228 protein-coding genes, 3 tRNA genes, 2 riboswitches and 1 other annotated feature (2 of these 234 cut by a window edge) are annotated in these 230,686 nt (G+C 36.4%); of the genes, 19 read left to right on the forward strand and 212 right to left on the reverse strand.

What is annotated here, in order from left to right:
• The 8 genes from WKK_RS01950 to WKK_RS07300 form a co-directional block, all read right to left on the reverse strand.
• Positions 1-474: the beginning of a Na+/H+ antiporter gene (locus WKK_RS01950; RefSeq protein ID WP_013989274.1), read on the reverse strand. 1,587 nt of this gene lie to the left of the window's left edge; 474 of the gene's 2,061 nt are visible here — the first part of the coding sequence; the start codon lies at positions 472-474; the stop codon falls past the left edge of the window.
• Positions 475-512: 38 nt separating this feature from the next.
• Positions 513-1,403: a UDP-N-acetylmuramate dehydrogenase gene (gene murB, locus WKK_RS01955; RefSeq protein ID WP_006845834.1), complete on the reverse strand. Its 891-nt coding sequence runs from the start codon at positions 1,401-1,403 to the stop codon at positions 513-515.
• A gap of 11 nt (positions 1,404-1,414) precedes the next feature.
• A complete protein-coding gene (locus tag WKK_RS01960) occupies positions 1,415-1,948 on the reverse strand; it encodes a 3'-5' exonuclease (protein ID WP_013989275.1) in 534 nt (177 codons plus the stop codon).
• 2 nt (positions 1,949-1,950) lie between these two features.
• Entirely contained in the window at positions 1,951-2,454 is a 504-nt protein-coding gene (locus WKK_RS01965; protein WP_013989276.1) for a GNAT family N-acetyltransferase, read from the reverse strand.
• Position 2,455: 1 nt separating this feature from the next.
• Positions 2,456-2,923, reverse strand: coding sequence for a tRNA (adenosine(37)-N6)-threonylcarbamoyltransferase complex ATPase subunit type 1 TsaE (gene tsaE / locus WKK_RS01970; RefSeq protein WP_013989277.1), 468 nt, complete (start codon positions 2,921-2,923; stop codon positions 2,456-2,458).
• Positions 2,924-3,089: 166 nt separating this feature from the next.
• The gene (pta, locus tag WKK_RS01975) at positions 3,090-4,073 is read right to left on the reverse strand and encodes a phosphate acetyltransferase (protein ID WP_013989278.1); all 984 of its coding nucleotides are present in this window, start codon (positions 4,071-4,073) and stop codon (positions 3,090-3,092) included.
• Positions 4,074-4,183: 110 nt separating this feature from the next.
• Positions 4,184-4,732: a uracil-DNA glycosylase gene (locus WKK_RS01980; protein WP_423219058.1), complete on the reverse strand. Its 549-nt coding sequence runs from the start codon at positions 4,730-4,732 to the stop codon at positions 4,184-4,186.
• A gap of 6 nt (positions 4,733-4,738) precedes the next feature.
• The gene (locus WKK_RS07300) at positions 4,739-4,873 is read right to left on the reverse strand and encodes a hypothetical protein (RefSeq protein ID WP_013989280.1); all 135 of its coding nucleotides are present in this window, start codon (positions 4,871-4,873) and stop codon (positions 4,739-4,741) included.
• A 37-nt stretch (positions 4,874-4,910) separates the two neighbouring features.
• Between WKK_RS07300 and WKK_RS01985 the strand changes: the two genes are divergently transcribed.
• Positions 4,911-5,483: an LURP-one-related/scramblase family protein gene (locus WKK_RS01985; protein ID WP_013989281.1), complete on the forward strand. Its 573-nt coding sequence runs from the start codon at positions 4,911-4,913 to the stop codon at positions 5,481-5,483.
• A 107-nt stretch (positions 5,484-5,590) separates the two neighbouring features.
• Here the strand turns inward: WKK_RS01985 and WKK_RS01990 are convergent, their stop codons facing one another.
• The 3 genes from WKK_RS01990 to WKK_RS02000 are packed head-to-tail and all read right to left on the reverse strand — an operon-like array spanning position 5,591 to position 7,218.
• Positions 5,591-5,791, reverse strand: a complete 201-nt coding sequence (locus WKK_RS01990) for a PspC domain-containing protein (RefSeq protein ID WP_006845841.1) — start codon at positions 5,789-5,791, stop codon at positions 5,591-5,593.
• Positions 5,792-5,806: 15 nt separating this feature from the next.
• On the reverse strand, positions 5,807-6,883 hold the full coding sequence (locus tag WKK_RS01995) for a DUF4097 family beta strand repeat-containing protein (RefSeq protein ID WP_013989282.1): 1,077 nt from the start codon (positions 6,881-6,883) through the stop codon (positions 5,807-5,809).
• Positions 6,880-7,218 (reverse strand): PadR family transcriptional regulator, encoded by a 339-nt coding sequence (locus WKK_RS02000; protein WP_006845843.1) that lies wholly within the window; start codon positions 7,216-7,218, stop codon positions 6,880-6,882. Before WKK_RS02000 ends, WKK_RS01995 begins: the two co-directional genes overlap by 4 nt.
• Positions 7,219-7,481: 263 nt before the next feature.
• Here WKK_RS02000 and WKK_RS02005 point away from each other — a divergent pair, with 263 nt between their 5' ends.
• Positions 7,482-7,913 carry a Fur family transcriptional regulator gene (locus WKK_RS02005; RefSeq protein ID WP_013989283.1) on the forward strand — a complete coding sequence of 144 codons (432 nt, stop codon included), beginning with the start codon at positions 7,482-7,484 and terminating at the stop codon, positions 7,911-7,913.
• 189 nt (positions 7,914-8,102) lie between these two features.
• Here WKK_RS02005 and WKK_RS02010 read toward each other — a convergent pair whose 3' ends face one another.
• Positions 8,103-9,272: a DUF2075 domain-containing protein gene (locus WKK_RS02010; protein ID WP_006845845.1), complete on the reverse strand. Its 1,170-nt coding sequence runs from the start codon at positions 9,270-9,272 to the stop codon at positions 8,103-8,105.
• A gap of 79 nt (positions 9,273-9,351) precedes the next feature.
• Complete coding sequence (locus WKK_RS02015) at positions 9,352-10,284, reverse strand: nitronate monooxygenase (protein ID WP_013989284.1); 933 nt, start codon at positions 10,282-10,284, stop codon at positions 9,352-9,354.
• Between the two features lie 236 nt (positions 10,285-10,520).
• On the opposite strand from WKK_RS02015, the gene WKK_RS02020 reads away from it, so the two are divergent.
• The gene (locus WKK_RS02020; RefSeq protein ID WP_013989285.1) at positions 10,521-11,282 is read left to right on the forward strand and encodes a (S)-acetoin forming diacetyl reductase; all 762 of its coding nucleotides are present in this window, start codon (positions 10,521-10,523) and stop codon (positions 11,280-11,282) included.
• Positions 11,283-11,502: 220 nt separating this feature from the next.
• Here WKK_RS02020 and WKK_RS02025 read toward each other — a convergent pair whose 3' ends face one another.
• The 6 genes from WKK_RS02025 to WKK_RS02050 form a co-directional block, all read right to left on the reverse strand.
• A complete protein-coding gene (locus WKK_RS02025; protein WP_013989286.1) occupies positions 11,503-12,633 on the reverse strand; it encodes a glycerate kinase family protein in 1,131 nt (376 codons plus the stop codon).
• A gap of 192 nt (positions 12,634-12,825) precedes the next feature.
• Positions 12,826-13,614, reverse strand: coding sequence for a type I methionyl aminopeptidase (gene map / locus WKK_RS02030; protein WP_013989287.1), 789 nt, complete (start codon positions 13,612-13,614; stop codon positions 12,826-12,828).
• Positions 13,615-13,879: 265 nt separating this feature from the next.
• Entirely contained in the window at positions 13,880-14,677 is a 798-nt protein-coding gene (locus tag WKK_RS02035) for an SHOCT domain-containing protein (RefSeq protein WP_013989288.1), read from the reverse strand.
• A gap of 29 nt (positions 14,678-14,706) precedes the next feature.
• Positions 14,707-15,438, reverse strand: a complete 732-nt coding sequence (locus WKK_RS02040; RefSeq protein ID WP_013989289.1) for an SHOCT domain-containing protein — start codon at positions 15,436-15,438, stop codon at positions 14,707-14,709.
• A 17-nt stretch (positions 15,439-15,455) separates the two neighbouring features.
• Positions 15,456-15,953 carry a hypothetical protein gene (locus WKK_RS02045; protein WP_013989290.1) on the reverse strand — a complete coding sequence of 166 codons (498 nt, stop codon included), beginning with the start codon at positions 15,951-15,953 and terminating at the stop codon, positions 15,456-15,458.
• Positions 15,946-16,257, reverse strand: a complete 312-nt coding sequence (locus tag WKK_RS02050) for a hypothetical protein (protein WP_148235961.1) — start codon at positions 16,255-16,257, stop codon at positions 15,946-15,948. Before WKK_RS02050 ends, WKK_RS02045 begins: the two co-directional genes overlap by 8 nt.
• Before the next feature lie 355 nt (positions 16,258-16,612).
• On the opposite strand from WKK_RS02050, the gene WKK_RS02055 reads away from it, so the two are divergent.
• Positions 16,613-17,575: a helix-turn-helix transcriptional regulator gene (locus tag WKK_RS02055; protein WP_013989292.1), complete on the forward strand. Its 963-nt coding sequence runs from the start codon at positions 16,613-16,615 to the stop codon at positions 17,573-17,575.
• 103 nt (positions 17,576-17,678) lie between these two features.
• On the opposite strand, the gene WKK_RS02060 is transcribed toward WKK_RS02055, so the two are convergent.
• The 29 genes from WKK_RS02060 to WKK_RS02200 form a co-directional block, all read right to left on the reverse strand.
• Positions 17,679-18,068 carry a MerR family transcriptional regulator gene (locus tag WKK_RS02060; RefSeq protein ID WP_013989293.1) on the reverse strand — a complete coding sequence of 130 codons (390 nt, stop codon included), beginning with the start codon at positions 18,066-18,068 and terminating at the stop codon, positions 17,679-17,681.
• Between the two features lie 9 nt (positions 18,069-18,077).
• Positions 18,078-18,896, reverse strand: coding sequence for an aldo/keto reductase (locus WKK_RS02065; protein ID WP_242821451.1), 819 nt, complete (start codon positions 18,894-18,896; stop codon positions 18,078-18,080).
• Between the two features lie 41 nt (positions 18,897-18,937).
• A complete protein-coding gene (locus WKK_RS02070) occupies positions 18,938-19,591 on the reverse strand; it encodes an NAD(P)H-binding protein (protein ID WP_013989295.1) in 654 nt (217 codons plus the stop codon).
• A 65-nt stretch (positions 19,592-19,656) separates the two neighbouring features.
• Positions 19,657-20,982 carry an MFS transporter gene (locus tag WKK_RS02075; protein ID WP_013989296.1) on the reverse strand — a complete coding sequence of 442 codons (1,326 nt, stop codon included), beginning with the start codon at positions 20,980-20,982 and terminating at the stop codon, positions 19,657-19,659.
• A gap of 13 nt (positions 20,983-20,995) precedes the next feature.
• Positions 20,996-21,466 carry a flavodoxin gene (locus tag WKK_RS02080; RefSeq protein WP_013989297.1) on the reverse strand — a complete coding sequence of 157 codons (471 nt, stop codon included), beginning with the start codon at positions 21,464-21,466 and terminating at the stop codon, positions 20,996-20,998.
• A 166-nt stretch (positions 21,467-21,632) separates the two neighbouring features.
• On the reverse strand, positions 21,633-22,301 hold the full coding sequence (locus WKK_RS02085) for an ABC transporter ATP-binding protein (RefSeq protein WP_013989298.1): 669 nt from the start codon (positions 22,299-22,301) through the stop codon (positions 21,633-21,635).
• A gap of 2 nt (positions 22,302-22,303) precedes the next feature.
• Positions 22,304-23,350 carry an FtsX-like permease family protein gene (locus WKK_RS02090; RefSeq protein WP_013989299.1) on the reverse strand — a complete coding sequence of 349 codons (1,047 nt, stop codon included), beginning with the start codon at positions 23,348-23,350 and terminating at the stop codon, positions 22,304-22,306.
• A 190-nt stretch (positions 23,351-23,540) separates the two neighbouring features.
• Positions 23,541-24,629, reverse strand: coding sequence for an acyltransferase family protein (locus tag WKK_RS02095; RefSeq protein WP_081461278.1), 1,089 nt, complete (start codon positions 24,627-24,629; stop codon positions 23,541-23,543).
• Positions 24,630-24,902: 273 nt separating this feature from the next.
• Complete coding sequence (gene pnuC / locus WKK_RS02100; RefSeq protein WP_013989301.1) at positions 24,903-25,682, reverse strand: nicotinamide riboside transporter PnuC; 780 nt, start codon at positions 25,680-25,682, stop codon at positions 24,903-24,905.
• A gap of 1,478 nt (positions 25,683-27,160) precedes the next feature.
• A complete protein-coding gene (gene rpmA, locus WKK_RS02105) occupies positions 27,161-27,472 on the reverse strand; it encodes a 50S ribosomal protein L27 (RefSeq protein ID WP_006845860.1) in 312 nt (103 codons plus the stop codon).
• Between the two features lie 29 nt (positions 27,473-27,501).
• The gene (gene rplU / locus WKK_RS02110; protein WP_013989302.1) at positions 27,502-27,804 is read right to left on the reverse strand and encodes a 50S ribosomal protein L21; all 303 of its coding nucleotides are present in this window, start codon (positions 27,802-27,804) and stop codon (positions 27,502-27,504) included.
• 27 nt (positions 27,805-27,831) lie between these two features.
• Positions 27,832-27,901: a sequence feature (ribosomal protein L21 leader region), on the reverse strand.
• Positions 27,902-27,982: 81 nt separating this feature from the next.
• Entirely contained in the window at positions 27,983-29,389 is a 1,407-nt protein-coding gene (gene dnaB, locus WKK_RS02115; protein WP_013989303.1) for a replicative DNA helicase, read from the reverse strand.
• 17 nt (positions 29,390-29,406) lie between these two features.
• Positions 29,407-29,859, reverse strand: a complete 453-nt coding sequence (gene rplI, locus WKK_RS02120) for a 50S ribosomal protein L9 (RefSeq protein ID WP_006845863.1) — start codon at positions 29,857-29,859, stop codon at positions 29,407-29,409.
• 4 nt (positions 29,860-29,863) lie between these two features.
• Complete coding sequence (locus WKK_RS02125) at positions 29,864-31,885, reverse strand: DHH family phosphoesterase (RefSeq protein ID WP_006845864.1); 2,022 nt, start codon at positions 31,883-31,885, stop codon at positions 29,864-29,866.
• 273 nt (positions 31,886-32,158) lie between these two features.
• Positions 32,159-32,815, reverse strand: a complete 657-nt coding sequence (locus tag WKK_RS02130) for an amino acid ABC transporter permease (RefSeq protein ID WP_013989304.1) — start codon at positions 32,813-32,815, stop codon at positions 32,159-32,161.
• Between the two features lie 5 nt (positions 32,816-32,820).
• Positions 32,821-33,465 carry an amino acid ABC transporter permease gene (locus WKK_RS02135; RefSeq protein WP_013989305.1) on the reverse strand — a complete coding sequence of 215 codons (645 nt, stop codon included), beginning with the start codon at positions 33,463-33,465 and terminating at the stop codon, positions 32,821-32,823.
• Positions 33,462-34,295, reverse strand: coding sequence for a transporter substrate-binding domain-containing protein (locus WKK_RS02140; protein WP_013989306.1), 834 nt, complete (start codon positions 34,293-34,295; stop codon positions 33,462-33,464). Before WKK_RS02140 ends, WKK_RS02135 begins: the two co-directional genes overlap by 4 nt.
• 75 nt (positions 34,296-34,370) lie before the next feature.
• Positions 34,371-35,105 (reverse strand): amino acid ABC transporter ATP-binding protein, encoded by a 735-nt coding sequence (locus WKK_RS02145; RefSeq protein WP_041942384.1) that lies wholly within the window; start codon positions 35,103-35,105, stop codon positions 34,371-34,373.
• A 113-nt stretch (positions 35,106-35,218) separates the two neighbouring features.
• The gene (locus tag WKK_RS02150) at positions 35,219-35,788 is read right to left on the reverse strand and encodes an nSTAND3 domain-containing NTPase (RefSeq protein ID WP_013989308.1); all 570 of its coding nucleotides are present in this window, start codon (positions 35,786-35,788) and stop codon (positions 35,219-35,221) included.
• A 112-nt stretch (positions 35,789-35,900) separates the two neighbouring features.
• Entirely contained in the window at positions 35,901-37,331 is a 1,431-nt protein-coding gene (gene pepV / locus WKK_RS02155; protein WP_006845870.1) for a dipeptidase PepV, read from the reverse strand.
• A gap of 216 nt (positions 37,332-37,547) precedes the next feature.
• Positions 37,548-39,542 (reverse strand): ABC transporter ATP-binding protein/permease, encoded by a 1,995-nt coding sequence (locus WKK_RS02160; protein WP_013989309.1) that lies wholly within the window; start codon positions 39,540-39,542, stop codon positions 37,548-37,550.
• A gap of 304 nt (positions 39,543-39,846) precedes the next feature.
• On the reverse strand, positions 39,847-41,628 hold the full coding sequence (locus tag WKK_RS02165) for an ABC transporter ATP-binding protein (RefSeq protein WP_013989310.1): 1,782 nt from the start codon (positions 41,626-41,628) through the stop codon (positions 39,847-39,849).
• Positions 41,628-43,349, reverse strand: a complete 1,722-nt coding sequence (locus WKK_RS02170; protein WP_006845873.1) for an ABC transporter ATP-binding protein — start codon at positions 43,347-43,349, stop codon at positions 41,628-41,630. Before WKK_RS02170 ends, WKK_RS02165 begins: the two co-directional genes overlap by 1 nt.
• 355 nt (positions 43,350-43,704) lie before the next feature.
• A complete protein-coding gene (gene hflX / locus WKK_RS02175) occupies positions 43,705-44,988 on the reverse strand; it encodes a GTPase HflX (protein ID WP_041942385.1) in 1,284 nt (427 codons plus the stop codon).
• Positions 44,989-44,992: 4 nt separating this feature from the next.
• Positions 44,993-45,664 carry a histidine phosphatase family protein gene (locus WKK_RS02180; protein ID WP_006845875.1) on the reverse strand — a complete coding sequence of 224 codons (672 nt, stop codon included), beginning with the start codon at positions 45,662-45,664 and terminating at the stop codon, positions 44,993-44,995.
• A 251-nt stretch (positions 45,665-45,915) separates the two neighbouring features.
• The gene (locus tag WKK_RS02185; protein WP_013989312.1) at positions 45,916-46,848 is read right to left on the reverse strand and encodes a phosphoglycerate dehydrogenase; all 933 of its coding nucleotides are present in this window, start codon (positions 46,846-46,848) and stop codon (positions 45,916-45,918) included.
• Between the two features lie 15 nt (positions 46,849-46,863).
• Entirely contained in the window at positions 46,864-47,817 is a 954-nt protein-coding gene (locus WKK_RS02190) for a sugar kinase (protein ID WP_013989313.1), read from the reverse strand.
• A gap of 31 nt (positions 47,818-47,848) precedes the next feature.
• On the reverse strand, positions 47,849-49,126 hold the full coding sequence (locus tag WKK_RS02195) for a hypothetical protein (RefSeq protein WP_013989314.1): 1,278 nt from the start codon (positions 49,124-49,126) through the stop codon (positions 47,849-47,851).
• Position 49,127: 1 nt separating this feature from the next.
• A complete protein-coding gene (locus WKK_RS02200) occupies positions 49,128-49,880 on the reverse strand; it encodes a sugar phosphate isomerase/epimerase family protein (protein WP_013989315.1) in 753 nt (250 codons plus the stop codon).
• Between the two features lie 122 nt (positions 49,881-50,002).
• Between WKK_RS02200 and WKK_RS02205 the strand changes: the two genes are divergently transcribed.
• Positions 50,003-50,995, forward strand: a complete 993-nt coding sequence (locus WKK_RS02205) for a LacI family DNA-binding transcriptional regulator (RefSeq protein WP_013989316.1) — start codon at positions 50,003-50,005, stop codon at positions 50,993-50,995.
• A 161-nt stretch (positions 50,996-51,156) separates the two neighbouring features.
• Here WKK_RS02205 and WKK_RS02210 read toward each other — a convergent pair.
• From WKK_RS02210 to mreB, 9 genes are all read right to left on the reverse strand, one after another.
• A tRNA-Glu gene (locus WKK_RS02210) sits at positions 51,157-51,228 on the reverse strand.
• Between the two features lie 71 nt (positions 51,229-51,299).
• Positions 51,300-52,118, reverse strand: coding sequence for an exodeoxyribonuclease III (locus tag WKK_RS02215; protein ID WP_013989317.1), 819 nt, complete (start codon positions 52,116-52,118; stop codon positions 51,300-51,302).
• Positions 52,119-52,479: 361 nt separating this feature from the next.
• Positions 52,480-53,187, reverse strand: coding sequence for an FGGY family carbohydrate kinase (locus WKK_RS02220; RefSeq protein ID WP_013989318.1), 708 nt, complete (start codon positions 53,185-53,187; stop codon positions 52,480-52,482).
• Positions 53,188-53,211: 24 nt separating this feature from the next.
• Positions 53,212-53,934 carry a DUF4811 domain-containing protein gene (locus WKK_RS02225; protein WP_013989319.1) on the reverse strand — a complete coding sequence of 241 codons (723 nt, stop codon included), beginning with the start codon at positions 53,932-53,934 and terminating at the stop codon, positions 53,212-53,214.
• A gap of 118 nt (positions 53,935-54,052) precedes the next feature.
• Positions 54,053-54,124: transfer RNA gene (locus WKK_RS02230), tRNA-Glu, on the reverse strand.
• An 88-nt stretch (positions 54,125-54,212) separates the two neighbouring features.
• Positions 54,213-55,010, reverse strand: a complete 798-nt coding sequence (locus WKK_RS02235; RefSeq protein ID WP_013989320.1) for a pyrroline-5-carboxylate reductase family protein — start codon at positions 55,008-55,010, stop codon at positions 54,213-54,215.
• Positions 55,010-56,203, reverse strand: a complete 1,194-nt coding sequence (locus tag WKK_RS02240) for an FtsW/RodA/SpoVE family cell cycle protein (RefSeq protein ID WP_013989321.1) — start codon at positions 56,201-56,203, stop codon at positions 55,010-55,012. The genes WKK_RS02235 and WKK_RS02240 overlap by 1 nt, the downstream gene beginning before the upstream one ends.
• Positions 56,204-56,269: 66 nt before the next feature.
• On the reverse strand, positions 56,270-56,482 hold the full coding sequence (locus WKK_RS02245) for a DUF2969 domain-containing protein (protein WP_006845881.1): 213 nt from the start codon (positions 56,480-56,482) through the stop codon (positions 56,270-56,272).
• 33 nt (positions 56,483-56,515) lie between these two features.
• Positions 56,516-57,496 carry a rod shape-determining protein gene (gene mreB, locus WKK_RS02250; RefSeq protein WP_006845882.1) on the reverse strand — a complete coding sequence of 327 codons (981 nt, stop codon included), beginning with the start codon at positions 57,494-57,496 and terminating at the stop codon, positions 56,516-56,518.
• Between the two features lie 206 nt (positions 57,497-57,702).
• Here mreB and WKK_RS02255 point away from each other — a divergent pair, with 206 nt between their 5' ends.
• Entirely contained in the window at positions 57,703-59,070 is a 1,368-nt protein-coding gene (locus WKK_RS02255) for a UDP-N-acetylmuramoyl-tripeptide--D-alanyl-D-alanine ligase (protein WP_013989322.1), read from the forward strand.
• Positions 59,071-59,228: 158 nt separating this feature from the next.
• Here WKK_RS02255 and WKK_RS02260 read toward each other — a convergent pair whose 3' ends face one another.
• The 6 genes from WKK_RS02260 to WKK_RS02285 form a co-directional block, all read right to left on the reverse strand.
• Complete coding sequence (locus tag WKK_RS02260) at positions 59,229-60,791, reverse strand: bifunctional metallophosphatase/5'-nucleotidase (protein ID WP_013989323.1); 1,563 nt, start codon at positions 60,789-60,791, stop codon at positions 59,229-59,231.
• A gap of 266 nt (positions 60,792-61,057) precedes the next feature.
• Positions 61,058-61,699, reverse strand: a complete 642-nt coding sequence (locus tag WKK_RS02265; RefSeq protein WP_013989324.1) for a TenA family protein — start codon at positions 61,697-61,699, stop codon at positions 61,058-61,060.
• The gene (thiE, locus tag WKK_RS02270; RefSeq protein ID WP_013989325.1) at positions 61,689-62,336 is read right to left on the reverse strand and encodes a thiamine phosphate synthase; all 648 of its coding nucleotides are present in this window, start codon (positions 62,334-62,336) and stop codon (positions 61,689-61,691) included. Before thiE ends, WKK_RS02265 begins: the two co-directional genes overlap by 11 nt.
• A complete protein-coding gene (gene thiD / locus WKK_RS02275) occupies positions 62,333-63,133 on the reverse strand; it encodes a bifunctional hydroxymethylpyrimidine kinase/phosphomethylpyrimidine kinase (RefSeq protein WP_013989326.1) in 801 nt (266 codons plus the stop codon). Before thiD ends, thiE begins: the two co-directional genes overlap by 4 nt.
• The gene (gene thiM, locus WKK_RS02280; protein WP_006845888.1) at positions 63,130-63,909 is read right to left on the reverse strand and encodes a hydroxyethylthiazole kinase; all 780 of its coding nucleotides are present in this window, start codon (positions 63,907-63,909) and stop codon (positions 63,130-63,132) included. Before thiM ends, thiD begins: the two co-directional genes overlap by 4 nt.
• 115 nt (positions 63,910-64,024) lie before the next feature.
• Positions 64,025-64,119: riboswitch (TPP riboswitch) on the reverse strand.
• A 143-nt stretch (positions 64,120-64,262) separates the two neighbouring features.
• Entirely contained in the window at positions 64,263-66,971 is a 2,709-nt protein-coding gene (locus WKK_RS02285; RefSeq protein WP_013989327.1) for a YhgE/Pip domain-containing protein, read from the reverse strand.
• Positions 66,972-67,468: 497 nt separating this feature from the next.
• On the opposite strand from WKK_RS02285, the gene WKK_RS02290 reads away from it, so the two are divergent.
• Positions 67,469-68,221 (forward strand): hypothetical protein, encoded by a 753-nt coding sequence (locus tag WKK_RS02290; protein ID WP_013989328.1) that lies wholly within the window; start codon positions 67,469-67,471, stop codon positions 68,219-68,221.
• Positions 68,222-68,302: 81 nt separating this feature from the next.
• Here the strand turns inward: WKK_RS02290 and WKK_RS02295 are convergent, their stop codons facing one another.
• The 5 genes from WKK_RS02295 to WKK_RS02315 all read right to left on the reverse strand — a co-directional run bounded on the left by WKK_RS02295 (position 68,303) and on the right by WKK_RS02315 (position 74,020).
• Positions 68,303-69,256 (reverse strand): beta-galactosidase small subunit, encoded by a 954-nt coding sequence (locus WKK_RS02295; protein WP_013989329.1) that lies wholly within the window; start codon positions 69,254-69,256, stop codon positions 68,303-68,305.
• Positions 69,237-71,129 carry a glycoside hydrolase family 2 TIM barrel-domain containing protein gene (locus WKK_RS02300; RefSeq protein ID WP_013989330.1) on the reverse strand — a complete coding sequence of 631 codons (1,893 nt, stop codon included), beginning with the start codon at positions 71,127-71,129 and terminating at the stop codon, positions 69,237-69,239. The genes WKK_RS02295 and WKK_RS02300 overlap by 20 nt, the downstream gene beginning before the upstream one ends.
• A gap of 214 nt (positions 71,130-71,343) precedes the next feature.
• Positions 71,344-72,063, reverse strand: a complete 720-nt coding sequence (gpmA, locus tag WKK_RS02305; protein WP_006845893.1) for a 2,3-diphosphoglycerate-dependent phosphoglycerate mutase — start codon at positions 72,061-72,063, stop codon at positions 71,344-71,346.
• 86 nt (positions 72,064-72,149) lie between these two features.
• The gene (locus WKK_RS02310) at positions 72,150-73,172 is read right to left on the reverse strand and encodes an NAD(P)/FAD-dependent oxidoreductase (protein WP_013989331.1); all 1,023 of its coding nucleotides are present in this window, start codon (positions 73,170-73,172) and stop codon (positions 72,150-72,152) included.
• 35 nt (positions 73,173-73,207) lie between these two features.
• A complete protein-coding gene (locus WKK_RS02315; protein ID WP_013989332.1) occupies positions 73,208-74,020 on the reverse strand; it encodes an SseB family protein in 813 nt (270 codons plus the stop codon).
• A 267-nt stretch (positions 74,021-74,287) separates the two neighbouring features.
• Here WKK_RS02315 and WKK_RS02320 point away from each other — a divergent pair, with 267 nt between their 5' ends.
• Entirely contained in the window at positions 74,288-74,821 is a 534-nt protein-coding gene (locus WKK_RS02320) for a TetR/AcrR family transcriptional regulator C-terminal domain-containing protein (protein WP_006845896.1), read from the forward strand.
• An 87-nt stretch (positions 74,822-74,908) separates the two neighbouring features.
• A complete protein-coding gene (locus WKK_RS02325) occupies positions 74,909-75,733 on the forward strand; it encodes an alpha/beta fold hydrolase (protein ID WP_006845897.1) in 825 nt (274 codons plus the stop codon).
• Positions 75,734-75,905: 172 nt separating this feature from the next.
• On the opposite strand, the gene WKK_RS02330 is transcribed toward WKK_RS02325, so the two are convergent.
• The 3 genes from WKK_RS02330 to WKK_RS02340 form a co-directional block, all read right to left on the reverse strand.
• Positions 75,906-76,232 (reverse strand): winged helix-turn-helix transcriptional regulator, encoded by a 327-nt coding sequence (locus WKK_RS02330; RefSeq protein ID WP_013989333.1) that lies wholly within the window; start codon positions 76,230-76,232, stop codon positions 75,906-75,908.
• Between the two features lie 35 nt (positions 76,233-76,267).
• Positions 76,268-76,771, reverse strand: a complete 504-nt coding sequence (locus tag WKK_RS02335) for an HD domain-containing protein (protein WP_006845899.1) — start codon at positions 76,769-76,771, stop codon at positions 76,268-76,270.
• 85 nt (positions 76,772-76,856) lie between these two features.
• Positions 76,857-77,624, reverse strand: coding sequence for a TrmH family RNA methyltransferase (locus WKK_RS02340; RefSeq protein ID WP_006845900.1), 768 nt, complete (start codon positions 77,622-77,624; stop codon positions 76,857-76,859).
• Positions 77,625-77,851: 227 nt separating this feature from the next.
• Here WKK_RS02340 and femX point away from each other — a divergent pair, with 227 nt between their 5' ends.
• A complete protein-coding gene (femX, locus tag WKK_RS02345) occupies positions 77,852-78,865 on the forward strand; it encodes a UDP-N-acetylmuramoylpentapeptide-lysine N(6)-alanyltransferase (protein ID WP_006845901.1) in 1,014 nt (337 codons plus the stop codon).
• 63 nt (positions 78,866-78,928) lie between these two features.
• Here femX and prfB read toward each other — a convergent pair whose 3' ends face one another.
• Positions 78,929-80,044, reverse strand: a complete 1,116-nt coding sequence (gene prfB / locus WKK_RS02350; RefSeq protein ID WP_006845902.1) for a peptide chain release factor 2 — start codon at positions 80,042-80,044, stop codon at positions 78,929-78,931.
• A gap of 239 nt (positions 80,045-80,283) precedes the next feature.
• Positions 80,284-82,650, reverse strand: a complete 2,367-nt coding sequence (gene secA / locus WKK_RS02355) for a preprotein translocase subunit SecA (RefSeq protein ID WP_006845903.1) — start codon at positions 82,648-82,650, stop codon at positions 80,284-80,286.
• Between the two features lie 297 nt (positions 82,651-82,947).
• Here secA and WKK_RS02360 point away from each other — a divergent pair, with 297 nt between their 5' ends.
• Positions 82,948-83,802, forward strand: a complete 855-nt coding sequence (locus WKK_RS02360) for an NAD(P)H-hydrate dehydratase (protein WP_013989335.1) — start codon at positions 82,948-82,950, stop codon at positions 83,800-83,802.
• An 815-nt stretch (positions 83,803-84,617) separates the two neighbouring features.
• Here WKK_RS02360 and WKK_RS02365 read toward each other — a convergent pair.
• The 21 genes from WKK_RS02365 to WKK_RS02465 form a co-directional block, all read right to left on the reverse strand.
• Complete coding sequence (locus WKK_RS02365; protein ID WP_006845905.1) at positions 84,618-85,556, reverse strand: Ppx/GppA phosphatase family protein; 939 nt, start codon at positions 85,554-85,556, stop codon at positions 84,618-84,620.
• 21 nt (positions 85,557-85,577) lie between these two features.
• Positions 85,578-86,594 (reverse strand): tryptophan--tRNA ligase, encoded by a 1,017-nt coding sequence (gene trpS, locus WKK_RS02370; RefSeq protein ID WP_013989336.1) that lies wholly within the window; start codon positions 86,592-86,594, stop codon positions 85,578-85,580.
• A 49-nt stretch (positions 86,595-86,643) separates the two neighbouring features.
• A complete protein-coding gene (locus tag WKK_RS02375; RefSeq protein ID WP_013989337.1) occupies positions 86,644-87,021 on the reverse strand; it encodes a type II toxin-antitoxin system PemK/MazF family toxin in 378 nt (125 codons plus the stop codon).
• Between the two features lie 19 nt (positions 87,022-87,040).
• Complete coding sequence (alr, locus tag WKK_RS02380) at positions 87,041-88,534, reverse strand: alanine racemase (RefSeq protein WP_013989338.1); 1,494 nt, start codon at positions 88,532-88,534, stop codon at positions 87,041-87,043.
• A gap of 235 nt (positions 88,535-88,769) precedes the next feature.
• Positions 88,770-90,383 (reverse strand): degradosome RNA helicase CshA, encoded by a 1,614-nt coding sequence (cshA, locus tag WKK_RS02385; RefSeq protein ID WP_006845909.1) that lies wholly within the window; start codon positions 90,381-90,383, stop codon positions 88,770-88,772.
• Between the two features lie 285 nt (positions 90,384-90,668).
• Positions 90,669-91,946 (reverse strand): UDP-N-acetylglucosamine 1-carboxyvinyltransferase, encoded by a 1,278-nt coding sequence (locus tag WKK_RS02390; protein WP_013989339.1) that lies wholly within the window; start codon positions 91,944-91,946, stop codon positions 90,669-90,671.
• Between the two features lie 457 nt (positions 91,947-92,403).
• Complete coding sequence (locus WKK_RS02395) at positions 92,404-94,005, reverse strand: CTP synthase (protein WP_006845911.1); 1,602 nt, start codon at positions 94,003-94,005, stop codon at positions 92,404-92,406.
• A gap of 185 nt (positions 94,006-94,190) precedes the next feature.
• A complete protein-coding gene (gene rpoE, locus WKK_RS02400; protein ID WP_006845912.1) occupies positions 94,191-94,784 on the reverse strand; it encodes a DNA-directed RNA polymerase subunit delta in 594 nt (197 codons plus the stop codon).
• A gap of 115 nt (positions 94,785-94,899) precedes the next feature.
• Positions 94,900-95,736, reverse strand: coding sequence for a dTDP-4-dehydrorhamnose reductase (rfbD, locus tag WKK_RS02405; RefSeq protein WP_013989340.1), 837 nt, complete (start codon positions 95,734-95,736; stop codon positions 94,900-94,902).
• Positions 95,737-95,778: 42 nt separating this feature from the next.
• The gene (gene rfbB / locus WKK_RS02410) at positions 95,779-96,816 is read right to left on the reverse strand and encodes a dTDP-glucose 4,6-dehydratase (protein WP_006845914.1); all 1,038 of its coding nucleotides are present in this window, start codon (positions 96,814-96,816) and stop codon (positions 95,779-95,781) included.
• Positions 96,817-96,829: 13 nt separating this feature from the next.
• On the reverse strand, positions 96,830-97,423 hold the full coding sequence (locus WKK_RS07135) for a dTDP-4-dehydrorhamnose 3,5-epimerase family protein (RefSeq protein ID WP_013989341.1): 594 nt from the start codon (positions 97,421-97,423) through the stop codon (positions 96,830-96,832).
• A 6-nt stretch (positions 97,424-97,429) separates the two neighbouring features.
• Complete coding sequence (gene rfbA, locus WKK_RS07140; RefSeq protein WP_013989342.1) at positions 97,430-98,302, reverse strand: glucose-1-phosphate thymidylyltransferase RfbA; 873 nt, start codon at positions 98,300-98,302, stop codon at positions 97,430-97,432.
• A gap of 540 nt (positions 98,303-98,842) precedes the next feature.
• Complete coding sequence (locus WKK_RS02425; RefSeq protein WP_081461279.1) at positions 98,843-99,256, reverse strand: glycosyltransferase; 414 nt, start codon at positions 99,254-99,256, stop codon at positions 98,843-98,845.
• Positions 99,256-99,933 (reverse strand): glycosyltransferase, encoded by a 678-nt coding sequence (locus tag WKK_RS02430; RefSeq protein WP_148235962.1) that lies wholly within the window; start codon positions 99,931-99,933, stop codon positions 99,256-99,258. Before WKK_RS02430 ends, WKK_RS02425 begins: the two co-directional genes overlap by 1 nt.
• A 34-nt stretch (positions 99,934-99,967) precedes the next feature.
• Positions 99,968-100,957 (reverse strand): glycosyltransferase family 2 protein, encoded by a 990-nt coding sequence (locus tag WKK_RS02435; protein WP_013989345.1) that lies wholly within the window; start codon positions 100,955-100,957, stop codon positions 99,968-99,970.
• 42 nt (positions 100,958-100,999) lie between these two features.
• Entirely contained in the window at positions 101,000-101,989 is a 990-nt protein-coding gene (locus tag WKK_RS02440) for a glycosyltransferase family 92 protein (protein ID WP_013989346.1), read from the reverse strand.
• 3 nt (positions 101,990-101,992) lie between these two features.
• Entirely contained in the window at positions 101,993-103,528 is a 1,536-nt protein-coding gene (locus tag WKK_RS02445; RefSeq protein WP_013989347.1) for a lipopolysaccharide biosynthesis protein, read from the reverse strand.
• A gap of 39 nt (positions 103,529-103,567) precedes the next feature.
• Positions 103,568-104,686, reverse strand: coding sequence for an EpsG family protein (locus tag WKK_RS02450; protein WP_013989348.1), 1,119 nt, complete (start codon positions 104,684-104,686; stop codon positions 103,568-103,570).
• A gap of 54 nt (positions 104,687-104,740) precedes the next feature.
• Complete coding sequence (locus tag WKK_RS02455; RefSeq protein ID WP_013989349.1) at positions 104,741-105,745, reverse strand: stealth family protein; 1,005 nt, start codon at positions 105,743-105,745, stop codon at positions 104,741-104,743.
• Positions 105,746-105,863: 118 nt separating this feature from the next.
• Complete coding sequence (locus WKK_RS02460) at positions 105,864-107,021, reverse strand: glycosyltransferase (protein WP_013989350.1); 1,158 nt, start codon at positions 107,019-107,021, stop codon at positions 105,864-105,866.
• Between the two features lie 336 nt (positions 107,022-107,357).
• Entirely contained in the window at positions 107,358-108,710 is a 1,353-nt protein-coding gene (locus tag WKK_RS02465) for an HD domain-containing protein (RefSeq protein WP_013989351.1), read from the reverse strand.
• Between the two features lie 109 nt (positions 108,711-108,819).
• On the opposite strand from WKK_RS02465, the gene WKK_RS02470 reads away from it, so the two are divergent.
• Positions 108,820-109,221 carry a YwiB family protein gene (locus WKK_RS02470; protein ID WP_013989352.1) on the forward strand — a complete coding sequence of 134 codons (402 nt, stop codon included), beginning with the start codon at positions 108,820-108,822 and terminating at the stop codon, positions 109,219-109,221.
• A gap of 254 nt (positions 109,222-109,475) precedes the next feature.
• Here WKK_RS02470 and WKK_RS02475 read toward each other — a convergent pair whose 3' ends face one another.
• From WKK_RS02475 to purR, 12 genes are all read right to left on the reverse strand, one after another.
• Positions 109,476-110,687 carry a S1C family serine protease gene (locus WKK_RS02475; protein WP_013989353.1) on the reverse strand — a complete coding sequence of 404 codons (1,212 nt, stop codon included), beginning with the start codon at positions 110,685-110,687 and terminating at the stop codon, positions 109,476-109,478.
• Positions 110,688-110,759: 72 nt separating this feature from the next.
• Positions 110,760-111,560, reverse strand: a complete 801-nt coding sequence (locus WKK_RS02480; RefSeq protein WP_013989354.1) for an MBL fold metallo-hydrolase — start codon at positions 111,558-111,560, stop codon at positions 110,760-110,762.
• A gap of 24 nt (positions 111,561-111,584) precedes the next feature.
• Positions 111,585-112,409 (reverse strand): two-component system regulatory protein YycI, encoded by an 825-nt coding sequence (locus tag WKK_RS02485; RefSeq protein WP_013989355.1) that lies wholly within the window; start codon positions 112,407-112,409, stop codon positions 111,585-111,587.
• Entirely contained in the window at positions 112,409-113,737 is a 1,329-nt protein-coding gene (yycH, locus tag WKK_RS02490) for a two-component system activity regulator YycH (protein ID WP_148235963.1), read from the reverse strand. Before yycH ends, WKK_RS02485 begins: the two co-directional genes overlap by 1 nt.
• On the reverse strand, positions 113,727-115,589 hold the full coding sequence (gene walK, locus WKK_RS02495) for a cell wall metabolism sensor histidine kinase WalK (RefSeq protein WP_013989357.1): 1,863 nt from the start codon (positions 115,587-115,589) through the stop codon (positions 113,727-113,729). Before walK ends, yycH begins: the two co-directional genes overlap by 11 nt.
• A gap of 321 nt (positions 115,590-115,910) precedes the next feature.
• Positions 115,911-116,615: a response regulator YycF gene (gene yycF, locus WKK_RS02500; protein WP_006845930.1), complete on the reverse strand. Its 705-nt coding sequence runs from the start codon at positions 116,613-116,615 to the stop codon at positions 115,911-115,913.
• A 220-nt stretch (positions 116,616-116,835) separates the two neighbouring features.
• Positions 116,836-117,081 carry a 30S ribosomal protein S18 gene (gene rpsR / locus WKK_RS02505; protein ID WP_006845931.1) on the reverse strand — a complete coding sequence of 82 codons (246 nt, stop codon included), beginning with the start codon at positions 117,079-117,081 and terminating at the stop codon, positions 116,836-116,838.
• 38 nt (positions 117,082-117,119) lie between these two features.
• The gene (gene ssb / locus WKK_RS02510; RefSeq protein WP_013989358.1) at positions 117,120-117,662 is read right to left on the reverse strand and encodes a single-stranded DNA-binding protein; all 543 of its coding nucleotides are present in this window, start codon (positions 117,660-117,662) and stop codon (positions 117,120-117,122) included.
• Between the two features lie 47 nt (positions 117,663-117,709).
• A complete protein-coding gene (gene rpsF, locus WKK_RS02515) occupies positions 117,710-118,009 on the reverse strand; it encodes a 30S ribosomal protein S6 (protein WP_013989359.1) in 300 nt (99 codons plus the stop codon).
• A gap of 276 nt (positions 118,010-118,285) precedes the next feature.
• The gene (locus WKK_RS02520) at positions 118,286-119,278 is read right to left on the reverse strand and encodes a ribose-phosphate diphosphokinase (RefSeq protein WP_006845934.1); all 993 of its coding nucleotides are present in this window, start codon (positions 119,276-119,278) and stop codon (positions 118,286-118,288) included.
• Positions 119,279-119,367: 89 nt separating this feature from the next.
• Positions 119,368-120,759 carry a bifunctional UDP-N-acetylglucosamine diphosphorylase/glucosamine-1-phosphate N-acetyltransferase GlmU gene (glmU, locus tag WKK_RS02525; protein WP_013989360.1) on the reverse strand — a complete coding sequence of 464 codons (1,392 nt, stop codon included), beginning with the start codon at positions 120,757-120,759 and terminating at the stop codon, positions 119,368-119,370.
• 40 nt (positions 120,760-120,799) lie between these two features.
• Positions 120,800-121,654: a pur operon repressor gene (purR, locus tag WKK_RS02530; protein WP_006845936.1), complete on the reverse strand. Its 855-nt coding sequence runs from the start codon at positions 121,652-121,654 to the stop codon at positions 120,800-120,802.
• Between the two features lie 461 nt (positions 121,655-122,115).
• Between purR and glpK the strand changes: the two genes are divergently transcribed.
• Both glpK and zwf read left to right on the forward strand, forming a co-directional pair.
• Positions 122,116-123,642, forward strand: a complete 1,527-nt coding sequence (gene glpK / locus WKK_RS02535; RefSeq protein WP_006845937.1) for a glycerol kinase GlpK — start codon at positions 122,116-122,118, stop codon at positions 123,640-123,642.
• 105 nt (positions 123,643-123,747) lie between these two features.
• Entirely contained in the window at positions 123,748-125,208 is a 1,461-nt protein-coding gene (gene zwf / locus WKK_RS02540) for a glucose-6-phosphate dehydrogenase (protein WP_013989361.1), read from the forward strand.
• A 132-nt stretch (positions 125,209-125,340) separates the two neighbouring features.
• Here the strand turns inward: zwf and addA are convergent, their stop codons facing one another.
• The 92 genes from addA to leuS all read right to left on the reverse strand — a co-directional run bounded on the left by addA (position 125,341) and on the right by leuS (position 209,345).
• Entirely contained in the window at positions 125,341-129,111 is a 3,771-nt protein-coding gene (gene addA, locus WKK_RS02545; protein WP_013989362.1) for a helicase-exonuclease AddAB subunit AddA, read from the reverse strand.
• Positions 129,112-132,657, reverse strand: a complete 3,546-nt coding sequence (locus tag WKK_RS02550) for a PD-(D/E)XK nuclease family protein (RefSeq protein ID WP_013989363.1) — start codon at positions 132,655-132,657, stop codon at positions 129,112-129,114. It lies immediately after the preceding gene.
• Positions 132,658-132,659: 2 nt separating this feature from the next.
• Positions 132,660-133,169 carry a nucleoside deaminase gene (locus tag WKK_RS02555; protein WP_013989364.1) on the reverse strand — a complete coding sequence of 170 codons (510 nt, stop codon included), beginning with the start codon at positions 133,167-133,169 and terminating at the stop codon, positions 132,660-132,662.
• Between the two features lie 60 nt (positions 133,170-133,229).
• The gene (locus tag WKK_RS02560) at positions 133,230-133,841 is read right to left on the reverse strand and encodes a class I SAM-dependent methyltransferase (protein WP_013989365.1); all 612 of its coding nucleotides are present in this window, start codon (positions 133,839-133,841) and stop codon (positions 133,230-133,232) included.
• A 106-nt stretch (positions 133,842-133,947) separates the two neighbouring features.
• On the reverse strand, positions 133,948-134,904 hold the full coding sequence (locus WKK_RS02565; RefSeq protein WP_013989366.1) for an alpha/beta hydrolase: 957 nt from the start codon (positions 134,902-134,904) through the stop codon (positions 133,948-133,950).
• A gap of 177 nt (positions 134,905-135,081) precedes the next feature.
• Positions 135,082-135,399, reverse strand: a complete 318-nt coding sequence (locus tag WKK_RS02570) for a hypothetical protein (RefSeq protein WP_006845949.1) — start codon at positions 135,397-135,399, stop codon at positions 135,082-135,084.
• A 386-nt stretch (positions 135,400-135,785) separates the two neighbouring features.
• Entirely contained in the window at positions 135,786-136,838 is a 1,053-nt protein-coding gene (gene adhP, locus WKK_RS02575; protein ID WP_006845950.1) for an alcohol dehydrogenase AdhP, read from the reverse strand.
• A gap of 345 nt (positions 136,839-137,183) precedes the next feature.
• Positions 137,184-137,570: a 50S ribosomal protein L17 gene (rplQ, locus tag WKK_RS02580; RefSeq protein ID WP_006845951.1), complete on the reverse strand. Its 387-nt coding sequence runs from the start codon at positions 137,568-137,570 to the stop codon at positions 137,184-137,186.
• A gap of 35 nt (positions 137,571-137,605) precedes the next feature.
• On the reverse strand, positions 137,606-138,550 hold the full coding sequence (locus WKK_RS02585) for a DNA-directed RNA polymerase subunit alpha (protein ID WP_013989367.1): 945 nt from the start codon (positions 138,548-138,550) through the stop codon (positions 137,606-137,608).
• Positions 138,551-138,605: 55 nt separating this feature from the next.
• On the reverse strand, positions 138,606-138,992 hold the full coding sequence (gene rpsK / locus WKK_RS02590) for a 30S ribosomal protein S11 (protein ID WP_006845953.1): 387 nt from the start codon (positions 138,990-138,992) through the stop codon (positions 138,606-138,608).
• A gap of 28 nt (positions 138,993-139,020) precedes the next feature.
• A complete protein-coding gene (gene rpsM, locus WKK_RS02595) occupies positions 139,021-139,386 on the reverse strand; it encodes a 30S ribosomal protein S13 (RefSeq protein ID WP_006845954.1) in 366 nt (121 codons plus the stop codon).
• A gap of 46 nt (positions 139,387-139,432) precedes the next feature.
• A complete protein-coding gene (gene rpmJ, locus WKK_RS07070; protein ID WP_013989368.1) occupies positions 139,433-139,549 on the reverse strand; it encodes a 50S ribosomal protein L36 in 117 nt (38 codons plus the stop codon).
• A gap of 33 nt (positions 139,550-139,582) precedes the next feature.
• Positions 139,583-139,798 (reverse strand): translation initiation factor IF-1, encoded by a 216-nt coding sequence (gene infA / locus WKK_RS02600; RefSeq protein WP_013989369.1) that lies wholly within the window; start codon positions 139,796-139,798, stop codon positions 139,583-139,585.
• Positions 139,799-139,881: 83 nt separating this feature from the next.
• Positions 139,882-140,451, reverse strand: a complete 570-nt coding sequence (locus WKK_RS02605) for an adenylate kinase (RefSeq protein WP_006845956.1) — start codon at positions 140,449-140,451, stop codon at positions 139,882-139,884.
• Positions 140,451-141,755: a preprotein translocase subunit SecY gene (secY, locus tag WKK_RS02610; protein WP_006845957.1), complete on the reverse strand. Its 1,305-nt coding sequence runs from the start codon at positions 141,753-141,755 to the stop codon at positions 140,451-140,453. The genes WKK_RS02605 and secY overlap by 1 nt, the downstream gene beginning before the upstream one ends.
• Positions 141,755-142,189, reverse strand: coding sequence for a 50S ribosomal protein L15 (gene rplO, locus WKK_RS02615; RefSeq protein ID WP_006845958.1), 435 nt, complete (start codon positions 142,187-142,189; stop codon positions 141,755-141,757). The genes secY and rplO overlap by 1 nt, the downstream gene beginning before the upstream one ends.
• A gap of 31 nt (positions 142,190-142,220) precedes the next feature.
• Entirely contained in the window at positions 142,221-142,406 is a 186-nt protein-coding gene (gene rpmD / locus WKK_RS02620) for a 50S ribosomal protein L30 (RefSeq protein WP_006845959.1), read from the reverse strand.
• An 11-nt stretch (positions 142,407-142,417) separates the two neighbouring features.
• Complete coding sequence (rpsE, locus tag WKK_RS02625) at positions 142,418-142,921, reverse strand: 30S ribosomal protein S5 (RefSeq protein ID WP_006845960.1); 504 nt, start codon at positions 142,919-142,921, stop codon at positions 142,418-142,420.
• 18 nt (positions 142,922-142,939) lie between these two features.
• Positions 142,940-143,296, reverse strand: coding sequence for a 50S ribosomal protein L18 (gene rplR / locus WKK_RS02630; protein ID WP_006845961.1), 357 nt, complete (start codon positions 143,294-143,296; stop codon positions 142,940-142,942).
• Between the two features lie 90 nt (positions 143,297-143,386).
• The gene (rplF, locus tag WKK_RS02635; RefSeq protein WP_006845962.1) at positions 143,387-143,923 is read right to left on the reverse strand and encodes a 50S ribosomal protein L6; all 537 of its coding nucleotides are present in this window, start codon (positions 143,921-143,923) and stop codon (positions 143,387-143,389) included.
• A 31-nt stretch (positions 143,924-143,954) separates the two neighbouring features.
• Entirely contained in the window at positions 143,955-144,353 is a 399-nt protein-coding gene (rpsH, locus tag WKK_RS02640; RefSeq protein WP_006845963.1) for a 30S ribosomal protein S8, read from the reverse strand.
• Positions 144,354-144,402: 49 nt separating this feature from the next.
• The gene (rplE, locus tag WKK_RS02645; protein ID WP_006845964.1) at positions 144,403-144,945 is read right to left on the reverse strand and encodes a 50S ribosomal protein L5; all 543 of its coding nucleotides are present in this window, start codon (positions 144,943-144,945) and stop codon (positions 144,403-144,405) included.
• A gap of 27 nt (positions 144,946-144,972) precedes the next feature.
• Positions 144,973-145,278 (reverse strand): 50S ribosomal protein L24, encoded by a 306-nt coding sequence (rplX, locus tag WKK_RS02650; protein ID WP_013989370.1) that lies wholly within the window; start codon positions 145,276-145,278, stop codon positions 144,973-144,975.
• A gap of 35 nt (positions 145,279-145,313) precedes the next feature.
• Entirely contained in the window at positions 145,314-145,682 is a 369-nt protein-coding gene (gene rplN / locus WKK_RS02655; protein WP_006845966.1) for a 50S ribosomal protein L14, read from the reverse strand.
• 46 nt (positions 145,683-145,728) lie between these two features.
• Positions 145,729-145,995 (reverse strand): 30S ribosomal protein S17, encoded by a 267-nt coding sequence (gene rpsQ, locus WKK_RS02660; RefSeq protein WP_013989371.1) that lies wholly within the window; start codon positions 145,993-145,995, stop codon positions 145,729-145,731.
• 18 nt (positions 145,996-146,013) lie between these two features.
• Positions 146,014-146,220 (reverse strand): 50S ribosomal protein L29, encoded by a 207-nt coding sequence (gene rpmC, locus WKK_RS02665; protein WP_006845968.1) that lies wholly within the window; start codon positions 146,218-146,220, stop codon positions 146,014-146,016.
• Complete coding sequence (gene rplP / locus WKK_RS02670; RefSeq protein WP_006845969.1) at positions 146,220-146,639, reverse strand: 50S ribosomal protein L16; 420 nt, start codon at positions 146,637-146,639, stop codon at positions 146,220-146,222. The genes rpmC and rplP overlap by 1 nt, the downstream gene beginning before the upstream one ends.
• A gap of 2 nt (positions 146,640-146,641) precedes the next feature.
• Entirely contained in the window at positions 146,642-147,307 is a 666-nt protein-coding gene (gene rpsC / locus WKK_RS02675; protein ID WP_006845970.1) for a 30S ribosomal protein S3, read from the reverse strand.
• A 13-nt stretch (positions 147,308-147,320) separates the two neighbouring features.
• Positions 147,321-147,668 (reverse strand): 50S ribosomal protein L22, encoded by a 348-nt coding sequence (rplV, locus tag WKK_RS02680; RefSeq protein WP_006845971.1) that lies wholly within the window; start codon positions 147,666-147,668, stop codon positions 147,321-147,323.
• A 17-nt stretch (positions 147,669-147,685) separates the two neighbouring features.
• A complete protein-coding gene (rpsS, locus tag WKK_RS02685) occupies positions 147,686-147,967 on the reverse strand; it encodes a 30S ribosomal protein S19 (RefSeq protein ID WP_006845972.1) in 282 nt (93 codons plus the stop codon).
• Positions 147,968-148,018: 51 nt separating this feature from the next.
• Positions 148,019-148,852, reverse strand: coding sequence for a 50S ribosomal protein L2 (rplB, locus tag WKK_RS02690; protein WP_006845973.1), 834 nt, complete (start codon positions 148,850-148,852; stop codon positions 148,019-148,021).
• A 17-nt stretch (positions 148,853-148,869) separates the two neighbouring features.
• The gene (gene rplW / locus WKK_RS02695) at positions 148,870-149,157 is read right to left on the reverse strand and encodes a 50S ribosomal protein L23 (protein ID WP_006845974.1); all 288 of its coding nucleotides are present in this window, start codon (positions 149,155-149,157) and stop codon (positions 148,870-148,872) included.
• The gene (gene rplD / locus WKK_RS02700; protein ID WP_006845975.1) at positions 149,157-149,780 is read right to left on the reverse strand and encodes a 50S ribosomal protein L4; all 624 of its coding nucleotides are present in this window, start codon (positions 149,778-149,780) and stop codon (positions 149,157-149,159) included. Before rplD ends, rplW begins: the two co-directional genes overlap by 1 nt.
• Positions 149,781-149,804: 24 nt before the next feature.
• A complete protein-coding gene (rplC, locus tag WKK_RS02705; RefSeq protein ID WP_006845976.1) occupies positions 149,805-150,431 on the reverse strand; it encodes a 50S ribosomal protein L3 in 627 nt (208 codons plus the stop codon).
• Positions 150,432-150,511: 80 nt separating this feature from the next.
• Positions 150,512-150,820, reverse strand: coding sequence for a 30S ribosomal protein S10 (gene rpsJ / locus WKK_RS02710; RefSeq protein WP_006845977.1), 309 nt, complete (start codon positions 150,818-150,820; stop codon positions 150,512-150,514).
• A gap of 704 nt (positions 150,821-151,524) precedes the next feature.
• Positions 151,525-151,863: a helix-turn-helix domain-containing protein gene (locus tag WKK_RS02715; RefSeq protein WP_006845978.1), complete on the reverse strand. Its 339-nt coding sequence runs from the start codon at positions 151,861-151,863 to the stop codon at positions 151,525-151,527.
• Between the two features lie 51 nt (positions 151,864-151,914).
• Positions 151,915-153,786 carry a hypothetical protein gene (locus tag WKK_RS02720; protein ID WP_013989372.1) on the reverse strand — a complete coding sequence of 624 codons (1,872 nt, stop codon included), beginning with the start codon at positions 153,784-153,786 and terminating at the stop codon, positions 151,915-151,917.
• 29 nt (positions 153,787-153,815) lie between these two features.
• Positions 153,816-154,580, reverse strand: coding sequence for a glycosyltransferase family 4 protein (locus tag WKK_RS02725; protein WP_158306220.1), 765 nt, complete (start codon positions 154,578-154,580; stop codon positions 153,816-153,818).
• Between the two features lie 93 nt (positions 154,581-154,673).
• On the reverse strand, positions 154,674-155,012 hold the full coding sequence (locus tag WKK_RS02730; protein WP_013989374.1) for a hypothetical protein: 339 nt from the start codon (positions 155,010-155,012) through the stop codon (positions 154,674-154,676).
• A gap of 4 nt (positions 155,013-155,016) precedes the next feature.
• Positions 155,017-155,979, reverse strand: a complete 963-nt coding sequence (locus tag WKK_RS02735) for an acyltransferase family protein (RefSeq protein WP_013989375.1) — start codon at positions 155,977-155,979, stop codon at positions 155,017-155,019.
• Between the two features lie 4 nt (positions 155,980-155,983).
• A complete protein-coding gene (locus WKK_RS02740; protein WP_242821453.1) occupies positions 155,984-157,030 on the reverse strand; it encodes a glycosyltransferase family 4 protein in 1,047 nt (348 codons plus the stop codon).
• A gap of 17 nt (positions 157,031-157,047) precedes the next feature.
• The gene (locus tag WKK_RS02745; RefSeq protein ID WP_013989377.1) at positions 157,048-157,605 is read right to left on the reverse strand and encodes a hypothetical protein; all 558 of its coding nucleotides are present in this window, start codon (positions 157,603-157,605) and stop codon (positions 157,048-157,050) included.
• On the reverse strand, positions 157,598-158,365 hold the full coding sequence (locus tag WKK_RS02750; protein WP_013989378.1) for a WecB/TagA/CpsF family glycosyltransferase: 768 nt from the start codon (positions 158,363-158,365) through the stop codon (positions 157,598-157,600). The genes WKK_RS02745 and WKK_RS02750 overlap by 8 nt, the downstream gene beginning before the upstream one ends.
• Positions 158,362-159,798 (reverse strand): oligosaccharide flippase family protein, encoded by a 1,437-nt coding sequence (locus tag WKK_RS02755; protein ID WP_158306221.1) that lies wholly within the window; start codon positions 159,796-159,798, stop codon positions 158,362-158,364. Before WKK_RS02755 ends, WKK_RS02750 begins: the two co-directional genes overlap by 4 nt.
• A gap of 4 nt (positions 159,799-159,802) precedes the next feature.
• Complete coding sequence (locus tag WKK_RS02760; protein WP_242821454.1) at positions 159,803-160,183, reverse strand: acyltransferase; 381 nt, start codon at positions 160,181-160,183, stop codon at positions 159,803-159,805.
• A gap of 167 nt (positions 160,184-160,350) precedes the next feature.
• A complete protein-coding gene (locus WKK_RS02765; protein ID WP_242821455.1) occupies positions 160,351-161,586 on the reverse strand; it encodes an O-antigen ligase family protein in 1,236 nt (411 codons plus the stop codon).
• Positions 161,587-161,679: 93 nt separating this feature from the next.
• Positions 161,680-162,330: a YveK family protein gene (locus tag WKK_RS02770; protein ID WP_006845988.1), complete on the reverse strand. Its 651-nt coding sequence runs from the start codon at positions 162,328-162,330 to the stop codon at positions 161,680-161,682.
• Positions 162,331-162,332: 2 nt separating this feature from the next.
• Positions 162,333-162,968 carry a sugar transferase gene (locus WKK_RS02775; RefSeq protein ID WP_013989382.1) on the reverse strand — a complete coding sequence of 212 codons (636 nt, stop codon included), beginning with the start codon at positions 162,966-162,968 and terminating at the stop codon, positions 162,333-162,335.
• Between the two features lie 7 nt (positions 162,969-162,975).
• Entirely contained in the window at positions 162,976-163,596 is a 621-nt protein-coding gene (locus WKK_RS02780) for a hypothetical protein (protein ID WP_013989383.1), read from the reverse strand.
• A gap of 278 nt (positions 163,597-163,874) precedes the next feature.
• A complete protein-coding gene (locus WKK_RS02785) occupies positions 163,875-164,486 on the reverse strand; it encodes a recombinase family protein (protein ID WP_013989384.1) in 612 nt (203 codons plus the stop codon).
• Positions 164,487-164,688: 202 nt separating this feature from the next.
• Entirely contained in the window at positions 164,689-165,801 is a 1,113-nt protein-coding gene (gene wecB / locus WKK_RS02790) for a non-hydrolyzing UDP-N-acetylglucosamine 2-epimerase (protein ID WP_013989385.1), read from the reverse strand.
• 206 nt (positions 165,802-166,007) lie between these two features.
• Entirely contained in the window at positions 166,008-167,465 is a 1,458-nt protein-coding gene (locus tag WKK_RS02795) for an Ig-like domain-containing protein (protein ID WP_013989386.1), read from the reverse strand.
• Between the two features lie 293 nt (positions 167,466-167,758).
• Complete coding sequence (tsaD, locus tag WKK_RS02800; protein WP_006845995.1) at positions 167,759-168,820, reverse strand: tRNA (adenosine(37)-N6)-threonylcarbamoyltransferase complex transferase subunit TsaD; 1,062 nt, start codon at positions 168,818-168,820, stop codon at positions 167,759-167,761.
• A gap of 3 nt (positions 168,821-168,823) precedes the next feature.
• Entirely contained in the window at positions 168,824-169,276 is a 453-nt protein-coding gene (rimI, locus tag WKK_RS07145; protein ID WP_013989387.1) for a ribosomal protein S18-alanine N-acetyltransferase, read from the reverse strand.
• A complete protein-coding gene (rimI, locus tag WKK_RS02810) occupies positions 169,273-169,842 on the reverse strand; it encodes a ribosomal protein S18-alanine N-acetyltransferase (RefSeq protein WP_006845997.1) in 570 nt (189 codons plus the stop codon). Before rimI (WKK_RS02810) ends, rimI (WKK_RS07145) begins: the two co-directional genes overlap by 4 nt.
• Positions 169,823-170,542, reverse strand: coding sequence for a tRNA (adenosine(37)-N6)-threonylcarbamoyltransferase complex dimerization subunit type 1 TsaB (gene tsaB, locus WKK_RS02815; RefSeq protein ID WP_013989388.1), 720 nt, complete (start codon positions 170,540-170,542; stop codon positions 169,823-169,825). The genes rimI (WKK_RS02810) and tsaB overlap by 20 nt, the downstream gene beginning before the upstream one ends.
• A gap of 11 nt (positions 170,543-170,553) precedes the next feature.
• On the reverse strand, positions 170,554-171,498 hold the full coding sequence (locus WKK_RS02820) for a sortase domain-containing protein (protein WP_013989389.1): 945 nt from the start codon (positions 171,496-171,498) through the stop codon (positions 170,554-170,556).
• Between the two features lie 184 nt (positions 171,499-171,682).
• The gene (locus WKK_RS02825; RefSeq protein WP_006846000.1) at positions 171,683-172,828 is read right to left on the reverse strand and encodes a PTS sugar transporter subunit IIC; all 1,146 of its coding nucleotides are present in this window, start codon (positions 172,826-172,828) and stop codon (positions 171,683-171,685) included.
• A gap of 149 nt (positions 172,829-172,977) precedes the next feature.
• Positions 172,978-173,976, reverse strand: coding sequence for a D-2-hydroxyacid dehydrogenase (locus WKK_RS02830; protein ID WP_006846001.1), 999 nt, complete (start codon positions 173,974-173,976; stop codon positions 172,978-172,980).
• Positions 173,977-174,188: 212 nt separating this feature from the next.
• Complete coding sequence (locus tag WKK_RS02835) at positions 174,189-175,187, reverse strand: D-2-hydroxyacid dehydrogenase (protein WP_006846002.1); 999 nt, start codon at positions 175,185-175,187, stop codon at positions 174,189-174,191.
• 228 nt (positions 175,188-175,415) lie between these two features.
• Positions 175,416-175,637, reverse strand: a complete 222-nt coding sequence (locus WKK_RS02840; protein ID WP_013989390.1) for a hypothetical protein — start codon at positions 175,635-175,637, stop codon at positions 175,416-175,418.
• Between the two features lie 229 nt (positions 175,638-175,866).
• Positions 175,867-177,144 carry a serine--tRNA ligase gene (gene serS, locus WKK_RS02845; RefSeq protein WP_013989391.1) on the reverse strand — a complete coding sequence of 426 codons (1,278 nt, stop codon included), beginning with the start codon at positions 177,142-177,144 and terminating at the stop codon, positions 175,867-175,869.
• Between the two features lie 3 nt (positions 177,145-177,147).
• Positions 177,148-177,798 carry a deoxynucleoside kinase gene (locus tag WKK_RS02850; RefSeq protein WP_006846005.1) on the reverse strand — a complete coding sequence of 217 codons (651 nt, stop codon included), beginning with the start codon at positions 177,796-177,798 and terminating at the stop codon, positions 177,148-177,150.
• Between the two features lie 284 nt (positions 177,799-178,082).
• Positions 178,083-178,505, reverse strand: a complete 423-nt coding sequence (locus WKK_RS02855; RefSeq protein ID WP_416236435.1) for a F0F1 ATP synthase subunit epsilon — start codon at positions 178,503-178,505, stop codon at positions 178,083-178,085.
• Positions 178,506-178,511: 6 nt separating this feature from the next.
• Complete coding sequence (gene atpD / locus WKK_RS02860; protein ID WP_006846007.1) at positions 178,512-179,909, reverse strand: F0F1 ATP synthase subunit beta; 1,398 nt, start codon at positions 179,907-179,909, stop codon at positions 178,512-178,514.
• Between the two features lie 51 nt (positions 179,910-179,960).
• On the reverse strand, positions 179,961-180,842 hold the full coding sequence (locus WKK_RS02865; RefSeq protein ID WP_013989392.1) for a F0F1 ATP synthase subunit gamma: 882 nt from the start codon (positions 180,840-180,842) through the stop codon (positions 179,961-179,963).
• Between the two features lie 16 nt (positions 180,843-180,858).
• A complete protein-coding gene (gene atpA, locus WKK_RS02870) occupies positions 180,859-182,379 on the reverse strand; it encodes a F0F1 ATP synthase subunit alpha (protein WP_006846009.1) in 1,521 nt (506 codons plus the stop codon).
• A gap of 54 nt (positions 182,380-182,433) precedes the next feature.
• Positions 182,434-182,976, reverse strand: coding sequence for an ATP synthase F1 subunit delta (gene atpH / locus WKK_RS02875; RefSeq protein WP_013989393.1), 543 nt, complete (start codon positions 182,974-182,976; stop codon positions 182,434-182,436).
• Positions 182,976-183,491, reverse strand: a complete 516-nt coding sequence (atpF, locus tag WKK_RS02880) for a F0F1 ATP synthase subunit B (protein ID WP_006846011.1) — start codon at positions 183,489-183,491, stop codon at positions 182,976-182,978. The genes atpH and atpF overlap by 1 nt, the downstream gene beginning before the upstream one ends.
• Positions 183,492-183,524: 33 nt before the next feature.
• On the reverse strand, positions 183,525-183,737 hold the full coding sequence (gene atpE, locus WKK_RS02885; RefSeq protein ID WP_269961283.1) for a F0F1 ATP synthase subunit C: 213 nt from the start codon (positions 183,735-183,737) through the stop codon (positions 183,525-183,527).
• Between the two features lie 52 nt (positions 183,738-183,789).
• On the reverse strand, positions 183,790-184,506 hold the full coding sequence (gene atpB / locus WKK_RS02890; RefSeq protein ID WP_013989394.1) for a F0F1 ATP synthase subunit A: 717 nt from the start codon (positions 184,504-184,506) through the stop codon (positions 183,790-183,792).
• A gap of 340 nt (positions 184,507-184,846) precedes the next feature.
• Entirely contained in the window at positions 184,847-185,476 is a 630-nt protein-coding gene (upp, locus tag WKK_RS02895; RefSeq protein WP_006846014.1) for a uracil phosphoribosyltransferase, read from the reverse strand.
• A 79-nt stretch (positions 185,477-185,555) separates the two neighbouring features.
• Positions 185,556-186,803 carry a serine hydroxymethyltransferase gene (gene glyA / locus WKK_RS02900; RefSeq protein WP_006846015.1) on the reverse strand — a complete coding sequence of 416 codons (1,248 nt, stop codon included), beginning with the start codon at positions 186,801-186,803 and terminating at the stop codon, positions 185,556-185,558.
• Positions 186,804-186,849: 46 nt separating this feature from the next.
• Entirely contained in the window at positions 186,850-187,881 is a 1,032-nt protein-coding gene (locus WKK_RS02905; RefSeq protein ID WP_013989395.1) for an L-threonylcarbamoyladenylate synthase, read from the reverse strand.
• 114 nt (positions 187,882-187,995) lie between these two features.
• A complete protein-coding gene (gene prmC / locus WKK_RS02910; protein WP_013989396.1) occupies positions 187,996-188,859 on the reverse strand; it encodes a peptide chain release factor N(5)-glutamine methyltransferase in 864 nt (287 codons plus the stop codon).
• Between the two features lies 1 nt (position 188,860).
• On the reverse strand, positions 188,861-189,940 hold the full coding sequence (prfA, locus tag WKK_RS02915) for a peptide chain release factor 1 (protein ID WP_006846018.1): 1,080 nt from the start codon (positions 189,938-189,940) through the stop codon (positions 188,861-188,863).
• A 5-nt stretch (positions 189,941-189,945) separates the two neighbouring features.
• Positions 189,946-190,551, reverse strand: a complete 606-nt coding sequence (locus WKK_RS02920) for a thymidine kinase (protein ID WP_013989397.1) — start codon at positions 190,549-190,551, stop codon at positions 189,946-189,948.
• Positions 190,552-190,771: 220 nt separating this feature from the next.
• On the reverse strand, positions 190,772-191,479 hold the full coding sequence (locus WKK_RS02925; protein ID WP_006846020.1) for a type 1 glutamine amidotransferase: 708 nt from the start codon (positions 191,477-191,479) through the stop codon (positions 190,772-190,774).
• Positions 191,479-192,837 carry a Mur ligase family protein gene (locus WKK_RS02930; protein ID WP_013989398.1) on the reverse strand — a complete coding sequence of 453 codons (1,359 nt, stop codon included), beginning with the start codon at positions 192,835-192,837 and terminating at the stop codon, positions 191,479-191,481. The genes WKK_RS02925 and WKK_RS02930 overlap by 1 nt, the downstream gene beginning before the upstream one ends.
• A 185-nt stretch (positions 192,838-193,022) precedes the next feature.
• Entirely contained in the window at positions 193,023-194,822 is a 1,800-nt protein-coding gene (locus WKK_RS02935) for a M3 family oligoendopeptidase (protein ID WP_013989399.1), read from the reverse strand.
• Between the two features lie 201 nt (positions 194,823-195,023).
• The gene (locus WKK_RS02940) at positions 195,024-196,439 is read right to left on the reverse strand and encodes an APC family permease (protein WP_013989400.1); all 1,416 of its coding nucleotides are present in this window, start codon (positions 196,437-196,439) and stop codon (positions 195,024-195,026) included.
• A gap of 82 nt (positions 196,440-196,521) precedes the next feature.
• A complete protein-coding gene (locus tag WKK_RS02945; protein WP_013989401.1) occupies positions 196,522-197,349 on the reverse strand; it encodes a hypothetical protein in 828 nt (275 codons plus the stop codon).
• 91 nt (positions 197,350-197,440) lie between these two features.
• Entirely contained in the window at positions 197,441-197,848 is a 408-nt protein-coding gene (locus tag WKK_RS02950) for a helix-turn-helix domain-containing protein (protein ID WP_006846025.1), read from the reverse strand.
• 78 nt (positions 197,849-197,926) lie between these two features.
• Positions 197,927-198,784: a methyltransferase domain-containing protein gene (locus WKK_RS02955; protein WP_013989402.1), complete on the reverse strand. Its 858-nt coding sequence runs from the start codon at positions 198,782-198,784 to the stop codon at positions 197,927-197,929.
• A 13-nt stretch (positions 198,785-198,797) separates the two neighbouring features.
• On the reverse strand, positions 198,798-200,135 hold the full coding sequence (locus WKK_RS02960; RefSeq protein ID WP_013989403.1) for an APC family permease: 1,338 nt from the start codon (positions 200,133-200,135) through the stop codon (positions 198,798-198,800).
• Between the two features lie 248 nt (positions 200,136-200,383).
• Positions 200,384-201,811, reverse strand: coding sequence for an NADP-dependent phosphogluconate dehydrogenase (gene gndA / locus WKK_RS02965; protein WP_006846028.1), 1,428 nt, complete (start codon positions 201,809-201,811; stop codon positions 200,384-200,386).
• Between the two features lie 204 nt (positions 201,812-202,015).
• Positions 202,016-202,153, reverse strand: coding sequence for a hypothetical protein (locus tag WKK_RS07200; RefSeq protein ID WP_006846029.1), 138 nt, complete (start codon positions 202,151-202,153; stop codon positions 202,016-202,018).
• A gap of 79 nt (positions 202,154-202,232) precedes the next feature.
• Complete coding sequence (locus WKK_RS02970; RefSeq protein ID WP_013989404.1) at positions 202,233-203,150, reverse strand: magnesium transporter CorA family protein; 918 nt, start codon at positions 203,148-203,150, stop codon at positions 202,233-202,235.
• 99 nt (positions 203,151-203,249) lie between these two features.
• Positions 203,250-205,298, reverse strand: a complete 2,049-nt coding sequence (locus WKK_RS02975; RefSeq protein ID WP_013989405.1) for a putative polysaccharide biosynthesis protein — start codon at positions 205,296-205,298, stop codon at positions 203,250-203,252.
• Between the two features lie 37 nt (positions 205,299-205,335).
• Positions 205,336-205,408, reverse strand: a tRNA-Arg gene (locus WKK_RS02980).
• A 72-nt stretch (positions 205,409-205,480) separates the two neighbouring features.
• Complete coding sequence (locus WKK_RS02985) at positions 205,481-206,710, reverse strand: D-alanyl-D-alanine carboxypeptidase family protein (protein ID WP_041942386.1); 1,230 nt, start codon at positions 206,708-206,710, stop codon at positions 205,481-205,483.
• Between the two features lie 217 nt (positions 206,711-206,927).
• Positions 206,928-209,345 (reverse strand): leucine--tRNA ligase, encoded by a 2,418-nt coding sequence (leuS, locus tag WKK_RS02990; RefSeq protein ID WP_013989407.1) that lies wholly within the window; start codon positions 209,343-209,345, stop codon positions 206,928-206,930.
• A 325-nt stretch (positions 209,346-209,670) separates the two neighbouring features.
• On the opposite strand from leuS, the gene WKK_RS02995 reads away from it, so the two are divergent.
• Both WKK_RS02995 and WKK_RS03000 read left to right on the forward strand, forming a co-directional pair.
• Positions 209,671-210,312 (forward strand): phosphatase PAP2 family protein, encoded by a 642-nt coding sequence (locus WKK_RS02995; RefSeq protein ID WP_006846034.1) that lies wholly within the window; start codon positions 209,671-209,673, stop codon positions 210,310-210,312.
• 3 nt (positions 210,313-210,315) lie between these two features.
• On the forward strand, positions 210,316-210,831 hold the full coding sequence (locus tag WKK_RS03000; protein WP_013989408.1) for a hypothetical protein: 516 nt from the start codon (positions 210,316-210,318) through the stop codon (positions 210,829-210,831).
• A 50-nt stretch (positions 210,832-210,881) separates the two neighbouring features.
• Here WKK_RS03000 and rlmD read toward each other — a convergent pair whose 3' ends face one another.
• From rlmD to WKK_RS03025, 5 genes are all read right to left on the reverse strand, one after another.
• Positions 210,882-212,261 carry a 23S rRNA (uracil(1939)-C(5))-methyltransferase RlmD gene (gene rlmD, locus WKK_RS03005; protein ID WP_013989409.1) on the reverse strand — a complete coding sequence of 460 codons (1,380 nt, stop codon included), beginning with the start codon at positions 212,259-212,261 and terminating at the stop codon, positions 210,882-210,884.
• Positions 212,262-212,294: 33 nt separating this feature from the next.
• Positions 212,295-213,644, reverse strand: a complete 1,350-nt coding sequence (gene brnQ / locus WKK_RS03010) for a branched-chain amino acid transport system II carrier protein (RefSeq protein WP_013989410.1) — start codon at positions 213,642-213,644, stop codon at positions 212,295-212,297.
• Positions 213,645-213,863: 219 nt separating this feature from the next.
• Positions 213,864-215,387 (reverse strand): glutamate/gamma-aminobutyrate family transporter YjeM, encoded by a 1,524-nt coding sequence (yjeM, locus tag WKK_RS03015; protein WP_006846038.1) that lies wholly within the window; start codon positions 215,385-215,387, stop codon positions 213,864-213,866.
• Between the two features lie 41 nt (positions 215,388-215,428).
• Positions 215,429-216,853 carry a C69 family dipeptidase gene (locus WKK_RS03020; protein WP_013989411.1) on the reverse strand — a complete coding sequence of 475 codons (1,425 nt, stop codon included), beginning with the start codon at positions 216,851-216,853 and terminating at the stop codon, positions 215,429-215,431.
• Positions 216,854-217,215: 362 nt separating this feature from the next.
• Complete coding sequence (locus WKK_RS03025; RefSeq protein ID WP_013989412.1) at positions 217,216-218,544, reverse strand: APC family permease; 1,329 nt, start codon at positions 218,542-218,544, stop codon at positions 217,216-217,218.
• A 299-nt stretch (positions 218,545-218,843) separates the two neighbouring features.
• Between WKK_RS03025 and WKK_RS03030 the strand changes: the two genes are divergently transcribed.
• Positions 218,844-219,302, forward strand: coding sequence for a LytTR family DNA-binding domain-containing protein (locus WKK_RS03030; RefSeq protein WP_006846041.1), 459 nt, complete (start codon positions 218,844-218,846; stop codon positions 219,300-219,302).
• A complete protein-coding gene (locus tag WKK_RS03035; RefSeq protein ID WP_013989413.1) occupies positions 219,299-220,108 on the forward strand; it encodes a LiaF transmembrane domain-containing protein in 810 nt (269 codons plus the stop codon). The genes WKK_RS03030 and WKK_RS03035 overlap by 4 nt, the downstream gene beginning before the upstream one ends.
• A gap of 197 nt (positions 220,109-220,305) precedes the next feature.
• Here WKK_RS03035 and WKK_RS03040 read toward each other — a convergent pair whose 3' ends face one another.
• The 7 genes from WKK_RS03040 to WKK_RS03065 all read right to left on the reverse strand — a co-directional run bounded on the left by WKK_RS03040 (position 220,306) and on the right by WKK_RS03065 (position 227,508).
• The gene (locus tag WKK_RS03040) at positions 220,306-221,262 is read right to left on the reverse strand and encodes a nucleoside hydrolase (RefSeq protein WP_006846043.1); all 957 of its coding nucleotides are present in this window, start codon (positions 221,260-221,262) and stop codon (positions 220,306-220,308) included.
• A gap of 196 nt (positions 221,263-221,458) precedes the next feature.
• The gene (locus tag WKK_RS03045) at positions 221,459-222,121 is read right to left on the reverse strand and encodes an ABC transporter ATP-binding protein (RefSeq protein ID WP_006846044.1); all 663 of its coding nucleotides are present in this window, start codon (positions 222,119-222,121) and stop codon (positions 221,459-221,461) included.
• Between the two features lie 73 nt (positions 222,122-222,194).
• Positions 222,195-223,631: an ABC transporter permease gene (locus tag WKK_RS03050; RefSeq protein ID WP_013989414.1), complete on the reverse strand. Its 1,437-nt coding sequence runs from the start codon at positions 223,629-223,631 to the stop codon at positions 222,195-222,197.
• 272 nt (positions 223,632-223,903) lie between these two features.
• The gene (gene metK, locus WKK_RS03055; protein WP_006846046.1) at positions 223,904-225,097 is read right to left on the reverse strand and encodes a methionine adenosyltransferase; all 1,194 of its coding nucleotides are present in this window, start codon (positions 225,095-225,097) and stop codon (positions 223,904-223,906) included.
• A 96-nt stretch (positions 225,098-225,193) separates the two neighbouring features.
• A riboswitch (SAM riboswitch) is annotated at positions 225,194-225,284 on the reverse strand.
• 95 nt (positions 225,285-225,379) lie between these two features.
• The gene (locus WKK_RS07250; protein ID WP_341348853.1) at positions 225,380-225,652 is read right to left on the reverse strand and encodes a DNA-binding domain-containing protein; all 273 of its coding nucleotides are present in this window, start codon (positions 225,650-225,652) and stop codon (positions 225,380-225,382) included.
• Between the two features lie 21 nt (positions 225,653-225,673).
• Positions 225,674-226,228 (reverse strand): response regulator, encoded by a 555-nt coding sequence (locus tag WKK_RS03060; protein WP_013989415.1) that lies wholly within the window; start codon positions 226,226-226,228, stop codon positions 225,674-225,676.
• The gene (locus tag WKK_RS03065; protein ID WP_013989416.1) at positions 226,225-227,508 is read right to left on the reverse strand and encodes a sensor histidine kinase; all 1,284 of its coding nucleotides are present in this window, start codon (positions 227,506-227,508) and stop codon (positions 226,225-226,227) included. The genes WKK_RS03060 and WKK_RS03065 overlap by 4 nt, the downstream gene beginning before the upstream one ends.
• A 190-nt stretch (positions 227,509-227,698) precedes the next feature.
• On the opposite strand from WKK_RS03065, the gene WKK_RS03070 reads away from it, so the two are divergent.
• Positions 227,699-229,249 carry a YfcC family protein gene (locus WKK_RS03070; protein WP_013989417.1) on the forward strand — a complete coding sequence of 517 codons (1,551 nt, stop codon included), beginning with the start codon at positions 227,699-227,701 and terminating at the stop codon, positions 229,247-229,249.
• 216 nt (positions 229,250-229,465) lie between these two features.
• Here WKK_RS03070 and WKK_RS03075 read toward each other — a convergent pair whose 3' ends face one another.
• Together WKK_RS03075 and rbsD are read right to left on the reverse strand one after the other, a co-directional pair.
• Positions 229,466-230,380 carry a GRP family sugar transporter gene (locus tag WKK_RS03075; RefSeq protein WP_013989418.1) on the reverse strand — a complete coding sequence of 305 codons (915 nt, stop codon included), beginning with the start codon at positions 230,378-230,380 and terminating at the stop codon, positions 229,466-229,468.
• A gap of 143 nt (positions 230,381-230,523) precedes the next feature.
• Positions 230,524-230,686, reverse strand: partial view of a D-ribose pyranase gene (gene rbsD / locus WKK_RS03080; RefSeq protein WP_006846051.1) — the 3' end only. 260 nt of this gene lie beyond the right edge of the window; only the last 163 of its 423 coding nucleotides appear in the window; its start codon lies off the right edge, out of view — the gene reads right to left on this strand; the stop codon is at positions 230,524-230,526.

A 230,686-nucleotide genomic window follows, 5' to 3' on the forward strand; every position in this document is an offset into this window, starting at 1 on the left:
CAACCCACTTGCATCATTAATTAAACTTTCTCCAGAAACCAAATGTAAAATTTTGCTAGGTAACTTCACGCTTTTAGCAATGGCTTGAACCGCAACTGGATCCGTAGGTGACAAGATTGCCGCTAAGGCAAAAGAAACCGGTAAGGATAATTCCGGTACAAACGTGTAAATCAAGAACCCACCCAACACCGTTGTTAAGATCACTAAGATAATGGCATTTCCAAAAATCGGTCCTCTTAAGGCCCATAGTTCTCGTTTTGGAAACCGCCAAGCATCAGAATACAATAATGGTGCAATGAATAATAACAAAAACCAACTAGTATCTAAGTTAATTTGTACATTGAAACCTACTGCAACAATTAACCCCAAGGCAATTTCAATTAAACTAACTGGTAATTTAGGTAAAAGATGTGAAATTAGGTTACTTATTAAGACAATTCCCAGTAAGGCAACTCCAGTTTCAATTAATTCCATGGCAGCTCCTTTCTAGTATGGTGTGAAAAATACTATGCTCAGTTTAAGATTCGAACTTCAGTTTCAAGTTGCACTTCAAATTTTTGTGCTACTACCTCTTGAACGTGGCGGATAACCCCAATATAGTCATCTGCCGTTGCTTGATTGACATTAACAATGAACCCAGCATGTTTGGTTGAAACTTGCGCTCCACCAATGGTAAAGCCTTGTAATCCAGCATCCATAATTAAACGTCCCGCATAGTATCCTTCAGGGCGCTTAAAAGTTGACCCACATGAGGGATATTCTAAGGGTTGCCGCAAGGCACGTCTTGTATTGAAATCTTCCATCAACATCTCAATCGACTTAAATTCGCCTGGCTTTAATTGGAAAGTTGCATCTAGGATCACATCCCCTGTTCTTTGAACCAGGCTATGTCGATAACCAAATTCAAGTTCAGCTTGTTGATAAACTTTAATTTCATTGTCGGGAGTTAGGACAGTAATCGAACTAATCCAATCAGCTGACTCGCCACCATAAGCTCCAGCGTTCATGTAAACTGCCCCGCCGACAGAACCCGGAATGCCAGCGGCCCACTCGATTCCGGACAAATTGGCCTCTAAGGCAGCCTGAGTAACATCAATAAGGGCCGCTCCTGCTCCGGCTTTAATCAATTGATCAGTTACCTCAATTTTATTCAAATGACTTAAAAAAATGACAATTCCTTTTAAGCCAGCATCCCCAATTACTAAATTAGAGGCATTGCCTAGAACCGTGATGGGCAAATTTTCACTATGGGCAAATTCCAAGACATTCATTAATTCTTGAACATGATGGGGCCAAAACGCCCACTCAGCGGGTCCTCCAACTTGGGTGTTCGTATAGTTAGCTAGCTTTTCTTGGCTTTTAATATCAAATCCAGGAAACTTAGCTTGTAAATTAACACTCATATCTTGTCCTCCTAAATTACTTTTACTAAACTCTTAAGTGGATCAACCCCAAATTCTTGAGATTGTTTCAATAAGATTTGTGCTGCCGCCAAAGTATCGTCTAAGGCGTGGTGATGGTGATGCAATGGAATTTCCAATGCTTCGGCCACAGTATTTAATTTATGATTAGTTAGTTGTGGGTACAACCGACGTGACGTTTTAACCGTATCAAGTGACAAATAATGTGGTGTAGGTAAGTGATAATATTCCAAAGTTGCTTTTAAAACACTGTTATCAAACGCCGCGTTATGGGCAACTACTAATTGTTCACCAGTATAAAATTGCTGTATTTTCTGCCACACTAATGGGAATTGAGGAGCATCTGCTACATCTTGCGGATGAATCCCATGGATGTTAATGTTTTGCTGACTAAAATCAGTCGGTGGTTTTAGTAAAGAATAAAACTCATTCACAACTTGATCATCACGGACTACCACCACCGCAATTGACACGGCACTATATCTTTTGGCATTTGCCGTTTCAAAATCCATGGCAATAAAATTCATAATTATTTTCCTTCTAAAATCATATCAATAGTTTCTACTAATTCACCATGCGCATTCACAATCTTTTGATTAGAATCTTCGATGTATTTAAAATTCATTTTCTCATAGAGATGACGCGCCCGTGAATTTTGCACCTGAACAGACAAGAAAAGTTGTTGACTAGAACTAAAATTAAAGAACCAGTCTAAGACTGTTTCCATTAATGCTTTTCCAAGGCCTAAACCTTGAACTTGATTTAAAATTGCAACTCCGATTTCAGTAGTTAATTCTTTATTTGGTAAGGCTGTTAAAATACCATATAAATGATCTTGTTCATCAACAACTACCAACATTAATGCATCCGTGGAAACTTGAATTTCCGACAAACTATTTGCCAATTGATCAGGACTAACAGTATCTAAATGTTCAATCACCTCAAAAGTGGTTGACTCTTCTTGTAATTTCAATAATAAATCAATAATTGCTTGAGCATCCTCTGGTTGTGCCCCACGAATATATAATTCCATTTTAATCTTCCATGTCTTGAATCATGGCTGCTAATCGTGAATTAGGACTACTAATCTCAACGTTTCGTAGATCTCCGCTTTCATCATCAGTCAACCTTTTTAGTTCAACTTGAATTACGTCCTCGGGCAAAAGGTCTTGAATGTATTCTGCCCATTCAATCAAAACGACACTGTCTGGGCGGAAATATTCTTCCAATCCTAATTCATCCGCCCCACCCTCTTCACCTAACCGATAAACGTCAAAATGATAGAGTGGAAATTCAACAGTCTCATATTCACGTACTAAGGTAAAAGTCGGGCTTTTTAAAGGGCGCTTAATTCCGAGAGCACGCGCAAATCCTTGGGTAAAAGTTGTTTTACCCGCTCCTAAATCACCTTTCAATAGAATAATGGTTCCTGCTTTAATTTTTTTAGCTAGTTCTCCAGCCAATGCTTGGGTCTCTTCAACCGTTTTTACAATTCTTTTCATAATGGTAATTATATCATTTTTAAAGATATTGGTCTGCTCCCAGCCAAAAACTTGATGCAACCAAGTCTTTGCATTGGTATTAAAAAAGGCTGGAATAAAAAATCCCAGTCTTTATAGACGCTTGAATCAAATCGTTCTAATAGTTTATCTTTTGTTCAACTAAAGCCTAACGATTTTCAACAGCTTGTGCGGCTGTAATAATAGCCGTCTTATAAACATCTTCTTCATTAGCTCCTCGTGAGAGATCAGAAACAGGAGCAGCCAAGCCTTGCAAGATAGGCCCAACAGCTTCAAATCCACCCAAGCGTTGAGCAATTTTGTAACCAATATTTCCTGATTGTAAATCAGGGAATACAAAGACATTAGCATGCCCAGCTACCTTTGAATCAGGTGCTTTCGAAGCAGCCACGCTCTCAACGAAGGCTGCATCAAATTGTAATTCTCCATCTAAAGCTAAATCGGGATCCATTGAATGTGCAATTTCAGTGGCTTCTACCACTTTATTAACTTGTGGTGCTGCAGCTGAACCCTTTGTTGAAAATGATAACATAGCTACCTTAGGGTCAATCCCAAAGACTTGAGCTGTTCGAGCAGATTGAATTGCAATCTCGGCCATAGTTTGCGCATCTAAGTCAATATTGATGGCTGCATCAGCGAAAATGTAACGTTCGTCACCCTTTTGCATTACAAATGAGCCAGAAATACGCTTTGAACCAGGCATAGTTTTAATGATTTGCAATGCTGGTCGAACCGTATCACCTGTTGGATGTGCGGCTCCTGAAACCATTCCGTCGGCCTTATGCAAATAGACCAACATAGTTCCAAAATAATTAACGTCCTTCAACCATTTTGTTGCAGTAGCTGCATCAGTTTTACCATTTCGACGTTCAACTAAAGCATTTACCATTGCTTCGTGCTCAGCCTCTGGATATTCAGCAGGATCAATAATCTCAATCCCTGTTAAATCAAATTTCTCGGCTTGCGCAACTGTCTCAATTTCTTTGCGATTTCCCAATAAAATTGGTTGAACCAAATGATCAGCCAAAAGTCGAACAGCAGCACCTTGAATGCGAACATCCTCTCCCTCAGGGAAAACTAAAGTTTGATGTTGATCTCGTACCTTATCAGCTAATTGTTCAAAAAGTTCCATGATTGACTCCTTTTTATTTAACATTATCTATAAATTGTGATGAGCACGTTTACATTCCTATTATCGCAAATAATGAAGTGTTTTGACAAGTGAAACTTTGCACCAAGTTTTTAATGCATAGTTTGTTGGCTCCAATCAATAGGTTGCGTCTGATGATCAATCAAATATCGATTGATTTGTGAAAATGGTCGGCTACCAAAGAAGCCCCGATAAGCGGATAATGGGCTTGGATGCGGTGCCGTTAAAATTAAATGGTTCGAATTATTAATGAAATCTACTTTTTGAGCGGCCTGCTTACCCCACAATAAATACACTAACGGCTGATTTCTTTCATTAATCACAGTAATCACTGCATTAGTTAACCGTTCCCAAATTAAATTTGCATGCCCATTTCGTTTTCCAGCAGGAACTGTTAAAATCGTATTTAAAAGCAGAACCCCTTGCTTAGCCCAAGCCGTTAAATCACCATTCTTCGGGGCTGGTTGTGATAAATCATTTGTTAATTCTTTATAAATATTAATCAATGATTTCGGTAAGCCTTGCTCAGCGGGAACCGAAAAACTAAGACCCATAGCTTGACCTGCATTTGGATAAGGGTCTTGACCGATAAGAATCACTTTAGTATTGGCTAAGGAAGTCAGGGTAAAAGCATTAAAAATTTGATCTCAGGCTGGATAAACGGTCTCATTCTTATAAACCTCTTCAATAAAGGCATCCAAATCCGCCCAATATTTAAGATCTAGTTTTTGATTTAAAGGTTCCCACCAATCGGTTCTTTGTAGGGCATCTAAATTTGACATTTTAATCTCGCTTTCTATCTCCAAAGGGGGGGCATATATGATTCATCTAATTTTACATCAAACTCAAGCTACTCAACAATATGGTTCTAGTTGGGTCACTGATCAAACTGGTCAAATATTTTATTTTTTACGCGGACAACTTCATAAATATTATTATCAACTTCAAATTAATGATAATAAAAACATGTTTCTAGCGGAGATTAAACAAGCGTCTACCGGAATAATCCCACGCTTTAAAATTCAGGCTGGTCAGAAAAAAATTGGTTCATTTGGTTTAGCATTACCAATGCATGAAATTATATATATTCAACGAATTAATTGGATTGTTTTAGCTCATCCTAAAAAACGAGAATATTTTATTTTCCATGGTAAAAAACTCTTATTACATGGATATTTAAATAATAAAAAGCAACTACAAATGGATATCCACCAAACATCCGATCAAGCGCTCTTGGTTTTATTGACTGCCTTTTTAGACCGTTATCAACAAACAATTCTTCCTTTGAGCTTGCCACAAAAATTCAAATTAAACTATCATCAAAGATCATTCAATCCTGCCTTCAACCCTCAATTTAAAAATAATTATCAAACAAAGATTCGTCGGCGTTAAGCTAATTTTATTTTGTAATGAAGAAAGCTTATTAATTAAAAAAACAAAAAGAGGCCAAGACATATTCTTGACCTCTTTATTTATTTTATACATTCGTACATATCAAATTAATTTTGATAAGGGGATTGAGGAATTACTAACAAAAGCAATAGGTATAAAATCCCAAATGGGAAGAATCCCGTGAAAATTATCAACAGCAAGTAGATAATTCGTAAAATTTGAGGGTTCCAGCCAAAGTACTCAGCTACACCCCCCAATATTCCAGCTAAAACTCGGTCTTGATTTGAACGATAAATTCTTTGTTTCATACTCCATGCTCCTTTTTATTTGATGACAATATTGCCAAACGAGGTTTGGGCAATCACATTAAAGGTTGGTTTTTCACCAACTTGGGCTTTTAAATTATCTGAGCCCATTTGAACTTGATGATCTCGTAAAATTCGAATAGACCCCATTGTGGTATGCCCATTCAAATAATAACTGGTTTCCGGCTTAAAGCGAACATTAATATTTCCCAAAGCAGTTCCAAAATCAAGATCATCTAAAACTTGATCCCATTCTAAGGATAGGTTCCCAGCATTCACATCAAAGTCTCCACTACCACTAACATCAACACCATTGACATTTCCTGCAGCAATATTCATTTTGAAATCGGCATAAACCTGACGCAAAGTTAATTCACCAGCCGACACTGATCCTTGCAAAATCTTATTAACAGTGACATCTTTTAAATTAGCTTTTCCTGCACGCAGATCCAGCCGTACATCTTGACTATGTACACGATTCACATGTAACACGCCGGCTGAAACCGTCAAATTTAAATGTTGTTCTAAGGCTAGATCAGTGATAAAAACTTCACCAGCATTGAGTTTCAAATTTAGGTCACCTTGATAAGCCATGGGTAATTCAATTTTGATTACATTCCTAAAGCGACTACGCGTTGTTTCCTTAAAAATACTAAACAGTCCCCACCCTGATAAACGAGGTGTAGTTATATTATAACTCTTTAGACGATCATCAATTTTTACGGCTAACTCAGGATGTTCATGATTAAAAACTTGTTCTACCTTAGGAGTCGACCCTTGCCCTGCGACAATAAAAACCTGCCCTGCGAATACATTGACATTAATTTCTTCATATTCATTACCAGTTTTTAAAACACTAGGGAGATTTTTATTTTGTTCACCATTAATCATTTCAATGATTGGCGTCAAGTCACCCAAATCCTGCATCACATGTTCAATTGCTTTATCTTCTGCAATTTGTGGGTGAGCAATCCGGTAATCTCTTAAAGCTTCATTAGCATCAGCCAAGACTTCTTGTTTAAATTCTTGTAAAGGTAAAATCATTTCATAATCAGCAAAAATCCCATTAATCTTTTGTTCTAATTCTTGATTCATAGGCTTTCCCCCATTAATTCATCAATCGTTTTTTTAGCAAACGCCCACGCCGTTTTCTCAGCTTTTAATCGATCTTTGCCAGCATCCGTTAAAGTATAGTACTTTCGTCGGGCGCCCTGAGTCTCATTTCCATAATAGCTATCAACCAGCCCAGCCTTACCTAATCGACGAAAAACCGAATAGAGAGTTGCTTCATTTAATACATATTCTTGATTAGTTAGTTCGGCAATATCGTGGGCTATCCGATAACCATAAGAATCACCTTGTTGTAAACGATTTAAAACGATCGCATCAGTATGACCACGAATTAAATCTTTTGATAACTCATTCTCCATTTAACATTACCTCACTATATAAATTACTATATCACGCACTACTATTTGTGTCAAAGTAATTTGCAACTATCAATTGTTTAGATTTAATTATAGAAATAAAATATTTATAGCTTAACGAAACTATACAAGCGTAATCACCACCCTCGCTCGTTTGAGCATGGTATAATTAGCTTATTATTAATAAGTGTAAAAATCCCCGACCTGCTTAGATGTAATCTGTCTGAAGTAGCGTTCGTTTAATCCAAGGAGGAACGGTTTTACTCATGAGTGAATTAGAGCACGCCTTAACAGTTTTACAAAACCAAGGAATAAAAAAAACAACCCAACGTCTGAATATTTTGGATTATCTCATTCATCATCGAATTCATCCCAGCGCAGATATAATTGCTAAAAGCTTAAAAATGAATTTAACCACTGTTTATAACACTTTAGAGATATTAATCAGTAGCAAATTAGTTTATGTAATTGATAATAATCAAGATGGTAGAAAGCATTATGATTATTTTGGTCACCCTCACTACCATGTTTTATGTCGAAATTGCGGTAAAATTGTTGACGGTTCTAATATTGATCTGCATAGTTTCCCCAATCTAGCTCATGAAGCTAGCAATTTTTTAATTGAGCAAACCAGTTTGGAATTTATTGGTCTGTGTGAAGATTGTCAAAAATTATTAGGTCTCACTGAAAATAACTAATAATAATTCTCAAAATTGAATCTAGGTATCTCATTGCAATTTTAAAGGCTAGGAAACATCCTAGTCTTTTTTTATTGATCAGATTGATTTAATCTAACAAAAAAGAGCCCCTAATTTAAGAGCTCTTAACTATTGGATGTTAGCATCAACCATAATTATTTTTAGATGTCCATCAAAGCTATTCTAAAATTAACTTTCGCCTTGATTAAGCTCCATCAAGCGAGCGCGTAGATCATCATCATAAGCCGTCAAATAAAGGCCATATTTTCCACGTTTCATCAAAACGTTCAAGACATTTGCAATAAAGTCTTGATACTCTTCCTTACTAAATTGGCGATCTTTGCGCTTCTTAAAGATTTCCTTATGTGAATATTTCTCTGGGATAATCGTCATTGAATCAGTCTCAGGATCATAACCAAAGGAAGGTCCAATAATCATACCAACATAATTCAAATCAAAGCCTTGTAAGGTATAAATAGTCCCTACTTGTGTGATTGAACCTTCGCGTTTGGCCCAATGTGTTCGTTGAGGATCCCACTCGTCCCAAGGCAAACTAAAGGTATCCATCTCAACATTGTGTCGTCCATCAATACGTGGAAAGCCTGAAGTTGCAACTACTCGACTCATCCCAACTTCTTTATTCTTACTTTTGATTTCTTCAAATAGTCCACCAGCGGTGTTGAACATTTTAAATTCAAAATCACTATTATTAGGAAATGATGTTAGTGGCTTTTGAGCCGTTAAATCATCCATCCAGGCAACTTGTTTATCACTCGCTACCATTCTGTATTGAAAATTCATATCAAACATCTTATATGGATGGTTACCAATCGTTTTAAATAATAGTTCTTGATCCCAATACATTTTTGATTGGAAAACTTGAGCAAAATCGTACACAACAACGACAACCTTCGCTAAATTCATTAAATCAGTTAATTGGTTCTCACCTCGATAATGAGCATATGGTTCTGATTTTGAATATAGTAGATGTGCTTCATCCACAAAAATGATGTCATATTTTTTATGATTTTTTTGGGCATCATTAATCAATGCGGTTGGCCGCCGAATTGATTTGACATTCATATTTGGAATTGATTCACCCAAATCCTGATAAGCTTTATACAATTCCGGATGATTAACTACTAAAGCAGTCTTATAACGCTGATCCGTCATATACTGACGAACAAGTTCCATCAAGACTACAGACTTTCCAGTTCCTGCAGCACCTTGAATTACAGCGACTGAATGTAAATTCTGATCCAATCCTTGCTTAATATAATCATTAATATTTGTAATAACGTTTTTCTGATCTTCTGAAAGATCATCTACAAAAAATTGTGCTTTTAATATTTTATTCATTGATTTATTACCCCTAATCTAGTCTATATTTTAGCATAATTTTAAAGCTTGCTTTCATTAAAAAACTAAACAAAATGATCTAGTTCCTTTCTAAATTTTGGATAACTCGATGGGCCTCTTGAAACAAATCTTCAATAATTTGTTTCACTGGCCGGCGTGTTTTAATTAACCCCGCAATTTCACCAGCCATAATCGAACCATTTTCCATATCACCATCAAAAGCCGCTTTAGATAAAGAATGTAAAACTAATTTTTCTAATTCATCCCACGTGGCTCCATCTGCCTCTAGAGCTATATATTTTTCAATCATCGGATTTTTTAACGATCGAACGGGAGCCCCCGCTCGTTGGCCCGTCACTGTCGTTGATGTATCATTGGCGTTAATGATTGCCAACTTGAAAGCCTCCGAAATCGGTGTTTCATCCGCCGTTAAGAAAAGTGTTCCAACTTGCACTCCCTGTGCACCAAGAGCAAATGCAGCAGCTACACCACGACCGTCCCCAATTCCACCTGCTGCAATCACTGGAATTTTTACCGCTGAAGCTACTTGAGGGACCAAAGCCATAGTGGTAGTAGATCCAATGTGTCCACCAGATTCCATACCTTCAGCTACAACTGCCACCGCACCAAGTGCTTCCATCTTTTGTGCTACTTTAACTGATGGAATGACAGGGATCACTTTAATACCTGCGGCCAATAATGCTGGCATATAAAGTTTTGGAGTCCCAGCCCCAGTCATGACAATTGGAACTTTTTCTTCAATAATGACCTTAACTAAATCAGTAATATTGTCCATCATTAACATCAAATTCACCGCAAAAGGTTGATCGGTTTCAGCCTTAATCTGGCGGATTTCAGACCGTAAACCTTCAGGATTCATCCCCACTGAAGTTAAAACTCCCAGGCCACCAGCATTGGCAACGGCAATCACTAATTCATGTGTAGAAATTCGAGCCATTGATCCTTGAATTAGTGGATATTTAATTCCTAAAATTTCTGTTAACTGTGTCATGCACCTATCCTCTTTTCTAATGAGTCATGATCTAACATAATATTTTACCTTTAATCATAAATTATACTCTGAGTATTTTATAACAAAGTGAAAAGTATAACAATATATCTAAATCCGTTATAACTACTTACCATTTATGTTATGTGACTAATTATTGGTATATTTATCAAAACAAGCGTAAAATTATAGGTGTTCATAAGTTACGGATCTTTCATATAGTAAAGGAGTGTATTTTTATGTCAAAAGTTGCGATTGTTACTGGTGCGGCCCAAGGAATTGGACTTGCTATTGCAAAACGTCTCTATCAAGATGACTTTAAAGTCGCCTTGGTTGATTATAAAATTGATGCAGCTCAAACAGCGGAAAACGAGCTTGGGGAAAACGCCATTGCGCTTCAAGCCGATGTTTCTAAACGTGATGACATGTTTAGAGCAATCAAGGATACGGTTGAAAAATTTGGTGATTTAAATGTTTTGGTAAATAACGCCGGTTTAGGACCTACTACTCCAATTGATACGATTACTGAGGAACAATTCAAGCAAGTTTATGGCGTCAACGTTGGTGGCGTCCTCTGGGGAACTCAAGCCGCACATCAGGCTTTTAAAGAACTAGGCCATGGTGGAAAGATTATCAATGCTACTTCACAAGCTGGAGTTGTTGGTAATCCTGAATTGGCCCTTTATTCTGGAACTAAGTTTGCGGTTCGAGGTATCACTCAAGTAACTGCTCGTGATTTGGCAGAGGAACACATTACTGTCAACGCCTACGCTCCTGGAATTGTTAAAACGCCTATGATGTTTGACATTGCTCACGCAGTTGGCCAAAATGCAGGTAAAGATGATGAGTGGGGAATGCAGCAATTCGCTAAAGATATCGCATTGAAGCGCTTATCAGAGCCTTCAGATGTAGCAAATGTTGTTTCATTCTTATCTGGACCGGATTCAGATTACATCACTGGTCAAACTATTATTGTCGATGGTGGGATGCAATTCCATTAAAATCATAAATAAATTTAAAACAAAGCATCTACTGGTTAATTCAATCTGGTAGATGTTTTTTATTTTGCTTTATCAAAAGCTGTTAATCGTTATCAAAAGCCTTCAATGTAAAAGTAGCTTACCGCTGTTGAGAAAATTTCACTTACGAAATATTATACTTGAACCTTTGCCACAAAATAAAAAACGAAATCCTAGCTAAGCAATTCCGTTTCATTAATCTTTATTTAATCAAACGAGCGATATTTTCAGCCGTTCGCTCCAAATTTTTAACACTCTCTGCTAAAGCTGATTCAAGCGGAACAGCCCCCGGTACAATACTGAAAATGGCATCCATTCCCAAATCATACAACGCCTCACTCCCCTGACCAACAAAACCAGCTAAACCAATGACTTTGGCCTCAGGTGCTACTTTTTTCACCACCTTTGTGGCGCCCATTGGTGCTTTACCAAACTGTGTCTGGAAATCAATTGATCCTTCACCCACAAAAGCATAGTCGGCACCTTGAGCCTTATTCGCCAAATCCACGGCATCAATTACTAAATCAATTCCGGAACGAATTTGAGCTGGGGTAAAGGCCAAGAAGCCAGCTCCTAATCCCCCAGCAGCTCCAGCCCCTGCCACATTAGCTATCTTAATTTGAAGTTTCATTTCTAAAATATGAGCATAGTTTTTCAACGCTTCATCCAATTGAGCAACCATCGCTGGTGTGGCGCCTTTTTGTGGACCAAAGACCGCAGAAGCACCATTGTCCCCAATTAAAGGATTAGTAACATCTGCAGCAAGTAAGATTTCTGAACCCGCTAAACGAGGATCTAAGTTAGTCATATCAATAGACTGTAAATTGATTAAATCAGCTCCCCCTCGAGCTAAGGGTTGATTTTGATGGTCTAAAAAGCGTACTCCTAATGCTTCAGCCATCCCCACGCCACCATCATTTGTTGCTGAGCCACCTAATCCAATGATAAAACGACGCACATCATGATCCAAAGCATCCTTTATCAATTGACCAGTTCCATATGTGGTCGTAATCAAGGGATTCATAGTTTCCGTATTGACCCACTGTAAACCTGAAGCAGCGGCCATTTCAATCACAGCTGTTTTTCCGTCACCAAGAATTCCATACGTCGCCTTAACCGGAACTTCCAATGAGTTCAAAACGGTTGCTTCAATCAATTGACCATCAGTAGCGTCAACAAGCGTTTGTACCGTTCCTTCACCACCATCGGCCATGGAAACTAATGTATAATCAGCATCCGGAAAAACTTTCCCTAGTCCACGTTGAATCGCCCTAGCAGCATCTTGCGCTGTCAAACTACCTTTAAATGAATCAGGAGCAATTATAAATTTCATTTCTATACCTCATCTATTAAATTATTATTCTTATAATTAATATTATGGGCTAAAATTATCTTTTTGACCAAAAAGATTAATAAAAGATAGACACAAGTTCCACTAAATTAAAATATTCATCATTTTAAAATAATAAAAAGCCTCCATTATTAAAATGGGGACTTATTTTGTTTATTTTTAATTTAGCTTTCTTTACTTCAACAGATATTTAGCATCAAAGTCTGGATCCTGTGAAGTTAAAATTTTAGGACCATCTTCAGTAATAGCAACCACGTGTTCATATTGAGCAGACCATGAACCATCAATTGTGCGAACGGTCCAACCATCTTCTGCAGATGTTTCGACTTCCCAACTTCCCAAATTAACCATCGGCTCAATGGTAATCGTCATTCCCGGTTGTAATCTTAATCCTCGACCAGCGACCCCATCATGTAGCACTGTTGGTTCTTCATGCATAGTTGGTCTAATTCCATGCCCAGCATAATCAATAACATTTCCGTAGCCATTTTCGTCCTCTATATAATGATTCATGACTGCCCCAATATCACCCAAGCGATTCCCAACTTGAGCTTGGTCAATTCCCAAATACATGGCCTTAAAGGTCACATCCATCAATTTTTGAACCTCTGGACTAACATTACCAACTGCATAACTCCAAGCTGAATCAGAATAGGCTCCATTTAATTCTACAACAGTATCAACCTTAACTAAATCACCATCTTTTAAAAATAAATTTTTCCGTGGAAAAGCATGAGCTACTTCCGCATTTACCGAAACAGTTGTTGCATATTGAAAACCTTCAAAACCAATTTGTGCTGCTCTTGCACCATGGCTTTCAATATAATCACGACCAAATTCTTCAATATCCCAAGTTGAAATACCAGGCTTAATTATTTTTTTTAAGCCTTGATACATACCAGCAATAATGGCCCCTGCCTTCTCCATGGCCAACATTTCTCGTTTTGATTTTAACGTTATCATTTTATTCCCCTACTTATATCTTCATCTTTTGGACTATTTCGTATAATATATTCTTTTACTGGATATATTAATTGTTTTTAACCACTCTTTTTAAAATAATAAGTGCATCAAGCTTATTGATCTTATATTACATGATACAGTATCTTATCAAGACTGGTAGCTTAATTAAATTTATTTTATTAAAAATAATTTTGCTTGTAGAAAAAGGACTTTCCAATCAAGAAAAGTCCTTTTAGATAAGACAAATTAATATATATAATCTAGATTATTCATCAGCATCCTTCATTCTAATAGATGATGCCCAAGTATTAATCTGTGTATCATTCTGTGCAATTGAATTTAACTGCGTTGTACTAACAGTTCCCTTATCAACCACCGAATCAACATGATAAATCTCATAATCAAATGTTTCGTCATAATTATCTATCAATACAATCCTTGCATCCCCTGGAACCGGCGACAAAATAATCTGCTGTTCAGTATTTAAATCAGCACTAATAATACTAGAATCAGACCAACTAGTATCTGATTGATCTTTTAAAGCCGCAAATGAATACATAGCGCCTAATTGTTGCTTCTGGTCTAGACTATGAAACATTTCAACTGCGTCATCATCTTGAGCAAATTTACTTGACTGGCTACTTGAAGACGATGTTTCATGGCTTTCTTCTCTGTTGTTTTCCCTTGGCTTACTTTTAACTTTAGTTTTCGACCTAGTTGCCGCTTTACTCGTTGATGCACTTTTCTGATGTATTACACTTGAACTTTTTTTGACATCATCTTGTTGGTTCAAATAAGCGTATCCACCTGCACTAACTAATCCTATTAAAATTATCAATAAACCAATATTCCGAATTTTATGTGATTTTTTAGAACGTTTCTGTATTTGTTTAGTTGGTACAACTTTCTTAGCCTCCACCATTCGCTTTGATAAAGGATCCGTTGTTTTTAAATCTTCCGATAATATTTCAGCCTTCATCTTTTCAAATTCATTCTGAGTTAAAGCGTCTGATTGATATAGATCCTGTAATTCTTTCAAACGTTGTATTTTTGAATCATCCATTTTCATACTCCTACTAAATTATCAAAAAATTAATATTCATTGGTTCCATTATCAGCCTGATCCTGAAGCGTCTTAATGGTATTTTCCGTTTGTGTTTTAATTTCTTCGGACGCTGGATCACCTTTAATCGCATTCAATTTCTTCATTGCTGCATCGGTTGGTGTATCAAAAGACCCATTATCATACGCAAAATTACCATTATTAATATCAATTGTAATTTCAGCTAACTTTGAAACTTGTGAATATTCCTTTTCAGTAGTGTCATTGGGATGCATTTCTTGTAATTTTTGATATGCTTTCTGAGCATCCCCGTATTTTCCATCTGCTAGATAAGATTCGGCTAATTTAGTCTGCTTACGGGTTGGTGCATTATGAATAAAATTAAATCCTACAATTACTATTACTAATACAATGACACCAACAATTCCCTTAATAATATTTTGACCTGTACTTCCAGTTAATTTCGATTTGGTATCTTTATTAAGCGGAATTTTATCTACTAATTCGCCAACCTTCTTACTAGTATTTTTTACCTTATCACTTTTCATTATTTTATTAATATTATCTTTGGTACCTTGAATAGTTTTATTATCCATTAACTTATCAGCCGAGCTGTGGACTGAATTAACAATTCCAGAATCAGATTTCTTTGAGCCCTCGATAATTTCTTTCTTTTGTGCTGAAAATTCATCTGCGGTCAGAATTCCATCATCCAATAATTCCTTCAAATTTTTTAATGCTGCCAATTGTTTTTCATTCATTTCCTCATTCTCCTATTTTATTTCTCTATAAATGTAAATTGTGGATTAATTTTCCCCTGTTTTGATAGTGTCTTATATCCTTCGGTCACTTCAGCCATACTGTAACTTTGACCATTAATTTTTTCATTACTTTCAAGATCAATTAGCTCAAATTTCCATTTTTTTAGTTCATCATCATAAGCAGCAATCAGCTTAGCCTTCTTATTGAAAATAAAGTCCCAGCTATGTTGATCTTTTGAAATACTATATTCAATCGTTGAATGTTCACCTTCAATCAAACTATCCAAATAATTTTCAACATCGACACTACGATCGTTTTTATTGTTCAAAGCTGTACTAGCAATAACAAACATTGCAGGTGCAGCCTGATTAGCTTTGTTTTGAGTATCTTCTCCTAATTGCCCTTCCGATTTAACAAAATCCTGCATGGGTTTAATCTGAGTAATATAATAGGTAGTTCCTCCAATTCCCAACAATATAATAAATAATAAAAATGTTTTTTTCGTACTATTCATCTTCCTTACCATTCTGCTCATCCTGAATTTTAGATTTCTGATACTCACGTAAAATTGTATTAACCCAGCGCTTACTATAGCCCAATAATCGGCTTTCAAATGCTACATCGATTTCCTGATTATTAGCCAATTTATTAGATAGATAAGTTACCACCTTCTCCCGGTCATACAGATGTACTGGGAAATTGATTTGTTGCTCTCCAAACTTGTCAACAAATTTCAATAATTTATCTTTGTCTTTATCCAGAAATACATAAATCTGAAAATATGCATCGTTTAATAACGTTTCGTCTATCTCATTCATATCCTTATCCAATTGTTTTTTATTGAACATATCTAATTTACTAAACCTCCTAAAACTTTGCTAATGCACTAGTTAATACATTTTTTATCAACAACTGCATTTGTTTTTCTTAATCGAATAACTTAAGTTTAGCAAGATAGTACGCCATATATTGTCGTGTAACTATATTTATTTCAATAATTTTATAAAATATCAAAAAAGCCCTAACTTTTAAAAAGTTCGGGGCTTTTTTGGTTTAACATGATATTATGTTTCCCTAAGAAGGATGTATCTTAAAAAGATATATAATTATATTATAATAAATTAGCGACATACTTTGTCTCTTATTCAATTAACATGAAAGGACTATTTCAAGATGAGTAAAAATAAAATTAATCGTCCCCTTCAATTGATGCTCCAACTTATCATGGGTAATACTATTAAACAAGCTGACTGGCAAGATCAAAATCAAATCTCAACCCGCTCCGTCCAGCGTGATGTTAGTGATATTAATGAAGCTATTTCAACCATTAATTTCCCAGCTGAGCTTAAAACAATAAAACTGGATAACCATGTTGCTTACCAACTTTCTACATCAAACCAGCTGGATCCTAAAATTATCATTACTTTAATTAAAACAATTTTAGCTACTAGGGCCTTTAATGATGAAGAAATTCATTTGATTATTGATAGCCTATTAGATCAAGCCGATTTAAACATTCAACAGGTAGTCTCTAAAACCATTAAAAATGAATTAAGTCTATATTCACCAGTCACACATCAAAAATCACTTCTCGATTTAATTTGGCTCTTTTCTCAATGGATTAAAGATCAGACAACTATTAAATTTAGTTATAAGAATTCCAAAAATGAAATACGCCAACTCTCAGGTCTACCGACAGGTCTTATTTTTGATACATATTACTTTTATGCTATCATTCATTTTCATGCAACTGAGCATCATCCTGCACGTGATGCTCAGTATCGATTAGATCGTTTTAAAAATACTAACCCCATTCAAGAACACATTGATTTCCCACACCGTCAACGATTAGAAGAGGGTAAAATTAGACAAAATAACAATTTAATGCAAATTGGCAGTCTGATTCATGTTGAATTTGAATATTATGGAAATCCGGAAGTTGTTTTAGATAAATTTCCAATGTCTAAAATAAAATTAGGAGGAGCTGCTAATAAATTCAAAATACATGAAATCAATAAAAATGGTTTTAAAATGTGGGCTTTGAGCCAAGGTAAAAACATCAAAATTACATACCCTCAAAGTTTAGTAAAAGAAATTCTCGAAGATACTTCAGCTATTTTGAATTTATATAAATAACTAAGTTAAATTAATTCAATTTCGTTAAAATTATTATTTTAAGATAAAAAAGGAGCCTAAAAATAGGCTCCTTTTTATCTATTTAATTAAATTAATGTGTATTTTACTTGCGTTCTAATTCATGTAATTCAGCTTCAGTAGCCCTCATATGATCATCATAATGTTCTAGTTTATAATTCAAATGATTGATCGCAAACTGGATATCATCACGACGTTCTTCCATCGCCTCTACCTGTTCATGTAAAAGCTGTTTTTGGCTAACCGTATTATCTTCCGAATCATCAACTAAATTAATATATTGTTTCAGGGCTTTAATTGACATCCCCGCAGCTCGCATTTGTTTAGCAAAAGTAATTCGACGAATAATTTTTTCATCAATTTCACGATTACCTGATTCGTTTCGATCAATCAAAGGAATTAATCCTTCTTTTTCATAATATCTAATAGTATCTGTTGAAACTCCGGTTTTTTTACTTGCTTCACTAACGTTCATCATTAACTCCTAATATTCTAAATGCCGACTTGCCATCCATTTAATCATTTCCGGATCTTCATGTGAAAAAAATTGGCTCCCATCAGTATCTAAAGTTTTAATTAATTCCAAATCTTCAGTGGTTAATTCGAAGTCTAAGACATCAATATTTTGAGCCATTCGTTCTGATTTAGTCGACTTTGAGACAGGAATAATATTACTTTGAAGTAGCCAACGTAAGACAACTTGAGCAACTGATTTATGGTACTTTTGACCAATTCCACTCAATACTTCATTTGTGAATAGACCATTCTTACCTTCTGCAAATGGGACCCAGGCTTCAACTTGTACCCCATATGCTTGTAAGTATTTTACCGCACTCTGATTTTGATTAAAAGGATTGACCTCAATTTGATTAACTTCTGGTTTAACTCCAGTAAATTCCGCTAAATTAGTAATCTGGGCTGGTGAAAAGTTTGATACCCCAATCGCCTTGATTAAACCAGCTTCTTTAGCTTCACTCATTGCCTTCCAAGCCCCAAAAATGTCACCATACGGTTGATGAATTAAGTAAAGGTCCAAATATTCTAACTGTAAACGATCTAGCGAAGCTTGAATTGCTTTTTTAGCCGCTTCATAACCAGCATCTTCGACCCACAATTTTCTTGTAATAAATAAATCCTGTCGGTCTACACTAACTGCTTGTAATGCTTCACCCACGGCTCGCTCATTTCCATAACTAGCAGCAGTATCAATTAGCCGATAGCCTTGTTCCACAGCATCAATCACCGCTTGTTTAGCTTCATTATGATCTGTGACTTGATAAACCCCAAAACCTAGTTCAGGCATTATCGTATTTTTATTAATATTTTTCATAGCAATTCGTCTTTCTAATAAACTGGTCTTACTTCAGCTTGCGTATTAGCATCAGCAATCCCGACACTATCATGATTTAAAAATTCAGGATTATCAATAATTTTTAGCACCACATCAGCGATACTTTTTCTAGATCCTGAAACGCCGAGATAAGTTTCATCAGCGTGCGTAATTTCATAATTAATTTCACGATCATTTAACCAAGGTAATCGTAGCGTTGTATAATCCAAACCTGATGTTTTTAAAATTTCATCAGAGCGTAAGGCTGACGATAACCCACGCCCAATTTGAGCCTTATTCCAACGACCGAATTCACCTGGGACCTCATCGTAAATTCCCAAAACATTAGTGTAAATCACTCGCCCAACCTGATTTTGTTGCATAGCCTCAACTACATTTTTAGTTTGCTTATTATCTTCTGTATGATCTACAACTCCTACAAAGACAAGGTCTTGATTAGCCACAGCATTTTTAACGTCATCAAGTTTATCTAAGCTTCCTTCTATTACTGTTACTCTTGAATTGTCTTTTAGACTATTCAAATTACTTTTATCTCTTAAAAATAAAGTTAATTCAACATCATCAAATTTACTTTCTGATAACAAACGTTGTTCAATTAAACGTGAAATTCGTCCATTAGCAGCAATAATCAAAACTTTTTTAGTCATATTAAATTCTTCTTTCTTAATCTATATCTAAATTAAACACCTTAGAGCTAACTCCAAGTCAAAGCCTATTTCTTATTTTTATTCATTAAGATGATTATTAGTAAGCCAATCAATGAAAATACACTAATGAAGGCCATCACTACTTGATAATATTGGGACATATCGGTAATGCTCGAGCTAAACATCACCACAATTGATAACCCAACTGGTCCACCTAATTGATGGGCGACATTGGTCATCCCAGAAGCTGCCCCAGCTTGTTCTGCGCTGACATCAGTAACCCCAGCTGCAGTCAAAGGAGCTAATAACCAACCTTGACCTAACCCAATCAAGATCATTGGTAGTCCCATTGTAAGCAAATATCCAGCTTTAGGATCGATCAACAATGAAATGACCATACCTAGCAATAAAATTGATTGTCCTAACAACATTACCTTTTTATTTCCAAGCTTATTCGTTAATCTAGGTAAATATAAGGCAGCCAAAAAGTTAACGATGGTGAGTGGCAAAAAGCCCATTCCCGATTGAAGCGGTGTAAAGTGATACATGTTTTGCATAATTTGTGGCAAAATAAACCAGTATGTTAGCATTGCCATCATGAACAAAAACCTCACGATATATGATCCAGACCGAATTCGATTATTAAATAAGCTCATTGGAATTAAGGCATAAGAAATTTTGTTTTCATAATATACAAAGCCACCGGCAATGATGAGGGAAATAATAATTAACATTAAATTATTACTAGTAATTCCATAAACAAAGATAGCTGCCATCAAAACTGATAAGATAGCGCCCACGTAGTCAATTTGGCGCTTAATTGTGGTAGTATTTTCAATTTTAAAGAGCGTTAAGATTAACAAGAATGCGGCAAAAGGTACGTTGATTAAGAATCCAGCTCGCCAAGAAATGGCACTAGTCAACCATCCACCTAACAACAAACCAAAACTCGATCCAATTCCTGCCGTTGCTCCGTAATACGAAATAGCTCTCATCCGCATTTGACCTTCATAGTAATCCATCAATAAAGCTAAAGACGTTGGCGCAATAATTGCTGAACCAATTCCCTGAATCGCCCGAAAGATCATCATCATTAATGCTGAATCAGTCAATCCAATCATCATACTTGATAGGCCAAAAATCAATAGGCCAATCATAAATATCATTTTCCGACCAATCAAATCACCCAACCGACCAGCTAATAGCAAGAAACTACCAAATGTAATAGTATAAGCATTTGAAATCCAAGATAAAGTTACTTGGTCCATATGTAAATCTTGAGCAATTTTAACCGTGCTGGTAAATATAATCGAATTATCCATAAGTATTAAAAAATACGAGAATAAAATTATAAATAAAACGACCCCAAATTTATTTGCTTTTTTTGTCATGATTTCCCCATTCTTAAATTAAATCTGATAAATTAGTCCGTCCAGTAAATTGACGAATAGTAGGATCATATCTAAATCCATCTTCAATTTTCATATCTGATTTTTCGGTCAAACTTCTAATCACCTTGGTAGATGCTTCAATGTCTGTACTCATACTTGTTGTAAAAGGTACAATCATTTTTCCACTTAACTTAGCATCGTTTAATACGGTGTGAATAATCATTGGTGGTTGTTGCCACCACGTTGGAAAGCCTAAATAGATCAAATCATAAGCATCTAAATTAGGTAACGCTTCTTTGAGTTCTGGTTCAATATTATGATCTAATTGTTCTTTCCCAACTTCTACATAGTCTTCATAAGACTTTGGATACGGAACTTTTGCTTTAATTTCAAATAGTTGTCCGGTAGTTTGTTTTTGTAGCTCTAATGCTGCTTGACGCGTGGTCCCACTCATCGAAAAATACATAATCATACTTTTATTCATTGCTATCTCCTTGTTCCTTGTGCTTACTTAATAAAACAAAGTATATTCTTTGGAGTGTACTCCAAAGCAAGCTTTTTATTTAAATTTTCATTTAAATAAAAAAAGCCGAAAAAATCGGTTCACCACCGAATTTTTCCGACCATTAATTCAAAGATCATATATTAATTTATAATTGGGTCATTTTTCCATCAATAATTTGATAAACCTTATCAGCCATATCCTTCAATCTCAAATCATGGGTTACGACAATAATAATTTTATTGCGTTCATGAGCCAGATTTTTCAATAAATTGATCACCGTTAGCGATCGATCTGTATCCAAAGCTGCAGTCGGTTCATCGGCCAAAATATAATCTGGATTAGTGTATAAGGCCCTAGCAATGGCCACACGTTGTTTTTGCCCACCAGATAATTCATTAGGATACTTCTTTTGTAAATCTAATAGCCCTAGATCACTAAGTAACTCCTGCATTTCCTTATCAGTTAGATTATTTTCTTTGACCTTATCCGCCAATTTAAACTGTTCTTCAACAGTTAGGAAGGGAACTAGGTTATAAGATTGTAAGACGAAGCCTATTTTTTCAAGACGAAGCTTGGTCTGCTCTTTTTGGGACAAACTTGTAATCTGCTTCCCATTGATAGTAACTTCACCCTCACTAGGCGTTTGTAGTCCTCCGGCAATCGTCAAAAAAGTTGTTTTCCCGGAACCAGATGGGCCAACAACCAAAATCAATTGACCACTTTCCGCTTTGAAATTGATATTTTCAAGGGCCACATACTTACTGCTACCTTCCCCAAAAACCTTTTTTACGGAATCAAAAATTAAATTAGCCATAATTAACCTCCAATAATTTTGTAAGGATCGACTTTAGTAATTTGTCGAATTGGGATTAATGCCCCCAACAGAGACATCACAATAATACCTACTCCTGTCACAACAACATTACCAGTCGCAATCGCAATTGGAACTTCAGTTGGCAAGACGGCTGCTGTAATTTCGCCCAAGACAATCGCAAAGGCTACACCGATCACTGACATCACAAATGATTGGAATAATGTACTTAACACTAGATATTTCGTCGAAACTCCTTGAGCTTTTAGAACCCCTAAATTAGGTAATTTTTGAACGGTTAAAATGTATAAGAAAATTGAAATAACAATCAAAATAATAATATACAAGAAACCAATCATAAAGTTAAAGGTTAATTGTTGAGCACTGTAACCAGGCAACTTATCAATAAATTCAGATATCTTTAATTTTTTAGTTCCTTCAGGCAACGTTAAATTTTTAGGCTCATTTTTGAACACAACCGCGTTGATTACACCCCCATTGAGAGGCTCAATCGTTTGCATAGAAGTATAAACAACTGGTAAAGCACTCAAGGTAGCGTTAGGCGTAAAGCCGGTAATTTTAATTTTCACGTCAGAATTAGCGACTTTAATATAATCGCCAACTTTGAATCCATCATTTTTAAATTGATCTGATACTAAACCTTCATTTTGATTTGATGTCTTATGCCCACTTGTTGCTTGCAGCTTCTTAAAGATAAAGGAATCTGAATCAACCCCAATTAATTGGGCATTTTCTTTTAAACCAGCTTCTGATTTAACTAGGGTACTATATTGAGAAATTTTGGCTCCACTTTTTGATAAGGTATCTACTTCCTTTGATGAAATAAAAGATTGTGGCATCCTTCCCTCAGCATCACGATTTAATACAATACTATTGGCCTGCCATTCCGTAACAGCAGCCTTGTTAAGATCTGCGAGTCCGGTAGCTAATCCACTGAGAATAATTAATAAATAACTGACTAAAAATATTAAAGCTACGATCAAACCATAACGTAATTTTTCATGCAACATTTCTTTAATGGCTAGAAACATAATTTTCTCCTTATAAGATGACTTATGAACTTTGTATTCAATTATATATTTTTTCGAACATCTTTTCGCATATTTATGAAAATTTATTGAAAATTTTATGATTATATATATTAATAACTTTCCATACTTTTTATCGATATATGAATAATAATAAAGCCAATTAAATTAATAACTCGACATGCTTATATTTTTAGATGAACTTTAAATTATTTTTAATATATGCTTCCGTTTTATCAAAAATAAATTGTAAAATTATGGCTCCAATAAATGCATATATTATTGCAGTAAACATCGCAATATAATTTACTAACGCTTCACTATGTATAAATATATGTAAAACTTTCATGGTCCAAGCGCTTAATGGGAATACATTTAAATCTAGTGTATGAACAACCAACATCATTAAACTAACCTGTCCAATTTGAATTGATAACGGAATGAAAAATTTAAACCATGTAATATTTTCTAGCTTACGTATCCAAATTAATAAAGCAAAACTACCCATTATTCCTGCAACTGTCCCAAGAATAGGTCCTTGTGTAGCTTCTGCTGATACTAGTAACAAAATACCTTTCTGTGCTGATAACACCCATAGAATAACTCCAATAATACTTAAGCCCACATCTATTTTTAAATTACACTGCGATGCATCTAACCAATATTTCTTGGTATAGTACCCAGCTCCTAAAAACGGAAGCATAACTAATGCCGATAAAATTTGAAAAGGAAGTGCTGTGTAAATACCAATTCCATAACCCAATCCTGTTAATGCAATGATAATAATTATTTGGCTTATCCTACTTCTAACAAATTTAATAATAGCATTAAAAAGGAAACTTGCTTCAAAGTAGGCAACTAGATACCAAATCGCTCCTATTTTCACACCAAATTGAGGTAAAAACGCGTAATAATCTCCTCCGTTAACCAATATGGACGCTAATACCGTCTGTGAAACAGAATTTAAATTTTTAACTACTACATAATGCAAAAAGGATGACCACGGTTGATAGTATTCAATAATAAACATTAAAATCGTTAATAAGACCCCTATCAGGTAAGGTAATATTAACTTAGAAATATTCTTAGTTAATAGATTTTTATAATTTTTTTCTTTAAATAAAATTCCAGAAATAATTAAAAAAAGTGGCAAATGTACCGCAAACAAGTAATATCTCAGCGTATTCCCTAAAATTTCTGGTTGAATAATATGTCCAGCGATTACCATCATCATAGCTAACCCTCTAGCTATATCTAAATATTTAATTCGTGATTTATTCATTTTTTGTCCCAATCATTCTACATTTTAAGTTTTTTAATAGTTATTCCATTCATCTCAGCTACTTTTGGTCATACTTTCAATTATATTTATTAAATAAACTATTTTATCAGAATCTTTTTGCTTTCTTCTATACAAAAAGCAATATTATTATGTAATTATACCCTTTTCATACTACTTTATACTTATCTAAATTTTAATAACTAAAAATTGATATTTAGATAATATATAAAAAAGATATCTACCACTATAGTAGATATCTTTTATTTTTAAATTTTATTTTTTATTCTTGTATGACCAAGAGCTAATGGTCAAAGCAAATCCATCGTTCATCAAATACAAAATATAGTTAAAGAACAACACCAAAGAATCCGGATGGCCAGACTTCAATGTAATCCCCCATAACACGATCGAAAAGATTCCGCTAAAGGTAAATCCAATATAGGCTGATTTATAACGGAACAAAAGAAGCATCCCTGACATAACTCCCAGGGTCGCTTCAAATGAATCAATCACAGCTCGAGGGCTATGAAAAACATTCAGATCCATGAAAAATAAGAAGGCCCATAACAAAATTCCACCAAGTGAAAGCATAATATATCCAAATTTATCCATATTATGGGTTTCACGGGCCGTCCAGCGATCCCCAATCATAAGAGAACCTACATCAAGCGTCATTCCATAAACAAATTGCATAAATGCATTAGCGTAATTTCCTGTAGCTATAGAAACTGAAGCAATTAACGCTGCAGAAATCAAACCTGCCAAGCCTTGAAGACGAGAACTGTTAGAAATGGCGCATACACAGGTAAAGCCAATAATAGATCCCAACCATGACGGAATCGAAAGAGTATTAAATGGCGTCATAACGAAACCGGTATATGTTAATACTGCTAGTCCGAATGCCCAAAAAGCATAGTACGTTTTTGACCATCCAGAAACGCCTCGGACATAAAACTGTGGAGACAATACTTCTTTAAAATTAGCCTTAACTTCTTTCCCAGAAAGGTTACTAAAAATATTATCTGACAAATGAGACTTACTTACGTGTTGCATGAAAAAAATTACCAATTATCTGCTTCATCTTATATAACGTTCGACTGCAGTTCCTTTTATTGACCATCACGCAGGCCCGGTTGTTTATTTCTGTCAGAGTTTGACCGTCTGACTTAGCTGCAGTACAGCTAAAGTTCTTTTATTTAATGCGCGCTTAACTTCGCCCATAGATAAGTTTTATAACGACATTCTAGGTCTCATGTACTAGCTTAATATATCTGGCTACAAACGATTAAATCGTTTCCTGTTCGCCCACCTAGCCTACCATTTTGATCATAATTAGATAATTTTTTTAATAATATTCAATAATTTTTAACTTAATTTTATAAAGAACTTACCAAACGTTCTATTTTTATCTTTCATCAAATTTAAGTTATTTTACAATTATTACTTTTTTAATCTGGAGTATTAACTTTACCGATTTAATTAATATCTTATTTTTTCATAAAACTTATGAGCAGCTCCGATAAAAGCTGACAAAAATCGACCTAATTTATTATACGCTCGTTATTATCTTTTTCAACTTAATTATTTTACGATTTCGTTCACATAATTTTATTAACCCCATAAGTCAAAATAATAACGTGATTTTTCCAATATTACTTCCAACATATCTCCTATAAAATTAAAAAGCTCATCAGTCCAACTAATGAGCTCCTTTAAATATTTTTTAGTCCCAATATTAAATACTTTATTCTTTAAACTCCAAATGCTTCATCAAAAGTATTTAATTTTTTAATAAATTACTTACGTTTCTTCCAAACTAATAATCCAGCAAGCAATGCTAAAACTAAGATAAAAGCACTTTATCTTTGGTATATCCTATTAACATTCACCACTAAAGTTAATTCTTACCAATTAATTTTCCTTTTCCACATCGTTCTTCTTCATTACTCAAGTCCTCTATTTTAGAAATCTTAAGGGTCTGAAGTGCTTCCAAACATATGGTTTTCCTTTTGAATCGTTCAAAGTCTCTCTCCTTTTTATCTTTTATTACAATTAAAAAAGAATGTAAAAATACCCGAACATTATAACTAATATATTTTTATTTTAACATTATCTTTTTATATCAAATTAGTGCCGAACGTACCAAAAGTGACTCAAAAATATTTGATTTTAATTTCCCAATACTTAGTTTCATAGACTAAGATAACTGCCCAATAAGAGACATCAACTTAAAAAATATCGTATTGTTATTTAGAATGAATCTATTTAAATTAAAACTAACAATGTGTAATATTAAAAATACAAATTAGGCTCGCAAGGGCAAAAGTGCCTTAAAATATCTTAGTTATATTTTTCATAATCTTCGATTCAAAGACTATGAAAAGTGACAACAAGTGACATCTATTCCTAATTAATATAAACGACCTTATTAAAAACCATTAAAATAATATCTTCTATATATTTTCAAAAACAACACAAAAAAGCTCATCAGATATTTACCTAATGGACTTTATTATAATTAATTTTTAAAATTACTTTGCAATAACAGTCTTATACTCTTCACGAGAAATAACTGAAACTTGGCGCTTGTCACGGCCCAAACGACCGAACTTTACCACACCATCAGCTTTGGCATACAAAGTATCATCATTTCCACGACCAACGTTTGCCCCTGGGTAGATGTGTGTTCCACGTTGACGGTAAATGATTGATCCTGCCTTGATGTCTTGTCCATCGGCACGCTTTGTACCTAGGCGACGACCTGCTGAATCACGTCCGTTAGCAGATGAACCTCCACCTTTGTGGTGGGCAAGCATCGTCAAGTTAGTCAAATTCAATTGCATGATTTTATCCTCCTATATTCGATGTACGATTAAGCAATAGTGTCAATGACAACCTTAGTATAAGGTTGGCGGTGACCTTGCTTACTGTGTGAGTGCTTCTTTGGCTTGTACTTAAAAGTAACAACCTTCTTTTCCTTACCATGCTTAGCAACAGTTCCAGAAACTGAAGCACCGTCAACGTAAGGTGCACCTACAGTACCATCTGCGTAGACAACTTTGTCAAAGATAACTTTGTCACCTTCTGCAGCGTCCTTCTTTTCGACGTAAATTACGTCACCGGCAGAAACCTTATATTGCTTTCCACCATCCTCAATGATTGCATATGATGCCATGAGTATGAGACCTCCTATTAGATATATTATATAACTTAGACTCACCTTATCCGCAGTCGACGACTTTAAAACGGGGTTCGAGTGGTTGCAGTTTGTGGAAGCCACAAACACAACATTATTATTTTACTTTATTTACTTGAACTTTTCAAGACTTGAATTGGTTTTTACATCAAAAATGTTATCTAAATGGATTATCTTCATCATTATGATAGTAATCAAAATTTGAAAACTTACTATAATTTTTCTGAAACAACATCTTGGCTGTCCCACGTGATCCAGATCGATTCTTTTCAATAATCAATTCAATGGGTCCGTCTTCATCTTGTGTACCAGCAGTATTATTATCTCCATTTTCATCTTCTTGGCGATAATAATCTTCACGATACAAGAACCCTACAATGTCTGCATCCTGTTCAATTGATCCAGAATCCCGAATGTCAGATAGAACTGGTCTTTTATCCTGACGTTGTTCCACTCCACGCGAAAGTTGAGCAAGGGCGATAATTGGAACCTCCAATTCCATTGCCATTTTTTTAATATTTCGAGAAACCGAAGAAACCGCTTGTTGTTGAGATTCATTCGTAGTTCCTTCAACCAGTTGTAAATAATCGATAATGACTAACCCCAGTTGACCAGTTTTCTTTTTTAAGCGCCTTAGTTTAGATCGAATCTCCGTAATTTTAATTCCTGCAGTATCATCGATATAAAGTTGTGTGCCACTCAAAGAAGCCATAGCAATCGTTAATTTACTCCACTCTTCGTCGGTCAGCGATCCAGTTCGCATATTTTGCGAATTAATATTACCTTCTGAAGCTAACATCCGATTCACCAAAGAAACCGCTGGCATTTCTAAAGAAAAAATGGCGACTGGCAAGCCAGGATTCATCACCGCCACTTTTTGCGCTACATTTAGAACAAAGGCCGTCTTACCAACTGCTGGACGAGCCGCCACTACTACCATTTCACCAGGATGAAAACCAGTCGTTAAGTTATCTAATTCTCGAAAGCCAGAAGCTAGTCCGGTAATTTTGTCATCCGTCCGTGCATTACGTTCAATTTGGTCAAAGGATTCATTAACAACTTGCGAAATAGCTTGAAAATCAGCATCCCCGTCATTAATATCAATGTTATCCAATGAACCCGACATCCGAGCAATCAGATCTCCCACCGGCTCAACATCAGAATAACTTGATTCCGTTCCATCAGCTAAAACGTCTAATAATGAACGCCTTAAAGCCTTATCTTTGACGATTTGTGCATAAACCGCCGCATTACTGGCAATCGGCACAATCATTCCCAATTCAGCGAAATAACTGGGACCCCCGGAATTTTCCAATTGATTCATACTGCTCAACTGATCTTGCAAAACTAACGGATCAATTGGACGCCCACTATCATCTGCAGCTAACATCGCTTGATAAATCAAGCGATTTCTGGTTTGAAAAAAGTCATTAACACTGACAATACTACTAATGGTAGCCAACGTATCGGTGGGATCTGTACTAATTAAAACTGATCCTAAAACAGCCTGCTCCGCAAAACTATCTTGAGGTGCGCTTTTATAATCAACGACTTCATCTGCCATACTTTTAATTCCTATTTTTATTGCTCATCTGTATGAATACGGAGGTTAGCTTCGACGTTCTTATGAAGCTTAACCTTCACATTCCGATACCCTAATGAGCGAATTGGTTCCTTCATGTCCATCTTACGTTTATCCAACTTGATACCTAATTGTTGTTCAGCGGCCACTACAATTTGCTTAGATGAAATTGCACCAAATAAGCGACCATCTGATCCAGCTTTTGCTTTTAATTCAATCACTGAATCTTCTTGTTCTAATTTAGTCTTTAAATCTTGAGCCAGTTTGATTTCTTCTGCAGCTTCTCGATCGGCCGCGCGCTTTTGGCCTTGCAATGCTGAAACATTCGCATTAGTTGCCACTTCTGCTTTTTTATTTTTAATTAAAAAATTATTTGCGTAACCATCTGGGACTTCTTTAACTTCACCCTTTTTTCCACGGCCTTTAACATCTTCTAAGAAAATAACTTTCATCTTTTTACTCCTCCTCATCAAGTGGTGTTTCATCTTTTAAAACAGCATATAATTGTTGTCCAGCTTCGTCAACGGTTACCCCATTAATTTGGGTCGCAGCAAAGCTTAGATGACCACCGCCACCTAACTTTTCCATAATTGTTTGAACATTCTTCTCACCGTTTGAACGAGCCGAAATTCCAATCGTCTTTTCATCCCGACGCGCAACAACGAATGAACGTTCAATGCCTACAATTTGTAATAATGAATCAGCTGCTTGAGCGACCGAAACGGAATCATATGATTTTTTATCATCAGCCACAACAATTGCATCGCTGTCTAAGAATTGAGCGCGCGAAATTAAATCGGCGCGCTGACGATAATCTTCCATTGAATCTTTCATGAAATTTTGAATTAGTTTACCATCAGCACCCACAGAGCGAAGATAACTTGCTGCATCAAAAGTTCTAGTTCCCGAACGGATTGTAAACGACTTGGTATCCAATTGAATTCCCGCTAACAAGGTAGTTGCTTCAATTCTTGATAATCCACGACGATTCTTTGACTGATACTCAAATAATTCAGTTACCAACTCGGAAGTTGATGACGCATATGATTCAATATAAACCAACAAAGATTTCTCAGGAAACTCTTCCCCGCGACGATGATGATCAACAATAACTAAACGTTCCTTCAGCGCATCATAAACTTCTTTACTCTCGGTAATTGAACGTTTAGAGTGATCGACCATGATCAATAATGAGTGACCCGTAGCTCGTGCTATGACATCCGCTGGGCTCATTAAAGCATCCTTAGTTTGTTCATCTTCATGAATTGCATTATATAACATCTGCATATCAGTATGCCGTTTTTCATCTGGATCGCTAACAATCCAAGCTGGCTTATCAACCATCTTTGCAATGCGTCGTACACCTAATGCTGCTCCCATTGAATCTCGGTCACCGCGTGCATGTCCCATGACAAAGACCTGATCTGATGCATTGATTAGTTCACTCAAAGCTTGCGAAATAACTCGGGCCCGTACACGTGTTCGTTTAGCCATTGGATTAGTCGTTCCACCATAGAAACGCGCATCTTGTTGCGGTGATTTAACCACAACTTGATCACCACCACGTCCTAAAGCCAAATCCAATTGCGTTTGCGCAGCTTTCGCCATACTCATGACGTCACCATCATGGTATGAAATCCCAATACTCAAAGTAATTGGCATATTTTGACTTGAAGTATCTTCACGTACACTCTTCAAAATATTGAACTTATCTTTTTCTGCTAAACGCAGTCCTTGATAATAACCAATCAACATGTATTTATCTGGCGATAGCCGTCGCACATAAATTTCATGTTGATCCATCCAATCTGTGAGCATAGTTGTCACGTGTGAACGTAACGTTGATGATTCTGCGTCATTTAAACGTTCTGAAATTTCATCAAAATTATCTAAAGAAACGATTCCCATAAACAACCGACTATTTTCATACTTACGTTGAACTTGTGCAATATCTGTAATATCACGTAAATAAATCGCACGCAAATCAACTTGCACCTGCACTTCAAAAGTGCGACCCAACCAATCAATCGTGCGCCAAGTATCCTGATCTTTACTGGAGGCTGACTTTACGACACGATCCAAGACCGAACTAACTTTATTTAACTTTTGATCCATTAAATTAGCTTGTTCACTAATTCTTTGAATAAAAGGATTCACCCAATCAATTTCAAATTCTTCATTATACAAAATAACCCCTAAAGGCATTTGAATAATGGCTTCCTGTTCACCACGGTTAACCCGGTAAGAAAGCCCTGCAATATATTTTTGTGTATCGCTGCCAATAATTTTTAAAGTGTTAAAGACAAACACCAGGGCACATAAAATAATTATAACCCATACAATCCCAACCACCATATTCGCTTTAAAAGCTAACACCGTTCCAATTACCGCCATCACGGTAACCCAAATTGCTAAGAGTGTTAGACGCTTATTTTGAAAAAAATCTGGCAAAGACTGGAACAGACTAAAATGTTTCATTTTTGGTCTCCTCTTCACAATAATATCTTTATTATTATACCATGAAGCACTAAACATGCGTTTGTTCCCTATAAATAATCAAAATTAATCTTTGAAATGCCAAAGCCTTAGCTCCTACACTATTTAGGCCTACTTTGCATGTTTAAAGCTAGTTAAAAATTGAATAACCCGTTTGAAATTCAATCATCTTTATCATGAAATAATAAAGAGGCCTAGACATTTCGTCTTAGCCCCTCATATTGATATTTTTAAAATTCAAAATATTTAATTAATTTAAACAATCATTCTTTTATCAATGATTTGACCCGCCTTTGAGAGACAGTAATTCAAGATAAAGTACAATAATGCGAGCATTAAGAACATTGGAATGATTTCCGACGGATGCTGAGCGTAAATAATTTGCGCGCGATACATCATTTCGGGCAACATAATAATAGTGGCCAAAGAAGTATCTTTAATTAAAGACACAAACTGCGAAATAATCGGTGGAATCATTTTTTTGTATGCTTGTGGTAACAAAACATGCCAGAGGGCCTGCTTTTTCGTCAAACCATTAGAAAGCGCGCCTTCTAATTGGCCTTTGGGTACCGCCACAATTCCGCCTCGTACAATTTCGGCCAACATTGCTGATTCAAAAATAGTAAGGGCAAAAACCGTACTACCCATGACACTAAATTGAATACCAATCTTTGGCAAAGCAAAATAAGTAAAGAAGATGATCAACAAAAGGGGTAAGTTTCGAATCAGATCAATGATAAATCCTACAACACCTGACAAAATATTAATTTTTGCATAACGAAGCACTCCTAAAATGGACCCAATAACAAAACTTAATATTACAGAAATTACCGCTACTTGGATCGTAACCCACATTCCCTCTAAGAGAAAGCGCATGTTAATCCATGAATACGCTTGAATAAAGTTATCCATCATAATTAGGCCTCCCGTGCAAGTTTATCTTCAAGATAGCGCATATAGTAACTGATAGGCATGGTTATCACTAAGTAGAACAAGCCCACAATAATATATGGATTGAAAGTATCAAAGGTTAATTGTGAAATTTGATTAGCTTGATACATTAGATCAAAACCAGCCACGAACGCCAAAATTGATGAATTCTTAACAAGGTTCACAAATTGATTCCCCAAAGGTGGAATCACATATTTAAACGCCTGAGGTAGAATAATCATCCTCATCGTCTCCCACCAGCTTAATCCATTCGAACGGGCACCTTCATACTGACCTGGATCAACAGCAAAAATACCGGCTTTGACAGTCTCAGCAATGAAAGCTGATGTGTATAACATCAAGCCAATCGTTCCGGCCATAAAACCATTAATTTTCAAAACACTGGCCATCACAATATAGAAAAACATCGTCACTACCAAAAGTGGTACATTTCGTAAAACTTCGATATATAGGCGTGCTAAGTAATGGGTGATTTTATTAGGAATCACTTCAACAATGGCGAAAAAAGTTCCCAAAATCAATGAACCAATCAAAGCAATGACACTTGATAACAAAGTCCAACCAAAACCAACTAAGAATTCATGACTGTAAGTATTGAATAAATTAATCATAACTTTGCCATCTCCTTCCAATCCATTCCCGGTACATCACTAAACCATTTTTTCATCAAGCGCGCATAAGTGCCATCTTTTTGCATGGCGTCAATCGCTTGATTAACTTTTTTGACTAACTTGGGATTGTTTTTTTCAATAGCGATCCCGTAAGGTTCATTCGTGAAGTTACCACCCACTAATTTCAGACTGGTATCATCTTTAGCCATTCCTGCTAAAATACCAGAATCAGTCGTTAAAACATCCCCTTGCCCAGCTTTTAAAGCTGACAAAGCAGTAGCGTAGTCAGATAAAGCTAATACTCGAGCTTTGGGAGCTTTTTCTTTAACTTCTTCCACCGAAGTCGAACCTTGCACTCCTAATACGGTTACCTTACGATTATTGACGTCAGAAATATTCTTAATATCTGAACCCTTTTTAACCATTAGCGATTGTCCAGCGTTAAAATAAGGTTTCGAAAAATCAACGGTTTTAGCACGCTCCGGTGTAATCGACATTGTCGCAATAATAGCATCAATATTGTTATTAATTAACAACGGAATTCGCGTCCCTGATGTCACTTGTACAAACTCAGTTTTTGCTTGCGGATTAATGCGACGGGTTACTTCTTTGGCGACATCAACATCAAAGCCTTCAACTTTTCCAGTCTTAATATTCATCAGACCCATTAAGCTGGTGTCAGCCTTAGTTCCCCAAACCATTCTGTTCTTATGTTCAATCCTATCGAGCACCTGGTTTTTTTGTTGATCAGCAGAAACACTGCTCCCAAACCCTAAACTTAATCCCAAGGCAATTGCCAACGCACTCCCAATTTTTATGAAATTTTTCATAGCCTTCCCCCAGTTAATCTTCCATTAATTAGCTCCTATATCGCTGCTTAAATTATTCTAATACCATTAATTTTATTAATGTTTAATTTGTGACAAGAATTGCTGGGCCCGCTTTTCTTTTGGCTTTTCAAAGAATTGCGCGGTCGGCGTATCTTCTAAAATCTCGCCATCAGCCATGAAAATCACCCGATCGGCGACTTCTTTAGCAAATCCCATTTCGTGGGTTACAACTAGCATCGTCATATCTGAATCTTCAGCGATGCTTTTCATCAAATTCAAAACATCATTAATCATTTCCGGGTCTAATGCTGAAGTTGGTTCGTCAAACAAAAGAGCTTTGGGTTTCATTGCCAATGAACGAGCAATCGCAATTCGTTGTTGTTGTCCACCAGATAATGAAGATGGCATTTTTTCAGCTTTATCAACTAATCCGACTTTTTCCAATAGTTTCATCGCATTTTCTTTATTTTCAGCTTCATCCATTTTCAAAACTTTACGCGGTGCTAGCATCAAATTTTCTAGCACCGTTTTATTGGCATAAAGATTAAAATGTTGAAACACCATTCCAACATCTTTCCGAATTTTATTCATATCTGTTTTTTTATCAGCTAAATCATAATCATTAACAATTAAGTGGCCTTCTTGAATTGGTTCTAATCCATTGATGGTTCGAATCAGCGTTGATTTTCCTGAACCAGATGGTCCAATTAATACAACTGTTTCACCAGCATCAACTTCTAAATTAATATCCTTCAAGGCGTGAAAATCACCATAATACTTACCAACGTGGTTAAATTCAATCATTGACATTATTAAATCCCCCTTAAAATTCATTAATAATACATTTTATAATTTCTCACAAAAATGTTATATTTGTCAAATTTTTCTAAAAAAGCCGAGAACAATCCCCGACTTTACTTACTTTATTTTAGCATATTTTTAATAATTCGGTCGATTTCTTTTTGCGTTTTTACCCAATTATTATTAATAATCATATGCGCATATTGTTTTAATGCATCAGGGACTGATAAATCTCGAATAAATTCAGCACTTTGTATCCGCTTTTGAATCCGCTCTAACTGGTCTCCCCGATCAATCAATCGTTGTGTTAAATCCGCCGCATTCTCAACTGATAGATAGAGCACCTCAACCTTTGATCCCAATTGTTGTGCATAAGTCAAAGCTCCCGCTGTGTCTAAAACAATCGTAATTAATGAGTTTTTCTCCCAAGCCCGATTCAAGCCTTCGTATGAAGAACCATAATGATAATTACTATAGACTACCTGCTCTAAATAATGATTTTTAGGAAAACTAGCCTCCGTCTCAAAATAATAATCTTGTCCATCGGCTTCACCTGCTCGTGGTGGTCGTGTAGTGTGCGTTACCACCTGAGGAAAATGATATTTTTCTGCTAAGTACCGTGCTACCGTCGTTTTCCCTGTCCCAGTATTTCCCGTAATTACTAAAACTTTTTGCGCTTCTTCGTTTGTCATACTTTCAATCCTTGACCTTAAATTTTTTCTTAAAAAAGAAACCAAACTAGCCACAGCGAAACAAAGCTCTACTGACCTAGTCTGATTTCATTCTTTTGATATTTAAACTTAATTATGCTTCATTGGCTAAACGATAAATTGCTTCCGCAAAGATCGCCATAGAACGTGTCAAATCAGCTACTGGGTAAAATTCATCAGGTTGGTGCATTGTATCCGGTACACCTTCAAACATAGCCCCAAACGCAACTCCACGGTCCAACAAACGGCCAAAGGTTCCACCACCGATAACTTGTTCAGCAGCTGGCAAACCAGTATGCTTCCGGTAAACATCCAACAAAGTCGTTACTAGTGGATCTTCTCCTGAAACATAATGTGGGCCTTGAGCATGACCTTCAACAGCCACTGTGGCGTCAAAGTCAGGAGTCAATGCTCCTGTTACGGCCTTTCCAATTTCTTCCGGATTAGTGTTTTGTGGGTAACGGAAGTTCAAGTTAACGAAACCATCTTTATCAGCTTCAAAGCGTTGAATTCCAATATTCATTGATAGATCACCCATCAAATCATCATGCTTCAATGCTCCGATACGGAAAGCAGTTGAATCATCATGAACGGCAGTTCCCAAGAATGTTAAGAATCCCTTAGCATTTCCACCAAAGTCATATTGTTGTAGGAAGTTGGCCAAGAATGTTCCTGCGTTCAAACCAGTTTCAGGTGAAGCCCCATGAACTTGCTTACCATAGAAAGTAATTGTAGCTAAGTGACCTTCTACTTCAATTTCAGCTTTAGCACGCTTTTCACCAGCCAAGTAACGTTCCAATCCAGAAACCAACATTTGTGGATCTTGAACAGTTACATGCGCAACGGCGGTTCCAGGAACCATATTTGGTCGTTGTCCAGCTTTAAAATCGCGTAGTTCAACAGTTCCACCATTGGTTCCGGCAAAACGAACAACTTGTGAAACGTTCCCCTTTTCTCCATTAATAATAGGGAATTCAGCATCAGGTGAGAATCCCATTGTTGGGTAACCCTTGGTGTTGAAGAATTCTTCCATTCCTGTCCATTCAGATTCTTCATCAATTCCCATTACCAAACGTACCCGACGCTTCATAGGAACATTCATATCTTTTAACATCTTCAAAGCATAATAAGCGATCATTGAAGGTCCCTTATCATCAGATGCCCCACGAGCATAAAGGCGTCCATCTTCAATCACTGGAGTGAAAGGTTCTTTAGTCCAGCCTTCTCCTTCAGGCATTACGTCCAAATGCCCAATCACATCAATGGATTCAGCAGTATCTTCATCCCCTAATTCGGCATAACCAACCAAACCTTTGAAATCACCTGTTCGGAAACCATCGCGTTCAGCCATGCTCTCCCAAGTTGTAAGTGCTTCTTTTGTCTTAGGACCAAGTGGTGCATCCGGTGTGGCTGCTTCATCATCACGAACTGATGGGATTGCCAACAATGTCTTTAAATCACGCAATAAGTCATCTTCATATTTAAGCGACTCAGCGAGCCATTCTGATGCATTTTTGTTATTCATTAGTAAGTCTCCTCTAAAATAGATCTTATATTTTATTTTACACTCTTTATGATAATTTTCCAAAAACTTCTTAGAATTAATTCGTTATATTAATAATATTTAATCGTTCTAAAACCTGTCTAAAAATTAGTACCATACAAATAAGAAAACCCATCTCAGTCAAAAAATTTGACCAAGATAGGTTTAACAAATTAGTTATACATATTTTATTTTAGATTAATCAGCAGACAAAGCATCAATGGGGTTCAAACGTGATGCTCGACGTGCTGGCATCAAAGCGGCTAGGAATGAAATGACCAAAGCTACTACGATGGTAAAGATCACGTTCCCGACACTGACTTGAATCATGTTAAACTTCGCAATCTTATACAAAGCAGCATTCAATGCAAAGCCAAGACCATATGCTATTACTAAGGCCAAGACGGCTGACAACAAACCAATAATAATTGATTCAGATGTAAATAATCGACGAATGTCACGCTTTGATTCACCCAATGCGCGCAAAATTCCGATTTCCTTAGTTCGTTCAGAAACTGACATATACATGGTAACAATAATCATCAAAGCTGAAACAACTAATGAAATTCCAGAGATTGCTGCCAAAACAGTTGTAGCTAAGCTCACAATTGTATTAATTGTGTCTAAGATCGAACCAACTGAGATAGCTAAGAAGGCTTTTTGACCATCTACTTGGATCGCATTAATATCCTTCACCGCAGCCTTAACATTCTTGGTATCATCGATTTTAACTGAAGCATAAGTATAATCAGTATTAGCACCGGCTTCTTCCAAAACTTTACGCATGGTTGCTTCGTTGGTTGCAGCCATGGCTCCAGTTTGTGCTTCTGCTACACCTGAAACCTTAAAGGTCTTAGTAATTGGCTTAGGAACATTGTTTTGATCATAAGCAATAAAGGTCAAGTTAACATTCTTACCCACAATTGACTTCCAATTATCAGGACTCACCTTTTGCGCAAAGGTCTTCTTATCGACGACAATTTCGCCATCCTTAGGAGTGTGACCGGCCTTAATGATTGAATCACTATAGGCTGGTGTCCAACTCTGATATTGTGGCGTTTGAATATCATTACCATCATATGAAACGGTAACGTTAGTAAACATGTAGCCAGGGTTAACCTTCTTAACATGCTTAACGTCTGCCATCTTGTTCAAGTAATCATTTGACATCGTGGCTTTCTTATAGTCAGTCATCATGGTCTGCATTGTATTTTGCATCAATTCAGATGATTCCTTACCTTTAGCCTCTTTGTTGGTTACAACATTTTTCATAATGGTTGGATAATTTGGATTAGCTAAATCACCCACTTGCTTTTGGATGTAGGCATTAACCCCGTTTCCAATTCCAGAAAAGAGCAAAACGGCAAACAATCCAATCGCCGTTCCAATCATAATCAATGAATTACGCCAGAAATTATGGGCGAAATGCTTCCAAGCGTTTTGAAAACTTGCTGAAAGTGGCATGGCTTTTGATTCAATTTTGGAGGTTCCTTGCCCAACGGGATAAGCATCGTGAATACGGGTATTCCCATCCACTTTTCCATCTGCTAGATGTACAATTCGTGTTCCATGATTAGCAACATCTTGAGAGTGCGTTACAGCAATCACAAGTTTTCCATCTTCCGCAATTTCTTGCAAAAGTGCCAAAACATCTGCTGTATTTTGTGAGTCTAACGCCCCAGTTGGCTCGTCAGCAATAATGACCTCAGGATCAGGAGCTAAAGCTCGTGCAATCGCTACTCGTTGCTTCTGACCACCTGATAATTGATTAGGATGTTTTTTCATTTGGTCGCCCAAGCCAACCCGTTCCAAAAGTTCCTTAGCCCGATCTTCACGTTCGCTATGACTCATAGTTGTCATATCAAGTGAAATCAAAACGTTATCCAAAACCGTTAAATGAGAAATCAAATTATATGATTGATAGATGTAGCCAATGGTTCCCCGACGGTATTCATCTAACATTTTTTCTTTACGGTGATTCAATTTTTGACCAGAAATGGTAACACTTCCATCAAAATTACGATCCAAGCCACCGATGATATTCATCAAAGTTGACTTTCCACCTCCAGATTCACCAAGGACTGAAACAAATTCTCCCAATTCAAAATCTAAATCAATTCCCTTTAAAACTGGAAATTCCTCTTGGCCTAAGAAATATGATTTCTTTATGTCTCTTAGTTCTAAATATGCCATAAACATGCCTCTTTATCTTTATTTTTAATTCAATAAGTTTAGCTTCGTATTATACGTTCTTTTAAAAGAATTGTAAAGTTATCTGTCAAAAACATCGAAATCTTTGTATAATTTTTAGTTGGACTCATTTTAACATTTTTTTATAGTAAAATTACGTTATTTTAAGTAAATAAATTTGTAATTTAGGAATAAATATTGGCTAATTCCAAATTAGTCCCAAACTATGTTTTGACATTGGCTAAATAAAGCGAAAAAGGTCGGGACAAATCGTCTCGACCTTTTCAATTCATTTCAGATTATAATTTTATTCAAATACCATCTGGTTGGTATATAACTCAGCATAGAACCCTTTTTCAGCTAATAGTTCTTGGTGGTTACCTTCTTCGATCACTTCACCATCTTTTAAGACCACAATTTTATCAGCTGACAAAATAGTCTTCAAACGATGCGCAATCACAAAGCTGGTCCGACCTTGAATCACAGCCTCCATCGCTTTTTGAATTTTAGCTTCCGTCACCGTATCAACGTTTGATGTGGCTTCATCCAAAATTAACAAGTCTGGATTGGTTAAAATAGTCCGAGCAATTGACAATAATTGCTTCTGACCAGTTGAGAAGACTGAATTTTCATCGTCAACCTTCGTATCATAACCATCTGGTAAAGTCTCAATGAATTCATGAATATTAGCTTGTTTAGCTGCACTGATCATTTCTTCATTGGTAGCATTTGGCTTACCAAACACAATGTTATCCCGGATAGTTCCGGAGAACAAAACTGAATCCTGCAAAACAATTCCTACATGATCTCGTAAGCTCTTCAAATCCATATCACGAACATCCACACCATCAAATGAAACTGACCCAGCATCAACGTCATAAAAGCGGTTCAATAAATTCATCACTGTCGTTTTACCTGATCCAGTCGGACCAACTAACGCCACCATCTGACCCTTATCGACCTCAACTGAGACACCATGCAAAATTTCTCGATTAGGTTGGTAACCAAAATGAACATTGTCCAGCTTAACTTGCTTTTCAATTCCTTTTAGCACATGCCCATTTTCAGGTGTAACCTCATCGACTTGGTCAAAGACTTCTGACAAACGATGAGCTCCAGTAATGGCCAATTGTAACATGTTATATGTTGAAGTGATATTGGTGATTGGTTGGTAGTATTGTTGTGAAAATGACATGAACATCACAATCAAACCTAGGGCTGTTGCACGTGATAAATCACCATTCAACGCCATAGAACCACCAAAGAAAATTACAATTGCCGTATTAATCAAACTCATTCCAGACATTAATGGGAACAAAATTCCAGACCATACCTGCCCCTTAAAAGTTGCTGTACGGACATTATTATTGTGTTCTGTAAATTGTTCAATTGATTCTTCTTGCAAACCATTGGTAATAATCACGCGTTCCCCATTAATTTGTTCATTAATGTAACCGTTCAAATGCCCAACTTCACTTTGTTGCAAATCAACATATTTTTTAGCTTGGATAATTACCAAAATGGCAATTAACAACGCAACCGGCGTTGATGCCATTGTAACCCAAGCCATTTTAACATTTTGTTGGAACATCATAATAATGATTCCCACCATCAATGCAATCTGTGAAAACAATTGGAAAATAGCTTGATTCATCGCGTTGAAAATATTATCCAAATCGGATGTAAAGCGTGCCAAAATTTCACCATCTTGGTGTTCATCAAAATAACGAATTGTCATGCGTTGCAACTTAGCAAACAATCCCGTTCGCATATCATTAACAGAATGAGCTGAAATCAGTGATTGAATCACTCCCATGATCAACATTGAAACGGCCATCATCAAAACAAAAGCAATCATCATCCATAATGCATGATGGAATTTGTCTAAACTGGCATTCGCTGCCGTCATTGGATTCAACTTAACAAAGAGATAATTCCCCATCTCTTTAATTGAGTTTCCCATATAAACGGGAGCTTTAACTTGAAGATAGGTTGAAAGGATGGTAAAAACTACCACCAGGAACAAGCCTAACTTAAAGCGCTTGAAATATCGTGCAAAGAACTTAATTGCTTTCCAAAAATCTGCCATTAGTTATTTACCTCCTGCGCCTTTTGTGTTGCGTAAATTTCTTGGTAAACCGCTGAATTCTTAATTAATTCTTGGTGACTTCCCATACCAACTAATTTTCCTTCATCCAAAACTAAGATACGATCAGCATTAATGACAGAAGAAATCTTTTCAGCAATAATAAAGGTCGTCGTGTCCTTTAAATCACGATCCAAAGCTTCTTTAACCAACTTTTCTGACTTAGCATCCAAAGCAGAAGTTGAATCATCTAAAATCAGAATCTTAGGGTCAGCAATAACTCCACGAGCAATCGATAGACGTTGTTTTTGACCACCTGAGAAGTTTGAAGAACGCTCCTCAACCGGATGATCATATACATCTTCATATCGTTCGATAAATTCAGCAGCTTGAGCAATTTCTGTTGCTCGCTTCATGTCATGCTCAGTAGCATCATTCTTCCCTTGCCGTAGATTATCGGCAATTTTTCCAGAGAAAAGGGTCGCTCGTTGCAAAACATATGAAACAGTTTGCCGTAATGACTTTTCATTAACCTGCTTTAAATCAACACCCCCAATTTTGACCGTTCCCTTACTAGGGTCAAAAAGACGTGCCATTAATTGAGCTAAGGTAGTTTTACCTGAACCCGTTGCTCCAACAATTCCAATCATTTCACCAGCTTGCGCCTTAAATGAAATATCTTTCAAGACCACCATATCATCATTAGGGTAGCTAAATGAAACATCATCAAATTCAACTGATCCAACCAAATCTTGTTCTGGTACATCTTGTTCAAAAGTCATTGTTGGTTCAGTATCAATCACTTCTTTAATTCGCTTAATAGAAACTAATCCACGCGCCGCAAATGACATCACCATTCCACCAATAATAACGGCCATCATAATTTGCATCAAATAATTCGTAAATGATGAAACACTAGCAATCCAAAGTGGGTGTTTACCAACTTGATTTCCAACAAACCAAATTGAACCAGCAATGGCCAATTGGCTAACCATTGTAAATAATGGTGACATTACTGAGAAAAGATAACCAATTTTAACGTTAACATCATTCAATTCACCAGAAGCCGCATCAAAATTTTCTTGGACATTTTTCTCTTGATTAAATGACTTAACCACTCGTACACCTTGGAGATTTTCCTTAGCGAGGTTATTCGTTTTTTCAATCAATCCTTGAATTTTACCAAACAAAGGTCCCATTTTAGCAAAGACAAATGCTGTAATTAAAATTACGGTAATAACCATAATGACAATGATCCACCAAAGATCAGGTAATGTCTTAATGGCTAAATATAAAGCTCCGATAAACAAAATAGGCATTCGAAGCAAAGCTTGAAGTGAGGTCATAACTAATGTTTGAATTTGTTGAATATCATTAGTTAGACGCACAACCAAATTTCCCACGGAAAAACGTTCAATATCCGCAAAAGAGAAGGTCTGAATTTTACGATAAGTTTTTTCACGAACATCTGCTGCAATGTTTTGTGCCACTTTTGCCGCAAAAATTGCATTTACGGTTCCAGCAATTAACCCAATGACAGCGACCACAATTAATTGAATACCAATTGCATTAACACGGCTCATCTTATCTTGAGTGATAGCCGTCATGACTTCTTGTAGTAATCTTGGTTGCCATAAAGCAGCTCCGGCCATAACAATTACTGATATAACAGTGATAGCCAGATCCCCTTTATATTTACCAAGATAAGGTTTTAATAAATCCATCTAATATGCTCCTTATCTAGTTTAGAATAAATAAATAAATAATTGAAAATACACAGTATCGATTAGTCTAACCTTTTTATAAAATTAATTCAAGTTAGTTAGTTATAACCTTTTTGTGAAATTAAATTGCCACCCAATTTTAAATTCACACTCCTTTTTAAATGTAATTAATATAAAAAATGAAGCTCATATAAGGGATTAAATAACGTCCAATATATGAGCTTCATTGTTAACTTTATCAATCCAACCTATATAACGTTTTTAAACGCAAAATTATACATTTACCCTATGCTTCTCGTAAAATTGGTAGCCAAAAACAATGTTCAAGTTTCACTACCGCTTTTGATGCTAAGCACTATTCTTGAATATATTGTGCTAGACGACTCGCTTGTACGGGCGTCAAGATAACTTTCATCTGGGTTCCTTCTTCTAAATATTCAGTTGAAGTAACATTTGCGTCATCATTTAATTCGGCAACAATTTGTCCATCAGAAAAAGGAATTAATAATGTGTATTCCTTCAAATCAGCGAATAATTTTTGATGTAAAGTATCAACCAACATATCTAATGATGAAGAATCTAATGCCGACAAAATTAGCGTATCATCAGTACGTTCTGGATATTTAATATCAATCATCCGATCAGCCTTATTATAAACAGTAATCATTGGTAGATCAGTGATTCCAATTTCCTTCAAAGTTTGGGTGGTTGTGTCCATCATCGCTTTGTAATTTGGATCTGAATAGTCTACCACTTGTAGTAATACATCTGCTTGAGCCGCTTCTGCTAATGTTGCTCTAAAGGCCGCCACCAAATTATGCGGTAATTTAGAAACAAATCCTACTGTATCTGATAAGAGGAAAGTTTGGTTATCAGGTAAATTCAATTTACGAACGGATGTTTCTAAAGTTGCAAACAACATGTCAGCTTGGAAAACCGTTTTTTCTTGATTCTCACCATAACGCTTCACAAGCTCATTCATATAAGTGGATTTTCCAGCATTGGTATATCCAACCAAAGCCACACTCTTAATCGCCTGCTTATCGCGATACTTGCGCCGATTTTGATCATCAGCTTCAATCTCAGTAATTTCTTTTTTAATCATTGAAATTTGATGCTCAATTAAACGTCGATTCGTTTCGAGCTTAGTTTCACCAGATCCACGACTGGTAAAACTACCGCCCCCACCACCAGTTTGTTGATCCAACCGTACATTCATACTAGTCCGCAAACGTGGTAGTTGATATTGCAGTTGGGCCATTTCAATTTGCAACTGAGCTAATCGAGTTTTAGCTCGAGAAGCAAAAATATCTAAAATCAAAGCCGTTCGATCTAAGATTGAAGCCCCAGTTTGTGCCTCTAAATTACGAATTTGCGAAGGTGATAGTTCATCATTTGCTACAACCATCGTTACTTCATGAAAAGCAACTGCTTCCTTTAACTCTTCGACTTTACCTTTTCCAAAATAAGTGGCTGCTACAGGACGATCTAACTTTTGAGTTAGCGTAGAAACAACTTCCATCTGATTGGCCTCGGTTAAATTAGCCAATTCCGTCATTTGATAATCAAATTGTGGATCATTTCGATCCAATCCGATTAACAAGACAGCTACACGAGGGTTTTCCTCATTTTCATGCATTCGATCACCATACTTTCTCAATATCGTTAAAAACTTCTAATTTCATCTGGTCGTCATCAATGGCCCATTTTGAAATTGAACCATTATACATACTTGAATAGGTGTACTCCCGACCAGCATACTTTCCAGATAAATTCCGGATAAGCGTTCCATGTGCAACTACTAAAATATTTTCACCATCTTTTGTATGGTCTTTTAAATATTTCAAACCTGCTTCAAGACGTTGCCAGAAAGCTCTGGCATCCTCAGCATCCCCCTCAGCATCAGCCGCCGCAATTGCATCCAGAACTTCTTCTTGTGTCATTGCCTTCATCAAATCCCCATAATCCGCAACATTATCAAGATTGTAACGTTTTTTAATATCAGCCGCTAATTCACTACTTGGTAATCCTTCAAATGATCCGAAAAATTGTTCCCTAAATTCTGGTAATTGTGTAGGAGTCAACTTAGTATCTGTAGCTTTATTGTTCTCCATAATATATTCAGCAGTGTGTACTGCACGTGATAAGTCAGAAGAATAAACATGATCAAACTTCACGTTAGCCAACCGGTTTCCAGCAGCCAAACCATCTGTAATTCCTTTATCAGTCAACGGTGCATCAGACCACCCCTGCATCCGATTATATTTATTTAAATATGTTTGTCCATGTCGGACTAAATAAAGATTAAAGCTCATAATTATTCCCCTAACTGTTGCTTTTCTACTATTATATCATGTTCTGATATTCAATCGCATTGTTATACCACAATGCTTAACTATAATTAGTTAAATTCAATATTTTTTACCGATCTAATTTTAAAAATGTTTTTCGCATTGTTTTGTATATTTTAATATAAAAATAATGTCACCTAAAATCCCCATGACTATTAATTTCAGTTATCAAGAAAGGCCAGAACATTTTGTCCCGGCCCTAATAGTATATAGTATTATGGATTAACTACTGACTTTGCTAAATCACCGTTCAGAATTGCGACAATATCATTAGCAGCATCAATCGCCATTTTTCGTTTCGTTTCAATCGTATTAGATGCGATATGGGGAGTCAGAAGGACATTATCTAATTCCAATAATGGATTATCCATTGATAATGGTTCTTCCTCAAATACATCTAAGGCTGCCCCCGCAATTTCATGTTGTTGCAAAGCCTGTACTAATTCGGGCTCAACAACGATTACACCACGTGCCATATTGATAAAATAGGCCGTTTCTTTCATCTTTTTAAATTCGGCCATGCCAATTGAATGTTTTGTACTATCTATTGCTGGTAGATGTACCAAAACATAATCAGACATAACAAATAATTCTTCACGTGAAACCATTTCAACATTCTCAGTTGCTTTCGCAAACGGATCATGAGCAATAATTTTGACGTTAAATCCAGCTAATTTTTCAGCAACTACATGCCCAATTCTCCCAAAACCTAAAATTCCAACAGTTTTACCAAAAACATCGTTTCCCGGATGTGTTTTTTTGTAATTCCACTGACCATCATAAATCGATTTTGTATCCCAGAAAATATTTTTACTAATGGCCAATAACTCTGTGATCGCTGTTTCAGCCACAGAATCATTCAATGCAAAAGGTGTATTGACTACTTTAATATTCCTAGCAGTTGCTGCATCGATATCAACCGCGTCATAACCAACTCCATTTCGAGCAATAACTTTCAAATTTGGCATCGAATCCATAATTTGAGCGTCAAAATTCTGAGTTCCAATCAAGACGGCTGAAGCATCTGAACCTTCTTGCATCATTTTTTCTGCGCTACGACCCGTTCCATGAATTATTTCAATTCCAGCCGCATTAAAAATTTGTTCACCTTCAGACGGAATCGTATCTGGTAATAATACTTTAGACATTTCATTTACCCCATTTCATTTATTATTATTTAAAAATTCCGTTAATTGTTGTTTATTTGGGTAACCATCATTATCGCCCATGGTTTGAACCTGCAAAGCTCCCACCGCATTCGCACGAATTACAGCCTCTTTCATTGATAAGCCTTCCAACAATCCAGTAATCAGGCCTAAAGCAAAGCCATCCCCTGCTCCAACCGTATCAACCACCTTACCAACCTTAAAACCATCAACGGTGTAACTAGATCCATCACTTTTTTTAACATATGCTCCAGCAGATCCTAATTTCACCACGACTGTATGAGTTAAATCACTATTGTTCAAATAAAAATCAGCAATCACTTCAGGATCTCGACTCCCAACCAAAATTTCACCTTCATTAATACCCGGTAAAATAATCTCACCATATTTAGCCAAATCATTAATGGTTTGAATCATTTTAGATTCTGATGTCCATAGTGCTGGCCGCAAATTAGGATCAAAAGTAGTCATAATTCCATTTTCCACAACCATGTTAGCAAAATGACGAAAAGTTTCTTCAGCTTGTTCTGATATTGCTGGAAAGATACCTGATAAATGTACCATCTTAACATCAGTCAAATGAATTTGATCCATTTTTTCAGGTGTTAAATGAGCAGCAGCCGAATTACGTCGGAAATTACTAGTTTTAGGGTCACCTTGACTAATTAATTCTTTTAATTGAAAAGCTGTCCAATTCGTTGGATCCTCTGAAATATATTTATTACCCACCCCATATTTTTGAATTTCTTTTACTGCAAAATCCCCCAATGGATCTTGTCCAACCTGTGATATATAGTCCGTAGTATGCCCTAGACGACTAGCCCCTATCAAAACATTTAACTCTGCACCACCTAGAAATTTATAATAGTTAATACTATCAACAAGTCCTTGATCTAAGTCTTTAGACATAAACGTAACAATTGGCTCTCCTAATGTTATTAATTCACTCATATTCTTAAATCTCCTCAAAATTTTTAATTAATTATCCGAAAAACGCAAAGCCCAACATCGCATTGACAATAGATACAAGCCACATTACTGGTACACCCATCTTCAAATAGGTTTTAGCCTCTAGTTTCGAATAGTTCAGTGCCCAAGTATTCCATGATTGAGTTAAGTCAATTGAAACCGCCATAATACTTGCCGTATATAACAATGGTAATAATAAACTAGCTGGAAATATTCCAGTTGCAGCTAATACTGAAGCGGTAGCTGCTCCCGCACCCCAAACATGGAGTGGCCCACGGAACAAAGCTAATGGCGCTAAAATACCAATAGCTATTGCCAAAACTAATGGACTATGGGGTACAATAACCTCAATCATCCCTTTGAAACGAGGTACATTAATAGTTGCTGATCCAACAAACATAATCAGAGACATCAAGAAGAATATCAAACCGGAAATATCATTAATTGCTTTAGTTGTTGTCATGTTTATAAAATCAATAAAAATTTTAAATGAATGCATTTTACCCGTCATCAATAAAGCCAAAATAGTAGCTAACAATAATGATGGAATCGCATCCCAATGAAATACCATATTAAAAACCACTGGTAGGATTGGGATCAAATAAGTAATTGGGCTAACCTTTTTAATTTCACTTTGACTGATTTCGACATCTAATACTTCAATGTTATCGTCTTCAATACTTTTTCGGTTTAAGACAATAAAAATAATAACCCCAGTTAATTGAATCAACATCGCTACTATTCCAAAAATTAAATATTTACCAGAAAAACTAACTGATGGAAAGAAAACTTTAATTTGATTAAACAAAACCACATTAATATACATTGGAGCCCCAATTGCCATGGTAAAGGCAGGAATGGCAACTTTTTTAGGGACCCCGATTGACAACATAATAGGGATTAAAATTACTCCCATTGCCATGACCGAACCAACCCCATAAGCTGATGAGAAAATTAAAGCGGTAACTAAAACAATCAAGATGGTTGCAATAACTGGCGCTTTTCGTCCAATTTTTTCAGTTTGTGATGAAATTGATGCAGCAATTCCCGATTCAACCAACACTCGTCCAAACCATGATCCAAAAACAATATAGATAATAGTTGGTCCATAATTCAAAGCGGGCTCAGCAATAACCTTTTGCATAAAAGTAGGTAAAGGTACTAGACCAATAACTGACCATAGAATCGTCATAACAAAGAAGCCAATTAAGAGGTTACCACCTTTAATGATATATCCAATAAACAGGATAAAAGTAATTAATAATAAACTACTAATAATTATGTTAGTCATATCAACGATCTCCTAAATAATCATTTAACATGTCAATTCCATTTTCAATAGCTGCTATATCTGGTGTAGGATATTCCAAAGCAACCGGTACATCATGAGGTAAAATCATTAAAATATTTTTCCAATCTATCTCACCCTTTCCTAATAACAGCGTTCGAGCTGAGCTTTCAAATCCTTGACCATCCTTAACATGAATATAACGAACATATTTTGCTAATGACTGTGCAGCTTTTAATTCATCTTCTCCTACAAAACGCCAATTTCCCATATCATAAACATAACCAATTGATAGTCCGGCATCAGTTACTACCTGCATAAATTTGCGCATTACATTCAGACGGCCAGACTCTTGCGTTTGATCATTTTCAACATTGATTTGAATTCCGGTATCAATCAAGTTTGTTAATTTGGTTATAATCGCTCCCGTAAGGCCTTGAAAATCACCAATATTAAATTTAATCGCATAAATGTTAAGCTGTTTAGCTTCCTCAAAATATTGATCTAATTTTGAATTTAACTCTCCGTGTACAAATAATGCATCTGGAACTGAATAAAATAATCGCAATGGTACGTTTTTCATGAATTTTAGAATTGGTAAAATTTCTTCTTCAATATTGTCAAAATATTCCCGCCGTAATTCAGCTGAAGTAACCTTTAATTTTTGAACAATTTTTAACATCTCTAATTGACTCATTCCCGCATCCTTTTGTTGGGCGAACACTAAGTTGTTTAAAACAATCTTTGAATTAATCATTACAATACCTCATATGTATATTTTTTAGTTTACCGGTTTCGTAAACCGGTTTACATGGTAATAGTAATCGCTTACATTGTTTTTGTCAACCACTGATTACGCTTTTATCGTATAATTACCCTATGAATAAAAAAATTACAATTAATGAAATAGCCAAAAGTGCCAATGTTTCAAAAACAACAGTTTCTCGTTTTTTAAATAAAAAATATGAAAATATGTCAGAGGCAACAAAAACTAAAATTGAAGAAACAATTAAATCCTATGGTTATCAACCTAATCGTCAAGCTCAAACCCTCAAAACCAATTCATCATTAACCATTGGTATTTCGGTTGCCGACTTATCAAATTTATATACTTCGAGACTATTGAAAGGAATCAGTCAAGCTGTTTTAGATACCAACTATCAACTGTTAATTATGGATGCTGATAATCATATCGAACGAGAATTGAGTAATCTACAAATGTTATTAAATGAAAATGTTGATGGGATAATATTGCAGCCTTTATCTCATCTTCCAGCACAATATCAATTATTAACTGAGCGTAATCTTCCAGTCATTCAAGTAGATCGATATGTAGAACCTTTCACTTTTCCGGCTGTAGTGTCCGATAATTTTCAAAAATCACTAGAAATTGCTGATTTAATTCAAGCAAAATCTTACGAACAAGTGATTGTCATAGCTAATAAAATTTCTGGAATAAGCAGTCGTATGAATCGCTTCGATGGTTTGTCCAATGCTCTATTTGACACATCAATTGCAGTGACTTTGATTGAAATTGATCTAGATGATGCTTGGCAGACTCATCTAACTTCTCTAATTCAAAAAAATATTAGAAGTGCTATTTTTGCTTTAAATGGACAGGTTTTATGGGAAGTTGTTCGCTACCTACAAACTAAACATATTCAATATCCGGACGATGTTGGATTAATTGGTTATGATGATGATAACTTCGCTGATCTAATTCAACCAGGAATTTCAGTGATCAAACAAGAACCACTCCAAATTGGGCAATCAGCTGCTGATCAGCTACTATCTAACTTACAAAATAACGCTCCTCTATCCATCGAAAATATGCGAATTCCCGCTACGATTGAACTTCGTGAATCAATTTAAATAAAAAAATCACCTTTACGCATTGCGCTAAGGTGATTTTTTTATGACCTAATCTCAAAAATGACCGTATTTGGTCACACCCATCCCAACCGAAAAGGATACAAAAAAACCGTCATATCAACGATAAACGCTGAACAACGATTTTTTAAAATATACTATTATAGCCCAACAGGGAGTCGAACCCTGGATTCCGCGCTGAGAACGCGACGTCTTAACCACTTGACCATTGGGCCATTGAGTTGATTACTCAACAACAATATATAAATATACAGGAACATCAAGGTTTAGTCAACACTTTTACCTATTAAAAATCAAAAACAACTTTAATAGGGGCATGGTCTTTCCGTGCACCTGTATCTAGAACTTTAAAACCTTTTAATTTATCTTTTAATCGATTTGAGGCTAGATAGTAATCAATTCGCCATCCACTATTATTTTGCTTAGAAGTGCGACTAATTTGAGCCCACCACGTATACACTTGCTCTACCGTTGGACTCAATGTTCGGAATGTATCAATAAACCCAGCTGCCAAAAGTTCGGTAAAACTAGTCCGTTCTTCATCGGTAAAGCCAGCTGAATGGTGATTGCTTTTTGGATTCTTTAAATCAATATCTTGATGTGCCACGTTAAAATCGCCGCTAACAATAACAGGCTTTTGTTGGTCCAAAGTCTGTAAGTATTCTTTAAAGGCGAGATCCCATGCCTGACGATCTTCTAGTCGACCTAATTCCGAACCAGAATTTGGCGTATAAACCGTCGTTACAAAATATTCATCAAATTCGAGAGTGATAATACGTCCTTCTAAATCCATTTCACCTGGTGCACCAATCGTTGGATATTCTACGCTGACCGGTTCCTTTTGACTTAACATCATTGTTCCGGCGTATCCCGGACGGCCAGTACTAATATTGGCATATTGATAATAACCTGCAAACAATTCTGCCATGGTTTCTGTCTGTTTTTTCGTTAATCCCGTTTTTTTGGCCTTAGTTTCTTGAATCGCAAAGACCGCTGGCTTTTGGGCTGCAATTTCTTGTAGGACTGCCCACGTCATTTCCCCACGAGCTGATTTATGTTCCACAGCTGCATTTAAACTATCAATATTCCATGATATTAATTCCATAACTATACCTCCTAATTTAACTTTGCATTAAGCATACCAAATTAAATGAGTTGTGCAAGTTAAGTTAATTTAGGCATTAAAAAAAGCACTTCTCACTAAATGAGTGTGTGCTTTTATATAAGATGTCCCCATCTTAATTCCACCATATAGTCTAGTTGATCCACCACGACAACTAGACCTTTTTCCATCTGGTCAAGTAATCACACTTGACCATTCTCCCACTAAGCCTGAGTCCTTCACCTCTCAAGCTTAGCCGTTACCGGACAACAGGGCATCGCACCCTTTTGATCGAAATCAAACAATCCTAGGCTCCTTACTTCCTTGACTAATTGCATCCCCGGTAACAATTATATTATACGCTCTACCACTTAATTTTGGTATCCTTATTCAAACCTAATTTTTTAGAAAATTCAGGTATAATCTGATCTTCAAAATCTTCCACTTTCACCACGTCTGGTAACATTTTTTCATTAAATCCAACAAAGGCTAAAGCTTGAGGATCCCATCCATTATGTCTTAAATCATATAAACCAGTCCGTGCCGCTAAATGTGGCATAATTTGATTTTTTCCTGTGAAGAGATAATGTAAATACTCTTGAAAGCTAACAAAATAGGCTAATTTTTCATATTGATCAGCATGCTCATTTTTGAACCAAAGCGCCGCTAACAAAGGCGTATTTACCGAAAATTCAGCGCCTGCTTTGCGTTCCAATTGTCCAACAATTCCATTCAAGCGCATCGCTTTTAGATAGCCAGTAAACGTAGGTAATAATTCATTTTTAAAATTAGCACTCTGTAAAGTTTGACCATTTTTATCTAAAAATGCCCACCCATCGATATTATCATGTAACTGAATCGTAGTGATATCAGAACGTTGGGGTAAACTCTTCGTTATTTTTTGAACAAACATTTGAAAGAAACTTCCCATAGCTTTTAAATTCATCTCGTTCAATTGTTCTGACCAAGTCTGTTGATAAAATTCACTAACTTCTTGTTGATTACCATTTTCATCTTCGATAATTCCAACCATCCGTTCGCCGGCCATTCTAATTTCTAATGTGTATTTCATCCTAAGACACTCCCATTTAACTAACTACTTTAAATGCCAATCTTTCAACATATTATTAACATCATTATCAAGATTTTTATCGATATCGCTCGTCACTGATTTAACAATTTCATCTTGGGTCTTTTTTTGGGCCGTCTTATCATTTAAGTAATCCGAATTCTTTTTGACTTCTTCTTTTACAGCTGAAGTAACATCTTCTTTAATTTTATCTTCTAAACCAGATTTTGAATCCTTAACTTTATCTTGGATTTGTTGGTCTTGTTCACTAGAAATGATGTACCAATTATCTGGCAAGACGAACGTATATTTAACATCAGGTTCTGTACTTGTTGGTAATCCAACTAACATGAACTTATCAAAGAAGTTTTTAGCTTGATAATTACTAATATTTTCTTTAATGGCTGCAGTGGAACCCTTCACCACATTAGTCGTGCCCGTTTTAGGCGTAATTCGATAACTTTTATTTTTCCACTTGTAATGATATTCAAACTTTGAATTCTTAGCACTCGTAGTAACAATAAATGATTTATCATTAACGACCGTCTTAGCATCCATCTTAATTGTTTTATTTATAACTTGTTTTTTCATAAACAAATGATGCGAGGGGGCCATGTAAACACCAATCCCACTTGCTACCAATAAAATAATTCCAATAATTAATAAACTCCAACGAATGATTTTACGCCGAAAATACGTGATTCCAGCCAGGACTAGCAAAACAGCCCCAATAAATAATAAAATTAACATTTTTAACCTCTCAGTTTGGGTATGTAGATCTTAATTATAATAATACCATATTATAATTCAATGTATAATTTGTATAAAAAAAACGACATCATTGTTTCCAAAGATGTCGTTTTAATAATAGCTCATCAGGGAGTCGAACCCTGGATGCCGGTGTGAAAAACCGGAGTCTTAACCGCTTGACCAATGAGCCATAATTACTTGTTGTCGCCTTAACAACAAATAATATAATACCAAGAATTCAGACTCATTGCAAGCCTTTTTCCAAAAAAACTTTTATTTTATTCAAATTCGGCATTTTTTTGCATCGTAGCCTGAATCACATCAGAAACTAATCCATTCAAATTACCCTTTTGCATCGTTTCCCAACCAGCAGCAGTTGAACCACCAGGTGTCATTACTAATTGTGCCAATTCAGGTGCACTTAGATCAGATTGGACCATTTTATCTAGCGTCCCACGGAAAGTTTGTAAACTTAATTTAACAGCCCGCTCTTCGTCCAGACCAGCAGCCTGACCAGCAGCTGCCAACGATTCAATGAATCCCGCAACAAACGCCGGACCTGAACCAGCAACGGCACTAACTGCCCCAAAGTCAGCTTCAGGCATTTCATCAACTCGACCTAATTCTGCCAAAATCGCAAACACAGCGCCTTTTTCTTCAGCCGTAATTTGCGTTCCAGCATGCATTGCAGTATAACCTTGACCTACTGCTACATTGACATTTGGTAAAGCTCGGACGATTTTAGCTTGTTTTCCTAGCGCCGCTTGCAAAGCATCAAGCGAGATACCACCTAAAACTGAAACCACAATTTTCTGTGGCATCATTTCCAAAAGCGGTTTTAAATCTGCGCTGATCTTTTCTAACGCGGTCGGCGGTGTCGCTAAAACTAGCATATCACTGACCATAGCTATTTCAATAGCACTGTCAAATTCTTCAACCTGCCAGGCCTGAGTTGTTTCAGGTAAATGATGTCTAGTATAGGCTCCTTGGCTTACTTGCCCCGAATCTAATTTTGACCAGCCTTGCATCATAGCCTGCGCCATATTTCCAGCACCGATAAATCCAATCTTAAACATTAGGCAAAGCCCTCCCGTTCTGATAAGGTGTATTTTTGATTATGGAAGCTCATCGACATAATTAACCCAATTCCAATCATATTTCCAACTAGTGCGGAACCTCCTTGAGAAATAAAGGGTAGTGGAATTCCAGTCAACGGTACTAATCCAATACTCATTCCGATATTTTCAAAGATGTGGAAAACTAACATCATAATAATTCCAGCTCCTATATACGCATAGAATTGGTTAGAGGTTTCCATCACAACTTGAAAAATACGATAAATCAAAAGAAAGTACAATAGTAAGACTATTAATGAGCCAACAAAACCAGCATTCTCACCAATGACAGAAAAAATCATATCTGATTCTCGAACTGGTACATTCACGTGAGAAACATTAAATCCAGTTCCAGTCAGTCCCCCAGACCCAATTGCCGTCATTGAATGCCAGAGCTGATAAGCTGAATTAGAAGTGTCCCCTTGCGGCTTCAACCAAGCATCAATTCGCGCAAATTGATAAGCTTGGAAGCCAAACTTACCTAGAATCTGCCGCCCCGCATCAGAAGCAACCAAGGTAATCGCTCCACCTCCAAGAACCCCAGCAACGCCGATCACACTACCTAAAATGCGCCATGAAATTCCAGAGACCAAAGTCATCCCAAAAATAATTGCTAAGAAAACCAACATGGTTCCAAAATCGTGTTGCAATAGGACTAAGATAACAATCGGTAAACTCCAAGTAATAATTCTACGTAAGAGTAAGAGATCATTCTTTAAAGTGTGTTCACTATATTCAATATTGTGCATTGCAATCACACGCGCCAACATCAAAACAAAAGCCGGTTTCATCACCTCAGACGGTTGAAAAGTTAATGGTCCTAAAGCAAACCAAGATTTACCACCGGTCGTCATAGCATAGGCTCGACTATAAAAGATCAGCACCGCTACCATTAAGAAAACTCCAACAGCAAAAATATAAGGTGAGATGCGCCATAGTCGCTCTGAATCAAACTGCATAATGAATATAACTGCACAAATTCCTAAAATATACCAAATTCCTTGCATTGTAATAATTCGGACAGGATTGGCACCACTAGAATCGTGGGTAACCGCGACATAAATTGATCCTAACCCAATCAAAGCTAACATCAAAACTACAAAGATTATACTCCAGTCAACCTCACCTTTACCGTCTAAAATTCGTTTGAACATTTCCTTTTACCTCGTATCATCTTCATCTAGCATATGGCACTTAGCTTAAGCCAAGCACAATTCATTTTAGTGATGAAGATTATATTCAGCGATTAAAACTTCAACACCCTCATCAAACGAATTAACAATTTGTTTGTGATTTGGACCTAATTGAACTTGAATTTGTGTACCACTTTCATCAATTTGACCAAGGGTATTTTTATTAATTTTAACTTCACTCAGTTGATCTGTTACAGCTTTAATTTCAACATCGATAGCTTTATTTTTGCGATTTGACATATTATTTTTTCCTTCCTCAATTAAAATGTTATTTTAATTATCGTGCATGTGTTCCAACAATTCTCCAGCTCCACGCGCAACATTATCCAAGGGATGATCAGCAATAAAGACTGGCACTCCTAGTTCAGCTGAAATCAATTTATCCATGTTCCGTAGAAGAGCCCCACCACCAGTTAGAACAATTCCACGATCAATGACATCTGCTGCCAATTCTGGTTGAATTTCGGCCAACACATCATGTGCCGCCTTAACAATTTGTTGGAAGGAATCATGCAATGCTACTTCCACTTCATTTGAATTGATTTCAACAGATTTAGGCATTCCATCATAAATATCACGACCACGAATAATCATCGTTTCAGGATCTTCAGATTGAAGAGCATTTCCTAACTGAATCTTAATTTGTTCAGCTGTCCGCTCACCAACTTGCAAACCATGTTGACGCTTAGCAAAACTGGTAATTTCGTTATTCAACTTATCTCCAGCAACACGAATTGAACGGGCTGAAACAATATCACCCAAAGACAAAACGGCAATATCAGAAGTTCCTCCACCCATGTCAATTACCATTGATGAGATTGGTGAGAAAATATCTAGACCCGCTCCAATTGCAGCAACCTTTGGTTCATACTCCAAGTAAACTTTAGCACCACCGACCTTTTCCGCCGCCTGCATAATCGCCTTTTTTTCAATTTCAGTAATATTAGTTGGTGCTGCCACCATAATATTAGGGCGTGACATAACACCCTTCACGTTTAACTTTTTAATAAAGTACGATAGCATTGCTTCAGTCATATCAAAGTCAGAAATAACTCCATCCTTCAACGGACGCACGGCGCGAATATTACCTGGAGTCCGACCAACCATTTGGTAAGCCTCAGTTCCAACTGCCAAAACTCTATCGGTTTTCATATCAACGGCCACAACGGATGGCTCGTTTAACACAATCCCCTCTCCTTCGACAAAAATCAATACATTTGCAGTTCCTAAATCAATCCCAATTTCTTTAGCCATACCCTTTTTTACCTCTTTAATTTAAAATATATCAATTTTTAGCTGATTAATTCCTATTATAGCAGAATTTACCAGAGTTTTTAGTTATGATCAAAAAGAAACCTGTAAATTATTTATTTTAAATAAATTAGGATCTTTGAAATCTTTTTTAGGCTTTTTTTTGATAAAATAAACTTAATATAAACTACAATTAGGAGATCATTTTAATGAAATATTCTTTAGCCACCATCGCCCAACTCGTGGACGGTGAATTATTAAATTCAACTAGTGAACCAATCACAGAAATTACTTTCGATGGACGTACAGCTAAACCGGGGTCCCTCTTTATTCCCATTACTTGGGGTAATGATGGGCACAATTTCATTCAAGGTGCCATCGATAATGGCGCCAGCGCTACTTTATGGGCAGCAGACCACGGTGAAAATCAGCCTAGTGACTTCCCGATAATTATCGTTCAAGACACCCTCAAAGCTTTTCAGCAATTAGCACAAGCTTATTTAAAAGAAATCGAGCCTAAAGTTATTGCTGTCTCAGGCTCAAACGGTAAAACAACCACGAAAGATTTTATTGCCACAATTGCTAGCACAATGTATCGAACCGTCAAAACACCAAAAAACTTCAATAATGAATTAGGAGTTCCTCTTACGATTTTGAGCATGCCCGCTGATACTGAAGTCTTAGTGATTGAGCTTGGAATGGATCATCCTCATGACTTGGATAGTCTTTCAAAGCTAGTTACCCCCGATATTGCCGTCCTTACCATGATTGGCGAAGCCCACATTGAATTCTTCAAAACGCGTGCTCGAATTGCCGATGGAAAGATGGAAATCATTAATGGCCTAAAACCTAATGGAATTTTAGTCTATAACGGGGATGAGCCACTCCTGATTGAACGGGCTGCTAACCTTAATTTTCAAACCAAAACTTTTGGTTTATCCACTGATAATCAACTTTTCGCTTCCCAAATAACTTTAACCGACCAAAAGGCCAACTTCACGACCAATCAAATGAAAGAAGCCTTTCAAATTCCTCTCACTGGTAACTATAACGTTAGCAATGCGCTTGCTGCCATTAGTGTCGGACAACTCTTAAAGGTCCCCGCAATTTTGATGAAAACCGCTCTACAAGGAACCATCATCACTGAAAATCGGACGGAATGGATAGCTGGTAACTTTGGGGGGCAAATTTTAAATGACGTTTATAACTCAAATCCCACTGCCGTTCGAGAAGTATTAAAGAGCTTCTCAGCAATTAAAAAACTCAATCGTAAATTTGTTGTTTTAGGCGATATGTTAGAACTTGGGACAGCTGGCCCTGAACTCCACGCTAGCTTAGCAACAGATGTAATTGATGCTAAACCCGATGCAATCTTCCTCGTCGGGCAATTGATGCAAAACCTAGCAGATAAAATTACAAATCAAGATCCTCAATTAACTGTACACTCTTTCCTAGAACCAGAAATTGATACACTCATCAAAACGTTACAAGCTCAGTTACAAACTAATGATCAAATTTTAATTAAAGCTTCACACGGTCTTCATTTGGAACGAATCGTTCAAGCACTAACAAAGTAATGCTCAATTCAATTAAACGATTAGGTTCTCTTGAACCTAATTGTTTTTTTATACTTTTCAAGCATCACCGCGCTTTAAGTTATATTAAATTAAATCCTCAAGTCATAAACTTTAAAGACGCTCAACATTTTAGAATATTACAAAATGTTCGATATAAGCTAACTTATTTGTTGATAGCCGATAATTTTAAGATTATGCGGTTGATCAAAATTTAAGGGTTGATGTTTTTGAATATAATCAGCAATTAAATCGGCCGTTTCAATCTGTACTTCTCGCACAATTTTACTTGCCTGATACATTTTAAAGTTACCGGTTCCATTAGATCGATAACTATTAACCGCTACTTCATATGATTGATTCAATTTCAGTTGTTTCCCTTGAAACATGACCGTTTTCACCCGTTGATTCATCGGTTTTTGCATATCAATCGTGTAATCAATTCCTGTCCAAAGATCGTAATTATAATGTTGGACTTTAGGAAACAAAAAATGAGGATTGATTGATAAATTATCATTGGCAGTTAGTTTAAAATAGCGAGCACTAACTTCAATGGCATCAATAATTTCTTGTCCCGTTAAGCTTTCCACAACCACTGTATTAGGATAGACATAATTTGTCATAATATCCCGGCGCGTTACATTGTTTTTCAAGCCTCGAACTTCATCATTAAAAATTGTTGTGCTGGCAATTTGCGTCTGACCTGCGTCCATCTGAGCCCGATTAATCAATTCAACAAATGGGTGACTTTGAATTCGAGCTAATTGATGATCAATAATTTCCATCTGATGACCAACTTGACCAATTAATTGATCCATCCACTGATCAACTTTAACTTTTAAAGGAGAAAGGCGCGTAATAATCTCAAAATTTTCGGGAGTAGTTTTAGTAGAAATTAATTTCACCTCACTATTGATCAATTTTTGTTTTTCGTCAAAAGTAAAGTCCATCACACCCACTGCTTCACCACGATATCCTGGTTGCGTCATCACCAAACCATTGAATTTCTCAGCCAACAACCGATGTTGATGTCCTGTTATCAAAGCATCTACACCTTCCAACTGACTTAATTCATATCCTTGATTTTCACCATTAATGCGTCCCAATGGTTGTCCAGTTTTTAAATCACATTCAAACCCACCATGATAAGCCAAAATCAGTAAATCTACTTGAGGTCGCAGAATTTTAATATATTTTTTTGCGATCATGACGGGATCCGCAAAATATAATCCTTTAATATTTTTTTCTGGTTCCCACTTTGGAATAAATTTAGTGGTTAGCCCAATCACGCCAACTTTTAAATCATTTTTTTGGAAAATACGATACGGACGCCCCAAGAAAGGAGTCTGGCTCTTTTGATCCAGAATATTCGCATTTAAGACATTTTGACTTTGAAGAGCTTTTTCTAAATAGATTCGACCATAATTGAATTCATGATTTCCAATAATTCGAACATCATATCCAGCCAAAGCTGCTAAATCATCATAAAGAGGTAGATCCTTTTGATCAATTTTTTCAATATAATTTGTTAATGGTGAACCTTGAATAAAATCGCCATTTTCAATTTTAAGCACTAAATCTTCATCCGTTAATTTGTCAGTTTCAATTTGCATCACACTCACGGCCCGCGCGAGCCCCATCTCAGTATTATTCAAGGGGCGTCTAAAATCATCTGCATTAAAATATCCGTGTACATCTGACGTCGATAAAACTTTGACTTGCATCAAGTTCCTCCTCATTTACTCCTTAAAAATCTACTTTGCATCAATTAATATATCTAAGTTAGTCCTCAGGAACAAGTTTTTTAATTTGCCACCATTCTATGGATAAATTAAATTATGATCCTTATTTCTTAAAAAACTAAATTAAATTTGTTAATGTTTTGGAAAAATTGTTTTTAAATTTCAATCAAAAATAATTACATGATTTAAAAAAGGCTAAGATAAATCATCTTAGCCTTCAAATAAATATGAAAAAAACTTTAACGACGTTAGTTGAACTCAACTTGATCTAAATCCATTGGCACTGCTTGCCAAAATTTAATTTCATCTTGATATGCCAAATGATAAATGGCTTCCCATTCAGCTAATTGAGCGCTCGATATTTGCTGATATTCAGGAACCAATATATTTAATGATTGCCACAGCCAATTCGTAAAGGCCAAATAATCCGAACTGGTATAATAATCAAACCAAGCCTTAAATTTAGGATCGGCTTGATCCGTAAAATCTCGGGCTAACAAATGATATGATTCTGTACATGGCAATAATGCCAAAATTCCTGCAATAGGATCCGATGTTTTGACAGCATGCTCAATATGCTGTAGATATGCAACATTATGCTCTCCCACTGCAATATTAGATAAATCCGGTGATGGCTTTAAAGCCTCATGTGCCTCAGCCTCAAGTCCATTAGCTTGTGGCTTTTTTATTTGTAATTGTATTGGTAATTTTTGAAAAACTGCTTGAAAAAATTCATCAAATTTATCAACATAAAAATGATCTTGGGCAACATAATAATTACGAGCTTCTTGTGGGAGCGATCCATTGACTAATGCTTGAACAAACTGAGTCTTAGCAATTATTTTTCGTTCATCTTTTGATTGTGCTAATAAATATTGATTAAATTCCATGCCAAGCCTCCTTAATTTTTTGAACAGTTTCTATCGGATTATCAGATCGGGTTAGCATTGAGATAACCGCCACTCCATTTAAACCAAGCTCAGCTAAATCAGATAAAACAGATTCGGTAATTCCCCCAATTCCGACAATTGGTAGATGGTTTTGCGGCAAAATTTCGGCTAATTTAGCCAAACCTAAGGCCGGTGCAGCGTCAGTTTTAGACTGTGTAGCAAAAATGGGACCTATTCCCAAATAGTCGGCTCCGCTATCTTGAGCTGCTGCTAATTCGGAGGCATTTGAAACTGAAAGGCCAATCACCATCGGTAAAGCTTGGGGTACTTTTAAAGCAGCTTGAATTTGATCACCTTGACCTACATGTAATCCGTCAGCATGAATTTGTTGCGCCAAATCGACATCATCATTAATGATGAACAAAACTTGCCATTTTTTTGCTAAAAATTGTAATTTTAAGACTAAGTCTAAGCGTTCTTCGCAATTTTGGTAATGGGTTCCCTTATCACGAAACTGATAAGCGGTAATCCCCGACTGCATTAATACTTCAATTTGTACGATAAATTCAGTCAAACTCAATTCTGGATAATCTTGTGGTCCGGCGACTAAATAGCATTGTAATTGTTCTATTTTCATTTCACACCCGTGACCCAATGATTTAAAGGTCCATGTCCATGCCCGACATTAATCGTGGTTTGAATTGCTTGATTCATAAACTCTTTAGCTGCGGGCATAATTGCTGCTAATTCCTCATTTCGAGCTAAACCGGCTACAATCAAGGCTGCCAAAGTATCACCAGTCCCATGTGTTCGGCTAGTATCAATACGTGGTGCTTCATACCAACTAGTTTGTCCATTTTTAAACAACATCAAATCACGCACCACCATTCCTTGACGATGGCCGCCTTTAATTAAGACATTTTCAGCCCCTAGCCTTTGAAGCTCTTGAGCTGCTTCTATCATTTCAAGGTCTCCTTCAATTGAACGCTGCAAAAGCACTTCAGCTTCACCTAAATTCGGAGTAATCACTTCAGCCAAGGGCAATAATTCATTTTTAAATAATTCAATTGCCGCCGGCTCCAATAATTGGGCCCCACCTTTGGCAACCATTACTGGATCGAGCACTAAATGTTTCACTGGAAATTTTTTCAAGCCATCAATCACGGTCTGAACCCAAACCTCATCAAACAAAGCACCCGTTTTAGCCGCCGTGATTTTGAGGTCAGTAAAAATCGATTCAAATTGAGCCATAATCATTTCAGGACGCGTTGGTTCAATCGCTTGAACGCCAAGGGTATTTTGCGCAGTAATACCGGTAATGACTGTCGCAGCATACACTTTTTGGTTATGAAAAGTTTTTAAATCAGCATTAATTCCCGCACCTCCGCTAGAATCGATGCCAGCAATCGTTAAAACTTGTGGTACTTCAATCATTCTTCATTCACCTCACTGATCTGTTCAATTTGTTTTTCTGTAATGGCATAAAGTTGGTCCATCAATGCGGGCATCAACTGCCCTGGCTGGTTATGCACTTTTGCACTTGCTAATTGCCCCGCTGCTCCCATGAGCATTGTGGCCTCCAGCCCTGCCTGAAGGTAATCTTTCGTCACAGCAGCAAAACTACCGATAATCCCGCTCAATAAATCGCCAGATCCGACATTAACTGCTAATAACGGATTATCATTTTTTACCCGCCAACTTCGTTTTCCATCAGTGATCACATCTGTTGCACCGGTCTGCACGATCACCGCTTCTGTTAATTGGGCGGATCTTTTTGGAATACTAGTCTGAACTTCAATCCGTGTATCTGCATCAATTCCTTGACCCTGACTCGACATTCCGGCAAACCAAGCAATTTCTGCGGCATTACCCCGAATCACATCGAATTTAACTTCCTTCATTAAGCGTTTTACAAAATCACTTCGATATGGCATCGCCACAGCTACTGGATCCAAAATGACCGGAATCTCAGCTTGATTGGCTATTTGTCCCATTAAAATTAACTCTGGCAAAGTCGTTTCCTGTAATGTACCAATATTAATAACGACGGCTTGAGAAATTTTAACCATTTCCGGTATTTCTAGTTGCTCTTGCGACATCAATGGCGATGCCCCTAACATGCTAATTCCATCAGCCACATGTTGCTGAGTGACAGTATTAGCATGGTTTAAAATCAAGGGGTGTTTCTTCCGAATGACTTCCAATAACATTTTTGCTCCTCCTTTTCACTTATAAATTACTAATAACTTTTTCCATATAATTAAAAAGCTCAACTAACCTGCCACGTCGTCGTAACAGATTAATTGAGCTCATTTTGATTTATTCCCAGTTAATATGTCACTTCCCTCCGCAAGTTTTAACTTAATCAGGTTCAAAGGGTCCGAATAAACGTCTCAGCAAAAGCTCCCCTAGTGAATAAATATTTAATTATGCCTTAATTTTAGCACTCCATAGTTAACTTGACAATTTTATCGTTCAAAAAAAAACTGAGATAAAATTATCTCAGTCTCTTTTTAAAACGGATCAAAAATCAAAGTTTACACTTTATTATGCCGTTTTATTTTTACTTTTCAACTGCTTGTAAGCTTTGGTTATTATCTAATTGAGATTTACCAGCTTTACCATGCTTTTGCAAGAAGTACATTCCTAACCATGTTAACAGCGTAAATACGACTGCGATGGCAAGTAAGACTCCAACTGAATTCCAGATTTGATCCATTCCTAATCCAGAAGTCATAGCTTGGCGTAATCCAAGAACTGAGTAAGTCATTGGAATGTAAGGATGGATAACATTATAGAAATGATTGGTCATTTCCATTGGGAATGTTCCACCTGAACCACCAAGTTGCAACATCAATAGCAACATTGCAACGAAACGTCCTGGATTATCAAAGACCATTGATAGGAACATAACGATCGCCATCGATGCCAATGAGAAGATAATCGTCATTACGAATAATTCTGCAGGATGTTCAGCATGCAAACCAGCCAACATCATCAAAACTGGTTCAATGACAGCCATTGCTATTGCTACAATCGCTGCAACAATAGCTTTACTGAAGAACCAAGCCGTAGCTGATTGTCCAGTAGTTGAAATCTTTCGGATTGGGAAAGCAAAGTTAAAGACAATTGCTCCGACATACAAAGCAAGTGACAAAACATATGGTGCCAAGGCATATCCATAGTTTGGTACAGAACTATACTTTGAATGAGATAACTTAGCTGGGGTTACGAATTGCTTGATATTTTTATCAGTAATCTTAATCCCACCAATTTTATCAGATCCAGACTTAAGTCCAGATGCTAAGGTACCGTTTCCGTCCTTCAATTGATTTGCTCCATCAATTAAGGCACCTGAGTTATCAACTAGTTGACTTGTTCCAAGTGCTAATTGATCAACTCCTGAACTCAACGTTGGAATTTGAGCTTGTAATTGGCTTAATCCACCATACAAGATATTTGATCCATCAGCTAATTGACTTACACCTGAAGTCAATGCTGGTACTTGTGAGTTCAATTGACTTGTTCCAGTTGCCAATTGTTGTGATCCGGCAGCCAATTGACTTACACCTGAAGTCAAAGCTGGTACTTGTGATTTCAATTGGCTCGTTCCAGCAGCTAATTGTTGAGAACCTGAAGTCAATTCTCCATTGTTAGCAGTCAATTGTGCTGAACCGTTGGTTGCATCTGAAACACCACCAGTATATTGTTGCAAACCAGCTTGCAAGGTAGCAGAACCAGCAGCCGTTTGCTTCAAACCAGCGTTTAATTGATCCATCCCTGCTACTAATCCCTTTTGTTCAAGAGGAGCATTGAAGCTCTGGCTCAAAGTTTGAACCTTAGTCAACAAAGTTTGCGTAGCAGTCAAATCAGCTTGCATTCTTTTTATGTCATCAGAACTGATCTTTGAGTTAAGTTGAGTCTCAACTCCAGTTTTCATGTTATTTCCAACGACTGTTCCATAATCTTTATATGATTGAGCAGCAACTTTTTTAACAGTTACTTTTTGCTCATCAGTCAAAGGCGTTCCCGCCTTTTCCATAGCTGCAACCATTTCATCAACATATGCATCAGGCTTTGCACCAGCTACTGAAATTTTAACTAATCCATTTAGCGTAGTATCAAGATTAGCCAATAGTGGAGTCAATGCATTCAACTTATCTTGCATATACTTAGTTTCACTTGATGATTGGTTATAGTCAACCGCATTTAATTCGCTTTGAATTTTTTTCAAACCGTCATCAAGTTGTTGACTTCCAGCTTGTAATTGAGTTGAACCTTCGCTCAATTGCTTTGCTCCAGAATTCAAAGTCGTGCTGTTAGCATTCAACTTATTGAGGCCACCATTTAAAGTAGAAACACCCTTTGTGTAGCCATCCAAACCTGAATTTAATTGACTAGCACCACCAGCTAATTGATTTGCTCCACTAGCCAGGGTTCCAGTCTTTCCATTCAAGGTTTGTAATCCACTATTCAATTGGTTAGCACCAACAGATAGTTGACTAGCACCACTAGATAGGGCTCCAGTCTTACTATTCAAGGTTTGTAGTCCATTGTTCAAAGTGCTTGACCCACCAGCTAATTGGTTAACACCACTTGCTAATGGAGAAACTCCCATCTTCAAGGTCATAACCCCATCATTAACTTGGGATACTCCGCCAGTATAGACATTCAACCCATCAGAAAGAGCAATTGAACCGTCATTTAACTTTTGAGCTCCAGTAGCAGCCGTCTTGAAGCCTTTTCCAGCTACAGTAACTTGATCAAAGACAACCTTAGTATAGGCCGTTGTGACCGCTTCTTTAACTTGACTGTTCAATGACTCAGCAGCAGTATCACTAACAACTGTAGCGATATAATTCAAAGAATCATTAGTCTTGTATTTGATCTCCATCTTTTTAGGATGAGCATCCAAAACTGTAGCAGCGTTAGCAGAGAAATTCTTTGGTAGAGTCACAACCGTATAATACTTATGATCCTTAATACCTTGTTCTGCTTGCTTCTTAGAAACAAAATGCCAATCCAATTGAGTATTATGCTTCAATTGCTTGACCATATCGGCCCCAGCATGCATCTTTTGACCTTCATAAGTCACTTGTTTATCTTCATTTACCACTGCGATTGGTAAGTTTCCCGTACTTCCATACGGATCCCAAACTGAACGCAAGAAGAACACACTGTATAAAAACGGAATAAACATAATTGCAAACAGTGAAATTCTAATTAATCGGTTTGAGAAGATAAATTTAAATTCATTTTTAATCATCTTCATGATTTATTACACAATCCTTTCCTACACTAAAAATTGATGTTATTTTTCATCATAATCACCAGCTTATTCCATTTTATTACAAATATCAAGTAATAATTATTTGTCTATTATCGCCTCAATTGGCATGACCTATATTGAGGTATACCAACCTTTTAAGGATTAAATTGAAACGTTTTATTCGTCGAAATATTTCTTAAAAATACATTTCGATAATAGCATCGTTTTGGTGCAAAAAACGGTGTACTTTTTATGTATTAGCTTAAATGAATGATAAAAAATAACAATAGTTATAATTATAACGCCAAATACCTGAACTTCCTACTAAAAATAAACCTTTTTTTATATATAAATAAGAAGAATATTAATTCTCGTCGATCACAAAACATTAAATAATTATATATTTTTATGAAAAAGATGATCGCAATGCAGCGAGTACGCTATAATGAAAGTCAGGATTTTAATATTTAATTTAGATTTAAGGTAGCAGGTGATTTGACATGACGGATGAACAATTCCAACAATTAAAAAGGTATAAAGAACTTCTAGATGTTGGGGTCCTTGCCCCTAATGAATACAAACGACTCAAGGATCGCTTTTTGCAAGTGGAAATGATTGCCCTCGATGTAGAGCAATCCCAAAAGCCTCAACCCATTACAGAAACTCGAAATAAATCGCAAGCCCGCCAAAAAAGATCATGGAAATGGTTAAAGCCCATACTTTATGTTCTCCTCCTCCTGATCATATTGTCGGGTGGTTATGCTTATTTACAATGGCATCATCAAAATAGTCAAAAAATTATTCAAAAAAATGAGCAGAATGCAATTGTTCAGTCTGACCTTTCATCAACAAAACAACAGACTAAGCAAAGTTCAAGTTCTTCTGAAAAAAATACGAGAACTAATAGTGAAAGTTCCGAAAAGGCAGCCAATTCTACTAATCTAACATCTACTGTAGATGCTTCAAGTGTCCCAGTTGATGATACTGATACGGCTAGCACTAGTACCGCAGTAGATGCTTCAAGCGCCGAAAGTGCCCTAACTCAAAATGATTCCACCGGCGTGGCTTGGACTTACCAAAACGCTACTGCTAACGGTTTTGTCTTCGTAGGACCAACAAATGAAGATGGTTCATACGCTAAAGCTTTAGTAACTGACCGATCTGATGGTCAAAATGTCGAAATTAGAACTGGAACTGTTGATACTGATAGTAGTTGGTCAGTTAATGACGATGTTACCGTTCCCTGGCAATAATTAATTTTATATAAAAAAGAGTTTCTCTCGGGCTAATTACTTAGTTACCCGTTTGAAGCTCTTTTTACTAATAATTATTTTTTATTCCAACATAAATTCAAATTCATGATCAATTTCACCCGAAATTCGATAATCAGGTAATACTTCGGCACCCCAGCTATCAATACCCCCAACTCCGCGCACAGATCCCAAAATGCTCAAAACCGTTTTACGTGGTAAAGGCAATTCTTCTTGATGCGTTGCATTTTCTAATTCTGCTGCTGTATATGGTAAACAACTAAAGGCAAATGGCTGTTTAGTTTTTCTGACTGTTAACTCAAATGGATGTACTACCGGCTCCACATTATTCTTAGTACTCGTTCGTTCTAATGTAACTGTTTGGGTCTCCATATGTACTCCATTATCTTGAGGAATCAAATACGGTGTTACCGGTATTCCTTGGACATGATAGGTTCCGAATTGACCGCCCTGTTTTCGATCAGGATAAGTTTCCCCTGAAAGTCCAGTATAAATAAAACGATTCGTTAAGGTCGGAATCATGAATCGAACTCCAAAAACTGGTAACTCAGGTAACCCTTTTTGTCCAAAATAATGTGCTTTAACTTTTAGCTGACCGATTGCATTCACTTGATATAAAATTTCTACCTTTGTTTGTGGTTGAACTGGTAATTGATATTCATATAAAATTGCAACTTCCTGCGCGCTCTCATCACCATTATATTTATTATTAACAGGTGGTAAGGGTAACTCAAGAATTTGTTGATCAACCCAGATAGTTTTGACACTTCCAGTTTGAAATAAATCGGCCCCCAACCAAGAAGCTACTTTTTGCGGAAACCCTGCTCCTCGATCATTATCAGTCGTAGCTCGCCAAAAAATCGGCTTAACGGGTTCCAACAGCCATTCTCGACCAGCAATTCGAATCGATTCCAATCCTTTTTTATCATAACTAAAAAGATACTCATGATCAGGACCATGGACGCCCAAACCCACATCCCCAAAAATTAAATTGAGTTTATTCTGTGTATTTTCCATATTGATAAGCTACCTCCTGCATGGCTGGTTTAACTAGGCGATTTGCAAATAAGAGACCGTCTGCACTAAACCCATAATCAGATGGACGATCATCAAAATCACCACCATAACGTAAGACCTTTTGACCAGATATTTCATCATTGACCCACAGAGCTTGATCAATGTAATCCCAAATAAAGCCACCTGCATAATTATCAAAATCATCAAATAATTGCATATATTCGGCTAATCCGCCCAATGAATTTCCCATATCATGCATGTATTCACAAAGCATGAAGGGCTTTTTCGGATTTTGTTCTAAATATTTTCGCACCTCAGCTGGGCTGGCATACATCCGACTTTCAAAATCAGAAATTTGATCTTCGAACTGACGGTCCCATACAACGCCTTCATAATGAACTAGACGAGTTGAATCGACCTTATGAAAATATTCCTGCATCTCAGATAGATTAGTTCCTGCGTATGATTCATTTCCCAAAGACCAAAAAAGAACTGAAGGATGATTTTTGAAAGTTTCATAATTGGTCTTGGCTCGGTCTAATACTGCATCTTTCCAACCAGGTAGACTACCTGGTACATTATATGAAGGTTCAAGTTGACCCATTTTTTGCCATGAACCATGTGATTCCAAATTAGTTTCAGCCATCATATAGATTCCATGCTCATCACAAAGTTGATACCAACTCAACTGGTCCGCGTAATGTGAGGTTCGTACAGCATTGATATGATGTTCTTGAAAAATTTTCAAATCAGTCAACATATCATCTCTTGTAATGACCCGTCCATTTTCAGGATTCCATTCATGCCTGTTTACTCCCAATATTTTTAAACGCTCACCGTTCAATTTCAAAACTTGGTGATCAAGTTCAATTTTACGAAAGCCAAAAGTCGTTGTAGCAACTTCAATTAATTGATGCTCTTGGTTTTTAACTATTAGTTCAATATGGTAAAGTTGTGGATTTTTATGACTCCATAACTGCATATCATAAAATTTAATTTCAGGTAATCTAATTTCGTGATTTAGATTAGGCTGACCTTGGAAGATAATTTCACCTTGCGGATTAATAATTTTGATTTCTAATTCATATTGACTAAATTCTCCCGTTAATTTAAACTCACCTGTCAATTTACCCATCTGATAATCGGCACTGACTTGTGGCTTTAAAGCAATATCAGTTACATGAACCCCAGGTTGTAGTAAAAGTGTGACATCTCGAAAGATTCCAAAAAAGCGAAAAAAATCTTGGTCTTCTATAAAACTAGCTGTACTATGCTTAAATACCTGAACGATAAGCTCATTTTCACCATTATTTTTTAAGTATGGCGTTAAATCGAATTCCGATGGCGAAAAACTATCTTCGGCATATCCTACGAATTGGCCATTCAACCAAAGATAAAAAGCCCGTTCAACTCCCGCAAAATTAATATGAACCTTTTGATCCTGCCAATCAGGATCTAATTTAAAAATTTTGCGATAAGTGCCAACCGCATTATCATCAGCACGACTAAAAACCCCTGGAATTTGTTCATCCTGATTCGTAAAAGGTGGTCGACGATAGGTTCGCGCATCCCATGGATATTGGGTGTTTACATATTGAATTGGGGCAAAATTAGCTAATTCAATATGTTTTGGCACCTCAATGGTCGTAACTGCTGTATTTTTTTCAAAATCAGGCACCTCAAGTTCTGAATTGAAAGTTTCCATTTGATCGGTATAATAAAAATCCCAAGTCCCATTCAAACTTTTTTCTAGTGAACTTTGTTTTTGATGGGCCTCAATTAAATTACGATAAACTTGATGATCACTATGGGCAGGAAGTTGATTTACCCTAAAAATTTTTGGATCATCTAACCAAGCTAATTGTGGTAGCATTTGGAGCCTCCTCCTAAATTATCTAAATAAATGCATTTGAATAATGTAAGCGCTTACTATCGCTTGCCATTAGTTTAGCACGCTTTTTTACATTTGTATAATTCAGTCTTTAGTTCATTAAACTATCATATTGTTTGAGTAATTAAAAAACATCCCACAGTAGTTTGCCTACTGCGGGATGTTTCTGAATTATTTTTAATACTTTAAGCCTTAATTAGTTTTCACTAGTCAAAACGTTCTTTGAAAGGACCTTCAAATCTTGGTCAAAATCGTAAACCAATGGTTGTCCATTTGCAATTTCAACACCCAAAATATCATCATCTGAGATATTTTCAATATGCTTAACCAAGGCACGTAATGAATTACCATGCGCAGCAATCACAACGTTCTTACCTGCAGCCAAATCCTTTGAAATGTTTGATTCCCAGAATGGCAAAACGCGTTCCAAAGTTACCTTCAAGTTTTCACCAAATGGTAATTGACCTTCAGGAACATCAGCGTAACGACGGTCAAAGGCAGGATAAGTCTTTCCCAAAACTTCAACGGTCTTAGCTTGTTCAGTCAAAAGTGGTGGCAATACATCGTATGAACGACGCCATTGGTGAACTTGTTCATCACCATACTTAGCTGCAGCATCAGCTTTGTTCAAACCTTGAAGAGCACCGTAGTGTCGTTCATTCAAACGCCAAGACTTAGTCTCAGGAATGAACATTTGACCAGCTTCTTCCAATGCATAGTGCAAAGTAGTGATGGCACGTGTCAAAACTGAAGTATATGCTTGATCAAATTCAATGCCTTCTTTGGCCAACATTTCACCAGCTGCTTTAGCTTGTGCAATACCCTTATCTGATAACTTGGTATCAACCCAACCATTGAACAAATTCAATGCATTCCACTCTGATTGACCATGACGAATCAAAACTAACTTAGCCATTATATATTACCCTCTTTCAAAAATTAATATGTGAACATTATAGCAAAATTTCACATCGAATGCGAATTATTACATTTGAAACCCTTTTATTTTTCAGATTGAACTTGACCATCTTTAATTTTGACGCTGGAAGAATGTAACACTCCCTGATGGTTTTGGATATATTGATCAATAATCGTATTAATCGCCACCGGTGCATCCCCAAAGCCAGTTACAATGAGCTCGGCTTTATGCTCAAATTCAGCAGCATCACCAATCGCAAAAACGCGTGGCACCGAAGTTCTCATATTTTGATCAACCGCAATCTTTTGACGAGACATGGCAGGTTTGATTGACCACCCCTCGACAATCTTATTCTCTGACTTAAAACCATAGCTAACAATGATTGCATCAGTAGTTAAATGCTCAATTTCTTCACCACGAGTGGCTTTAAGTTCTAAATTAAAGGTTTGATCTGAATTTTTATTAATAGCTTGCACCACATAAGGTGTTAATTTTTTGACATTGGATTGCTCTAACGTTAATAATGTATGTTCCAAAGCTCGAAAATTATTTCGACGATGGACCAATTGTACGTCTTTAGCAACTGTTACTAATTGATTCGCTAAATCCACCGCTGAATCCCCACCACCCAAAATGGTAACTCGCTTGTCTTTAAATTGTTGAAGATCTGGCACGAAATAATATAATCCATGATTTTCAAAATCTTGTTCCAATTCATTATCTAATCGGCGCGGTTCAAAAGCACCTTTTCCAGTCGCAACTAGAATCGCATCTGCTTCAAAATTAATTGCACGATCGGTTTCAACTAAAACGGCTTCATCGGTATTTTTAACATCGATCACTGTGGTGTCTAGATAAATTTCGGGTTGCAGTTGTTGTAGTTGTTCAACCAAGTTTCCGGTTAACTCGACCCCATTGAGTCCAAGCCATCCTGGAACATCTAAAATTTGCTTTTGTGGATACAAGTTTTGTGGTTGACCTCCTGGAATGGATAAACTTTCTATCAAGACAACATTTAATTCTCGTAAACGAGCATAAAAAGCTGCAAATAAACCAACTGGTCCTGCCCCAATGATGACTAAATCAACTTTCTTGGTGGTTACCAATATAGTCACCCCCTTTTATATTTAATCTTAATTTATTACATTTGATATTGGTAGAAAGCCTGGAATTCACTTAAATCCAAGCCCGCAATTTCTTGCTTCAAAACGACTTCACCCATCATTTCTTCACCCATTGTTTCAGGGAAAATAGCTCTAAAATTATCAATTTGAGAATTTAATTGCTCATCATCTCCATCCAAGATAAGCAAGAAGCGTCCTTGTTGTCCACCTGCTCCTTGCATCCAAAGAAGGTACATTTCTGATACTGCTCCATTAGTATCATCAGCTAACCCCATTAAATTAGCTTGTAATTTCGTTGGTATTTCATCAGGGACCCGAATCTCAATCGATTGGTCAGTTTCATTTTCTGTTTCATTCCCTTCAACTTTTTGTGGTTCTCCTTGATAATCATAATTTTGCATTAAATATTCAACATTGTCTCGACCAATTTGCAAAGTCTCTTCAGGAATGAAAGGATTCATGATCAAATTTTGCAAATTTTCGTCTTGCTTGAACATTTCAATAAATTGGACAAAGGGGAATTCCACTACCATAATATTTTGGCTCCAATCTTCAGGGTTACTTTGATAATTTTCATTATCGGTAAAGATTGGTAAGAAGTTACTTTCATCTGGTCCAATTAAAGTCACAAAAGCTAATTGTTGGCCTGCGGAAACATTCAAATTACCTTCTGCATCAGGAACCAAATCTTCTGGAACTTGAACTGGAACTAAGAAATTGGCATTTAACAATGCAAGCTCAAATTTAGTTTGTAATTCTTCATTTTGAACAGCTTTAAAGTTAGCCAAAGCTTCCTTTAAAACAGTATTATCTATATTAATAACAGTCATTATTATCTCCTAATTTTCGTTTTAAGTTTGTTTGATGTGGAAAATTTCAAATCATTTTTAACCCTTAAAATCTAGGTAATCTTACCATTTTTTTACCTAGTTGATCAATTAATTAAATCCCTTTGCTTTGTTACACCGCTTCTGATAATCAACAATATCAAATTTTAAATTACCAGAAAAAGCATTAACGTTCGCTTACTTTATTGAAAAGGTAATGAGCTATCGTTTATACTCAAGAGAACTACAACTAAAGGCGGAGTAAATTTTATGAATACCCGAGAACAAATTAAAATCGAGTTTTTGAAGTTAATTGCTTCTAGTTCTTTTGATAAAGTCCGTATCAGTACCATCTGTAAAAATGTAAATATCCAAAGAAAATTATTTTATTATTACTTTGAAGATAAATATGCTTTATTAAACGATATTTATCAAGATGATTTATCCTTGAATTTCAACATTTCAGAGACTAACAAAATCAATTGGAAAAATGGAGCAAAACTTTTATTAGAAACTTATAAAAGTCGAGGCGCTTTTTATAAAAATTCCATTACAGTAGACAATAACCAATGGCATAATATTTTTCTAACCCATATGCGAGCACTTTTCATTAGACTCTTCAATGAATTATCCGCCAATGATGATAAAAATTTTTATTTTAATGCCACTTTTTTCTCGAATGGCTGGACTGGAATTATTGAAAACTGGATTATCAATGATTTTGATATTGATATTGCGGTTTTAATTGATCAATTTTATGCTTTAATTCACTTCACGAAGTTTAACATTTCCAAATGGGAATAATTATCTACTACCCAAAAAAGCTATTTTGGGTAATTAAATTTCTTCTGGAAAAAGATATAATTTAATCTTGAAAAGAGGTAATTATTTATGCAACGACTTGAAGTGCAACTATCAAATGTAAAATTATCATATTTTGATGAAGGAACCGGTGCAGTAATTTTCTTACTACATGGTTTCCCTGACTCTGCTGATGTCTGGCGAAATATTATTCCTGGATTAGTTTCCGCCGGATATCGAGTAATCGCGCCTGACTTAAGAGGATTTGGACAATCAGAATTAAAACCAAATAAAGACGATTACAAGATCAAATTTATCATGCAAGATATTTTGGAATTAAAGGCCAGTTTGAATTTAACTCAACCTGTCAAACTAGTGGCTCATGATTGGGGTGCTAATATCGGTTGGATGCTGATCAGCTTTTTCCCAGATCAATTTTCCTCATACTTCCCTATTAGTGTTGGTCACCCTTATGCATATGCTTTAGATGGTGGTTTTGAACAGAAGAAAAAAGGTTGGTACACCATGGCGTTCCAATTCGAAGAAATGGCCGAAAAAATGTTCTCTCAAAATGATTGGGCAGCCTTTAGAATCTTTACTGAAAATAATAGCGAGTTAGATACCAACTGGTTACCAGATTTAAAAAGAGCTGGTCGATTCACAGCCGCCCTTAACTTATATCGCGCAAACCTAGTTCCTAGTGACAATGATTCCAAATTAGCGCCTACTCCTGTACCAGTCCATGGTTTATACGGTAAAAATGATCTATATCTTAGTCAATCCCAGATGGAACAGTCCGGAAAGTATACTTCTGGCCCCTTCAACTTTTCACTGATCGATGGTGGACATTGGCTCCAAATAGAAGCACCTGAACTTGTCTTAAACAGCATTTTAAATTTCTATAAAACTCTATAAGTGGTCATCCCATTTAGTTTTTATGAATAAATTTAAAATATTTTGTTTACCGCAATTCATCCAATTAAGCTTCTCAAACATTTTTAATTAATCAACTCAGTATTTTACTGAATATATAACAAAAAAGACCGGAACAAAAATTGTTCCAGTCTTTTTTTAATAATTTCAATTGTTAATTGTATTGATCTGCCCAGGTGTGAATAGCTGACATCATTGGTCGCATTGCTTCACCACGTTCAGTCAATTGGTAGGCCCGTCGAGATGAATCAGAAACTGGTGTTCGCTCAATAATGTTTGCTTCTTCCAATTCCTTAAGACGCTCTACCAAAACCCGATCAGAACAGGTCTCAATTGTAGCAGCTAGATCTTTAAAACGTTTTGGTCCATCGATAAGAAGGGCCTCCACAATCAGACCATTCCATTTTCGTCCTAATATTTCAAAAGTTGCAATAAATTTCGGGCTAAGACTAGCCGCTGTTTTAATTTCAGTGGATGCCATGCTATTTTCCTCCATGCACTTCATCAAATTATAAGTTACGATTCTCGATTAATCCAATGTAGGGTCTTAAGCGCCTTAAAACTATCCAATACTGGATTAAAGAAATCCATTACTGCTGTTTCATCATCGACCAAGTTCAGCAAAAGGCTTTCCCAGTAATGAGGCATGGCCCAAGTTGATCCCCACATATGTTTTAATATAATGTCTTTCTCCATTTCTGACAACGAGGTGATTTTTTCAGCATTACGTAAGCTTACCCGGGGATGAATAAATGCATGTGTCCCCAATTCAAACTTAGTATCCCGCCAATCATAATAAAATAAATCGTGTAAAATTCCGGCTCTGGCAAGTGCTGTAGCATTTAATCCCAGACGAAGTCCTAAACGATAACTCCAATATGAAACCATAATCGAATGCGTCAAACGATCCGAATGATGGTGTTGAGTGTAATTTGCCAACTCTTGTACGGCCGGCTGCTGTAATAAATCATCGACAATGTCGCGATAAGCGCGATCATTTTTCCAGGCATCTTTTTGCACGGTTTGCCTCCTCGTTACCAATGTTGAAAATCAACATTGTCATCTTAAACTATCATCTTCAATTAAAGTCAACTAATAATATAAATTAATGATTAAGGGTAAACATAGCTACTCCTGCAGCTACCCCTACGTTCAAAGATTCAGCATGTCCCTTCAACGGAATATACAAGTTTTGGTTTGTCATCTCAGCTAAATCCGTAGCCATACCTTGACCTTCATTTCCCATCACCAAAGCAAAGTTTTGAGCTGGGATAATTTCAAAGATATTGGTTGCTTCTGGATTTAATTGAGTTCCATAGACTTGGAATTCATTACGTACGAATTCTGGAATCCATTCGTGCAAGTCTCCATTTGCTAATTGCAAATGGAATTGTGAACCTTGCATTGCACGAACTGCCTTAGGAGAATATGGATCTACAGACCCTTGTCCAAAGACTACTCCAGCAAATCCAGCTGCATCAGCAGTACGAACCATTGTTCCAACATTTCCAGGATCTTGAATCGCATCCAAGAATAGCCATGCTCCTTCATGAATATACTTTGGTGCGCGATTGAAGTTTGGTAATGAAACTTCCGCAAAAATACCTTGCGGGGTAACTAAGTCTGATAACTTTTTAGCGATGTCGTCATAAATTACAAAAACGGGAACTCCTAGAGGTAATTCATCTTGATGTAATTCGTATTGATCTTCAGTTGCGATAATAGCCCGAATTTTTCCATCAGAATGAATTGCTTCTTGAACCAGGTGCCAACCATCTAACAAATATGTTTGACTAGCTTGACGCCCTTTTTTCGTTTGTAACTTGGCCCATGCTTTAACACGAGCATTTTGATTTGAATTTATTTTTTCCATAATTACATTATACGCTATTCCATGGATAAACCCTAGTATTACTTACATTACATTAGTTTTACTATCATTATTAGTTATCAAAAAATAACGTTTTCATTGTCATAACTACCCCAAAATGATCATTAAATATTTGCTATTAATTCTTTCAAAATTTATAAAAAATCCCGACTTAATATTGATATTATGCTAAAATTAACTACTATAAATACAAAAGAAAAGAGATTATCATGCCAGTTTTAGATTTAAATGATAGTACTGCTGTTGAAAAATACCAAAATTTTGTTCAAAATTCTGAATTTGGAAGAATCACGCAAGACGTGCGCTGGTCACATGTTAAAAACAATTGGGAACCTCGCTATGTTTATTTAAAAAATGAAGCTGGTGAAATTACCGCTGCCATGTCAATGCTCTTAAGCACTTTAAAGAATGGTAAAAAATTTGCATATGCCTCAAAAGGACCCGTTGTTGACATCAATAATACAGAAATGCTGATGGCTTTAGTTGATGAAGCTAAAAAGGCTTTGGCTGATGACAATGTCTATCTACTTCGTTTTGATCCAGAAGTCGACTTTTCAGAAGAATTGAATGACACCCTCAAAGCCAATGGCTTTGTAACTCGTAACCGCAACGTGGATGCTTTAGGAATGCACGGGACCATCCAACCTCGTCGTAATATGGTGATTGATCTAACCGAATGGCCCGACGCTAAAGAGACATTTGATCTTTATTCTTCAAAGATGAAGAGTAAGCTTCGCCGTCCAATTCGTGATGGGGTAACTGTTCGCTGGGGAAATACCACCGAAGAACTTGATTCATTCTTCACATCATATTCTGAAATGGCAGAACGTCATGGTATCTCTTATCGCCCAAAGGATTATTTTGAACGCTTATTGGCTTCCTTTGGTGATAGTGATATCATGCGGATCTATTTAGCTGAACGCGAAGGTGAACTATTAGCAACCGGAATTGGTTTCAATTATGGAAATAAAATCTGGTACATGTATGCTGGTTCTGTTGATGGTAATACTTACTTTGCACCTTATGCCGTACAAACAGAAATGATTCAATGGGCTCTAGACAAACACTTAGCTGGTTATGATATGGGTGGTATTGAAGTAGCCGATAATTCCGATGGTTTATATGCCTTCAAACGTAACTTCGTTAAAGCTGATCCACGCGAGTACATTGGCGAGATTGACGTCGTCTTAGATGAAGACACATATCATGAAATGGGCTATTAATTATAAATAGATGAATTAAAAAAAGAGACTAGGGTAACATCCTAGCCTCTTTTTTTAATTCATCTATTCAGGGTTTAATAAACCAAGTTTCCATTGCAAATAGGCATTCATGAAACCATCAAGATTCCCATCCATCACCCCTTGTGGGTTTCCACTTTCAAAATTAGTTCGGTGATCTTTAACCATTCGATATGGTTGAAAAACATATGAACGAATTTGTGAACCCCAACCGTTTTCGAGATGATCACCTGAAATTTCGGCCCGTTCAGCCTCTTTTTTATCCATTTCCAATTGATACAACTTAGCTTTTAACATTCCATAAGCGGTATCCTTATTTTGAAATTGTGAACGTTGTTGCTGTGAAGCTACAACAACCCCCGTAGGCAAGTGCGTCAACCGTACCGCTGAAGAAGTCTTATTAATATGCTGTCCTCCTGCTCCAGAGGCGCGATAAACATCCATTTTAACGTCTGCGGGATTAATATCAATTTCAATTGAATCATCTAATTCAGGCATAATATCAACGGACACAAATGAAGTATGCCGACGACCAGCTGAATCAAATGGTGAGATTCGTACAAATCGGTGGACGCCTCGTTCTGAACGCAAATAACCAAAGGCATTATGTCCTGTAATTTTTAATGTTACTGAATCAATTCCGGCCACATCCCCCGGGTGATAATCTAAAATATCTACCTTAAAGTTATGTTTTTCCGCCCAGCGTGTATACATTCGTTGTAAGTTGGCACCCCAGTCTGCTGACTCCGTTCCCCCTGATCCCGGGTGAATTTCCAAAATGGCGTTGTTAGCATCATAGGGTTCATTCAATAATTGTTCAAGTCGGTATTGTTCTAACTTTTCTTGTAGATTTTGAAACTCAACATCAAGTTCAGCTTCCATCTCATCATCGGGCATTTCATTCAACAATTCAAGAGCAGTTTCGACCGATTCGATCCCATTTCTTAACTGTAAATAATTATCCCGCCGTTGCTTTACATCATTGTTTTCATCAATTAAGGCTTGTGCCTTTACATTATCATTCCAAAAATCTGCTTGTCCCATTGCATCTTCATTGGCTGCAATTTGATCATTTAGGGCTTCCAGATCCAAATTTTCTCCAAGATTGGTAACTTCTTTTTCTATTTCTTCCAAATCATGGCGAATTTCAACTAATTCCATTTCAAATATTCCTTTCTTATTACGTAGAGACGATATGATAAGAATTGATTCAATATCCCAAACTATCTTTTTATAATTCATCCTACAAAATTACGTTTCAAATAAGATTAATTCAAAATTGAATTTTGAAATATGACTTTTTCACAGTAATAGAGAGGCCGGTACAATTTTGTCCCAGCCCCTCTAAATTTGATTTAGTCAGTCTCAACAATTACCATTATCAACTAAATAATCCGAGTTTAAACCGTCAAATTTTGACGAATTTCGGCCTTCATAAAGAGTCGTGTCACTTCATATTCAATACTTGAAATCATTTCTTCAAACATGGCGAAACCTTCATTTTGATATTCAATCAAAGGATTCAATTGACCATAACCTCGTAATTGGATTGCATCACGTAATTGATTCATAGCTTCCATATGATCGGTCCATTGTTCATCAAGTACTCGTAAAATAACAACCCGTGTAAATTGCAATAATTGCTCTTCATCACGTAAGGCACCAACTTTATCAGCGTAAACTGTCAAAGCCTGATTATACAAGTATTCTTTGAGCTCATCTTTACTCTTACCTGCTAACTGATCTTCATTAACCATATCTTCAGGCATCAAGACAGAACGCATGAATTGAGCAAGTACGTCGAGATTCCATTCCTTAGATGGGCCCAGTGTATTAGCATCTATCACTCGATCGATCGTCCGTTGAACCATTGGTAACAAAACAGGTTCTAAGGATTTTTCTTCATCAATCACAATGTTACGATCACGGTAGAATACTTCTCGTTGTTGTGACATTACATCATCATATTGCAAAACATTCTTACGAGCATCATAGTTATTACCTTCAACTCGTTTTTGCGCTGATTCCACTGAACTTGTAATAAATCGGTTTCGAATAACTGCTTCGTCATCTTCAATGTTCAATCGATCCATCATAGCTTTAATCTTTTCACCACCAAAGCGCAGCATCAAATCATCTTCCAAAGACAAAAAGAATTGAGAATAACCTTGATCACCTTGACGGCCTGCACGTCCTCGCAACTGATTATCAATTCGACGAGATTCATGTCGTTCAGTTCCGATCACAGCCAAACCACCTAATTCAGCTACCCCAGGGCCTAATTTAATATCAGTTCCACGACCAGCCATGTTAGTAGCGATCGTCACAGCGCCACGTTGACCAGCATTAGCGATAATTTCCGCTTCTTTGACGTGGTTTTTAGCATTCAAAACATTATGTGGCACATTTAACCGATTCAATAATTGTGATAGCAGCTCAGAAGTTTCAACTGCTACGGTTCCAATCAAAATCGGCTGACCCTTCGCATGTAACTTCTGAACTAATTCAATTACAGCCTTAAATTTAGCTTGTAAACTAGGATATAGTAAGTCTGGCTCATCTACTCGAGCATTAGGCCGATTGGTTGGAATGCTGACAATTTCCATATTATAAATTTCGCGGAATTCTTCAGCCTCGGTTTTAGCCGTTCCAGTCATCCCAGAAAGCTTCTTATAACGACGGAACAAATTTTGATAAGTAATCGAAGCCATTGCTCGATTGTCCTCTTGAATTTGAACCTGTTCTTTAGCTTCTAAGGCTTGATGTAATCCATCTGAGAAACGACGACCATCTTGAATTCGACCAGAGAAAGCATCAACTAACATGACTTCTCCATTTCGAACCACATAATCCTTATTATTTTCCATCGTGTAATTTGCACGTAGCGCTTGATCAATATGATGCGTCAACGCAATGTTATCAGATCCATATAAATTAGGTAAATTGAAGTAACTTTCAGCCTTAGTTATTCCTTCATCGTGCAACAATACTGCCTTAGCTTCTAAGTCCACTTCAAAATCAACGTCCCGAATTAACGATTTAACAAAACGATCAGCTCGCACGTACAATTGGGTTGATTCTTGAGCTGGAGCACCTGAAATAATCAAAGGTGTCCGAGCTTCATCGATCAAAATTGAATCAGTTTCATCGACCAAAGCAAAGTTCAAAGGTCGTTGCACACGATCTTCACGCCGCGAAACCATGTTATCTCGCAAATAATCAAAGCCAATTTCTGAATTAGTTGAGTAAGTAATATCAGCTTGATAGGCAGCTCGTTTTTCGTCAGCTGATTGTTCAGATAAATTAATTCCAACCGTTAGTCCCAACCATTGGTAAAGTTCACCCATTTCAAGCCCATCTCGTTGTGAAAGATACTCATTAACCGTCACAACATGAACCCCTTTTTGTGGCAAAGCATTTAAGTAAACAGCCATTGTCGCTGTCAAAGTCTTTCCTTCACCAGTCTTCATCTCGGCAATATTACCTTGATGTAAGGCAATTGAACCCATAATTTGCACAATAAATGGATACAATCCCAAAATTCGTCGTGCTCCTTCGCGAACAACGGCGAAAGCTTCTGGTAAAATTTCATCTAAACTTTTCCCATTAGCTAATAATTCACGAAAGTAAGGTGTTTTTGCTTGTAATTCTGAATCACTCAATGCTTCCATTTCACTTGCATATGAATCAACTTTAGTTGCGATTCGACGCAAATGGCGGAGCGTTCCCCGATCACTTTCTATCATTTGTCGTACTGGATTTGCCATTTTTTAATTCACCTTTTTTAATTATTTATATTTAGAAAACTTCAATTTAAGGATTCCATAAATTACTATAAAGCCAATTTACGTCCCAATTAATCACTAATTATAGAGTCAATTGTAACACACCACTACATACTTTGACACTGTATCTAGAACCATAAAAAAGTGTAAAATTGAATATTTTCATGGTCAAATATTGTTAATATTCAATTATATAAATTAAAATCGTTAAGACTGAAATTTTATGTGATAAAATTAGATAATAGTTTATTACATTTATGACTTGGGAGGGTTTTGGCAATGGTTACTGAACTTAAAGCTGATATTTTACATGAGGTCATCCAGAAGCGACCGACCGCAACCAATAAAACTAATTTTGGAAAATTACTCTTAATTGGTGGCAATCAACAATATGGTGGTGCAATTCTGATGGCTGCCTCAGCCGCAGTCAACTCAGGAGCTGGATTAGTCACCGTTGCAACCCATGCTGATAACATTACTGCACTTCACGTTCGGAATCCGGAGGCTATGGCCTTAGATTGGAGCGATCAGGGAGCCGTTTTAGATCACGTTCGTAAAAGTTCCGTGGTTTTGATCGGACCAGGTTTAGGCAACTCAGATGATGCTGTAGAGTTACTTCGATCAACAATGCGTGCAATGCGCGAGAATCAAGCGTTAATTTTAGACGCAAGTGCTTTAGGCATCATCGCCGATAAACATGTTATGATTCCAAATAACGTCTTTACAATTGCCACCCCACATCAAGGGGAATGGGCAAAACTTTCCAGTGTTATGGTTGCATATCAAGATTCCATGGAATTAAATGATTTACAACGTAAAACTTTGAATATTGATGTTTTAGTTTTAAAAAAGTACCACACAGTAATTCTCAGTGAAAATCGCCAAATGCAATTATTGATTGGTGGTCCATACCAAGCTACTGGTGGAATGGGCGATACACTCGCTGGATTAATTGCCGGTTTTGTTGGTCAATTCGCCGAACCACGTCGTGCAACTGAAGCAGCTGTTTATGCTCATAGTGCGATTGCTCAAGAGCTAGCAGAACATAATTGGGTGGTTCGACCAAGCTTCATTTCCGATTTCGTTCCTAATTATATGGCACGAATTAATACCAACCTACCAGACATTATCTAAATTAAATATATAATAAAAACCTCCTCTAATTCATAGAAAAGGCATGTTTGCTTTAATTTTTTATGAATCGAAAAACAGCTCGATCAAAGTTCAATAATTATGACATTATGCAATTTTCAAGGCATATCGATAAGAAGCTAGGATTTATTTCCTAGCTTTTTTATTGAACTTAATTTCAAAAAAAAGCACGCCGATACATTGATCCGCGTGCAACTTTAGAAAAACATATTTTCATGTTATTCAAGGAAGGACTATTTACCACCCTATATTCAATTGTCATTTTGTAATATCAAAGGTCTAAGCTGCAGTCTTAAACACCTGTCGTTGATATTACATGAACCAAATCATACTTCAACAAGTCCCACACAGACACATCTTAATTAACAATAATTAAGTCATATCAGGAGCAGTTTATTATCGAAAACATATACTTACATCCATTTCAGCCTAGACTGAATGATTATGATGTTTGGTAATAAATCTGATTGCTAATGACATTAGGTTGGCCTTCTCATGGCCGAAATGTTTATCATCAAAAGATACGCTATATCCCTAAGTCACTACTGTGATATGCTCCTGTGCAAGAATGGTTCAGTTAAAGTAAATTCAGTTAATTTTTTAGATTCTTCCAAATTACTCACCTGCCTTTCTTTTGGAATATCTATATTATAGCACCACATGTAATCGCTTACAAGTATTATCTCATTTTTATTTTATCGTTTTATCATTTGCTTGTAATTAAACAAAAAGGCAGCCTACATTAGACTGTCTTTAATTAAATGCGATAATATTACATTAAATTTATTATCCCATTTTTAATTATCATTTTGCTCTAAACGATATTCTTGCAAAATTCCTTCACGTACACCAGAAGCTGAAAATATAACTTCCTTGGTCCCTGTGACATCTACTAATTGCATTAGAGGCAATAACCCACTGATAATGATATCAGCTCGGTTAGCTTCGGCGCCTAAGATAGCTGAACGTTCTTGATGACTTAAACTACGTAATTCATCAAATAATGCTTGAACATGTTCAACTGGCATTTGATAACCATGAAAATTACTTAGATCTTCATAAGCTTGTTTACTCCGGTGTAACCGTGCCAAAGTACGATTAGCTCCTCCTAATAGAATAATTGGTTGCTGATCACACTCAAGCCAAGGTAACTCATCATATTCTCGATCAATATATTGTTCTGCTTCCGATAAAGATTCGTCTGTAATCGGATCTGGTCCATTCAAATTAAATCGTTCGGCTAAATTAACCGCACCAAATGGTAAGCTAATAAAATTGACTGCCATTCTATCTTCAATTCCAACTAATTCAATACTTGCACCACCAGTATCTAGAAGCCAGGCGTTATCAATATGATCTAGGGCTGACATTGCGCCCAAGTAATCATAATAGGCCTCTTGATCACCAGTTAAAACACGAACATCAATTTGAAATTTGTCGCTTAATTGTTGGACAAAAGCTGTCTTATTTTTAGCTTCTCGCACTGCAGCAGTTGCAATCCCAATGACTTCCAAGTCTTGATAGGATTGGGCTATTTCTTTAAACTCACTAACCGCTTCAAAAACCCTTTGCATCGCCGTTTCAGTTAAATAACCCTCATTTTTCCCCATTCCTTCAGCTAAACGTGTATCTTTTTTTACCCGCTCAAGTTCTTGAAATGTTCCATCCGCTTGTAATTTTTCAATTACAAAACGAGTTGAGTTTGAACCTAAATCTACAATTGCTAAATAACCCATGATATTACCTCAAAATAAAGTTTAATTCCAGTATTCAATACCCATTGCTTCGCGAATTTCGTACATTGTCGCCTGAGCTGTTTTTCGAGCATGGGCTGATCCTTCAGCCAACATTTCCAAAACGGCGCCTCGATCAGCAGCAAATTCAGCGCGCCGATCCCGAATTGGTGTTAATTCAGCATCTAAGACTTCAAAAAGATACTTCTTTAACTTCATATCTCCCAAACCACCATGTTGATATTGTGCCTTCAATTCATCCACTTTATTTTGATCTGAATCAAAGATATCAAGATATGTGAAGACCATATTACCTTCAACATGACCTGGATCATCAACTTTTACATGGGTGGGATCTGTATACATTGACTTAATTTTATTCCATAATTCATCTTTTGAATCACTCAAATAAATTGCATTACCCAAAGATTTAGACATCTTAACCCCATCTAATCCAGGAATACGCCCCTGACCCTTTGGTGGGAAAATACCTTGAGGTTCTTTTAAAATATCAACATCATAAACTCGATTAAAAGTTCGAATTAATTCTCGTGTCTGTTCTAACATTGGTTCTTGATCATCCCCAACTGGCACTACTTCACCTTTAAATAATGCGATATCAGCAGCTTGTGACACCGGATAAATAAAGAATCCCGCTGGAATTGATTCACCAAAACCTTTTTGTTGAATCTCAGTCTTAACAGTTGGATTACGTTGCAGACGCGCAATTGAAACCAAATTCAAGAAATATTCCGTCAATTCTGATAATTCTGGAATTGCAGATTGAACAAAAATAGTAGTTTTTTTAGGATCAATTCCAACCGCTAGATAATCCAAAGCTACTTCTAATAATGAATTATGTATTTTTTCTGGATCGCGAGCATTATCCGTAAAGGCTTGCTTATCCGCAATCATAATATATGGGGTATATTCTCCAGAATTTTGCATTGCTACCCGTTTTTTAAGTGAGCCCACATAGTGCCCAATATGTAATTTACCAGTGGGACGATCCCCCGTTAACAATACTTTTTGCTCAGTCATATATTCCTACCCTTCAGACATATTTTATGTCTGCTTTCAATTTTTATTTTTAATCAAAGCCTAAACTAACCGATAAAGCTGAACGAACTTCAACCATTTTCGGCTCAGGCAGACGTCCTAAGCGATCTTGGAGTCTTTTTTTATCAATTACCCGAATTTGTTCCAATAACAATGTAGAATCACGATTAATTCCCGTCCCATCTAATTCAGCATCTAATTTCACATGGGTTGGTAACGTTTTTTTTATCTTTTTGGTCGAAATCGGTATTACGATGGTAGTGGGTGCATAAAGATTACCTACATTATTTTGGACAATCAGGACTGGACGAACGCCGCCCTGCTCAGATCCAATTCTTCCATTCTCTAAATTGGCATACCAAATCTCTCCCCGCCGAATTTCTTTTACTTTCTGCTTATTATCTTGCATTCTATCCCTCATTTATTAATTAATCAACTAAATACCGGGGCAAACGTACAGATAAAGTGGTCGCTACTTCATATGGAATAGTTTCCAAACGTTCAGCTAAATCTTCGAGAGTTACATGTTGCCCACCTGCCGAACCAATTAACGTGATAACCGTTCCAACAGGTATTTCTTCTGGTAACGCTACCATACATTGATCCATGGCGATACGACCTATAATTTCTACATGTCGCCCATCTGGTAAAAGGCCATATCCGCCTTGAAGTTTGCGCAAATATCCATCCGCATATCCCAATGGAATTGTTCCAATCCAGGTTGGCTGATCAGTTGTGTAAGTTGCTCCGTACGAAACCGATACATCAGCCTCTACTTGCTTTACTTGAACCAATTTAGCTTTCAAGCTCAAAACTGGTTGTAAGTCACGTTTTTCCAGAGCCCCTTGAGAAGAATCAATGCCATACATAGCTGCTCCAATTCGAATCGCATCAGTTGAAGGATTCTTATGCCACAGAGCTGTACCTGAATTAGCCAGATGACGCCAAACATCAGCCGAAATTTCTAGCTCATCAGTTAACGTATGCCAACGTTCTAACTGTTGCTCAAAGTATGCTTCATTGTTAGTATCAGCGGTTGCAAAGTGCATGCCAATACTATGTAATTTGAATCGCGGATCCCTATTGATTGCATTAAAGGTCTCTTGCAATTCGTTCTCTGTTCGAATACCAATCCGAGTCATTCCAGTATCAACAGCCAATGCCACTAATAAAGGTTTGTTCGTTGATTCCATCGGAAAAACTTTTTGAGCAGATTTTAGCCAAGCTAAATTTGCAACGGGTACAATAATTTGGTGCTTCCAAGCTAGTTTAACTTGTTCTGCTTCCACAATCCCCAATACTAAAATCGGCTCTTTAACCCCAAAATGGCGTAACCAAATAGCTTCATCTAAAGTTGCAACACCAAAGGCATCTGCTCCACCTTCACGTGCCGCTTCCACCATCTGTGGTAATCCATGACCATAAGCGTTGGCTTTTAAAATAGCCATAAATCGCTTAGCACCACTAAATTCCCGCACAAATTTAATATTATGCGCTACCGCTGACTTTGAAATTTCAATCCAAGCAGGACGATTAACACTAACTGGAATTTCAGTATTTGGCATATTTTCAAGAATAACTTCAGTTTTCACCATATTACCTGAATGTGAAATTGAAATGTGAGCAATGAGATCATTTTGACGGGGATGTTGTTGAAAATATGGTCTACCCTGTTCATCATTTGCAATTTCTAATTGTTGCCAATTTAAATCAGCCCCGAGGCCTGTCCCCAATGCTTTACTATAAGCCTCTTTTGCGGCATAACGACCAGCTAAAAATTCACCTTGATGTTTACCAACCTTTTGGTCATAAGTCTGTTTCTCAGTATTCGTTAAAATTTTAGTAATAAAATTTGGTTGTCTTGCCGCCAAATCCTCTACAGCTGATATTTCTTGAATATCAATTCCATTCCCAAATATCATGAAATACTCCCCTTATTTCTCGTTTTTCACGTGACCATTGAAATGAAATCAGGTCATATAATCAATCGGATTTAATTACTCAATTTTATCATATTTTTAGCGTAATATTAGGCTTGAATTTTTTGTTCAACATTTTAATTATATTATTTAGTTGCAAATAAAAAATGCTCAATCATTTTCAATGTAAAACATTGAAGTGATTGAGCATCTTACTAGTATTTTAGCCTAGTAAATTTTATTTATCATTTTCGCGGATCACAAACTTGCGACGTCCGGCTGGACGTGAACCACGTTGTGAGCGATCCCCTGAACCAGTACGTGCACCACGATCATATGACTTACGACGTTCTGAATCATGGCCACCACCATGGCTACCATTTTCTTCACGTCGACCACCACGTGCAGCACCACCATTACCAGAACCAGCAGAGCGTGAACCTCCACCACCGTTACCAGAACGTCGGTTTCCACCACGGTAATTACCGCGTGATCCACTACCACCACGTGATCCACCACGACCAAAGTGTTTGTTTGGTAATGGACGTTCGCGGGTCAAATCGAATTCAGCATCGATTTCAGAAATATTAGCTGAAGCAGCCAATGCAGCAGCAGCTAATGTCCGAACATCATACTTTTCTAATAATTCATCAACTTCAGCTGAAACCAAGTTAGCATCTACAGTTTTAACAACTGCATCTACATCTTGGACTGCAGTCTTCATTCGAGCTGCAACAGCTTCTTCGTGTGAGTAAGGCTTTAATGCCAACATACGCTTCTTAGTAAGCTTTTCGATATCTTTTAGATAATCTAGTTCAGCATTTGTTACAAACGTAACTGAAGTTCCGTGAGAACCGGCACGACCTGTCCGACCAATTCGGTGAACATATGATTCGGATTCTTGTGGAATATCAAAGTTATAAACGTGAGTAACTCCTGTAACATCCAATCCACGAGCAGCAACATCAGTTGCCACTAAGATTTGGATTTCACCAGCTTTGAATGACTTCAAAACTTGTGTACGCTTTTGTTGAGTTAAGTCTCCATGAATTCCTGAAGCCTTAAATCCACGCAATTCCAAACCACGAGTTAATTCATCAACTCGGCGCTTAGTACGCCCAAACAAAATTGCTAACTTTGGTTGTTGAACAGCCAAAATGTTAGTCAAAGTATCAAACTTTTCGGGTTCACGAACTCGAACGTAGTATTGATCAACCAAGTCTGTCGTCAATTCTTTAGCGGCTACTTGGATGTGTTCTGGTTCAGTCATGAATTGAACACCAATCCGCTTAATTGCAGATGGCATTGTTGCTGAGAACAATAATGTTTGACGTTCATCTGGAACGGCCTTCAAAATTGACTCAATATCTTCCAAGAATCCCATGTTTAACATTTCATCAGCTTCATCCAAAACTAATGTCCGAACATGTGAAAGGTCAATGGTTCCTCGACGGATGTGGTCAATTAAACGACCAGGTGTTCCAACGACGATATCAACTCCGCGCTTCAAACCATCAATTTGGCGACGAATATCTGCCCCACCAAAGACGGCTTGTACGCGAACGCGCTTATCACGTCCTAATTTAAATAGTTCTTCTTGAGTTTGAATCGCTAATTCACGCGTTGGTGAAACTACCAAAGCTTGAACTTGACGACTGCTATCAATCATCTCTAAAATTGGCAATCCAAACGCAGCTGTTTTACCAGTTCCGGTTTGAGCTTGACCGATGACATCCTTACCGGCAAGCGTTAAGGGAATTGTTTCGGCTTGAATTGGTGTTGCCTCGACATAACCATGTTTTTCAATGGCTGTAAGTAGGTCTTTTGTGAGACCTAATTCTGAAAACTTCAAAATCTTCCTCCAATTGCGATAAATTTCGTATCGCGTACTAAATGAAAATACTTTGAACAAAGCGCCAACCTGGTCACAATCCGGTGACTTAATAACGAATTGACTTCTGGCAAAGTATTTTTTACAACCCATTTAGCTTACCTTTTTTATTAACAAATTACAAGCTATTTTAAAATTTAGACTTAGGATAATAGATCATTTTAAATTGAATATCCAGCCACATTTGCGTTATATACAAAAAGAGACCGTTTCCAAAAATAAACAGCCTCTTTTTTTATTTATTTTTTATTGCATTGGTTCATCTGTTTCTTCAATTCGAATATCCCCATTTAATTGAGTTATTTTATGAATCAAACGATCGTAACCACGTAAAATGTGTTCTGAGTTATTAATGACTGTTTCACCTTCTGACATTAATCCGCCAATAACAAGTGCTGCTCCAGCACGAATTTCAGCAGCTGCAACTACATTTCCTGATAATTGTGTACTAGGTCGAATTGAAATCAAACCATGCGCATAATTATCAATATCCATTCCCAACTTGTTCAATTCTGGAATATGACGAGTCCGTTCTGGATAAATCTCTTCCGTAATCAGACTTTCTTCATCAGCTAATGTTAACAAAGGCGTAATTGGTTGTTGCAAATCAGTTGCAAACCCTGGGAAAGGAGTTGTCTTAATTTTAATTGCATTAAACTTTTCCGTCTTAGGAACATAAATACTATCTTCTCTTACATCTAGATCAACCCCTGCTTCAACCATTTTCGCAATAAAAGCCTCTAAATGTTCTGGAATTATATTTTTAACTAAAACTCCATCCCCTTGTGCAGCTGCCATTGAAAGATAAGTCCCTGCCTCGATTCGATCTGGAATAATAGTATGAACGTTGTTCGAAATTAATCGTTCAACTCCTACAATACGAATTGTATCCGTTCCAGCCCCCCTAATTTTAGCACCCATATTATTTAAAAAGGTTACCAAATCAGTAATTTCTGGTTCCTTAGCGGCATTTTCTAGAATCGTAGTTCCTTCAGCTTTAACGGCTGCTAAAATTGTGTTAACCGTAGCTCCTACCGAAACCATATCCATATAGATACGTGTCCCATGCAACCCATTTGGATCTGTAATACGTACAGTATCATTGTCATATTCGACTTCCGCACCTAGAGCTTCAAATCCCTTAACATGCTGATCAATTGGACGAGGGCCAATATTATCGCCACCAGGGAACGTTACAACGGCACGTCCAAAACGACCTAACAATGATCCCATGAAATAATATGAAGCTCGGAGACTTTTAATCGCCGTTGATGGTAACTCAGCTTCTACAATTCCTGTTGGATCAATCATTAATTCTCCATTAGAAAAACTTGATTGTACATTCATTGAACGCATAATAATTTGGAGATTATAAACATCCAAAATATCTGGTACACTATCAAAATTAACAACTGAATCCGCCAAAATTGATGCCGGAATCAAAGCAACGGTTGAGTTTTTTGCCCCACCAATCGTTACTTCCCCACTTAATCGGCGACCGCCGTGAATAATTAACTTTTTCATTACAAAACCTCAAGACATTTAAATGACTACTACATCAATTAAATAATTCATTATAATTTTTATTTAACTGGCCAGTTTCACTGCGATCCTTAACCATCTTTATTTTAATTCAACTAATAATATTAATGTTGTTATGAAACATGTTGAAAATTATTAACACACATCAGTATTTTAAATAATCACTTTCATTAGAAAAGCGTGTTTTACACTTATCTTATTCAATTACTCGTTTCTTATTTTACAATATAATTACAATAGTAACAACCTGTAACTTAAAAAGTAATATTACAATATTTTCAATCAAAATCTATTAATGTCAATAATAATATTCATTTTATATTAATTAATCTTGTTGTTGCCTTAAATATCTCTGCAAATTCTTGCTATTGAAAATTTTCATATTTATATAAAAAAAGGCGAATCATCAAAATTCATCGCCTTTTTAAAAATTTTAATATTAATGATTATTCAAAGCAGCTTTAATAAATGCTGCATACAATGGCTCAGGTCGATTTGGACGTGAGATAAATTCTGGATGATATTGAGCAGCAATGAAGAAATCATTGCTTGGTAATTCAATAACTTCCATCAAACGATCATCAGGTGAAACCCCCGCAAAAACCATTCCGGCTGCTTCAAATTCAGCACGATATTGCGTGTTGAACTCGAAACGGTGCCGATGACGTTGTTGTACTTCATCAGTACCATAAATTTCCCTAGTTTGAGTTCCTTCCTTCAAAGCAGCTGGATACAATCCCAAACGCAAAGTTCCACCACGTTTTGTGATTTCCTTTTGGTCGTCCATCAAAGCAATAACAGGTGTATCAGTGTTCTCATCAAGCTCAATTGAATTTGCTTGTGAATGTCCTAGTACGTTACGGGCAAATTCAACAGTTGCCAACTGCATACCTAAACATACTCCTAAGAAAGGTACGTTATTTTCACGAGCATATTGAATCGACAAAATCTTTCCTTCAGTTCCACGAGGACCAAATCCCCCAGGTACTATGATTCCATCAGCATCACTCAAAAGCTCTTTAACATTATCTTCATTTACTTTTTCAGAATTCAAAGCGTTGATCTCAACCTCTGTATCAATCGCATATCCACCTGAACGTAAAGCTTCATTTACTGAAATGTAGGCATCCTGCAAATCAGCATACTTACCAACCAAGGTAATTTTGATGTGGTTTGATAAGTTTTTAATCTTATCAATCATTTCCGTCCAATTAGTTAAGTCAGCTGGTGCAGCTTGAAGTCCAAGATGATTCAAAACCACATCATCCATTCCTTGAGCTTGCATATTATTAACAATTTCATACAAAACATCAACGTCCAATGACTCGATTACTGCCTCAGGTGCCACGTCAGTAAACAAAGCCAATTTTTCACGCATTTCTTGTGAAATAGGTTGTTCAGTCCGTACAACCAACATATCAGGTTGAATTCCCAATGAACGCAATTCTGATACAGAATGTTGTGTTGGTTTAGTCTTCATTTCACCAGCTGCTCGCAAGAATGGAATTAATGAAGTATGAATATAAAAGACGTTTTCGGCTCCAACTTCACGCTTCATTTGGCGCAAAGCTTCAATAAATGGAAGTGATTCAATATCACCAACAGTACCACCAACTTCGGTAATCACAATGTCAGCATCTGTTGTTTCAGCAGCACGCATCATTTTTTCCTTCAAAGCATTAGTAATATGTGGAATTACTTGAACCGTAGCTCCATCATAATCACCATTTCGTTCTTTTTCCAAGACTTCAGAATAAATTCGACCTGAAGTAATGTTTGAATATTTATTCAAGTTAATGTCAATAAATCGTTCATAATGACCCAAATCCAAATCAGTTTCAAGACCATCTTCCGTTACGAAGGTTTCACCATGTTGATATGGTGACATTGTTCCAGGATCAATATTGATATACGGATCAAATTTTTGTACCGCAATTTTGAATCCGCGATTTTTCAATAAGCGTCCTAGTGAAGCTGCTACAATTCCTTTTCCTAGCGATGAAACCACACCACCAGTCACAAAAACATATTTCGTCGCCATAATTCCCTCCGTCTAAACGCAATTTCTACGTACTAATTCGTGTGCCATATTTTTTATTGTTAAATCAATAAAACTCCCGTTGCTATGTTAGCATTAGGAGTCTAATAGTTAATTTAACCGTTCTTGTAAACAAACAAGAGCCCGGGACTTTATTATACATGATAATAAATCAAATGTCAAAGACATTACTTTTCAATGTCCCCTGATCCATAATCATCATCGACGTCTTTGCCAATTCCAGAGATATCGTCACCGATACCATTTGAAACTTCAAATTCATCACTTTTGGCGACCGCGTCGTCATCGTCGTCATCATCTGTCTCAACTTCAACATCAACAGTTGCAACAGTTTCATCAGCTGGTGTTGGTTCTTCTTCGAAGTCATCTTCTTCAGGATCATCATCCCAGCCAACAACATCATCGTCATCGGTATCCAACAAAGCCGCAGCTTTCTTAGTTGCCTTCTTTTTCTTCTTTGTGGCAGCTTCTTCTTCAAGGTCCAAATGGATTTCTTCATTAATTGAATCAAATGGATACCATGAACGAAGTCCCCAAACATTATCACCCAAAGAAATAAAAGATCCGTCGATATTTAAATCTGTATAAAATTGTGATGTTCGCTTTTCGAGCTCATCGGCGCTCTGACCAATATATTCTGATACTTGTTTCAATAAATCATAAAAATCAACAGTCTCATGACGCTCGTGTAGTATCTCACGTGCCACTTCGATCATTGAAAGTTCTGATTTTTTCTGATTGTCAAATTTTGATAATGCCAAATCACGCACATCCTTTCAAGGGTTTACTATTAATTAATAGTACTTTATTTCATTAAATTATTCAATGATTAATCCTAAATTTAAGAATCAATTCCTATCAAAGCACCATTATTATTTATATCTCAGATAAGAAAGTTGCTAATGCATCACGCCAAGTTGGTATCTCAAAACCAGTCAACTTCGCTTTCTCTAAACTCATTACCGAATGCTTTGGGCGATACGCTTTTTGTGGAAACTGATCACTAGTAACCGGCATAACTTCAACTGGCAAATTTTTCAAAATTTCTTCAGCAAATTCAAACCAAGTGGCAGTATCATCATTTGATAAATTATAAATACCATATTCTGATTTAGAGTTAATTAAATGTAGCATAAATTCTGCTAGTGTCCTTGTCCATGTTGGTCGCCCCAGCTGATCATTTACCACTGTTAATTTAGGATGGTTCTCTGCCAATCTCTTCATTGTATAAACGAAATTAGGCCCAAACTCACCAAATACCCAACTTGTTCGAACTATATAAGACGAAGCACCACTCTCAATAACAGCTAATTCACCAGCTAATTTAGCACGTCCATAAGCGTTTTTGGGATTTACTGAATCCGTCTCTTGATATTCATCATTATTCATTCCATCAAAGACATAATCTGTAGAAACAGCAACCAATTTAGCATTATATTGTTTAGCAGCGTCAGCAATATTTTTTGTACCTTCTACGTTAACTTTCCAATTGAGAGAACGTCCTTCATCTTCTGCCAAATCAACTTTTGTATAAGCAGCAGCATGTAGTACTACATCTGGTTTTTCTGTTTCAAAAACACTCATAACTGCGAGACGATCAGTAATATCTAACTCATTAGAATCAAATGCCACAAATGTCAGGTTTCGTTCCTTCAAAATTTTTTGTAATTCTTGGCCTAGCTGTCCATGAGCTCCTGTAATTAAATACTTCATATTAATTCCTCCGAAAAAAAGTCAGCTTTCGCTGACTTTAAATTATTGATTATTTTGTGCGTATTTAGCCTCAACTTCGGCCTTTTCAGCTTCCCACCATGATCGATTATTTTTATACCAATTGATAGTATCAGATAATCCAGTCTCAAAGTCGGTAAATTTAGGAGCCCACCCTAATTCTTCACGAATTTTAGTAGCATCAATAGCATAACGTAAATCATGTCCTGAACGATCTTGCACGAAATCAAAGTCATTTTCATCTTTGCCCATGTCTTTTAAAATAGTATGTAATACAGTAATGTTATCCTTTTCGCCATCGGCTCCAACCAGATAAGTTTCTCCAATCTTTCCGTTGTTCAAAATGGCCCACACAGCCGTAGCGTGATCATAAGTATGAATCCAATCACGTACATTTTTTCCAGAACCATATAATTTAGGCTTAATTCCTGAAATAATATTTGTCACTTGACGTGGAATGAATTTTTCAATGTGTTGATAAGGTCCATAATTGTTAGAAGTATTAGAGATTGTAGCTTTCAACCCAAACGAGCGAACCCAAGCGCGAACAAGCAAATCTGAGCTAGCTTTTGTTGATGAATACGGACTTGAGGGCCGATATTGTGATTCAGGAGTGAATTTTTCGCCAACACCTTCTCCTTTACCTGGTAAATCTTCACGCAAAGGTAAATCACCATAAACTTCATCAGTTGAAACATGATGAAAACGTTTATTATATTTCCGTGCTGCTTCAATTAAAGTATAAGTCCCAATAATATTGGTCTGTACGAATGGTGATGGATCTTTCAATGAATTATCATTGTGACTTTCTGCAGCATAATGAATAACTGCATCTGTTTCAGCCACTAATTTATCAACTAATGGTGCATCTGCGATATCCCCAATCACCAATTTAACTCGATCTTCAGGTAATCCAGCAAGATTTTCCTTGTTTCCAGCGTAAGTTAATTTATCAAGAACGGTTACAACCACATCTGGATGCTCCGCTACGATATAACGTACAAAGTTCGCTCCAATAAATCCAGCTCCCCCTGTTACTAAAATATTCTTGTACTCAGTCATCAGTCTTCTCCAATTATAATTGTTCTCTGTTAAGCGGCACAACATCCTTCAATAATGGATGATTCTTATCGGCCTCACTTACTTCAGCATTATCAACATCATCCCATATAATACCAAGTTCAGGATCAGCATAGTTAACAAAGGCATACTTTGGCTTTAATTCTAATGCCCAGTAATCATTGACCAAATAAGCATATGAAACTGTCTCACTTAAAACTTGGAACCCATTAGCGACACCACGGGGAATATAAATTCCCTTACTAGCATCAATTACTGTTTGATATACGTGACCAAATGAGTCCCCTTCACGTAAATCAACCCAAGAACCAAGTACCCGTCCATTATCAGCTATTGAGATATACTTATCCCAAGGTTCAGCATGTAATCCTCTCAACACTCCCTTACGTGATAAAGAAATATTATTTTGAAGTTTATCTTCTTTAAAAAATTTCTTTGGGAACCCTAAAGGTATCATTTTTTCCTTCTGAAAGTTTTCTTTAAACCAACCACGATTATCACCATGGACCGGAATATCAAACTCGATCATACCAGGTATTTCTTCAATTGGATGACCTGCTAATGCTTTTTCAAAAAAGTTGTCAGTCATATATTTCTAACCCTCTTCCTCAACAATTTTTAACAAATATTGTCCATAATCATTTTTCTTTAACGGTTGTGCCAATTTTTCTAATTGAACAATATCAATATAACCCATGCGATAAGCAATCTCTTCAAGTGAAGCCACTTTTAAATTCTGTTGCTTTTGAATCGTTGCAATAAATGATGAAGCTTCTAACAATGAATCATGGGTTCCAGTATCTAACCAAGCATACCCACGCCCCATTACCTGAACTTCTAGGTCACCTCGGTCAAGATAGGCTTGATTAATATCAGAAATTTCAATTTCTCCACGATCTGATGGCTTAACCTCACTAGCAATTTTAACAACGTCATTATCATAGAAATATAGACCAGTCACGGCATAATTAGACTTTGGTTGATCCGGCTTTTCAACAATTGATAAAGCCTTCCCGTTTTCGTCAAAATCTACTACCCCAAACCGTTCTGGGTCTTTAACCTGATATCCAAATACTGTAGCCCCTGATTTTTTAGTAGCTGCTTCTTGTAATTGCTTTGAAAGACCAGCACCATAGAAGATATTGTCTCCTAATACCAAAGCAACATTATCATTACCAATAAAATATGCTCCAATAATAAAAGCGTCTGCTAAGCCGCGTGGCTCATCTTGAATTGCATACTGAATATCTAAACCGATATTATGACCATCACCGAATAATTCTTGGAACTGGTCAACGTATTCTGGTGTCGAAATTAATAATATCTCTTTAATTCCTGCTAGCATTAACACTGATAGTGGATAATAAATCATTGGTTTGTCATAAATAGGCACAAGTTGTTTACTTGTTGCCTTAGTAATTGGATAAAGACGTGTTCCGGATCCTCCGGCTAGGATAATACCTTTCATCAGTTCTACCTTTCTTAACCTCGTAAGATAATTCTTGTTAGCAATCATCTAAATAAATGACATAAATATATTAAAATCCACACTAATTTATATCTACTGAACACAATTATGTATTCTTAGAAGATTGTAAAATTAATCCGAACACTTTAATAAAAAATACCCATAGTAAATGGATAACGGTTGTAGGTAGGGTGGTAGGGTATCCACACAAACTATAAAAATAGGATATATTTACTATAAATACCACCCACTTTATCTCAGATTTGAGCATGTAGCTATAAATAAATTATTAAAAGATGGTTATTCTCAAAATTAAATTGTTAATAAAATTAATATATATAAACAAAATATTAGTTTTGAACTACACAGAATACAACAATATAATCCCGTATTAAAAAAGATTATGTTAATCATGGAAAAGAATTATCTGGTCATCATAAATTAAATATGATTTGCAAATTTATTTTTATCACCCTTATATTTATATAGTATTTTGTGGGTTTGTTCGGCTTAAAGTTTTAATTATGTCTCTCATAAAAATTAATAAAATGATAATATTTCACTAACTGTTTTATCAAATCCAAATTTAGATTGTCCCACAATATCATTATCTAGATTTCTATCTGACGAAGAATTATCAAAGATCATATCATCTATATTTTTGGCCCATTCTTTATCAGATTCAGAATTAGACAAGTATGAAATTTTATTAATAATATTCACCTCACTCGTGAATGCCTCCTTAGAAACAACTAATGGTAATCCAGCAGCTTGCGCTTCTACGGCTGAAAAAGGTAGTCCTTCATATAACGAAGGCATAAGCATTAAATCTGAGGCCATTAATAACCCCTTAACGTCTTTTTGACTACCTAAAAATTTAACTCTATCTGAAATACCCAAATTATATATTTTCTGGATAATATCATTTTGTAAACTTCCTGAACCAACAAGAATTAAATAATATTTTTTTTATAATATAATTCATTAAATATACTTATAATTTTCTCGTGATTCTTCTGATACTCAATTCTAGCAACTGATATTATAACCTTAGAGTCTTCAGGAATATTAAGATTCCTTCTAACTTCATTTCTAATATCTCTATCAAAATTAAATTTCTCAACCTCAATTCCATTCGTTATTACAGTAAAGTCTAATTTTCGAAACATCCAATTACCCGCTTCAGTACTAGCAGCTAACAACTGGATATTTTTATTATTTAACTTTTTTCTTTGTAATATCGCTATACTTTTTAAAATAGATTTTTTTAAAAAGCTTCTATTCCCATAAGATGTATTGTGTGCATGAAATATAACTTTAGTTACCCCACTATTTTTGGCAGCTATAGCGAAAAAAGAAGGCAATAAATAATTAGCATTTATGTGTATAGCATCAAATTTATAAACTGAAAATAATTTTTTGGCAAGATTATGTCCAAAAACCATATTTTTTATTCCTGTAGGCATTTGATAATTTAAAATATGTCCACCATTTTCAATTATTTCATTTTTATACGCAATATCTTCTTTCCAAATATTTAAAAAAGTTATATCTACACTTTTATACTTTTTTCTTAATGCATTAAATAAATTCATAGAAAAAGTTTCAGTCCCACCTCTATTAGGTGTCATCCCTATTATTAAAATTTTTTTTTATTTTCCATTATCAGTTAACCTTTAATTCTGACTTAGACAGCTTAATTAAAAGAGCATAAAACAACAAACTAAAATTTGGATTTTTACGAGATAATAATCTTCTTATGGGGAATAAAATCTTAAATTTAGTTATAAAATTTCTGCTATTTACATATTTATCAATAGTCGCCGCTAATTTTTCATTGTTATCTATTACATCATCTTTAAATAACTTTGAAACAAGATAAAAGTTTAATATTTGTTGCTTTTTAACTTGCTTTAATTTATTTATTTGCAGTAATTTGGATAATGTTGTTTCTCTAGATTTTGTGCTCACTCCTATAACATTATTTCCGTGTTGCCTATAATTTACTAATGGCTTATCAATAAACATTAAATTACCAGTCATAGCTATTAACAACGCTATGAAAGCATCATGCATATTTACTTTATCGAAAGTTTCATCATTTACTGTCCTAATATAATTTACTGTTTTTTTATTTATAGCAAAGCTAGCTCCAGTTACCAAATTTCGATTCAATAATTTTGATAACACATTCTCATATTTACCAATAGATAAATTTTCTTTCATCCTTTGACCTGTGCTGACTCCTTTAGCATCAGCTACCCATAAGTCAGAATATACACCAACGGGAATGCCATTTTCATGAAGATGAAATACTGCTAAAAATTCTCTTAATTTATTTGGTAACCATATATCATCTTGATCAGAGAAAAAATAATAATCTCCATCAACTAATTTAAGTAGTTTAAAAAATGATCTTTTAACTCCTATATTAGGGCTATTCCTATCTATTTGTTTTATAGTATTGGGATAATTATTAACATATTTATCAATAATATCTTGTGTATTATCTTTAGACCCATCATCCCGTATATATATTTTTAAATCAAATTTTTGATTATCAAACTTTTGATTTAAAATACTATCTAATTGATTTTCTAAATAACGGTCTCCGTTATAGGTAGACATAACAACAGATACATTTGATCTATTCATCAACTTAACCTTTCCAATTACCTAATTATTTTATTCGCTATATTATTTAATACTTATATCTGATCGATCATCTTCACTTATATTTAATCTTTTGTGTAACATATCACTATATTTATTTATAACTGTGTCTGTTACATAATTTTGATCATGCTCATGAAACGCATCCATATCTCTAGCCAATCTATCAGAACTTCCATTATCAGCATATCCACGTTTACTTTTTTTTATAAATTCTTCCAGTGATTTAGAATAATAATGATTTATTCTAATTTTATTTTTAGAAGCAGGTTCAGCATAAATTTTTGTATGATAAGGATAGTTCCATATTCGTTTACCATTTTCATCAATAGTTTTTCCAATTATAGTAGCCCAATGAGGTGACCCAACTTTTAATACTAATCTTGGATTTAAAATTGGTTTATAGTCTGCGATAAACTCTGATCTAGCATGATATTTGAAGTTGTCAGTTACTAAGCCTTTTGGCTTCTTTTTTAAACCGTTTGATCCATATATCAACCAACCAACTAAAATTTGAGAAAACGATATATCCAAAGAATTCATCATGTCTAAAATGTTTTCTTTCTCAACAGGAACAATAAATTCATCGGCATCAATAATTGCCAACCATCTCACATCATTTCTGTATTGCTCAATAGCTTCGTTATAAACAGCCAATTGTTGCTTTTTACCTTTTATGAACTTATATTTTACTAATCCTTGATCAATATACGGTTGCAAAACTTCCATAATGTTATCATCTGATTCATTATCATATATATAGAAAATATCAACTCCTACTAATTTATGAAATTCAATCCATTCCTTTAAGTATGGAGATTCATTTTTAACTATAGCCACAACACCTAGCTGATGTTCAAATTCTTTTAGAATATTATTGTCGTGGACACGTTGATAGCTCTTATATAATCCATATTTGATTAATATTTTTAAATGGTGATAAACACCGACACAATCATGAATTCTTCTAAGCAAGATTCTCTTAATCCTGGGCATCTCTTGTTTATATCTCATAATTTATCTAATTTTCCTCCAAATATTAATCATTAATGTTTTAAAAGTCCGATTGCCTATGTTTATTATAAATAATATGCAAATTGATGAAATTAAATTTATTAAAAATATTATTATTATAAAAATAATACCATTTCCAACCAATGAGTGTGTCACAATCCAAACAACAATAGTTGCAATTATTACGCCCAGTGCTCCTCTGATATAATCAAATATATAGTGATCAACCTTGACTTTTATACCATATTTCAAAACTATATAAGGCTCATACCAGCTAACTGTTATTAATGTTGAAATAATTGTTCCCAATAATATTCCTTTCAAGCCAAAATTAAAGTGAATTAAAAATACCAATGATAGTATCATATTCATGGCAGATTCAAACACAGATTTCCATTTTTGTACCCATTGCAATCCATATGCATCGATGAAAGTTAACGATGGTAGCCGGAAAATTTGAATTGTTAAATTAATAACAATTAGCAATGTAACCTCCTGGGAAAGAACATAATCTTTTCCCAACCACCATTGAATAAAGGGACGTAACAAAATAAAAAGTTGAGGTGTTATAAATAATGTTAGAGAGTAAATCACCAAATTGAATTTCTTAAAGAAATCAACTACTTCCTTATTTGAATCCTGTATCAGACTACCAATACTTGCCGTTATTGGTTGTATCATTTTATTAACTAATCCCTTCAAGTTGTTAGTTATCATTGTATAGTTAGAATACAATCCAACAGTAGAAAGGTTAACAAATATAGATAATAAAATATTATCTGAGGCAAAGACTACCATTGACCCTATCTTATTTGACAAGCCACCAATTGAATTTTTTATTAATGTTGTTTTTGTCTCATTATCTAATTTCAATTCACTTTTTTTATATTTTTTGAAAATAAAAGGATAATATTTTTTAACATTAACATTTATTAAAAAATTAGATATCAACGTTATACAAACCATTATAAACGCATATATAACAGGATTTTCAAAATATATTAAGGTTATAATTTGTAATAAATTACCAGTGAAAGTTACCATAAAGCTAATCAATGTTATGACATAGTTACGTTGATCCGAATTTAATATTGTTCTGTTATACGTGAAAAAGTAACTACCTACTGAATTCGCTAAAAACAACAAGTATATTAATAATACATTGTCTAAATTATTACCTTGTTCACCAATAATGTCAGGTAAAAATGGTATAAGAAATAGTCCAATAATTAATACCAAAAAACCAACAGTTTCATATACTTTTTTGAAGGTTCTAATAATTTTCACTATACCGAATTGATCATTATGCGCAATAGGTTTATATAAAAGAAATGAAAAAGCTGTCTCCATACCTAGATCTGTCAAAGATAACATTTGAATAACACTACTAAATACACCATTTAGTCCCAAATATTGTTCACCTAAAGTTTTAATGAAAAAAGTTCTCACAACAAATGAAAGTATTGTAGTTAAAATAAATGTCATTCCAGCAATAGACCCATTTTTTAAAATGTTTTTTGAAACTGATGTATTATTCATTACTTGAAATCGCCTTTACTTTTTTATAAAAATTTATTTTTAAAATTTTAAATGTGCTAAAAATGGAATGCTTTGTGCAATCTGACTGTTTGGTATACCGTAAAATATGACACTTAGAAATAAGACAAACACGAGGGTAATCACCATTCCTATGAATCTATCAACAATTTTAATTTTATGTTCAAAATATAATGCAGTCAGTATAATAACCGTTTCTAGGCCAAATCGTGGAAACCTCTGATACTGAATTGACATAAATAGTAACGGTAAACTCAACATACCAGAGTAAATTAAAGACATTAAAGAATTTACTTTACCAGTTATATTATTATTGTTTTTATTTAAATTAACAATATATACTGCCATTTTTTTAGCTAATACAGTTAGTAAAGCATATGATGAAATCATCAACAACTTCTTAGTAAATGATCCCTCACCCCCAACAAAGTTGGTAATTATATTTTCGCTAGCACTTGCATTCCCAGTTAGTGAACCAATGATTTGAGCTATTTTTTGACCAGCAGATGTTGAACCAGTTAAAAACAAAATAATACTACTAACAATAGATATTATAATTATCATTGAATTTACTTTTATATTTTTATGCATCAACAATCTTATTCCAATAAAAGCAAGATAAAAGTATCCTGAACTATGAAAGCCTGTTGCCAGAAAAATAATTAATGCCGATATTATAATATTTTTTTTATTAACCTTAATAAGAAAACTTGCTGCTAACAATATCAAAGTATACATTGCAAAACTTCTTATTTGATCTATTTCATTAAAAAAAGGGAAAATAGCAAATGTCCCTACAAAAAAGGCCACATTATTAGTGAATCTTCTTACCGCTATTAATAAAATAATAAAAATAATAAAACATAATATTAATCTAAATTGTGCATATGTCAATCCACTATTATATGCAACTTTAGCTAAAGACAAGTATCCCCATTCAAATCTAGAATTATAGGTTGATGAAAACATTACATTATAATTTCCTTCATAATTATGATAATCTAGTACCCAAATTGTAACAGGAGCTGGTGCACCTCCCAACCACGCTAAGTATAGTAAACTAAGCACAGGAAACACTATTGATTTTTTTTTAATTACCTCTTCAACCCAATTCAAAATTAATATTCCTAAATAAACCATTTTCCCTCACTAAACTATTCTATAATTATAGTCTTCCCTAAAAAACAAATCATATTATTTTTCATATTCAGATTTTTTTGAAAGATGAATGTTAAAAGCTTTATACAATTGACTTACACGTTCTTGAAACAAGATACTATCGACGTCACTTGAATCATTAATATCAATTACTTTATGCTTAGATTGTTTAATATCTTTAATGATTTCTTCAATCTGAGTTAAATCATAAAATTTACCATAATTGAATTTTCTAGGTTTAAAATTACCTTTAGCAATTTGTGTATAACGTACACTCCAAATAGTAATATCATATATTGATCTAAACTTATTGCTACTTGTTACTTTAAAAAAATCTTTATTCTCTTCCATTACATTAGTAAATTCGGATTTCAATATGGAATATGGAATATGTAAATCATAAAACCTAGTAAATCTAGGGAAGAAAAATAATAACATTGTATATATATTCAAAGGTCCATTTTTTAAGTTAAAAAACTTAAAAAAGTTCTTTTTCATAACACTCATCTTATTAAATTTTCTATTAATGATAGTTATATTATTTGCAGTTATATGATCAAAATCTTCAACTGGCATAATAGCATTTAATCCCGCAGTATCTCGGGGCCTACCATCAAACCAAAAAAAATCAGATGGTTCTACAGATGAGTTCAAAAACATATCATCATTGAATAGAACAAAATGTTCTGATAGATTTTTTATTTTAAATAGATTAACTTCTATGGCACTAGAATTGAAAGTTGGTAGGTTATCATTATTTATTATGTCTTTATGATCAATTAAAACTATTTTTTCATGATCCATATTTAACCAATCAGGGGCTTGATTATCAGTCACTAAATATATTTTATTTACCCACGGTGCATACTGTTCAACAGCTCTAAACCAATAATTAAATAAATTATAATCTCTAAATCTAGTCTCGATCTTATCATCCACGTTAACTTCATCAAATATATTTCGTTTTTTTAACCATTTTGGATCAGATCCATCAACCCAAGTAACAACAAAATCAATTGGAAAATTCAATTCCTTAGCCAATTTTACTATTCCTCCATATCATTTTATCAAAATATGTGTTTTTTAATTTACTGAGCTTATTAAGCTTAATCTTATTTAAATAACTTCTTATAAAAATAGTACTACTTTAAATTTATTATTATAAATATTCAGCATAAGTGTTTTTCATGATTTCATCAACAACGCTTATATCATATTTATTCAAAAACTTAACATCCTCTACACTGACCTGTGGCCTAGTTTCAATACATCTTTCTAATATCTTTTTAAGTTTTTTATTATCATTAGGATCAAAAGATTCCCCATTGCCATTGTTAATGTAATCAGAAATACCCCTTATATTTGATCCCAATAAATACGTTCCATCTAATGTTGCCTCTAGTCCAGCTACACCTAGCCCCTCTTGGAAAGAGGGGAAAACAAATATGTCACTAGCATAGTGAATATCATGAATATCTGTACGATATCCTAATAATTTAAAACTATCATTAAAATTAAAACTTTCAGCAATTTTTTCTAAATTCACATTATTATTACCTGTCCCAGCTACGACATATATAATATTTTTTAATGATTCATAATCCATTAACTTGAGTGCATCCAATACTATTTTGTGATTTTTTCGATCACTTAATTCACCAACAGATGATATCAAAAAGGCATTTTCTGGAATATTTAATTCTTTACGAATTTTTTTACGAGCTTTTTTTTTCTCGGAATCAGTTACATGCCAAGATTTCTTAACATCTACTCCAATACCATCAATTTTAACAATATTTTTAGCATGCATATGCTTTTTAGCAAGTGCATAATCCTCATTATTTATTGTAATTAAAGTATCGGTTATAAAAGAAAAAAACCATTCTAATGGATAAAAAATTAGCCAACCGCTTTTTGGACCACCTTTGAAGAAATGAAAACCATGTGCAGTGTATATTACTGGCACATGAAATTGTTTAGCAACAATGCGTCCCAAAATTCCACCTAAAGGTGAATGTACATGAATAAATGAAAATTTGTTATTACTAAATATTTGTTTTAGTTGTTTAATAGAATGTAAATTACCCTTTAAAGATCCCATTCGTCTTTCAAAATCAACTTGATGAGCAATTACATTATTTTCATCCATCCATATTTTTAAACGCTCATTTTCTTCTGCAGACATTGATCCAAAATCAATCATGTTAGTAGCAACATGAACCTCATACCCCATACTTTGTAATATTTTTATATTTCTATGGTTAAATTGTTGGATCATATTAGCCTTGGCTGCCAGCATCAATACTTTATTACCCATATCACTCCTCTTTTATCGAATTTAATTATTTTAAACAGTTATATAATTAATATTATTTAACAATTCCATTAAAGTGTCCCTAATATATTATATAGAATTACTTTTTATACTATATACATATTTTTTAACAAATCATATAACAAAGGTATATAAAAATATAAACATGATAATTTTTATATACTAAATATCTTATTTATTCACAAACTCCAAGTCTACAAATAGTCAAATTATATGTTTGCTTTTTGATTCATACAATATTTTTAACCAAAATATCCTATTAAATATAGGGACATACCAACAAATAATACTACTTTATTTCACTAGTTTATTCAATGATTAATCAGAATTTCTAGGGTAAATTCCAATCAAAGCACCATTATGAACATATTTTTGGAATTCTTGATAAACTGGGGCCATTAAATCACCCGTTGTTTGTTCCATCAACATTTCAGCTGGGAAAAAGTAGCGAGCATTCCCATAACTACGTCCAGTCAGGGCTTTTACCAGTGAACTTTGCGTTGATAACTCTGCCAATGATCCATCTGGTTGTAACATTTCAATTTGTGTTTTTGCATGTTTGGCTTCAGGATGGTATAAATCATAAGCTGTATCAAAACTATCATTTTCCGCCGTATAATATTTAACATTAAAGCCCGCTTCTTCAATTAGTGGCCTTATTTTAGACAGATAATGCCTAGTTTTAGGACTAATCTCAATGGATTTAAGTGGCTTTCGATCTAAGAAACGCATTGATAGCTCTGCCAAAACCTTATCGCTGGAATGACGCCATAAATTAATATTTTCCAAAATTGATGCATCGTCTAAATCTAAATACTGTTCAATACTGACACTATATTCAAAAAGTGGCTTTAGATCAGGCGTTACAAAATTATCAATGGATATTTGCTTCTTCTGTTGATCTTGATACAATTCCATGGCTCGATCTAATAAATGTGTTAAGACGACTTCAATCCCACGTGAGACAGGGTGAAAATAAACTTGCTCATACATTTGATACCTAGAAATAATGTAATCTTCAACAGTAGCCATACCTTTTTGTTCAAATGCAATTCCATCGACCACCGGACGCATTAGATGAATAATTCGTGCTAAGTCAAAGGTTCCATAAGTTGCACCAGAATAATAAGCATCTCTTAATAAATAGTCCATTCGATCTGCATCAATTTGTGAAGAAATCAAAGCCACAACTTGCTTATTATCATAAGTCTTTGCAATTACACTGGCGACTTTTGCCGGTAATTTTTCATCATATTTCATTAAAACTTGATGAACTTCAGTTGTTTTGTTCAAAATAATATCTTGCGTAAACTTTTCATGGTTAGTTTTAAAAATGCTTTCAAAAGTATGTGAATATGGTCCATGGCCTAAATCATGTAGTAATGCGGCCACTAATAAAACACGACGTTCTTCAACTTGCCAACCACCATCACCAGGTGTTTGACTCGCAAAACGTTCTAAGTGATTAGCAATTTGTCGGGAAACTTCATACACCCCTAACGAATGACTAAATCGTGAATGCTCCGCCGTGTGGAAAACCGTATTAGCAACCCCTAGCTGTTTAATTCGCCGTAATCTTTGAAATTCCCGTGTATCAATGAGTTCCAAAATTAAAGGGTCATTCACATGAATAAAATTATGTACCGGATCCCGAAAAACTTTTTCTCGCACTTTCTCCACATCCTTTTCGTATATTTTTATCAATTATACCGTAAATTAACGGTATAATTGATAAATAAAATCAATCAATTATCAAGGGCCAGACGCCAGAGGATCTATAATGCAACAAAATATTCAAATTAATCTCACAAACATCATTCAACAAGATGACACTTCCGAGACCTTTCATTTCAATGAAACAGGAACATTAGCAACTATCAGAGAGATCTCATATATTCGTTTTACCGAAACTACATCAGTTGAAACTCCTGTCACCGTTAAAATAAATACTGATCAAACGATCGCAATCACCCGTAATGGGCAAAGTAAACTGCAACTTTTATTGGACTTAAAAAACGACAGTATAACTCATTATCAAACCCCCATCGGTATGATTGTAATGACTGTAAAAACTAACCAGCTCAAAATTGATTTATCGAAAGGAATCATCTTAGCAAAGTATCAACTATGGCAAGCCAATACGATTGTCGGTCAATATACTTTCGATTTAAATTTCAAATAACAAAAAAACACGATCGCAAGAGGGGGACGCGACCGTGTTTTTTTGATTACAGCTGTCATTGACAACCATAAAATTAAAAAGAATCTAATTCATAAAACCGATTCTAATTTTTCATGTACTTTGGGGAGTAATGAAGTCCACCATTTCTAATGGACAATTACATTGTACACCATTTCTTGTAAAAAAACACTCCCAATTAATACGCTTTCATTTTTGATATAATCAGGTTTATTTACCTAAATAATCAATCTATTTTAACCGTTATCATTAGCCTTAGCTGTTAGCTTAATTTCTGTTGTATTTTCGTGACCTTTACGATAATAGGTAATATTTATCGTATCACCCACTTTATGTGAATTTAATATTCCTCTTAAATCACCGGTATCATCTAGATCTTGTCCATCGGCCTTAGTAATGACATCATACTTTTTCAATCCAGCTCGATCAGCTGGAGTTCCATCTGTCACATTGACAATAATCACACCACCTCTATGATCATCTGATAATTCCAAGACATTTTTTTGGTCATCAATTGAAACTCTTGAAAGATCTACCATTTTAATTCCCAATGCGGGCCGGACCACTTTTCCATCTTTTTCTAATTGATTAATAATATTCACTACCGTATTTGAAGGAATTGAGAATCCCATCCCTTCCACACTAGTTCCACCACTTGAATTGGTTAGCTTCATAGAATTAATTCCAATGACCTGACCACTCAAATTAATCAAAGCACCTCCTGAATTTCCGGGGTTAATGGCCGCGTCAGTTTGAATAACGGTGGCTTTTCCTAATGAATTCCCATCATCATCTTCCGATTCCACTTCACGCTTAGTAGCAGAAACGATTCCTTCTGTGACTGATGTTGCATAGTCTGATCCCAATGGTGATCCAATGGCTAAGACCGATTCTCCTGTTTGAACCTCATTAGAATTAGCAAATTCAGCAACCTGTTTAATTTTACTACTTTTAACTTTTAAAACTGCTATGTCCGAAATTTTGTCAGTCCCAACCAACGTAGCATTTAGCTTGGTTCCATCACTCAATAATACTTGTAACGCCTTAGAACCAGTCACCACATGATTATTAGTCACAATAAAGGCTTCACGACCAGAAGTTTTATAAATAACACCTGAACCTTCAGAAGCAGTTTTAAGATCATCGTCTTGGCCTGCTGTATCAAACAAACTCCAGCCAGAAGACTGCTGTTGTTGTAAATTAATCACTGATACAACCGCAGGTGCTGTTTGTTGGAAGGCCTTAGTAGCAGCACTAGTCCCTTTAACCTTTGTGTCAGAAACCTTCACAGTCTTTTTCGTACCTCCGACTGAAGTCGATATTTCATTGGAATATTTCTGTACGCCCAGAGACCCAACCACTCCGCCAATCAAACCAGCAACCAGTGCTAAAACAATAATCCACCAAGAGACGGAAAAATTTTTATTTTGCTTTCGATTAAATTTCATCGCTCTTACCTCATTATTTATATTTCACTTAAAAATATAGACGATTTAACTTAACATCCACTTAAAGATTTCTTATATCTTTGATAAGGGAGTAGCCCAATATGGACTAGTATCTAACAAATTAAAATCATGATCAACAGCAAAATCATGATCCTGTAAAATCTGTTCAACAGTTAGATGTGCCAAAGGAATTTGATTATTCTCTTGGCTTAGATGACCGAGATAAATTTTTTTGGTATTACGGCCAATCATCTTACTTAAATTTTCAGCCCCGTCCTCATTAGATAGATGCCCTTCATCTCCCAAAATTCGTTGTTTTAAACTCCATGCATATGAACCATAACGTAACATCTCAACATCATGATTAGCTTCCATTAAAATAGAATCCGCATTAGTTAAAACACTAGCAATATGGTCATTAACATATCCAGTATCGGTTAACATCGCAAAAGTTTTATTATCATGATGAAATGCATAAAATTGAGGATCAGCCGCATCATGTGAAACAGCATAACTTTCGACATCTAAATCACCAAAAAGTTGGGTACTATCACGATCAAAAATATGCTTTTGCGCTATATCAATTTTACCCACCTTACCATCAATGGCATCCCAAGTTTTTTCATTAGCGTATAAATCCATTCCATATTTACGTGCTAATACCCCCACTCCTTTTAAATGATCAGTATGCTCATGAGTAATAAACAATTTGTCCACATCTTTCAATGATTTTCCAATTGATTGCATCAACTCATCAATTTTTTTACCACTTAACCCAGCATCAACTAATATTTTATGCTGAGGGGTCTCGATATAAGTCACATTTCCCGTACTGCCTGAAGCTAACATTGAGACTTTAAAATCATCTGTCATATTGAATTAGTCCTCTTTCATTTATCATTTAGCTTGATCCATTAATTTACCATCTAATGCATTAATCCGTAGTAAATTATAATTATTTCCATTTTTTATTTGTACCAACCAAGTTGGAACTAAAACTACGCTATCATCGACATACATTAGGGAGCTATAACCCAATTTCGTCCATAAAATTTTAGTGTTATTAGGAATTTCATTATATTGATATAACGTTGCCACTGCCATCTGCTCAGAGATCAATGCAGCTGGGTCTCGCAATTTTTGTACATGTTCAATATACGTTTGCGTATAACCGACTAGCTCCCCCGCGTGATTAATTTCTAAAGTCAATTTACCATCAGAACCAACACTTTGATCATTTGCTAATTTTTGTTGATAAACCACATAGGTCGTACTAGTTCCGCCTAAATTAGCCTGTTCTGTCAATTTATCATTATAAATATACTGCTTAGCATGTAGTACATAATTATTCTGATAAATAATTTTTCGCAATTGCGTCTTGCGTTTATTATCGTCATTCACCAACAAGACTGGTTGCTTTAAACGTCCTTTCAATTGCTTCTTACTATCATCCAAAGTCACATTAACCTTGTCTAATTTTTCTATCTGATTATTAGTAGCCCAATTTTTTAAATTGATATTACCACCTAGATAATAACCAGTTAATTGTTCTGTTTGTAATTTATTAAATTCAATATTATCGTCTCTCATATTTGTGACCAAAGTATTGGGCGTAATCTGAGCTTGATTATTTTGTTTATTTTCCGTTAATTGAAAAATCAAGAACACGTTAATTCCAAAAAAAAGATAGATAAAAATCGTTAAAATCTTTTTTAAGTCCATTACGGTGTCCTGCTTTCTATATATTTATCAACGATTTTCCACTTACCATTATCGATTTGAATAAACCATGCTGGTTTTAAGGTTGCCAAGTCATCATTTTCACTAACCCATTGATACCCAATTGTCCAATTAGTGATCTGATTAGTATCAAAATCAGCTTGTTTTAATTGCTTCAAAACCGTAGGCCAAGCTGGTAAAACAATCTTCTTATTATCCGAAATTGGTAATGGCACTTTAAGCGAATCTGATGAAAAATTTAATCTAATATGTTTCTCAGAAGATTGTTTAAACGTTACCACCCCTAACCCTTGATCATTGAAAACTGGAAAATTATCAACATAAGGTTGAAAATAAAGTTCGCGTCCTTCGCCCTTAATTTGCAAATATTCAAGGTTATCATCCCCTGCGTAAACCTCATGAATTAACTTAGTTGCATAATCGATTCTGCGGTTAAAGCTATCCAATTTAAGTCGATTTGGGTAATAATCATACACATATTGATTCTTTGATCCTTTTTGAACTAGTTGTCGCTGGCTTCCATCTGTATAAACGGTTTGTTGATCATTTTGAGTCCGTTGGTTTTGATGATTTCCATCAAATAAGCGTTCTACAATTTCTTCAGCATCCTCGTGCGCGACCACATATGATCTTTGTGACAAAACCATCGGTGCTAACCGTGTGATTTCCAAGTTATCATGTTGATAACCAATTTTAATAGGAATCCGTTTCGTTGATAATTTTATTTTTTTCAAATCCTGATCCGCCTGAATTTGTGGAAAATGATATATCACCCGATGTTTTGTATCAATAAAATTAATTCCTTTAAACTGATTATCTTTGGAAATCTGAACCCAACTAATGCCACTTTCATCTTTAAATTGATATTGCATACCAAAAGTATCCCACAAAACTTGTTTATAGACAGGATTACCATAACCCAATAAAATTGTATTATTGTGCTTAATTTTTTTTGTGAAATCAGCCTTATTATAAGCAGTGATGGCGGGCTTCCCAACTTGATATTTTTGAACAACTTTGATGATTTGATTTAAATTAGCTCTATTTTCGGTCACTAATTCTGCTTTGTTGTCTGCATTAATAGTTACTAATTGATTTACATTATAATTTATTTGTTGGCTGAGGTTTAAATTATTTTGACTAACATTATTAGATTGACTAATACCTTGATTTTGAGTTACAACCTGTTGCACAACTAATCCCGTCAGAATCAAACTAGTCAAAACCAAGATTGTTAAGACTAGCGAGCGCCAATCTTGACGAAGACGTTCTGGAAGAAACGATAATAATTTAAGTATCCTATTCTTCATCACCACTCCAATCATCTTCTAAGTCCGCTTCCAAACTATATGGCAAAGAAATTTTAAACGTTGATCCTTGTCCTTCTTTAGACTCAGCCCAAATTCGGCCACCAAATGACTCTACGATCTCTTTAGCAATTGCTAGTCCTAATCCAGTACCACCTTGCGCCCTTGAGCGTGCCTTATCAACTCGGAAGAAACGATCAAAGACATGTTGAGCATCCTTTTGGGGGATTCCCAAACCTTGATCCTGAATACTGATAACTACCTTTTGATCAATCAAATTCAAGCGTGCCATAATCGTTCCACCATCAGGGGAATATTTAATTGCATTATTCATAATATTATCAATAACTTGAGTAAATTTAGATGTATCTATTTCAACCCAAACCGGTGTCGGCTCGACTTCCCTAATAATTCGATAATCTTTTTGTCCTGCTTGATCGGAAGAAATAATCATGTCAAATCGATTTAAAATATATTCGAAGAGAGCACCTAAATTCACCCATTCTAATTCAAGATTTCGAACTCCCCGATCCATTCGTGAAAGCTCTAGTAAATCATTGATCATATTAATCATGCGTCCAGTTTCGGCTTGAACAACCGCCAAAAATTGGCCAGTTAACTCTGGATCATCAGTCGCTCCATCTTGAAGCGCATCAATATATGATTTGACTGAAGTCAGAGGCGTTCGTAATTCATGCGAAACATTGGAAACGAATTGCCTTCGTTCTTGATTAATTCGTTGTTCCTCAGTTACATCATGTAAAACTACAACCATTCCCGAAATAAAGCCAGATTCTCGTTGAATTTGTGCACTGTTGACCTTTAATGTTAATTCTTGATCCTCGTTACTAAAATCCAACAATAAATTATCAACATTTCCAAAGAAATTCCTTAGTTGATATCGATCCTCTAACCGTAAAACTTTTAATACATACTGCCCCAAAACTTCATGTTCATCGTCTATTCCTAAGAAACGCAAGGCTGCTGGATTAATCAAATTAATCGAGCCCCGTCGATCAGCTGCAATCACACCATCAGTCATATGTTCCAACACAGAATCCAAACGTTGACGTTCTAATTCTTGAGAGCTGGTTGTCTCTTCAATTCGTTGTGATAACAAATTAACATTCTCTGCTAGTTGACTAATTTCATCATGTCCCCGAACACTAATAACCCCAGAATAATCACCTCCAGCAATCCGCACTGTACGTTCACTAATATCCGTAATTGGCTTCGTTAACGTTCGAGACATGATAAAAGCCATAATAATCCCTAGAAAAAGCGCAACTAATGTCGCTGAGGCGTAAATCAAAGTAACTTCTTTTAGACTATCATAGACGCTTTCCAAGTTCGCTTTGACTTTAACTGCTCCAACCACTTTGTTTTCACCATCAGAAGTATCAATTAGTGGCTTCACTACAATTTGATATCTAGTATGATTATCCTGCTCAATATTATTTTTAACATAATTTTTACTAAGTGCAGCATCTCGAAGATTTTCATCGGTCGTCTTTTGCCCTACTAATTCTTGTTTATTAATATCAACAGTTCCACGAACTACACCTTTAGTATCAATAACTTGAATGTCTGAGATCAAAACATTGTTAATTCTTGATAAAGTGGCGTGAACCTCAGCGTTACTATCAGCTGAACTACCCTCTATTAATTGTTGTGTTAATTGGTCTGAGACATAGGCCGGTAACCCAATTTGTTGTCTAAAAGTCACTAAATTTGATCGTTCCAATTGTTTAATAAAAAAGACTCCAATAATTTCCAACGTTACAAGTAATGTTAAAGCGAAAACGATTGCGTTTTTAAAATAAATTGATGAAAATATATTTTTGTATTTTTTCAAAATGGGCTCCTCATTCGTGGGATAATTTTACCTATCAAATCAGGATAACCAAATTAATCCATCATTCTTCCATATTAATTTAATTATACCGCCTTATCGATTCAAAGTTTTGCATTTATCTAACATTTTTTGTTAATTTATACATGCAATAATTTTCAATTAAAATAATATGAAATACAGTATAACATTTATCAATCACAACGTTTTTTTAATCCACATATCCTCCAATATATTCTTCAAATATGTTGTTTACAAATTTTTAATTGTAATCAAAAAGAGGCTGAGATTAAATTATCCCAACCCCTCCTTTATAAATAAAAATTATTCTTCTGAATTCTTCAAATAGTAACCAACACCACGACGAGTCATCAATATTTTTGGATGACTTGGTGTGTCTTCAATTTTTTCACGAATTCGACGGACGGTCACATCAACAGTCCGTACATCACCAAAATAATCAAAACCCCAAACCGTCTGTAATAAATCATCACGTGTCATAACTTGGCTAATATGCTTAGCTAAATGCGATAACAATTCAAACTCACGATGAGTCAATTCAATATCCTTACCATTTTTAGTTACCATGTAAGCTTCCGGATGAATCACTAAGTCACCAATCTTAATATCATCGGAATTATTTTCATTTTCGCCATTATAGTCTTTACTATCGCGACGCCGTAAATTAGCTTTAACTCGAGCTAATAATTCTCGATTTGAAAAAGGCTTAGTGACATAGTCATCCGCCCCCATTTCAAGTCCCAAAACTTTATCAATCTCAGAATCTTTTGCCGTTACCATAATGACTGGGATTTGCGAGTTCGTTCGAATTTGTCGTAAAACTTCCATCCCATCGACTTCTGGTAACATTTGATCTAACAATACTAAATCAGGATTTTCAGCCTCAAATTGGTCTAAAGCTTCCTGACCATCCATTGCAATGACAACATCATAACCTTCTTTAGTTAGATTGAATTTAATAATATCTGAAATCGGTTTTTCGTCATCAACGACTAAAATCTTACTCATCTTCACAGTCCTCCACAGAAAACATTTATGGCTATATTGTACCATATTGGTAAACAATTCAGAAATCCTGAATTTTATTTTAACTTTACAAAATTCGGACTGACTATACCTTAAATCAACTGACTAATATTTTATATATAAAAAAGAGACTGAAACAAAAATCAGTTCCAATCTCTCTTAAATCACAACATATAGTTAACCATATATTGAAATTTAATTTTTAGTCTTCAACAACGAAAGGCATAAGTCCCATGATACGGGCCCGCTTGATAGCAGTTGTAACCTTACGTTGGTTCTTTGCTGAAGTTCCAGTCACACGACGAGGCAAAATCTTACCACGTTCTGAGATGAAACGTTCCAACAATTCAGTATCCTTGTAATCCACATATTCGATATGGTTGGCTGCGATAAAGTCAACCTTACGACGACGGCGTGGTCCGCCACTACGACGTTGTTGTTGTGCCATGTTAAATTCCTCCTGATAATAATTTCAAAAATTTAAATTTAGAATGGAAGATCATCATCTGATATGTCAATTTCTTGACCACCAGAAAATGGATCGTTATTAGTTGATGCATTTGCTGTAGAATTATTATTCCCACCAAATACATTTCCCGAATTATTGGTATTATTAGGCGTTCCAAAAGGATTACCAGCCGGTGCAGCATTAAAGTTGTTTTGGCTATTATTTCCAGTATTTCCCGCACTTGCGCGACGAGCCTCAGACTCAGCACGTGTTTCTAATAAATCGAAATTCTCAACGATGACTTCAGTACGATAGACCGTTTGTCCTTGTTGATTTTGGTAACTACTAGTTTGTAAACGTCCATCAATAGCAACTCGTGAACCTTTTGAAGTGAAATTCGCAAAATTCTCGGCCGCCTTTGACCAAATCGTAGCGTTAATAAAATCAGTTTCACGCTCACCATTTTGGTTAGTCCGACGACGATCAACAGCAACACTAAATGATGCCACAGCTGTCCCCGATTGGGTATAACGTAATTCAACATCGCGGACTAAACGTCCAACAAGTACTACACGGTTCATACAAAGTCTCCTTTCATTCAAATCAAATTAACAACCATGCTCACTAATTACTTAGCTTCTGAGCGAACTTCGCGGGTAACAACCATGTGACGCAAGATATCTTCTGAGATCTTAGCCAAACGATCGAATTCCTTAATCGCTTTGTCATCTTCAGCAGTGAAGTTAACAACGTGATATGTTCCTTCATGGTATCCAGCAATTTCATAAGCAAAGCGACGTGTTGCCCAATCTTTTGATTCAGCAATAGTTGCTCCGTTGTTAGTTAAAATCTCATCAAAACGTTCAACCAATGCCTTCTTAGCATCAGCGTCGATATCAGGGCGAACAATATAAGTCATTTCGTACATAACATTTCCTCCTTCTGGTCTATGGCCGGTCCAAAATGCCGGCAAGAAGTCGCACTATTTGTGCTACTCACATTTGATTAGTCTAGCATTTTTAAATTGTAAAAACAAGTCTGAATAATCTGAAAAAGAAACTTATCTTCTATCAAATAGGTTAAAAGTTCAGCTCTATTTATATTTTAAATATTTTGATAATTTTTGTGAAAATAGATCATCTCAATTAATCAAAAAACAACCATCTATTTTTCAAAACCAGAAAGTTGTTTAGTTGATATTTAATTATTTGGTAATCTCATCCACGGTAAAACGCTTCCTAAACATCGGTGAAACTGCCCGATCTTCATTAATTCGGACAATTGCCTCTGCCATCATATCCGCAATTGTGACTTGCACCAATTTAGGGAATTTCTTTGATTCAGGTAAGTCAATTGAATCAGTTACAATAACTTTTTCAAAGACTGAATTCTGCAAATTATCAACCGCTTCAGCTGAGAACACAGCGTGAGTTGCAACAACATAAACTTCTGCTGCCCCTTCGTCTTTTAACTTTTGAGCACCCTTAGCAATCGTACCACCAGTATCGATCATATCATCAATCATGATAGCTCGCTTACCTTTAACATCCCCAATGATATTCATAATTTGTGCTACGTTAGCTTTAGGACGTCGCTTATCAATAATAGCAATTGGTTCGCTAGAACCTAACAATTCTGCCAAAGCCCGTGCACGAGTCACACCACCATGATCTGGCGAAACTACAATGGTATTATCATTGGCAATTCCACTCGTAATCAAATAGTCTGCTAATTTTGCAGCCCCTGCCATATGATCAACCGGAATGTCAAAGAAGCCTTGAATTTGTGCTGCATGCAAATCTAATGCTAGCACACGAGTTGCACCGACCGTCTCTAACATATTTGCTACTAATTTAGCTGTAATGGGCTCCCGTGAACGTGCTTTACGATCTTGGCGAGCATATCCATAATAAGGCATAACCACATTAATCGTTTTTGCACTTGCACGTCGTAACGCGTCAATCATAATGAGAAGTTCCATCAAATTGTCGTTTACTGGAGCAGATGTGGATTGGATGATATAAACATTATCGCCTCGAACAGATTCTTCAATGTTAATTTGAATTTCACCATCCGAAAACCGAGAAATATTAATTTTTGAAAGTTCTACTCCAATCGCCGTAGCAACCTTTTGTGCTAACGGCTTATTACCACTTAATGAAAAGACCTTTAAATGCGGATCTGCATATTTCTCCATTTTTTCCTCCAAAGCCGATTGTCATCGTTTTTAACGTATTTATTATATTTAATTCTAGCGTTTTTTATGCTTTTTCTCAACGTGAAAATTTATTTTTTAAGCGATTTAAATTTATCGGCAACTGGTAAGCGTTCCCAAAAATCAGGCTTGTTTTCTTGACGGGCACGAGCAATTCCCATTGCATGCTCTGGAATATCATCGGTAATGGTTGATCCAGCTGCTGAAATTGTTTCTGCTTTCATTTCAACTGGACCAATAATTTTAGTATTTGAACCAATAAAGGCTCGATCGCCAATCGTGGTATGATGCTTATTTTGACCATCATAGTTTACAAAGACTGTTCCAGCACCAATATTAACATCTGATCCAATAGTGGCATCCCCAATATAAGTTAAGTGTCCTGCCTTCGAATCAGTTCCCAATTGGGCCTTCTTCATTTCAACAAAATTACCAACATGCGCGCGTACACCAACTTCTGAAGCTGGTCGTAAATGTGCATAAGGTCCGACCGTAGCTTCTGGGCCGACAACTGATTCTTCGATAGTAGAATTATCAATCACACTAGCGGTTTTAATTTCTGAATCAATGATCCGTGTTCCTGCCGTCAAAACTACATTACTATCAATTTTGGTGTGGCCCTTAAGAACCACATTATTTTCAATGACAGTATCTGAACCAATTTGAACATCAACATCGATATAAGTTGTCTGTGGGTCAATCAAAGTAACCCCATTTTTCATATGTTGAGTATTAATTCGTTGTCGCAAAATTTGATTGGCTTGAGCTAAGGCGACTCGATCATTTACACCCATTGATTGATTGAAGTCATCAATTTGGTAAGCGCCTACCACCTGATCTTTTTTACGTAAAATTTCTAGAGTATCTGGTAAATAATATTCACCTTGAGCATTATCATTAGTGACTTGTTCTAAAGCCGCAAACAAAAGTTGATTGTCAAAAACATAAACACCGGTATTAATTTCATCAACACCAGCCTCAGCTTCATTCGCGTCTTTTTGTTCTACAATTCGCAAAACTGCACCATCATCAGCTCGAATAACCCGACCATATCCAAAAGGATTGGCTGCTTTGGCTGTCAAAACAGTTACAGCGTTACCACTCTGTTCATGATAAGCAAAAGCATTTTCATAGGTCGCTTTCGTAAACAAAGGCGCATCACCTGAAGCAATCAAGGTTGATCCTTCTTGTTTCGCTAAAATAGGAGCTGCCATCTTAACCGCATGTCCTGTTCCCAATTGCTCCGTTTGAACAACAACGGAAGAACGATCTTCTACTTGAGCTCGAACCATTTCTGCTTCATGTCCAACAACCGTTACAATATTTTCAACACCTACCGCTAAGATCGTATCCAAAACCAAATCTACCATAGTTTTACCGCCAACTTTGTGCAAAACTTTTGGCAAAGTTGATTTCATCCGTGTTCCCTTACCTGCGGCCATAATAATACTATAACGTCCCATTTCAATCTCACTTTCAGCCCGAAAATATCGGCTAATATTTTTATTTTTTCGTTAATTGTTGTAATTGTGAATTATCCTGATAAATTTCTGTCTTGAAGTTACCAGCCCGTACGTCGAGTAAACCACCTTCTTTATCCGTGTTAACATGGATCAAAGCAGAATACTTATCAATCACGCGATGTTCAACTTCGCCTTCAACTACCACAGCCACTCCAGCCACAGTACCTTCAAATTCACGCACCAATGATTCCATTCCGCGAATTGTACCGCCAGCTTTCATAAAATCATCGACAATCAAAACACGTGAACCCATTGGCAAAGACCTTCGGGATAGTTCCATTTTCTCTAATCGCTTGGCCTGACCTGTCACATAATTAACCGACATAGTTGGACCTTCCGTTACTTTTGTATCATTTCTTGCGATCACAAACGGCACATTTAAAGCTTCAGCAACTGATTGCGCTACCGGTACACCCTTTGTAGCTGCAGTAATTACCGCATCAATTGGTTCTTTAATATACTGCGTTGCAATTAGACGACCAATCTTTTCTAGAATCCAAGGTTGCCCTAACAAATCTGACAAATAGACATAACCACCTGGTAAAACCCGGGTCTCATCACTGATTTCATTTACTAATCCATCAACAAAATTTTCAGCTTCTGCTTCAGTCATAATCGGAGTAAATTTTGCTCCGCCGGCTGCACCAGGAATCGTTTCTAAAATTCCCGTCCCATTTTGTAAAAATGTTCTTTTTAAAATTGCTAAATCTTCTGAAATTGATGATTTAGCGGATTCATATTGATCAGCAAATTTAGTTAATGAAATCAGCGTTCTTGGATGTGCTAATAAATAACGTGTCATATCCACTAGTCGGTCACTGCGCCGTATTTTCATGGTCCGCTCCTTTTCATTGTTCGTGTTTTACAAATATTATACTTTAATAATAACACGAAAACACGAACGTTTCTTCCTATAAATTAACCTTTCACAATAAGTTGAATTATATTCCATACACAGTACATTTTATATCACTGCACAACTATATTTATACTCTTAATAATCCATATAAATAATGTAAATTTTTCATAACTTTTACAATTCAATTTATCAACATTTATCACCTCAAACCACAATAAATTAGCAATATTTTTTGAAAGATTGTGATACATCTATTTATATCGTGTGTGCGTGTTTGAAATATCTATTAAAATTAATCACATTTTCAATCATGGCAACAATGTTTAATCATTCATTTTAATTATTTTCAAAAGCAGTTTAGCACAATCTAAAAAATTGGTATACTGACTTTATAATTAAAAAATAATGTAACAAATTATGCTTCAAAGGAGTGTTGTATGGCAATTAAAAGACCAGAATATATTTTAGCAATCGATCAAGGTACGACTGGGTCACGAGCTGTGTTATTCAATAAAAACGCCCGGCGTGTCGCCAGTACTGCCATCCCACTCACCCCTATTAATCCTCATGTTGGTTGGGAAGAACAATCACCTGAGGCCATTTGGCGAACCACTAAAAATGCAATTACAGATACGATGATCGAAGCCGGTATTCAAGCTCAATCAATTCAAGCGATTGGAATTGCTAGCCAACGTGAATCCACAATCGTCTGGAATAAGAATACCGGCCAACCAGTTTATAACGCCATTATTTGGTCTTCAACTCAGACCCAAGCAATTGTGGACCAAGTACGAGCAGATGGTTATGAAGAAATTATCCGTGAAAAAACCGGCTTACCTCTTAGTGCATACTTCTCAGCCACAAAAATTAGATGGATTTTAGATCATGTTGAAGGCGCTCAACAAGCAGCCGAACAAGGCGATCTATTATTTGGGACCGTGGACAGTTGGTTAGTATGGCAATTAAGTGATCGAAAAACTCATATTACAGATATTTCTAATGCTTCCCGCACCATGCTTTTCAATATCAGAACTCATGATTGGGATGATAAATTATTAGATATTTTCAATATACCTAAAATCATGCTGCCAAAAGTAACTAAATCAAATGGAACCATTGCCAAAACTGGGCCACTCCGTTTCTTTGGCGCCGAAGTCCCCATTGCTGCTGTAATTGGTGATCAAAATGCTGGCTTGATTGGTCAACTTGGTTTCAAAACCGGAACTGTGAAAACTACATATGGTTCCGGGGCATTCTTGCTTCTTAATACGGGTGACCAATTAATTAATTCTAATCATGATTTAATCTCAACCATTGCCTATCAAATTGGCGACAAACCAGTTTATGCTCTTGAAGGTTCCGTCTTTACTGCTGGATCGGCCATTCGTTGGCTAAATGATGGTCTCCACTTAATTGAAGAAGTCCCGGATTCTTTTGAAGCAGCTGAAAAATCAACTAGTAATGATGAACTATACGTTGTCCCAGCTTTTTCCGGACTCGGAGCACCCTATTGGGACCCCAAAGCTCGTGGTGCGGTCTTCGGGATTACTCGTGGTACTAATAAAAATGATTTCATTAAAGCAACTGTCCAATCTATTGCCTATCAAATTGCTGATATTTTAAGAACGATGCGAGAAGACAGTGGAGCCAAAATAGCAGCTATTAAAGTTGATGGATCTGTTTCAAGGAATCCCTATTTAATGCAATTTCAAGCTGATATTACCGGTCTTACAATTGATCGTTCAATGTATGAAGATACTACCCCCTTGGGAGCAGCTTTTCTTGCAGGGTTAGCTATTGGTTATTGGGAATCACCTGAAGCTTTAGTTGGCTTATCATCACGCGGCCGTGAATTCACCCCACAAATGTCACTTCAACGGCGAAAAGAATTAAAAAAAGGTTGGAAAACTGCTATTGAAGCAACTAGTTATTTTTCAAGTCAAAATAACAATGAAAACGGTTAATGTAAAAGTTTTACATTTTTAAAGCGCTTTCTTGAAAGATCTGTTATACTTATTATTATAGAATTCAAAGTAATGGAATTGATTAATCAAAAGGAGTACACTATCATGCCACAAGAGATCACAACCCTCCTAACTTTCTTTGGTGGAACCGGAGATTTAGCTAAGCGCAAACTTTACCCATCTGTTTATAACCTTTATAAAAAAGGTTTCCTACAAGAACATTTTGCGATTGTTGGAACTTCACGTGCCGATTTAACTAATGCCGAATTTCACGACATGGTTCGTGAATCAATTAATCACGTGGTTGAAGATGAAGACGATGCTAAGCATTTCATCTCCCACTTCCGTTATCTCAAATTAGACGTTAATAATAAAGATGGCTATCAAGAACTTCTTAAACTTAATAATGAATTGGACGCCCAGTATGAATTAAAGGGCAACCGTATTTTCTACATGTCAGTTGCTCCACGTTTCTTTGGAACCATTGCTAGTTTCTTATATAGTGAGGAACTAGTTACTAAAAATGGTGAATTTAATCGCTTAATGATTGAAAAACCCTTTGGTGTTAGCTATGAAACGGCCTTGGAATTGAATAATCAATTAACAAAAGTTTTTGATGAAGATCAAATCTTCAGAATCGATCATTATCTAGGAAAAGAAATGGTTCAAAATATTTCTTCAATCCGTTTTGGAAACCCAATTTTCGACGCTACTTGGAATAAAGATTATATTGAAAATGTTCAAGTTACCCTTTCAGAAGTATTGGGCGTTGAAGAACGAGCTGGTTATTATGATGATGCCGGAGCCCTTCGTGATATGATTCAAAATCACACCATGCAAATCGTGGCTTGGTTAGCAATGGAAAAGCCCGCTTCCTTCACAGACAAAGATATCCGGGCTGCTAAGAATGTAGCCTTCAACTCACTCCATATTTACAAAGGGGCTGAAGTTGGTGCTAACTTTGTTCGAGGCCAATATGGTGAAAACATTGACGGATCTCAAGTTAAATACTTGGATGAAGACGGTGTCCCTGAAAATTCACAAAATGATACTTTCGTGGCAGGCCGCCTACAATTCCGTTCTTCTCGTTGGGATGGTGTCCCATTCTATATTCGAACTGGAAAACGTTTGAAGTCAAAACAAACCCGCGTAGATGTGGTATTCAAAAAGGGCTTAAGTATCTTTGGTAATGACATCGAATTAGATAACCCTGTCCTTTCAATTTTGATTGATCCTAAAGGAAGTATTGAATTCCGAATCAATGCAAAAGATACCACTTCAGAATTTAAGACACGAACTGACATCATGAAGTGGGAAGTTTCATATTTGGATATGGAAAGAACCCCTGAGCCATACGAACGCATGATTCAGGATGCCATGAACGGTGACGGATCGAACTTTGCTGATTGGAACGGTGTATCAATTTCTTGGAAATTCGTTGATGCCATCCAAAAAGCTTGGGATACTGAAGTTGCTGAATTCCCGAACTACGTTTCTGGAACCATGGGACCTAAGGCTTCTGACGATTTGTTAGCCGAAGATGGTAACCATTGGATTTATCGTTAATATTTAATTATTAATCTAAATAAACACAAAAGGAGAAGCATTTCAAATAATGCTCCTCCTTTTTTACAATTTTTTTGTGATTTAAACTATTTTAAGCCATCATCCTTTGTCAAAATAAATCATTCATATTATTTAAAATTCATAAACTTGGTATGTATTTAACGCAACAATAAATTTACGAATATTACCATAACCCATCGCCGTTAATGCTTGAGCATATAAATTAATTTGTCCACTATAGCGCTGCTCTAGCAAAATCTGTCCATCTACTCCAGGAGCAATATAATCAGTTTTATAATCAAATAGCCAAATTTCATCATTAACATGAATATATCCGTCCATAATTCCATGCACTAAGACATATTCTTCATCGTCAAAATCACGATAAAGCTGTTTTGCATCAATTAACATCGAAAATGGTACTTCACGTTCTACCGATTGGGCATGCCTAACCAAGTTTTTTCCCAATTGAGAATGTTCAAAAAATTCACTCATAGCCTGGGTTGGTAATAAGAACTCCAAGTTAGTCTCAATCAATTCCTCTTGTACTAATGTATGAATTAATTGTTGAATCTGTTCCGGTGTAGGTGTTCCTGCTTTTAAATCAATCTTTTGCAAAACCAAATGTACCGCTGTTCCTCGAGCGGCACCGGTTGAATTAGTTTGCATTTCACTCATAAACGATGGTTCACTTAATTCTTCATTTACCAGACGCAATCCTGCATCAGCTTCAGTTGACAAACGCTGATCACCCATCGTTCTTCCATCTTGTAAATCGGGATCTTCAAAAATACGTTTAATTTCTGAGACTGATTGATAAGCAGTTGTCCGAGTAGATACCTCGTGGTCATATTGAAACGCAAAAGATTGTTTAATTTGATCAAGTTTCTGTTCCACGGTTACCGAGTTGAATACTGTTTTATCATCATTTGATGTCAAATTATCACTATTTGAAACTAATGGCTGTTGCATTAACTCATCATGCTGATTAAAAGTTATTTTAAATTCAAATGGAAGGTCCGGATTATACATTGATGTTTGATCTAATTCGACCCCATACTTATCTAATAATACATTAGCCGTAGCTTGAAAATTAGGATGCCGGCTAATCGCCATTCCCATCAGGTCCATGAATGAGTGTCCTTGCAACCGAATTGATGATGATATCATGGCGTGTTGTGAATCCATAACTTGACTCCTTTGCCACTGTTTAACTAATGTTTTAGGAGATTTATATGATCCAACCAAAAACAATTGTTGTTCAGCCCGTGTTAGCGCCACATAAAGCACCCTTAATTGTTCTGCAAAGCTAGAACGCAATAAAGCAGCCCGAACGGTTTCATATTGCGGTGGCGTTAATTTCAAAGCGAATTCTCGATCAATATATTGCAATCCTACCCCAGCTTGACTATCGATAATTAATTGTCCGACTTGATCTTGCGTATTGAATTTTTTTGTAGTGTTCAACATAAATACAACGGGAAACTCAAGCCCTTTTGAACCATGAATGGTCATTAATTGAATCGCTTCATTTGCTTCATTCGCATCAGCTTCCCCAATATCGTCAGATGCATTTTTCTGAAGTTGTTCAATATAATAATTAAACTGGTAAAGTCCCGTAAAATTAGTTTGTTGATAGGCATCAGCTCGTTCATACAAGGCATGTAAATTAGCTTGACGTTGCATCCCACCCGGTAAGCCTCCTACATAATCTAACCAATCCGTAGTTTGATAAATTGACCAAATTAAATCAACCAATTTATTTTGAACCGCTAATGTTTTAAATTGATCAAGTTCTCGTAAAAACTTATCAATGATTCTTTGCGTATTTTCAACTAAATCTAAGCCATATTCCACCATCTTATTAGGATCCTGTTGGTAAAACGCCTGAACTGCAGTATAAAAATCACTATTTAAATTTTGGGTTCGAATAAGTGCTAAGGCATTTTCACCCAATCCATAAATCGGTGAACGCAAAACGGCAACTAAAGGAATATCCTGATGTGGATTATCAATAACTTTTAATAGATCCATCATAATTGAAATTTCCATCGTCTGGAAATAATTCCCCGCATCCTTCACAATCAATGGTAGATTTAAGGTTTTAAAGATTTCAATTACTTGAGGATTTTGGGTTCGTGATGGAACCAAAATTGTAATATCTGAGTATTGAATAGGGCGTATTACCTGTGCTTCACGATCATAAATTTCAAATCCATCTGCTATTAATTTCTGAATTTTTTGACCCATCATTTGAATTTGGCCTGTATTTGAATTCAAACTTAAATTTTCAGGATCTATTGCATTATCTTCGCTCTCATTATCCTCCGTTTGATTTTCATCAAAATAGATCATAAATTCAGCTTCTTTAGGCAAATCGTCTGGATAATATTTCGCTCCGACTACCAATTTTGCCGAATCAACATAATCGACATCCCCCAATTCACGACTCATCAATTGTTGAAACAGATAATTAATAAAATTCATTACATTTGGTTGTGAACGAAAATTTTCAGCAAGAGTAATTAAACGATCCTTTGACTGATCATGACCATAATTTTCCATTTTTTTAGCAAATAATTGCGGATCAGCCTGTCTAAACTTATAAATGGATTGTTTGATATCACCCACTTGAAAAACATTATTTGATTTGGCCAAATCTTGAACAATTGCCTCCTGCAAATTACTTGTGTCTTGATATTCATCAACCATAATTTCTGAATAACGCTCTTGTAATTTTTTGGCAATATCTTTTTTTTGTACAATTTCTAGGGCAAAATGTTCTAAATCATTAAAGTCAAAAGCCTTACGTTGAATTTTATCTGACAGATACGACTGCCGAAATTGATTTGTAACTCTCACTAGTTCCTTCAAAGTTCTTTGAGCTCCACTAATCGCAAATTTCAAACCCGCTTCATCTAAAGTAAAGAACCGTTGAGCCAATTTACCCACTGCTTTATGTAGTTCTTTCCGATCATCACCAATTTGACTCCAAATTTCTTTCAAATCTGGTTCAAGACCTCGCATCCCCCGACCCTTAGCATTCCAGGGCGTTGGTTTTTGTTGAAACATTGTTTGACGCAAGGTCTGCCAATCAACCTCCGCCGTCAAGATATTTAACATTTTTTGTATGTGCTCATCTTCTTCGACCAAATCTTGCCGCCGATTCTTAGCAGCATCAATTTCATCATTAGGTACGCGCGCAATTAATTGATCATATTGCTGATGTAAGTCGAATAAACTATCCCGTAATTCGGGTAACACCGTTTCAACATATAACTTTGATCCCAGAAAATCACCTTCAATAATATAATTTTCACTAAGTTGATTTAACCAATCATCGGTATCTGGTCGGGCCATTGCAAAATCAAATAATTGAAAAATAGCCGTTTGTAGAGGAGTATCATTCCCATTTTTATCAATAAATTGTGTCGATAAATCTAAAAAATCTTTATTATCAACAAGATTATAATTTTGTTCTAAAACCTTGGCTAAAATTTGCTGCATTGCTAATTTCTTCTCAGCATTATCAGCGATCCGAAATTGTGGATCTAAGTCAATTGCATAATGATATTGCTCAATGAGTCTCAGCGCAAAGGCGTCCACAGTGGAAATATTAGCAATTTTTATCAATCTTAGCTGTTTCATTAAATGACCACGTTCTGATCCTTGCATGTTTTTCAGACGGTTACGTATTTCTTTTTCTAAACGCTCTTTCATTTCTGCTGCTGCAGCTTCAGTAAAAGTTACAATTAGAAATTCATCAATATTATCACCATCTAATAAACGTGTTAAAACACGTTCTACCAACACCCTAGTTTTACCAGAACCAGCTGATGCTGAAACTAGAATATTTTGTTCTCGTGTCTCAATGGCAGCTTGTTGTTGTTTAGTAAATTGCATCTACTTACCCTCCTGCTCCAATAATTTGGCTTGCATTTGCTTCAAAGCTTCTGGTGCTTTCAATGATTTTAAATCCCGATACTTATTATTTAACATAGCATCAAATTGAATTACATCCCGATAATCCGTATATTGAAGTCCATTATGGGTTCCTTGTCGATATGGTGCAATTGGGAATTTACCTGCCAAAATTTTACCAGCTAATGTCTTAATTTGGGCTTTATTATATTTTAAAAGTGTCTCTAATTTTTCCGAAGTTACTACATCCGAATTTGCCTTGAATTTTCCGTCTGCCTTTCGTTCAATTCGATAGGGAGTGTCATCATTCATTTCTAATTGTTCAATAAATCCTTCATCATCTTCAATCAATCCTTGATATTTAAGTTCCTGTTTGGATTCTTGAACAGCCGTTTGTTGTTGGAATTGATATGTTTCTTGGCCTGTTTGGACAAAAGGCTCATGAATTTCCCGTTGTAGTTCCATAAAATTAGCAGCTTGCACTTTCATACCATTAGTCTGATTTAGATTCATTGCCTCCCAATAAGTAAGGAGTTGTAATTCTAGTCCATTAAATGCTTCTGTATAATTGAATTTTCGTTGTTTAGACTTATAATCGATAATTGCTAAATAATTTTGATCACGTTGGCTATTATGAACCATATCATATCGATCAACTTTTCCTCTAACTGTTACCACATTTTCACCCATCTTAAACTGTAAAGGTTTCAGTAACCCCTGACCAAATGTAGTTTCAGTTCCTTGAGTTATAATACCAGCACTTTCACGCTGACCACGTTGCATATTCACTAAGGCATAATGCACCCGTTCGGCTAAATTACGCGTGATAAATTCAAACCGCTTACTAGTTGTAAAAATTTCAAATGTTGGATCATCAGCTGCTAAAATCGATTTCAATGTTTGTGTTTCTAATTGCTCCAAAGCCTCATTTGATAACGCGCCCAATGGTTCCTTTTTTAGCTGTATGAATACTTTTTCTAAAATGGCATGCATTAATGAACCTTGTTCACCAGCCGTTAATTCCATTTCAGAACGTGGCTGTAATTTCAAACCATAATGTAATAAAAATTCATATGGATTTTTAGCATACGTTTCTAAACGTGAAATGGAAGTTTTCAATTCAGTCCCAAAGAGAGCTTGAACTAAAGTCTTCTCAATTTGTTCACTTTGATTTCGGTAATTCAAGGAAGTTAATAATTTTTTGTATTTTTGAATATCACTAGTATCTGGATAATTTTGTTGAACTTCATCTAACGCATTTTTCACCAATTGCCAACCAGCTGCCAACGGTTGCTGATTTTGTTGTGCAATTCCAGCCGCTAAAATAAATTGAGCCCGAGCACTGGCGATCGTTCCGGTTAGTTGATCTAATTCTATTAAGTCTTTTTGTTCATCAGTTAAATAACTAATCTGTTGTATGGGTAACTGAAAAGCACGTTGAAGACGCTCAACATATGTTGAAGGTTTTAACTTACTATTACCATCTGATGTTGGAAACGACCAAATAATTTTTCGTTCTCCAATCATCATCGCTTGATATAGATTCAAACTATCCTGAGCCATCAAAATGTCAGTGGTATCTCGTAGTTTTTTACCATCTGGTAGCTGTTTTTGTAATTTTTTACGATCTAAGTCCTGCAAAAGTGACTTTTGATGAACAGTCGCTGGTAAATTAATATTGGTAGCACCAAAAATAATCACATTAGGCACTCCAACCAACTGAACCATTCCTGTTTCCGTTACTAACACTTGATCCATTGCAGCGGGAATTCCAGAATACTTAGCATTACTAAACGCGGCCATCAAGGCTTCATTTAGTTCTGATATCGTTAAACTTTGTTGATCAAAAACCGTTACAGTATCATCTAATATCGCCATTAATTGATTCCAAACTTGCTCCATTTGTTGTGCTGCAGCCATATCACCATTAGCTACGGCTTGGTCTCGCCAAACCAAAATTCGCTGATCCACACCTTGATCTTTCAGGAATTGATACAATTGCTGCACCATCTGACGGACGTTAGGGCTTTGGGATAATTGAGTTAAAAATGGTGCAATTTTTTGAGAGATTTGATCATGAATCAATGCTAATTGCGCATCATTTTCACTAGCCCGCTGGCGTAAACTTTCTTCACTATTCTCGTCGATTTGATAATCATATTTCCAGACTTTTGGATCAATCCATCGTTGACCAAAATAATTCTTTGAAAGAGCAAAATTCTCAGTAATTGCCAGCGCCTCTCGATAAGCTTTTATATCTGTATCTTTTGGAATTAATAACTCCGTTTTAAGCAAGTTTAAAATTGAATTTAATGAATATTGAGGACTCAAATTAAGCAACTGTTTAACAAAAGCTATCAATGGATGATTCGTCATCATCTGATCATTATCAAGATATAGAGGCAAATTATATTTAGCAAAAATAGCCGGTATTATATTTTGATATTGCCCCAGATCTGGTGTCATCAATACAAAATCACGGTAACGTGCTTTTTCATTGATAATCTCGTTATGAAGTTTTTGAGCAATTTGCTCAATTTCTTGATACTTAGAAGTCGCCCCCCATAATTCAATATCATCATTTTTAGTTGGGGCTGGAATCCCATTATGTTCATATTCAATCCAAAAATCAGAAATACCTTTTAAGCCTGATTTAACCGGACGTTCTTGATCAATCGCCTGAATAACAACTGTTTGAAGATAGCTTTGTGCAGCCGCTTGTAGTTGTTGTGCCAATCTTTTAGGAGCAAAAAACAATTCATTTTCATCTAAATTATGATTAAGATGTGATGCCGAACCATTTTCACCAGGCAAAGCGATAGTGACCTCGGCGCTCATAGCAATTAATGCTTCAACTACGCCCACTTCTGATGGAGTCATTTGTGAATAACCATCGATATAAAAATATTGTGATGACAAATCTACCTCGCCCCGCAATAAATATTGTTTTAGAACGCCTAATAAATCACTATTCAAAAATTGATTGCGCTGCCCTAATTCATCGTCTAAATTTGTACCAATCAAAACTAAGTCTAATAATTTATTTTGCAGAACAGGCTCATCATCAAGGTTATCGGCCATTGCCTGGACCTCATCCCATGTTAGCCCAGCCTGCTTTATTTCTTGGATTTGACTTGCCATTTGGCTAATAAAACCTTGCTTATTCAATAAGTTACCATATAATTTCAACTCAGTTTGGTGTTCATTCAAAAGGCTTTGAATTAACATTACTAGCGCTTCAGGTGATAAATTTGCTCTTTGATATAACTTGGTTTCGTTCATATAATACCAAGCTAATCTTGACAAGGAGAAAACTTGAACCTTAGGAGTTACCAAAGCTGATCCACTCCTATGATCGAGTTGCGCCAAACGCTTTAAAACATTAATTTCAGTTTTGAATTTTATTTTATTTGGTACTAAATAAAAAAATTGACCATCTTTTTTTGATTGCCGTGTTTTTTTAATCTTTTCTAATAAGGCTAATTCTCGATCTTTAGTACCATCACCAAACAAAATTGTTAATCCCATAATTAATTTTGATCCTCTCTTTGACGTCGCGCTTTTTTAGCAGCCTTTTGTCGTATCCGAATAGCTTTAAAAAAATCTTTCATTAAGGTACTGGCCTCTGTTGCCCTAACCCCTTGATGCACCTCTACCTGATGATTTAATCGATCATCTTCCAATAAATGATACATTGAATGTACTCCACCGGCTTTATAATCTTCAGCTCCATAATATACCGTCTTAATCCGCGCTTGTTGCAATAAACCTGCGCACATTATGCAAGGTTCAACGGTGACAAACAACTCTGCTTCGGGCAAACGCCAACTTTTTTGTTGCCGGCTAGCTTCTAAAACAGCTTGAAATTCGGCATGTTGACTTGGATCTTCAAACCGTTCACGTAGATTGAAACCACGCCCAATAATTTGACCATCTAATACCACCACCGCTCCAATTGGGACCTCACCTAAGGCATAAGCTTTTTTAGCTTCCACTAAGGCAGCCCCCATGAAAGTATGAATTTGTTGTTCTGTTAACATTAACATTTCCTCCATCAATACCTGGTAAAAAAGCTAGGCCAATTTGACCTAGCCTTTATATTATTGATTACGTATACTTTCCAAAATGTAGTAACCTTTATTTTTCGCAATAGTTTGAACGTTTCCAAAAACATTTTCCATGAGCTTTTTAGCAGATGGCGCCCCTTGCTTTTTCTGTAAAACAACAGTCAAAGTTCCACCTATCACCAGATGTTCAATAGCATGAGTTAACATTCCATTTACCACCTCTTTACCAGCACGCACCGGTGGATTAGTTAAAATAGCTGCATATTGGTCTGTTACATTTTCATATTGATCCGATTGAATTACTTTAATTTGAGACATTACTTGGTTTTTTGCAGCATTTTTTTGTATTAAAGCCGCTGCTCGCTCATTAATTTCAACTGCATCAAACTGCCGATCAGGTAAAATTTTTGCTAAGCTAATTGCTACTGGTCCATAACCAGCACCTAAATCTAAAATTTTACCTGCTGGTAAATGATCATGATTAAAGCTTTCCAACATTGTGCGGGTTCCAAAATCAACGGTCTGACGTGAAAAAACGCCAGAATCAGTGGTAAAAGTTAGGTTATGTTGAAACATCGGAAATGACCAAGCTTTTTCGTCATGTTCGATCGTAGGATTCTTTGTATAATAATGTTCTTCTGTCATATTTATCCACTCTCATTTAGTCATTGTTTACTACTATCTAGTATAACAAATGCCACAACTATCGGTGATTAAAAATTTGATAGATTAAATATAGATCGTTAACTTATTATTGTTTTATATAATTATTTAGGAATTTTTCGACCTTTTGTTCATACTTTTTAGTTAATGTAGCATATGATTTAACATGCTCAGCATTAGGAACCACTAATAATTGTTTTGGCCCTTTTTGAGCACGATAATTATCATATACAAATTTTGTTGGTACAAACGAATCTTCCGCACCATGAATAAACATCATTGGTCGATTATTTTTTGCAAGATATTGACTCACCTCTCCTTGCTTATATGAATACCCAGCAAAAATTTTAGAATACAATGATACCACTTTTACCAAAGGTTTCGCCAACCATTTAGGCAAATGATACATGGAATTGGCTTGGAACAATAATTCTTCACTAATTGAATTGTACCCAGCATCTTCGACATAGGCCTTCACTTGTTTAGGTGGATTCATCCCTGATAGCATCATAGTAGTTGCACCACCAAGTGAAGCCCCCATCACAACAATTTGTGAATCATTACCATTTTCTTGAACAATTTTTTGTGTCCATTCTTTAGCATCTTGGGCTTCTAAGAAACCATATCCAATATATTTACCACCTGACTTACCCGCAGCCCGATTATCAATCAATAATACATTGTATCCATTCTTATGAAACATCGCCGCATAGGGCATCATCGCTTGATGATCCACGCCAAAACCATGAATGACTAATGCTGTCTTTGTCGTCGGTTGGTCGGCCTTAACATAGTATCCTTGTAAATTAGTTCCATCATGAGCCTTAAGATTCCACAGAGCTTTATCATAGCTTTTCCAATCTTCTTGTTGTTGATATAAAGGTGCTCCAGCTTTTATGGACTTACCTTGGATAAAGGACTTATTTGCGCGCACCTCAGCTACATGAAAAAAATAACCACCTGCAGCTCCAAAAATAATAGCAATAACTAAAATAATACTAATAATCCAACGCCAAGGATGAAATGATTTATTCTTAACTTGCATGATAGAATCTCTTTTCTATTTGTTTTTTTTACATAAATTTGGATAGTCGAAATAAAATATATTTTACCATTCCTAAACTTAAAATACTATATATGAATAAAATTCCAAATAAAAAATTATGGCAAATCATAATTGAATTACCATAATTTGATATGAATGTTCAATGTGTTCAATCCACTAAAAATACTTATAAAATTGCAAACCTAGTTCCCGGCATAAGGTTTCAAAAGCACAAGCAAATCGATTTCGATCTTCATAGTTTTTAAAAACTAATTTAAATCCATCATCATTCGGATTACAACTAATTCGATAAGTACGGCTATCATGAATTCGGCCCAGATAAATAACACCATTTTGCCGTTCAATCGCATGCATGGCACACAGGATATCATTAATTAAGCAATCCTGAATAATATTAGCTTGTTTAAATAGTAGATATATTTCTTTGTGAATTTGTGACGTGTTCTCTCGGTACTGCATTTCGTTTCCTGCCATGACGCCCTCCAAAACTAATTGATGAATGCATTTCTGTTTCATAAGCATATCATGAATAGTAGGTTTAACCTTAATTTTTTCAATTGATAAATTCTTTTATATCCAACTGTATTTTTACATATAAAAGCGTCCACAACCTCGTCTTTGAGCCATTTATACGTCACATTAAATTTATACTATCTTTTCTTATTACATAAATTGTTGCTATGAATTTATTCATCTAAACCGAACAACTATTACTAATTAAAAATTATAATTTACAATTAACATTTTAAATTAATCTAATTTATTAAAACATTAATAACAATTTATTAATATTTCTATTAATTATAAACAAAAAAATTGTAGCTAAATCGCTACAATTTCATTTTAAAATTAAATTTATTTTACAAAGTAGTAAAGTCAATTACCTTACGTCCAGTAATTGATCCTTGCTTCATTTCATCAATAACAGAATTGATTTCTGAGAATGGAACTTTTTCAACGATTGGGGTAACTTTACCTTCAGCCCCAAATTGGAAGGCTTCTTTCAAATCAGCACGCGTTCCAACTAGTGATCCGCGCACTTCAATTCCATCTAAGACGGTCTTAGCAATATTCAAAGACATATCACCTTGTGGTAACGCAACTGCAACCAACTTACCCATTGGACGTAAAACATTGACCGCCTGTGAGAATGCTGCATCGTTAACTGCTGTCACTTGAGCATTGTGAACACCACCAGTTAGTTCATTCACACGAGCGACAACATCCTCTTTCTTACGGTTAACCAAAACTTCGGCTCCGTTAAGGCGAGCGGCTTCAAGTTTATCATCGTTTCCATCAATAACGGCAACATGAGCTCCAAAGACGTTATGTGCATATTGAACGGCCAAGTTTCCTAGACCTCCAGCCCCATGGACAGAAACCCATTGTCCTGGCTTTGTTTCCCCAACCTTTAATGACTTATACATTGTCACTCCGGCACAAGTAATTGATGTTGCTTGAACTGGATCAAGTCCCTCAGGAACTTTAACAGCATACTTAGCATTAACCACACATTGTTGAGCCATTGCACCATCAACTGTATAACCTGAGTTACGAGCATTACGGCAGAAAGTTTCATTTCCAGAAACACAGTAATCACAAACTCCACAAGCATCATAGAACCAGGCAATTGAAACACGATCACCAAGCTTCAAATAATCACTTGCACCTTCACCAAGCTTAGATACTCGACCGACTCCTTCATGACCAATAACCCGACGGAATTTACCGTTTTGAGTTCCCATCTTATTAGGATCACCAAAATCTCCAGCAGCAACATGCAAATCAGTATGACAAATACCTACATATTCTACGTCAACTAGCGCTTCTCCAAATGCCAAGGAACGTGGTTCCCAGTCATCAATCAAATCAACATATCCATCATTATTTTCGCGAACAACTGCTGCTTTCATTTTATTTCTCCCATTTCTTGAATAACATTTTTATTTTATATGTGAATGTTTTTACATATATTATTGTAATCGTTTTCTTGTCGTTTGTAAATGATTTTATTTGATTTTTATTATGTAAGCAAACTATTTTCAACCATATACATATACATTAATTCACTTATTTCAAAATATTAAACCGAATGAAATTATAAAGTTTAATTGTACAAAAAAAACCTCACAAATTATTAAACGTGACCCAGCATGGGGCCATTCAACCTAGACTAAGCCTAGTGCCACCATCATAACGGTTTATGTTTAATAATTTGGAGATTTTAAAGAATGTTTATCGATTTTGGCGCTAACGTATTAGTCAACCAATTCCAAGATAACCATTTGTGCAGCGTCTCCACGACGTTGTACAGTCTTTAAGATACGAGTGTATCCACCCGCGCGGCCTTCAAAACGAGGTGCAACTTGATTGAACAAGTATTGCAAAGCGTTTTCAACCTTAACGTTATCGTCTTCTGTAGTTTGTACATCAGCAACAACATTACGCAAGAAAGCTGCAGCCTTACGGCGTGAAGCCAAGTCTCCGTGCTTTCCCAACGTAATCATCTTTTCAGCAGTCTTACGAACTTCCTTGGCGCGAGCCTCAGTTGTTTCGATACGACCGTTGATCAACAATGATGTTGTTAAGTCACGTAACAAAGCCTTACGTTGTGAGCTTGTACGTCCCAACTTACGGTATGACATGAGTCATTCCTCCTTCTTTGGTATTATCTGTTTAATTAATCTTCCTTACGGAATCCAAGACCCATCAAAGCAAGTTTATCTTGGATTTCGTCAAGTGACTTCCGACCGAGGTTACGAACAGACATCATCTGTGTTTCTGTCCGGTCTACTAACTCTTGAACAGAGTTAATTCCGGCCCGTTTGAGACAATTATATGAACGAACTGATAAGTCAAGCTCTTCGATTGGCATCTCAGTATGCTTAGGCGCAACAGTTTCTTCCTTGTCGACCATCACTTGAGCCTTAACTGCACGCTCAGACATTTCAACGAATGCGTTCAAATGTGATGAAAGAACTTGTGCAGCTAAAGAAACAGCTTCTGTTGGAGTCAATGAACCATCGGTCCAGACATCCAAAGTGAGTTTGTCAAAATCATCACGTTGACCAACACGAGTGCTTTCAACTTGATAATTTACACGTTCGATAGGGGTAAAAATAGAGTCAATTGCAAGAACGCCGATTGGCAAATCTTCATGCAATTCCTTATTTTGATCAGCCGAAACATAACCACGACCACGTTCAGCAGTCAAAGTCATGTGCAAGGTAGACCCCGCTGCAACAGTTGCAATGAATAAATCATCATTTAAGATGGTTACATCACTGTCTCCAGTAATATCGCTTGCGGTTACCGTTGCTGGTCCAGCGACATTAATTTCAAGTGTTTTTTCCTCATCACTTTCGATCTGTAATGAAACTTTTTTCAAGTTCAAAATAATTTGCGTAACATCTTCAACAACCCCTTCGATTGTTGAAAACTCATGCAAAACAGAATCGATTTGTACAGAATTGATCGCTGCTCCTGGCAATGAAGATAACAATACACGACGCAAAGAATTTCCAAGCGTTGTTCCATAGCCTCGCTCTAAAGGCTCAACTACAAATTTACCGTAATTGTTACTATCTTCAACAAGAGTGATCTTTGGGTTTTCGAATTCAAGCATATTGTTTGTTACCCCTTTCATCAAAGCTTAGCTGTGAACTAGTTGCAAAGCGCAATTAGACACGACGACGCTTTGGTGGCCGAGAACCGTTATGCGGTACTGGAGTTACGTCTTTAATAGAAGAAACTTCCAAACCTGCAGCGGCCAAAGCACGGATAGCAGATTCACGTCCTGAACCAGGACCCTTAACAGTTACTTCAACTGTCTTCATACCATTTTCCATCGCTCCCTTGGCAGCAGCCTCAGATGCCATTTGCGCAGCAAATGGCGTTGACTTACGGCTACCTTTGAAACCAAGAGCACCAGCAGATGACCAAGCAACAGCGTTACCTTGAACATCAGTGATCATTACGATCGTATTGTTGAATGTTGCGTGAATATGTGCAACACCACTTTCAATATTCTTTTTAATATGACGCTTACGATTATTACGACCTGCCATGAATATAACTCCTTTCTACAGATATTAATTACTTCTTTTTACCTGTAATTGCAACAGCTGGGCCTTTGCTCGTGCGGGCGTTGTTCTTGGTATTTTGACCACGAACAGGCAATCCCTTACGATGACGAATTCCACGGTATGATGCAATTTCTTGTAACTTCTTAATGTTCATTGATACTTCACGACGTAAGTCACCTTCCACCTTGATTCCATCCGCGATTGCGCGAATTGAATCTTCTTGGTCGGGTGTCAAGTCACGAACACGTACGTCTTCAGAAACTCCAGCTTCTGCCAAAATCTTTTGAGCAGTAGTGTTACCGATTCCGTATACATATGTCAATGCGATCACGATACGCTTATCGCGAGGCAAATCTATTCCTGCAATACGAGCCATTACTTTTACCTCCTATAGTTTTAATTGATTATCAAAGCTTAATAAATTAAGCACCTTGACGTTGTTTGTGCTTGGGATTTGTGCAAATCACCATCACACGTCCGTTACGGCGGATAACTTTACAGTTATCACACATAGGCTTTACTGATGGACGAACCTTCATTGTATTTACCTCCAAAATAATTTTACGACTTGCTTACTTAAAACGGAAAGTAATCCGTCCCTTAGTCAAATCATATGGCGACATCTCAACTTTAACATGATCTCCTGGAAGGATTCGAATAAAGTTCTTTCGAATCTTACCTGAGACATGCGCAAGGATTTCGGCGCCGTTCTCTAATTCAACGGTAAACATGGCATTTGGTAAAGTATCCTTTACCACACCAGAAATTTCAATAACATCGTTGGCCACGTTTAATGCCTCCTTCGTTGTCAGAATGAAGAACGTAACATCTAATTATACCACTTCAACCAAAATTTGATTGACCTGAACAATTAGGCGTCCTTCAAATTATCAAGCAACTCTTTTACGTCAGCAAAAATCATTTCGAGTTCACGCGCACCATCAATCTTGTGCAAAACGCCTTGTTCTGCATAATAATTGGCAATTGGTGCTGTTAATTCTCCATTAACCGCCAAACGATTTTTAATCACTTCAGGAGTGTCATCTGCGCGACCGCGTGCCATCATCCGATCAACTAAGACTGCTTCATCAGCAGTAAAGTATAATACGGCATCTAACTTGCGACCTTGCTTAGATAACATTTCGTCTAAAGCAGTTGCTTGGTCTAAGTTCCGAGGAAATCCATCTAAGATGAATCCCCCTTTGGTATCGTCTTCAGATAAACGTTCTTCAACGATTCCATTTGTAACTTCATCGGGAACTAAATTACCAGCGTCCATAAATGACTTGGCTTTTAATCCCAACTCAGTTTCATTTGCCATTGCAGCGCGGAACATATCGCCCGTACTAATGTGTGGCAAACGATAAGTCTCCACGATCATCTCAGCTTGAGTCCCTTTACCAACACCTGGTAGGCCCAACAACATGATATTTAAACTCATTATGATTTAACTCCTTCGTGAATAAAACCGACATATGCTTTCTTCATCATCAAGCCTTCGAGTTGACGAATCAAATCGATAGCAACTCCAATGACGATTAATAATGATGTTCCAGACATACCTAGGTTACTATCTAAGCCAAACAAATGTGTAGCTAAGATAGGTGCCAATGCAATCGCCCCTAAGAAGATTGAGCCAACTGATGACAAACGCATCAAGAGACCCGACATCCACTTCTCAGTATCGTGACCAGGACGAACTCCAACAATATAACTAGCTTGTTTTTGTAAATTCTCTGCAACTTTTTCAGGATTAACCTGAACAAATGCATAAAAGAAAGTAAACAGAACAATTAGTAATGTATAAAGAAGTCCACCTTGCAAGGTTTGCATTGAAAACCACGTTGTCGCAGTAGTATACCAACCTTGTCCACCAAACTTACCTGCAAATGCTTGCAAAATTGTTTGTGGAGTAACAAGTAGTGATGAAGCGAAAATAACTGGAATAACTCCAGCAACGTTCACCTTCAAGGGTAAATACGACGAACTACCAGATCCAACTGATCGACGCGTATATTGCATTGGAATTTTACGAATAGCCTGATTGAACCAGGTAACAAATGAAATTGCAATAATCAATAGCAACAATAGTCCGACAAATAATGACAAACCTTGTGCTTTATTTGAATTTTGCAAAATATTTTCTTTGATTAGTTGGTATATTCCAGCTGGCACTCGCGCGATAATTCCCGCGAAAATCAACATTGAAACACCCTGTCCCAAACCATATTGAGTAATCATTTCACCTAGCCAAACAGCAAACATTGTTCCAATAGTCAAAATCATCCCAATCATCAGATAAGTTCTAATATCGGGCGTTTTAACCAATTGAACTTGGCTAAGTTGATTAAAACCAGCCGTTATTCCAATTGATTGTGCAAAAGCCAGGATAATAGTCAAATACCGTGTGACTTGGTTTAAATGACGACGACCAACTTCACCTTGTTTTGACCATTCGACAAACCGAGGCACAATGTCCATTTGTAACAATTGAACCACAATTTGAGCAGTGACATAAGGCGAAACACCCATTGCAAACAATGAATAATTCGTCAAACCACCACCACTAAACATATTTAAAATGCTTCCGAGCCCAGAATTAGCAACCTCAGTCAGTGCTTTAGGGTTAATACCCGGTACAGTAATGTACGCACCAATCCGGTAAACAATCAAAATTCCTAGAGTGAAGAACAACTTTTTACGGATGTCCTTTTCTTTTAGTGAATTGAGCACGGTTTGTAGCATTAGATCACCTCAGTTTTACCACCAGCTGCTTCGATTGCAGTTAATGCTGATGCTGAGAACTTGTTAGCCTTAACAGTCAAAGCTTTATCAAGTTGACCATTAGCCAAAATCTTGATTCCAGCCATTTCGTTTTTAACGATTCCTGATTCAACCAATAATGCTGGTGAAATTTCAGTTCCGTTTTCAAACTTATTAAGTTGGTCCAAATTAACAACAGCAAATTCTTTACGATTGATATTTGTAAATCCACGTTTTGGAATACGACGGAACAAAGGCATTTGACCACCTTCGAATCCTAGACGTACCTTACTACGTGCCTTTTGACCTTTTTGACCACGTCCTGCAGTCTTACCATTACCTGAAGACTCACCACGTCCAACACGATTGCGGACTTTGCGAGAACCTTCGGCAATTTCAAGCTCATTAAGCTTCATTAGGTTTTTCCTCCTTCAGAGCAATTTGTACTTACTTAACTACTTCAACAGTAACTAAGTGAGCAATCTTGAATACAGCGCCACGCGTTTGTACATTGTCAGGCAATACAACTGATGAAGAAACCTTGTTTAATCCAAGGGCCTTAACAATTGCACGTTGCTTTGGCAAACGGTGGGCAGCACTCTTAACAAGAGTTACTTTAACTTGTTCAGCCATTATCTGCCTCCTTATTCTGCCAAGTGCTCTAATGAGACCTGACGCAAATCTGCGACTTCTTCAGCATTCTTTAATTCTGAAATTGCTTCAAAAGTAGCACGTACAACGTTGATTGGAGTTGCTGATCCCAATGACTTTGCAGTCACGTCAGCAATTCCAGCCAATTCCAAAACGGCACGAGCAGCACCACCGGCGGCTACTCCAGATCCTTCAGCGGCTGGCTTAACTAACACGCGACCACCACCGAAGACACCCAATGCAGAGTGAGGAAGAGTTGTACCAACAGTTGGTACGGCAACGATGTTACGATTGGCAGCTTCAACAGCCTTACGGATAGCTTCAGGAACTTCCTGAGCTTTACCAGTTCCAAATCCAACGTGACCGTTACGATCACCAATAACAACCAAAGCGGCGAAACGCAAACGACGACCACCCTTAACAACCTTAGTAACACGGTTGATAGCTACGACGTTTTCTTCTAACTCACCAAGAGTCTTTGGATCGATATATGCCATGATTATTTCCTCCTTCCCTTAGAACTTCAAACCAGCTTCACGAGCTGATTCAGCTAATGCACGAACTCGACCATGATACAAGTATCCACCACGATCAAAGATAACATCTTCAATTCCAGCAGCCTTGGCACGGTCAGCGATTAATGCACCAACTTTTGTAGCTTGTTCAGTCTTTGGTGCATCCGCAATGTTTGCATCCAAAGTTGAGGCACTAGCAAGCGTCACACCCGCTACGTCATCAATTAATTGAGCGTAGATGTTTTTGTTAGAACGGAAAACGTTCAAGCGTGGGCGCTCTGCAGTACCAGAAATCTTTCCACGAACGCGAGTGTGTCGGTGTTGACGCACTTTATTCTTGTCTGACTTCGTAATCATGTTCGTAACCTCTTTTATTCTTGTTTGAAAGATATACGTGATAAGTAATAATTGAGACGTTGCGCTCAATTTTAAGCAATTAGCTTAAGTTTACTTACCAGTCTTACCTTCCTTACGTGCAACGTATTCATTTTCGTAACGAATTCCCTTACCCTTATAAGGTTCAGGAGAACGTACGGCACGGATCTCAGCGGCGAAATCTCCAACCTTTTGCTTTGAAATACCTGAAATTACAACAGTAACTGAATCAGGAACTTCCACCGTCATTTCGGTGCGGTCTTCAAATTCAACTGGGTGTGAGTAACCAACGTTCAACACAAGCTTGTTTCCTTGCTTGGCTGCACGGTAACCAACACCGACAAGCTTCAAAGTCTTTTTGAAGCCTTCTGAGACACCCTCAACCATGTTGGCGACGTTCGCACGAGTAGTTCCGTGCAAAGCCTTGATCTTACCATCATCTGATGAACGAGTGAAATTCACATCGTTTCCTTCGATAGTAAAAGCAATTTCTGAAGAAACTTCGCGTGATAACTCACCCTTTGGTCCCTTAACAGTAACAACATTACCTTCGCGTGACAATTCAACGCCAGTAGGCAAAGTCAAAGTCTTATAACCAATACGACTCATTGTGGGATACCTCCTTTATTAGATTTTTTTATTACCAAACGTATGCCAATACCTCGCCACCAATGTTCTTGGCGCGAGCTTCCTTATCGGTGATAACACCTTCAGAAGTTGAGATGATAGCAATTCCTAAACCATTCAAAACCTTTGGTAATGAATCGGCCTTAACGTATGAACGCAATCCAGGCTTTGAAATACGCTTCAAACCTGAAATAACGCGTTGCTTATCAGCACCATACTTAAGGAACACACGGATTACACCTTGCTTATCATCATCAATGTATTCAACATCACGGACAAAGCCTTCGTTCTTCAAGATCTCAGCGATGTCTTTTTTGATCTTAGATGCAGGAACTTCAACTGAATCGTGACGAACCATGTTGGCGTTACGAATGCGAGTCAAGAAATCTGCAATTGGGTCAGTCATTGACATTGATGTTGCCTCCTATAAATTTTTCACTGATTTAACAGCTTATTCTTAATTATTTAGTGAAAGGCATACCCAATTGAGTAAGCATCTCACGTGACTCTTCATCAGAGTTAGCAGTAGTTACGATTACAATATCCAAACCACGTACGCGGTTAACTGCATCGTAATCAATTTCAGGGAAAATAAGTTGCTCACGGATTCCCAAAGTGTAGTTTCCTCGACCATCAAAGGCCTTTGGTGAAACTCCACGGAAGTCACGAACACGTGGCAAAGAAATGTTGATCAACTTATCTAAGAAGTCATACATTCGTTCTCCACGCAACGTAACCTTAGTTCCGATTGCCATTCCCTCACGCAAACGGAAGCCAGCGATTGACTTCTTTGCACGAGTAACGACTGGCTTTTGACCAGCAATTAGTTCTAATTCTGCAACAGCTTCATCCAAGTTCTTTGAGTTAGATACAGCATCACCAACCCCCATATTCAAAACAATCTTTTCGATTTTTGGAGTTTGCATAATTGAGCTGTAGTTAAACTTTTCGATCAATGAAGGTTGAACTTCATTAACATACTTTTCTTTCAAGCGATTTGCCATGATAATGATTTCCTCCTTTCACCTAAATTATAAAGCCGTTCCAGACTTCTTTGATACGCGTACCTTCTTACCATCTTCAATCTTGATACCAAAACGAGCTGGTTCATTAGTTGAAGGGTCAAGCAATTGTACGTTTGATACGTGGATTGGAGCTTCTTGCTCGATAATTCCACCTTGTGGGTATTGGTTACTTGGCTTTTGGTGCTTCTTCATTATGTTAACACCTTCAACCAAGACGCGGTCTGAAGCAGCAATAATCTTAACGACTACGCCCTCTTTACCTTTGTCCTTACCGGCGATAACCTTAACCTTGTCACCTGTCTTTACAAACATGCTAGGCTTCCTCCTTGATTTATTGATGGCGCTAATTACAATACTTCAGGTGCCAATGACACAATACGCATGTAATCGTTGTCACGTAATTCACGTGCAACGGGGCCGAAGATACGAGTTCCAACAGGACTCTTATCATCCTTAACGATAACTGCAGCGTTCTCATCAAACTTGATGTATGAACCATCTGCACGGTGTGATGATGAAACAGTACGAACGATAACTGCCTTAACAACATCACCCTTCTTTACAGTTCCACCAGGAATTGCTTGCTTTACGGTTGCAACGATCATGTCACCGATTCCGGCGAACTTACGACCAGATCCACCCAAAACCTTAATAGTTAAGATTTCGCGTGCTCCAGAATTATCAGCAACATTCAAACGACTTTCTTGTTGAATCACGATTTTGTCCTCCTTCCGTTATTGGTAAAATTCGAGATTAAAACGATTAGATAATAACAGCCTTCTCGACGATTTCTACCAAACGGAAGCGCTTTGTAGCTGAAGTTGGACGTGTCTCCATGATACGTACCATATCTCCTGCTTTAGCTTCGTTGTTTTCATCGTGAGCCTTAAACTTCTTCGTGTACTTAACACGTTTTCCATAAACTGGGTGGTTCTTATAAGTTTCAACGGCAACAGAAATTGTCTTATCCATCTTATCTGAAACCACGCGGCCTGTGTAAACCTTACGTGCATTACGAGCTTCAGTCATCTCGGTCTCCTCTCTTTACTACTTGTTCAATTCTTGTTGACGAATCACAGTCTTAATACGAGCAATTTGCTTCCGTACTTCTGACAAACGAGCCGTGTTCTCAAGTTGACCAGTAGCTAGTTGGAAACGCAAGTTAAACAACTCTTCCTTGTAGCTCTTTTCCTTAGCCACTAATTCAGCTGTACTGAGGCCCTTGATTTCGTTTTTTAAATCTTTGGTCTTCATTATTCACCCTCCACTTGGCGAGCTAAGATCTTAGTCTTAACTGGCAACTTGTTAGCGGCAAGGCGCAAAGCCTCACGGGCAACTTCTTCAGGAACACCGCCGACTTCAAACATTACCTTACCACGCTTGACTGGGGCAACCCAACCAACTGGGGCACCCTTACCATTACCCATACGTACTCCAACACCTTTAGAAGTGTATGACAAGTGTGGGAAAATTTTAATCCAAACTTTACCACCACGCTTCATATAACGAGTAATGGCAACACGAGCAGCTTCGATTTGACGATTTGAAACCCAGTGAGACGTAGTTGCTTGCAATCCGAAATCACCGAAAGCAACTGCCTTACCACCTTTAGCTTCACCGCGCATGTGTCCACGATGTGGCTTACGGTACTTAACACGCTTTGGAACTAACATGATTACTTAGCCTCCTTGCTCTTAGACTTTTTCTCAGGCAAGATATCACCACGGTAAATCCAAGTTTTGATACCTAGTTTACCGTAAGTTGTAGCTGCCTCATCCCAAGAGTAGTCAATATCTGCACGCAATGTGTGCAAAGGAACTGTACCCTCAGTATACTGCTCAACACGAGCAATATCTGCCCCGTTTAAACGTCCAGAAACTTGTGTTTTGATACCCTTGGCACCAGAACGCATAGCTCGTTGGATAGCTCCACGCATTGAACGACGGAATGCCACACGGCGTTCCAAGTCTTGTGCAATTTGTGAACCTACCAAATGGGCGTCCAAATCAGGCTTCTTAATCTCAATGATGTTGATGTGAACACGTTCACCCTTAACCACTAAACGTGATAATTCGTTACGTAATGCATCAACTTCTGATCCACCCTTACCAATAACCATTCCAGGCTTAGCAGTGTGGATTGAGACGTTAACACGGTTAGCTGTACGCTCAATTTCAATACGTGAAACTGAGGCTTCAGCCAACTTAGTCTCGATATACTTACGCAACTTCATGTCTTCTAACAAAACATTAGCGTAGTCCTTCTTGTTTGCGTACCATTTAGCATCCCAATCGCGGATGATTCCGACACGGAAACCAGTTGGGTTAATCTTTTGACCCATGACTCAATCCTCCTTACTTTTCTGTTACCACAACAGTAATGTGGCTTGTGCGCTTATTGATTGGTGAAGCTGAACCCTTGGCACGGGGACGGAAACGCTTTAACGTTGGTCCTTCGTTAGCAAAGGCTTCTGCAACTACCAAATCTTCGCGATCTAGTGAGTAATTGTTTTCAGCATTAGCAACTGCTGAATTCAATACCTTATATACATCTTCTGATGAGTGGTTAGGCAAAAATTGCAAAATTGCAAATGCCTCAGCCACTCGCTTTCCACGAATCTGGTCAAGCACAAGGCGGACCTTACGTGGTGCGACACGAACGATTTTCGCTGTGGCACGTGCTGATGTGATTTCTTCAGCCATTGTATTGTCCTCCTTAATTAGCTACGCTTCGTTTTCTTATCATCCGCTGCGTGTCCATGGAATGTACGCGTAGGGACAAATTCACCAAGCTTGTGTCCGACCATGTCTTCTTGTACCAAAACTGGTACGTGCTTACGACCATCGTAAACGGCAAATGTCAAACCGATGAAACTTGGAAAAATCGTTGAACGACGTGACCATGTCTTGATGACAACTTGCTTTTCAGAAGCATTAGCTGCTTCAACCTTCTTTAACAAGTGTGCGTCAGCGAATGGTCCCTTCTTCAGGCTGCGACCCATAATGAAGTCTCCTCTCGTATGCTTTTATTTTTATCTAATTGGAATATTAGACTACTTGCTCTTACGACCACGAACGATAAACTTGCTTGAGCGCGCGTTAACGTCACGTGTCTTCTTACCAGCAGTCTTCTTACCCCATGGTGACATAGGAGATGGACGTCCAACGGGCGCTTTACCTTCTCCTCCTCCATGAGGGTGATCGTTAGGATTCATAACAGAACCACGAACGTGTGGACGTTGACCCTTCCAACGACGACGACCAGCCTTACCCCAATTGATCAATGAGTGTTGTTCATTACCAACAACTCCAATTGTTGCACGGTTAACGGCAAGAATCATACGTACTTCACCAGATTGAAGACGAACAAGGACATACTTTCCTTCCTTACCCAACAATTGTGCAGATGCACCAGCTGAACGAGCAAGTTGTCCACCCTTACCAGGCTTCAATTCGATGTTGTGGATTTGAGTTCCATCAGGAATGTTTTCCAATGGCAAAGCGTTTCCGACTTTGATATCGGCATCAGAACCAGATTGAACTGTCATGCCAACTTCTAATCCCTTAGGCGCCAAGATGTATGATTTTGTACCATCAGTATATTGTAACAAAGCGATGTTTGCTGTACGGTTTGGATCGTATTCGATCGCAGTAACCTTTGCAGGAACTTCATCCTTAGTACGCTTAAAGTCGATGATACGATATTGACGCTTATGTCCACCACCACGGTGACGAACGGTCATGTGTCCGTAAGAATTACGGGCACCAGTGTTTGACTTTGATTCCAACAAGCTCTTTTCAGGCGTCGTTTTTGTGATCTCAGCAAAATCTGAGCTCGTCATGTTACGACGTCCGTTAGAGGTTGGCTTGTATTTCTTGATAGCCACGCTGCTTTCCTCCTAAATTATTTTTCGTTGAACAATTGAATGTCCTTAGAAGCAGCAGTCAATTTAACAATTGCCTTCTTACGCTTCTTGGTGTAACCAGCGAAACGTCCTTGACGCTTCAACTTACCACGTACATTTGCAGTATTGATGTTTTCGATTTTAACATCGAAAATTTCTTCAATAGCGCTCTTGATTTGTGGCTTAGTAGCACGAACATCAACTTCAAACGTGTAACGTTTTTCATCCAAAACGCTCATCGTTTGTTCAGTGATGATCGGGCGCAAAATGATATCGCGTGCGTCCATTATGCCAAAACCTCCTCAACTTGTGACAAAGCTGATTGAACAACAACCAACTTATCGTTGTTGATAACGTCCAACACATTAACACCCTTAGCAGTCATAACCGTAATGTTTTCAAGATTACGAGCAGCTAATGCGGCGTTAGTATTGTTGTCATCCAAAACAACTAATGTCTTTTCGTTAACGTTCAAGTTGTTCAAAACAGCCTTGAATTCCTTTGTCTTTGGTGCGTCAAATGACAAACCGTCAACGATTACCAATGATGAATCCAAAACCTTTTGTGACAACACTGACTTCAAAGCCAAACGATATGCCTTTTTAGGCATCTTGTAGGCATATGAGTGTGGAGTTGGTCCGAAGACAACACCTCCACCACGCCATTGTGGGCTACGGATTGACCCTTGACGGGCGCGTCCAGTTCCCTTTTGACGCCAAGGCTTACGACCACCACCACGAACAGCAGAGCGGTTCTTAACGGCGTGAGTCCCTTGACGCATTGATGCACGTTGCATCAAAACGGCATCAGTGATGACGTTATTATTAGGCTCAATTCCAAAAATTGCGTCGTTTAACTCAACTTCTCCGGCATTTGAACCATCTTGCTTAAATAAAGCAACCTTAGTCATGTTTAAATCCTCCCTTCGTCCTTATTACTTAGCTTTAACAGAGTTCTTAACAGTAACAAGTGACTTGTTTGCTCCAGGGACGTTACCCTTGACCAAGATTACGTTGTTTTCAACGTCTACTCGTACGACTTGCAAGTTTTGAACCGTGCGCTTGTGGTTACCCATCCGTCCAGGCAATTTCTTACCCTTGAAGACACGATTGATAACGGCTCCCAACGAACCTGGACGACGGTGGAAACGAGAACCGTGCGCCATAGGACCACGAGATTGTCCATCTTTCTTAATGTTACCTTGGTAACCATGACCCTTTGTGATTCCAGTAACGTCAACACTTTCACCTTCAGCGAAAATATCAACCTTTACCTCATCCCCAACGTTTAATTCACCCTCAGCGTCGCGAATCTCACGAATGTAGCGCTTAGGGGTCGTGTTTGCTTTAGCAACGTGACCTTGTTCAGGTTTGTTAGATAAAACAGCACGCTTATCAGAGAAACCTAATTGAATCGCATTGTAACCATCGTTTTCAAGTGTTTTAACTTGAAGAACAACGTTTGGTGTTGATTCAATCACAGTAACTGGAATAAGTTCACCGTTATCAGTGAAAACCTGAGTCATGCCGATTTTACGGCCTAAGATACCCTTAGTTGTCATGACTATCTCCTTTTTTTGATAAAAATATTTTTAATTAGTTTTAATGCATAATCAGGCAAAATTTAAAATCAAATAATAAATTACAACTTGATTTCGATGTTGACACCGCTTGGTAATTCAAGCTTTGATAATGCATCAACAGTTTGAGCAGTTGGATTCATAATATCGATCAAACGCTTGTGTGTGCGCATTTCGAATTGTTCACGTGAATCCTTGTGCTTGTGTGGTGAACGCAAAACAGTGTACAAAGTACGTTCTGTAGGCAATGGGATTGGTCCTGAAATTTCAGCACCAGTCCGCTTTGCTGTTTCAACAATCTTCTCTGCTGATGCATCGATGATTGTGTGTTCGTATGCCTTTAAGCGGATACGGATCTTCTTGTTTGCCATGATTGACTCCTTCCTTCGTCCATATTGGAATATGAGACTAACTCCGTGAGAAAAACCAACACGCCGCTCTGAAATCCATGGCAATGGTTTCAGTGACAATGTTGCCGGGTGTGTCGCAACCTCTCACATCATCGCTCGTTATTGTCGCTACCACATTTTGGCCAGTTTTTAGTTGCCCAAGAAATAACGTACTTGAATATAATAACCCAGAATATGCGACATTGCAAGCATTTTATCATCTTTTTATTTAGCTTATGTAATGTAAAAATATAATTTTTCTTGAATTTACGTAACTAATTTATTTTATTTTATTTAAAAATAATTAATTAAAAAACCAACATCTTAAATATTTTAAAAATAAAAAGAATCCATTGAAATATTGGATTCTTAAAATGCACTATTAACATAGGTAGAAAACTTATTTTATTTTACTAATATTTATACTCAGCTTTCATCTTATAAAGATATTTTAGCTCTAATTTTTTATTTTTTACCAGAATATAAATTTCCATTAATCATCTAAAAAGCATTAACAGCAACAATTCATAGATTAAAAATTTAATAAATAGCCGAGCATCAAATATCGAGTGTGTATAAAACTTGCCCTTGATTTAAATTGTGCACAAGCTGCCTATAATTTATTTTTTAATGGACACTAATGAATGCTGAACTAGAATAAAAAATTTTCATCATATATATTTAATTCATGTCTTCATTAACATATTATTTTGATAATCTTTTATCCAATTTCTTAGTTGCGTTACAGAACGAATTTCAAACTTATCAACCACTTCTTTTTGTAGCATCCCTTCTTGCAGATACGCTCTAACTGCTTCTAACTTGATTTCTAAAGGATATTGCCGATTAGTTTTACTTCTTTGTAAACCATCCAATCCAAACCGTCTATACGCATCTAACCATCGATTTAAAGTTACCTTACTAATATTATGATCATTTACAAACTCAGTTTTAGATTGATCACTTTCGTAGTAAGATAGAAGAATTTCAAATTTCTGCAAAGCAGTCCTTCTTTGTTGCTTCATAACAACCTACTCCTCCATAACAATTAAATTTATAAACGACTAAATAGCATTTTATTTTTTTACGATACTTTTAGCACGCATAACTAATTTCATCAATCCAAGTGAATTTAATTTGGAATACATATTTCTAAAACTACTTTTTTCAAAATCTTGTTTAGAAATTAAATTCACCTCAGTTTTTGATGAATCGCTAATAATCTTTTGCATTTCTTGTGCCACTTCATAATAAACTTCCTTAGAAAAATGATCTTGTGTCTCTAAGAAATCTGAATCATTTTTGGTAAATTTAGTAAAATCAAGGAAAGAGACATTATCATAATCTGCCAAGGCTTCTTTAACCATAAGATTATAATCTCCTCGCACTTTTCCTTCATTTTTCATTTTCGATGTATTTCCTCGTTGATATCCACTTGGCAAGAAAATTACCACTTTAGTTTCTTTTGGAATTTTGCTGATAATATACTTGAAATTTTTAGCAGCTTCTTTCGCAGGCAAATCACCAATGAATTTATATTTAGCACTAAATTGCAACATTTTTTGACGTTGCTCTTGAATATAGTATTCATTATTTTTATTTTCTAATTTATTTAATGTTTTTTTCAATATATCCAGATTCGTTAAATCACGCTTATCAACACCCAAAGCAATTTTTTCTCCAGTATCAATGCGTTCGTAGACTCCCTCCCATTGATCCAAAAATCCACTTAAGAAAATAATGTCAAATTTATCATGTAACATGGCTGAATCTATCAATTCATCATCCCACATAGGTACTTCTTGTTGAAATTGTCGTTTTTGATCTTCTGATAAATTAAAAGCATCATACATATTAACAGAATGATTAAAACTAGTAATATCTGCAGATGTATCGGGGTTTACGTGTCCTAGCTCATCGACGAATGGTACATCAGTTTTCAACAAATCAACTGCCCACTCTAATTCACAACTTCCTTTAATCAACACTTTATTAGTATTAGATACACTAGACATTTCCGTATATTCACTATATGTTTGCTCACTGGAATTAATCCACTTCGAAGCATCTTTCATGTCAATTTTATATGCTACCGGTTCCTCAACTATTAACTCAGGATCATCTAAATAATGATATAAGTAATTTTCAACTCCCATACCAATTGTGCGACAAGAAAACAAGAAATGTTCCAATTTGTGTTTAGCAAGATTTAATGCATAAAACCCTACCACACCGTAATCTCCAAAACGATCAGTAGCCGTTACATATCCTAATTCATAATTTCCATTAGCCATTAGGTCCCGCAATTCATTTTCATTAATGCGTAATTTTGTAAAATTTAATTGATTGGTCCGATTGATTAATTCATGCACTCGAGCAAACTGATTTTCAATATCTTTATGAATTTCAACTTTAATTTCACATGAATATAAAAATTCTTCATTAGAAACAGCCTCAAGAGAAGCATCACGTTTTTCTTCTAACACATGGTAGTTGTTTAATCTTGACAGTTCACTATCATCTTTACCAATTTTATCGACCACACTATACAGTTCATTAATTTCATCAGGTAATGATACTTTAATATCTGGAGAATAGTGTTCAACTTCATTCAAATTCAATTTATTATCATCAATAAATAACACGTTTGCAGCACGCAAATGAATATCTTCAAGCAATTGTTTAACTCGCGGACCTTTGCTAGTCCAATTAACTGATTTAAAAACAAAATATTCAGATAAGTTTAATTCTTTTAATTTAGTTTCAACCACATCCATATCATTTTTAGAACAAATACTTGAAACTATTCCACGCCTAGCTAAATCTTTAACCAATTTAACATTTTTAGCAATTGGCGTAATTTCACCCTCACTAATAGTACCTTCCCAGAAAGCATCGTCTAAATCCCAAATCACCAGTTTTAATTTTGAATAATCTTTTACTGTCATGTTGAAAACATCTCCTTTTAAAACCAAATCTAGTTACCTAACGTAACTACAAATTTTCTATAAAAATCATCCAGTTTAAAATTTTCCGAAAATTCCAAACCATTTTTAATCATTTGTTTCCTGCGCAATGGATTTTCCTGTAAAAATCGTTCTGCTTTAGCGATGTTTTTAGAGAAATTCTCGTCGTACTGAATCATGATTGAACTATCATCTGTACGCGTTTCGGGAATCCCACCACTATCAGAGCAAATCAAGGCCGTCCCATAGCTTTGCGCCTCAATTGCTGTCAGTCCAAGCGCCTCTTTTACAATAGACGGAACAATCACCGCATCACTAGCTTTAATATATCTAGGTATTTCACTAGGATCCAAATACCCTGTAAAAATGACTCTATCTTTATATTTTTTAGATTCTTTTTTCAAATTTCTTAAAAATAAGCTTTGTTTATTTTGAGAATAAAAAACTCCACCCACAATTAGTAATTTGAAATTATCAGGTAGATATTTCAAAGCATCCAATGCGAATTGAACGCCTTTTAAAGGATGTAATCTACCAATATATATTCCGAGAAATTCATCATCCTTAATCTTCAATTTATCCCTTAATGTCTTTACATCATTCGAAACTTTTTGTTTGAAAATCCCCGTATGAACTGTGTCAACAGCAACAGAATTTGGTAGATCAACCGTCTTTATCTGGTTTTTCAAAAAATTACTAATCGTAATAATATGATCATAACTACTTAAAATTTTTTCAGCCCAAATCGTCTTCTGATTAAAATTATCATTATGCAAATACAATATTTTTTCGGTATTCTTTGGAATATAGGGAACTAGAGGTATAATCATCTGACCGTAATTAATGATAATTACTTTATCAAACCTCTCTTATTTTAAAAGTTCTTTAGTTCTTTTAATAATTTTTGGATATTCATTGAACCAAATATGACGATGCGATATTTTTTCAATAATTCGCCTCCCTATTTTAGTAGGCCAACGCATCACGTCATTAACTTTATGATCTGGGGTTGTAAATATCACAGAAGTTGAGCTATATCGATCAGCCTCCATTTCTGCTTCTTTTGTATAGGATGAAACAATCGTTATATCATAATCTTTATTTTCTTCATTATTATCTATGATCGTTTCAATAATTCCCTCAACACCACCACCCGATGTCGCCGGAACTGGTAATACACCGGAAGTAACAAATAATATTTTCGTCATAAGATCACCTCAATAACCCACTAATTGCATCTGTCAAATTACGATAATTCAAGGGCTTAACAATGTAATTTGTAAATAAATATGCTACTACCAATAAAATAAAGAGATATGATAGAATCCCCCATATTCGATAGTTAACAATCACATTGCTAAATACCGGATTACTAAATCCAAATACCTCAAATAGATACAACGCAAACGATAATTTAGCAATCTGCTTTAAACTTGCATAAAAAAAATCTAACCCGTTTATTTCACTTAAATTGTTTAGCAATTTCATACAACAAATTGGCACAAAAACTACTAATATCGTCATGTTAATTGCTGGAGAAGATATCACAAAATCATAGGGTATCTTAATAAATCCAAATAGAATGAAACTACTTATAAAAGCTAAGATAATCGCTATAACATTAAAAAGTTTTTCATTGTTTCTTAAATCAAAAGCTACTACCCCTAAAACAAAAGAAAATGACGCACTAATATAGTGAGATACTCCAGCTAATATAAGGCCACAAATGAGCATAATAATCCATTTGATGAAAATATTTTCTATTAAATAATGCACAACATAAAACGCACAATACATAAATATTATGAAAAACATATACCACATAGTTGGGTCTAGATCGCTTCTAAAACCCAAGATAAATAATTCTTTTAAATTCCCACCTTGATTCATATGCATAAAGATTGTGATAATTATTTTCAAAATTGTAGCGAATTCATATACGATGATTAAGCTTACAATTCGTATTAGCTGTGATAAATCAACTTGAAAATTAACCTTCTCTATAGATGCTTCTAATCCATAACCAGAAACAAATAGAAACATACCAACACCAATAGCTCCTGAATTCATAGTATATAAATTATCCATTCCTATTAAATGCAGATAATGTCCACTAATAACTAAAATGATTGCAATAGCTTTACAATACGCCGTTGTCTGTTTATTAAAATTCATAATATTATCTCCCATTCAAATGGGTAGCTAATTTTTCGATTAACCTTTCGTTTACGACATTACTATCATAATTAGCTGCTGTATGAATCGCATTATTACTGAACTCGCTTCGCTCTTGTATATTTAACCGATAAAATTTCATAATCTTTTTTTCTAAATCATCACAACTACCTGGTTTAAAAAGAAAACCGTTATGTCCATCAACTGTATACGTCTGAATTCCACCAAAATCACTACCAATTACCGGAATACCACATGCCATTGCTTCCAGTCCCACCAATCCCAAACTTTCTCCATCCCTAGTACTTGGAAATATAAATGCATCCAAAGAATTATAAATTTCAACAAGTTCAGATTGACTCAACATTTTAATTTTTGTTACATAATCGTTCAATTTAAGATCATCAATCTTTTTAATAGCATCGTTTTCTTGTGCACCGCCACCAACCATAATCAATCTGATATTAGGAATGTCTTTTTTAAGATTATGAACAGCCTCCAACAGAATATCCCACCCCTTATCTTGATCAATACGACTCACATAACCAAGCGTAAATTCATCGGTATTTTTTCGCTTTTGATGTGGTTGAAATAAAGATAGATTAATCCCAGATGATGGAGAAACATATGTTGGTACATCTCCATACTTATCAACCACCACTTTTTGAAAATACGTTGATGGAACAACCGTTAGATCAGCTCTATGAACTAACATTCTAGTAAGAAAATTCGTTCTTTCTTCTAATTTTTTTTCAGGAGTTACATCACTACCATGCACATTTACAATGAGCGGTGTTTTTTTATTAAATAATTTACCCAATAAAACCGGTGGAGCGTTATAACCTGCATAATGTACATATATCAAATCAAAATTTCCAAAAATATAATTTTTTGTAATCAACCAATAAAAATGAAGATATCCAAATAACTTTGCTTTTTTGGATTCTTTTTTAGTGATCGCAATAACCTTTGTTTCATAGGAATTAGATAATTCATCAACAAAATTTTTTACAAATACCCCATAATTGGGATATTTATCTGATGGATACATATTAGATATGACTAGTATCATAAAAATCGCCTTTTCTTTGTATTAAATAAAACCGGTGCAAGATAATCTAATGAATAAGCATTTTCGGCTTCTCTAATCTTCATTAACCTATCTCTTTTGAGAGTATTCATATCCATTAATGCAATAAGCTTCTTCTGTTTATTCAAAATAAAAGGCTCTGTTTCAAAAATATTCTTTCTATATCTAATTAGAACAACATCAAAATTTTTAAACGAAAGCTGATTTTTCTCACCTGATATCAATAGCTTAATGAAATCTGAATATTTTGCCTCAATTTTATCTGCATTTACATACTGTATTTTAGAATTATCGAAAGTAACATCTGATAAATATCGTTTTTGTCTTGCTTGATAATCGACATCTATTAATAAAATAGAATCTAGTTTTTTTGATAGACTTATAGCCAATTGACCCACAAATAAATCATATTCATCGCTTTCTTCAACTGGAACAATTCCAATAACATTATCTTGCACTTGATATGGGATACCCGTATCAGCGATAAATTGATTAACTAACTGATCAACATTTTTAGAAAAATTATTTTCAATCATGGTTTCCACCTAGCAGCTTCTCTCGTAGTACTAATAAAATAAATTTAATATTGCCAAAAAGATAACGCCTAAATAATCTTTTGGGTTCTTGTGATAATCTATAAAGCCATTCTAAATTATGATTTTGATACCACATTGGTGCTCGATTAATATTACCTGATAGGACATCAAAGCTCCCCCCAACACCCATAAAAATAGAATTAACTGAATCTTTCATTAAATAATCAATTAAATATTCTTTTATTGGAGATGTTATTCCAATAAATATAATATCTGGTTGCTTTTTCCTTAGTTCTTCACTAACGGCCGGCCAATCTGCTTCCGTAAAATAACCATTTCGATAACCGGCAACATTTAACTTAGGATAATCACTATGGAAATTACTTAACATCTTTTCTACAACCTCTTGTTTGGATCCCAAAAAATAAACTGAGTAATTCTTTTTTTCTGAAATATCCAATAAGCTTTGCATTAAATCAATTCCAGCAACACGTTCTGGAAGAGGATGTTTCAATATCTTAGAGGCAATTACTAATGATGCCCCGTCAGCATTAATAATCTCAGCATTCTTTATAATATCGTCATATTTATCATCGATACCCAAACCATTAATCTTATCTGCATTGACTCCCAGCAAATGAGTCGGTTTTTTATCACGAATCTTTTGCTCCACTAGAGAAACCGTTTCTTGCAAAGTTAACGGATCAACTCCAACTCCAAATAAAACTTCTCGTTTCAATTTATGCGTTCTCTCTTTCATTTGAATACCTTTTTACCCCAAATCTGATTAATATAATTTAAAGACGTCGGTTTTAGCAAAAATAATAAAATAACATAAACAATCATCGCGACAATTATTTTTAAAATAAGACTGACAATCGTGTTAGGCCATATATCATTAAGCAACACCAGTATTCCTAACATCACCAAACTAGATAATAAATACTTAGGAACATTTACAAACCAAATTTTAACGTTCATTTTTTTCCTTACACTATTCAACTGAATAATAAAAACCACAAATTCTGTTAAAACAGCTGTTATACAAGCACCATACAATCCAAACTTAGATATTAAAATAAAATTCATTGGAACATTAAATATAGCTCCACATATTAACGATTTTATATATGTTTTCATTTGATTGGTTGCCACCAAATACTGATCCGCAGTTACACTTGACCATGCAATAAATATAATTTCAAAAACAACGATTTGCATCACTTTATCAATCCCATTAAAAGCCGGCCCAAAGAAGAAGCCAGAAAAAGGTTTTGCTATCCCAATAATTCCAAATAACATGGGCAATGTGGCAGCCGATATGATATCAAACGTAATTTTCAAATACTCAGGTATTTTCTTACCATCGCCTGACGAGTAAATGTTAGCCATTTTAGGCATGACTACTGTACTAATAGATGTAATCACAACTAATAAAATCCGTATAACTTTATCAGCGCTTTCAAAATAACCTAACGCATTAACCGAATCGACTATTCCTAAAAAAGTTCTACCTGAAAATAAAAATATTTGAATCGCAATTTGAGGCAAAAAAAAGCTCATTGTTGCCTTAATATGCTGTTTATAATTCAAATCCTTAAAATTAAATCTAGAAACTTTAATATATTTGCTAATTGTTGGCCAAATAATAATATTTCCAAATAATGTAGACAACATCAAGATTAGAACGTACATTAACAAATCATGCTTGTTCTTCACTAACAGTAAAATTAACCCTACTGAAACCAACTTTACAAAAACATTCCGTAAAAAAATGCTTTTAAAATTTTCCACACCCATGAACAACCAGGATATATCAAAAAACGTGGCTACAATAGCAATACCTTGAGTAATAAATAGTGACTTATATGATCCACCAAATAAAAATACAAATCCTAAATATATTGTCCCGACAATGAAAACTAATAAGAACCTTAAAATTTGGATCTCAAAGAAAAATTTGGATAATTTTTCTTCATCATCCCTAATATAGGCAACTGTTCGATTTCCGTATAGATTAATACCCAGATTGGCAATCAATAGAAAATAGGACATCACAGCATTTGTATATGCATTTGCTCCTACTCCTACAACACCGATTGTCCTAGATATATACGGAATCGTTATTAAAGGTAAAAAGATCGTTAAAAGTTGATATGACATATTGTACAAATAGTTTTTTATAATTTTCATCCTATTATTCATTTAATACATCCTGATCACTTTCTTTACGATATTTAATCACTTTAGCTGGATTTCCACCAATGATCGCATATGCCGGGTATTCCTTGCCTACAACTATAGAACCAGCTGCGACTATGACCCCTGGATTTAATTTAGCACCCGGTAAAATAATACTTCTTGCCCCAATCCAGACATCGTCCCCAATATAAACAGCTTTCTTATTTACTCCTCCTTCAATTAATAACTTATTCTGTCCTACGATATTATGATTTTGTGTCAAAATTAAAACTTCCGGCCCCATCATTACATTTGATCCAATTTTAATTTTAGCTGCAGCAATAATTTGACTACGATCACCAATACTAGAATTATCACTAATTGATATGTTTTTCATGTAAGATATCTTCGTTTTGGGCCTAATCGAGACATTTTCTCCCACATTATCAAATAATTTTCTAGCATAAAAATTTTTAATTCCTCTAAAACAACGTTCAATTCGACTAAGTCTATAAGGAACTTGAATGTTATTTAAAAAAATATATATTATTGCTGAAAAACATTTCATTCCAATGCCTCCTTTCCTTTTGAATCATCAATAACAAAATAGGCATATGCAATAGCTAAAATGCTACTTGACATTGCATTAACGAACACATGGCCACCAAACATGCTATAAACAAACATAGTCACCAGCATCCAACTAACACTATCTTTTGATCTATTCCAGAAATTTTTAAAACTTTCTTTGAAATAATTTATATACACTAAACAGCCAATCAGACCATAACTAAAATAAAAATCAAAAATATCCATTTCAGTAACGACCCGTCTCATCAAAACATTTTGTGGATTTGAATAATATCCAGTACCCAAAAAATGTATAAAGAAAAAATTACCAGATTGGATCATTTCATTGAAATTATCTCGTACAAAGTTTGATCGATTACTTGTAATAAATTGGACAATATTACCATCCATTTGTTGATAAAAATACATTCCTCGCGACACCAATCCATTTACCGAATTAGAAAGTGTTGGTATAATCGATGGCCATGCCAAAATCATAATAACTACAATGGTTATCAAAATATTTTTCTTAACTTTTGTTGATACTTTATGATCTACAAGAGATCTTAAAATCAAAAAAGTAGGATAAACGATTCCGAAAATCATTCCAGTTTTCGTAGCAGTTAACAATAGAGAAATTAATACCGCAAGAAATAAAAATCCATTTACAATGATATTTCTACGATTTGCTATTTTGATATAGCTAAGAACTTCTTCGCCTAAAAACACCAATAATCCCATTAATATAGCTGATAACGAGTTGACTTCCACAAAGTAGCCTTTAAATCCAATACCTTCTTTAGCCGATAACAAACCACTACCTTGAACATCATAAGTAGCCAAACCACTTCCCATAAGAAATGGGATGAACATCATCAACGCATATAAAAAACTAATAATTGTAAGATACACTTTAATATCTTTCTGACTAATCAGACCTAAAAGATTAGCTTTATAAAAATATGCAAAGTATAGAAAAGACAACATAATTCTAGATAATGATTTTAAATCACTCAAAAAGGGAACTGATGAATGATAAATAACTAACATCTGCAATACAGCTATAGTCAAATAAGTAAGCAAAACACCTATCATTTCAAACGTCTGCATGTATACAACATCACTAGACACAAACAAAAATAAAAGCACCACAAAAATCATTAAAATTCTATATACATCTGATACATGATGTCCTAAAAACACTCCATTTAAGTTCTCAATAATGGGCATTATACAAAATAATACCCCAATTATATAGACCATTTTTTTGTCATTTTGCATCAATAATATCCTTACTAATCATTTACGCCGAATTTTAGAATTTCAATTAAACTGATATAGCCTTTTAGTTCTCAAAATATCCGCCACTTGTTCAGGGAAAAACAATTTATTCCTCTTAAAAATAATTCGAACAATTATAAGGAAGTAAAAAACAAAAAATATCGTACTAGTTATCAGCATTAATTGCATTTTATTTATATTTCCTATTCGATAGGCTTGATCAGTTCCATTCAAAAGCTTACTTTTATTAGTCGTAATTAACTTTGGCAACTCATCTTGCGCCACTAACCCAAAAGCATTCACTATCTTAATGCTTTCATTTTTTGAATTATCTGCAACTTGAATCGTTACGATTTGAGAATCAGTATCTGTTAAAATTGTCAATTCTTTCTGAAGATCATGTGTACTACGATTAATATTGCTACGCTTGAGATTATTATGGACTTTGTCCAAAATGATCTCATTTGTTAACAATTCTTTATACGTACTGACATATTTAAGATCCATTTGTGCATCATTAGTTTTTGGTGAAATAATCACCTGATTTGTCGCAATATATTGACTTGGTGAAATTTTTTCAACTATAAAAGTAGTAATTCCTCCTGAAATGATAGCTAACAATAATATATATACACTGTATTTTTTTAAAATAATTTTCAGGACACTTGTACCTAACTTTTCCATATTTACCATTTCTAATATGCCCCTCTTGGTCTAATCATTTGAACAATTGTTTTCAAGACGATCATAAGATCTAATCCAAAACTTCTTTGTGTAATATACTTAAAATCTAATTCAATCATTTCATCAAAACTCAATTCATTTCTTCCGCTAACTTGCCACAATCCTGAACATCCTGGCTTAACCCTAAGACGTTTTTTTTCACGCGATGAGTATTTTAGTACCTCATTTGGCAAAGGCGGACGAGGGCCAACCAAACTCATATCTCCAATCAAAACATTCACTAATTGGGGCAACTCATCTAAACTAGTTCTTCTTAAAAATTTGCCCACAGTTGTTACTCGCGGGTCATTTTTCATCTTAAACATGGCGCCCTTAACTTCATTCTTATCTTTTAGCTTTACTAGTTCTTTCTCCGCATCAACCTTCATGGATCTGAATTTATACATTTTAAATACGTTTCCATTTTTTCCAACTCTCATTTGTGAAAAAAATATATATCCTTTGGGGTCTTCAAATTTAATTGCTACCATAATAATCAAAAAGATAGGCGACAACACCAGCAATCCCAAGGTTGAGCATACAAGATCAAAACAACGCTTCTCAATTAAATATGCCCAATGATCCTTATCATTTCCCTCAATATACATGGTCGACCTATCCCTCATCTTTCAAAGGCAGGTAACGTTTAGACTTTCCAAACGAATAAATTCCCGAAAAACGATTTTTTTCACCATCCTGTGTATTAAAATCAGCATGGTTCATCTGGTTAAAATTAATTTTATAGGATACCGTGATAAAACTTTGATTCATCACCAAATCGAACAATCTATTATGATCAAGAGTCATGATCAACCAAGTTTTAGGATTTTTATCATTCCACATCATACCGCTAACTAATTCATGTTTATCATATAGACCACTTGCATAGATCTTGCCAATATCTGAAATCCCTAATAGTTCAGTATTGGGCCTTCCAAACTGTTTATAGATCTCAACGTCATTCAATTCTTTTTTTTGACTAGGCAAGGCCACCTTGTCTTTAGCCAAAATCCACCAAGGAAATTGTCCGGATGTATTCGGACTTACTACCCTATTGTCAATCATTAAATCTGGCTCATTAATTTTCTTATCAAACAAAAAAACATGAAATTCAACTAAAGAAAAAGCATCATTAATCTCAGTTTTTTCGAATTTAAAGTTAATTGATTGACTTTCCCCATAAGCACTAGAAATTAAAATCCGTTGTTCTTTTTTTCTTAAGCCTACAATATTCATACTAAAAAACACCCCCGCAATCCAACATCTACAAAATGTTCATTTTATAGATGTGCTATTTTGAGTAAAAAAATATTTTTCACAAATACAAAAATATATTTATAAATTATAATTGTAAACGTATTGTATTTTTCAAGTACTTGCAGATAGCTATTTCATGGTGTAGAATATATTCTATAAAATGAACGTTTTATAGATGTGCTATTTGAAGACAAAATTAAAAAGAGTTCTATTATGGCTTACGTCAGTAGAACTCTTTTTTATAATTTAAAATTTATTCATTTTTTTCGTCTATTATTTATTCCGGATATTTTTATAATTTTATATATAGTTGATACACCTACATTAACTTGTTGCGCAATATCTACAACCGAAAAATCAGAATTACTATATAAATCAATAATTTGTTCCTTAGTACTTTGTGATAAAGCGGGGCGCCCTAGCTTTTTACCATTTAACCGTGCTTGTTCTAAGCCTTCCTTAGTACGTTGTCTGATTGTATTTAATTCAAATTCAGCAAAAGTTGCTAACATTTGATATTGCAAAACACCTACTGGAGTGGATGTATCAAATTGTTCTTTGATACTAACTACTTCTACGCCATTTTTATTTAAATCTTCTATAATTTGAATAGCTCGACTAGAATGACGACCCAAACGGTCCAATTTGTAAATATAAAATATTACATTATATCCTTGCCTACTATAATCTTTTGACAGATCTATAGCTTTTTGCATTTGCTTTCTTTCATCAAGAGTACCACTAACCTCTTCTTTAAAAATTGTTTTACAACCTGATTTTTTTAAAGCTCTCACTTGTAATTCCAAACCCAAGTTTTGCTTTTCAGCTAAAGACACACGAGCATAACCAATTCTTACGTATTTAGTCATCGTTTCTCCCCTTTACAATTAAAACAGCAGTTTATCTCTGAATAATTGTAGGCACACATACAAGAAATATACAAAAATATATTCTATAAATGCAATAATCAACATTTAAAACAAAAAAAACAGTAGTAAATAGCGAAAATGGACTTCGCTGTTTACTACTGTTTTTGACATTATGCCTAATTTTTGAAGAACGGGAAGTACTTTAACCCAATTCTTTTATAATTGCATTTAATATGTACCCAGATGCGTGTCCGTCTCCGTATGGATTCTTTGCTGCTGCCATTTTATGATAAGACGCTGAATTGTCTAATAAATCTTTCATAGCATCTTTAACCTGACTAGCTTCAGTCCCAACTAATTTCAAGGTTCCAGCTGATACACCTTCTGGACGCTCAGTTGTCTCTCGCAAGACTAAAACTGGTTTCCCAAGTGATGGTGCCTCTTCTTGAACTCCCCCTGAATCTGTCATTATAAAGTAGCTTTGTGCTGCGATATTATGAAAGTCAATTACATCCATCGGCTCTACTAAATGAATTCTATCGTGCTCACCTAGCACTTCATGAGCCAATTTTTGAACAATGGGACTTAAATGTACAGGATAAACCACTTCTACATCAGTATATTGATCTACTACCTCACGAATAGCACCAAATACCCTTCGCATAGGATCTCCCTGATTTTCTCGTCGATGCATAGTTACCAAAATCATGCGGTTATCATCTTTTTTCAACTCATACGGATGATTAACATATTCTTCTTGAACTGTCTGTTTTAACGCATCAATGGCCGTGTTACCTGTAACATAAATATGATCCTTTGAATGATTTTCTAACATCAAATTTTCTTTACTTAATGTCGTAGGGGCAAAATATATATCACTTAAAACGTCCGTCATTTGCCGATTCATTTCTTCAGGAAAAGGGCTGTATTTATCCCATGTTCGTAGCCCCGCTTCAACATGACCAACCATTATTTGATGATAAAAAGCACTCAAACTAGCCGCGAAAGTCGTCGTCGTATCTCCATGTACTAAGATAATATTTGGGTGTTCTTTTTCTATTATAGGATCAAGATTAATCATTACGTTACTAGTAATTTGACTAAGAGATTGTTGCTTTTGCATAATATTTAGATCGTAATCTGGTTTTATTTTAAATATATTCAAAACTTGGTCTAACATTTGACGATGTTGTGCCGTAATAACTGTAATCTCCTCAAAACGTTCCTGTTGTTGCTTTAAAGCTAAAATAATCGGAGCCATTTTAATTGCTTCCGGACGTGTCCCAAAAACAAACATAACTTTTATCTTATTCATAATTAATCCCTTTCTAACTACTTCGAGATTAACACGTTTTTTGTAGAACAAAAACTGTTTCGTTTATTGTAATAGTAATTTATAATCTCATATTTTATCTTATTTATTCTTAGGAACTAATACCTCTCGTTTATCATAAATATAATAAAAAGCATGACTATCATCTATCGAATTTAGTCATGCTTTTCATTATATTTTATCGACATTTAAGGTAGTATCGTCACTGATTGTGTATCAATAGCATTACCTGTTCCATCCAAGATACTTACAGATACAGCTTGACCTGTATTAGTAACCAAATTTCCAACGTAATATTTAAAGTTGCCATTTCCTGGCGTAATCCCAACGGTCGTTTGAGGAATCGCATCTATGTTGACCCTCACACTTACAGCATTATTTCCACTATAAGTGCCATAAATAAATCCGTCATTATTACTAATTGAGTATGGATTAATACTAGTAATCTCGTTATCATCATTGTTTTGCCCCTCGTGAACTGTAACTTCCGTTGCAGGACTAGTTTCGGTTCCATTGGTCTCAACTAGATGTAAGATGGTATATGCCTTTTGAGGATCAATAGTCACTTTAAACGTTTTGTCAGCACCGACAAGTCCGCGACCTATTTCATTTCCATTTTGATCGGTAACTATAATGGTATTTCCAATTTCATAACCTGTACCCTTAATGACAGTGTCAGTATCATATACAGTATCGGTAACCACCGGTGCTTTAATATCTACATTCTTATGTTTGACGATTGTCGAAGCTGCATCGCTCCAACCTACCCCTGTATTTTGTATAACATTGATGGTCACACCTACATTTTGCTTAGGAATTTCAATTTCATAAATTCCATTACTATCTACTGTTCCCTCACCAATGACTTCATCTCCAACCTTAACCTGTATCTTAGCTCCAGGTTCACCTTCTCCAGTAATAGTAGTATCTACGTCATATACATCCTCAGCCGTAGGAATGCGATGTAGCAATCCCCAACCTGGATCTAATTGATGAGTTGGTAAAGTGTAACTAGTATTATATTTATTAACTATGTCCCAATTAATTACTGAATTTTTTTCAATCAAACCAGCATTGAATATGTAACTTGAATTGTTTTCTGCATCAGGAACTCGCATCCCTGTATCAGTGACCATTTGTCCTAAGTTAAAATTCAAATGAACATCAAACGTAGCTGAGAAAACCCACGATTCATTTGGATTAATTACGCGAATAGTTGCTCCACCATCTTCAACTCTAATATCATGTGGATCATAATTACTAGTAGCCCCATTATTGAACTGGAATGTGCCAGAAACATAATTATTAAAACTAGGGTCATTAACTATTTCTTGTAATTCTTTTGGAACCGAGAAAACTGTTTCAGTCTGTTCGTTAACTCCTATCGAAACAATTGATTTACCAGTATAATGGAAATCTAATTCCCCTGTAGTAACACTGTTATTTCCTTGTAATTGCAATCCATTTGCACCAGATCCAGATACATTTAATGCTCCTGAAGTAACTACGCCTAATTCTTGGGGATCTTTTTCTATTTGTGTTGTTTTATTATCCTGTTCAGACGCAGATACATCACTAGCCCTTAATGCTGTTGTTGAAAAAAGTAATCCAATCACTAATCCGGTGGTTATTATTTGCTTTTTCATTAAACTATTCCTCCTGAATAAATAAGTTCAATCGACATCAACATTAAAAACTGATTAAAATCAAATAAGTTTTTACATTTATATGTTAACACTTTCACAAACGTTCGTCAACATTTTTATTCATTAAAATCTATTATGTAAATCTAAAACACCTTCCTTTAGACCTATATCTTAAAAAAGATAATACATTTTTATTTTATATTTCTATAAAAATACAATAATTGTGAAAATAAAGACTTAAATATAAATAAAAAGAACCTAAACAAAACTTGTTAGATCCTTTTTATTTATTGTTAAATATTATTTTCAACCCCTGGAACTTTAAACTCTAAATCAGGCGATAGATAATCAAAATCCAATCCTGGCTTAGCATTCAAGTCCCAACTAGCACGCTCTCCATGACGATAAGCAATGTCTCCGGCTGCCCCGATCATTGCAGCGTTATCTCCTGCTAATTGCAATGGGACTTTGACTAGACGTGTGTGTGTAAACTCCGTCAGCAACTGATCAAGGCCATCACGTAGTCCTTGATTAGCCGCAACTCCGCCTGCCACAATTAGCATTTTTACTGGATAAGTTTTTAAGGCCTGACGTGTTTTCGTTAGTAAAATATCTAACACCGCCATTTGAAAACTAGTAGCTAGATTAATCAAATTCAATTCTTCATCACGTTGATCAGCATTGTGCTTTAAATTAATAACTGCACTCTTAAGACCTGAAAAACTAAAATCTAATTTTCCATCATTCATCAAAGCCCGTGGAAGTTTATATTCATCTGTCCCTTGATGCGCCATTTCGTCAATCTTTTTACCAGCTGGATAAGGCAAACCCATCGTGCGCCCAACTTTATCATATGATTCACCAACTGCGTCATCCCGAGTATCACCAACAACCACATATTCATATTCAGATTCCATCAGAACAAATTCAGTATGCCCACCAGAAACCATCAAAGCGAGAGCTGGATATTGAATTGGTTCCACAAATTGCGCAGCTGAAATATGCCCAGCCATATGCACAACAGGCACCAAGGGTAATCCGTGTGCCCAAGCAATTGTTTTCGCAGCAGTTACTCCAATTAGCAAAGCTCCTACCAATCCAGGACCATATGTTACAGCAACTGCAGTTAGATCATCATACGTTAATTTAGCATCTGTTAAAGCAGCATCAACTAACAGGGTGATTTGCTCAATATGATGTCGACTAGCTACTTCAGGAACAATCCCCCCAAAGCGTTGGTGACTTTTAATTTGTGTCGCAATTTCTAAACTAAGGATTTCGTTCCCATTCTTAACAATTGCCACACTCGTTTCATCAGCACTTGATTCAAAAGCTAAGATAATTCGATCAGTCATCTTCTATTCTCCCCATCCATTAATTTTTAAATCCATCAATTGAGCCGCTTCTACTGGATTTTGATAATAATTTTCACGTATATAATAAGTCTCAAAGCCTAAATGATGATATAATTTTTGCGCCTTTTGATTTGAAGCTCTAACCTCTAACAAAATTCTGAGAGGTTGTTTAAATTGATCCAAACATCTCATCATTAATGATCGCCCAATTCCTTGTTGCTGCCAATCAGGTGCTACTGCCACATTTGTAATTGATAATTCATCTAAAACCAGACTAGCACTAACATAAGCAATTAATTTACCATCTATCCGTCCACCAAAATACCACGCCGTTGGTTGGGATAAGTCCGCAGCAAAAACCGCTTTCGACCAACCATGCCCTTGATAACTTTGCTTAGTCAAATCAAAAATCTCATCCACTTGGAGTACGTTAGTCCATTCCATTGCTAAAGTCATTTAGCCGCACCGCCCACTTTAACCATCATTTCTAACGCTGCTTCATGATCATCATAATAATCAGGATGTTGTCGAATCACGTTAAAATTAAGCTTTTCATATAAGTTTTGAGCTATAACATTATCCTCGCGAACTTCCAGGGTCACTCGCTCAAAATGATGTTGTACAGACAAAGACATAACATAGGCCAATAGCGCTTTAGCCAGACCTCGATTTTGCCATTGTGGATGCACAGCAATGTTCGTAATATGTGTAGTCTTTTTACCAGCCGCAAAATTAGCCCCAATATAAGCTAAGGCCGAACCCGTTTCTTTAGCTCGTAAAACCAAATATAAACGTTCATTCGTCCTGATCACTTCATCTTCAAAAACTTCTAATGGCCATGGTGTACTACCTTCATAAGCAGCTTCTTCGATATCAAACATATCAACAGCATCATTTAACTGCGCCACCATTAGACTATATTCTTGCCCACCAATTGTCATCGTTTGAACAAAATTTTGAACTTCCACCGGTAAAGTCGAACTTTGTTTACGAGACCACCATTTATTTAATCTTTTCAACATAATCTTTATTCTCTACATTCGGATGTAAGGCTTGCCAATCTGCTTCAGCTTGAGTGACACGTAAATAATTCGGATTAAAATTATGTATTTCTACAGAATCACGTAAAGGTGTAACATTCTGAGCTAAGTCAAACATATTAGTTGCATGTGGTAAATTATCTGTTGCAAATTTGGCTTGAGGAACCTTACTTTGAAGCATCTCTTTAAACTTATGATATTCACCCACATAAACTACTGGTTGATCACCGACCGCTAATGGTAAATCATAAATTGAACTATGACGATCAGATTCTACCATCATTAATTGCCCCGCTTGCCAACGATATTGTCCTGTATATACATTCTCATTTCGGGCGTCCATCATCGGAATAATCAATGTATTATCATCCAAAACATTAGATGCTAACAAAGCTAATCCAGAAATACCTCTCAACTCCAACTGAAGCGTAAAAGCCAAAGTTTTAGCCGTCGTTACTTCTAGGCGTAATCCTGTATATGAGCCAGGCCCTTGACTAACAATTACTTGATCTAGATTTTGAGGGGTCCAATTTTGGTTCTGTAATAATTGATCAATAGCTGACATTAATTTTTCTGAATGATTTCTAGTTGAATCCATTTCTAGTTGTTCTAATAAGACTCCATCTTTAAAAACAGCCGCCGTCAAGGGCTGATTTGATGTATCAAACGCAATTGTTTTCAATCTTCTTCTCCTTATTTTTGCACTGTCTTAGTTCCACCAGCATCCCCATTGGCCCCTTCTTCAGTTCCAGGATTAAACCAATCGGCCCGGGCATTCGTATTTTGTACTTTTAAATTAAAATACCCTACTATCTTATCTGGTGCTTGTTCCCACGTGTAAGACTTAGTTAAATCAGCCTGAGTTATAATTCGCTTACTAATCGTTGGAAAGAGACAACTTACAATTGTTAATGTTGATTTTTCCGTTGGTGCTAATACATCAGACGCAGTTTCTTCTTTAGCGACTTGATTAGTAATTGTATAGCGATAAATCCCTTTTTCATTAGCCATATAGACAAATTGACCATTTAACCAGTCAGACTCACCCAACTGACCATTCACTAAGTAAGGCGCGTCATTATTTAAATCTTCTTGCAGACCACTAAATCCTGTTTTACCGTCATTAAAATTATGAGCAGCCAACCCATAGTTACCTTGTCCCATAACTGGAATATTTTTACCTAGTGGATCTTGAGCATAACGATTGGCATAATCGGCCCCTAAATTCAAACCGTCAACTGAATATGCATCATTATAGATAGGCAAAAGAATGGCCTGCGATGGAATTGCAACAAATCCAACTTTTTCAAATTTGTCAGTTTTATTTTGATCACGCATCACCATTTTTTTAATTTGTGTTCGATCAACTTTGATTACAGCTTTTTTTTGAACCTGCTTAGATTCATATTGATTACGATGCTGAGTCACCCACGCCTGCACATCAAAGATGTCTGCATTATAGGCTGTTACACCAACTCCCCCAACTATCAATAAAATAGCCGTTGTTAAAACAAAGGTTGTTTTCCTATGTAATAATTTTTGGATTGAAGTGATAATTAACGCAACAACCAAAATAGCAATTAGTGGAATAATTAAATCGGTCCAATTATATTGTGTACCCGCGATCGTTTGGTTCATCTACTGAATCTCCATAATTTTTATTCATAATTTTAAAAAACTATTCTTATTATATCTTTATCACTAATAAGTTACAAACCATTTCCTGCATTGGCATTCCCCGTGTTATAAACTAAAAAAGAAGCTGAAACAAAATAGTTCCAACTTCTTTATCAAAATGTTATATAGCACTCTTATTTTAATTTTAAATTTCTTGAGCAAAGTCAGAAGGTTTATACAACTTTAAATACTTTGTCAAAATGAAGTCAACCACAAATCCCACGATAATTGGAACAACGAAGAAGACAACAATTGAAATCATTGGGTTAACATAGTTAGTAATCCATTGTGCATCAGCGGCGTCTTTCGCAACTGATTGAATAGGTGTAACCATTCCAATCCAACCAAATCCAGCTGAAGTAGGAGTTCCTTGAACATTGAACAATGCAACTGGAATTCCTGAAATTGCAGCTGTGATTAAGAATGAAATCATTGTTGCTGGCTTAGCAAACACTGAAGGCATCATTCCCTTCATCGCTCCCAAGAAGATGGCAACTGATGTTCCCTTCTTATTAACCTTAATTGAGTTAATCAATAGGACAACAGTAGTTGCAATAACTCCAACTCCAGCTGCACCAGAACCCAAACCAGCTAATGAAATAGCCAAGGCAATTCCAACCGTTGAAACTGGGGTAATGATAATAATTGAGAAAGCCATAGCAATCAACATTGCCATAGGAACTGGTTGTAATGTTGTAAATGTCTCAACAATGTTTCCAATCCAAGTTGTCACATCTCCAACATAAGGAGCGATTGCTTTTCCAATCAATCCGACTCCTCCACCAACAACGATCGGTGTCAAGATGATAGCAACAGCTCCGAATCCCCATAGGTACTTAGCAATTAACCAAATCACTAAGACACCGATGGCTGCAACGATCATTGCATTAATAACATCGCCAGCTCCAGACGTCATATAAACCGTTGCAGGAACTTTTGAAGCAACTCCTGTTACAGGATTAACAAATCCTTTAGGTGCCGTAGCCCACTTAGTAGCACCTGAAGCAGCAGCCACAGCAATTCCTAATGTTCCAACATCCAATGGCTTCATGTTAAATTGCAAAGCAACACATACCCCAATCAAAAGCGGAATAAATGAAGTGAACAAAACCAAAATAGCATTTAAATCAGTAGCCCAGTTCGTAACTCCTGGCGTGATAAATAATTTTAAAATATATTTCAAAACAGCGGATGGTAGCACCCCAATCAAAATTCCTTGGGCTGATCCACTCAAAATTTTAAAGAAAAAATCTTTTACTTTTAGTTGATAACTTCCATCAAAATAATTCATAATCCTATTCTCCAATATAAAAAGACGCCGAGATTCCATAATCATAACAGATTCGAATGTAACAACTTACTTAGTTATCTATCAATATCGGTCATAAAAGAACGGCTTAGCGTCTTATTAATGTCTACATGAATTTATAAAAAACAATCTTAGTATTCAACAGCGATGCTAGGAACTTCACCATTGATGAAATCCAAGCTAGCTGAAAGTGATTGTGTAACCATTTCATAAACGGCCTTAGTTGTATAGAAGGCAGTATGTGGGGTTACAAGTACGTTTTCGCGTGAGATCAAGTCAGCGATACGAGCATCTGGGAATTCTTTGTTTTCCCAATCTTCATTGAACAATCCAACTTCATCTTCATAAACGTCGATTGCCAAATCAGAAATCTTACCTGAATTCAAACCATCAATAACTGCATCAGTATCAATCAAGTTTCCACGTGAGCAGTTAACGATAACAACGCCGTCTTTCATCTTAGCGATTGATTCAGCATTGATCATCTTATCGTTGGCTGGAACACCAGGAACGTACAATGAGATAACATCAGCTTGTGCGTACAATTCATCCAATGTATCAACATACAAACCTTGTGCTTCAACTTCATCGTTTTTGTACAAGTCATATGCCACAATCTTAGCACCGAAACCTTGAGCAATCTTCATTGCAACACGGCCGATATGACCGGTTCCGATAATTCCGATCGTTTGCATACGCATTTCACGACCAATTGTTGGAGCCCAACGTAAGTCATGGCGAGCAATCTTAGCATCCAAAGCCTTAGTCCGACGTAGCAAACGTGACATTTGGATCATTGAGTGTTCAGCGATTGCATTTGGTGAGTAAACTGGAACGTTTGAAATGCTGAAGCCAAATTCGCGAGCAGCTTCCAAATCAATATTGTCGATTCCAACGTTACGCAATGACATCTTGTTGATTCCAACTTCATGCAAAGCAGCCAAAGTTTCACGAGTATAATCTAATTGTTGATAAACATCAACTGCATCGTAGCCTTCAGCCATCTTAGCAGTTTCAGCATCTAATAGTTGATCAGTAAAATCAACTGTTACTTCTGGGTTTTCTTCGCGCCATTGGTTCAACGCTGGAATTTCATCATCACGAATTCCGTATGCAAAAATCTTTGCCATAATTCTATATATCCCCTTTTTTATCTAAATTTAAACAAAGCAATTGTGTTCTGAAAAGGTCATGTGAAACTACATACACTCTTCTACATAATAATTTTAACGCATCTAAGCTTTTTATTCAATTATATTAGCGATTTCAGCAATCATTTTACATTCTTCTTATAAAAATATGAAAGTTTATTGCAATTATTTAATCTTTCGCCCTTTAAATATTAAAATTTAACAGCCTGCTCAGGGACTTGTCCTTGTGTATAAGCCAATCCAGCGTCTAATGATTGTTCAACCATTTCTTCTGAAGCCGTCCAAGTATAAAAGGCCGTATGTGGTGAAACAATCACATTATCACGGGTTATTAAATTCGCAACTCGTTGATCAGGGAACTCTTTCCCAGTCCAATCAACATTAAACAATCCGCCCTCGTCTTCATAAGTGTCCATCGCAAATCCATCAATTTTACCTTGATCTAACCCGGAAATCACAGCATCCGTGTCCACCAAATTACCACGACCAGCATTAACGATGACAACCTTATCGCGCATTTTTGCTATAGCATTTTCATCAATCATATGATGGTTTTCTGGTAATCCTGGAACATGCAAAGAAATACCATCAGCTTGTTCAAACAATTCATCAAGGGTATCGACATAAAGTCCCGCTGCCTCAATTTCAGGATTATGGAACTTATCATAAGCAATTACTTTAGCCCCAAACCCTTGGGCAATTTGAATAGCAACCCGACCAATATTTCCAGTTCCCACAATTCCTATCGTCTGTTTACGAACTTCACGTCCAATTGTTGGTGCCCAAGCTAAATTGTGATTATAAACTTTAATATCCATTTGCTTCATATGCCGGAATAAACGTGACATCTGAATCATTGCATGTTCAGCAATTGCATTTGGCGAGTAACGTGGAACATTTGACACACTAAATTGATATTTCTTTAAAACATCAAAATCAAGGTCATCTGTTCCAACATTTCGTAGTGTCAAAATATTAATCCCTAGGTCATGTAATTGGCTTAACGTTTCTTCACCTACCGGAATTCCAGCTTGTAAAATATTAACAACATCATAACCTTCTGCCATTTTAGCAGTTTGAGGTGTCAGTAACTCACTGGTAGTATGTACCTGAACCTCCGGATGCTTAGTCATCCAAACATCTACTGCAACCTGTTCATCTTCTCGAATTCCAAAAGCAATAATTTTCATATTATTTGGCTCCCTTATCTTGTGCTGAATACAATAAAATCTTCTAACCTTAATTTTAACAGATTATCCAGCAATCAAAACTTTTCCACTCAAAATTAGTCTATAAATATTTAAATTAATAGGTCTTTACTTTTAATTCAATTCTTTTATAGCGCTTAACCGAACTCATTAAAAAAAAGCAGAATTAAATTCTCTGCTTTCCTTTTTAACGAATAAATTAATAGATCATCAATTATCTAATTGACGGCGATCTGATCGCCATTGGTCTACTAAAATTAAATCTTCTTTCGTTGCTTCTTTCAATATGAATTGTTTTGTTTTATTACGATCGTTTAAATAATTAACTTGTTGCCGGTGTCGTGCACGGTATCGTTGATTAGCGACCCGTTGTGCTTCCTTTGGATCGTCATATTTCCTAGGTCGGCCCCGATGCTTAATTTCACTCAACATAAAATCACCTTTCCTAAATTGGGCTAATTTATATATATTCACAACCTTACAATATTTATTGTAAAGCCTTTATTAAATAAAATTCACCAATTAGTTACATAAAAATGTTAAAAAATAAGTTGATTTTACGTAACATTCGTAACGTTTATGTTTTTTTAATATATTTATACAAAAAAAAGATCAATTAATTCATTTAAAAACGAACTAATTGATCTTTTTAATTTTGAAATTAAACTTCAGGCTTAATTATATCAGCACCAAAGTATGGGCGTAGAACGGTTGGAACTGTAACCGTTCCATCTGCATTTTGGTAATTTTCCAAAATGGCTGCTACAGCCCGGCCAACAGCTAATCCAGATCCATTCAAAGTATGGATATATTGAAGCTTACCATCATCATCTCGATATTGAATCTTAGCGCGACGTGCTTGGAATGCTTCAGTATTTGAAATTGAAGAAATTTCACGATAAAGATTTTGTTCAGGCATCCAAACTTCTAAGTCATGCGTTTTGGCAGCTGAGAAGCCCATGTCTCCGGTTGACAGTGTCAAAACATGATATGGCAATTCCAACTTTCGAAGAATGTTTTCTGCATCTTTTGTCATTTCTTCCAATGCTTGATATGATTGCTCAGGTTTTGTGAACTTAACCATTTCAACCTTGTTGAATTGGTGCATGCGAATTAAGCCACGTGTATCTCGCCCTGCAGATCCAGCTTCTTGGCGGAAAGAAGGTGATAGTGCCGTTACTGAGATCGGTAACTTGTCTGCATCAATAACTTCTTCACGATAATAATTAGTCAAAGGTACTTCCGCAGTTGGAATTAAGGTCATGTCTGAATTAGTTCCAACACGGTAAGCATCGTCTTTAAATTTAGGATATTGACCAGTTCCATACATAGCATCATCTTTAACCATGTAAGGCGTAATCATTTCGGTATAACCTTCTTTTTGATGCTCATCTAGCATAAAGTTATAAATCGCTCGTTCAAGTCGGGCTCCTTGACCAACATAGTAAACAAACCGTGCCCCAGAAACCTTAGCTCCTCGTTCCCAATCTAAAATACCAAGGTCTTCCCCAATCTCATAGTGAGCCTTAGGTGTGAAATCAAATTGACGAACCTCACCCCATTTATACTCTTCACGATTAGAATCTTCATTAGGTCCAACTGGAATGGTTGCCTCTGGCAAGTTAGGAAAGTGTAAAGCCCGATCATTTAATTCAGACTCAATTGCAAGAATTTGATCATCTAATTCTTTAATACTTTTTGAAACATGCTGCATTTCTGCAATTACGGCACTGGCATCTTCTTTAGCTCGCTTCTTTTGTCCAATTTCATCAGAAACCTTGTTACGGCGTGCTTTCATCTCCTCAGATTGAACTAATAAGTCCCGGCGTTTCGTATCAGCAGCTAGATAGGCATCAACATCCTCAGCTGCAACTCCTCGACCTGCTAAGCGTTCCTTAGCTTCGTCTGCATTATTTCGTAAATATTTAATATCCAACATATCTTAATCCTCAACTTTTAATGTCTTAATTTCATTATCAATGAGTTGGAAAACCTTTTCTAAATCATCTGGATGTTCAATAAAGTCCAAATTATCACCATCAATCATTAATTTTGGTGATGCTGAATATTGATCAAACCATTCTGTATAACGTTTTGTTAATTCTTGATAGTACTCATACAACGAAGGATCTTGATCAATTTGTTCAAATGAACGCCCTCTTTTTTGAATCCGACTTAACATTGTTTCAAATGAAACTTTCACGTAGATCAATAGATCAGGATTTTTAATAACGGCATCTTCAGATTCATCAACTTGTTCCATCATATTATGTAATAGATCTCGATAAATTTCAGCTTCTGTTTGAGTAGCCCGATCCAAATCGGCATTCAATTGAAATAGTAATTGGTCTTCAAAGATAGATCGATCAATGATATTTAAATGCGATCCTTGAGCGTCTTTAATGTTTTCTAGACGCTTATTTAAAAAATAATTTTGTAGCAAAAAACCATACTTCTGTGGATTTTCATAAAATAATGGCAAAATTGGATTATCATCAACCGATTCATAATAAGCCTGTGAACCGAGATGTTCAGCCAAAAGCGTTGCCAGGCTGGTTTTACCCGCCCCAATAGTTCCTGATAATACAATCATAATTTAAGCTCATCCTCTACTTTTTTCTAACACTAATCTTACCAAAAAATAGCTCAATATGCGAATGCAAAACGATACATTTTTATAAAAACACTTACTTAAAAAATTTGTCCATTCATATTAAATCAAGCGATCAACTGATATTTTTTTAGTCAAAAAAAGGCCAGAACAAAATGTTCTAACCTTTTTTCAAGGAATTCAAAAAATTATTTTTAAAACCCTTATTTTTAAAAATTGATAATTATAAATAATTCATAACTACCCATTTTTTCATCTGACTAGCGTTATTGCACTGAAGCAGCGTGGATTCTAGTGACTGCTCGGCGCAAGGCTAATTGCGCGCGCTTCACTTCACGTTCATCTTCAGCTGATTGCAAAACGCGCTCAGCACGTTCACGGGCTGATTCAGCTCGGGCAACATCAATTTCAGCAGCACGTTCAGATGAATCTGCCACAATTGTCAGCATATTATCTGAAAATTCTGCAAATCCACCATTTACGGCCAAACGTTCACGTTTACCTGAATCATCATCCTTAACCCGAATCTCACTGATTTCCAATGAGGCAACAACTGGAACGTGATTTGCCATGATACCTAGCTCACCACCGGTTGTGTGTAACACAACAAGTGTGGCGGTATCATATTCAAAGACCACGCCATTTGGTGTCACGATGGATACCTTAAAGCTGTGTTCATTCATGGCAATACCCCATTAATTCAATGTCTTGGCTTTTTCAACTGCCATTTCAACGGCTCCAACATTTCGGAAGGCTTCTTCAGGAAGATCATCATACTTTCCATCCAAAATTTCCTTGAAACTGCGAACAGTTTCTTCAACAGGAACATATTGTCCTGCCAAACCAGTAAATGTCTCCGCAACAGAGAATGGTTGTGACAAGAAGAATTGGATTCGACGGGCACGGTTAACCGTGGTCTTCTCTTCATCTGAAAGTTCATCCATTCCCAAAATTGAAATGATATCTTGCAATTCGCGATAACGTTGCAAAGTTTGTTGAACTTCAACAGCAACTTGATAGTGCTCTTGTCCAACAATTTCAGGCGTCAAAGCAGTTGACGTTGATGCCAATGGATCAACGGCAGGATAGATTCCTTGTTGCGTCAAAGAACGCTCCAAGTTAGTTGTGGCATCCAAGTGCGCGAAAGTCGTTGCTGGCGCAGGGTCAGTATAGTCATCGGCAGGCACATAAACAGCCTGGATTGATGTAACTGATCCCTTTTGCGTTGACGTAATTCGCTCTTGAAGTTGTCCCATTTCAGTTGCCAAAGTTGGTTGGTAACCAACGGCAGATGGAATCCGACCCAAAAGGGCAGAAACTTCAGATCCAGCTTGTGTGAATCGGAAAATGTTGTCAATAAACAACAAAACATCTTGGCCATTGATATCACGGAAATGTTCCGCAATTGTCAAACCAGTTAAGGCAACCCGCATACGGGCTCCAGGAGGCTCATTCATTTGTCCGTAAACCATAGCAGTTTGCTTCAAAACTCCTGAATCCATCATTTCGTGATACATGTCATTACCTTCTCGGGTACGTTCCCCAACTCCAGTAAAGACAGAAATACCATTGTGTCCTTGCGCGATATTGTGAATCAACTCTTGAATCAAGACCGTCTTACCAACTCCGGCTCCCCCGAACAACCCAATCTTTCCTCCACGAACATATGGAGCAAGTAGGTCAATCACTTTGATTCCTGTTTCCAAGATCTCAGTAGATGTTTTTAATTGGTCATAAGCTGGTGATGCACGATGGATTGGATCACGTTGAACATCCGCCCCAATTTTTTCACCATTATCAATTGTGTCACCCAACACGTTAAAGACACGACCCAACGTTACTTCACCGACAGGGACTGAGATTGGTTCCCCAGTATCCTCCACTGCCATACCACGTTGTAAGCCGTCAGATGAGTCCATGGCAATCGTCCGAACAACTCCGTCACCGAGAGCCAAAGAAACCTCAACAGTCAAATTACCCGCTTCACCACGATCGATGATTAAGGCGTTATTGATGTCAGGAATTTGGCTATCTAATGGGAATTGAACGTCAACGACTGGTCCAATGACTTGTACAACTCGTCCGGTACTCATTGTCGTTATCCTTCCTTTTTCTAAACAAATTCTATAGTAGAATGTGCCCTACTATTCAAGGGCTGCCATTCCACCAGTAATTTCAGTAATTTCAGTCGTAATTGCACTCTGACGCGCACGATTAAATTGTAAGTCTAACTTATCAATAATATCCTTCGCATTATCAGTGGCTGAAGACATCGCTGTTGATGATGCCGCATGCTCGGCCGTTTTAGCATCTAAGATTGCTCCATAGATTAGGCTTTGTGCATATTGTGGCAAAATAACTTGCAAAATAGCTTCCGCTGATGGTTCCACGTCATATTCTGCGTGGTATCCAGTTGATTCATTTGGATCAACCATGCCATCAGTTGATACTGGTAACATTTTTTCAGCTCGGAATTCATTTGAAATCCGAGTGACGAAGTGATTATAGACAACTGTTAACTCATCAAATACAGCATTGTCGTACATTTCGGTTACTGTTGACACAATGTCGCGGATCCCATTAAAAGTAGGTACGTCCGCCACATTAGTATATTCATAAGCTAACTTGTAACCACGCTTTTTAAGAAAATCAGCACCATTACCTCCCACAACCAAAAACTCGATTTGTTCGGGCTTAAGATTACGTTCTTTAATGATTGACATCAATCCTTTTAGCAAGGTTGAGTTATAACCGCCAACTAAACCACGATCAGACGTAATAACTAAGAAACCGACTTTCTTAATTTCACGTTGTTCCAGCAAAGTTCCTGCTGAATTAGCCAGATTAGCTTGCGCAATATGGGAAACCATATCATGTAAGCGATCAGAGTAATCATGATATGATCCACCCTGACGTTGAATTTGGCTTAATTTAGCTGTTGAAACCATTTGCATCGCTGATGTAATTTGGCGCGTCTTTTTCGTTGAGGCAATACGGCGTTGAATGTCTTGCAAAGAAGCTGCCATTTCGCCCCTCCTCTACTTATTTCTCTGCATTATCGCTGGCGCTAAAAGTTGCCTTGAAGTTTTCAATCGCTGCATTCATTGCATCGGTATCAGGCAAATTCTTAGTTTCAACAACAGTTTGCAACAATTCATTATTAGTTGAACGAACGGCTTGAATCAATTCTGTTTCAAATCGCATAATATCATCAACTGCAACATCATCCATGTAACCATGAGATAGAGCATATAATGACAAAACTTGTTCTTCAACAGGCATTGGTTGATGCAAAGGTTGCTTCAACAATTCAACAGTACGACGTCCTCGAGCCAACTTAGATTGCGTTGCAGCATCCAAATCAGATCCGAATTGAGAGAAAGCTTCCAATTCCTTATATGATGAAAGATCCAAACGCAAAGTTCCAGCAACCTTCTTCATAGCCTTAATTTGCGCGTCTCCTCCGACACGAGAAACCGAAGTTCCAGCATCAATCGCAGGACGATTACCAGAATAGAATTGGTCAGAATCCAAGAAGATCTGTCCATCCGTAATTGAGATAACGTTCGTTGGGATATAAGCTGAAACGTCTCCAGCTTGTGTTTCAATGATTGGCAAAGCCGTCATTGATCCACCACCAAGTTCATCACTCAACTTTGCAGCACGTTCTAGCAAACGTGAGTGCAAGTAGAAGACATCACCAGGATAAGCTTCACGTCCAGGCGGACGACGAAGAATCAATGACAGCTCACGGTATGCCGTTGCTTGCTTTGATAGATCATCATAAACAATCAAGACATGCTTTCCGTTGTACATAAATTCTTCACCCATTGCAGCACCAGCATAAGGTGCTAAGTACAATAGGGGTGCTGGTTCTGATGGTCCAGCAGTAACAACGATCGTGTAATCCAAGGCTCCCATTGCACGCAATGTTTCAACTTGGGTCCGGACAGTTGAGTCCTTTTGACCAATCGCAACGTATACAACGATGATATTTTGATCCTTTTGGTTCAAAATAGCATCAATCGCAACAGAAGTCTTACCAGTCTTACGATCTCCAATGATCAATTCTCGTTGTCCACGTCCGATTGGAACTAATGCGTCGACCGCTTTCAAACCAGTTTGAAGTGGTTCAAAAACAGACTTACGTTCCATAACACCGGGTGCTTTAACTTCAATAGGGCGCGTCTTGTTTGTGTTAATTGGGCCCATTCCATCAACGGGTTGTCCCAATGCATTAACAACACGGCCAATCATTTCCTCACCAACTGGCACTTCCATGATTTTACCCGTACGCTTGACAATGTCGCCTTCACGGATTCCATCAAATTCACCTAGAACAATGATACCAACATCATTTGATTCCAAGTTTTGTGCCATTCCAAACACACCATTTGCGAATTCAACCAATTCACCGGCCATTGCGTTTTCCAAACCAGTAACCCGGGCGATTCCATCACCAACATAGGTTACGGTTCCAGTTTCTTGGACCGTCAATTCTGATTCGTAATTAGCGAGTTGGGCTTTGATGAGTGAACTGATTTCTTCAGCTTTAATGCTCATTTCAGCAGTTCCTCTTTCTTACGTTTGTGCAGTTGCACTGATATTATTTGATAATTAATGGACGATACTTTGGCGAATAGCAGCTAACTTAGTTGCTAATGACCCGTCCACAATTTGGTTGTTAGCAGAAATAATTACCCCACCTAATAATGAGGGATCAATCGTTTGTTCCAAGTCAACCGCCTTCGCACCAAAGCGCTTAACGATAACTTGCTTCAGACGATCAATCTGATCGGCATCCAACTCAACCACTGTCTTCACTTCAGCAGTCATATGACCAATTGAACGATAGACAAGGATTTGATATTCTTGCACAATCTGTGGTAATAAATCAAACCTTTGATAATCAAATGACATATTAACTAAATTAGTAACTAATTGTGAAGCAGGCTCTGTTAAAGTCTTTAAAACTTCTCGCTTAGCTGACTCATTAATGTTTTTAGCATTGATTACCTTTACCAAATTAGGATTAGCTTGTAATACTTTAGTGAGTTCTTGCAATTCAGCAAGTGTCTCAGTATCACTATTTTGGTCATGAGATAATTCGAACAAAGCAGTCGCATATCGTTGCGCGATAATCGCGTTTTTTAATGCCATTACTTTGCCTCTAACTCTCCGATGTAAGCATCAATTAATGCTTTTTGATCATCTAATTTCAGTTCTTTTTGGATAATTTTTTGTGCAATTGAAACTGATAATTCAGCAACATCATTCTTAACACTTGCCATTGCTTCAGTACGCTCTTGCGCAATTTCAGCATTTGCTTTGATCTTCAATGAACTAGCGTTTTCACGCGCTTCATCTAGAATTTCATCGCTCCGCTTTGAAGCAGTGTCTTTAGCACTATTAATGATAGTTGTTGCTTGTGATTGTGTGGCTTGTAATTCTTCAGAACGTTGTGACTTCAACTTTGCAGCTTCTGTCTTATCGTTTTCTGCAGAATCAAGGTCGTTAGCAATCTTATCAGCACGATCTTGCATCATCTTTGTTACAGGCTTCCATGCAAATTTTCCTACAAAAAGTAGTAAAACAATGAAAGATAGTAGAACAAAGACCATATCACCCAAAGCCAACTGCTCACTGGCATTAACCAGTAAAATTCCATTTAACATGTGGTTGGCTCCTCTCTATTTTTGCCGCTAAAATTACTTTGAAAGCAACATCAATGAGATAACGAAAGCCAAGATAGGAACGGCTTCGATCAAAGCGACTCCAACGAACATGTTTGTACGTAACTTTCCTTCTAGTTCAGGTTGACGTGATGTTCCTTCGATCATCGCAGCAATAACACGTCCGTTACCAATACCGGTACCGATAGCGGCACCAGCTGCAGCAATACCTGCACCAATAGTAGCAATATGACCAGTCATAGTATAAATTCCTCCGAATTAATAAAATAAAACAAAATATTTATTCAGCGATAGCATGTTCAGACGTATAGATCGACAACAATGTGACGAAGATAAAGGCCTGAATACCACCGATGAATAATGAGAACGCTTGCCAAATCATTGACAAGATAAATGCAGGAACTATAGTGAGTCCCAGGTGGGATGGACTACCAAAATTAGTAATCAACATCAAGAGCATTTCACCGGCCATGATATTACCATATAAACGTAATGCCAAAGTCAAATAATTAGTGAATTGCTCGAAAATATTAATTGGGAGCAATGCCGGCATTGGGCTCAAGAAAGTTGTTTTAAAGTAACCCTTGAAGCCTAGCTTATTTACTCCGACAAAGTTTGCTAAGCCAATAACAAGCAATGCCAATCCCATCGTAACAATTGGGTTCGCAGTTGGAGACTTCACATACGTGACATCACCAAAGGCAACCTGAATTGCTAGACCCATTTCGTTTGAAATCAAAATAAATAAGAATAGCGTAAACGCTATTAATTTAAGTTCATTTCCAATTGAACGGGGCAAAGAACTGTCCACAATTCCATTTGTAAAGTCAATCATCCATTCAAGCACATTTTGCTTCTTACCTGGCTTCATTGTCAAACGTCTTGACAAAAAGAAGACAAGGAAGAATACCAAAAGTGCCGCAATCACAGTTGAAATTACAACAGGCCAATCAAAAGTTAAGCCCAGCATTTGAAATGTGGTAGACTTTTCGTCCAAAAAACTCACCTCTTTCCTTTCATAATTTTTTCGGTTACTGCAGGGGAGCAATTACCGTTTTTAGTATTTACCAATCCTATTTTACTCCATTCAAACCATTTTTCAACGGAAAATAACATCAATTTTTTGTTAATTTTTGAATTACTTTCCTATGTTGTCTAATAATTTCACTTTTTACCAACTTAAACCCTCGTATCACTCTCTTTTAACATAACATATATAATTTTTATTCAGATTCATAGTATGTGCTTATTTTAATTAAATAGAAATTAAAAGGACCTGAATAGCTTTTTAGCTACTCAGATCCTTAGATTAAATTCATAATAAATGCAAATTCGAATTAACGAGTTCCAAATAAACGGTCACCCGCATCACCCAAACCAGGTACAATATAACCTTCTTCGTTTAGCTCATCATCAAGACCAGCTGTGAAAATATCAACGTCTGGATGTGCAGCTTGTACATTCTCTACACCAATAGGGGCTGAAACAATCGTAATCAACTTAATTGTTTTTGCTCCACGCTTCTTCAAAGCATCAATAGCCATGATGGCTGAACCACCAGTTGCTAACATTGGATCAACTACTAAAACTTCACGTTGATCAATATCTTCTGGCAACTTCACAAAATATTCAACGGGCTCCAATGACTTTTCATCACGATACATTCCAATATGACCAATTCGGGCAGCTGGAATTAACTTCATAATTCCATCCACCATTCCTAAACCGGCTCGTAAAATTGGAACAATTGCTAATTTTTTACCAGCTAATGTTTTCTTCGTTGTTTTTGCAACCGGAGTTTCAACTTCTACATCCATTGTTGGTAGATCACGTGTCACTTCGTATGCCATTAATGATGCAATTTCATCGACAATTTCACGAAATTCTTTAGTCCCAACTCGCTTATCACGAATAATTGTCAACTTGTGTTGAATTAAAGGATGATCAAATACAGTTAATTTACTCATTGCTGGCCTCTTTTTCTCTTTTAAATTATTAATTTTTATTATTAACTATTATAAACAATCTGATCACATTTTGGGATAATTAATTTGCATATTCAATTTGGTCAAGTGGGAAACGGGCAGTTAAGTCCCTCACACTCTTAGCTACCTCAGCTAAATTACCTTCATCATGTGGATTTGAAAAAACTTGTAAAATTAATTGGGCTACTTGTTTGACCTCAGATTCTTTAAATCCGCGTGTCGTAATAGCAGGTGTCCCAATCCGAATTCCAGATGTAATAAATGGGCTACGAGGTTCATTGGGAATGGCTTCCTTATTCACTGTAATTGCTACAGAATCTAGAATATTTTGTGCTTCTTTTCCACTTAATCCACTAGCCGTTAAATCAAGATTGAACAAATGATTATCTGTTCCCCCTGACACAACCCGAACTAGGTCAGACGTCTTAAAGACTTCCACCATTGCTTTTGCATTTTTTACTATCTGTTGTCCATATTGTTTAAAACTAGGTTGCATGTCTTCATAGAAAGCAACCGCCTTACCAGCAATCACGTGTTCAAGTGGACCACCCTGCGTTCCTGGGAAAATCGCTGAATTCAACTTTTTCCCTAACTCAGCTTTGGCTAGAATCATCCCACCACGTGGTCCCCGCAAAGTTTTATGCGTTGTTGTTGTTACAACATCTGCAATTCCAACTGGACTAGGATGGACCCCTGCGGCAATTAGACCAGCAATGTGCGCCATATCAACCATCAAATAGGCTCCAACTGAATCTGCAATGGCACGGAAACGATCAAAATCAATAAACCGTGAGTACGCTGAAGCTCCTGTGACAATTAATTTTGGTTTAAATTCATGGGCCAATTGCTCAACTTGATCATAGTCAATTAATTCATTTTCATCCAATCCATAAGCGTGAAAATGATAAGTCTTACCTGAAAAATTAACGCTAGACCCATGTGTTAAGTGTCCACCCTCATTCAAACCTAACCCAAGCACATGATCACCATGTTCTAAAAGTGCCATATAAACTCCAGCATTTGCTTGTGAACCAGAGTGTGGTTGCACATTAGCATATTCAGCACCAAATAATTCTTTGGCACGATCGATCGCTAATTGCTCAACTTGATCAATATATTCGGTCCCCCCATAATAACGTTTTCCAGGGTATCCTTCCGCATATTTATTCGTCAAAACACTTCCCTGGGCAGCTTTAACCCCAGCGGATACAATATTTTCAGAAGCAATTAATTCAATGTTATGCTCCTGTCGAGCTTCTTCGCGGTCCATTGCCGCCCACAGTTCCGGATCAAATTCACGATAATTCATATGCATTCTCCTTGGCAAGTGCTGACTACCGATTTGAAAGATTAATTTAAAAATCCATCATCTCTTGTGCGTCAAAATATTGTTGTCCTGAAGCCTTTGCAAGGCGGTTATTATACGCCGCATTTTCTGGCTGAAGTGGCATTTCTGCTACTAAAATCATTTTAACATTCTTTTGGTCATCAAAGTTTCTTAATCCAGCAAACAATTTAGCAGCCGCAGTCGTCCCATCTGGACCCAAAGGCCAGACAAAATCCATTCCTGCTAAATGATGAGCTTCAATCATTTGATCTGATAACATTAAGCCTACTGGTTCTAGTTGACTTTGAGCCCAAATAATTGCTTTCGTCCAATCTGCCTCTTTCACCATATAAACATTTTTATCTGGTGCATAATGCCGGTACTTCATCCCCGGTGCTTTTGGTGCTTCGTCAGCTGAAACATGGTGTTCACTAGTATCAACGGATTCACCTAAAATCGCCTCAATTTGCTCCGCCGTAATCTTACCTGGCCGCAAAATCGCTGCCTGTGGAGTTGAAAGATCGATTACGGTTGACTCAACTCCAATCTTAGTTGCCCCATCATCAAGCACTCCCGCAATTTTACCGTGTAAATCATGATAAACATGATTTGCGATTGTAGGGCTAGGCTTCCCTGACGTATTAGCAGATGGGCCGACCAACGGTGATCCAACTTGATCAATTAAAGAACGTGTCAAGTCGTTATCAGGCATTCGTGAAGCTACTGTCTGTAGTCCACCGGTAACCAACGCAGATAATTTTCCTGCTTGAATAGGTAAAATAATTGTAAGCGGTCCTGGCCAAAAGGTATCCATCAGTTTTTGCGCCCGTGCATCGACTTTGGCATATGTCTGTACCGTCTCAGGACGAGAAACATGGACAATGAGTGGATTATCTGACGGACGTCCTTTAGCCGCATAAACCTTACTTACGGCTTTTTCATTAAAAGCATCGGCTCCTAATCCATAGACCGTCTCAGTTGGAAATGAAACCAACTGACCTTTTTGCAAAGCTTTAACTGCTGGTTCTAGCTCTGTATTTTTCCATATTTTTGTTTCCATACTCATTTGCCTTCTTACTTTTAATATTTAAAATAATTGAATTTAAACATAACAAATTGAATTTAAACCCTTAACCTGGTCAATCCAATCCTAATTTTCAATTTAAACACTAGTTTAATTTGTCCGCTTAACCTTGATCATTCGATCATGTCCGCTTAAGTCAGGCCTCAATTCTACAACTACGTCTGGCAAAGTTTTAAATAAAGCAACTAATGCTGGCCCTTGTAAATATCCAATTTCAAAATAAGCACTACCTTTTGGTGTCAGATAATCCAATAATGATTGGACCATTCTTTTATACAAAGCTAATCCTTCATCAGCGGCAAATAAAGCAAGATCTGGTTCATACATCAATACAGAATCATCCATTACAAATTTCTCTTGTTCTGCAATATAAGGCGGATTTGAAACAATGACATCAAACTGATGTTCAGGAACAAATTGATCCAATAAGTCACTTTCTACTAATGAAACATCCACATTTTGCTGTACTTGATTATCTTTAGCCACACTAAGCGCATCTTTTGAAATATCACTGGCTGTGACTGTCCAATTCGGACGTTCCGCTTTTAGTGTAATAGCAATTGCTCCGGAACCAGTTCCAATATCTAAAATATTTAAAAAATTTGCTGTTTCATCTTTTAAAATCCAATCAACTAATTCTTCGGTTTCAGGACGTGGTATTAATACCCGCCGGTCAACCTTAAATTCACGCCCATAAAAAGGCGCATGTCCAAGTGCATACTGCACCGGTTGTCCGCCCTTAATTGCTCTCACAGCTACCATAAACCGAATTCTTTTTTCATCTTCGATAACAGTATTCAAATTATTCTGTAACTGTCCATAATTCCAATTCATCATTCCAGTTAGCAAATAATCAATCTGCGCCATCCGTTCCGTTTTGTCTTGGATGTATGGTTCTAGTTGCCAATCGCCCCATTCTCTTAACGCTTCAAAGGTCATTTCTAATTCAAACATATTAATTCTTCAATTCTTCTAATTTGGCAGCTTGGTCTGCAATAACCAATGCATCAATCACATCTTCTAATTCACCGTTCATGATCCGGTCTAACTTATTCAAAGACAAACCAATTCGATGATCAGTCACCCGATTTTGAGGATAATTATAAGTCCGAATTCGTTCAGAACGATCACCGGTTCCCACAGCTGTTTTACGCATTTCAGAATATTCCGCCTCATTTTGTGAAGCATAGAAGTTATAAACACGAGTTTTCAAAATTTCCATCGCCTTAGCTCGGTTTTGTTGCTGTGAACGTTCATCTTGCATGGCCACAACAACTCCTGTTGGCAAATGGGTCATTCGAACAGCTGATGAGGTCTTATTAATGTGTTGACCTCCCGCCCCAGAAGAACGGTAAACATCAACTCGCAAATCTTTATCTTCAATTTTTATGTCAACATCTTCATATTCTGGCATCACACCGACTGTTGCTGTTGATGTATGCACTCGACCAGCTGATTCAGTTTCGGGAACCCGTTGAACTCGATGTGCACCATTTTCAAATTTTAACTTTGAATAAACATTGTCTCCCTGAATCATCAATACTAATTCTTTATATCCACCAATTTCAGTCCGATTCTCATCAATAATTTGAATCTTCCATCCTTGTTTTTCAGCGTAACGAGAATACATTTCATACAAATTACCAGCAAACAAAGCGGCTTCATCACCACCAGCTGCCCCATGAATTTCCATGATAATATTCTTTTCATCATTGGGATCTTTTGGCAATAACATAATTTTCAACTGATCTTCAAAATCAGTTTTTTGACTAGTTAATTCCTTGATCTCTTCCTTGGTTAATTCTTCCATTTCGGGATCAAGTTTTTCTTTCAACATTTCTTTATCTTCTTCTAAATTCGTTACCACTGCTTGATAACGTTTGAAGGTATCAACCGTTTCACGTAATGAGCCCTCTTCTTTTGAGAGTTCCATAAAACGTTTAGTATCCCCGATTACCTCCGGATCACTGAGCATTTCGCTCACTTCTTCATAGCGATCCACAAGGGTTTGTACTTTTTCAAAAATTTCATCCATCCGTCTTATTCCCCTTTTACAGCATTAGTATGTTTTTTGATCATTGCCAAATCTGGATTTTGATAATGGCGGCGGCAAACCGGCATATAGGCTTCATCGCCACCAATTTGAATTTGTGCCCCTGAATACACGGGGTGACCATTGGCAATTCGCAAATTCATAATTGCCTTACGGGTACAAAATGAACATAATGTTTTCATTTCTTCAATTTTATCCGCATAGATCAGCAAAGCTTCAGACCCCGGAAACAATTGATTAAAAGCATCTTGTTTTAATCCAAATGTCAAAACAGGAACATCTAATTCATCCACAATTCGAGTTAATTGTAAAACTTGTTCTCGGGTTAAAAATTGAGCTTCATCAATTAAGACAGCTGAAAATTCTTCCGTTGATTCTAAAATGGCGAATATATCATCCTCGGCCTGAATTGCCCTAGCTTCTCTTTGCAAGCCAATTCGAGACGCAATCGAACCAATTTCGGTGCGATCATCCAAGGCATTCGTTAAGAGTAGTACTTTACGTCCTTGACTCTCATAATTATGGGCTACTTTTAGTATTTCAATACTTTTACCGCTTGCCATTGCACCATAACGAAAAAATAATTGTGCCATCTTTGCCACCCCTTTTTAAATATGTTCCTTTTATTATACACGAAATCGATATCCTATTTGCGGAACTTTCCACAAGATCTGATTCTGGATAAGTTAAAACAGCATACCAAATTCACGCTACCACCTTAGATTAACTTGGACTAAATAAAAATCGAACTAATCCACATTAAATATGCGTTTCAGTTCGATTCTCACCGAATTCGTTCCACTTAAATTAAGTTTAAAAATTTTCAGGTTCAATCGCAGAAATTTTTGTAGCCCAATCAACGTTAGGATATTTTCGCTCTAACGCAATTTTTAAAATACGTAATGCTAAATTTCCGTTGCGCGTTAAGATAGGTCCATGGAAATAAGTTCCAAAAACATTCCGATAGATTAAGCCCTCACTACCATCTTCACCGTTATTACCATTCCCGTGAAGCACCGTTCCTAATGGTCGTTCATCACTTGCAATAAATGTCCGACCTTGATGGTTTTCGAAGCCTTTATAAATTTGACCAGTTTCTTCATTTTTAATTTGAACATTACCAGTAAAGCGACCATGGGGTTGATTTAGGGTATAGTGATGCATTGCCGAAATTCCCTCAACTCGTGTGCCATCTGCTAACAAAAAATATTCTCCTAGTAGTTGGAATCCACCACAAACGCCCAAGAAGGGTCCATCAGCTTCGATGTATTTTTTAATATTTGCAGCTTTAGTCGGTAGATCTGCAGAAACAACCTGTTCTTCGTAATCTTGTCCGCCACCAAATAAAACAAAATCATAAGCATTCGCATCAAATTCATCGCCAATTGAAACAGTTGTGGTTTCAAATCTAACTCCAAGTTGTTTAGCGTAGTAGCGTAAGGCAACTAAATTACCATAGTCTCCATAAGTATTCATTAAGTCTGCATATAGATGTGCGGTATTCAATTGAAATTCAGCCATTATGCATCCCCCATTTTTTTGTTTTTAATAAATCCTTTTTGAGCGAGCCTAGTTCGTAATTGTAGCATTGCTGTATAAGTAGCCATCACATAGACCCGTTTTGTCGGCATCTTTTGAATTGCATCAACCACTTGATTCATATCCTGATAATAAGGATGATCTCCAAAGCCCGCCATCTTCAAGCGCACGTACAAATCACGATATCTTTCACCACCTGTAGCAATTGCTTTCACGTTCATATCCATTAAATCTTCAAATTCAGCATCCCAAATCCAGCTAGTATCAATTCCATCAGCGTAATTAGCATTCAAAAGCCCCAAAACCGAAATTGGCTCCGGATCAGTTTTCATCATATCAATCACTTGATTAGCCCCAACCGGATTTTTAATCAACACAATGGTAACTTCTTTATCCCCAACATGAATCAATTCCTGCCGACCAAAGATTTGGGCATTTGATTCGAAAGCATGATGGATTTGTTGCTTGGTAACTCCTAGCCATTGACCCACGGCATATGCAGTCAAGGCATTATAAATATTATAAAGTCCTCCAATTTCGATTTGATAAGTTTCTCCATCCAAATCGAAGTTTGAATAACGTGGTGTTAGTTTATTAATATTGGTGACCGCATAATCCAATTCGGGACGTTTGAAATCGTCTGTTTTTGAAAAATAAAAGCCTTGATTGGCATACGTGCGGAAGTGATATGACAAAATACTATCATCGGTCGGTGATAAGACTCCATCAGTATTTATTGGAGCTCGTTCATCTCCTGTTACAGGTAAATGATTAAATCCAAAGTTAATCACTGGATTAGGTAGCTGCTCTCGTAAGAAAATCGGCGAATCAGCATTCAAAATCACTGTAGCTTCTGGGAATTGTCGAATTCCACGCAAAATTTTATCATAGGTTGTATAAATTTCTCCGTAACGATCTAATTGATCACGGAAAATATTGGTCAAAACGAAAGCTTGTGGCTTTAACTGAGCACTCACCATCTCCATATTTGCTTCATCGACTTCCAAAACCACCAAAACTTTCTCACCCTTTTTTGGTTGCTTAGCAGACAACATCGTTCCCGCAATTCCTTGAATCATATTAGATCCAGATGGATTCGTAATTACACGTGCATACTTTTCTCTTAAAACCCTTGTAATCAAGGCAGTTGTCAAAGTTTTACCATTAGTTCCCGTCACTAACACGACATCATAACGATCAGCTATGGTCTGTAAAACATTAGGGTCAATTTTAGTAGCTACCATTCCAGGAAGTGAAGTACCTCCGCGATGGAGCACTTTCGTCAAACTCAAATAAGTTAGGCGTCCTGCAAAAGTAGCCAGTGAACTTCTAAATGTCATTCTGTGCTTCCCTTCATTTTTAAATCTTCGTTTTATTAATTCTACAAATTGTTCTACCGGATGTAAAGCACATTAAAAATGAGTGCAACAAAGCAGCTTAGATGCAATTATCACTGACTTTAAACTTTAACCCATCATATTTTGATTGTAATAATTCATAATTAAGATCCGTTTATTTTTAAATCTTAGATAAACGGTTCTGATAGGTCTAGATACTGATCAATATCTGCTTGAATTGCTGAAACTCCAGCCTCAAAGAAATCAGGTTTGGTTAAATCAACTCCCAAATGCTTTTGTGCCAATTCCTCAGTTGACATAGCTGCTGTATCCCGTAACAAACTAATATAAGCTTCCTCAAAATTAGGTTGTGTCTTAGCCCAAGCATAAATTCCTGCACTGAATAGATAACCAAACGTATAGGGGAAGTTATAAAATGGAACATCATCTGCATAGAAATGTAACTTTGAAGCCCAGAAATGAGGGTGCCATTCTGATAAGCTATCTCCAAATGCTGTTTTTTGAGCATTTTCCATCATCTGATTAAGACGTGAAGCAGTTACATAACCTTCTTGCCGAGCTTGATAAAATTCATTTTCAAAAAGATATCGAGCATGAATATTTAAAAACATAGCTACTGGATTAGCCAGCTTAGCATCTAATAGCATTACTCGTTCAGCATCACTTTGGGCACTTTGCACATTTGCATCATTCACAATCAATTCGGCAAAAGTAGAAGCTGTTTCAGCCACATTCATTGCATAATCATTTCTTAAATATGGAAGATCCTGAAGTACGCTCGTATGGAAACCATGTCCTAACTCATGGGCAATCGTAGCTGCATCATTGGGAGAACCAGTGAACGTTAGGAAAATTCGTGATTCATTTATATCTGGAATACTCTCCATCCAACCACCAGGTTGCTTACCAGGCCGATCTTCTGCCTCAATCCAACCTTTTTCAAAGGCATTCTGCGCAAATTGTGCCATTTTAGATGAATATTGTCCAAAATTAGTAATAATTAATTTTGCGGCCTCATCATAGGATAGAGGAGCGAGTTGATATGTTCCCAAATGAGTCAAAGGTGCCGTTTGATCTTGCCATCCTAATTTATCGATGTCCATCAATTGGGCCCGCCGTTCAAAATATGGCTTAAACATATCTTTGTGCGCATCCACAACTGACCACATATTATTTAAAGTTTCAGCAGACATACGGTTTAAAGCTAATGGCTCTTCCATATAATCTTGATAACCTCGGGCTTTTTGTTCAGTTAGTCGTGCACCAGCTAGATGGTTCAACGTATCTGCTGCTAAATTTTCCACCTTAGTCCACATTTTTTCATAAGCCTGCATTATACCTCGTCGAACTTGAGCATCTGGATAGCCATCAATTTGATTTAAGGCTTGTCCAGCTGAAATCGTTTGTTGTTGCCCATTTTCATCTTCAAAACTCAAAGTCAGACCGGCCACCAAAGTTTCATAATGCTGCGACCAACCCATTAAACTATCCAACCGTAACTGATCCAAAAGATCTTCAGTTTTTGAATCCAATAGATATTGGGCTTTTGCCCGTTGTTCACTTAAGTTGAATTGAAGCTCTGCTAACTCCGGTTGCGCTAATAAATTTTCAAATTCTGTCTCTGTTAATTCAGCTAAGAAAACTTGCAATTCCTTTTCAGGCTTAGCTAATTCTGTTCCTAATTGATCAATTTGATTTTGAATTGGTCTGAATTCTGAATTAGTATAATCATCAGCTGACCAAGCATTCACAAAGAGGTCTGCAGTTAAATACCCTGACAGAATTTCCTGATAAAGTCCAAAAAGCTCCCCCATTTTTTCAATTTTGTGATCTGATTTATCTTGCTTTACTTGTGTACTGAATTCAATAACCTGTTGCCTAAGAGTTTCTATTTTAATATTGAATTCTGTTCCATGAACTCCACCCTTAAAAATAGTTTCTAAATTCCAATTTAACGAATACGTCATTTTTATACTCCTCTTTCTTGATTTAATTTTACCTTATTCTACTCTAATTTAAAGTGGACTCCAATCATTCGCATTCCAAGCATCAAAAAAGAGTTAATTAACATTAGGTTCAAAACCTAACTACGCTAATCAACTCTCTATCTTTTATTAACTTAACCCAGTGCTTGTAAATTACAACTTATATTAATTTTCACAGAACAGCTAACGAATTTTATGCTTCATTCCATAAGTAAAGTAAACAATTAGCCCTAAGATAAACCAACCAATCATCATTAATTTTGCATCTAATCCCAAACCTAATAATACAAACAGAGCAAATAAGGCTGCGACCATTGGTAAGACCGGATATAATGGCATTTTAAAAGCAGGATCAGTTAGATCACGCCCTTCACGTGGACGTAAACGATAAATACCTAATGCTACAAAAATAAAGGCAAATAGGGTTCCTGCCGAAATTAATTGTGCAAGTTGTGAGAATTCAAAGAAAGCAGTAATCACAATAGCAACAATCGCGACCGTCCAAAGACCGACATTTGGTAACTGGTCTTTATTTAAACGACCTAATGACTGAGGTAATAATCCATCCCGGCCGAATGAATAAACTAGTCTTGAACCGGCCATGCTCATTCCAATCAAAGCACTAAACATTCCAACTACCGCAATCATAGCAACTACTGCTGCTACAATTGGATGCCCAGCTTCTCGTAACGCCCAAGCCACAGGCTCAGCATTACCTGCATATGCGCTAGCTTTAAACATTCCAACCAAAACTAACGACACAGCTGAAAATAGGACAACGGCAATTAATAACGATCCTAAAATTCCACGAGGCATCGTCTTACCTGGGTTTTTAGCTTCCGCCGAATTGGCTGCAATAGCATCAAATCCAATATATGATAGGAAAATTCCCGAAACTCCTGCCCAAATTCCTTGCCAGCCACCATAAGGTCCAGGTTTTACACTCGGATCATATTGAGGAACAAATGGATGTAAATTACTAGCATGAAAAGCTGTTAATCCAACTACGATAAACAACAAGATAGCAAACACTTTAGCAATCACCAGAAATAGTTCTACCCGAGTGGCATTCTTAACTCCTCGTCCTAATAAAACCGTTACAATTAGAATTGAAGCAATTGAAATCCAATCCCCATAACCACCATCTACAATGGGAGTTACAAAGACTTGAGGTACCTGCAAACCAAATTCAGCTAACAGTCCCCTTAAATTAGCTGATAAACCAGCTCCCACAAAGGCTAGAGCAATAAAATATTCAGCTAACAAGGCCCAACCGACTAACCATCCTAGGAATTCACCAAACAAAACATTAATCCAAGAATAAGCAGAACCGGCAAATGGCATTGCTGAAGCCATTTCAGCATAAGCAAAAGCAATTAATCCAGCAACTAATGCCGCCAAAATAAACGAAACCACCACTGCTGGCCCAGCATGTCCAGCTGCAATGACGCCCGGCAATGTAAAGATCGAGGCAGAAACGATCGTCCCAACCCCTAATGCTAAGAAGTCTTTAACTCCCAATACCCGTTGTAGGCGGGCATCCTTATCTTCATAATTGGCAGCTGATTCTTTCTGCCACATTTGATCCCAAATTTTCATGTCATCTCACCCAATCCATTGATCTTTTTCACATAATTATTTAATAATATCTTAATTATGTTCATGAAACAAGTCTTTTAAGTCACTTAACCCGATATAATTTTTCATCAATTAAATCAAAACTTTTAAACCTTTGATTATATTCTTCCATTGGTTCTAAATTTGCTTTATCCCAAAATGCTTGCGAATTAGTCGCCCCTTTAAATTCTCCTAAAACTAAGAATTCTCCACTGAAATTTTCTCGTACCCAAGCTAATAATTCCAGATCAATTTCATCTTGATCAGGCGACCAACTCAAAATAATAACCTCAGACTCAGATCCATAATGTTTCAGGGCATCCAAAGCATCCATCTTTTCAACCAGTGATTGTGGCGGTAATAAACTTTGTTGGGGTTGAAATTGCCAACTCTCATTATCAACTGCATGAATCCAATGTAGCGGTTGTATGGACTTCAATCCAACTGATAAATATCCATAGCCAGCCATTAATTCTAAAGTCTTACGACCAGCTAAATATTTAGATAAATATTCAACCGCTGGGGATGAAACATAGCCATACATTTTATATCTTTTAATTAATTCATCTCGCAGACCATGCAACAAATGATCTAAATCCATCAATTCTTCAATTTTTTGATTCCATAATTGATTCCCCAACGTTGGTTGGTTTGGATATTGGGTGATGATTTGCTGCTGAACCGCTGAAACCATCTGATCGTTAATCTCTAAAAATGGAAGGTGATCCGGTAAAATTCCTGATTGCAAGTCAGTATCAACTGATAAGACATTATTGACCATATCCACAATCGTTGGTATTAGTTTGAATTTTGATTGATAATTTTTTATTTGTTGAAAATAAGAACTTGTTTCTAAACTTATCGGTTGCGATATTGTTACTTTATTCTTCATTTGATCCTCTTTTGAAATTGAAAAAGGCTGGCCCAAAAATATGTGCCAGCCGAATTTTTTATTTAATATTAATTATTTTTTATAAATACTCTTAAAACAAATCACCTTGTTGATTAATAATCGTCTGATTATTATTACCAAAAATACTATTTTTCTCAGCAAAATGACGATTAATAATTTGGAAAATATCAAACCGTTCTTGATCAGTTAAAGCTTTACCATTAAAATCAATTTCTTTTCCCGATAAAAATAGCAATGATAAATCAGTCGTTTCATCGCTGGCCCGTCCCACTAGAAAATCCATTGTCACTTCAAAAAAATCAGCTAATTTACGCACTTCCAAATATGAAGGTGAACGGTCACCACGTTCCCAGTTCCCAATTTGAGCCGCGGTATTTGGTTTTTGCCCCGGATCTAATTGTTGATTTAGCGCTTCTGCTAACATTTCTAACGTAATATTACGGCTTTTGCGTAATTCTCGTAAGCGTTCTGGAAACATGTCTCCCCATTCCTCCCTTCATCTTCAATTCACTCTTTATAATTCTAACGAAAAATGATCAATTTTACCACAAAAAATTTATTTTCCTTCTTTTAACGTCGTCAAAACTTGAATATCAACCGTTACAAAAGGTAAGGAAGTTTGCTCTGCTGCAATTTGAGCTTCTTGCCGGGCACCCCAATGCAATGGGGTCATATGTAATAAATCAATCCATAAATCAGCTGGTATTTCCCATTGATAAGTAATATTTTGTATTTCTGCATCTGGATATTGAGATATAAACCGATCAACTACCTTTTGATTATCATAAGTATGATTAGGCGAATCTATTGGATACAGCATTTCTCTTAGTTCATGTAAATAATTGGTATTTGGCACAACTTTAACAATTTTTCCACCTGGCTTTAACACCCGATTAAATTCTTGATAGGCACTGGGTGAGAAAAATTCAACCACACTATCAAAACTATCATCATTAAAAGGTAGTTGTGCTAAATCTGCAACCGTGAAAAAAGCTGATGTATCCAGCTGCGTCGCTAGATTAATACCAGCTTTACTAATATCAAAGCCAATTGCTGTGTCCAAACTAGCTCTCTGTTCTAATAACCGAGCCAAAGGTGTCCCTTCCCCAGTTCCTACGTCCAAAATGGTTTGTTTAGTTGTAGGTAGATTCGCTGCCACTGCAGTAATAATCCCATCAAAAAGCCCCGCTGTTAGAACCCTACGACGTGCGGCAAGCATCTTATCATCATATTCAGTATTAACTGCATGATTCAAAAAAACCAAGCTACCTTTTTTATTTAAATCTAATCGATGCTGATTAGGGCATATTAAACTTGTGTCTTGAACTTCAGAATATGGTTCATGACAAACATTACAACGAAATAATTCTAGATTTTTAGTGATGAATTTTTGACCACGTTCAATTTTTTTCATATGATAATTTCACTCATTTCATGTGCTTTTGCTTATTGCTATAGTAATAGTATACTGGAATACCTACCAAAACCATAATAATTGAAGCCATTGCACCTTTAAAATCAGTAATTAAAGTAGAACCAACGACAAAAGTTCCCCCAAAAATTCCAATTAAAGGCGTAATTGGAAACAGTGGCGTTTTGAAATCAATTTTTAACTGCATATTTTTTTGACGACATCGCAAAATAAAAACGCCAATGAATGCCAAAACATAAAAAATCCAGATAGTAAAAATAGCAAGATTCGACAAAAGATCCGCTGAATCAGTGAAAGCAGCAATCAAAATGGCCATCAAAGCAATCGTAATCGTTGCTTGCGCTGGGACAAATGATTTTGTGCTCAAGTTTTTTAAATAATTTGGGAAAAGGCCATCTTTTGACATGTTATAAGCCATTCTAGGAAAAGCCACCATTTTACCGTTCATCGTTCCTAGCATTGAAATAATAATAATTAAAGACATAATCCGGCCCCCCAAGAGACCAAAAGCTGACTTCACCATCGCAAAGACAGCATTATCCTTTAAATTTACTATTTCTTGTGCTGGCAAGACCCGATAAACGCCGTAAGTAACCCCTAAATATGATAGCAGAATCAAAAGAACTCCAAAAACTATCGATAAAGGTAGATCTCGTTTAGGATTTTTCATCTCATCTCGAATATTAGCTACAAGTACCCAACCATCATAAGCAAATAATGTTGCTAAAACAGCCATCCCAAAGCTTCCGCCAGGCGTTGCCGTTACTTGCGTGACTGTCTCTCCAACGGCGTCTACTCGTCCAAAAAAAAGTCCATAAACAATCAAGATAATTATCGGGATCATTTTAACTGCAGTAGTTAAAACTGCGAAGCCCGCTGCGATCCGATTACCTAATAAATTTAAGCCCATCACAAAACAAATGTAGCCAACGCCAATCCATCGAGCCCAAATCAAATCTAATCCTAAAAAATTAGCGGTAAGATGCGCCGCATAACCACCGATTGAGGCAATCACGGCCGGTGCATATACTACAACCTGCGACCATCCCGTCAAAAACCCCATTAAGTGACCATAGATTCCATCAATATAGCTATAAAGGCCACCAGCTTTAGGAATTCTCGAACCCACTTCAGCAATTGTTAGCCCAGCAGCTAAGGTTATAATTCCTCCCAAACCCCAAGCTAACAAGCCTTGGGTTTGTCCACCGGCCATTTCTAAAACACTAGCTTGTTTAAAAAAAATACCTGATCCGATCACTGTTCCTACGACCATTGATAAACCAGAAATAATCCCTAAATCACGTTTCAAATCTATACTTGGCTTTGTTTGCATATCATTACTCCCTACCCATGTTCAGACTACTAGAAAAGACTTTTTTCCACCATATCATACATTTTTTTCTGTTACAATTTAAACCCGTATGAAATTGTGTTGTTTTTGTGAAATATATAAATAAAACCAATTTTAGACATCATAAATAAAATAATTCGCCTTAATTTACGAACACTTTTCTTTTTATCCATCAAAAAAGGGCGCATCTCAAATGAGATCCGTCCTTTAACATTGATAACAACTAATGCCTAGGCTTCGTCATACCAGCTATAATGATACATTTTACCTGCTGGTTGGTCTACTCGTTCATATGTGTGTGCTCCAAAGTAATCCCGTTGTGCTTGGATTAAGTTTGCTGGCAAAACGGCTGAACGATATGAATCGTAATAAGCTACTGCGGCTGAAAGTGATGGTGCTGGAATTCCAGCTTCCACTGCCAAAGCCACAACCCGTCGAGCAGCTCCTTGATACTTTTCGGCAATCGTCTTAAAGTAGTCATTCAACAAAAGATTATGCAATGCTGGATCAGCATCATATGCATCTGTAATCCGTTGCAAGAAGCGCGCCCGAATAATTGCACCGGCACGCCATAATTGAGCTAATTCACCAAATGGCAAATTCCAATCATAGTGGTCTGATGCCATACGCAATTGATCAAATCCTTGAGCATAAGACATAATCTTTCCGAAATACAAAGCTTGACGTAAGTCTTCAACTGTTGCCTTTAGATCACCTTCAAATTGATAATCAGGGCCATTTAGTTCCTTTGAAGCAGCAACACGATCATCCTTCATTGCAGAAATGTAACGCGCATAAACTGATTCAGTGATTAATGATTGAGGTGCCCCAACTTCCAAAGCTGATTGTGAAGACCACTTTCCAGTTCCCTTGTTACCAGCACGGTCCAAGATCATATCAACCATTGGCTTATCACTACCAAGATCATCTTTTCGCGTCAAAATGTCAGCTGTAATCTCGATCAAATATGAATCAAGTTCTCCAGCATTCCATTCTTTAAAGGTATCTGCTAAATCAGTTTGTGACAAACCAACTACACGTTTTAAAATATCATATGATTCAGCAATTAATTGCATATCTCCATACTCAATTCCATTGTGCACCATTTTAACATAATGCCCTGCACCATCTGGTCCAATGTAAGTTACTGTAGGCTTTCCATCTTCAGGTGCCTTGGCCGCAATTTCATGCAAAATTGGTTCTACTAGGTCATAAGCTTCCTTTTGACCACCAGGCATCATTGAGGGTCCTTCTAAGGCCCCTAATTCTCCACCAGAAACACCCATTCCGATGAAGTTAATTCCAGATGCCGCCAAATATTCAGAACGGCGCATTGTATCTTCAAAGAATGTATTCCCACCATCGATCAAGATATCATCTTTTTCCAAAAATGGTAACAATTCTTCGATGACAGCATCTGTTCCAGCCCCAGCCTTGACCATCAACAAAATTCGTCGGGGGCGTTCGATTGATTTAACAAAATCTTCAACGGTATAACTTGGAACAAAATGCTTTTCAGCATGCTTTGCTACCAAATCATCCGTCCGTGTGCGTGAACGGTTGTAAACTGCAACCGTATAACCTCTTGATTCAACGTTTAAAGCCAAATTACGACCCATTACAGCTAAACCAACTACACCAAAATTAGCTTGTTCCATGCTAATACCTCCATATTTACATTAATAACATACAATTCTATTATACTTTATTTTTGTAAGCACGGTAATGTTATTGTGAAAAAAATATCATTACAATTAATAATTTTATCAAACAATTAATCCATATTAATTTTTTAAACAAAAAAATCCTACTCGCATATCTGCGAAATAGGATCCTTTTGACTTCAGTTAACAAGCAAATAATTACTTGTTTTCAAGTTCTGCTTTACCCTTAGCCCAAGCTTGGATATTAACAGTAGTTTCTTGGCGAGCCTTCTTGCCGGCATCGTGGCCAACAGGACGCTTGCTTGCCCATGAATTATATGGTGAATGAATAGCCATTGTTATTTACCTCCGTTTTGTTATCGATAACTTTATAAGTCTAGCTAAAATTAAGGTAAAAGTCAATTACTGATTACAATTATCGCTTAAAAAAACCCCGATGCCATAAAATAATCACCGTTATGAGCATTAAAATACCAGTAATCAAGATCGTTATTAACCAACTTATATGGTTTTGTGCAAACGGTAACCACTGGACATTTTGGCCATAAAACCCACTGACAATTGTCGGAATCGTTAAAACAACTGTGACCAGCGTCAACATCTTCATCGTCCAATTCAGGTTATTATTAGCAATCGAAGCATATGAATCTTCCACTTGATTGGTAACCAATTGAGATAATTCACCGGTATCTTGTGCTTGTTGTAATTCAACTTGAACATCTACTAATTTCTCAATTTGAGCCGTTTCCAGACTTAACAATTTTTGGTTTTTCAAATTATTAATTAAGTCATTATCACTACGCAATGAATTTAATAAATAAATTAAATCGGTCTGTAAGTTCATTAATTCATCAATTTTACCTTGCAATGACTTCGCCTCACGTAAAGCCCGTTGAATTGGATTTCGACGACGATTAATTTCTAAAATCACAGTTTGAAATTTACTTGATAAGATTCTGAGAGTATCAATCAAAATATCAATTGGTTGAAAATGATGCAAATTTTCATGTGCTTGCTCAATAATCTTATTAATATAATTGATTAGATATTTCGTTTCCATTCGAGTGAAGGTCATTAAAAACTTTTGATCTTTATTAACAATAAAGCTAGCCGGCTCAGTGGTTGCAATGTCGGAAGTCGGGGTCACAACATCAAAAATAATCAATAAATTTTCACCATCAATCTCATTCCGTGCACTTTCATAGGGATCCAAAGCATAATTAATCATTTCATTTGCAATTTGATATTTTTGATTCAATTTTTTCCGCTCATTCGGTTGCATTTCGTGCACTTGCACCCAAGTCCAATCTGTAATTTTTTGTTCTTCAATCATCTTTGCGCTCCTAATTAATCAAATAAAAACGCTAAATTAAATATTCCCTTAATCCAAGCTTAGCCTTAGACAGAATATTAATTTAGCGCACAATGATTTTTATTTTAAATGTAACTTACGAGCAATCATCTGCGCTCTTAATCCAAAGATATCCTGACCCAGGTGTGATTTCAAGGCAACTATGCCATAAATAATCGCACCTACTATGGTACCTACTATCAAGACTAGTAATTGTTGCAAACGAGTTTCATTTAATAGAGTTTCCATTCCATAGACCAATGGTGTAACCACAGCAAACATAATTAAACTCCAGAATAAGATGGTCATTAATGAATAATTGAATTTTTCCCAATCGATAGGATAACGCCTTAACAATTGCCAAAGGGCCCAAATTAACCCAATTAAGAAAGCAGTTCCTGTTGCTACCAAAGGACCCAGTCCTTGGAATAAATAGACTGCTGGGTATTGAAGCGCTAACTTCAACAGCAAAATTACGACCGTCCAAAGTACGGTGAATCGTAAATTGCCCAGCCCCTGATTAATTGCCAATATTACCATATAAATTCCAAATAGTAGTCCAATGTAACCAGAGAATTGCAAAACTAATACTCCATTACTAACGTCAGATACTCCATAGAACAAAATATACAACGGCTTAGCAACAGCAACCACTCCTAATGAAGCAGGTATCATCACAAATGATAGTAATTTCAAAATATAATTAATTTGTTGACCTGTAGCTTGAACATCATTTTTAGCATGAGCTCGAGCTAACATTGGTAATGCTGTCTCAGACATCGCAATTGCTAGTGATACTACTAACATAACCAATTTATTCGAATTAAATGAAAATTGAGCAAACATCTGATTTAATGCCGTTTGATTAAAATCAGTAAAGATATGCATTATCCGGAAGAAACTGAACTGATCAATTAATTGAACTAAAGAGATCGCCGAACCAGCAAAAACCACCGGAATTGCTTGCCACATCATTTTACCAATCAAACTACCCGCGGGAGCAACTTTCGGTTGTGCCTCTAAAACAAATTTACTGGCAAAGTAGCCACGTTTCAGAAAAATCCCAAATAAGATAACCAAAATACCGGCCAAAGCGCCCCAAAAGGCCGCAAAAGTTGATTGAACAGTGGCATCCACCCAAGTACCATGATGACCCACCATAATCCATGCAGTCATCCCCAACATGTAGATCACCCGTACAACCTGCTCAACAACTTGAGAAAGTGCAGAAATTTCCATCAGTTCAAAACCTTGTACATAACCACGTAACATCGAAAGAATTGGGATCACTAAAACGGCGGGAGCCAGTGAATACAAAACTGGCACCACATTATCATTTCCTTGCGATAAAGGTTCTGCCAATATGTACAACAGAAGCGCTGCAACTGCCCCCATCACCGCTCCTAGAAACAAAGATTGCCGTAAAATACTTTTCACGCGATTAAATTGTTTCTTTTCCGAAAACTCGGCTACTAGTCGAGCTAAAACATTTGGTAACCCCGCTGTAGCAATCAATAAGGCTACCGAATAAATTTGGTACCCTTGGGCATAAAGTCCATTAGCTGAAGTTGTGTACGCTGCTCCAATCATCATTGACCATGGAATCACGTATAAAGCTCCTAATAAACGAGAAACTAAATTTCCAATAGTCATCCACATTGATCCACGCAACATTTTACTTTGATCAGATAAAGCTTCACTCGGTTGTGTTACGGTCTCTGTTTTCATTGTATTTTGCATCGGTTGTTTGGTTCTTAGAGGTTTAATCTGTGGTTGTCCTTTTGTCACTGCCTTTTGGGTCAACGTTTTATCTAGATCACCATAATGATAAGAATCAGCGACCTCCGTCACTTGGATAGCATGATGACTAGCGGTTTCACCATTCATCACTTCTTTTTCTGGAAATGAAATTTTCTTACGTTGACTCGGCTTGACATAAACCTTCTGCGTACTTTTAACTAACTTACCAGAACGATTTAAAGCTCTTTTAGAAGCATCACTCAGACCTTGCTTATGTGTGGTTGTGACGACTGGTTCATTTCTTTGCTGTTGCATCCGGAGTAAATGCTGCACCTCTTGGTACGTCATTTCCCGCCGGATTTTTTTATCATGTTCCGTTTCAGCCGTCATGCAATCACCTCTGACCTTTCGTTCAATTTAAATTTAATGACGTTACACAGACTCGAACTGTGATCTAAGACTTAGGAGGTCCTTGTTCTATCCTGTTGAACTATAACGCCGATAACTCACATTCGTTTATTATACACGATATTTAATTTTATGTGAGAATCTTCAATCTTAGTTAACGAAAATTAAAAAACTTTTTCAATCCAAGTCATAACTGATCGTGAAATCAAAACTAACGGATTAGCTACTTTCACTGCGTTGACTGTTTCATAGCGCAAACTAGGTTGTGCACTCAAGTAATCGTTCAAAGACTTATTTTTAAACAAAACTCTTTGAGTTGCCACCCATTCGTTCTGGTTGAGAGGTGCATCAGCATGGCTATTCACTTTAAATGTTTGTTGAGTCGCTAAACGTCGTTCCTTCGCAAAAACAACAACATCTTTTTGCGGTTTTAATTCAACTAAACTTTGTTTATTTTTAGCATTTTTAACATACATTTTCTGATTAGCAGTCACTTTTACCAAATTGGTTTGTTTTTGAATTTGGTCTAACATATTTTCCGTCTCAGTAAAATCTTGTCCTTCAGATGCATTCAAAACGACAGTCAAAACTGGTCGATTATCGATCGTGGTATAGCCAACAACATTTTGACTATGATCAGCTGTAGTTCCAGTTTTCAATCCTTTAAATTTATACTTAGAGCTCCATAAAAGTTCATTGGTATTTTTTAAAGTCTGCGTACTATCATCCGGTTTTGGGAATTCTACTTCAGTTTGGCTCGTTATTTTAAAAATATCAGGATAATCTCGTACCAAATGCCAACTAACTTTAGCCACTTCACGGGCAGATAGTTTATTTTCTAAATTGGTATCTAAGTTTTTATTTTGAAAACTACCCATGTCATTTTCACTTAATCCAGAGGCTGAAATAATATTAGCATTTTTAATCCCCCAACTCGTCAAAAGTTGATTGGCAACTTGATAATATTGCTCCTGACTTCCACAAACTTTGTCTGCCAAAGCGATTGCCGCCCCATTTGCTGAAGCCACTAAGGCCGCAGTTTCTAATTGTTCAACGGTATACGTTTTATCTTCCGACAATTCAACATTAGCCGTTGCTAAATCTTGACTAAAATCAGCTACTTTAGATGAAACCTTCATCGTTGATTCATGAGTGAATTTCCCAGATTGAATAGATTGTTCTACTAAATAAATGACAATTAGTTTAGAAAGTGAAGCAATTGGCAAACGTTCTTGATCATTTTTACTCGCAATAACTTGTCCCGAAGCGACATCAACCGTAATTTCAGCCGGAGCCGAACTATTCGGGGTCAAAGCCGCTGCATTAGACATCGGTTGCACAAGGATTAAGCCCAGAAACATTACGATTATTCCTTTAAAAAAATTAATTTTCATATTTATACCTATTTTTAAATGACATTTCAACTTTCTCGTATCAATTATCAGTATATAATAAATTCCAAAATTCGCATAAGAAATATCAAATAAATCGTTTTATTAATTGATCTAGCTAAAAGTTAAATAAAAAAACTAGCTCAGTGATTTTAAAATCACCTAACTAGCTTAGTACTGATACTATAATTGGACTAAATTATTTTTCAGCTATTTTGATTTACATAACGACACTAACTAATTTACCAGGTACTGCAATAACCTTCTTTGGCTCTTGACCATCCAAAGTACGTTGCACTCCTTCATTTGCTAGTGCTGCTGCAATCATTTCTTCCTTCGTGCTGTCTTTATCCATTTGTGCTTTTCCACGTAATTTACCATTCACTTGGAAAACAATTTCAACAGTGGCTTCAACTAGCTTACTTTCGTCATAAGTTGGCCAAGTTGTCATTTGAATTGACTCATCCTTATGGAAGTAACTCCAAAGTTCTTCACTAATATGTGGCGCAACTGGCGACAATAGTTGAATAAATCCTTCAATATATTCAGCTGGTAAATTATCAACCTTATAAGCTTCATTTACAAAGACCATTAGTTGTGAAATACCAGTATTAAAGCGCATATTAGTAAAGTGTTCAGTAACCTTTTTCACTGTTTCATTGTAAACTTTATCCAACTTATGGTCATTCACCGTTGTAATGTGATCGCGTAGATGATTTTCATCATCGATCACCAAACGCCAAACCCGATCAAGCCAACGACGTGATCCTGAAAGTCCATCTTCTGACCAAGCAATTGATTGTTCCAAAGGTCCCATGAACATTTCGTAAAGGCGCAAGGTATCTGCCCCATATTTTTCAACCACATCATCAGGGTTAACAACATTTCCCTTAGATTTTGACATCTTTTCGTGGTTTGATCCTAAGATCATTCCTTGGTTTGCCAACTTTTGGAATGGTTCCTTCGTTGTAACAATGCCTAGATCATACAAAACTTTGTGCCAGAAACGAGCATACAACAAATGCAAAACAGCATGTTCAGCTCCTCCAACATATAGATCAACATTTTGCCAATATTGTTCTAATTCTGGATCGACCATCATTTCGTCATTATGTGGATCCATATAACGTAAGTAATACCAAGATGATCCTGCCCATTGTGGCATTGTATTCGTTTCACGTCGACCATGACGACCTTGTTCATCTGTTACGTTTACCCAATCATCAATATTAGCCAAGGGTGATTCACCAGTTCCAGTTGGCAAAATATTCTCTGCATCTGGTAAGCGCAAGGGTAATTCTTCCTCTGGTACTAGAGATTTCGTTCCATCATCCCAATTAATCACTGGAATTGGTTCACCCCAGTAACGTTGACGTGAAAAGATCCAATCACGCAAACGATAATTCACCTTCTTAGCACCAATTTTATTTTCGCTTAACCAAGTCAACATACGTTCTATCGCAGCTTCTTTTTCCAAACCATTTAAAAATTCAGAATTAATATGAACACCGTCGCCAGTATAAACTTCATTTTCAATATCACCACCTGCTATAACTTCCAACTTAGGTAAATCATACTTAGTCGCAAATTCATAGTCACGGGCATCATGGGCAGGCACTGCCATGACGGCTCCTGTTCCATATGAAGCTAAGACATAGTCCCCAATCCAAATTTGCAATTTAGCACCATTGACTGGATTAATTGCATAAGAACCAGTGAAAATTCCTGACTTATCTTTATTCAAATCCGTTCGTTCCAAATCAGATTTTGAGGATAAGGCTTCCTTAAAAGCTTCAACAGCTTCTTTTTGGGCTGGTGTAGTGATTTCTTGGACCAAATCGTGTTCGGGTGCGAGAATAACATATGAAGCCCCAAATAACGTATCAGGACGTGTCGTAAAGACTTCAATCTTTTTATCATCATATCCATCGATCTTAAAATCAATTGAAGCACCCGTTGATCGACCAATCCAATTTCTTTGTTGCTCTTTAATCGCTTCTGGCCAGTCTAAATCATCCAAATCATCCAACAAACGATCAGCATATTCGGTGATTTTCAAAACCCATTGGCGCATTGGTACTCGGTAAACTGGATAATCTCCACGTTCAGTCCGACCGTTAATGATTTCTTCATTGGCCACAACCGTTCCACCATTGTAATCAGGGGCCCAATTAACCATCATTTCATCTTCATAAGCTAAACCTTTTTTGTATAATTGCTCAAAAATCCATTGAGTCCACTTATAGTATTTAGGATTAGTCGTGTTAACTTCACGAGTCCAATCATATGAAAGTCCTAACGAACGCATTTGACGTCGAAAATTATTCACGTTGGTCTTGGTCACATCCTTGGGATTAGCTCCCGTTTTAATCGCATAATCTTCAGTGGGTAACCCAAATGCATCAAATCCCATGGGATGCAAAACATTAAATCCTTGCATCCGCTTCATTCGAGCTAAAATATCAGTTGCCGTGTAACCTTCAGGATGCCCGACGTGAAGCCCTTGTCCTGATGGGAAAGGAAACATATCTAAAACGTAATACTTAGGCTTAGATTGATCCGTTCCGGTTTTAAATATTTGGTTGTCTTCCCAAAAACGTTGCCATTTTTGTTCAACCGCTTGATGTTGGTATGCCATTTATCTCGTCCTCACTTTACTGACCAGCCCGATTTAAAATCCTTTGGTCCGGCGGCCGTTCTTTTCAGTTTATATTAAAAAATTATACGCTAAATCAAGTCTAATTTGTATGAGTATTTTCCAAACCATCTAAAAGCTAAATTCTCCTTTTTTAATTGAGCTCTCGATTCAATCAAATCCTACATTAACGAGCTAAAATCCTTTCAAATGGACCATCTAAAAATATTATTACAATTTTATAAGTTAAAAGTTATTTTTAATCATCGTTTTTAAAATTATGTGCTAATATGAAAGTTAAATTCTATTTCGACGGAGGATCATTTCTATGCAACGCCAAATCAGCCGTTGGCAAATTGGGTTAGCCCTTTTTTGCCTATTCATTTTTCTTATCTTACTTTTAGGTGTTCACTTTCAACTTCATTATATCCATCTAATTGACCAATTGGGTTTTAGACTGATCCGTGAACCAGTCACTAGTGAGCGAACTTGGTTTTTTAAAAATATCACCCGGGCTGGTAATCCAATTTGGACCGCCTTCATTGCCATGTGGGCATGTTTTTTTGCCGTAATACTTAAAAAATATGACATCGCTATCTTTGTAGTAGTCAACGTTGGAGTCTTCGGTTTAGGTGTGATGAAATTATTAAAGCACTTTGTGAATCGACCTCGGCCAAGTATCCTGCATCTCGTCAACGAGGGGGGCTCATCTTTTCCATCTGGTCATGCAATGAATTCAATGCTATTATACGGATCATTAATCGTTCTAGTTCATTATTATATTAAAAACGAACCAATCAAGTACGCCTTCATGACTTTGTTAACCTGTTTAATCGTTACCATCCCCATGAGTCGAGTTTATTTAGGAGTTCATTACCTCTCAGACGTATTAGCTGGACTATCTTTAGCTTGTTTCTTACTCATCTTCTCAAAAGAATTTATTTTCAAATATAAACCCAAGGAGGTTTAATCAATGCGAAAAACTCATAATTTTGCCCAAATGCAAATCGACGAAATTTTACACGTTGGAGATACTGCTGTTGATGCAACGATCAAAGCAGGTGATGGAACCCGTTATCTTGCTAGTCGAGTAGGTGACGGCGGTCACGTATTAGCTTTTTCTGATCAAAAAAAAGAAATCGATGATATGGCAGCCTCACTCTTTTTAAGCGGTTTAACGGCGCGAGTTGAACCAATTGAAAAAAGCTTTACCAATATTCCGGAATATCTAAGTCCTACTGAATTAGTATCAGTCTTTTTATTTCAAGTTGATCAACTAACTGATCCTAATCAACTAAAACAAACCATTCAGCAAATTCAACTATACCTCCGCACTCTTGGAGTAATTGTTTTGGATGGTCATCATCAAAATCCTGCCATGCAAGAAGTATTATCAATGGCTAAAAAACTTCCTGCTAACGCCTACGAAGTTCGTTATTTCTATGACGCCCTCACCGATGAAGCAGCCCTAATTCTACAACGAAATTAAAAAAAGCACAGCAGATGTAAATTACATCAGATGTGCTTTTTATTTTAGATTTAATTAGAATGAATCATTAAAGCTACACACTCAACATGCGCAGTTTGTGGGAATTGATCCAAAGGTTGAATATTCCCTTTTACCTGGTAACCATGTTCAGTCATATATTTAATATCTCGAGCCATCGTCACCGGATTACATGAAACATAGACAAAACGTTCAGGTTGAAGGTAGACCACTGCATCCATTAAGCTTTCCGTTAAGCCACGGCGGGGTGGATCAACAAAAATAACATCTGCTGGTAGATTTTGATCACGCCACTTTTCCATTTGGGCCGGTGCATCTGCAGCAATATATTCTGCATTTTCAATTTGATTTTGAGCAATATTAATTTTGGCATCTTCCACCGCTCTTTCGACCACTTCAACCCCATAAACACGTTGAACTTGATCAGCAATCGACAGACCAATTGTCCCAATTCCCGAGTATGCATCAATCGCCACATCACTCTTTTTTAATTCACCCATTTGAGCAGCTAATTGATATAAAACTTCCGTTGTTTTAGGATTGACCTGGTAAAAAGAATTCGGTCCGATCACAAAATCATGCCCTAATAATTGGTCATGAATTGCGGCACCCCCCCACAAAACACGATTATCCCCAGTTAATTGTTGACTGGTTTGTCGTGGATTATGATTTAAGATCAAACTCTTTAACGCAGGAACCTTTGCTACAATGGCTGCTATGATTCCTTCTTCATCTGGTAATTCTGCTAAGTGGCTCACTAAAACAACCATCACCTGCTTAGAATAATATCCCCTTCGTACCATGATATAACGCATTGCCCCTTGTTTAGTGGCATCGTTATAAATCGGTGTTTTAAACTGATCTAATATATCTCGTACAATTCCAATCGTTTGATCAATCACAGGATCATTTAAATAATAATCTTCCATTGGTACAATCAAATCCTTATTTTGACGGTCAAAAAATCCCGTTGTTAGATGTCCTTGTTGTTTTTTCAAAGGTACAACCGTCTTATTGCGATAATGTGTTTGTTGCTCAGCTCCGATGGGGTACGCCACTGGCAAATCTAAATCAACAGATTGAAAGGCTTGTTCCACTTGCCGTTGCTTTAACTTTAATTGACCTTCATAGCTCAAATTAACATAGGGAGCTACTCCTGCTTTTAATAAGTAGGCTTTATTTTGATTCTTACGATCCGGTGAAGATTCTAACACCTTAATGACTTCACCATATGCTGACAATCGGTCAACTTGTGTCAATCGATATTGAATTTTTTCTCCTAAGAAAGCATCAACTAATTTTACTGGATAGTGTTGATCTATCAAGATTACACCCATTCCGTTATGTAAAATATCAGTCACAACACCTTCTTTAATTTCATTCAATTTCACTGGCAGAATATTTCTGGGCATTCTCAATCCTCCCTAATTCATATCTAATATTTATTAATCAATTTTTTTAATGATTTTGGTTTGAATCAAACGATATTGACCATAACCAATCAAAGCACCTATTAATCCTGGTAAAATCCAACCTAATCCTTGGCTACTAAATGGCACTAAATGGTGATAAACCGTGACGATATGTTGTAAAATCCCATTTGAAATCGGTAAACTAGCTAACATATCTCCAATGGCTGGAATCGTAATAAAGCCAATCGTCCAACGATAAACTAATGGAGAACCATCAAAATATTTTTTGCATAGGCTCAAACCAATTATTCCCAGAGCGTAAGGGTATAGCATCATCATCACTGGTACTGACCAGGCAATAATAGTCGTTAACCCTAAATTAGCCACAATCAATGAACCAATGGTAATCACACGAAGCCAAAAGCGATATGAATACTTAGGAAATACAGCTTCCATATCTTGTGCAAAGGCTTGAAATAGTCCCATGGCTGTAGTAAAGACTGTCAAAGTCACCAAAATAGCAGTTAAAACCAATCCTGCATTGCCGGCATAGTGACTAATAATTTGTGCAAGAGCAATCCCACCATTCTCAGAAAGCTTTAGCTGACCAAGGCTCATTGTCCCCATTAAAATCAAGACAATATAAATTAAGGCTTCAGCTACAACACTTAATGCCCCTGCTTTAGCAATTTCTTTGGAAATATTATCATTATGGACCCCTAAACCTCGAACAGCGTAAACAATGGTTACACCAACCGTTAATAGGCCGACTCCATCCATCGTGTTATAACCTTCCATAAACCCTGCAGTGAATGCGTGATTTTGATAAGACGCAGATGGCGTATAATTCAAATGCCCCATTGGAAACAAAAAGGCAACGACAAACAATACTAACAATCCTAGCAAGAAAAGCGGATTCAAATACTTACCAATCCAAGCTGTAATATCAGCCTTTTTCACCGTCAACAAGTACGCTAATCCAAAGAAGATAACCGTAAAAATAAATAAGCCTACTGTAGCATATTTAGCTGGCAATAATGGCGCAATTCCTGTCGAAAATGCAACCGCTGGCAATCTTGGTGTGGCAAAAAGCGGTCCAATGACTAAGTGAAAGGCGACTACAATAAATAAGGCAAAATAGTGAGACACCGGTTGCGCTAATGCATACAAGTCCTCGCTTTTGGTCACTGACACAGCTAACATTGCCAAATATGGCACAATCGTTCCCGTCAATACGAAACCAATTGTGGCCGGTAACCAATGAGCACCAGCTGCTTGACCTAAATGGATTGGGAAAATTAGATTTCCAGCACCAAAGAAAATCCCAAAGATCAACGAAGCTAGTAAAATCACTTTATTAAAACCCAACTTTTCATTTTTCATTACTGGGGTACCCCTGTTCTAATTTTTATATTTTTACATAATTTTAAAGATACCATATTTAATCTCAAAAAGGCAGACTAACCTAATTAAATTAATCTGGTTTCTTATTAGAATTTATTGAAATTATAATATGTTAAAGCTAAGATTTGAATATTAAAATTCAAAAGACGACTACTCTAAGATCTCAGATCTCAAATCAGTCGTCTCATTTAAATTATTTTATGCGTTATTTTTTCGTTCATTCCGCTTCTTACGTTCATAGCGACGATATAAGATCACCGCAATCAAGGTGAAGAAGACTGGTCCAGAAACTGTCCAAAATGCATCTGTCCATTGATGTTCCAAAATTGGCTCAACACAAGTGAATAATACACTCAAAGCCAAGACAATAAATGAAATAGCCGTAACAATCCACATCATAGTCTTATTTTTAAAGAAGACGTAGGGTTTTTCAATCTTTGGATTTTGATTGAAGAAAGGATAAGCTCCCACTAAGAATAGATATGGTAAAGCCGTTGAAACGTTACCCATCAATGTCAAAATATTATAGAAGACTTGCGCTGTTGATCCACCAAAAGCAATCGCAAAGATCAAAATAATGACAAAGATTGCTTGGTACCACATTGCGTTAGCAGGCATTCCTGCTGAATTCAATTCAGTGACATGTTTAGGCCAGAAGTCCTTAGGTGTTCCCAAAACAAAGGCCTTAATTGGTGAATAAATCAAAACGAAAAATGAACCAATATAAACAATGAACATATCAAACCCAGCAAAACGAGCAAACCATTCACCCATCGTAGCTGCCCCAGCGGCATTCAAACCAATTTGATTACCAAAAGTGCTTCCTAAATTATTCATCATGACATAGGTTACGTTTCCTAAATTAACATGTCCTTGGTCAATAATTTGAGACCAATTAGCGCTAGCTCCCCAAAGAAAGATCGAAATAGCATACAAGACCGCGATAATCGCCGTTGAAATCAAGACCCCGCGTGGGAAATCACGTTTAGGATTTTCCATGCTATCAGTAATTCCACCCATCGACTCCATCCCTGCATAAGCAAAGACAGCATAAACCACGAAACTTAACATCGCAATTGGTGATGTGAAACTAGGATTAGCACTGTGCAAAAAGGTCGAAAGCCCATGAATTGGTTCTGCTGTATGGAAACCATTCTTCAAAAGAATGAAAATACTAAAAACGAAAAATAAAATATTAATGGTTACCATCATAATTCCACCAAAAGATGAAATTTTTGAAATCCAATCAATTCCTTTTGAAGCAAAGAAAGTAACCACAATAATCAATAGGACCGCCAAAACTCCAATTACTTGATTTGAGTGTAATCCCCAAAGATGCCAAGTCTGAGTTTGGTCGGACCCACTAATGAAAGTTGAAAATGGAATCCAAATCTTAGAAGCTGTAGCTACTAACCATGTTTCCCAAGAAGCCAACCACATAAATGTTCCGATAAAGGCAATTTTAGGTCCCACTGCCCCTTCAATCCAAGAGTAAATTCCACCCTTAGCCTCATTAAATGCTGATCCATATTCTGCCATCATAAATCCCAGTGGTAGGAAGAAGAAAATTGCGGCAAAAATATACCAGATAATACTTGCATAGCCCATTTGCATAAACGCAATGGGGGTGTTCGCAAATCCAAAGATGGTCGTAAAGATCATCATGATCAAAGTCATTAGTTTGATCGATTTGCCGGTTTTTCCGTTTTCAGCGTCGTTCATAGTTCCATTCACTCCTTAAAAGCTCAGTATCAATTGTTATTTTATAAATTCAAATCTGTTTTAAAATTCAACTTCGAGAAATCAGTTGAAGCGGTAATAATATCAGCTGTTAACTTACGATAGGCAGTTAAAGCTTCATCTGCTAACTCTTCACTCGTCTTAGTCAAAAAAGCTGTCAATTCAGGTCCTGTCAAATTTTCAGCACGTTTGTCAGCATCACGAAGCCCCTTGTTCAAAGTGATATTAACTTGTTTTTGGGTTGTTTGAAGTTGCTTCCCAAATTCTTTATAGTGCCCATCTACCAAAACGCTCACTAACTTATATGCCCAATAAGCTGATTCTCCATCATAAGGCAAGGTCCCAATTTGATAAGCCTTCGGGGTGTCATCAATTCCAAGATAAAATGGAACATAAACGCTTTGGGCAGAAACACCCATCGCGATCCATTGGACACAAGCGACTGCTGGATCCATATTTGGTCGATGCTGTAAGATATGCGATTCTTGAGTTTTAGCTAAACTAATCGGCCGGAAAAGATGATTTTGCTCAGACTCATTCATTGGATCATAAGGTGTCTTTTCAAAATGAGAACTCAAATACATTTTCACGTCATCAACACTCAATAAACGATTAGCTTTTTTGATGAAATCCAAATCCTCACTCATGGGTGATTCATTTGTAGCTCCCGAAAATTGTTGCTGACCCCACCAAACTCGTGGTGTACTGTAATGTTCATCTGACAAAGTTTGAGTCCCAAAAATCTTGCGGAAATTAAAAGTTGCTGGATTTGGATTCAAATGATTACTTTGGACAAAATCAATAATTTGAGGTGCAAACATAAAGTTATCCGAATCGTTAAAGTCAATTGCCTGAATTGCTAGTTGATTGGCTACAACCGCATAGCTATCATCTGGTATTCGTTGGGCGACCCAATAATGACCTGTACTAGTTTCCATATACCAAACTTCATCAGCATCCGAAAACAGAATCCCATTGGTCTCACAAGTACCATATTCTTCAATGATTGCTCCCAAGCGAGCTACCCCTTCACGCGCAGTTTTTACATATGGTAAAACAACCGTAACCATGGCCTCTTCACCAATTCCATCTTCTACTAGTGGATCGGATCCCAATACCGTTTCATTCGCATAAGCACTTTCTGTAGCACTCATGGCTACCCCAAATTCATTAAATCCATCTTCTTCAAACAGACCCTCTTTAGTTGTCCATTCTGGGGTTGCTGTATATTTAAACTGCAATTTTGGTAATGGCATCTTAAACCCATTGGCCGATGAGACAAATGTTTGTTCTGTGGTATGTTCTGTATGGGGATGCACCACAAAATGTTTAGGCCATGATGCCTGGGAATCCTCATTTCGTCCAATCATCGTTGATCCATCAATCGTAGCTTTTTTCCCTACCAGAATACTAGTACAAGCACTCAATTCCGCTTTATTATATTCCATATTATTTCTCCAGTTAATTTATGCATACAATGTATAAATATTCTAAAATATTTCTATTAATAAAAATATCTTCACTAAAATTATATACCTATTTTCTTATAAGTCATCAGTTAATTTATAGAATTAACATTTATACAATCCAGTTATCCCTCAATATTTATGATATTTCAAAATATCGCCATTTTCATTAAATATATTCATTTTTTTGCATAAAAAAGTTTGAATTCTCATTGTTTTAAAATTATTTTTTCATTTGTTTTTAGTTTTTTTAGCAAGCCATACTAAACAACACCAAGTACTAAAAAAAGGTCAAGGTAATCTCACCCCAACCTTTTTTATATTTAAGCTTTAATCCTTTTAAACTAATTCACTTTATTTTTATGTTGCATCCAAAAATAAACTGGCAGACCAATCAAAGTCAATCCAATTCCAGTCATTGCCAACCAGAAATTTGATAGCAGCGTCATCACAAGAATAAAGACTCCTCCTAAAATAGCAATAATCGGGATCACTGGGTATAATGGCACCTTATATGGACGCGCCAATTCAGGCTCCGTGTGCCGTAATTTAATTACTGCAACAAAGACCAAAGTGTAAAACATCCAAATCACGAAAATCAACATATCAGTTAGTAGATCAAAACCACCGACAAACATCAAAGCAATCGACAAAACTAATTGAAAAATTCCAGCAATATATGGAATTTGATAACGATTCAACTTAACTAAATGTTTTGAGAATGGCAAATCATTTTCAAGAGCCATCGCATATGGCAGACGCATTCCCGTCATGGTATAACCGTTAAGCGTTCCATAGATTGAAACTAAGATTCCAATGGTAATTAACTTACCACCTAAATGGCCAAAAATCTTATCAGCCACATCCATAGCCGTAGTTTCATTACCAGCAATCGCATTAATAGGTAATGTATGTAAGAATACAAAATTAACTAAAAGATAGATAATCATAATACCGAATAAACCACCCGCAATTGCTCGTGGTAAATCACGAGACGGATTCTTCAATTCACCCGCAATGTTTCCAACGTGAATCCATCCATCATAAGCATACATTGTAGCTAATAATCCGGCTCCCAATCCTGTTAGGAAACCATCAGTATGAGCACCTGCATGAATGGGGAAGAAGCTGACTTCAACTCCACCTGGCTGCAATAATCCAAAGATAATAATTAAAGCCAAAGGAATTAATTTGAAAAACAAGGTAATTGCTTGGAACTGTCCTGCTACTTTTGAACCTAAGAGATTAATCAAAAAAACCGATCCCACAGCAGCAATTCCGGCTGGCACAGTATAATTAACAGATAAATGAAATAAGTTAACGACTTGTGTTCCAAAAATAATCCCTTTAGCCGCAATACTAGCTGGGAAGTAAACAATAACCTGGGCCCAACCTAGTAAATAGCTCATCATCTTACCGTATGCCCGTTCAATGTAAACTAACATTCCACCTGTTTCTGGAATCGCTGCGGCTAATTCAGCCCCCGTCAATCCGGCTGCTAATGTAATTAGCCCTCCTAATGCCCACACAAAAATTGACATGTTGGCATTTCCAGTGGCTGTTGCCACCCCTGATGCTTTAAAAAATACCCCAGCTCCAATAACCGTCCCCATCACGGTTGAAATTGCTGGAATCAAAGTCATCGTTCGCTTTAATTCTGTTTGCTCACTCATTTCTTTTCCCTATCCTTAACCTATATTTGATCTAAATATTACTCTTAGCATATCACCAGAAGCTCCCCAAGGCGCTTTTTTGATGTCATAAGCTGCTTTCTAAACTAGAAAAGTATAACAAACCACACTGCGATATGAAATAATTATGTTAAAAAAGCTTACATCAACTTAGTATGAAACTAACTAGACAATTTTAAAATTCATCCTAACCACTCACTTATTAAAATAAACCGGTTAGTCAAAATCAATTTACGTAAATCATTAATTATGGTGTACTACTAATGAAAGGATTCAGCCCTATGAAAATAACACTGGAAATCGACCCTAACTTAACGGCTCCCGAAGTAATTATTCGTGCGCCCGCAGATTCACCTGCGGTTGATGATATCAAACAAAAATTAACATCCACCTCATCTGAATTTGAACAAATCACCCTTTATCAACAACAAACTAAATTCGAAATGCCAGTTGATCAAATTCTTTTCTTTGAAACGGACGGACGCCAGGTGTGGGCTCATACAACGAAACAAAGTTTTGCTACTCGGCAACGCCTATATAATCTAGAAGAAACCCTGCCCCCGCAATTTATTAGAATCTCTAAAGCGGGAATTGTCAATGTAACCAAAATTCAGGCTTTAACCAAATCGATTTCAAATACATTAATTCAGTTTCAGAATTCACACAAACAAATTTACGCATCACGGCGTTACCATAAAGCCTTAGAGGCTCGCTTAATTGATTGGAGAAAATTATCATGAGAAAAACAAATTGGTTCTGGGGCAGCATTTTCATCATGGCTGCTGCTTTACTTATTGCAACCCAAATGGGCTGGTTATCATTGCAAATGCCCGTTGTTACCATCATTATTGCTATTATTTTAGTGGCACTCCTTGTTTCCAATCTGATTTATCGTTCAATTGGTGGCAGCATTTTTGCTCTAGCTGTGTTAGCCATGTTATTTAATCGTCAACTAGGCATTCAAGCATTAATGCCATGGACAATCATTGGAGTATCACTACTTTTAATCATTGGTTTGAAGCTGATCTTTAGGCCTAAAAGTCATTGGTCTCACTCCCACTATGATTGGACAAAAAATCAAAATAGTTATTATGGTCAAAATCATCACCGACCATACGAAAATTTTAATCATATGAATTTCGGACAACCAGGATCCACAGATGATCCAGCATCGGATGATAATCGTACTGAGTTCAATTCAAATGATCAGTCAAATCCAAGCATCATTACTATTACAACGACAATGCAAAACAACATTCGCTATCTTCAAGGATCCAACCTCGAAACGATTAACCTGCGTAATTACATGGGTGATACTAAAGTTTACTTCGATCAACTTACCGATACAGATCATCTAGAGCTAAACATTGATAATTCGCTAGGAAGCGTTAATCTTTATCTACCTCAAAATTGGCAAGTTACCAATGAATTGAATCTTTTCCTATCAGCCTCCGATGAACGAGGAATGCATAGCCAAACAATTGGCCCAAGAATCACTATCCGTGGTCGAATCTATCTGGGAAATTTAGTAATTCACTATATTTAATAACATTTAAAATTAAAAAGAGACGGGTAATTTTATCCCGTCTCTTTTCTGCATTATAAAGATGAAAGTATTTTTTAATCCGCGTATAGATGATACAGAATAAATTATAATATTCCAAATTAAAGGAGGTTGGTAATCTATTTACTCAACCTCCTTTGATTTATTTTATAAATAACATTATGTTACTCAATTGAATGTTAAATCTTTGACATCTCTAAAATGTTTGTTTCAAAGTAATTAAAAAATGCATCATGATCAACTTGATATACAAATTCAACTAAATTACCAGTTGGGGTTATAAACGTTCGGCCACGACTTATCCCATCTGGAACTACATCTATTTTCAATATCTTAGTCTGCACCAAACGATCATTTAGCATGAATGCAGTGGTTAAAACATCCCATAGGAAATATGCTATAGACTTGGTTTCAAAACGATTCAGAGTCGGTACTGTTGCATAAGCTTGTCCAATAAAATCAAGACCTGGGTTTTGACGAAGTTTGGCCCAACGCAATCGATCAGCTGGACGCAAAGGGACTTCATGTGTACTTTCAAGTCCCACCATTTGCAAGTTTAAACCAGCATTTACCACTACCTTAAAAGCTTTAGGATCCCAAAAGGCATTCCACTCTGCCGTTCCATCTTGTTCTGGTTCAGTGATATTACCTTGTCCAAAAGTACCACCCATCACCACTAAGCGCTTAATTTTATTTTTAAGTTCCGGCTTCCTAGTTAAAACGGTCGCTAAATCACTGACCGGTCCAGTAAATAATAAGGTCAGTGGCTCTGATGCCTGCGTTAATAACATTTGTAAATCATCGGCAGCCGAACGATCCGAAATTTTAGTCGTACCAATCCCAAATTCATTTAAAATTGGAAGTGCATCTACCGTAAAAGCATCCAATCGCCATTCTTTCGGGAATGGGTCACTAGACGTAGCATCCGAGGCACTAATGATTAGATCTTCGTGTTTTCCAAACCGATGAATAATTTTTTGAGTCGCTTTAATTGCTGGAGCTAGGTATGAATCAGCGGGCACAACTCCCACCCCGACCAATTCAATTTGTTTTTTTCCCTCAGCTGCTAACAATAACATCAACGATGCCAAATCATCCACACCACCATCATGACTAAAATATACTTTTTCCACCATTTTATAGAATTCTCCGCTTGAAATGTTCGTAATCAGACCCGTTTACGTAATTATAACATATAATTATTGACTAATAAACGAACTTTATTCCGGTGACTTATTTCTATTTCATGAATACAGTCTAATCTATTATCCTTCCATCTATCTCGATAAAATAATTTATCTTCACATTACAAATTCAGCCTTATTTTACCCATTATGAAATAACTTCAAATTTATTTTTTTGTAATTTAATTTGAATATCAGCTTGCTGAGCCAGCTTATCATCATGAGTAATCATAATTACGGTTTTACCATATTCACTCGCTAATTCTTTGAATAAATTAACGATCAATTGCGAATTGTCATGATCTAAATTTCCAGTCGGCTCATCAGCCAAAACAATTTTAGCATCTACTAACAATGCTCGTACAATGGCGACACGTTGTTGCTCACCACCAGACAACTTTTGAATCGACATCATAGCTTTAGAACGACTAATTCCAACACTTTCTAGGCTATTTAAAATAAATTTTTTATCACCACGATGTCTTGAATCTGTTATTTCTAATGCAGTTTCAATATTTTGATAAGCTGTCATCGTTTTTAATAAATTATAAGCTTGATAGATGGTTGAAACATATTTTTGACGATATTTAGTTAAGCCAATTTTATAAATTGAAGCTCCGTTAACCCTTATATCGCCTTTTTTAGGAACATCTAATCCAGCAAGAAACGACAACATCGTCGTTTTCCCCGAACCCGATTCGCCTACAATCGAATAAAAATTACCATCTTCAAATTCTAAATTTATATTTTCATATAATCTTTGATCTTCATCTGCATACCAATGACTTAAATTATCCACTTTTAGACTCATTATTTGACCTCCTATACTTATTGAGTGCTTTATTAACTCAAAGCCACTTAATTTCAAACTATGATTGACAATATTAATCATCTTGCAATATTTGCTTTGGCTTTAATTTGAGAATCATAATTGCTCCTCCAGAGACGGACAAAAATGCTATTAATATGGCAACTGAACCTAGTTCTGCAATCGTTGATGGTGTCATTACATTCTTTAGATTCACGTTTTTTTGTGTCGCAACTTGACCACCCCCAATGTCACCAATAGGTTTGTTCCCAGCCATCTTACCAGGAACTTGACCTCCGCCTCCTGGTGCACCGCCAGCTTTATTTTGGATCTGATTAGTTTGTTGTTGATTCACTAAGGTCTGTCCCACTTTATTAGAAGCAGCTGTTCCAACCGCCGTGGCAACTCCCAAAGCGACCACTAAAATGATCAACAATTCGGTGAAAAGTTGTCCGACTACCTTTATTTTTGATTCTCCCAAGGAAACTAGTATTCCAATTTCTCGACGCCGTTCCCGAGTTAGCAAAAGAATAATCAATCCCAAAATTAACACTCCAGCAATAGAAACAACCCAAACGATTTTGCTAGCTAGTTTTGCAACATTTTCCATATTCTTAGCAGCCGTTTTGTACGAAGATTCATCAGAGGTCAATTCCATATTACTGTCGTCTAAAATCTTTTTAGCATCTTTAACAAACTGTTTAGTTTTAGCCGGTTCCGTCATGTTGAAGGTAACGTTTGAAACTTTATTTTCCGTACCCGCTAAAGTATTAGCCAAAGTATATGATCCATAAATGGTATTGGCTGGATCACCAGTCATCGGCTCGCCATTCGTCTCAGAACTTTTATAGATTCCGACAATTTTTAAAGTTTTCGTCTTAGAACTATCATCAATATTGGTAACCTTAATTTGATCACCAACTTTAATGCTATTAGCTAACGCCAATTCAGTCTCAACTACAACATTATTGGTATCAACATCGCTGGCTTTAATTCCACGTCCAGAAGTTATTTTATCCGTTTTAGTCTTAAAACCTGACAAACCAGCCGTAGTTATAGTTCCACTAATTGTAATATCACCCGAACTGGATTTGCTCATATCTCCGAGATTTTGGTTTTGCTTCGTGGTTGAAGTAATAGTCTTAAAACCGCTAGCATTCACTGAAGCACTATTGGTAATATTATATGAACCAACATTTGATAATGCGGCCATCTGTTTGACCTTATCCACTGTCGTCGTTGCTACTGTCATCGCAGGAGTAGCTGTACTTGTCTGGTTTGAACTATCGTCAGTCTTAGCTCGCATTTTATCAAACATTTTTTCCCGATCAGCGGACAAAGTTACCGTGGATCCCACCGAATCCGATGCAATTTTGGCTGAACTAAGCGCGGCATTTTGAATGATTAACCCCGCCATTACAAAAATTAAAATTACGCTGGCGACAATCGTCAGCAAGATGGTGCGTCCCTTTCGTGCCCACAGGGTCAGCCCTGCTCGTTTTATAAAATTCATAATATGTCCCTCGTTTTTCTATCCTGAATATTTTTCATTATAGGAACACGTACTTATACTAAGCATAAATATACTTCAAACGAAACTTAAATTCATAAACATGCACTATTTGAGATAAACGTTTATAAAAACCAAAAATTAAGCTAATTTTATCCAATCCATTTTGCACTGATTCAAAATATTAAAGTTAGCCTATTTTGATCATCATTTCTGATCAACAAAAAAATGCCATCAGTTATGACTTATTCATAACTAATGGCATCAATTTTTTATTAATCTGCAAAATACGCTTTTAAAGCATCGACCTTATCCAAACGTTCCCATGGCAAATCTAACTCTGGTCGACCAAAGTGACCGTAGGCAGCAGTTGCTTCATAGCGAGGTTGGCGCAAGTCCAATTCCTCAATTATTCCAGCTGGACGTAACTCAAATAAGTCCCGAATCGCTGTCACTAATTGTGCATCTGCAACTCGACCAGTCCCAAACGTATTAACATCAATCGAAACTGGTGCCGCCACACCGATTGCATACGCAACTTGAATCTCAACACGATCAGCTAATTCCGCTGCAACGATGTTCTTAGCAATGTGACGAGTGGCGTAAGCAGCACTTCGATCTACCTTTGTGGCGTCTTTTCCGGAGAAAGCACCACCACCATGACGAGCATAACCACCATAGGTATCAACAATGATCTTTCGCCCTGTCATACCAGCATCACCCTTAGGCCCACCAATCACAAAACGGCCAGTTGGATTGATATAATACCGTGTCTTTTCATCAACTAAATTGGCTGGCAAAATTTCATCAATAATAACCGCTTTAACTTCTTTTCGTAACTGTTCCAAGCTCACACTCTCACGATGTTGAGTCGATAAAACAACCGCATCAATCCGTTTAGCTTGATCATTATCATCTAATTCGACTGTCACTTGAGCCTTAGCATCCGGTAAAAGATATGGTAAAGTTCCTGTTCGGCGTACTTCGGCTTGTTTTTTAACCAGGGCATGTGACAAGACTACTGAAAGAGGAAGATATTGATCTGTTTCGTTGGTAGCATAACCAAACATTAATCCTTGGTCTCCAGCCCCAATTTGATCCAGCGGATCAACCCCACCATCTTCACGTTGTTCCATCGCACTATCAACCCCTTGCGCAATATCAGGAGATTGTTCATCAATCGTTAGTGCCACATGAATATCATCTGCTAAAAATCCAGCATCTGGATCATCATAACCAATCCGTTTTAGCGTTCGACGAACTATTTGATTCATATTAACATAGGCACTTGTTGAAACTTCCCCAAAAATATTCACAAATCCAGTTGTAACCGATGTTTCAATTGCGGTCCGAGCCATTGGATCGTCCTTTAAAATGGCATCTAAAATGGCATCTGAAATTTGATCGGAAACCTTATCGGGGTGACCTTCTGAAACTGATTCTGAGGTAAATAGACGTTTTTCCACCATCATAAAACTCCTTTAAGTATTAATTTTTTTATGTTTCTTAATTTTGATCAATAAAAAATGACATACGATAAGCGCATGTCATTTTAATGATCATTACGCCCATCTGCTAGAAGTTACCACATCGCCCAATTGGGTACGTTGGTGTCAGATCATCGGGTCTAGTCCCTCCCTGAACTCTTGATAGGAATGTTATTTTTACTGCTAGATTATATTTTACACGATTAAACAAAGATAACAAGGACTTTTAGCCTGAAAATTCCCAATCATTTTAGTATGTGACGTTTAAACTTGGCTCTCTAACACTAATCCTTCAAAAAAAACACGTAATGAAGTTTTACCATGTTCCGCTCGTTTACCTTGTAAGTATTGCATTTCTTCGTGTACATTTTTATATTCAAAAAGCGCATTTCCATAATTAATGAATAATTCATTCTCATAGTCATCTAAGCACAAATGAGCTAAATTGGTTAACCTAACTTTAAGCGCTCGTCTTACTCGCTGAAAAATAATCTTTTTTTCATGTTCATCAATTTGATAATCAGCTGCAAAATTGATTTCCTTAAAATGTAACTGCTTTTATAACATAATTTCAGCAATAAACAAGATATCTGATACTCCAGTCTCCGTCGCAATTCCTAATAAATTTAAAATCGAACGCATTTTAGCTTGTTGTTCTTTTTGAATCATCTTTTTATCTACCACTACTTGTAACGAAGCTGATTGATCGCCTAATAAATTCTGAATATGATTTAATTTTTGTTCCATTTGGAGATTTTGTACCACTTTTTCTAAAACCGTTTTAACTTCTATCACATTAATAGGCTTATCAATAAAAAATTCGATCCCACCACGATAAGCATCCTCACGTAAATGAGACGAGCGAACTTGTGAAATCATAACAACTCGCAAATCGGGTTGAATTACCTTTAATTTTTTAACCAAATCGATTCCAGACATCTCAGCCATCAATAAATCAACTAATAAAATATCAACATCCAAGGCCAGCCACTGATCCAAAGCTTCTCGGGCAGAATTAGCCCATCCCACCACGGTGAAATCAAAATTTTGTTCAATAATTTGTTTTAAAACTAAAGGAACAGAAACATCGTCATCCACAATAAAGAAATTCATTGTTCCACATCCTCCATCTTACTTTGCAAAAGATACACTGTAAAAGTAGTTCCTTCACCCGGCTTTGATTCAACTGTAATTTTGCCTTGAAATTGTTCCTCGATAATTTTTTTCGTATGGTATAAACCAATTCCTCGATAGACGTCGCCTGTTTGCAGATCAAATTTAGTCGTGAAGCCTGGTTGAAAAATTGCCGCTTGAACACCTGGATCCATTCCCACCCCATTATCATCAATTTCAAAAATAATTTCATTATTCATACGACTGATATTAATTTGTAGCCGCCCTGACCTTTGATTAGACATTGCTTCTAACCCATTTAATAATAAATTAGATAAAATTGTTACCAGCGCATAATGTTTACCCACCACAACTTCAACTTCATTTTGAGCCTGGACTATTACATTTAACTGTCTTTCCTTAATGGTAGCACGCAGATCGGAGATAACAATTCGTAAAATCTCAGTTAAATGCATGGTCTGCATTTGATTTAAATCAAATTGTTCACCCAAACCCGTAATTACATTTCGATAATTTTTCTTAACCTCATGGACATCACGAGCAATTTCTAAAGCGCGTTGACTAGCAGTAGGATTTTCATCCTGTAGACTTTGGTTCAAAAAATAAGCATTCTGCATAATTCGCTCAATCTCATCGACATTTTTTTGCATAAAATATAATTCATTTTTAACTGCGGCAGCCGCTAAAACAAATTGATAATATTGTTTCTCATGTTTTTCTTTACGCATCATTAAATTTAAATAATGGTAACCAAAAGCAAATATACAACCCAACGTACTACGTAGCAAAGCCACAATAAACAATAATTGGAAAAAATGGTAATCTGCAAAATTACCCTGATTCATTATGCCAATTTCAAATAAGTTAGCACCATAATCACACAAAACAATCGTACAGAAAAAGGTTAAATCGTTCCAACCACCACGCCTCCAATACAACCAATAATATAAAGCGCCATAACAAACATAGAACCCAATATCTGACAAGGTTAACAATCCAATCGTCGTAATCTGATCTGAATGGCTAAGCCACAAAAGTAATCCTCGAAAAATAGGGGATGCTAGCGCCACAGTCCCGACAAGTGAAAGTGGATTTAAATCGGTATTAAAATATAAAAAAGCTGGTAATAGCAATGGTGAAAAAGCTACGATAAAACCGGGCATCAATGCTTCAAAATTAACTTGCGAAGCCAAAGCAACACATAAAGCCACTACTAAAATTCTTTGCCATCGACCAAATCGATTCATTCTTAGACCCATTATCAATCCTTCTTAGTTTTATTTTTGAAGCTTAGTGAAGTTTTTTGAAACCGCTTACTTATAATATTATTGTAAATAAGAAGCCAAGTGTCAAGGAAGCACCCTCTTCCTAAATAATTTAAACACTGCATTTTTTGAAATTGTCTTCTTACCTTTACAAATTTAATCATAAAGGTTTAGGTGAATTCGTATGACTGGTCTTAAAAAACATGCACATTTTAGGCTCAAAATGCCAGGTGCCTTCGTAATTCTATTCTTATTAACCGTGATAGTCGTCTTGGCCACTTGGTTTGTACCTGCTGGAAGTTACTCCAAATTGTCCTATGATCAACCCAGCAAGCAGTTGAAAGTCCACGTTCCGGATGGACCCACTCATAAATTACCTGCTACCCAAGATTCATTAAAAGAATTAGGGGTCAAAATTGATATTAAACAATTTACAAGCGGCGGAATCACCCAAGAAATTTCCGTACCAGGGACCTATCGTCGTCACAAGCAACGGCCTGCTAGTGTCGTCGCCATTCCTAACAGTATGGTTCGAGGCACCATCGAAGCGGTCGATATTATGGTCTTTATCTTCGTTTTGGGTGGCTTGATCGGAGTCGTAAAAGCCAGTGGGGCTTTTGAATCCGGACTTATGGCCTTAACTAAAAAAACCAAGGGGCACGAATTTATGTTGATCTTCTTGGTCGCTGTCCTCATGGTCTTAGGAGGAACCTTGTGTGGAATTGAGGAAGAAGCTGTAGCTTTTTATCCCATTTTAGTTCCCGTCTTCATCGCCATGGGTTATGACTCGATTGTCAGTGTAGGGGCCATCTTCTTAGCTAGTTCAGTCGGGACAGCTTTCTCCACAATTAATCCTTTCTCCGTGGTCATTGCTTCAAATGCCGCTGGAATTAATTTTACCCAAGGAATTGCTTGGCGAATTGTTGGTTGTGTAGTTGCCGCCTGCTTCGTTATTGCTTATCTTTATTGGTATAGTAAAAAAGTTAAAAATGATCCCAGTTTTTCATATGCCTATGAGGATCGAACCCAATTTGAAAAAATGTGGTCGGTGACCGGTGAACAAAATAGTATTGCTAGAATCTTTGACTTTCGACAAAAATTAATATTAATTCTCTTCGTTATCACTTTCCCACTCATGGTTTGGGGTGTGATGTCTCAAGGTTGGTGGTTCCCTACAATGGCAGCTTCCTTCTTAACTTTTGCAATCTTCATTATGTTCCTAACTGCCACCGGACCAAGTGGAATTGGCGAAAAGGGTGTGGTAGATGCCTTTGTTGCTGGATCATCAAGTTTGGTAGGAGTTTCACTCATTATCGGATTAGCTCGTGGAATCAATATCGTCTTAAATGAAGGAATGATTTCAGATACTATGCTACAATTTTCATCATCATTGGTGACCCATATGAGCGGTCCAATCTTCATTTTGGCCATGCTTTTAATCTTCTTCGTTTTAGGCTTCATTGTACCTTCATCATCTGGATTAGCAGTTCTTTCGATGCCTATCATGGCACCTTTAGCCGATACTGTCGACATTCCTCGTTTCGTCGTAGTCACAGCTTATCAATTCGGACAATATGCCATGCTCTTCTTAGCCCCAACCGGCTTAGTGATGGCCACTTTGCAGATGTTAGATATGAAATACTCACACTGGCTTAAATTTGTCTGGCCTGTGGTAGTCTTTGTTTTAGGCTTCGGAGCTATTATCTTAGTTGCAGAAGTTTTGGTCTATTCATAAAAATAAATCTTATCTATTTTCAAAAGACTTCGCTACTTAATTGTCAGCGAAGTTTTTTATTAAGGTTTTAATCAGTTACAATCTCAATTCGAGTACGTTTAAAAACAAAAAAGGCTAGGACAATTGTCCTAGCCTTTTAATAACGTGAAACAAATTTAAAGTTAATCGCACTTATTGTTTGTTCAATTAAATTTAATTTTCAGTTATTAATTATAATTAATTTTTCAAGAAAGCAGTAACAGCGGCAGCAAGCACGATCAAGACCAACCCAATTACAATTACAAGCCATTCTTTTTGAGTCTTCTTAGTGTGCATTACAATAATTCCTGAAACGGTTGCTCCAACAATTGAAACTTGTGAAAGCACAAATCCAGTTGCCAAACCAAGCATTGCTGGTTGAGCAGAAACCAAGTATCCTAAGGCAGCCATAGAAAAGAAGAAACCAGAGAAAATTTGCTTGTAAGTTACGCTTTGCTTGAAGATGTTGTTGTGGTTCTTAGCAACTTCATAGATTCCAAGAATCAAACCAAAGGCAGCCATTCCCATTGCTTGGGCCAAGAACATGTGTAATCCATCAGTTCCACGTGTGTATTGTGGAAGAATTCCATAAAGTGAGTAACCAACTTGAGCAATCAACAAAACACCAACAGCCTTCATCAATAATTGCTTATTTCCAGCTGACTTCTTTTCTTGATAAGTAGTCATGTAAGCTCCAACCAAGATTACGATTACGGCAAGGAAACCATAAACCTTTGATGAAACAGGGCCCCAGTTACCAAGCATGATAACACCCCAAACAACGTTAGCCGTGATTTGGAAGGCCGTTGAAATTGGCATTGCCTTAGCTGATCCCAATTCGTTTCCGGCTTTATCTTTCATCCCAAAGGCGAAGATTGTCAAAACGTTACCAAAGGCCCATGCAGCCCCTGAGAAGAATGCCAACCAGAAGTTAGCTCCGTGTAGCATTGGCATTTGCATGATTAATGAAAGCACAATGGCAACGATAAATGTTCCCCAAGTAGCTCCAAAGATACCTTGAACGGGCTTACCACCAAAGTAAGAAACAAAAGTTGGATAAGCACTCCAACCAATAATCGCTAATAGCGAGAAAAGCAATCCATACATATTCATTTTTTCATCATCCTATTCTAATTGATTACATCGTAAAAACTTCCAAATTAAAGAAGCGAACCATAAAACAAATTAACAATCCCCTAAATTGGGGAAATCAATTTGTCGATACCCGCTTCTTAATCTAAAAGCATTAATATTTATTATTTAATTGCTTCTCCAGCAAAATCAACGTTTGATTCCAAAACAATGTTTGAGAATGGTGTGATTTCACCAGTACGAACTGTCGCAATATTATTATCATCACGGCTCATCGCTTTAAGCTCATCATGTGAAATGAATACAACTTCAACATCGTCATCCAAC

Source organism: Weissella koreensis KACC 15510 (assembly GCF_000219805.1).
Lineage (GTDB): Bacteria > Bacillota > Bacilli > Lactobacillales > Lactobacillaceae > Weissella > Weissella koreensis.

Bases quoted from the DNA above. Each gene is read 5' to 3' on its own strand.
- thiM (WP_006845888.1), bottom strand. From the start codon at position 63,909: ATGTTATTGGAAGTCATTCGGAAGAAACACCCCTTGATTTTAAACCAT.
- WKK_RS02445 (WP_013989347.1), bottom strand. From the start codon at position 103,528: ATGAATAATACATCAGTTTCAAAAAACATTTTAAAAAATGGGTCTATT.
- WKK_RS02160 (WP_013989309.1), bottom strand. From the start codon at position 39,542: ATGGCATATTTAGAACTAAGAGACATAAAGAAATCATATTTCTTAGGC.
- WKK_RS02125 (WP_006845864.1), bottom strand. From the start codon at position 31,885: ATGAAACATTTTAGTCTGTTCCAGTCTTTGCCAGATTTTTTTCAAAAT.
- leuS (WP_013989407.1), bottom strand. From the start codon at position 209,345: ATGGCATACCAACATCAAGCGGTTGAACAAAAATGGCAACGTTTTTGG.
- WKK_RS02300 (WP_013989330.1), bottom strand. From the start codon at position 71,129: ATGCTACCACAATTAGCTTGGTTAGATGATCCAAAAATTTTTAGGGTA.
- WKK_RS02190 (WP_013989313.1), bottom strand. From the start codon at position 47,817: ATGAGTGAATTAATAACATTAGGAGAGCCAATTGTTACGTTTATGTCT.
- murB (WP_006845834.1), bottom strand. From the start codon at position 1,403: ATGAGTGTTAATTTACAAGCTAAGTTTCCTGGATTTGATATTAAAAGC.
- WKK_RS02935 (WP_013989399.1), bottom strand. From the start codon at position 194,822: ATGACGTATTCGTTAAATTGGAATTTAGAAACTATTTTTAAGGGTGGA.
- WKK_RS02090 (WP_013989299.1), bottom strand. From the start codon at position 23,350: ATGTTTCTAGCCATTAAAGAAATGTTGCATGAAAAATTACGTTATGGT.
- rpsM (WP_006845954.1), bottom strand. From the start codon at position 139,386: ATGGCTCGTATTGCAGGAATAGATTTGCCTCGCGATAAGCGTATCGTG.
- WKK_RS03030 (WP_006846041.1), top strand. From the start codon at position 218,844: ATGAAAATAACACTGGAAATCGACCCTAACTTAACGGCTCCCGAAGTA.
- WKK_RS03065 (WP_013989416.1), bottom strand. From the start codon at position 227,508: ATGGGTCTAAGAATGAATCGATTTGGTCGATGGCAAAGAATTTTAGTA.
- rpmD (WP_006845959.1), bottom strand. From the start codon at position 142,406: ATGGCTGAACAAGTTAAAGTAACTCTTGTTAAGAGTGCTGCCCACCGT.
- WKK_RS02020 (WP_013989285.1), top strand. From the start codon at position 10,521: ATGTCAAAAGTTGCGATTGTTACTGGTGCGGCCCAAGGAATTGGACTT.
- WKK_RS02460 (WP_013989350.1), bottom strand. From the start codon at position 107,021: ATGGGTAATAAAGTATTGATGCTGGCAGCCAAGGCTAATATGATCCAA.
- WKK_RS02135 (WP_013989305.1), bottom strand. From the start codon at position 33,465: ATGATTAATTTATTCAATACTTACAGTCATGAATTCTTAGTTGGTTTT.
- thiE (WP_013989325.1), bottom strand. From the start codon at position 62,336: ATGAAAATAGAACAATTACAATGCTATTTAGTCGCCGGACCACAAGAT.
- WKK_RS02000 (WP_006845843.1), bottom strand. From the start codon at position 7,218: ATGGAGAATGAGTTATCAAAAGATTTAATTCGTGGTCATACTGATGCG.
- WKK_RS02170 (WP_006845873.1), bottom strand. From the start codon at position 43,349: ATGGATTTATTAAAACCTTATCTTGGTAAATATAAAGGGGATCTGGCT.
- WKK_RS02285 (WP_013989327.1), bottom strand. From the start codon at position 66,971: ATGAAGATGATTAAAAATGAATTTAAATTTATCTTCTCAAACCGATTA.
- WKK_RS02940 (WP_013989400.1), bottom strand. From the start codon at position 196,439: ATGAAAATTTGGGATCAAATGTGGCAGAAAGAATCAGCTGCCAATTAT.
- WKK_RS02095 (WP_081461278.1), bottom strand. From the start codon at position 24,629: ATGAATAAATCACGAATTAAATATTTAGATATAGCTAGAGGGTTAGCT.
- ssb (WP_013989358.1), bottom strand. From the start codon at position 117,662: ATGAACCGTGTAGTACTTGTTGGACGTTTAGTCCGCGATGTTGAATTA.
- WKK_RS02760 (WP_242821454.1), bottom strand. From the start codon at position 160,183: ATGAAAAACATATCAATTAGTGATAATTCTAGTATTGGTGATCGTAGT.
- upp (WP_006846014.1), bottom strand. From the start codon at position 185,476: ATGAGTAAATTAACTGTATTTGATCATCCTTTAATTCAACACAAGTTG.
- WKK_RS02975 (WP_013989405.1), bottom strand. From the start codon at position 205,298: ATGACGGCTGAAACGGAACATGATAAAAAAATCCGGCGGGAAATGACG.
- WKK_RS03070 (WP_013989417.1), top strand. From the start codon at position 227,699: ATGACTGGTCTTAAAAAACATGCACATTTTAGGCTCAAAATGCCAGGT.
- dnaB (WP_013989303.1), bottom strand. From the start codon at position 29,389: ATGGCAGATGAAGTCGTTGATTATAAAAGCGCACCTCAAGATAGTTTT.
- WKK_RS02215 (WP_013989317.1), bottom strand. From the start codon at position 52,118: ATGGAATTAATATCATGGAATATTGATAGTTTAAATGCAGCTGTGGAA.
- WKK_RS03050 (WP_013989414.1), bottom strand. From the start codon at position 223,631: ATGAATTTTATAAAACGAGCAGGGCTGACCCTGTGGGCACGAAAGGGA.
- glpK (WP_006845937.1), top strand. From the start codon at position 122,116: ATGGCAATTAAAAGACCAGAATATATTTTAGCAATCGATCAAGGTACG.
- prfA (WP_006846018.1), bottom strand. From the start codon at position 189,940: ATGGATGAAATTTTTGAAAAAGTACAAACCCTTGTGGATCGCTATGAA.
- rlmD (WP_013989409.1), bottom strand. From the start codon at position 212,261: ATGCCCAGAAATATTCTGCCAGTGAAATTGAATGAAATTAAAGAAGGT.
- WKK_RS02820 (WP_013989389.1), bottom strand. From the start codon at position 171,498: ATGAACCAAACGATCGCGGGTACACAATATAATTGGACCGATTTAATT.
- adhP (WP_006845950.1), bottom strand. From the start codon at position 136,838: ATGAAAGCAGCAGTTGTTCGCGAAAATAATGATGGATATGTTGATTTG.
- WKK_RS02395 (WP_006845911.1), bottom strand. From the start codon at position 94,005: ATGGCGACGAAATATGTTTTTGTGACTGGTGGTGTGGTTTCATCGCTA.
- WKK_RS02185 (WP_013989312.1), bottom strand. From the start codon at position 46,848: ATGTCTAAAGTATTATTACCAGATACGATTCCGTCTGAAGGTGAACAA.
- WKK_RS02850 (WP_006846005.1), bottom strand. From the start codon at position 177,798: ATGATTGTATTATCAGGAACTATTGGGGCGGGTAAAACCAGCCTGGCA.
- WKK_RS02240 (WP_013989321.1), bottom strand. From the start codon at position 56,203: ATGTTCAAACGAATTTTAGACGGTAAAGGTGAGGTTGACTGGAGTATA.
- WKK_RS02045 (WP_013989290.1), bottom strand. From the start codon at position 15,953: ATGAATAGTACGAAAAAAACATTTTTATTATTTATTATATTGTTGGGA.
- rfbD (WP_013989340.1), bottom strand. From the start codon at position 95,736: ATGAAGTATTTAATTACAGGAGCTCATGGACAGCTAGGCCAAGAATTA.
- trpS (WP_013989336.1), bottom strand. From the start codon at position 86,594: ATGACTGAGCAAAAAGTATTGTTAACGGGGGATCGTCCCACTGGTAAA.
- WKK_RS02015 (WP_013989284.1), bottom strand. From the start codon at position 10,284: ATGACACAGTTAACAGAAATTTTAGGAATTAAATATCCACTAATTCAA.
- rplQ (WP_006845951.1), bottom strand. From the start codon at position 137,570: ATGTCATACCGTAAGTTGGGACGTACAAGCTCACAACGTAAGGCTTTG.
- WKK_RS02225 (WP_013989319.1), bottom strand. From the start codon at position 53,934: ATGTTAATTTTATTATTTATTGGGGCTGTTTTGCTAGTCCTGGCTGGA.
- rplO (WP_006845958.1), bottom strand. From the start codon at position 142,189: ATGAAGCTTAATGAGCTTGAAATTGCCGAAGGTTCTCGCAAAGTCCGC.
- WKK_RS02770 (WP_006845988.1), bottom strand. From the start codon at position 162,330: ATGGTAAATATGGAAAAGTTAGGTACAAGTGTCCTGAAAATTATTTTA.
- yycH (WP_148235963.1), bottom strand. From the start codon at position 113,737: ATGAAGAATAGGATACTTAAATTATTATCGTTTCTTCCAGAACGTCTT.
- WKK_RS02035 (WP_013989288.1), bottom strand. From the start codon at position 14,677: ATGGATGATTCAAAAATACAACGTTTGAAAGAATTACAGGATCTATAT.
- WKK_RS02255 (WP_013989322.1), top strand. From the start codon at position 57,703: ATGAAATATTCTTTAGCCACCATCGCCCAACTCGTGGACGGTGAATTA.
- hflX (WP_041942385.1), bottom strand. From the start codon at position 44,988: ATGCATGAAAATGAGGAAAACCCTCGTGTAGCTGTCTTGTTAATCGGA.
- WKK_RS02220 (WP_013989318.1), bottom strand. From the start codon at position 53,187: ATGAAATACACATTAGAAATTAGAATGGCCGGCGAACGGATGGTTGGA.
- WKK_RS01965 (WP_013989276.1), bottom strand. From the start codon at position 2,454: ATGGAATTATATATTCGTGGGGCACAACCAGAGGATGCTCAAGCAATT.
- WKK_RS02070 (WP_013989295.1), bottom strand. From the start codon at position 19,591: ATGACTAAAAAAGTTTTGATTATTGCTGCTAATGGACGAATTTCACGT.
- rfbB (WP_006845914.1), bottom strand. From the start codon at position 96,816: ATGACTGAGTACAAGAATATTTTAGTAACAGGGGGAGCTGGATTTATT.
- WKK_RS02995 (WP_006846034.1), top strand. From the start codon at position 209,671: ATGCAACGCCAAATCAGCCGTTGGCAAATTGGGTTAGCCCTTTTTTGC.
- pta (WP_013989278.1), bottom strand. From the start codon at position 4,073: ATGGAACTTTTTGAACAATTAGCTGATAAGGTACGAGATCAACATCAA.
- yjeM (WP_006846038.1), bottom strand. From the start codon at position 215,387: ATGAACGACGCTGAAAACGGAAAAACCGGCAAATCGATCAAACTAATG.
- WKK_RS02840 (WP_013989390.1), bottom strand. From the start codon at position 175,637: ATGTTGAGTGAAATTAAGCATCGGGGCCGACCTAGGAAATATGACGAT.
- WKK_RS02570 (WP_006845949.1), bottom strand. From the start codon at position 135,399: ATGGCAGGAAACGAAATGCAGTACCGAGAGAACACGTCACAAATTCAC.
- rplR (WP_006845961.1), bottom strand. From the start codon at position 143,296: ATGATTACGAAGTCAGACAAGAATAAAGTGCGTCAACACCGACACACT.
- zwf (WP_013989361.1), top strand. From the start codon at position 123,748: ATGCCACAAGAGATCACAACCCTCCTAACTTTCTTTGGTGGAACCGGA.
- WKK_RS02245 (WP_006845881.1), bottom strand. From the start codon at position 56,482: ATGTCAAATCGCAAAAATAAAGCTATCGATGTTGAAATTAAAGCTGTA.
- WKK_RS02180 (WP_006845875.1), bottom strand. From the start codon at position 45,664: ATGAGCTTTAATCTTTATTTAGTCCGACATGGACAAACATATTTAAAT.
- WKK_RS02955 (WP_013989402.1), bottom strand. From the start codon at position 198,784: ATGAAAAAAATTGAACGTGGTCAAAAATTCATCACTAAAAATCTAGAA.
- WKK_RS02290 (WP_013989328.1), top strand. From the start codon at position 67,469: ATGACGGATGAACAATTCCAACAATTAAAAAGGTATAAAGAACTTCTA.
- WKK_RS02765 (WP_242821455.1), bottom strand. From the start codon at position 161,586: ATGCCCATTATTGAGAACTTAAATGGAGTGTTTTTAGGACATCATGTA.
- WKK_RS02755 (WP_158306221.1), bottom strand. From the start codon at position 159,798: ATGAAAATTATAAAAAACTATTTGTACAATATGTCATATCAACTTTTA.
- WKK_RS03020 (WP_013989411.1), bottom strand. From the start codon at position 216,853: ATGGAATATAATAAAGCGGAATTGAGTGCTTGTACTAGTATTCTGGTA.
- WKK_RS02235 (WP_013989320.1), bottom strand. From the start codon at position 55,010: ATGTTTAAGATTGGATTTATCGGTGCTGGAAATATGGCGCAGGCTATG.
- glmU (WP_013989360.1), bottom strand. From the start codon at position 120,759: ATGGGACGTTATAGTATTATTATGGCCGCAGGTAAGGGAACACGGATG.
- WKK_RS03025 (WP_013989412.1), bottom strand. From the start codon at position 218,544: ATGAGTGAGCAAACAGAATTAAAGCGAACGATGACTTTGATTCCAGCA.
- glyA (WP_006846015.1), bottom strand. From the start codon at position 186,803: ATGAATTATCGTGAATTTGATCCGGAACTGTGGGCGGCAATGGACCGC.
- rplV (WP_006845971.1), bottom strand. From the start codon at position 147,668: ATGGCTGAAGAAATCACATCAGCACGTGCCACAGCGAAAATCGTTCGT.
- rpmA (WP_006845860.1), bottom strand. From the start codon at position 27,472: ATGCAATTGAATTTGACTAACTTGACGATGCTTGCCCACCACAAAGGT.
- WKK_RS02785 (WP_013989384.1), bottom strand. From the start codon at position 164,486: ATGACTAAATACGTAAGAATTGGTTATGCTCGTGTGTCTTTAGCTGAA.
- WKK_RS02075 (WP_013989296.1), bottom strand. From the start codon at position 20,982: ATGACAAAAAAAGCAAATAAATTTGGGGTCGTTTTATTTATAATTTTA.
- map (WP_013989287.1), bottom strand. From the start codon at position 13,614: ATGATAACGTTAAAATCAAAACGAGAAATGTTGGCCATGGAGAAGGCA.
- rpsE (WP_006845960.1), bottom strand. From the start codon at position 142,921: ATGGCATATATCGATCCAAAGACTCTTGGTGAGTTAGAAGAAAACGTC.
- addA (WP_013989362.1), bottom strand. From the start codon at position 129,111: ATGCAATTTACTAAACAACAACAAGCTGCCATTGAGACACGAGAACAA.
- WKK_RS02550 (WP_013989363.1), bottom strand. From the start codon at position 132,657: ATGGGATTAACAATTTTGTTTGGTGATGGTACTAAAGATCGAGAATTA.
- rpsR (WP_006845931.1), bottom strand. From the start codon at position 117,081: ATGGCACAACAACAACGTCGTAGTGGCGGACCACGCCGTCGTCGTAAG.
- femX (WP_006845901.1), top strand. From the start codon at position 77,852: ATGCCAGTTTTAGATTTAAATGATAGTACTGCTGTTGAAAAATACCAA.
- WKK_RS02005 (WP_013989283.1), top strand. From the start codon at position 7,482: ATGAGTGAATTAGAGCACGCCTTAACAGTTTTACAAAACCAAGGAATA.
- WKK_RS02945 (WP_013989401.1), bottom strand. From the start codon at position 197,349: ATGAAGAATAAAGTAACAATATCGCAACCGATAAGTTTAGAAACAAGT.
- prfB (WP_006845902.1), bottom strand. From the start codon at position 80,044: ATGGAATTAGTTGAAATTCGCCATGATTTGGAAGAAATAGAAAAAGAA.
- yycF (WP_006845930.1), bottom strand. From the start codon at position 116,615: ATGAGTAAGATTTTAGTCGTTGATGACGAAAAACCGATTTCAGATATT.
- WKK_RS02325 (WP_006845897.1), top strand. From the start codon at position 74,909: ATGCAACGACTTGAAGTGCAACTATCAAATGTAAAATTATCATATTTT.
- WKK_RS02475 (WP_013989353.1), bottom strand. From the start codon at position 110,687: ATGAAATTTAATCGAAAGCAAAATAAAAATTTTTCCGTCTCTTGGTGG.
- WKK_RS02025 (WP_013989286.1), bottom strand. From the start codon at position 12,633: ATGAAATTTATAATTGCTCCTGATTCATTTAAAGGTAGTTTGACAGCG.
- thiD (WP_013989326.1), bottom strand. From the start codon at position 63,133: ATGATTGAAGTACCACAAGTTTTAACGATTGCTGGCATCGATTCTAGC.
- WKK_RS02085 (WP_013989298.1), bottom strand. From the start codon at position 22,301: ATGGCTAATTTAATTTTTGATTCCGTAAAAAAGGTTTTTGGGGAAGGT.
- WKK_RS07300 (WP_013989280.1), bottom strand. From the start codon at position 4,873: ATGTCAAATTTAGATGCCCTACAAAGAACCGATTGGTGGGAACCTTTA.
- secY (WP_006845957.1), bottom strand. From the start codon at position 141,755: ATGCTACAAACCGTGCTCAATTCACTAAAAGAAAAGGACATCCGTAAA.
- WKK_RS03035 (WP_013989413.1), top strand. From the start codon at position 219,299: ATGAGAAAAACAAATTGGTTCTGGGGCAGCATTTTCATCATGGCTGCT.
- WKK_RS02060 (WP_013989293.1), bottom strand. From the start codon at position 18,068: ATGAACGTTAGTGAAGCAAGTAAAAAAACCGGAGTTTCAACAGATACT.
- WKK_RS02715 (WP_006845978.1), bottom strand. From the start codon at position 151,863: ATGAAGCAACAAAGAAGGACTGCTTTGCAGAAATTTGAAATTCTTCTA.
- WKK_RS02720 (WP_013989372.1), bottom strand. From the start codon at position 153,786: ATGACAGTAAAAGATTATTCAAAATTAAAACTGGTGATTTGGGATTTA.
- WKK_RS02905 (WP_013989395.1), bottom strand. From the start codon at position 187,881: ATGGAAACAAAAATATGGAAAAATACAGAGCTAGAACCAGCAGTTAAA.
- rpsK (WP_006845953.1), bottom strand. From the start codon at position 138,992: ATGGCAGGTCGTAATAATCGTAAGCGTCATATTAAAAAGAATATTGAA.
- WKK_RS02265 (WP_013989324.1), bottom strand. From the start codon at position 61,699: ATGGAATTTAATCAATATTTATTAGCACAATCAAAAGATGAACGAAAA.
- WKK_RS02745 (WP_013989377.1), bottom strand. From the start codon at position 157,605: ATGATTGAAAATAATTTTTCTAAAAATGTTGATCAGTTAGTTAATCAA.
- rplX (WP_013989370.1), bottom strand. From the start codon at position 145,278: ATGTTTGTAAAGACAGGTGACAAGGTTAAGGTTATCGCCGGTAAGGAC.
- rplE (WP_006845964.1), bottom strand. From the start codon at position 144,945: ATGGCAAATCGCTTGAAAGAAAAGTATGTTAATGAAGTTCAACCTTCA.
- WKK_RS02560 (WP_013989365.1), bottom strand. From the start codon at position 133,841: ATGACAGAAGAACATTATTATACAAAGAATCCTACGATCGAACATGAC.
- WKK_RS03075 (WP_013989418.1), bottom strand. From the start codon at position 230,380: ATGAATATGTATGGATTGCTTTTCTCGCTATTAGCGATTATTGGTTGG.
- alr (WP_013989338.1), bottom strand. From the start codon at position 88,534: ATGATATTTGGGAATGGAATTGATATTCAAGAAATATCAGCTGTAGAG.
- WKK_RS02080 (WP_013989297.1), bottom strand. From the start codon at position 21,466: ATGAATAAAAGTATGATTATGTATTTTTCGATGAGTGGGACCACGCGT.
- atpH (WP_013989393.1), bottom strand. From the start codon at position 182,976: ATGGCATTAAAAAACGCGATTATCGCGCAACGATATGCGACTGCTTTG.
- rpsF (WP_013989359.1), bottom strand. From the start codon at position 118,009: ATGTACGAAATGACTTATATTGTTCGCCCTGATATCGACGCTGATGCT.
- brnQ (WP_013989410.1), bottom strand. From the start codon at position 213,644: ATGAAAAATGAAAAGTTGGGTTTTAATAAAGTGATTTTACTAGCTTCG.
- WKK_RS02130 (WP_013989304.1), bottom strand. From the start codon at position 32,815: ATGGATAACTTTATTCAAGCGTATTCATGGATTAACATGCGCTTTCTC.
- wecB (WP_013989385.1), bottom strand. From the start codon at position 165,801: ATGAATAAGATAAAAGTTATGTTTGTTTTTGGGACACGTCCGGAAGCA.
- atpA (WP_006846009.1), bottom strand. From the start codon at position 182,379: ATGAGCATTAAAGCTGAAGAAATCAGTTCACTCATCAAAGCCCAACTC.
- WKK_RS02930 (WP_013989398.1), bottom strand. From the start codon at position 192,837: ATGACATTTAGAAGTTCACTGGCTACTTTTGCAGGACGCCTAACTTAT.
- metK (WP_006846046.1), bottom strand. From the start codon at position 225,097: ATGGTGGAAAAACGTCTATTTACCTCAGAATCAGTTTCAGAAGGTCAC.
- WKK_RS03060 (WP_013989415.1), bottom strand. From the start codon at position 226,228: ATGAATTTCTTTATTGTGGATGACGATGTTTCTGTTCCTTTAGTTTTA.
- WKK_RS02865 (WP_013989392.1), bottom strand. From the start codon at position 180,842: ATGGCAGCTTCTTTGCAAGACATTCAACGCCGTATTGCCTCAACGAAA.
- WKK_RS02365 (WP_006845905.1), bottom strand. From the start codon at position 85,556: ATGGGTTATTTAGCAATTGTAGATTTAGGTTCAAACTCAACTCGTTTT.
- secA (WP_006845903.1), bottom strand. From the start codon at position 82,650: ATGGCAAATCCAGTACGACAAATGATAGAAAGTGATCGGGGAACGCTC.
- rplI (WP_006845863.1), bottom strand. From the start codon at position 29,859: ATGAAAGTTATTTTCTTAGAAGATGTTAAAGGCCGTGGAAAAAAGGGT.
- WKK_RS02585 (WP_013989367.1), bottom strand. From the start codon at position 138,550: ATGCTTGAATTCGAAAACCCAAAGATCACTCTTGTTGAAGATAGTAAC.
- WKK_RS02565 (WP_013989366.1), bottom strand. From the start codon at position 134,904: ATGCAAGTTAAGAATAAATCATTTCATCCTTGGCGTTGGATTATTAGT.
- rplW (WP_006845974.1), bottom strand. From the start codon at position 149,157: ATGGACGCACGCGATATCATTTTGCGCCCGATCATCACTGAACAAACG.
- WKK_RS02150 (WP_013989308.1), bottom strand. From the start codon at position 35,788: ATGACAAACGAAGAAGCGCAAAAAGTTTTAGTAATTACGGGAAATACT.
- WKK_RS02480 (WP_013989354.1), bottom strand. From the start codon at position 111,560: ATGACAGATGATTTTAAAGTCTCAATGTTAGCTTCAGGCAGTACGGGA.
- tsaD (WP_006845995.1), bottom strand. From the start codon at position 168,820: ATGACTGATCGAATTATCTTAGCTTTTGAATCAAGTGCTGATGAAACG.
- WKK_RS02985 (WP_041942386.1), bottom strand. From the start codon at position 206,710: ATGAAAATTAATTTTTTTAAAGGAATAATCGTAATGTTTCTGGGCTTA.
- rpmC (WP_006845968.1), bottom strand. From the start codon at position 146,220: ATGAAGACCAAAGATTTAAAAAACGAAATCAAGGGCCTCAGTACAGCT.
- rplF (WP_006845962.1), bottom strand. From the start codon at position 143,923: ATGAGTCGTATTGGTTATAAGACTTTGACTTTGCCTACTGGCGTTGAA.
- WKK_RS02730 (WP_013989374.1), bottom strand. From the start codon at position 155,012: ATGACGAAAATATTATTTGTTACTTCCGGTGTATTACCAGTTCCGGCG.
- WKK_RS02435 (WP_013989345.1), bottom strand. From the start codon at position 100,957: ATGAATAGATCAAATGTATCTGTTGTTATGTCTACCTATAACGGAGAC.
- rpsC (WP_006845970.1), bottom strand. From the start codon at position 147,307: ATGGGTCAAAAGATTAACCCAACTGGTTTCCGTGTCGGAATCATCCGC.
- WKK_RS02050 (WP_148235961.1), bottom strand. From the start codon at position 16,257: ATGAATGAGATAGACGAAACGTTATTAAACGATGCATATTTTCAGATT.
- WKK_RS02440 (WP_013989346.1), bottom strand. From the start codon at position 101,989: ATGAGATATAAACAAGAGATGCCCAGGATTAAGAGAATCTTGCTTAGA.
- rpsQ (WP_013989371.1), bottom strand. From the start codon at position 145,995: ATGACTGAAGCTCGTAATGCACGTAAGGTTTACACAGGCCGCGTGGTT.
- WKK_RS02450 (WP_013989348.1), bottom strand. From the start codon at position 104,686: ATGGTTTATTTAGGAATATTAATTTTGAATTGGGTTGAAGAGGTAATT.
- WKK_RS02430 (WP_148235962.1), bottom strand. From the start codon at position 99,933: ATGACACCTAATAGAGGTGGGACTGAAACTTTTTCTATGAATTTATTT.
- WKK_RS03000 (WP_013989408.1), top strand. From the start codon at position 210,316: ATGCGAAAAACTCATAATTTTGCCCAAATGCAAATCGACGAAATTTTA.
- WKK_RS02040 (WP_013989289.1), bottom strand. From the start codon at position 15,438: ATGAATGAAAAACAATTGGCAGCATTAAAAAATTTGAAGGAATTATTG.
- WKK_RS02375 (WP_013989337.1), bottom strand. From the start codon at position 87,021: ATGCAAGATAATAAGCAGAAAGTAAAAGAAATTCGGCGGGGAGAGATT.
- WKK_RS02145 (WP_041942384.1), bottom strand. From the start codon at position 35,105: ATGTCAATGATTGAATTTAACCACGTTGGTAAGTATTATGGTGATTTT.
- pnuC (WP_013989301.1), bottom strand. From the start codon at position 25,682: ATGCAACACGTAAGTAAGTCTCATTTGTCAGATAATATTTTTAGTAAC.
- WKK_RS02555 (WP_013989364.1), bottom strand. From the start codon at position 133,169: ATGTTAACAGAACAACAAATTCATACTTTCATGGGGGCTGCCTTAGTG.
- WKK_RS02740 (WP_242821453.1), bottom strand. From the start codon at position 157,030: ATGTATCCATCAGATAAATATCCCAATTATGGGGTATTTGTAAAAAAT.
- WKK_RS02485 (WP_013989355.1), bottom strand. From the start codon at position 112,409: ATGGACTTAAAAAAGATTTTAACGATTTTTATCTATCTTTTTTTTGGA.
- serS (WP_013989391.1), bottom strand. From the start codon at position 177,144: ATGTTGGATATTAAATATTTACGAAATAATGCAGACGAAGCTAAGGAA.
- WKK_RS02830 (WP_006846001.1), bottom strand. From the start codon at position 173,976: ATGGCAAAGATTTTTGCATACGGAATTCGTGATGATGAAATTCCAGCG.
- WKK_RS02330 (WP_013989333.1), bottom strand. From the start codon at position 76,232: ATGGCATCCACTGAAATTAAAACAGCGGCTAGTCTTAGCCCGAAATTT.
- WKK_RS02780 (WP_013989383.1), bottom strand. From the start codon at position 163,596: ATGAATATTGTAGGCTTAAGAAAAAAAGAACAACGGATTTTAATTTCT.
- WKK_RS02750 (WP_013989378.1), bottom strand. From the start codon at position 158,365: ATGAAAGAGAGAACGCATAAATTGAAACGAGAAGTTTTATTTGGAGTT.
- rpmJ (WP_013989368.1), bottom strand. From the start codon at position 139,549: ATGAAGGTTCGTCCATCAGTAAAGCCTATGTGTGATAACTGTAAAGTT.
- WKK_RS03045 (WP_006846044.1), bottom strand. From the start codon at position 222,121: ATGAGTCTAAAAGTGGATAATTTAAGTCATTGGTATGCAGATGAAGAT.
- WKK_RS01985 (WP_013989281.1), top strand. From the start codon at position 4,911: ATGATTCATCTAATTTTACATCAAACTCAAGCTACTCAACAATATGGT.
- rpsS (WP_006845972.1), bottom strand. From the start codon at position 147,967: ATGGGTCGCAGCCTGAAGAAGGGACCATTCGCTGACGCACACTTGTTA.
- WKK_RS02925 (WP_006846020.1), bottom strand. From the start codon at position 191,479: ATGGCTGAATTTCAATTGAATACCGCACATCTATATGCAGACTTAATG.
- WKK_RS02920 (WP_013989397.1), bottom strand. From the start codon at position 190,551: ATGGCACAATTATTTTTTCGTTATGGTGCAATGGCAAGCGGTAAAAGT.
- WKK_RS02520 (WP_006845934.1), bottom strand. From the start codon at position 119,278: ATGGAGAAATATGCAGATCCGCATTTAAAGGTCTTTTCATTAAGTGGT.
- rfbA (WP_013989342.1), bottom strand. From the start codon at position 98,302: ATGAAAGGTATTATCCTAGCCGGAGGATCCGGAACACGTCTTTATCCA.
- WKK_RS02795 (WP_013989386.1), bottom strand. From the start codon at position 167,465: ATGAAAAAGCAAATAATAACCACCGGATTAGTGATTGGATTACTTTTT.
- WKK_RS02735 (WP_013989375.1), bottom strand. From the start codon at position 155,979: ATGAATTTTAATAAACAGACAACGGCGTATTGTAAAGCTATTGCAATC.
- WKK_RS02065 (WP_242821451.1), bottom strand. From the start codon at position 18,896: ATGCCTGAACTAGGTTTTGGGGTTTATCAAGTCACAGATCATAATGAA.
- WKK_RS02140 (WP_013989306.1), bottom strand. From the start codon at position 34,295: ATGAAAAATTTCATAAAAATTGGGAGTGCGTTGGCAATTGCCTTGGGA.
- WKK_RS02360 (WP_013989335.1), top strand. From the start codon at position 82,948: ATGGTTACTGAACTTAAAGCTGATATTTTACATGAGGTCATCCAGAAG.
- WKK_RS02010 (WP_006845845.1), bottom strand. From the start codon at position 9,272: ATGAATAAAATATTAAAAGCACAATTTTTTGTAGATGATCTTTCAGAA.
- WKK_RS02835 (WP_006846002.1), bottom strand. From the start codon at position 175,187: ATGAAAATTATTGCTTTTGGAATTCGAGAAGATGAACAGGTTGCAGTA.
- prmC (WP_013989396.1), bottom strand. From the start codon at position 188,859: ATGTTTGAATTAGAAATGACCTTTGAAGCGTTAAGAGAATGGGGCGAT.
- tsaE (WP_013989277.1), bottom strand. From the start codon at position 2,923: ATGAAAAGAATTGTAAAAACGGTTGAAGAGACCCAAGCATTGGCTGGA.
- mreB (WP_006845882.1), bottom strand. From the start codon at position 57,496: ATGGCTAAAGAAATTGGGATTGATTTAGGAACTGCAAATGTATTGATT.
- WKK_RS02055 (WP_013989292.1), top strand. From the start codon at position 16,613: ATGAGTAAAAATAAAATTAATCGTCCCCTTCAATTGATGCTCCAACTT.
- rpsH (WP_006845963.1), bottom strand. From the start codon at position 144,353: ATGTCAATGACTGACCCAATTGCAGATTTCTTGACTCGCATTCGTAAC.
- purR (WP_006845936.1), bottom strand. From the start codon at position 121,654: ATGAAAATACGGCGCAGTGACCGACTAGTGGATATGACACGTTATTTA.
- rplU (WP_013989302.1), bottom strand. From the start codon at position 27,804: ATGGCATCATATGCAATCATTGAGGATGGTGGAAAGCAATATAAGGTT.
- WKK_RS02260 (WP_013989323.1), bottom strand. From the start codon at position 60,791: ATGCAAGTCAAAGTTTTATCGACGTCAGATGTACACGGATATTTTAAT.
- WKK_RS02340 (WP_006845900.1), bottom strand. From the start codon at position 77,624: ATGGAAAAAATAAATTCAAATCAAAATGCTCGTGTTAAAGCATGGGCC.
- WKK_RS02970 (WP_013989404.1), bottom strand. From the start codon at position 203,150: ATGATTGAAGAACAAAAAATTACAGATTGGACTTGGGTGCAAGTGCAC.
- WKK_RS02315 (WP_013989332.1), bottom strand. From the start codon at position 74,020: ATGACTGTTATTAATATAGATAATACTGTTTTAAAGGAAGCTTTGGCT.
- gndA (WP_006846028.1), bottom strand. From the start codon at position 201,811: ATGGAACAAGCTAATTTTGGTGTAGTTGGTTTAGCTGTAATGGGTCGT.
- rplP (WP_006845969.1), bottom strand. From the start codon at position 146,639: ATGTTAGTTCCAAAGCGTGTTAAGTACCGTAAGCCACATCGTGGACAC.
- WKK_RS02295 (WP_013989329.1), bottom strand. From the start codon at position 69,256: ATGGAAAATACACAGAATAAACTCAATTTAATTTTTGGGGATGTGGGT.
- rplD (WP_006845975.1), bottom strand. From the start codon at position 149,780: ATGACTAAGGTTGCTTTATTTAAGCAAGATGGTTCAAATGCCGGAGAA.
- WKK_RS07135 (WP_013989341.1), bottom strand. From the start codon at position 97,423: ATGACTGACAACTTTTTTGAAAAAGCATTAGCAGGTCATCCAATTGAA.
- WKK_RS02950 (WP_006846025.1), bottom strand. From the start codon at position 197,848: ATGTTTCCAGAACGCTTACGAGAATTACGCAAAAGCCGTAATATTACG.
- WKK_RS01960 (WP_013989275.1), bottom strand. From the start codon at position 1,948: ATGAATTTTATTGCCATGGATTTTGAAACGGCAAATGCCAAAAGATAT.
- WKK_RS01995 (WP_013989282.1), bottom strand. From the start codon at position 6,883: ATGAATCAAGAATTAGAACAAAAGATTAATGGGATTTTTGCTGATTAT.
- WKK_RS02320 (WP_006845896.1), top strand. From the start codon at position 74,288: ATGAATACCCGAGAACAAATTAAAATCGAGTTTTTGAAGTTAATTGCT.
- WKK_RS02825 (WP_006846000.1), bottom strand. From the start codon at position 172,828: ATGAATTATTTTGATGGAAGTTATCAACTAAAAGTAAAAGATTTTTTC.
- gpmA (WP_006845893.1), bottom strand. From the start codon at position 72,063: ATGGCTAAGTTAGTTTTGATTCGTCATGGTCAATCAGAGTGGAATGCA.
- WKK_RS02470 (WP_013989352.1), top strand. From the start codon at position 108,820: ATGCAACAAAATATTCAAATTAATCTCACAAACATCATTCAACAAGAT.
- pepV (WP_006845870.1), bottom strand. From the start codon at position 37,331: ATGAATAACAAAAATGCATCAGAATGGCTCGCTGAGTCGCTTAAATAT.
- WKK_RS02205 (WP_013989316.1), top strand. From the start codon at position 50,003: ATGAATAAAAAAATTACAATTAATGAAATAGCCAAAAGTGCCAATGTT.
- WKK_RS02195 (WP_013989314.1), bottom strand. From the start codon at position 49,126: ATGACTAACATAATTATTAGTAGTTTATTATTAATTACTTTTATCCTG.
- WKK_RS03040 (WP_006846043.1), bottom strand. From the start codon at position 221,262: ATGGTGGAAAAAGTATATTTTAGTCATGATGGTGGTGTGGATGATTTG.
- WKK_RS07200 (WP_006846029.1), bottom strand. From the start codon at position 202,153: ATGGCTATTCATTCACCATATAATTCATGGGCAAGCAAGCGTCCTGTT.
- WKK_RS02775 (WP_013989382.1), bottom strand. From the start codon at position 162,968: ATGTATATTGAGGGAAATGATAAGGATCATTGGGCATATTTAATTGAG.
- rpsJ (WP_006845977.1), bottom strand. From the start codon at position 150,820: ATGGCAAACAAGAAGATCCGTATCCGCTTAAAGGCATACGAACACACA.
- WKK_RS02390 (WP_013989339.1), bottom strand. From the start codon at position 91,946: ATGAAAAAGTTAATTATTCACGGCGGTCGCCGATTAAGTGGGGAAGTA.
- rplC (WP_006845976.1), bottom strand. From the start codon at position 150,431: ATGACAACTAAGGGTATCTTAGGCCGTAAAATCGGCATGACTCAGGTT.
- atpD (WP_006846007.1), bottom strand. From the start codon at position 179,909: ATGAGTACCGGACGAGTTGTACAAGTCATTGGACCAGTCGTTGACGTT.
- atpF (WP_006846011.1), bottom strand. From the start codon at position 183,491: ATGTTAAATGGAATTTTACTGGTTAATGCCAGTGAGCAGTTGGCTTTG.
- WKK_RS02165 (WP_013989310.1), bottom strand. From the start codon at position 41,628: ATGGCAGATTTTTGGAAAGCAATTAAGTTCTTTGCACGATATTTCAAG.
- rimI (WP_006845997.1), bottom strand. From the start codon at position 169,842: ATGTTGAAAAGATTAAATAAATGGTGGTCTCGTAAACAAAGTTCGACT.
- WKK_RS01990 (WP_006845841.1), bottom strand. From the start codon at position 5,791: ATGAAACAAAGAATTTATCGTTCAAATCAAGACCGAGTTTTAGCTGGA.
- WKK_RS02960 (WP_013989403.1), bottom strand. From the start codon at position 200,135: ATGCAAACAAAGCCAAGTATAGATTTGAAACGTGATTTAGGGATTATT.
- WKK_RS02605 (WP_006845956.1), bottom strand. From the start codon at position 140,451: ATGAGTTTAAATATCATGTTGTTGGGCCTACCAGGTGTTGGTAAAGGG.
- WKK_RS02200 (WP_013989315.1), bottom strand. From the start codon at position 49,880: ATGATTAATTCAAAGATTGTTTTAAACAACTTAGTGTTCGCCCAACAA.
- rimI (WP_013989387.1), bottom strand. From the start codon at position 169,276: ATGACTTTAGCAATGGAATGGACTAACGTACTCCAAGTGGATGAGATT.